General features: G+C 65.9%; 160 protein-coding genes and 1 tRNA gene. 93 read left to right on the plus strand and 68 right to left on the minus strand.

The features are described 5' to 3' along the window. Positions 1-378: 378 nt before the first annotated feature. Both QX124_RS21795 and ilvD read right to left on the minus strand, forming a co-directional pair. Positions 379-1,344 (minus strand): amidohydrolase family protein, encoded by a 966-nt coding sequence (locus tag QX124_RS21795; protein ID WP_315798239.1) that lies wholly within the window; start codon positions 1,342-1,344, stop codon positions 379-381. A 216-nt stretch (positions 1,345-1,560) separates the two neighbouring features. Continuing rightward, entirely contained in the window at positions 1,561-3,402 is a 1,842-nt protein-coding gene (gene ilvD / locus QX124_RS21800) for a dihydroxy-acid dehydratase (protein WP_315737333.1), read from the minus strand. Between the two features lie 322 nt (positions 3,403-3,724). On the opposite strand from ilvD, the gene QX124_RS21805 reads away from it, so the two are divergent. Both QX124_RS21805 and QX124_RS21810 read left to right on the plus strand, forming a co-directional pair. After that, on the plus strand, positions 3,725-4,090 hold the full coding sequence (locus QX124_RS21805) for a copper resistance protein CopC (RefSeq protein WP_315737334.1): 366 nt from the start codon (positions 3,725-3,727) through the stop codon (positions 4,088-4,090). Positions 4,091-4,092: 2 nt separating this feature from the next. Beyond that, complete coding sequence (locus QX124_RS21810; RefSeq protein ID WP_315798240.1) at positions 4,093-5,751, plus strand: copper resistance D family protein; 1,659 nt, start codon at positions 4,093-4,095, stop codon at positions 5,749-5,751. Between the two features lie 6 nt (positions 5,752-5,757). Here the strand turns inward: QX124_RS21810 and QX124_RS21815 are convergent, their stop codons facing one another. Continuing rightward, positions 5,758-6,264 (minus strand): DUF3455 domain-containing protein, encoded by a 507-nt coding sequence (locus QX124_RS21815; RefSeq protein WP_315737336.1) that lies wholly within the window; start codon positions 6,262-6,264, stop codon positions 5,758-5,760. Positions 6,265-6,362: 98 nt separating this feature from the next. Further along, positions 6,363-7,577 carry an NADP-dependent isocitrate dehydrogenase gene (locus QX124_RS21820; RefSeq protein WP_315759047.1) on the minus strand — a complete coding sequence of 405 codons (1,215 nt, stop codon included), beginning with the start codon at positions 7,575-7,577 and terminating at the stop codon, positions 6,363-6,365. Positions 7,578-7,877: 300 nt separating this feature from the next. On the opposite strand from QX124_RS21820, the gene QX124_RS21825 reads away from it, so the two are divergent. The 4 genes from QX124_RS21825 to QX124_RS21840 all read left to right on the plus strand — a co-directional run bounded on the left by QX124_RS21825 (position 7,878) and on the right by QX124_RS21840 (position 11,748). Then, a complete protein-coding gene (locus tag QX124_RS21825) occupies positions 7,878-9,077 on the plus strand; it encodes a TrmJ/YjtD family RNA methyltransferase (protein WP_315798241.1) in 1,200 nt (399 codons plus the stop codon). A 307-nt stretch (positions 9,078-9,384) separates the two neighbouring features. Continuing rightward, on the plus strand, positions 9,385-10,167 hold the full coding sequence (locus tag QX124_RS21830) for a hypothetical protein (protein WP_315737339.1): 783 nt from the start codon (positions 9,385-9,387) through the stop codon (positions 10,165-10,167). A gap of 207 nt (positions 10,168-10,374) precedes the next feature. After that, on the plus strand, positions 10,375-11,493 hold the full coding sequence (locus QX124_RS21835) for a DUF2336 domain-containing protein (RefSeq protein WP_315737340.1): 1,119 nt from the start codon (positions 10,375-10,377) through the stop codon (positions 11,491-11,493). A gap of 39 nt (positions 11,494-11,532) precedes the next feature. Next, a complete protein-coding gene (locus tag QX124_RS21840) occupies positions 11,533-11,748 on the plus strand; it encodes a hypothetical protein (RefSeq protein ID WP_315737341.1) in 216 nt (71 codons plus the stop codon). Positions 11,749-11,984: 236 nt separating this feature from the next. On the opposite strand, the gene QX124_RS21845 is transcribed toward QX124_RS21840, so the two are convergent. After that, entirely contained in the window at positions 11,985-12,665 is a 681-nt protein-coding gene (locus QX124_RS21845) for a TetR/AcrR family transcriptional regulator (protein ID WP_315737342.1), read from the minus strand. Positions 12,666-12,922: 257 nt separating this feature from the next. Here QX124_RS21845 and QX124_RS21850 point away from each other — a divergent pair, with 257 nt between their 5' ends. From QX124_RS21850 to QX124_RS21885, 8 genes are all read left to right on the plus strand, one after another. Beyond that, positions 12,923-13,465: an OsmC family protein gene (locus QX124_RS21850; protein ID WP_315737343.1), complete on the plus strand. Its 543-nt coding sequence runs from the start codon at positions 12,923-12,925 to the stop codon at positions 13,463-13,465. A 34-nt stretch (positions 13,466-13,499) separates the two neighbouring features. Then, positions 13,500-14,621 (plus strand): acyl-CoA dehydrogenase family protein, encoded by a 1,122-nt coding sequence (locus tag QX124_RS21855; RefSeq protein WP_315798242.1) that lies wholly within the window; start codon positions 13,500-13,502, stop codon positions 14,619-14,621. Between the two features lie 50 nt (positions 14,622-14,671). Beyond that, positions 14,672-15,547 carry a sulfurtransferase gene (locus QX124_RS21860; RefSeq protein ID WP_315798243.1) on the plus strand — a complete coding sequence of 292 codons (876 nt, stop codon included), beginning with the start codon at positions 14,672-14,674 and terminating at the stop codon, positions 15,545-15,547. A 96-nt stretch (positions 15,548-15,643) separates the two neighbouring features. After that, entirely contained in the window at positions 15,644-17,029 is a 1,386-nt protein-coding gene (locus tag QX124_RS21865; RefSeq protein WP_315798244.1) for a CmpA/NrtA family ABC transporter substrate-binding protein, read from the plus strand. 211 nt (positions 17,030-17,240) lie between these two features. Beyond that, positions 17,241-18,080, plus strand: coding sequence for a nitrate ABC transporter permease (ntrB, locus tag QX124_RS21870; protein WP_315737347.1), 840 nt, complete (start codon positions 17,241-17,243; stop codon positions 18,078-18,080). A gap of 158 nt (positions 18,081-18,238) precedes the next feature. Further along, positions 18,239-19,141 (plus strand): ABC transporter ATP-binding protein, encoded by a 903-nt coding sequence (locus tag QX124_RS21875; RefSeq protein WP_315737348.1) that lies wholly within the window; start codon positions 18,239-18,241, stop codon positions 19,139-19,141. Between the two features lie 50 nt (positions 19,142-19,191). Next, positions 19,192-19,680, plus strand: coding sequence for a cyanase (gene cynS / locus QX124_RS21880; protein WP_315779742.1), 489 nt, complete (start codon positions 19,192-19,194; stop codon positions 19,678-19,680). A gap of 112 nt (positions 19,681-19,792) precedes the next feature. Continuing rightward, the gene (locus QX124_RS21885; RefSeq protein ID WP_315798245.1) at positions 19,793-20,146 is read left to right on the plus strand and encodes a gamma-glutamylcyclotransferase family protein; all 354 of its coding nucleotides are present in this window, start codon (positions 19,793-19,795) and stop codon (positions 20,144-20,146) included. 55 nt (positions 20,147-20,201) lie between these two features. Here the strand turns inward: QX124_RS21885 and QX124_RS21890 are convergent, their stop codons facing one another. Continuing rightward, positions 20,202-20,522, minus strand: coding sequence for a DUF1476 domain-containing protein (locus tag QX124_RS21890; RefSeq protein ID WP_315798246.1), 321 nt, complete (start codon positions 20,520-20,522; stop codon positions 20,202-20,204). 311 nt (positions 20,523-20,833) lie between these two features. Here QX124_RS21890 and purC point away from each other — a divergent pair, with 311 nt between their 5' ends. The 5 genes from purC (at position 20,834) to QX124_RS21915 (ending at position 25,177) form a co-directional block, all read left to right on the plus strand. Beyond that, positions 20,834-21,601, plus strand: a complete 768-nt coding sequence (purC, locus tag QX124_RS21895) for a phosphoribosylaminoimidazolesuccinocarboxamide synthase (RefSeq protein WP_208866972.1) — start codon at positions 20,834-20,836, stop codon at positions 21,599-21,601. Positions 21,602-21,614: 13 nt separating this feature from the next. Next, the gene (gene purS, locus QX124_RS21900; protein ID WP_315759032.1) at positions 21,615-21,857 is read left to right on the plus strand and encodes a phosphoribosylformylglycinamidine synthase subunit PurS; all 243 of its coding nucleotides are present in this window, start codon (positions 21,615-21,617) and stop codon (positions 21,855-21,857) included. A gap of 188 nt (positions 21,858-22,045) precedes the next feature. Continuing rightward, on the plus strand, positions 22,046-22,747 hold the full coding sequence (gene purQ / locus QX124_RS21905) for a phosphoribosylformylglycinamidine synthase subunit PurQ (protein ID WP_315737352.1): 702 nt from the start codon (positions 22,046-22,048) through the stop codon (positions 22,745-22,747). Positions 22,748-22,945: 198 nt separating this feature from the next. Beyond that, on the plus strand, positions 22,946-24,202 hold the full coding sequence (locus QX124_RS21910) for a DUF1236 domain-containing protein (RefSeq protein ID WP_315798318.1): 1,257 nt from the start codon (positions 22,946-22,948) through the stop codon (positions 24,200-24,202). Positions 24,203-24,439: 237 nt separating this feature from the next. Continuing rightward, positions 24,440-25,177: a tetratricopeptide repeat protein gene (locus tag QX124_RS21915; protein ID WP_315737718.1), complete on the plus strand. Its 738-nt coding sequence runs from the start codon at positions 24,440-24,442 to the stop codon at positions 25,175-25,177. A gap of 99 nt (positions 25,178-25,276) precedes the next feature. Here QX124_RS21915 and QX124_RS21920 read toward each other — a convergent pair whose 3' ends face one another. Next, positions 25,277-25,759, minus strand: a complete 483-nt coding sequence (locus QX124_RS21920; RefSeq protein ID WP_315759029.1) for a PaaI family thioesterase — start codon at positions 25,757-25,759, stop codon at positions 25,277-25,279. Between the two features lie 196 nt (positions 25,760-25,955). Between QX124_RS21920 and purL the strand changes: the two genes are divergently transcribed. Further along, positions 25,956-28,163, plus strand: a complete 2,208-nt coding sequence (gene purL / locus QX124_RS21925) for a phosphoribosylformylglycinamidine synthase subunit PurL (RefSeq protein WP_315737354.1) — start codon at positions 25,956-25,958, stop codon at positions 28,161-28,163. A 303-nt stretch (positions 28,164-28,466) separates the two neighbouring features. Here purL and QX124_RS21930 read toward each other — a convergent pair whose 3' ends face one another. Continuing rightward, positions 28,467-29,663, minus strand: coding sequence for an acyltransferase (locus tag QX124_RS21930; protein ID WP_315798247.1), 1,197 nt, complete (start codon positions 29,661-29,663; stop codon positions 28,467-28,469). 432 nt (positions 29,664-30,095) lie between these two features. Here QX124_RS21930 and QX124_RS21935 point away from each other — a divergent pair, with 432 nt between their 5' ends. Continuing rightward, on the plus strand, positions 30,096-30,269 hold the full coding sequence (locus QX124_RS21935) for a DUF1328 domain-containing protein (protein WP_009031962.1): 174 nt from the start codon (positions 30,096-30,098) through the stop codon (positions 30,267-30,269). Between the two features lie 81 nt (positions 30,270-30,350). Here QX124_RS21935 and QX124_RS21940 read toward each other — a convergent pair whose 3' ends face one another. Then, positions 30,351-30,716, minus strand: coding sequence for a DUF427 domain-containing protein (locus tag QX124_RS21940; protein WP_315737356.1), 366 nt, complete (start codon positions 30,714-30,716; stop codon positions 30,351-30,353). Between the two features lie 251 nt (positions 30,717-30,967). Between QX124_RS21940 and QX124_RS21945 the strand changes: the two genes are divergently transcribed. Next, positions 30,968-31,207, plus strand: coding sequence for a BolA family transcriptional regulator (locus QX124_RS21945; protein WP_315737357.1), 240 nt, complete (start codon positions 30,968-30,970; stop codon positions 31,205-31,207). Positions 31,208-31,245: 38 nt separating this feature from the next. Then, the gene (locus tag QX124_RS21950; protein WP_315774281.1) at positions 31,246-32,448 is read left to right on the plus strand and encodes a low temperature requirement protein A; all 1,203 of its coding nucleotides are present in this window, start codon (positions 31,246-31,248) and stop codon (positions 32,446-32,448) included. Here the strand turns inward: QX124_RS21950 and egtD are convergent. Beyond that, positions 32,424-33,395, minus strand: coding sequence for an L-histidine N(alpha)-methyltransferase (gene egtD / locus QX124_RS21955; protein ID WP_315798248.1), 972 nt, complete (start codon positions 33,393-33,395; stop codon positions 32,424-32,426). The two genes, QX124_RS21950 and egtD, sit on opposite strands and share 25 nt — an antisense overlap. Before the next feature lie 54 nt (positions 33,396-33,449). Continuing rightward, the gene (gene egtB, locus QX124_RS21960; RefSeq protein WP_315798249.1) at positions 33,450-34,700 is read right to left on the minus strand and encodes an ergothioneine biosynthesis protein EgtB; all 1,251 of its coding nucleotides are present in this window, start codon (positions 34,698-34,700) and stop codon (positions 33,450-33,452) included. A 306-nt stretch (positions 34,701-35,006) separates the two neighbouring features. On the opposite strand from egtB, the gene grxD reads away from it, so the two are divergent. Together grxD and QX124_RS21970 are read left to right on the plus strand one after the other, a co-directional pair. Further along, entirely contained in the window at positions 35,007-35,345 is a 339-nt protein-coding gene (gene grxD, locus QX124_RS21965; RefSeq protein WP_006609190.1) for a Grx4 family monothiol glutaredoxin, read from the plus strand. Between the two features lie 114 nt (positions 35,346-35,459). After that, positions 35,460-36,680, plus strand: a complete 1,221-nt coding sequence (locus tag QX124_RS21970) for a serine hydrolase domain-containing protein (protein ID WP_315798319.1) — start codon at positions 35,460-35,462, stop codon at positions 36,678-36,680. A gap of 3 nt (positions 36,681-36,683) precedes the next feature. On the opposite strand, the gene QX124_RS21975 is transcribed toward QX124_RS21970, so the two are convergent. The 6 genes from QX124_RS21975 to murI form a co-directional block, all read right to left on the minus strand. Beyond that, entirely contained in the window at positions 36,684-37,751 is a 1,068-nt protein-coding gene (locus QX124_RS21975; RefSeq protein ID WP_315798250.1) for a threonine aldolase family protein, read from the minus strand. Between the two features lie 73 nt (positions 37,752-37,824). Further along, positions 37,825-38,157 (minus strand): hypothetical protein, encoded by a 333-nt coding sequence (locus tag QX124_RS21980; protein ID WP_315737362.1) that lies wholly within the window; start codon positions 38,155-38,157, stop codon positions 37,825-37,827. A 426-nt stretch (positions 38,158-38,583) separates the two neighbouring features. After that, on the minus strand, positions 38,584-39,201 hold the full coding sequence (gene rpsD / locus QX124_RS21985; RefSeq protein ID WP_011925811.1) for a 30S ribosomal protein S4: 618 nt from the start codon (positions 39,199-39,201) through the stop codon (positions 38,584-38,586). A gap of 213 nt (positions 39,202-39,414) precedes the next feature. After that, positions 39,415-40,239, minus strand: a complete 825-nt coding sequence (locus QX124_RS21990; protein ID WP_315798251.1) for an acyltransferase — start codon at positions 40,237-40,239, stop codon at positions 39,415-39,417. 292 nt (positions 40,240-40,531) lie between these two features. Then, positions 40,532-41,305: an HpcH/HpaI aldolase family protein gene (locus QX124_RS21995; protein WP_315798252.1), complete on the minus strand. Its 774-nt coding sequence runs from the start codon at positions 41,303-41,305 to the stop codon at positions 40,532-40,534. Positions 41,306-41,317: 12 nt separating this feature from the next. Then, positions 41,318-42,115, minus strand: a complete 798-nt coding sequence (murI, locus tag QX124_RS22000) for a glutamate racemase (RefSeq protein ID WP_315798253.1) — start codon at positions 42,113-42,115, stop codon at positions 41,318-41,320. A 909-nt stretch (positions 42,116-43,024) separates the two neighbouring features. Here murI and QX124_RS22005 point away from each other — a divergent pair. The 10 genes from QX124_RS22005 to QX124_RS22050 all read left to right on the plus strand — a co-directional run bounded on the left by QX124_RS22005 (position 43,025) and on the right by QX124_RS22050 (position 52,552). Further along, positions 43,025-44,113: a hypothetical protein gene (locus tag QX124_RS22005; protein ID WP_315798254.1), complete on the plus strand. Its 1,089-nt coding sequence runs from the start codon at positions 43,025-43,027 to the stop codon at positions 44,111-44,113. Positions 44,114-44,544: 431 nt separating this feature from the next. After that, the gene (locus QX124_RS22010; protein ID WP_315798255.1) at positions 44,545-45,216 is read left to right on the plus strand and encodes a transposase; all 672 of its coding nucleotides are present in this window, start codon (positions 44,545-44,547) and stop codon (positions 45,214-45,216) included. A gap of 707 nt (positions 45,217-45,923) precedes the next feature. Next, a complete protein-coding gene (locus QX124_RS22015; protein WP_315737369.1) occupies positions 45,924-46,106 on the plus strand; it encodes a hypothetical protein in 183 nt (60 codons plus the stop codon). Positions 46,107-46,248: 142 nt separating this feature from the next. Then, the gene (locus tag QX124_RS22020; protein ID WP_315798256.1) at positions 46,249-46,578 is read left to right on the plus strand and encodes a metalloregulator ArsR/SmtB family transcription factor; all 330 of its coding nucleotides are present in this window, start codon (positions 46,249-46,251) and stop codon (positions 46,576-46,578) included. Then, entirely contained in the window at positions 46,575-47,054 is a 480-nt protein-coding gene (locus tag QX124_RS22025) for an SRPBCC domain-containing protein (protein WP_315798257.1), read from the plus strand. Before QX124_RS22020 ends, QX124_RS22025 begins: the two co-directional genes overlap by 4 nt. Positions 47,055-47,071: 17 nt before the next feature. After that, positions 47,072-47,485 carry a GFA family protein gene (locus QX124_RS22030; protein ID WP_315798258.1) on the plus strand — a complete coding sequence of 138 codons (414 nt, stop codon included), beginning with the start codon at positions 47,072-47,074 and terminating at the stop codon, positions 47,483-47,485. 303 nt (positions 47,486-47,788) lie between these two features. Further along, positions 47,789-48,061: a hypothetical protein gene (locus QX124_RS22035; RefSeq protein ID WP_315776776.1), complete on the plus strand. Its 273-nt coding sequence runs from the start codon at positions 47,789-47,791 to the stop codon at positions 48,059-48,061. Between the two features lie 167 nt (positions 48,062-48,228). After that, the gene (locus QX124_RS22040) at positions 48,229-48,990 is read left to right on the plus strand and encodes an ABC transporter ATP-binding protein (protein ID WP_315737374.1); all 762 of its coding nucleotides are present in this window, start codon (positions 48,229-48,231) and stop codon (positions 48,988-48,990) included. After that, positions 48,984-51,350, plus strand: coding sequence for an ABC transporter permease (locus QX124_RS22045; protein ID WP_315798320.1), 2,367 nt, complete (start codon positions 48,984-48,986; stop codon positions 51,348-51,350). The genes QX124_RS22040 and QX124_RS22045 overlap by 7 nt, the downstream gene beginning before the upstream one ends. 2 nt (positions 51,351-51,352) lie before the next feature. Continuing rightward, complete coding sequence (locus QX124_RS22050; protein ID WP_409997734.1) at positions 51,353-52,552, plus strand: efflux RND transporter periplasmic adaptor subunit; 1,200 nt, start codon at positions 51,353-51,355, stop codon at positions 52,550-52,552. A gap of 42 nt (positions 52,553-52,594) precedes the next feature. Here QX124_RS22050 and QX124_RS22055 read toward each other — a convergent pair whose 3' ends face one another. The 4 genes from QX124_RS22055 to QX124_RS22070 form a co-directional block, all read right to left on the minus strand. Next, positions 52,595-53,692: a D-alanine--D-alanine ligase family protein gene (locus QX124_RS22055; RefSeq protein WP_315798260.1), complete on the minus strand. Its 1,098-nt coding sequence runs from the start codon at positions 53,690-53,692 to the stop codon at positions 52,595-52,597. 117 nt (positions 53,693-53,809) lie between these two features. After that, complete coding sequence (locus QX124_RS22060; RefSeq protein WP_409997733.1) at positions 53,810-54,334, minus strand: thermonuclease family protein; 525 nt, start codon at positions 54,332-54,334, stop codon at positions 53,810-53,812. A 159-nt stretch (positions 54,335-54,493) separates the two neighbouring features. Next, entirely contained in the window at positions 54,494-54,679 is a 186-nt protein-coding gene (locus QX124_RS22065; protein WP_315737722.1) for a hypothetical protein, read from the minus strand. Positions 54,680-54,845: 166 nt separating this feature from the next. Further along, complete coding sequence (locus tag QX124_RS22070; protein WP_315771047.1) at positions 54,846-55,259, minus strand: hypothetical protein; 414 nt, start codon at positions 55,257-55,259, stop codon at positions 54,846-54,848. 449 nt (positions 55,260-55,708) lie between these two features. Here QX124_RS22070 and QX124_RS22075 point away from each other — a divergent pair, with 449 nt between their 5' ends. Together QX124_RS22075 and QX124_RS22080 are read left to right on the plus strand one after the other, a co-directional pair. Next, complete coding sequence (locus QX124_RS22075) at positions 55,709-56,563, plus strand: HWE histidine kinase domain-containing protein (protein ID WP_315798261.1); 855 nt, start codon at positions 55,709-55,711, stop codon at positions 56,561-56,563. 183 nt (positions 56,564-56,746) lie between these two features. Next, positions 56,747-57,760, plus strand: coding sequence for an NAD(P)-dependent alcohol dehydrogenase (locus QX124_RS22080; RefSeq protein ID WP_315798262.1), 1,014 nt, complete (start codon positions 56,747-56,749; stop codon positions 57,758-57,760). A gap of 147 nt (positions 57,761-57,907) precedes the next feature. On the opposite strand, the gene QX124_RS22085 is transcribed toward QX124_RS22080, so the two are convergent. The 6 genes from QX124_RS22085 to QX124_RS22110 form a co-directional block, all read right to left on the minus strand. Continuing rightward, positions 57,908-58,825 carry a DMT family transporter gene (locus QX124_RS22085; RefSeq protein ID WP_315798263.1) on the minus strand — a complete coding sequence of 306 codons (918 nt, stop codon included), beginning with the start codon at positions 58,823-58,825 and terminating at the stop codon, positions 57,908-57,910. A 348-nt stretch (positions 58,826-59,173) separates the two neighbouring features. After that, a complete protein-coding gene (locus QX124_RS22090; protein WP_315798264.1) occupies positions 59,174-60,346 on the minus strand; it encodes a M20 aminoacylase family protein in 1,173 nt (390 codons plus the stop codon). Between the two features lie 192 nt (positions 60,347-60,538). Continuing rightward, complete coding sequence (locus tag QX124_RS22095; RefSeq protein WP_315737382.1) at positions 60,539-60,751, minus strand: MJ0042-type zinc finger domain-containing protein; 213 nt, start codon at positions 60,749-60,751, stop codon at positions 60,539-60,541. A gap of 83 nt (positions 60,752-60,834) precedes the next feature. Further along, on the minus strand, positions 60,835-62,580 hold the full coding sequence (locus QX124_RS22100) for a CHAD domain-containing protein (protein ID WP_315798265.1): 1,746 nt from the start codon (positions 62,578-62,580) through the stop codon (positions 60,835-60,837). Positions 62,581-62,822: 242 nt separating this feature from the next. Beyond that, complete coding sequence (locus tag QX124_RS22105; RefSeq protein WP_315798322.1) at positions 62,823-63,770, minus strand: exopolysaccharide biosynthesis protein; 948 nt, start codon at positions 63,768-63,770, stop codon at positions 62,823-62,825. 34 nt (positions 63,771-63,804) lie between these two features. Further along, complete coding sequence (locus tag QX124_RS22110) at positions 63,805-64,782, minus strand: TerC family protein (protein WP_315798266.1); 978 nt, start codon at positions 64,780-64,782, stop codon at positions 63,805-63,807. A 577-nt stretch (positions 64,783-65,359) separates the two neighbouring features. Between QX124_RS22110 and QX124_RS22115 the strand changes: the two genes are divergently transcribed. Together QX124_RS22115 and ftsH are read left to right on the plus strand one after the other, a co-directional pair. Then, a complete protein-coding gene (locus tag QX124_RS22115) occupies positions 65,360-66,313 on the plus strand; it encodes a lipid kinase (RefSeq protein ID WP_315798267.1) in 954 nt (317 codons plus the stop codon). Between the two features lie 66 nt (positions 66,314-66,379). Next, the gene (gene ftsH / locus QX124_RS22120; protein ID WP_315798268.1) at positions 66,380-68,227 is read left to right on the plus strand and encodes an ATP-dependent zinc metalloprotease FtsH; all 1,848 of its coding nucleotides are present in this window, start codon (positions 66,380-66,382) and stop codon (positions 68,225-68,227) included. Between the two features lie 258 nt (positions 68,228-68,485). Here ftsH and QX124_RS22125 read toward each other — a convergent pair whose 3' ends face one another. After that, positions 68,486-69,019, minus strand: coding sequence for a cytochrome b (locus QX124_RS22125; protein WP_315798269.1), 534 nt, complete (start codon positions 69,017-69,019; stop codon positions 68,486-68,488). A 380-nt stretch (positions 69,020-69,399) separates the two neighbouring features. On the opposite strand from QX124_RS22125, the gene QX124_RS22130 reads away from it, so the two are divergent. Further along, positions 69,400-71,835: a DUF2235 domain-containing protein gene (locus QX124_RS22130; RefSeq protein WP_315798270.1), complete on the plus strand. Its 2,436-nt coding sequence runs from the start codon at positions 69,400-69,402 to the stop codon at positions 71,833-71,835. 12 nt (positions 71,836-71,847) lie between these two features. Here the strand turns inward: QX124_RS22130 and purB are convergent, their stop codons facing one another. Next, positions 71,848-73,158, minus strand: coding sequence for an adenylosuccinate lyase (purB, locus tag QX124_RS22135; RefSeq protein WP_315798271.1), 1,311 nt, complete (start codon positions 73,156-73,158; stop codon positions 71,848-71,850). A gap of 279 nt (positions 73,159-73,437) precedes the next feature. On the opposite strand from purB, the gene QX124_RS22140 reads away from it, so the two are divergent. Together QX124_RS22140 and QX124_RS22145 are read left to right on the plus strand one after the other, a co-directional pair. Continuing rightward, complete coding sequence (locus tag QX124_RS22140) at positions 73,438-73,611, plus strand: hypothetical protein (protein WP_315737391.1); 174 nt, start codon at positions 73,438-73,440, stop codon at positions 73,609-73,611. Next, positions 73,608-74,195 (plus strand): TetR family transcriptional regulator, encoded by a 588-nt coding sequence (locus QX124_RS22145; RefSeq protein ID WP_315737392.1) that lies wholly within the window; start codon positions 73,608-73,610, stop codon positions 74,193-74,195. Before QX124_RS22140 ends, QX124_RS22145 begins: the two co-directional genes overlap by 4 nt. 213 nt (positions 74,196-74,408) lie before the next feature. Here the strand turns inward: QX124_RS22145 and QX124_RS22150 are convergent, their stop codons facing one another. After that, a complete protein-coding gene (locus QX124_RS22150) occupies positions 74,409-75,056 on the minus strand; it encodes a response regulator transcription factor (RefSeq protein WP_315758991.1) in 648 nt (215 codons plus the stop codon). Between the two features lie 10 nt (positions 75,057-75,066). Beyond that, complete coding sequence (locus tag QX124_RS22155) at positions 75,067-76,425, minus strand: histidine kinase (protein WP_315779789.1); 1,359 nt, start codon at positions 76,423-76,425, stop codon at positions 75,067-75,069. Positions 76,426-76,619: 194 nt separating this feature from the next. Here QX124_RS22155 and QX124_RS22160 point away from each other — a divergent pair, with 194 nt between their 5' ends. The 5 genes from QX124_RS22160 to QX124_RS22180 all read left to right on the plus strand — a co-directional run bounded on the left by QX124_RS22160 (position 76,620) and on the right by QX124_RS22180 (position 81,164). Then, positions 76,620-77,399 (plus strand): MotA/TolQ/ExbB proton channel family protein, encoded by a 780-nt coding sequence (locus QX124_RS22160; protein ID WP_315779791.1) that lies wholly within the window; start codon positions 76,620-76,622, stop codon positions 77,397-77,399. After that, the gene (locus QX124_RS22165) at positions 77,396-78,067 is read left to right on the plus strand and encodes a hypothetical protein (protein WP_315737396.1); all 672 of its coding nucleotides are present in this window, start codon (positions 77,396-77,398) and stop codon (positions 78,065-78,067) included. The genes QX124_RS22160 and QX124_RS22165 overlap by 4 nt, the downstream gene beginning before the upstream one ends. Continuing rightward, positions 78,064-78,672, plus strand: coding sequence for a hypothetical protein (locus tag QX124_RS22170; RefSeq protein ID WP_315737397.1), 609 nt, complete (start codon positions 78,064-78,066; stop codon positions 78,670-78,672). The genes QX124_RS22165 and QX124_RS22170 overlap by 4 nt, the downstream gene beginning before the upstream one ends. A gap of 290 nt (positions 78,673-78,962) precedes the next feature. Further along, positions 78,963-79,703 carry a metallophosphoesterase family protein gene (locus QX124_RS22175; RefSeq protein ID WP_315737398.1) on the plus strand — a complete coding sequence of 247 codons (741 nt, stop codon included), beginning with the start codon at positions 78,963-78,965 and terminating at the stop codon, positions 79,701-79,703. 3 nt (positions 79,704-79,706) lie between these two features. After that, complete coding sequence (locus QX124_RS22180) at positions 79,707-81,164, plus strand: bifunctional serine/threonine-protein kinase/universal stress protein (protein WP_315798272.1); 1,458 nt, start codon at positions 79,707-79,709, stop codon at positions 81,162-81,164. A gap of 50 nt (positions 81,165-81,214) precedes the next feature. Here QX124_RS22180 and QX124_RS22185 read toward each other — a convergent pair whose 3' ends face one another. Genes QX124_RS22185 through rpe form a run of 3 tightly spaced genes read right to left on the minus strand, consistent with a single transcriptional unit; the run spans position 81,215 to position 83,291 of the window. Beyond that, positions 81,215-82,045 (minus strand): bifunctional allantoicase/(S)-ureidoglycine aminohydrolase, encoded by an 831-nt coding sequence (locus QX124_RS22185; RefSeq protein WP_315798273.1) that lies wholly within the window; start codon positions 82,043-82,045, stop codon positions 81,215-81,217. 43 nt (positions 82,046-82,088) lie between these two features. Next, positions 82,089-82,574 (minus strand): ureidoglycolate lyase, encoded by a 486-nt coding sequence (locus QX124_RS22190; RefSeq protein WP_315779803.1) that lies wholly within the window; start codon positions 82,572-82,574, stop codon positions 82,089-82,091. Between the two features lie 15 nt (positions 82,575-82,589). Beyond that, a complete protein-coding gene (rpe, locus tag QX124_RS22195) occupies positions 82,590-83,291 on the minus strand; it encodes a ribulose-phosphate 3-epimerase (RefSeq protein WP_315737402.1) in 702 nt (233 codons plus the stop codon). A 226-nt stretch (positions 83,292-83,517) separates the two neighbouring features. Here rpe and QX124_RS22200 point away from each other — a divergent pair, with 226 nt between their 5' ends. Further along, a complete protein-coding gene (locus QX124_RS22200; RefSeq protein ID WP_315759228.1) occupies positions 83,518-84,285 on the plus strand; it encodes an EF-hand domain-containing protein in 768 nt (255 codons plus the stop codon). 2 nt (positions 84,286-84,287) lie between these two features. On the opposite strand, the gene QX124_RS22205 is transcribed toward QX124_RS22200, so the two are convergent. After that, positions 84,288-85,286, minus strand: coding sequence for a P1 family peptidase (locus QX124_RS22205; protein ID WP_315798274.1), 999 nt, complete (start codon positions 85,284-85,286; stop codon positions 84,288-84,290). Between the two features lie 81 nt (positions 85,287-85,367). Beyond that, positions 85,368-88,142, minus strand: a complete 2,775-nt coding sequence (locus QX124_RS22210) for a PAS domain S-box protein (protein ID WP_315798275.1) — start codon at positions 88,140-88,142, stop codon at positions 85,368-85,370. Positions 88,143-88,378: 236 nt separating this feature from the next. On the opposite strand from QX124_RS22210, the gene QX124_RS22215 reads away from it, so the two are divergent. After that, positions 88,379-88,780 carry a response regulator gene (locus tag QX124_RS22215; protein ID WP_315750016.1) on the plus strand — a complete coding sequence of 134 codons (402 nt, stop codon included), beginning with the start codon at positions 88,379-88,381 and terminating at the stop codon, positions 88,778-88,780. Between the two features lie 138 nt (positions 88,781-88,918). Here QX124_RS22215 and QX124_RS22220 read toward each other — a convergent pair whose 3' ends face one another. The 8 genes from QX124_RS22220 to QX124_RS22255 all read right to left on the minus strand — a co-directional run bounded on the left by QX124_RS22220 (position 88,919) and on the right by QX124_RS22255 (position 98,915). Then, the gene (locus QX124_RS22220; RefSeq protein WP_315737407.1) at positions 88,919-90,037 is read right to left on the minus strand and encodes a branched-chain amino acid ABC transporter substrate-binding protein; all 1,119 of its coding nucleotides are present in this window, start codon (positions 90,035-90,037) and stop codon (positions 88,919-88,921) included. A gap of 158 nt (positions 90,038-90,195) precedes the next feature. Beyond that, a complete protein-coding gene (locus QX124_RS22225) occupies positions 90,196-90,927 on the minus strand; it encodes an ABC transporter ATP-binding protein (protein ID WP_315737408.1) in 732 nt (243 codons plus the stop codon). After that, a complete protein-coding gene (locus tag QX124_RS22230; RefSeq protein WP_315737409.1) occupies positions 90,924-91,757 on the minus strand; it encodes an ABC transporter ATP-binding protein in 834 nt (277 codons plus the stop codon). Before QX124_RS22230 ends, QX124_RS22225 begins: the two co-directional genes overlap by 4 nt. After that, positions 91,754-93,082 carry a high-affinity branched-chain amino acid ABC transporter permease LivM gene (livM, locus tag QX124_RS22235; protein ID WP_315798276.1) on the minus strand — a complete coding sequence of 443 codons (1,329 nt, stop codon included), beginning with the start codon at positions 93,080-93,082 and terminating at the stop codon, positions 91,754-91,756. Before livM ends, QX124_RS22230 begins: the two co-directional genes overlap by 4 nt. 13 nt (positions 93,083-93,095) lie before the next feature. Beyond that, positions 93,096-94,013, minus strand: a complete 918-nt coding sequence (locus QX124_RS22240; protein ID WP_315737411.1) for an ABC transporter permease subunit — start codon at positions 94,011-94,013, stop codon at positions 93,096-93,098. A 603-nt stretch (positions 94,014-94,616) separates the two neighbouring features. Beyond that, a complete protein-coding gene (locus QX124_RS22245) occupies positions 94,617-95,696 on the minus strand; it encodes a hypothetical protein (RefSeq protein ID WP_315737412.1) in 1,080 nt (359 codons plus the stop codon). Between the two features lie 43 nt (positions 95,697-95,739). Continuing rightward, positions 95,740-97,710, minus strand: coding sequence for a glycosyltransferase (locus QX124_RS22250; protein WP_315798277.1), 1,971 nt, complete (start codon positions 97,708-97,710; stop codon positions 95,740-95,742). After that, positions 97,710-98,915, minus strand: coding sequence for an HlyD family secretion protein (locus tag QX124_RS22255; protein ID WP_315798278.1), 1,206 nt, complete (start codon positions 98,913-98,915; stop codon positions 97,710-97,712). The genes QX124_RS22250 and QX124_RS22255 overlap by 1 nt, the downstream gene beginning before the upstream one ends. A gap of 518 nt (positions 98,916-99,433) precedes the next feature. On the opposite strand from QX124_RS22255, the gene QX124_RS22260 reads away from it, so the two are divergent. Continuing rightward, on the plus strand, positions 99,434-99,973 hold the full coding sequence (locus tag QX124_RS22260) for a hypothetical protein (protein ID WP_315798279.1): 540 nt from the start codon (positions 99,434-99,436) through the stop codon (positions 99,971-99,973). Positions 99,974-99,995: 22 nt separating this feature from the next. Here QX124_RS22260 and pcaD read toward each other — a convergent pair whose 3' ends face one another. After that, positions 99,996-100,778, minus strand: coding sequence for a 3-oxoadipate enol-lactonase (pcaD, locus tag QX124_RS22265; protein WP_315798280.1), 783 nt, complete (start codon positions 100,776-100,778; stop codon positions 99,996-99,998). 231 nt (positions 100,779-101,009) lie between these two features. On the opposite strand from pcaD, the gene QX124_RS22270 reads away from it, so the two are divergent. From QX124_RS22270 to QX124_RS22355, 18 genes are all read left to right on the plus strand, one after another. Next, entirely contained in the window at positions 101,010-101,456 is a 447-nt protein-coding gene (locus QX124_RS22270; RefSeq protein WP_315759237.1) for a carbon monoxide dehydrogenase subunit G, read from the plus strand. Between the two features lie 131 nt (positions 101,457-101,587). Continuing rightward, the gene (locus QX124_RS22275; protein WP_006612357.1) at positions 101,588-102,073 is read left to right on the plus strand and encodes a (2Fe-2S)-binding protein; all 486 of its coding nucleotides are present in this window, start codon (positions 101,588-101,590) and stop codon (positions 102,071-102,073) included. A gap of 48 nt (positions 102,074-102,121) precedes the next feature. Next, positions 102,122-102,979: a xanthine dehydrogenase family protein subunit M gene (locus tag QX124_RS22280; RefSeq protein ID WP_315798281.1), complete on the plus strand. Its 858-nt coding sequence runs from the start codon at positions 102,122-102,124 to the stop codon at positions 102,977-102,979. Positions 102,980-103,010: 31 nt separating this feature from the next. Next, positions 103,011-103,919 carry a MoxR family ATPase gene (locus tag QX124_RS22285; protein WP_315759239.1) on the plus strand — a complete coding sequence of 303 codons (909 nt, stop codon included), beginning with the start codon at positions 103,011-103,013 and terminating at the stop codon, positions 103,917-103,919. Positions 103,920-104,090: 171 nt separating this feature from the next. Further along, the gene (locus tag QX124_RS22290; protein WP_315798282.1) at positions 104,091-105,296 is read left to right on the plus strand and encodes a VWA domain-containing protein; all 1,206 of its coding nucleotides are present in this window, start codon (positions 104,091-104,093) and stop codon (positions 105,294-105,296) included. A 13-nt stretch (positions 105,297-105,309) separates the two neighbouring features. Continuing rightward, complete coding sequence (locus QX124_RS22295; RefSeq protein ID WP_315737422.1) at positions 105,310-105,633, plus strand: XdhC family protein; 324 nt, start codon at positions 105,310-105,312, stop codon at positions 105,631-105,633. Positions 105,634-105,635: 2 nt separating this feature from the next. Beyond that, complete coding sequence (locus QX124_RS22300) at positions 105,636-106,337, plus strand: XdhC family protein (RefSeq protein ID WP_315798283.1); 702 nt, start codon at positions 105,636-105,638, stop codon at positions 106,335-106,337. Then, positions 106,334-107,938 (plus strand): molybdopterin-binding/glycosyltransferase family 2 protein, encoded by a 1,605-nt coding sequence (locus QX124_RS22305; protein WP_315798284.1) that lies wholly within the window; start codon positions 106,334-106,336, stop codon positions 107,936-107,938. Before QX124_RS22300 ends, QX124_RS22305 begins: the two co-directional genes overlap by 4 nt. A gap of 183 nt (positions 107,939-108,121) precedes the next feature. Beyond that, positions 108,122-108,526, plus strand: a complete 405-nt coding sequence (locus QX124_RS22310) for a DUF4189 domain-containing protein (protein WP_315737425.1) — start codon at positions 108,122-108,124, stop codon at positions 108,524-108,526. A 125-nt stretch (positions 108,527-108,651) separates the two neighbouring features. Beyond that, positions 108,652-109,065, plus strand: a complete 414-nt coding sequence (locus QX124_RS22315) for a DUF2000 family protein (RefSeq protein ID WP_315737426.1) — start codon at positions 108,652-108,654, stop codon at positions 109,063-109,065. Between the two features lie 122 nt (positions 109,066-109,187). Beyond that, positions 109,188-110,213: an alcohol dehydrogenase AdhP gene (gene adhP, locus QX124_RS22320; RefSeq protein WP_315776742.1), complete on the plus strand. Its 1,026-nt coding sequence runs from the start codon at positions 109,188-109,190 to the stop codon at positions 110,211-110,213. Between the two features lie 97 nt (positions 110,214-110,310). After that, the gene (locus QX124_RS22325) at positions 110,311-111,591 is read left to right on the plus strand and encodes an alpha-glucosidase/alpha-galactosidase (RefSeq protein ID WP_315798285.1); all 1,281 of its coding nucleotides are present in this window, start codon (positions 110,311-110,313) and stop codon (positions 111,589-111,591) included. A 120-nt stretch (positions 111,592-111,711) separates the two neighbouring features. Then, positions 111,712-112,386, plus strand: a complete 675-nt coding sequence (locus tag QX124_RS22330) for a TetR/AcrR family transcriptional regulator (protein ID WP_315776740.1) — start codon at positions 111,712-111,714, stop codon at positions 112,384-112,386. Continuing rightward, positions 112,383-113,174 (plus strand): efflux RND transporter periplasmic adaptor subunit, encoded by a 792-nt coding sequence (locus QX124_RS22335; protein ID WP_315798286.1) that lies wholly within the window; start codon positions 112,383-112,385, stop codon positions 113,172-113,174. Before QX124_RS22330 ends, QX124_RS22335 begins: the two co-directional genes overlap by 4 nt. Then, positions 113,171-114,109, plus strand: coding sequence for an ABC transporter ATP-binding protein (locus QX124_RS22340; RefSeq protein ID WP_315776738.1), 939 nt, complete (start codon positions 113,171-113,173; stop codon positions 114,107-114,109). Before QX124_RS22335 ends, QX124_RS22340 begins: the two co-directional genes overlap by 4 nt. Next, a complete protein-coding gene (locus QX124_RS22345) occupies positions 114,106-115,263 on the plus strand; it encodes an ABC transporter permease (RefSeq protein WP_315759248.1) in 1,158 nt (385 codons plus the stop codon). The genes QX124_RS22340 and QX124_RS22345 overlap by 4 nt, the downstream gene beginning before the upstream one ends. Positions 115,264-115,302: 39 nt before the next feature. Beyond that, the gene (locus QX124_RS22350) at positions 115,303-116,616 is read left to right on the plus strand and encodes an adenylate/guanylate cyclase domain-containing protein (protein WP_315798287.1); all 1,314 of its coding nucleotides are present in this window, start codon (positions 115,303-115,305) and stop codon (positions 116,614-116,616) included. Between the two features lie 92 nt (positions 116,617-116,708). Further along, complete coding sequence (locus QX124_RS22355; RefSeq protein WP_315798288.1) at positions 116,709-118,394, plus strand: tannase/feruloyl esterase family alpha/beta hydrolase; 1,686 nt, start codon at positions 116,709-116,711, stop codon at positions 118,392-118,394. A 4-nt stretch (positions 118,395-118,398) separates the two neighbouring features. Here QX124_RS22355 and QX124_RS22360 read toward each other — a convergent pair whose 3' ends face one another. Together QX124_RS22360 and QX124_RS22365 are read right to left on the minus strand one after the other, a co-directional pair. After that, positions 118,399-118,860 (minus strand): DUF488 domain-containing protein, encoded by a 462-nt coding sequence (locus QX124_RS22360; RefSeq protein WP_315798289.1) that lies wholly within the window; start codon positions 118,858-118,860, stop codon positions 118,399-118,401. A gap of 15 nt (positions 118,861-118,875) precedes the next feature. Beyond that, entirely contained in the window at positions 118,876-119,700 is an 825-nt protein-coding gene (locus QX124_RS22365) for a DUF72 domain-containing protein (protein ID WP_315737436.1), read from the minus strand. 157 nt (positions 119,701-119,857) lie between these two features. On the opposite strand from QX124_RS22365, the gene QX124_RS22370 reads away from it, so the two are divergent. The 3 genes from QX124_RS22370 (at position 119,858) to QX124_RS22380 (ending at position 122,970) form a co-directional block, all read left to right on the plus strand. Continuing rightward, positions 119,858-120,058, plus strand: a complete 201-nt coding sequence (locus QX124_RS22370; protein WP_315737437.1) for a hypothetical protein — start codon at positions 119,858-119,860, stop codon at positions 120,056-120,058. A gap of 264 nt (positions 120,059-120,322) precedes the next feature. Next, positions 120,323-121,456, plus strand: a complete 1,134-nt coding sequence (locus QX124_RS22375) for a glycosyltransferase family 2 protein (protein WP_315798290.1) — start codon at positions 120,323-120,325, stop codon at positions 121,454-121,456. After that, a complete protein-coding gene (locus QX124_RS22380; protein WP_315798291.1) occupies positions 121,453-122,970 on the plus strand; it encodes a glycosyltransferase family 39 protein in 1,518 nt (505 codons plus the stop codon). The genes QX124_RS22375 and QX124_RS22380 overlap by 4 nt, the downstream gene beginning before the upstream one ends. 8 nt (positions 122,971-122,978) lie before the next feature. Here the strand turns inward: QX124_RS22380 and QX124_RS22385 are convergent, their stop codons facing one another. After that, positions 122,979-123,779, minus strand: a complete 801-nt coding sequence (locus QX124_RS22385) for an FkbM family methyltransferase (protein WP_315759258.1) — start codon at positions 123,777-123,779, stop codon at positions 122,979-122,981. Between the two features lie 653 nt (positions 123,780-124,432). Between QX124_RS22385 and QX124_RS22390 the strand changes: the two genes are divergently transcribed. The 6 genes from QX124_RS22390 to QX124_RS22415 all read left to right on the plus strand — a co-directional run bounded on the left by QX124_RS22390 (position 124,433) and on the right by QX124_RS22415 (position 130,269). Further along, positions 124,433-125,608, plus strand: coding sequence for a DUF2778 domain-containing protein (locus tag QX124_RS22390; protein WP_315798292.1), 1,176 nt, complete (start codon positions 124,433-124,435; stop codon positions 125,606-125,608). 1,198 nt (positions 125,609-126,806) lie between these two features. Further along, on the plus strand, positions 126,807-126,995 hold the full coding sequence (locus QX124_RS22395) for a hypothetical protein (RefSeq protein WP_315798293.1): 189 nt from the start codon (positions 126,807-126,809) through the stop codon (positions 126,993-126,995). A gap of 43 nt (positions 126,996-127,038) precedes the next feature. Then, positions 127,039-127,113: transfer RNA gene (locus QX124_RS22400), tRNA-Asp, on the plus strand. Positions 127,114-127,152: 39 nt separating this feature from the next. Next, a complete protein-coding gene (locus QX124_RS22405) occupies positions 127,153-127,689 on the plus strand; it encodes an HNH endonuclease (protein WP_315759261.1) in 537 nt (178 codons plus the stop codon). Positions 127,690-128,205: 516 nt separating this feature from the next. Further along, positions 128,206-129,546, plus strand: a complete 1,341-nt coding sequence (locus tag QX124_RS22410) for an RtcB family protein (RefSeq protein WP_315798294.1) — start codon at positions 128,206-128,208, stop codon at positions 129,544-129,546. Between the two features lie 150 nt (positions 129,547-129,696). Continuing rightward, positions 129,697-130,269: a 2OG-Fe(II) oxygenase gene (locus QX124_RS22415; RefSeq protein ID WP_315798295.1), complete on the plus strand. Its 573-nt coding sequence runs from the start codon at positions 129,697-129,699 to the stop codon at positions 130,267-130,269. Between the two features lie 323 nt (positions 130,270-130,592). Here QX124_RS22415 and groL read toward each other — a convergent pair whose 3' ends face one another. Together groL and groES are read right to left on the minus strand one after the other, a co-directional pair. Beyond that, a complete protein-coding gene (groL, locus tag QX124_RS22420; protein WP_315714737.1) occupies positions 130,593-132,233 on the minus strand; it encodes a chaperonin GroEL in 1,641 nt (546 codons plus the stop codon). 88 nt (positions 132,234-132,321) lie between these two features. After that, positions 132,322-132,636, minus strand: a complete 315-nt coding sequence (groES, locus tag QX124_RS22425) for a co-chaperone GroES (protein WP_008966485.1) — start codon at positions 132,634-132,636, stop codon at positions 132,322-132,324. A 379-nt stretch (positions 132,637-133,015) separates the two neighbouring features. Here groES and QX124_RS22430 point away from each other — a divergent pair, with 379 nt between their 5' ends. The 3 genes from QX124_RS22430 (at position 133,016) to QX124_RS22440 (ending at position 136,309) form a co-directional block, all read left to right on the plus strand. Further along, a complete protein-coding gene (locus QX124_RS22430; protein WP_315776727.1) occupies positions 133,016-133,300 on the plus strand; it encodes an usg protein in 285 nt (94 codons plus the stop codon). Positions 133,301-133,487: 187 nt separating this feature from the next. Then, positions 133,488-134,066 carry a cupin domain-containing protein gene (locus tag QX124_RS22435; protein WP_315798296.1) on the plus strand — a complete coding sequence of 193 codons (579 nt, stop codon included), beginning with the start codon at positions 133,488-133,490 and terminating at the stop codon, positions 134,064-134,066. Positions 134,067-134,287: 221 nt separating this feature from the next. Next, positions 134,288-136,309, plus strand: coding sequence for an acyltransferase family protein (locus QX124_RS22440; RefSeq protein ID WP_315798297.1), 2,022 nt, complete (start codon positions 134,288-134,290; stop codon positions 136,307-136,309). Here QX124_RS22440 and QX124_RS22445 read toward each other — a convergent pair. After that, the gene (locus tag QX124_RS22445; RefSeq protein ID WP_315798298.1) at positions 136,247-137,494 is read right to left on the minus strand and encodes a NupC/NupG family nucleoside CNT transporter; all 1,248 of its coding nucleotides are present in this window, start codon (positions 137,492-137,494) and stop codon (positions 136,247-136,249) included. The genes QX124_RS22440 and QX124_RS22445 overlap by 63 nt on opposite strands. 117 nt (positions 137,495-137,611) lie before the next feature. Here QX124_RS22445 and QX124_RS22450 point away from each other — a divergent pair, with 117 nt between their 5' ends. Beyond that, on the plus strand, positions 137,612-138,838 hold the full coding sequence (locus QX124_RS22450; protein ID WP_315798299.1) for an MFS transporter: 1,227 nt from the start codon (positions 137,612-137,614) through the stop codon (positions 138,836-138,838). A 204-nt stretch (positions 138,839-139,042) separates the two neighbouring features. On the opposite strand, the gene QX124_RS22455 is transcribed toward QX124_RS22450, so the two are convergent. The 5 genes from QX124_RS22455 to QX124_RS22475 form a co-directional block, all read right to left on the minus strand. Then, positions 139,043-139,798 (minus strand): SDR family oxidoreductase, encoded by a 756-nt coding sequence (locus QX124_RS22455; RefSeq protein ID WP_315798300.1) that lies wholly within the window; start codon positions 139,796-139,798, stop codon positions 139,043-139,045. Positions 139,799-139,846: 48 nt separating this feature from the next. After that, complete coding sequence (locus QX124_RS22460) at positions 139,847-140,605, minus strand: peptidase (protein WP_315714729.1); 759 nt, start codon at positions 140,603-140,605, stop codon at positions 139,847-139,849. Between the two features lie 233 nt (positions 140,606-140,838). After that, positions 140,839-141,687: a transglutaminase family protein gene (locus QX124_RS22465; RefSeq protein ID WP_315737452.1), complete on the minus strand. Its 849-nt coding sequence runs from the start codon at positions 141,685-141,687 to the stop codon at positions 140,839-140,841. A 172-nt stretch (positions 141,688-141,859) separates the two neighbouring features. Further along, a complete protein-coding gene (locus tag QX124_RS22470; RefSeq protein ID WP_315737453.1) occupies positions 141,860-142,804 on the minus strand; it encodes an alpha-E domain-containing protein in 945 nt (314 codons plus the stop codon). Between the two features lie 80 nt (positions 142,805-142,884). Next, entirely contained in the window at positions 142,885-144,303 is a 1,419-nt protein-coding gene (locus QX124_RS22475; RefSeq protein ID WP_315737454.1) for a circularly permuted type 2 ATP-grasp protein, read from the minus strand. A gap of 228 nt (positions 144,304-144,531) precedes the next feature. Between QX124_RS22475 and QX124_RS22480 the strand changes: the two genes are divergently transcribed. The 3 genes from QX124_RS22480 (at position 144,532) to QX124_RS22490 (ending at position 146,564) form a co-directional block, all read left to right on the plus strand. Next, entirely contained in the window at positions 144,532-145,269 is a 738-nt protein-coding gene (locus QX124_RS22480; RefSeq protein WP_315771079.1) for a competence/damage-inducible protein A, read from the plus strand. A 38-nt stretch (positions 145,270-145,307) separates the two neighbouring features. Continuing rightward, complete coding sequence (gene gpt / locus QX124_RS22485) at positions 145,308-145,829, plus strand: xanthine phosphoribosyltransferase (protein ID WP_315798301.1); 522 nt, start codon at positions 145,308-145,310, stop codon at positions 145,827-145,829. Between the two features lie 117 nt (positions 145,830-145,946). After that, positions 145,947-146,564 (plus strand): hypothetical protein, encoded by a 618-nt coding sequence (locus QX124_RS22490; RefSeq protein WP_315798302.1) that lies wholly within the window; start codon positions 145,947-145,949, stop codon positions 146,562-146,564. Between the two features lie 51 nt (positions 146,565-146,615). On the opposite strand, the gene QX124_RS22495 is transcribed toward QX124_RS22490, so the two are convergent. Together QX124_RS22495 and QX124_RS22500 are read right to left on the minus strand one after the other, a co-directional pair. Then, on the minus strand, positions 146,616-149,747 hold the full coding sequence (locus QX124_RS22495) for an autotransporter domain-containing protein (protein ID WP_315798303.1): 3,132 nt from the start codon (positions 149,745-149,747) through the stop codon (positions 146,616-146,618). Between the two features lie 545 nt (positions 149,748-150,292). After that, on the minus strand, positions 150,293-151,315 hold the full coding sequence (locus QX124_RS22500) for a methionine synthase (protein WP_315798304.1): 1,023 nt from the start codon (positions 151,313-151,315) through the stop codon (positions 150,293-150,295). Between the two features lie 142 nt (positions 151,316-151,457). On the opposite strand from QX124_RS22500, the gene QX124_RS22505 reads away from it, so the two are divergent. From QX124_RS22505 to QX124_RS22520, 4 genes are all read left to right on the plus strand, one after another. Next, a complete protein-coding gene (locus QX124_RS22505; RefSeq protein ID WP_315798305.1) occupies positions 151,458-152,162 on the plus strand; it encodes a glutathione binding-like protein in 705 nt (234 codons plus the stop codon). A 242-nt stretch (positions 152,163-152,404) separates the two neighbouring features. Next, positions 152,405-153,013 (plus strand): 2-hydroxychromene-2-carboxylate isomerase, encoded by a 609-nt coding sequence (locus tag QX124_RS22510; protein WP_315798306.1) that lies wholly within the window; start codon positions 152,405-152,407, stop codon positions 153,011-153,013. Then, a complete protein-coding gene (locus tag QX124_RS22515; protein ID WP_315798307.1) occupies positions 153,013-153,990 on the plus strand; it encodes an NADPH:quinone oxidoreductase family protein in 978 nt (325 codons plus the stop codon). The genes QX124_RS22510 and QX124_RS22515 overlap by 1 nt, the downstream gene beginning before the upstream one ends. Before the next feature lie 90 nt (positions 153,991-154,080). Further along, positions 154,081-156,120 carry a methyl-accepting chemotaxis protein gene (locus tag QX124_RS22520; RefSeq protein WP_315798308.1) on the plus strand — a complete coding sequence of 680 codons (2,040 nt, stop codon included), beginning with the start codon at positions 154,081-154,083 and terminating at the stop codon, positions 156,118-156,120. A 251-nt stretch (positions 156,121-156,371) separates the two neighbouring features. Here the strand turns inward: QX124_RS22520 and QX124_RS22525 are convergent, their stop codons facing one another. The 8 genes from QX124_RS22525 to QX124_RS22560 all read right to left on the minus strand — a co-directional run bounded on the left by QX124_RS22525 (position 156,372) and on the right by QX124_RS22560 (position 167,079). After that, entirely contained in the window at positions 156,372-157,262 is an 891-nt protein-coding gene (locus QX124_RS22525; RefSeq protein WP_315737464.1) for a crotonase/enoyl-CoA hydratase family protein, read from the minus strand. A 242-nt stretch (positions 157,263-157,504) separates the two neighbouring features. Further along, positions 157,505-158,920: an amidase gene (locus tag QX124_RS22530; protein WP_315798309.1), complete on the minus strand. Its 1,416-nt coding sequence runs from the start codon at positions 158,918-158,920 to the stop codon at positions 157,505-157,507. Between the two features lie 61 nt (positions 158,921-158,981). Beyond that, the gene (locus tag QX124_RS22535) at positions 158,982-160,145 is read right to left on the minus strand and encodes a M20 aminoacylase family protein (RefSeq protein ID WP_315798310.1); all 1,164 of its coding nucleotides are present in this window, start codon (positions 160,143-160,145) and stop codon (positions 158,982-158,984) included. 22 nt (positions 160,146-160,167) lie between these two features. Further along, complete coding sequence (locus QX124_RS22540; RefSeq protein WP_315798311.1) at positions 160,168-161,667, minus strand: M81 family metallopeptidase; 1,500 nt, start codon at positions 161,665-161,667, stop codon at positions 160,168-160,170. 267 nt (positions 161,668-161,934) lie between these two features. After that, positions 161,935-163,581, minus strand: a complete 1,647-nt coding sequence (locus tag QX124_RS22545) for an ABC transporter ATP-binding protein (RefSeq protein WP_315737468.1) — start codon at positions 163,579-163,581, stop codon at positions 161,935-161,937. A gap of 111 nt (positions 163,582-163,692) precedes the next feature. Continuing rightward, a complete protein-coding gene (locus QX124_RS22550; protein WP_315714711.1) occupies positions 163,693-164,583 on the minus strand; it encodes an ABC transporter permease in 891 nt (296 codons plus the stop codon). 12 nt (positions 164,584-164,595) lie between these two features. Beyond that, positions 164,596-165,537 carry an ABC transporter permease gene (locus QX124_RS22555; protein WP_315776713.1) on the minus strand — a complete coding sequence of 314 codons (942 nt, stop codon included), beginning with the start codon at positions 165,535-165,537 and terminating at the stop codon, positions 164,596-164,598. A 411-nt stretch (positions 165,538-165,948) separates the two neighbouring features. Further along, a complete protein-coding gene (locus tag QX124_RS22560; protein WP_315798312.1) occupies positions 165,949-167,079 on the minus strand; it encodes a M20/M25/M40 family metallo-hydrolase in 1,131 nt (376 codons plus the stop codon). 269 nt (positions 167,080-167,348) lie between these two features. Between QX124_RS22560 and QX124_RS22565 the strand changes: the two genes are divergently transcribed. Next, positions 167,349-168,962 carry an ABC transporter substrate-binding protein gene (locus QX124_RS22565; RefSeq protein WP_315798313.1) on the plus strand — a complete coding sequence of 538 codons (1,614 nt, stop codon included), beginning with the start codon at positions 167,349-167,351 and terminating at the stop codon, positions 168,960-168,962. 101 nt (positions 168,963-169,063) lie between these two features. On the opposite strand, the gene QX124_RS22570 is transcribed toward QX124_RS22565, so the two are convergent. Beyond that, positions 169,064-169,207 carry a hypothetical protein gene (locus QX124_RS22570; protein ID WP_315780679.1) on the minus strand — a complete coding sequence of 48 codons (144 nt, stop codon included), beginning with the start codon at positions 169,205-169,207 and terminating at the stop codon, positions 169,064-169,066. Between the two features lie 261 nt (positions 169,208-169,468). Between QX124_RS22570 and QX124_RS22575 the strand changes: the two genes are divergently transcribed. Then, positions 169,469-171,082, plus strand: a complete 1,614-nt coding sequence (locus QX124_RS22575; protein ID WP_315798314.1) for an ABC transporter substrate-binding protein — start codon at positions 169,469-169,471, stop codon at positions 171,080-171,082. Between the two features lie 327 nt (positions 171,083-171,409). On the opposite strand, the gene QX124_RS22580 is transcribed toward QX124_RS22575, so the two are convergent. Next, on the minus strand, positions 171,410-172,813 hold the full coding sequence (locus tag QX124_RS22580; RefSeq protein ID WP_315798315.1) for a methyl-accepting chemotaxis protein: 1,404 nt from the start codon (positions 172,811-172,813) through the stop codon (positions 171,410-171,412). 216 nt (positions 172,814-173,029) lie between these two features. Between QX124_RS22580 and QX124_RS22585 the strand changes: the two genes are divergently transcribed. The 3 genes from QX124_RS22585 to QX124_RS22595 form a co-directional block, all read left to right on the plus strand. Further along, positions 173,030-173,359: a metalloregulator ArsR/SmtB family transcription factor gene (locus tag QX124_RS22585; RefSeq protein WP_315737475.1), complete on the plus strand. Its 330-nt coding sequence runs from the start codon at positions 173,030-173,032 to the stop codon at positions 173,357-173,359. Next, positions 173,352-173,837: an SRPBCC family protein gene (locus tag QX124_RS22590; protein WP_315798316.1), complete on the plus strand. Its 486-nt coding sequence runs from the start codon at positions 173,352-173,354 to the stop codon at positions 173,835-173,837. Before QX124_RS22585 ends, QX124_RS22590 begins: the two co-directional genes overlap by 8 nt. Before the next feature lie 30 nt (positions 173,838-173,867). After that, on the plus strand, positions 173,868-174,376 hold a 509-nt coding region (locus QX124_RS22595), incomplete at its 3' end, for a glutathione S-transferase family protein (protein ID WP_315798317.1).

Consider the following 174,376-nt stretch of genomic DNA (forward strand, 5'->3'; position numbering starts at 1 on the left):
TGCCGGAGAGCCTGCGCTGCGTCCGGCTGGTGCTGTGGGACGAGTCGCAGCGCCGGCTGGTGTCGTTCCGCGAAGCCAGGATGGCGAGGCGCTAAAGCCCCGGGAATCGTAGGGTGGGCAAAGCGACGCCGTCAGGCGGCGCGTGCCCACCGACGGCGCCGGTGCGTGACGGCGGTGGGCACGGCGCGCGATACTGCGGTGCAAGCCGAGATCGCGGTGGAGCGCGCCTTTGCCCACCCTACGATTGCTTCGCTGCGCCGCTGCGCTCGCAATCAAAGTATGTAGGGCGGATTAGCGGAGCGTAATCCGCCAACGGGCGGCGTAGCATCGTGCGGCGGGTTACGCTGCGCTAACCCGCCCTACGGACTGACAACGCCATCAAAACCCATACAGCCGCGCCGGATTGTCGACCAGGATCTTCTTGCGGATCGCGGCGTCTGGAGCCCACACCGGGAGCTGGTTCATCAGCCGGCCGTCGTCGATCGGATAGAACGGCCTGATATCCGTGACCTTCAATTCGGGATGCGGCGACGAATCCGGGTGGGGCCAGTCGGTGCCCCAGACGATGCGATCGGGGTTGGCTTCGATCAGGGCCTTCGCGAGCGGGATCACGTCCGCGTAGTCGGGGCCGCGGGTCGAGGCGCGATAGGCGCCGGAGATCTTTACATGGGCCTTGCCGCTGCGGACGAGCTCGACCAGATCGGCAAAGCCCGGCTGCCCGAGGCCGAGATCAGCCTGCGCGCCGCCGAAATGATCGAACACGGCCGTCACGGGCGATTGCATCACGAGGTCCTTGATGGCCGCGATCATCGCCGTGTTGGTGTAGAGCTGGACATGCCAGCCGCGCGCCTTCATCCGCTCGACCGCGACATGGAAGCGGGCGCGGCCGACATTGGGGTCGTTGATGCCACCGGTCGCGAGATTGAGGCGGATGCCGCGGAAGCCCTCGGCATGCATGGCATCCAATTGTGCCTCGGTGGTCTTGTCGTCGATGACCGCGACGCCGCGCGCGTCATTGCCGCGCGCCTTCATGCCGTACAGCGTCGCAGAGTTGTCGGTGCCGTAGACGCTCGGCGTCACGATCACCACGCGCTGGATATGTAGAGCCTTGTGCAGCGCCGCCATCTCGTCGGGCAGGGCCGGCTCCGGCGTGTAGACCCGGCTCGCCGCAAACGGAAATTTTTCGGGGTCGCCGTGGATGTGGGTGTGGCAGTCGCAGGCCTGTGGCGGCACGTCGAAATCGACCGGGGTCGAAGGTTGCGCCGGCTTGGCGCGCGCGGCTGTCGTGGTCATCGTCACTCCGGCGGCAAGCGAGGCGAGCAGCAGGCTGCGGCGGTTCAGCATGGCGATCCTTCCCAGGGCTTGGCGCGTGCATTGTGGCTGACGCGCTCATTGTCGATGAAGGGAGCCTGAACCCGCTGTCGTCAGTGGGCAAGAACGAAGTGCGGCATCGCTGTTCGCAGGACGAGAGCGAGACGAGGAAGTCTATGGTGAGGCCGCGGCCGCCGGCCGCAGCAACCGGTCGGAAAGGACCGGTGCTGCCGACCGAACAGATCGGTCTTACTCCTTGACGATGCGCACCGCGCCCTTGGCGGCGCTCGACGCGAACGCCGCATAGGCTTTCAGCGCGGTCGAGACCTTGCGGGCGCGCGTCTTCGGCTTCCAGGCTTGATCGCCCTTCGCCGCCATCGCTGCGCGCCGGTTGGCGAGCTCCTCATCCGACACTGCGAGATGGATGGTGCGGTTGGGGATGTCGATCTCGATGCGGTCGCCGTCCTGGACGAGGCCGATCAGGCCGCCCTCGGCAGCTTCCGGCGAGACGTGGCCGATCGAGAGCCCCGAGGTGCCGCCGGAGAAGCGGCCGTCGGTGATCAGCGCACAAGCTTTGCCGAGGCCCTTCGACTTCAGATAGCTGGTCGGATACAGCATCTCCTGCATGCCAGGGCCGCCGCGCGGGCCCTCATAGATGATGACGACGACGTCGCCTGCCTTGATCTTGTTGGTCAGGATGGCTTCGACCGCGGCGTCCTGGCTCTCCATGACGCGCGCAGGGCCGGAGAACTTCAGGATCGAGGCATCGACGCCCGCGGTCTTCACGATGCAGCCGTCGCGCGCGATGTTGCCGGTCAGCACGGCCAAGCCGCCGTCCTTGGAATAGGCGTGCTCGATGTCGCGGATGCAGCCTTTCTCGCGGTCGAGATCGAGCTCCTCGTAGCGGCGGTCCTGGCTGAAGGCGACCTGCGTCGGCACGCCGCCGGGCGCGGCTTGATAGAAGTTCTTCACGCTCTCGCTCGCGGTCCGGCGGATGTCCCAACGCTCCAGCGCAGCCGCCAGCGAAGTCGAATGCACGCTCGGCAATTCCGTGTGCAGCAGGCCGGCGCGGGCGAGCTCGCCGAGGATGCCCATCACGCCGCCGGCGCGATGCACGTCCTCCATGTGCACGTCGGCCACAGCGGGCGCGACCTTGCACAGGCAAGGGACCTTGCGCGAGAGGCGATCGATATCCGTCATGGTGAAGGGGATTTCCCCCTCATGCGCGGCCGCGAGCAGATGCAGCACGGTGTTGGTCGAGCCGCCCATCGCGATGTCCAGGCTCATCGCGTTCTCGAACGCCTTGAAGTTGGCGATGTTGCGCGGGAGCACGGATGCGTCGTCCTGCTCGTAATAGCGGCGGGCGAGGTCGACGACGAGATGGCCGGCCTCGACGAACAGGCCCTTGCGGTCGGCATGGGTCGCCAGCACCGAGCCGTTGCCGGGCAGGGACAGGCCGAGCGCCTCGGTCAGGCAGTTCATCGAGTTCGCCGTGAACATGCCGGAGCAGGAGCCGCAGGTCGGGCAGGCCGAGCGCTCCATCACCTCGACATCCGCGTCCGACACCTTGTCGTCGGCGGCGGTCACCATGGCGTCGATCAGATCGACCTTGCGCAGCTTGCCCGCGATGTTGACCTTGCCGGCCTCCATCGGGCCGCCCGAGACGAACACGGCCGGGATGTTGAGCCGCATCGCGGCCATCAGCATGCCAGGGGTGATCTTGTCGCAATTGGAGATGCACACCATGGCGTCGGCGCAATGCGCGTTGACCATGTATTCGACGCTGTCGGCGATCAGCTCGCGCGAGGGCAGGCTGTAGAGCATGCCGTCATGGCCCATCGCGATGCCGTCGTCGACCGCGATGGTGTCGAACTCCTTGGCGACGCCGCCGGCCTTCTCGATCTCGCGGGCGACCAGCTGGCCGAGATCCTTCAGATGCACATGGCCGGGCACGAACTGGGTGAAGGAGTTGACGACCGCGATGATCGGCTTGCCGAAATCCTCGTTGGTCATGCCGGTGGCGCGCCACAGGCCGCGGGCGCCGGCCATGTTGCGGCCATGGGTTGATGTGCGGGAGCGATAGGCGGGCATGACGGTTTCCTTAGGCGTTCCTCGGGATCAGGCAATGTTGGTCCGCGGGCGGAAAGGATCCCGACAACCGACGGACGGCAATGATGCGGCGAGGCATACAGCGAAGTGCTTGATGATTCGACCCTAAATTTCGCTGTTCCGGGATGCCCTCCGGGCAGGGCCGGGGCCTCGTGCCGCTCCCGCAGGTTCCGGCCGGCCCCGGTCACGCGTTTGTGGCTACGTCGGGAACAGGAAGGTCGCTTAGATTAGAACGGTCGAGTTTTGTTCGTCCCGGTCTTGTCCCCGAACGTCCCTGCCGCAGCCTCCGCCGCCCGCGCGTCCCATGCCGTCCGTCATCCGCTTCCGCCACCTGCCGACCCTTGCCGCGCTGCTTCTGGGCGTTCCCGGCGCCGCCTCGGCCCATGCCATCATCGTCTCGTCGCAGCCCGCGGCGGGCGGGACCATCGAGACGCAGCCGACACTGATCCGGCTGCGCTTCAACAGCCGCATCGATCACGCCCGCTCGCGGCTGAAGCTGCGCGCGCCCGACGGAGCCGAGCAGGCGCTTACTCCGGCAGCCGACGCGCCTGCCGACGAGATCGACGCCGAGGCCAAGGCGCTCAGCCCCGGCGCCTGGCATCTGCAATGGCAGGTGCTCAGCGTCGATGGCCACATCACCCGTGGCGACATTCCTTTCAACGTGCGCTAGCCGTGTCGCTGTTGCTCGACATCTTCGGCTATCTCTCGGTGGTGCTGCGCGGCCTGACCCTGCTGGCACAGTCCTTCACCATCGGCGGCTTGGCATTTCTGCTGTTGCTGCTGCGCCCGCTACAGCAAAGGCTGTCCGCTGACGCGATCGTGGTCGGCAAACGCGGCCAGCGTTTCCTGCGCCGAAGCGCATTCGGCTGGTTCGCGGTGGTGCTGGCCTCGCTCGCGGTCAACATGGCGGCGCTGATCGGGACGCTCGACCTGTCGCTCGGCGCGGCGGCGAGCGCGGATTTCGCCCGCTCCGACATGGCCGTTGCCGCCTGCGCGCTCGGCATCGCCGTGCTCGCCCGGACCGGCAGTTGGGCCGCCTGGCGCGTCGTGGCGCTGACTGTGCTGACCTTTTCAGCGCTGCTGCTGCAGCTCAACCTGACGCACGCGGCGAGCCGGCTCGAGGTGCGCTGGCCGCTGCTTGCCGCCGACTTCCTGCACATGCTCGGCGCCGGCGTCTGGATCGGCGGCCTGCCGTATTTCCTGATGGCGCTGAACGGCTGCAAGGCGGATGACGATCAGCGCCTGATCGGCCGGCGCTACTCGCTGATGTCGATGGTCTCGGTGGCGGCGATCGTGCTCGGCGGCATCGTGATGGCGATCGCCTATCTCGGCGCGTTCGCGGCGATCTACGGCACCGCTTACGGCGTCATGACCTCGGCCAAGGTCGCGATGCTGCTGATGCTGCTCGCGCTCGGGGCGGCCAACTTCTTCGCCGTGGAGCGGCTGCGCCGTCGCGATCGCGCTGCGCCTCTGCTGCGGATGAAGCGCTTCGTCGAGGTCGAGCTCGGCATCGGGCTGACGGTGCTGCTCACCGCGGGCTCGCTGACCTCGCTGCCGCCGGGCATCGATCTCAGCCAGGACCGGCTGAGCTGGCAGGAGATCGTCGCGCGCGCCGCGCCGCAATGGCCGCGGCTGACGAGCCCCTCGGTCGACCAGCTCACGATCTCGCAGCTGCAGGCCAGGATCGATGCCGCCGACGCGCAGCGCGTGACCGCGCCGCAGGCCTATGTCCCCGGCGAGGGCGTGATCCTGCCGCGCAGCGCCGCCGACATCGCCTGGTCGGAATACAACCACCATTGGGCGGGCATCTTCGTCGTGCTGATCGGCGTGCTCGCGCTGATCGAGCGCTTCGCCTGGGGCCGCTGGGCGCGGCACTGGCCGTTGCTGTTCCTGGGGATGGCGGCGTTCCTATTCCTGCGCGCCGACGAGATGGCCTGGCCGCTCGGCCCGATCGGCTTCTTCGCGTCGCTGCGCGATCCCGAAGTGGCGCAGCACCGGCTGTTCGTGGTGCTGATCATTCTGTTCGGCCTGTTCGAATGGCGGGTGCGGCTGCGCGGGCAGGCGGCGGGCCGGGCGGCGCTGGTGCTTCCGCTAACGGTCGCCGCCGGCGGCGCGCTGCTGCTGACGCATTCGCACGCCATCGCCAACATCAAGGACCAGCTCCTGATCGAGATGAGCCACACGCCGCTGGCGCTGTGCGGCATCACCGCCGGCTGGGCGCGCTGGCTCGAGCTGCGCCTGGACGGCCGCATCAGCCGTGCCGCCGCCTGGGTCTGGCCGGTGGCCTTCGTGCTGGTCGGGCTGATCCTGCTGGATTATCGCGAGGCGTAACGAGCCTCACTCCTTCCGCAGGAATACGTAATCCGCGGAATAGGCGACGCTGCGGAATTGCCCGGCGGTGTCGCAGGTGCCTTCCAGCTTGCCGCCGGCGGTGTTGATCCGCTGCACCGTGGTGACGTCGGAGAGCACGCCCTGAGCGCCGCGGTGAGAAATGACGGCGAGCTTCAGCCAGGGAATGTCGTTGTCGGTGGCGCCGATGGCGGTGCCTTGCACCCGGCCGCCGACGATCGAGCCGTCCTGATGCTCCCAGCTCGGCCCGGCATAGTGCCGGCCGACGGTCTTGCCGTCCGCGAACAGGGTGGCAATCGGCTCACGGAAGGTCCAGGCGAGCTTGCCGTCCTTGTCGGTCTTGCAGTCGTAGACCTGCGCGCCTTCGGCATGCAGCGTCAGCACGGCCTTTTCGCCGGCGGCGACCAGCGCATCGGGAATCGTGGTCTCCGCGGCGTGGGAGGAGCCGATCTGGGCACCGAGCAACAGCAGGGCGAGCGATGAGGTCAAGCGCATGATCAGGTTCCTCGACGGCAGGGGAAAACGGAAACGGGCCACGCTGGTGGCGCGGCCCGTTGATAGGTGACGAAACCAGAAGGCGAAAGTGGGGAAATTTACGCCGCCATCGCCTTGGTCAGGTTTTCCGCGATCTTGTCGAGGAATCCGGTGGTCGACAGCCAGCGCTGGTCGGCGCCGACCAGGAGCGCGAGGTCCTTGGTCATGTAGCCGGACTCGACGGTGTCGACGCAGACCTTCTCCAGGGTGGCGGCGAACTTCGCCAGTTCGGCATTGTTGTCGAGCTTGGCGCGGTGCGACAGGCCGCGGGTCCAGGCGAAGATCGAGGCGATCGAGTTGGTCGAGGTCTCCTTGCCCTTCTGGTGCTCGCGGAAATGGCGGGTCACCGTGCCGTGGGCGGCCTCGGCCTCGACGGTCTGGCCATCCGGGGTCATCAGCACCGAGGTCATCAGGCCGAGCGAGCCGTAACCCTGGGCCACGGTGTCGGACTGCACGTCGCCGTCATAGTTCTTGCAGGCCCAGACATAGCCGCCCGACCACTTCAGCGCCGCGGCGACCATGTCGTCGATCAGGCGGTGCTCATAGGTGATCTTCTTGGCCTCGAACTTGTCCTTGAACTCCTTGTCGTACACCTCCTGGAAGATGTCCTTGAAGCGGCCGTCATAGACCTTCAGGATGGTGTTCTTGGTCGACAGGTAGACCGAATAGTTCTTGGCGAGGCCCATGTTGAGCGAGGCGCGGGCGAAGTCGTAGATCGACTCGTCGAGGTTGTACATCTCCATCGCGACGCCGGCGCCGGGCGCCCTGAAGACCTCCTTCTCGATCACGGTGCCGTCGTCGCCGACGAACTTCATCGTCAGCACGCCCTTGCCGGGGAACTTGAAGTCGGTGGCGCGGTACTGGTCGCCATAGGCGTGGCGGCCGATGATGATCGGCTTGGTCCAGCCGGGAACGAGGCGCGGCACGTTCTTGCAGATGATCGGCTCGCGGAACACGACGCCGCCCAGGATGTTGCGGATGGTGCCGTTCGGCGACTTCCACATCTCCTTGAGGCCGAACTCCTTCACGCGCGCCTCGTCCGGGGTGATGGTGGCGCACTTGACGCCGACGCCGACCTTCTTGATCGCGTTGGCGGCATCGATCGTGATCTGGTCGTTGGTCTTGTCGCGGCTCTCCATCCCCAGGTCGAAATACATCAGGTCGATATCAAGGAAGGGGTTGATCAGCTTGTCCTTGATGTACTGCCAGATGATCCGGGTCATCTCGTCGCCGTCGAGCTCGACGACCGGGTTGGTCACCTTGATTTTTGCCATGATCGATGGGGCCTCTTGGGAACAGCGCGCCAGGAGTGGAAAGCGCTTGTGAAATCAAGCGCGTCATAGCACTGCTGCACCGCGGGCGGAAGCGCACCCGGTATGCGCCCGGTGCCGATTTTCGCAGCCCGCTCATGCGGTGGGCAACGGCGGCTGCCGGCCGGCCTGCAGGTTCGAGCAAACCCTAAAATTCTTGGCTAAGCCGATTATTTTGCTTGAGAATTCTCCCCGGTCAGGTCAACGGAGCGGGCAGGGCGCGCCGCGGGCGCTTCAACCGGATTCAGAGGGCGAGGATTGAGCGTGTCGGGCACCGACAAGACCAAGGTGGGATTGGAGATTGCAGGCCCGGTGGTGATCCTGGTCGAGCCGCAGCTCGGTGAGAACATCGGCATGGCGGCGCGCGCCATGGGCAATTTCGCGCTGTCCGAGCTGCGCCTGGTCAATCCGCGCGACGGCTGGCCGAACATCGCCGCCCAGCGGGCGGCCGCCGGGGCCGACCACATCATCGATCATGTCCGGCTGTTCGACACCCTGCCGGAGGCGATCGCCGACCTCGACCTCGTCTTCGCGACCACCGCCCGCGCCCACGACCAGGCCAAGCCGGTGACGGGGCCGGAAGCGGCCGCCCGCGAGATGCAGGGCCAGATCGCCGCTGGCGGCCGGGCTGGCATCCTGTTCGGCCGCGAGCGCGCGGGCCTGACCAACGAGGAGGTCGCCCGCGCCAACCGCATCGTCACCTATCCGGTCAATCCAGGCTTTGCCTCGCTGAACCTCGCCCAGGCGGTGCTGCTGATGGGCTATGAATGGTTCAAGCTGGTCACGTCAGGCTCGCTGCCGTTCGCGATGCCGGAGCGCTCCGAGCGCGCCTCCCAGGATCAGATGGAAGCGTTCTTCGAGAACCTGGTGCGCGAGCTCGACCGGGTCGAATTCCTGCGGCCGGCCGAGAAGCGCGAGACCATGCTGGTCAACCTGCGCAACATCTTCTTCCGCATGGAGCCGTCGCGGCAGGACATCCACACCCTGCACGGCGTGGTCATGGCGATCGCCGAGGGGCGCAAGGGGCCGGCCAAGGGCGGCGTGCTCGACAGCGAGCAGGCCACGCGTCTGCGCGCCCTGATCGCCGAGCAGGGCACGGTGGCGAACCTGCCGGATTCGCGCGGCTCGCTGCGCGGGCTGGCGCGGCTGCTCCGCCGCAACCCGACCGACGCCGAGCGCGCGCTGTGGCACGCGCTGTCGCGCGACCGCCGCTTCGCTGGCCAGTTCAAGCGCCAGACCCCGGTCGGCCGCCACATCCCCGACTTCGTCTCCTTCATCCACCGCCTGGCGATCGAGCTGGTGGGCCCCGACGAGAGCGAGAGCGTCGTCGCCGACCGCAGCGCACGGCGGGCGTGGCTGGAAAGCCGCGACTACCGCGTCACCGAAGTGAAGGCGGCGGATGTCGAAGGGAATCTCGAGGCCGAGCTGGTGCGGCTTCAGGCGCTCATCGCCGAAGCGAAGTAGCTGACGGTCGCATTGCCGGCTGCATGGCGCCGACTGCCAGCTCCCCGCGTGAGCGCAATCGCCGATTGAGCCGTCGCGTGGCTCACACCGCCGTAGCAGTTGATCCAAACATCCAGGGCAGGCCGAGTCTGCGATCCCGTTTACACCGGCTGAAGGATGATTTGCGATCGCAATTCCAGATTGTGGTTTGCCCGATCGGTTTTGGTTAGATCGCAGCACAAAGAGCAAGACCAAGGGGGCATTCATGACTACGCGACGATGGCGCTCGTTTCTGTGTTGTGCGTTGATCATCGGTTCGATCTTCGGCTTGTCGGCAAGTGCCCACGCAGCCGGCGCGAAGCGGTGCACGACCGCGGCCGATCTCGGCGCCGAAGAGCGCATTGCCGGTTGCACCATGGTGATCGAGCACGGCAAGCCGGCGACGCCGCTGGTGATCGAGGCCCGTTTCGCGCGCGCCGGAGCCTATTTCCGCAAGGGAGACGTCGAGCATGCGATCGACGACTACAAGATCGTCATCGAGCAGTCCTCGGCCGGTCTTCTTGCCGCATTCGATCGCGCCGCTCCTGATCTGCGCGAGAGCGAGCCGCAGCCGGGGTCGGGTTTCGGGCGGGCGTTCGGGCGCAACGGCTACCGGGCGCAAGCCTATCGCGCGCTGGGGATCGCAAGCTTCCAGGCGGGTCTTCTGGAGCAGTCGCACGACGATTTCAGATGGCTCAGCGAGATCGATCCCCACAATGCCGATGCGGCCCTGTGGCTGGATCTGGCCCGCCGCCGCGCCGGCCTGCCGAGCGAGCTCGCCGACCACGCGAAGCGGCTCGACATGGGCAAATGGCCGGCCCCGATCGTCCGTCTCTTCCTCGGGCAGGAGACGACAGAGGCTGTGCTTGCGGCGGCCGACCGTGGTGCTCCCGCCACGCGCAGGGCACGGCGTTGCGAGGCGAGCTTCTTCGCCGGCGAGCTGATGCTCGACCAGAGTCGTGAGCGTGATGCCATGCAATTGATCGACCGCGCTCTCGCCGAGTGCCCGTGGACATCGCGCGAACGCTCGGTCGCCGAGGCTGAGGCGCGCGCGCTCCGCGTCATGCCGTAGGCCTCCTGCGTCGCTCGCGCGGGAAGAACGGATCGGCGCGGCGATCGCGCCGCGACCGGATCCCCGGCCGCATGCTTAACGCGCACGCGCGCATTTGAGTGAAAATGCCCGGTCAAATCCGCACGGCGCGGGTTACGGAACGCTCGGGTTCGAACGCTATGATCTGCGCATTGCCCTTTCATCGTTGCAACTGTGCGGCCTTTCATCATGAACGAAACCAGATCGGTGTTGCGGGACCTCGAGGATGCGATTGCGCGGGGAACCGCCGACAGCCGCGAGCGCGCGCTGTGGCATGCGACCGACCTGCTGATCGCGGGGCGCTACTGCGAGGAGGAGATCGCCACCTTCGGCGAGGTGATCGGCCGGCTCGCCGACGAGATCGAGATCGAAGCGCGCGCCAAGCTTGCGGATCGCCTCGCCAGGATCGAATATTCGCCGGCCAGCGTCATCCGCAAGCTGGCCTTCGACGACGAGATCTGGGTCGCCGGTCCAGTGCTGCGCGAGTCCGAGCGGCTCGATGACGCCACGCTGGTCGAGAACGCCAGCACCAAGAGCCAGGACCATCTGCTCGCGATCGCCGAACGCCGAACGCTGAGCCCGGCGGTGACCGACGTGCTGGCCACGCGCGGCAACCGTGACGTCGCCACGGCGGTGGCGCGCAATCAGGGCGCCCAGTTCTCCGGTGCCGGTTTCCTGCACATGGTCCAGCGAGCAGAGAACGACTCGATCCTCGCCGAGCATCTCGGCCGGCGGCTCGACATCCCGCGCCACCTGTTCCAGCAACTGATCGCCAAGGCCTCGGACGATGTCGGCAAGCGGCTGGCCGGGGAGCGGCCGGAGCTGCTTGGCGAGATCAGTAGCTCGGTCGCCAACATCGCCGGCGACCTGCAGTCGAAGTTCGGCCCCGGCTCGCGCAACTACTTCGTCGCCAAGCGCACCGTGACGATCCAGCATCGCCTCGGCAATCTGCACGAGAGCACCATTGCCAGCTATGCGACGGCACACAAGGTCGAGGAGGTGACGATCGGCCTCGCGCTGCTGTCGGGACTGCCGGTCGACGTCGTCGAGCGCGCCTTGTTCGACCGTAACCGTGAGATGCTGCTGATGCTCGCCAAGGCGCTTGGCTTTACCTGGGATACGATGATGGCGCTCGCCTTCCTCGGCGCCCGCGAACATCGCATCACGGCCGGCGAGCTGCAGGAGCTGGAGCGCGACTATGCCAAGCTCCAGTCGCAGACGTCGCGCAGCGTGCTCGAATTCTATCAGTCCCGCAAGAATCCAGGCAAAGGCGGCAAGGCGTCCGCGCCGCGCGCCGCGGCGTATTGAACCTGCAGCGACGGACGGAGGTGATCGCGGATGAGCGGCATGGGATTTCCTCTTCGCGGAGAGCAACGGCTCGGCCATCGCGAGGCGCCTGCGGACGGCGCGGCAGTCGATGCGGCCTGGCATGTGCTCGAAGCGGCCAACGAGCTCGGCGACGAGGCTGCGGTCGCCGCCTGCCGCCGCGTGATCGATTCGAGCCTGAACGGCGCAGTCGCGGATCAGGCCGACGTGAAGCTTGTGACAGACTACTTCCGTTAGTTCGATTGATGGCTTTGCACGGGCGCTCCGCGGCGTCACGAGTTGACAGCTCCGTCCTCCCCGTCCATTCCGCCGTCATTCCGGGGCAATCGCCAACGCGCTTGCGCGTTGGCGATTGAATCCGGAATCTCGAGATTGTGAGGAATGGACGCAAGACAAGATAGAGCTTCCAGGTTCAAGGCCTGCGGCCTTGCCCCGGAATGACGGTGGGTGGGACTCAGGGCGAGCAGGCCGCTTCACACAGCGGCGAGCTGCGTGTCCGGCTTGCCGAGGCGCTTTCCCGTCTTGTGCTTCGCCGGCTCGATCAGCGCCTTCGCGGCCAGCCCGGCCGTGTCCGCGACCTCGGGATTGCGTGACACCATCGCCGCCACGATCGCGCCGTCGATCAGCAGTGCGAGCTGATGCGAGAAGCTCTCCGGCTCGGCAGCGCCCATCTCACGGGCGAGCTTCTCGATATGCGCCAGCACCACTTTCTTGTGGCGCATTGCAATGGTGCGAAACTGCTTCTGGTCCTTGTCGTGCTCGCCGACTGCATTGATGAAGGGACAGCCGTAGAAGCGCTCCTCGCCGAACCAGCTCTTCAGCGCCGGAAAGATGCGTGCCAGCTTGGTCTCGGCGTCACCGCCGCCGCTCTCCATTTCCGCGATGAACCATTCACGCCACTGCTTGCCTTCGCTTTCGAGCACGGCTGTGACGAGCGCGGTCTTCGATCCGAACAGCTTGTAGAGCGTGGTCTTCGCGGTGCCCGCCTCACTGATGATCGCATCGATGCCGGTGGCATTGATGCCGTTCTTGCAGAACAGCCGCGTGGCGGCGCCGAGCAGACGGCCGCGCGCGGATTCGTCATCGCTGGCCGCGATCGTCCTTGCGATCGCCTGCTTCTTGCCGGTTTGTTTGCCCGCAGCTGACTTGCCCATGTGTACGAGCTTAATCGCTGTGCGCGTGAGTCAGCAAGGCTGCTGATGCGGTCGAGGCAGCGTTGCGCTCAATTTGATCGCTGGAGGCGGCATTCTGCATCGCGCTTGGGCAGCGGCTGGGTCGTGGCGGGGCGCTGCTCGCCACCCTGATCGCGTAAGCCGCGAGGATCATTCCGGCTTTTGATTTTCGGCCTCTCTGGCACGCTTCGTGCAGGATACAGACCGTTCGGTATCCTCATCCCAGGGAGAGAAATGAGATGACCGCTGTGGTTCAGAAGACGGCGCTGACGGGCTGCCTCGCACCCATCGACAAGAACGGGCTCGAACAGCTCATCGTCAACGGCAAGGCCAACCCCAAGGTCATCAAGACCCTGAAGTGCAAGACCGTGGCGGAAGGAAAGTTCCGCCACGCCAACTACATCCGCAACCTCGCGCCCTACATCGTCGACGAGCCGCCGGGCCTGCTCGGTGACGACACCGCGCCCAATCCGTCGGAGGCCTCGCTGGCCGCGCTCGGCTCCTGCCTTGCAGTGGGCCTGCACGCCAATGCCGTGCATCGCGGCTGGACCGTCAACAAGCTCGAGCTGGAGCTCGAGGGCGACCTCAACATCACCGCCGTCTGGGGCACCGGCGACGTCAGCGAGAAGCCGGTCGGCTTCACCGACGTGCGCGTCAAGGTCGACATGGAGTGCGAAGGCATTTCCAAGGAGGAGGTCCAGGCCCTGGTCGACCACGTGAAGAAGTGGTCGCCCGTCGCCAACACCTTCACGCGGCCCGTCAATCTCGAGGTCGGCGTCTGAGCCTGGCTCGAGACCACGTGGAGCGGAGGACGTCATGGGTTCACTTGGACAGCATCTGGCGATCGACAGTGCGGGCGTGATGCCCGTGCCGTCGACCGTGGAGCAGGTCGCGGCGATCGCGCGCAACGAGCTTGCGCCGCTGGCCAGCGGAATCGACGCCGGAACGGTGTATCCGGCTGACGTTCTCCGCCGCTTCGGCGAGGTCGGTGCGTGGAGCAGCCACGTGCCTGAGAGCGGCAAGGCCGATCTCAACTGCGCCATCGATTCGATCTCGGCGATCGGCGAGGTCTGCGGCGCTTCCGCCTTCATGGCGTGGTGCCAGAACACGCTGGTCTGGTACATCGCCAATTCGGACAACAGGGCGCTCAAGAAGCGTCTGCTCGACGATGCCGCGAGCGGCAGGCTGCTCGGCGGCACCGGCCTTTCCAATCCGATGAAGAGCTTCTTCGGCATCGAGAAGCTCAAGCTGAAGGGCCGGAAGGTGGAGGGCGGCTACGTCGTGCGCGGCGTGCTGCCCTGGGTCTCGAACCTCGGGCCGGACCACATGTTCGGCACGATCTTCGAGCGCGAGGATGCGCCCGGCGAGATCGTGATGTTCATCGTCGACTGTTCGGACCCGGCGGTGACGCTGCAGCCGTGCCAGCAGTTCCTCGCAATGGACGGCACCGGCACCTACGGCATCCAGCTCCGCGACCTGTTCGTGCCGGACGAACTGATTCTGGCAGATCCCGCTGGCCCCTTCGTGAAGAAGATCCGTGCCGGCTTCATTCTTCTGCAGGCCGGCATGGCGCTCGGCCTGATCAGGGACTGCATCAAGATCATGCAGGAGGTCGAGGCGCCGCTCGGCCACGTCAACCGCTATCTGCCGCAGCAGCCGGTCGACTTCAGCGCGCTCGCCGATGAGCTCGCACGGGAGACCATGATCCTCGCCGGCGATCCGTTCAACACGGACGAGACCACCTGGCGCAAGGTCGTCGCGCTGCGCCTCCGGGCCGGGGAGGCCAGCGTGGCTGCGGCTCACGCCGCGATGCTCCATTGCGGAGCGCGCGGCTACATCAAGGGCAATCGCGCCGAACGTCGCCTGCGCGAGGCCTATTTCGTCGCGATCGTCACCCCCGCGACCAAGCAGCTCCGCAAGATGCTCGCCGACGGCTGACGCCGGCGAGAACGGCAAACCAACAAAGTTTAGACCAGGAGAGGCCTGCCATGACGGACGTTCTGATTACTGCCGGCGAACTCGCTGACTTCATCAAGAAAGAACCGTGTGTCGTCATCGACACCCGCAATCCGGATGCCTATGGCGCGGGACATCTTCCCGGCGCGGTCAACGTGCATGAGATCTTCACCTATCTCGCGACGTCGACGCCGGAAGGCATCGAGGAGCTGAAGGCGAAGTTCGCCGACGCGTTCGGCGCCGCCGGCCTGTCGGGAGCCGAGACCGCCGTCGTCTACGAGCAGTCGATGAACTCCGGCTTCGGCCAGTCGTGCCGCGGCTACTTCCTGCTGACGATGCTGGGCTATCCCAAGATCAAGGTGTTGCATGGCGGCTACGATGCCTGGGTTGCCGCAGGCATGGCCGTGACCACCGATGCGCCGTCGCCGACCAAGGCCTCGTTCTCCATCGTGCCGGAGGCGGGCAGCATCCTGATCGATGCCAAGGCCATGCTCGCGGCCGTCGGCAATCCGGGAATCGCGATCCTCGACGTCCGCGACGTCGACGAGTGGATCGGCGACTCGTCCTCGCCCTACGGCAAGGATTTCTGCCCGCGCAAGGGGCGCATCCCCGGCGCCGTCTGGCTCGAATGGTACCGCATGATGAAGCCGACCGCCGAAGGTCCGCGCTTCAAGTCGAAGGACGAGATCCTCGCCGAATGCGCCACCGTCGGCATCACCCAGGACACGCCGGTCTATCTCTACTGCTTCAAGGGCGCGCGTGCGTCGAACACCTTTCTGGCGCTGAAGAACGCGGGGGTGAAGGATGTGCGGATGTACTTCGGCTCGTGGAACGAGTGGTCGCGCGACCCGTCGCTGCCGATCGAGGAAGGTCTGCCGATGCCGGCGATGACCAGCAAGGCGGCATAGAAGCTGCATGTTATGCACGTCCGGCCGCTGAAAAATGCGGCCGGATGAGCAGTTCGAAGGCGCAGTCAGCGCAGGTGTGACAAAGGGGCGCAGCACATGTCGATTTTCGATGATCCGTTCGATGCCGAGGCCAGCGTGAATGCCGGTTGTATCTGCGGCCAGCATCGCAGTCCGGCCGAACACGAGCACGCCGTGCGGGCGCTGCGCTGCGAGCCCGTGACGGACTCCACCGAGAAGCGTTACGAGAACGTGGTCGCGTCAGCCGTGCTGCGCGCGGTGTTTCCGGAAGCAGCCACCCGTCGCGCGTTCCTGAAGTCGGTGGGCGCGGCCACCGCGCTCGCCGCGGTCTCACAATTCTTTCCGCTGAAGACGGCGACCGAAGCCTTTGCCGAAGCGGGCGCGCCCGAGAAGAAGGATCTCAAGGTCGGCTTCATCCCGATCACCTGCGCGACGCCGATCATCATGGCCGCGCCGCTCGGCTTTTATTCCAAGGCCGGCCTGAACGTCGAGGTCGTGAAGACGGCGGGCTGGGCCGTCATCCGTGACAAGACCATCAACAAGGAATACGACGCCTCGCACATGCTGGCACCGATGCCGATCGCGATCTCGCTCGGACTCGGCGCGCAGCCGATCCCGTTTACCGTGCCCGCGATCGAGAACATCAACGGGCAGGGCATCGTGCTTGCGATGAAGCACAAGGACAAGCGCGACCCGAAGGACTGGAAGGGCATGAAGTTCGCCATTCCGTTCGACTATTCGATGCACAATTATCTCTTGCGCTATTATCTCGCCGAGCACGGCCTCGATCCCGACACCGACGTGCAACTGCGCTCGGTGCCGCCGCCGGAGATGGTCGCGAACCTGCGCGCCGACAACATCGACGGCTTCCTCGCGCCGGACAACATCTGCCAGCGTGCGATCTTTGACGGCGTCGGCTTCCTGCATATTCTCTCGAAGGAGATCTGGGACGGTCACCCCTGCTGCAGCTTCGCGGCGAGCCGCGAGTTCATCACGGCCGCGCCGAACAGCTTCGCCGCGCTGACCCGCGCCATCGTCGATGCCACCGCCTATGCGTCGAAGGCCGAGAACCGGAAGCAGATCGCCGAGGCGATCGCGCCGGCCAATTACATCAATGCGCCGGTGACGGTGCTGGAGCAGGTGCTGACCGGCACCTATGCCGACGGCCTCGGCGGGGTGAAGACCGATCCGAAGCGCGTCGATTTCGATCCGTTCCCGTGGCAGTCCTTTGCGGTGTGGATGCTGACCCAGATGAAGCGCTGGGGCCAGATCAAGGGCGATGTCGACTACAAGGCGGTCGCCGAGCAGATCTATCTTGCCACCGACACCCGTAAGGTCATGACCGACATGGGGCTCTCGCCGCCAAAGGACTCCTACAAATCGTTCTCGGTGATGGGCAAGCCGTTCGACCCGACCAAGCCGAACGACTACGTCGCCAGCTTCAAGATCAAGAAGGCGTCGTGATGGGGGCGACGAGGGCGACGCTGCCGACCCCACCCATGGTGATGAACACGCCGCCAACCACACTACCGGTGTCGTCCCCGCGAACGCGGGGACCCATACGCCGTGACCTGTCTTGGGGCAGGGGCGGTAGCGACAATCGTTTCCACCAACTGCCGACGGTGGTTATGGGTCCCTGCGTTCGCAGGGACGACAGCGTGGGTGGAGCGACGTCATGACCGCCTCACTCCGCCTGCGCGCCGCCGTCGTCTCGATCTTTCTGCTCGCCGTCTTCCTCGGCGCCTGGCATATCGCCACCCGCAGCACGGGCACGGCTGCCAACATGAGCCCCGAATACGCCAAGCTGATGGGCATGACAGCGACGCAAGGCAAGTCGGCGATGCCCGGGCCGCTCGATGTCGGCGCCAAGCTGTGGGAGCATCTGCGGCGGCCGTTCTACGACAACGGTCCGAACGACAAGGGGCTCGGCATCCAGCTCGCCTTCTCGCTCGGGCGGGTCATGCTCGGCTACCTGATCGCGGTCGCGGTCGCGATCCCGCTCGGCTTCCTGATCGGCATGTCGCCCTTGATGAGCAAGGCGCTCGATCCGTTCATCCAGATCCTCAAGCCGATCTCGCCGCTCGCCTGGATGCCGCTGGCGCTCTACACCATCAAGGATTCCAGCCTGTCGGCGATCTTCGTGATCTTCATCTGCTCGGTGTGGCCGATGCTGATCAACACCGCCTTCGGCGTCGCCAGCGTCCGCAAGGAGTGGATCAACGTCGCCCGTACCCTCGAGGTCGGGAATTTCCGCCGCGCCTTCACCGTCATCCTGCCAGCGGCGGCGCCGACCATCCTGACGGGCATGCGGATCTCGATCGGCATCGCCTGGCTCGTGATCGTCGCCGCCGAGATGCTCGTCGGCGGCACCGGCATCGGCTACTTCGTCTGGAACGAGTGGAACAATCTGTCGATCACGAACGTGATCATCGCGATCCTGCTGATCGGTCTCGTCGGCATGGTGCTGGATCAGATCCTGGCCCGCGTGTCGCGGCTCGTGACGTTTCCGGAGTAGGGCATGATCAGGCGAACTGCTGCAAGGTGCGCAACTCCGTTCCCCTCCCCCTTGCGGGGAGGGGTTAGGGGTGGGGGTGCCTCACGCGCGAGTCTTCGTGGGGGACCCCCCTCCCTGACCCTCCCCCACAAGGGGGGAGGGAACGGAAAGACCTTCCTATGACCGACAAGTTCATCTCCATCGAAGGGATCGCCAAGCGCTATGATGGGGCGCGCAGCACGACGATCTTCGAGAACCTGTGGCTGGCGATGGCGCGCGGCGAGTTCGTCTGCGTGATCGGCCATTCCGGCTGCGGCAAGACCACGGTGCTGAATGTTCTTGCCGGCCTCGACGTGCCGAGCGAGGGCGCCGTCATCGTCGACGGCCAGGCGATCGAGGGGCCGAGCCTCGACCGCGCCGTCATCTTCCAGAGCCACGCGCTGCTGCCATGGCGGACGGTGCTCGGCAATGTCGCCTATGCGGTCTCGTCGAAGTGGCGCAAATGGGACCGTGCCAAGGTCAAGGCGCATGCGCTGAAATATATCGAGCTCGTCGGCCTCGCCGGCTCGGAGCACAAGCGGCCGTCGGAGCTGTCCGGCGGCATGAAGCAGCGCGTCGGCATTGCCCGCGCGCTGTCGATCACGCCGAAGATCATGCTGATGGACGAGCCGTTCTCAGCGCTCGATGCGCTGACGCGCGGCACGCTGCAGGACGAGGTGCGGCGCATCTGCGTCGAGACCGGCCAGACCGTGTTCATGATCACCCACGATGTCGATGAGGCGATCTATCTCGCCGACAAGATCGTGCTGATGACCAACGGGCCGGGCGCGGTGCTGGCGGAGATCGTCGAGAACCCGCTGCCGAAGGACCGGCTGCGCGGCGACCTGCACCGCCATCCGCTGTACTACGCGCTGCGCAACCACATCATCGACTTCCTAGTCAGCCGCAGCAAGACCTTCACCGCCGAGACGCCCGATTACGACCCGCGCAAGGTGCCGGTGGTGAAGATCGGGCGCAGCGAGCCGACGATCGTCGCGTCCAACCCGGTCGAGAACGACGCGCCGCAGGCGATCGCCCGCTGACGCCCCGCCGGAAGAAACCCATCAACGAAGACTCTCAAGGGAGACCAAGCATGAAGCGATCCGACCTCACCGAGAAGCTGCTCGATATCAAGCGCGAGAAGGGCTGGAGCTGGAAGTACATCTGCGAGACGATCGGCGGCTATTCCGAGGTGCTGATCGTCGGCGCCATCCTCGGCCAGATGAAGCTGACCAAGCCGCAGGCCGCCAATGCGGGCGAGCTGTTCGGCCTGTCGAAGTCCGAGATCGCGATGCTGAACGAGACGCCGATGCGCGGCGAGGGCGTGCAGATGCCGCCGACCGATCCGCTGATCTACCGCTTCTACGAGCTCGTGATGATCAACGGCCCGGCCTGGAAGGAGCTGATCCAGGAGGAATTCGGCGACGGCATCATGTCGGCGATCGATTTCGACATGGTGATGGAGCGCCTGCCCAATGCCAAGGGCGACCGCGTCAAGATCACGATGTCGGGCAAGTTCCTGCCGTACAAATATTACGGCGCCAGCGGCAACGTGCCGGAATATGGATTTAAAGAGGAATAGCGAGCAGGGAATAGCGAGTAGCGAATAGAACGACATCCTATTTGCTGCTCGCCATTCACTCTGGTGTCAGATATGTCTATCCGCGATTGGCCAGATCGCGCGGAGACTGCGCTTGAGCGTCATCCAGACCACGTTCCTGTTCTCCTATGGCACGCTTCAGCTCGAAAGCGTTCAATTGAAGTCTTTCGGCCGACGTCTCGTCGGGCGTGCCGATTCGATGCCGGGCTTCAGAAAGAGCTTCATTGAGATCACGGACCCGGATGTGCTCGCCAGCAGTGGAGAGCAGTTTCACCCTATCGTCGTGCCGAGCGACGATCCTGACGATGCCGTCGACGGAACGGTGTTTGAAATCACGGCAGCCGAACTGCACGCAGCCGACCAGTACGAGGTGGCCGATTACAAGCGGGTAGATGTGGTGCTGCGCTCCGGCACTCGCGCGTGGGTGTACGTCAAAGCAGGCGAGTAGCGAAGAGGGGACGGACATCCCCATTCGCTACTCCCAAGCCGCTATTGGCCTCGCACTATCCCGCCTTGATCTGGGCGACCGCGGTCGCCAGCAGCTCGCTCATCTTGGCGCGGACCTCGGCCTCGGTAACGGAAGCGCCCTTGGCGGTGAGGTCGCCCAGCACCTTGCGCAGCACGTCGGCATCGCCCGCTTCCTCGAAATCGGCCGCGACGACCTCCTTTGCGTAGGCGTCGGCGTCAGCGCCGGACTTGCCGAGCTTTTCGGCTGCCCACAGGCCGAGCAGCTTGTTGCGGCGGGCTTCTGCCTTGAACTTCAATTCCTCGTCATGGGCGAATTGCTTCTCGAAGGCGTCCTCGCGCTTGTCGAACGTGGTCATGGTCGGAACTTCCAGTGTTGCCGAAGAGGGTTAACCGCGCAGGCGGTTGCGGGGCGGTGGCCGCACGCCTAAATAATTGGAACATCTTGCCAATACAACGGGTACGAGGCCGCAGGGAAGGGCGGTAAAACTCCGCTCCCGAGGCCCGGATCGATTGTGCTCGGGACACCAATGAGATAGGTTTCCCACAGGCCCGGTTCTCGTTCTGTTTCCTTAACATCCGGGCCCTCGCGGCAGCTCCGTCGTGGTCCTGTCCAAAGTCATCCGGAGCCCACCATTTCATGGATTTCAACAAAACACGGTACATCCCAATGAGCCGTCGGCGTCGCATTTATGAAGGCAAGGCCAAGGTCCTGTACGAAGGCCCCGAGCCGGGCACCCTGATCCAGCACTTCAAGGACGACGCCACCGCCTTCAATGCCAAGAAGCACCAGGTGATCGAAGGCAAGGGCGTCCTCAACAACCGCATCTCGGAGTACCTGTTTCAGCACCTCAACGACATCGGGGTACCGACTCACTTCATCCGCCGGCTCAACATGCGCGAACAGTTGATTCGCGAGGTCGAGATCGTGCCGCTCGAGGTCGTCGTTCGAAATGTGGCGGCGGGCTCGCTGTCGCAGCGCCTCGGCATCGAGGAAGGCACCCAGCTGCCGCGTTCGATCATCGAATTCTATTACAAGAACGACCAGCTCAACGACCCCATGGTGTCGGAGGAGCACATCACCGCGTTCGGCTGGGCGACCCCCCAGGAGATCGACGACATCATGGCGCTCGCCATCCGCGTCAACGACTTCCTGACCGGGCTCTTCCTCGGCATCGGCATCCGCCTCGTCGACTTCAAGATGGAGTGCGGCCGGCTGTTCGAGAACGAGATGATGCGGATCATCGTCGCCGACGAGATTTCCCCCGATTCCTGCCGGCTGTGGGACATCAAGTCGAACGAGAAGCTCGACAAGGACCGCTTCCGCCGCGATCTTGGCGGCCTTCTGGAGGCCTATACCGAGGTCGCCAAGCGGCTCGGCATCCTGATGGAGAACGAGCGTCCGGTGGGCTCCGGTCCGGTTCTCGTCAAGAGCTAAAAGGGAACAAGACGTGAAAGCGCGTGTCACGGTGACGCTGAAATCCGGCATCCTCGATCCGCAGGGCAAGGCGATCGAGGGCGCCCTCAAATCGCTCGGCGTCGACGGCGTCGCGAGCGTGCGCCAGGGCAAGGTGTTCGACATCGAGCTCGAAGGCGCCGACAAGGCCAAGGCGGAGGCCGCCCTGAAGGCGGCCGCCGACAAGCTGCTCGCCAACACGGTGATCGAGAATTACCGGGTGGAGCTGCTGGGATAGGGCAATGGCCGTGACCGAGCGCGAGATCTACGAGCGACTGCTGGAGATCTCGCGTGATCTGGTCCTTGTCGAACATTCGGTCGATGAGCTCCTTGCCGGCGTGCGAGCGTTGAATTTGGAGTTCTCGTCAGACTCAAACACTCTCGCGTGGCCGCGAGGGAGCGATCCTCGAGCAAGCACGTAAGATCATGAAATCCGCCGTTCTCGTCTTCCCCGGCATCAATCGCGAGCGCGACATGGCGCGCGCGCTGCGCATGATCTCCGGCCATGAGCCGGCGATGGTATGGCACGCCGAGACGGCGCTGCCGAAGGGCACCGATCTCGTCGTCGTTCCCGGCGGCTTCTCCTATGGCGACTATCTGCGCTGTGGCGCGATCGCGGCCAGGGCACCTGTCATGGACGCGGTGCGCGACCACGCCGCCAAAGGCGGTCTTGTGCTCGGCGTCTGCAACGGCTTCCAGATCCTGTGCGAATCCGGCCTGCTGCCGGGCGTGCTGATGCGCAACGACAAGCTGAAGTTCATCTGCAAGGACGTGCATCTGCGGGTCGAGCGCTCCGACTCGCCGTTCACGCGCGGCTACAATGCCGGCCAGGTGATCCGCGTGCCGGTCGCCCATGGCGAGGGCAACTATGCAGCCGACGAGGAGACCCTGAAGCGCCTCAATGGCGATGGCCGCGTGCTCTATCGCTACTGCTCGGCCGATGGCGAGGTCGGCGACATCAGCAACATCAACGGTGCTGCGCATTCCATCGCCGGCATCGTCAACGAGAACGGGAATGTGCTCGGCATGATGCCGCATCCCGAGAATCACGTCGAGGACATCATGGGCTGCACCGACGGTCGTGGCCTGTTTGCCGGTCTCGTCGCCCATCTCGATCGCGCGGCCTGAAGGCCGTTCATCGAAATCGTTCCGTAGCTTTTTTCTCGCGCCGCCCGGCAACACCGGGCGGCTGTTTGCGTTGTCCGCCCGATTCCATGGGGCATGAACCAAGGAGGTTCTTATATGACGACGAAACATTGGCTGGGAACTGCCGCCATCATTCTCGCGATCGGCGCGGGTGCGAATGCCGCGTCAGCGCAATCGGAAATGAAGCACGAGGGTGGCCCGGCGGCGGCCTCGCCGCGCGAGGCGGCCCGTCCGGGCGCGGAGTCGAAGGGCGGCGGCGCTGCCGCGGCGGAACGCGCCGGGTCCGATGCGAAGCAGAGCGCGCAGGATCTGCGCCGCAGCGAACCTTCGTCCTCGACCGGGCGCGAGCAGGCGCAGGAGCGAGCCTCGGAGCGCTCGGCGCATGAGACCAAGCAGGGCGCTGACAGCAAGGCTGAGCGCGGGCCGGCCTCGGCGCAGCGCGACCACGATGCCAAGGACAGCGCCGAGACCAGGTCCCAGGCTGACAGCAAGCAGTCTGACAGCAAGGGCAAGGCCGAGTCGAAGCAACAGCAGGGACGCGCCGACGAACCGCGCAAGGGCGAGGATCGCGCGGCCGAGAGCAAGTCGGGTGCAACCGACCGCAAGTCCGACCGCGAGGCCGATCGCAGCGGCATCGACAAGAGCCGGCAGAGCCAGGACGAGCGCAAGGCCGGCACGTCGGACCAGGCGGCCGACAAGCAGACCGACCGCAGCAGGCAGCCCAATCAGCCGGGCGCAACGGACAGCAAGAGCACGACCGCGCAGCAGAACCAGCAGACCGGTCCGGCCGGCGCCACCGCGGGCAAGCCGGATGCGACCGGGCAGGCCAGCAACCAGACCCAGACCAACAGCACCCGCTCGAGCACGCAGGTTTCGGTCAACGAGCAGCAGAAGACCCGCGTGGTCGACCAGCTCAAGCGTGATCACGACTTCGACCGTGCCCGCACCGATATCGACATCCGCATCAATGTCGGCGAGCGCCTGCCGGAGCGCGTGCGGCCGCGTCCGCTGCCGTCGGACATCGTCACCATCGTTCCGCAATATCGCGGCTACGAGTATACGGTTGTGCATGACGAGATCGCCATCATCGATCCGCGCAGCCGCGAGATCGTCGACGTGATCCCGCAAAACGGCATGCGCGCCGATCTCGGCTATGACCGCGGTGGCTACGGCGTAAGCTCGACCCGCATCGTGCTGTCGGACGATCAGCGCCAGATCCTGCGCCGCGCCGCCACCGAGACGGGCACGGTGGGCTCGACGACATCGCCATCGACCTCGTCCGGACCGAGCTGCCTGAGCCTGCGCCGCGTGCCCGATGAGCTCGCGCGCAGCAATCCGGAACTCGCCAACTACCAGTATCTGGCGATCGGCGAGCAGGTCGTGCTGGTTGACCCCCGCGATCAGAAGGTGGTGCAGGTCATCGACCAGCAGCAATAACGGCGCGGCGATACGACGGCGGCTCGAGGGCGGGAGCGCGACGCGCTTCCGCCCTTTTTGCGCGACAGGATCGCCTTCCGTACGGCGATTGAACAAGCCTTGCTCTGCTGTTTGAACCGGCCGTTGTCCCGATGCGTCCAACCGGCATCGTCAATTGAGCCGGCGGATGCGGGATTGTCGGCCGCGCTCGGCCACGCTATCAACGTCGGCGTGTAGGGATTGGCCGTGGGGACCGTCGTGCCGGTTGCACTCGTCATTATACTTCTTCAGATCTCGCTGATCTACCACGCCTCGCGTACCGGGCGGATGCAGCCCTGGGCGTTCATCATTTTGCTGGTCCCCTTGATCGGCGCGCTCGCCTACATCGTGGTCGAGCTGGTGCCGGAATGGCTGGGCAGCCACGACGTCCAGAAGGCGCGCAAGCGCGTCGCCAACAAGCTCGACCCGGAGAAGTACTACCGCGAGTTGTCCGATCGTGTCGCGATCACGGACACGATCGCCAACCGCGCGGCGCTGGCCGAGGAATGCGTCGCCGTCGGACGCTATGACGAGGCGGAGCAGCATTACGATCACATCCTGAGCCTGCCGATGGGCCACGAGCCGCTGTTCGCGCTCGGCAAGGCCAAGGCGCAGTTCGCGCGCCGCCGCCCCGCGGATGCGCTGGCGACGCTCGACGAGCTGCAGAAGGCCTGGCCGGACTACAATTCGGCCGAGGCGCATCTGCTCTATGCGCGGGCTTTGCAGGAAGCCGGCCGCACCGACGAGGCAATCGAGGAGTACCAGGCGCTGCTGGACTATGCACCGGGCAGCGAGGCGAAGGTCCGCTACGGCACGCTGCTCAAGCTGGTCGGCCGGATCGATGAGGCCAAGGTCGTGTTCACCGAGCTGCTGATCCAGATGAAGCGCGCGCCACGACATGTGCGCAAGGCGCAGGCCGAGTGGATCGCCCTCGCCGAGAAGCAGCTCGCGGGGTGACGCCGGAAGCCCGGGTGAGCGAAGCGATATCCGGGTTCACGGACAGCGCGCGTGAGACCCCGGATATCGCTGCGCTCATCCGGGCTACGACATCATCCGCTACGGCGAGTTCGCCGCCTCCGGCGTCCGCCGCTTGACCCGCTTGATGGTCCCAGAGAACGAGAACAGCGGCCTCGGGCCGGAATGCAGCATGCCGCGCAGGAAGATCAGCGAGGCGCCGGCGCGGGTGACCTCGCCGGTGGCCTCGATCAACTCACCCTCGCGCGCCGCGTCGAGGAATTCGCTCGAGAACGAGACCGTGACACCCGGGCCCTGCATGATCGGCGCGGCGAAGGCGAACAGGCAGTAGTCGGCGAAGGTCATCAGGCAGCCGCCATGGACGTTGCCGCCGCCGTTGAGGTGCTTCTTCTCGACCCGGAAGGCGCAGCGGATCGAGCCATCGTCCTCCATCCGGTGCCAGAATGGCCCGGTGTGGGATTCGTAGCTGTCGCGCATCCAGGTCCGCCAGCCGGCGAACTCGCCGTCGGTCGCGATGTGGATGCCAGGACGGTTCTCGAAGGCGGAACGGGACAGGTCGTGCACGTGTCAGGGCCTTTAACTGTTGATTTACCGTCTTAAATCCGATTGGTCGCCAATCTGCAAATATCCCTTCTGGCGGTCCGGGCCAAAGCTCTGGACAGGGCGGAATAGGGCCGTAAAAGGCCTTTTCCCGCCCTGGCGATCTTTCTATGAAGCAGGCTTCAAGGGACCAGCGGCCCACGGGCAAAGGCATTTCTCCATGCGCAATGAACCGCAGATCACCCCCGAGCTCGTCGCCGCCCACGGGCTGAAGCCCGATGAATATGAGCGCATCCTGAAGCTGATCGGGCGGGTGCCGACCTTCACCGAGCTCGGCATCTTCTCGGCGATGTGGAACGAGCACTGCTCGTACAAGTCGTCGCGCATCCATCTGCGGGGACTGCCGACCAAGGCGCCCTGGGTGATCCAAGGCCCCGGCGAGAATGCCGGCGTGATCGACATCGGCGACGGCCAGGCGGTCGTGTTCAAGATGGAGAGCCACAACCACCCGAGCTACATCGAGCCGTACCAGGGTGCGACCACCGGCGTCGGCGGCATCCTGCGCGACGTGTTCACGATGGGCGCGCGCCCGATCGCCTGCCTGAACGCGCTGTCGTTCGGCGCGCCGGAGCATCCCAAGACCCGGCATCTGGTGTCCGGGGTGGTGGCCGGTATCGGCGGCTATGGCAACTCGTTTGGCGTTCCGACGGTCGGCGGCCAGACCCGCTTCCACACCCGCTATGACGGCAACATCCTGGTCAACGCCATGGCGGTCGGCCTCGCCGACGCCGACAAGATCTTCTATGCGGCGGCCTCCGGCGTGAACATGCCGATCGTCTATCTCGGCTCCAAGACCGGCCGCGACGGCATTCATGGCGCCTCGATGGCCTCGGCCGAGTTCGACGATTCCTCGGAGGAGAAGCGCCCGACGGTGCAGGTCGGCGACCCCTTCGCCGAGAAGCTGCTGCTGGAGGCGTGCCTAGAGATCATGGCCGCGGACTGCGTGATTGCGATCCAGGACATGGGTGCGGCCGGCCTGACCTGCTCGGCGGTCGAGATGGGCGCCAAGGGCGACCTCGGCGTCGATCTCGATCTCGATGCCGTGCCGACCCGTGAGATCGGCATGAGCGCCTACGAGATGATGCTCTCCGAAAGCCAGGAGCGCATGCTCATGGTGCTGAAGCCGGAGAAGGAGAAGGAGGCGGAAGCGATCTTCCGCAAATGGGGGCTCGATTTCGCGGTGGTCGGCTACACCACGCCGAGCAAGCGGTTCGTGGTGAAGCATGGCGGCGACGTCATGGCCGACCTGCCGATCAAGGAGCTCGGTGACGAGGCGCCGCTGTACGACCGTCCGCATGTGGCCTCATCGGCGCTGCCGGTGATCCACGCCCGCGAGGTCAAGTCGCCGATGGACATCATCCCGGCGTTGGAGAAGCTCGTCGCAACGCCCGATCTGTGCTCCAAGCGCTGGATCTGGGAGCAGTACGACCATGTGATCCTCGGCAACACCGTGCAGCGCCCCGGCGGCGATGCCGCAGTGGTGCGCGTGCAGGATGGCCCGAAGGGGCTTGCGCTCACCGTCGACGTCACGCCGCGCTATTGCGAGGCCGACCCGTTCGAGGGTGGCAAGCAGGCCGTCGCGGAGGCCTGGCGCAACATCACCGCGGTCGGCGGCCGGCCGCTCGCCATCACCGACAATCTCAATTTCGGCAACCCGGAGCGGCCCGAGATCATGGGGCAGTTCGTCGGCTGTCTGAAAGGCATTTCGGAAGCCTGCCGCGCGCTCGACTTCCCCGTCGTCTCCGGAAACGTCTCGCTCTACAACGAGACCAATGGCCGCGCGATCCTGCCCACGCCGTCGATCGGAGGCGTCGGCCTGCTCGATGATTTCACCAAATCGGCGAGCATCGCGTTCAAGGCCGAGGGCGAGGCGATCCTGTTGATCGGCGAGACCCATGGCTGGCTCGGCCAGTCGGTCTACCTGCGCGACATCTGCGGCCGCGAGGAGGGCGCCCCGCCGCCGGTCGATCTCGCCGCCGAGAAGCGCATCGGCGATGTCGTCCGCGGCATGATCCATGCGGGCACGGCGACGGCCGCACACGATCTCTCCGACGGCGGCCTGCTGGTGGGGCTCGCCGAGATGGCGATGGCCTCCGGGATCGGCGCGCGGCTGCTGGCCGCGCCTGCGTCGATCGTGCCGCATGCGTATTGGTTCGGCGAGGACCAGGCGCGCTATCTCGTGACGGTGCCGGAGACCGAGGCTGGCCGCGTGCTTGCCAAGATGCGCGGTGCCGGCGTGTCGTGCACGCGCATCGGCACGACAGGCGGCACAGCGCTTGCCATCGCTGGCGAGGCGTCGGTCGAGGTCACTGCGCTCAAGACCCGCTTCGAGAGCTGGCTGCCCGGCTACATGGGCGGGGCCGCCTAACTCACCCCTGTCGTCCCGGACAAGCCACGACGGCGCAAGGCGCCGTCGCGGCGCCGATCCGGGACCCAGACTCCGCGGCCGCGGTTGTCACGCACGCTGGTCGTTGAGCTCTTTCAACAACGACGCCCTGTGGTTATGGGTCCCTGCTTTCGCAGGGACGACAGGGGAGTTTGCCGTGAGCGCCGCAGCCTTGCCCGGCGTCATTGCGAGCGAAGCGAAGCAATCCAGGATTCCATCGGCGGATGCAGTCTGGATTGCTTCGTCGCTTCGCTGCTCGCAATGACGGAGGAGACAGGATCGTCCTTACAACACGTTCTTCGCGCCCGGAATCTGCCGCAGCACCCACGTCGCACCCCAGCTCAGGAGCACGGTGGCGACGAAGGCGATCGTGGCCTTGGCAATGGCCGGCAGATTGAGGTCGAACAGCCAGTACTGGATCCACAGCACGATCGGATAGTGCACCAGGAACATGCCATAGGCATCGGCCTGCATGCGATCGAGCACGGAGAATTCCGAGCGGCGGTTGTTGAGGAAGTAGGACAGGATCGCGAACAGGATCGCGGCGCTGAAGATGACGAACAAGAAGCCGTAGGCCGCCTCGTACCACTGCGGCAACACGGGCGGATTGCCCAGCACCTGGCGCTTGATCGTGATCAGCACCCAGAGCAGCGCATAGGGCACGAGCGTGACCACGATCCAGGCCCCGAGCCCGCGCTGCGACATCTGCCCTTCTGCGGCCAGCAGGCCGCGTTCGAAATTGGCCGAGCCGATGCCAGCCCCGACGTAGAAATAGGCGGCGTAGAGCAAGACGCGGCTGGCCTGCACCGAGAGCGGTCCGGCCTCGAACCAGAAGGTCGGGCCGAAATAGAGCCGGGACGGGATGTAGAGCACGCCAGTGATCAGCAGGAAGACGAAGAAGAAGTCGCCCGGATGCTCGAAGGCGCGCTGCGATAGCCGGTTGATCGGATCCAGCAGGCGCGGCGAGACGCGGTACAGCAGGGCCGCCGAGGTGTCGAACGCCAGCAGCACCCAGATGAACCAGATCGGCCCGCTCGGCCATGGACCGACCGTGACGGTCTTCCACCAAAAGGCAGCGAAGGTGGCTTCGGGATTGGCGCGCAGCTCGATCGCGTAATAAGCAAACGGAATGACGGTCAGGGCCGCGATGGCGAAGGGCAGGCCAAGACGCAACAGCCGGTCGCGCAGGAATTGCAGCGTCGACTTGTGAGCAAGGCCCGACCACACGAACAGGCCCGACAGGAAGAAGAACATGGCCATGAAGAAGCTGTCGGTGGCCAGCACGATGGCATCGAAGCCGAGGAAGGACGTCGGATCGGTGTGCCCGAAATAGGTATAGGGAATCACGGCGTGGTGGAGCAGCACCACCAGCGTCAGGAATGTCCGGGCGTGATCGAGCGCGGCGTTGCGCGCCCGGGCGCGCGGGCGGGCCTGAAGCTCGACCTTTGCGGCCGCCGCCGATTGTGTAACCGATATGACCATATGCCCCCCAGCGTCGCTGCTGCCCGGCCCGTGCAGCGGATGTGACGTTCGCATCCCCTTCGCCGCGGGGCGTCACGCAAACGCCGTCCAAGGCAGCGCGAGCCGGAATGATTCAATGAGATCGTGTGACTGTCTGGCACCGTCATTCGCTGGAGACGCCCGCAAGCGAGCGAATGACGGCGCCGGACCACCAGATGTTGTCGTTGGTGCTGCAAATCAGCAAGTGCCGCGGTCCGCAAGCCGGTTTCTCACACCCTCTGCCGATTTCCGCTCCCGATATCCTTACGAACCGACGACCTACGAAGTTACGGGCGGGACTGCCGTGGGTTGCGCACTTCTCGGCGACGGGATCGATGGCCGAAGGAACCGGTTCCCCGCGGCATCGTTAGTGAGGCGCCGCGCCGGCACGGCGCAGAACCGGAGGACCATACCGTGACACTTCTCAAATGGGCGTTGCTGTTCTTCGTGATCTCGGTGGTGGCCGGTATTCTCGGCTTCACCGGCATTTCGGCAGCTTCCGCCGACATTGCGCGGATCCTGTTCTACATCTTCCTGGTGATCTTCCTCGTGCTCCTGATTCTGGGGCTTACGATTTTCAGAGTGTAGCACGCCATCAGGTCAGTGACCGAAACGACCGCCGCGCCGGTATGGCCTCGCGCCGGCCGCGCGGCGGGCTGTCACCGCAGTTCAATCAACTGCGATCTCCTCGATCCGCACCTTGTCCGGATAGAACGCCAGGTGGCCCGAGATCTCGGTCATCGCCGGGAAGGGCGCCTCGTAGCTCCAGATCGCATTGTCCAATGTCTTGCCGTTGGCGACGACGCTGAAATAGCTCGCATCCCCCTTGTACGGACAATGGGTGACACGATCGGTCTTCTGCAGGGCCGCCATGTCGACGTCGGCCCGCGGCACGTATTGAACCGCGGGGTAGCTCGCTTCCTTCAGCGTCAACGCGCGGGTGGTGTCGGCAATCACGGCGCCGTCGGCGATCACCCGCACACGTTTCGGATTGGGGGTGATGGTGATCGGGTGATCCGGTCCTGGAAGCTTCATGTCGCCCTCACGATTCAGCCTTTTGGGTGCGTCACCCGGTCCGACGTATCTCGTTTGATCCCGGTATATAGTGGTTCCGCGCGTGACCTCGAAAGCGGTTCGCGCTAGATTTCACCATCACGGTCCCGCGAGAACGCCTTGATTCGCCGTGCTCGGCGGGCCACTGATGGGAGTGCAGCCAAGCCGCGGGCCCTGCGGGCTACATCGTCCACGGGATGCGGCGCCTGCCCGACATAAGGAGATGCACCGGGATGCCCATGGATGCCCACGATATCGAGCAGATGATCAAGTCTGCCATCCCTGACGCCCAGGTGACGATTCGCGATCTCGCCGGCGACGGCGACCATTACGCCGCGACGGTGATCTCGGAATCGTTCCGCGGCAAATCCCGCGTGCAGCAGCATCAGCTCGTCTATCAATCGCTGCGCGGCCAGATGGGTGACGTGCTGCACGCTCTGGCGCTGCAGACCGGCGTGCCTGAGCAGCGCTGACCGTTCATTGCAGATCGCGCAGCACGCATCCGGGGGAGATGGCGGTGGACGATCCGCGTGGTGCGCTGTTTCGCGTCATTGAGCCGAACCGGCACAGCCGGGTCACGTTCGTCGAGCTGTTCTTCGATCTCGTCTTCGTCTACGCGGTGACGCAGATCTCGCACTATCTGATCGGCCATTTCTCGCCGCTCGGCGCCGCCCAGACAGCCGTCCTGTTTCTCGCGGTCTGGTGGGTGTGGGTCTACACCGCCTGGGTCACCAACTGGCTCGATCCCGAGAAGGCGCTGGTCCGAGGTCTCTTGTTCGCGCTGATGCTGGCGGGCCTCGTGCTGTCGATGTCGATCCCGCGGGCGTTCGACGACCGCGGCCTGTGGTTCGCCATGGCCTACGCCGCCATGCAGGTCGGCCGGACCGCGTTCTGGTTGACCGCGACGCCGCCGCAGCGATCTGCCGTCCGCCGCAACGCCGCCCGCATCCTCTCCTGGCTCAGTGCCTCCGCCGTGCTCTGGCTGCTCGGCGGCCTTGCCGAGGGCCCGGCGCGGATGGGGCTGTGGGGGGCGGCGCTCACCCTGGAATATGTTTCGCCGGCCGTCCGCTTCTGGGTCCCCGGGCTGGGTGCATCCACCGTGGAGGACTGGATGGTCGAAGGCGGCCACATGGCGGAGCGCTGTGCGCTGTTCATCATCATCGCGCTCGGCGAATCCATCGTCGTCACCGGCGCGACCTTTGCCGAGCTCGACTGGACCGGAGCCAACATTGCCGCCTTCGCCAGCGCCTTCATCGGCACGGTGGCGATGTGGGCGGTGTATTTCAACCGCGGCGCCGAGGCGGGATCGGAGGTGATTTCGCAGTCGGCGCAATCCGGGCTGATGGCGCGCTCGGCTTACACCTACTTGCACATGCCGATCGTCGCCGGCATCATCGTGTCGGCCGTGTCGGACGAGATCGTCCTGAAGCACCCGCTCGGGCATGCCGACTTGAATACGGCGGCGACAACGATCGGCGGTCCGTTCGTGTTTCTGCTCGGGACCATCCTCTTCAAGTTCAACATCCGCGGTTTCCTGCAGTTGTCGCACGGCGCTGGACTGCTGGCGCTGATCGGGCTCGGCTGGTTCGCGACCGAACTGTCGCCTCTCGTGCTCTCGGCCCTGACGAGCGCGTTGCTGGCGATCGTCGCCTTGTGGGAGACGCTGTCGCTGCGATCGAAGCCAGAGCCTCACGCCTCGGCGACGAGCGCCTGAACCGAGAACATCTTCTCGGCATCCGTCCACACGGTCCGGACTTTCCAGCCAGAACCACGGGCCAGCGCGCCGAAGCGCTCGATGCTGTATTTGTAGCTGTTCTCGGTGTGGATGCTCTCACCGGCGCGGAACGAGAGGGTGGTGCCGAGCAGCCGTACAGTCTGCGGCTTCCGCGCCACCAGATGCATCTCGATGCGGTGCTGCTCGCGATTGTAGATCGCCCGGTGGACGAAGGTGGACAGGTCGAAATTGCCGCCGAGCTCCCGGTTCATCCGCAACAGCAGATTGAGATTGAAGCGCGCGGTCACGCCGGCCGCGTCGTTGTAGGCGGCATGCAGGACGCGCTCGTCCTTCTCCAGGTCGACACCGACGATCATCAGCGCGCCGGTCCCTAGGATCTCGCGCGCTGAGCGCAGGAAGCGGCAGGCCTCGTGCGGCTCGAAATTGCCGATCGTCGATCCCGGAAAGAAGCCGACCTTCGGCTTGCCTTCGATGGCCTCGGGTAGTTTGAACGCCGTCGTGAAGTCGGCGACGACCGGGTGCACGGCGAGCTGCGGGAAGTCGCGGCGCAGGCTGTCGGCCTGTGCGGTCAGGAACTCGCCGGAGATGTCGACCGGCACATAGGCCGCGAAGCGGCAGCTTTCCAGCAGCAGCCGCACCTTGGTGGTGGCGCCGGCGCCGAACTCGACCAAGGCCGCCTCATCGGGAATGATCGCAGCGATCTCGGCGCCGCGATCCCTGAGAATGCCGAGCTCGGTGCGGGTCGGATAGTACTCCGGCAGCCGCGTGATCTGCTCGAACAGATCCGATCCCGCCGCGTCATAGAAATACTTCGGCGACAGCTGCTTGGGCTGCTGCGCGAGGCCTGCGACCGCATCGCGCGCGAATGCCGACGTCTCGGCGTCGGGAAGGTGAGCGTTGGACAACGTGTTGACGTGCACGTTCATGATACTCTCCTGGACGCGCACGGGCGCGACTGTCGGGCAGCGAATGTGGGTTGATCAGGCGTAGTCGGCGAGCCGGAGCCCAGTGAATTGCCAGCGATGATGCGGATAGAAGAAGTTGCGATAGGTGACGCGGCTGTGGCCTGCCGGCGTCGCGAGCGATGAGCCGCGCAGCACCAGCTGATTGACCATGAATTTGCCGTTGTACTCGCCGAGCGCGCCTTCGATGGCACGATAGCCGGGATAGGGGCTGTAGGCGCTGCGGGTCCATTGCCACACGGTGCCGAAGGCATCGTTGAGCTGGTTGCCGCGCGCGGCGACCTCCCACTCCATCTCGGTCGGTAGGTGCTTGCCGCGCCAGCGCGCGAACGCATCAGCCTCGTAGTAGCTGACGTGGCAGACGGCTGCGTCAGGATCGACGGTCGTCAATCCGCCCAGCGTCATGATGCGCCACTCGCCCTCGACCTTGTACCAATGACCGGGAGCCTGCCAGCCCTCGCGGCTGGCGGCAGCGAAGCCGTCCATGAGCCAGAGCGTGGCGGTCCGGTAGCCGCCGTCATCCATGAAGGCGAGCCACTCGGCATTGGTGACGAGATTGCGCGCGATCCCGACCGGCCCGACGAGCGCCCGATGCGCCGGCCCCTCATTGTCGAAATGGTAACCATCGCCGGCGTGCCCGACGGTGTGGATGCCTTCGGGGAGGTGGACCCAATCCTTGCCCCGGTCCGTTGGGGACGGAAATGTCCACGATGGATCGTAGGCCGGCGCCGTCGGATTCTGCGCGAACGCATGCAGGATGTCGGTCAGCATCAGCTCCTGGTGCTGCTGCTCGTGATTGAGGCCGACCTCCACGAGCGGCGCCACGGCTGCCAAGGTCGCGGCATCGGCTTGGCCCAGGAAGTCGACCATGGCCGCGTCGACATGCCGGCGGTACGCCGTGATCTCGGCCACCCCCGGGCGGGTGATCAGGCCCCGCTCGCCCCGCGTGTGGCGCGGGCCCGCACTGACGTAATAGGAGTTGAACAGGAAGGCATAATCGGGGTGAAAAGGGGCATATCCTCGGCAGTGCGCGCCGAGCACAAATTGCTCGAAGAACCAAGTGGTATGGGCGCGATGCCATTTGGCCGGACTGGCGTCCGGCATCGACTGGATGACCTGATCTTCCGGGCTCAGCGGGGCCGCCCGGGCTTCGGTCTCGTTCCGGATCGCGAGATACGCCTCGATCAGACTGCCGGCCAGGCGACCCGGCCCAGGGGTTTGCGCAGCGGTGATCTGATGCGGGGCCGTGGCGGACGCTGAACTGGTCACGAGGGTCTCCGTTTGCCGGGAGAAAACGATGTTCGACGGAACAAGTTCCTTTTGGGCGGTTCGTCCTAGATAGGGGCTTGGTTACGGGATGAAACCCTCGTGGCGGCTATAATATTGCTGCCATCAGCCTATGGTCCGGCCGGGTGACTGTGTTGCGGACTGATCCTCGGCATTTTACTTTGGCTGAACAACGGTTTGCGCTACATATAAGACAGTGACGGTCGGCTCTGGACGAAATCCGTCCGGCGGCGACCCGCGCGGCACCGAGCCCCAGGCGTTCCTTGAGGCGCCCTAGAGGAAGCGAAGATGAGCATTGAGCAATTCATTGACAACGAAGTGAAGTCGAACGACGTCGTCCTGTTCATGAAGGGGACACCGCAGTTTCCGCAGTGCGGATTTTCCGGCCAGGTCGTGCAGATCCTGGACCACGTCGGCGTCGGCTATAAGGGCCTCAACGTTCTCGAATCCGCCGAGCTGCGCAACGGCATCAAGACGTTCTCGAACTGGCCGACGATTCCGCAGCTCTATGTGAAGGGCGAGTTCGTCGGCGGCTGCGATATCGTCCGCGAGATGTTCCAGAGCGGCGAGCTGCAGCAGCTGTTCACCGACAAGGGCATCCCGGTCGGCACGGCGGCCTCGGCCTGAGCTATCCGCGGACATCCCCCAACGCAGCGCTGACGGGATTGTCGGCGCCGCGTTGATGGCACGGCGCGGCAGCGTGCGATGTCGAGAGCAAGACTGACGGGCGGGGCTGGCGTCATGGACGGCCTCGTCTCGCGACGCGCGTTGCTCGGCGCACTCTTCGCGGCGCCCATGCTGCCGTGCCTGGCCCGCGCAGGCGCACAGTCGCCGCGCGATCTCGACCGGCGGCGCCTCGAGGCGGTCCCGACCTATTTCCGCGACGAAGTCTCCGCCGGCAACATTCCGGGCGCGGTCGTGCTGATTCAGCAGCACGACAGCCCTGTCCTGCTGCAGAGTTTCGGTGTTCGCGATCCCGCGACGCGCGCGCCGATGACGGAGGATGCGATCTTCCGCATCTACTCGATGTCGAAACCGGTCACGTCGGTGGCGGCGATGATGCTGGTCGATGACGGCAGGCTGAAGCTCGATGATGCGCTGGCGAGCTACATTCCCGCCTTCGCTGACGTGAGGGTCGGCGCTGCTCCGGTGGCGCGCCCGATCACCATCCGCGATCTGCTGCGCCATACCTCCGGCATCACCTACGGCTTTTATGGCGAGACGGCCGTGCGCCGGCTCTATGCGAAGGCGCCTCTGTTTGACGGCGACATCGACAACGCCACCTTCGTCGAGCGCCTCGCCAGGCTGCCGCTGGCCGAGCAGCCTGGCACGGTGTGGGACTACGGCCACTCGACCGACGTGCTCGGGCGGGTGATCGAAATCGTCTCCGGCCGCTCGCTCTATGAGTTCGAGCAGGAGCGGCTGCTCGGGCCGCTCGGCATGCGCGAGACGGCGTTCTTCCTCGCCGACCCGAGCCAGCGTAGCCGCGTCGCCGAACCGTCGCCGCGCGACTGGTTCGATCATCCGATCGCCGGCATCGACGATCCCATTCGGCCCAGACGCTGGGAGTCGGGTGGGGCGGGAATGATCAGCACCATCTCCGACTACGCGCGGTTCGCTCAGATGCTGCTGAACGGCGGTGAGCTTGACGGCAGCTATTATCTCAAGCCTGAGACCGTCGCGGTCATGACGCGGGATCATGTCGTTGGGGCGGGAATTCGTCGTGACGACCTCTATTTTCCCGGCGCCGACAGCGGCTTCGGCTTGGGTTTCTCCGTGCGCATCACGGAGAAGCCTCCGGTGCCATCAGGCGAATATGGCTGGGACGGCGTCGGCGGGACGTTCTTCTTCATCGATCCCGCCGACGACCTGTTCGTCATCGTCATGATGCAGGCGCCCTCGCAGCGCGGCCGCATCGCGAGCGATGTGCGGCGGCTGGTCTATGCGGCGCTCGCACCATGATCCTCATGCTCCGCGTACGATCTCCCGGACATGGCCGATGGTCTCCTCGATCATGGCTGCGGTCACGTCGAGATGGGTGCAGGCGCGGATGCGGCCGTCCATCATCGCGAGCAGCACGCCGCGCTTGCGCAGCTCGGTCACCATCTTGTCGCCGGGCACACCGGCGCCGTCGGGCTTGAAGAACACGAGATTGGTCTCGGGCTCCTGCACTTCGACGCCCTGGATCTGCGACAGCCCGCGCGCCAGCGCCCGTGCATTGGCGTGGTCCTCGGCGAGCCGGTCGACATGGTGATCGAGCGCGTAGATGCAGGCTGCCGCGACGATTCCGGCCTGCCGCATCGACCCGCCGAGCCGCTGCTTCCAGCGCCACACCTCGTCGATGAAGGCGGCGCTGCCGGCGAGCACGCCGCCGATCGGCGCGCCCAGCCCCTTGGAGAAATCGATCCAGGCCGAATCCCAGCCCGCGGTCATCTCGGCGGCCGGAATGCCGGTGGCAACCGTCGCGTTGAGCAGCCGCGCGCCGTCCATGTGCGTCGCCATGCCGTTCGCCTTGGCGATCTCGACGATCTCGTCGAGATCAGCCTTCTTCCAGATCGTGCCGCCGCCGATATTGGCGGTCTGCTCGACGCTGACGACGGTCTGCGGCGGCTGGTAGCGCGAGCGCGGATGCAGCGCGGCGCGGAATGTCTCCGGCGTGAACTGGCCGTCGGGCCCCTTCAACTGCGTGACCTGAAAGCCGCCGAGCGCGGCATGGGCGCCGCCCTCGCGCGAGATGATGTGCGCGGTCTCATGCGCGAGGATCTCGTCGCCCGGCCGGCAATGCACCAGCGTCGCCGCGACGTTGCACATCGTGCCCGACGGCATCAGCACCGCGGCCTCCTTGCCGAGCAGCGCGGCGACGCGGCCGCACAATTCATGCACGGTCGGATCGTCGCCGATCTGCTCGTCGCCGACCTCGGCGCGCGCGATGGCCTCGCGCATCGCGGCTGTCGGGCGGGTCTGCGTGTCCGACAACAGATTGACGCGCACGGGCGGCGCCTTGGGATCGCGCGGGGGCGGGGTGTAATACATCGGCAGTCCTCGTTCGGCTCATCACGACCCGACCTTACCCAACTCGCATCGCCCCCGCAAAACGCCTCCTCGATTACGCCGCGCGCGGCGGGTTGAGCCAGATGTCCGGCCGCCGCAACGGCCGGGTCTCGATCGGCTCGGCCACCAGCGGCGGCGCCTCGGTGCAATCGAACACCCAGGAGTCGAGCGGGCTCTGCCGTGACGGTGAAAGCAGCAGCGCGGCGCCCGGCCGCTGCCGCCGGATGTTCCAGCCCATGTTCACCGCGGCCCAGCCGACCAGCATGGTGTGCCATTCGTCGGCGAGTTCGCGGGAATCGTCGAAACAGTGCAGGAGCTCGAGCGCGTAGGGATCGTGGCGAAGCTGCGCGTCGGCGAAGGTGAGCCCGGTGCCGAGATGGCGGATCACATGGGCTGTCGCATCAGACTGGACGTGCCAGCAGGAGCGTTCGAGAATGTCGAAGACCGTCGAAGGGTAGAGGCCGTCATTGAATCGGTAACGGATCCCCGAGGGCCGTGCGCGTAACGGTGAAGCGCTGAGGGGCGGCGCCCGCAACGGCGGCAGAGGCGGAGCACCGACCGCATCGGTCGGCAACGCACCGAAGATGATATTGCGCCTGTTGAACTCCATGGCGAACGCCCCGCTACTTTACAACTGCAGACAGTGAATCACGGGACGGATTCGCTGTCAGCCCAGGTTGGGGCGATTTCGTGGCAGGTGTGGCATTCGGGAATCGGTTCGTCCCATCCGAAAAGAAGCCCAAAAAAGGAAGGCCCCGGCGCGTGCCAGGGCCTTCGGATTATCAGATGGGATCGGACCGCGGTCCGGTCAAGATCAGCGCGAGTAGAACTCAACGATCAGATGCGGCTCCATCTGCACCGCGAACGGCACGTCCGACAGCGCGGGGATGCGGATGAACTTCGCGGTCATCTTGGAGTGATCGGCCTCGATGTAGTCGGGCACGTCACGCTCGGCGAGCTGGGTCGCTTCCAGCACCACGGCGAGCTGCTTCGAGGCTTCCTTGACCTCGATCACGTCGCCCGGCTTGACCTGGTAGCTCGCAATGTTGACCTTGCGGCCGTTCACCTTGATGTGGCCGTGGTTGATGAACTGGCGCGCCGCGAACATGGTCGAGACGAACTTGGCGCGGAAAACGACGGTGTCGAGACGGCGCTCCAGAATGCCGATCAGGTTCTCGCCGGTGTCACCCTTGAGACGGCCGGCCTCGACATAGATGCCGTGGAACTGGCGCTCGGAGATGTTGGCGTAATAGCCCTTCAGCTTCTGCTTGGCGCGCAGCTGCACGCCGAAGTCCGAGAGCTTGCCCTTGCGGCGCTGGCCGTGCTGGCCGGGGCCGTATTCGCGGCGGTTGACGGGGCTCTTCGGGCGGCCCCAGATGTTCTGGCCCATGCGGCGATCGATCTTGTACTTCGCCTCACTGCGCTTAGTCATCGCGTCCTCTTCGATCAAGTTAGGGTTTGAGGAAACGCGCCCTCCTGTGTGTCCGGAAGCCCGGTCCACCGACAGGCCCATCCCCAAAGCATGAAGGGATGAAGGCCACGGGTCGCGAAACGCAACGCGGGCCGAAACCGGCCCGCGAGCAGGCGGGTTCTACGGGAGAACCTGCCGACTTGTCAAACCGCAACCGGCGCTTTTGCCGGCGAATCACCGCTGCGGCTCTCCCGCAACGGTAATTTTCTGCCGCGCAGCCGGGAATCCGGGTACGGCCTCCGCCGGCCCACGGCCGCACGGGGTTCCGGCCTTCAGCTCGGCCGCGATCTCCCCGTTCAGCACCTGCTCGAGCCGCATTGCGGTCCTGGCCATCATGGCGCCGTCGGTGACCCGGTGGTCCCAGCGGATCAGGATGGCCAGGGTATGGTCGGGCTGGATGACGTCGTAATTGACGATGAACGGTCCCGGGCTCAGGGCCAGCAACTGGCCGCCGCCGCAGGCGGCGACGCTGGTCACGGAGAAATTGCCGAACCAGTTGGCCCGCTGCCGGCCGAAGCCGAGCCCGACCCACCAGGCGAACCGGCGCAGCGGCAACGGCAGCCGGGTCGCCCGCATGATCTTGCGGAACATGGCGACGTCCTCGACCGGCGCCTCCTTGCCCTGCCGGATCACGGCATCGATCTCGGCCAGGGTCATGGTCTCCGGCCCGGAGATGCGCTGCGGCAGCACGCAATCCTCACCATGCTCGACCCGGGCGATGGTGACGGTGGCGACGCTGCGCGGCAGCTCGTAGAAGCAGGGCCAGGGCCATTTGACGTAGAGCGTGCGCAGCACCGGCTCGTCGCGGGCGACCAGGGCGAACGCCTTGACGAAGATCGCGGCGAAACCGGGCGGGCGGACGGCCGCGGCGCGGGCCTCGAGCAGCGGGCCGATATGGATCGTGCGCGCCAGCGACACGAACGGCACGTCACGCGAGGCATGCATCAGATCGATGATCAGACGGCGGTGCAGCGAGATCGGCTTGGTTGTTCCGCGCATCGTGAGATCGATCGCTCCCGCTGGTTTCTGTCTTGGCCGTCTCGCGTGGCCGTTGCTTGGTGGCTCCCGGCCTGGCCGGTGGCGGGCCTCTGTTAGCACCGGGGCGCCGTGCAGCAAACGCCTCGTTTGGGCGTCAGGGCGCCGGCGAGGCGAGCGGCTTGGTCTTGTCGACCACCCCGAGCCCGGGCAGGGCCGGCGACAGGCCGAAAATCGTCTTCTTCATCATGGTGTTCCCCCCAACTCTTGTTCTTTGTTTGGAACGTGAAGGACCGGCCCAAGCCGGCCGCCGACTCTAGCGCTTGATCCCCTCGAAGCTCGCGGCAATGCCGCGCTGGAACAAGGACCAGTCGAAGCCGAGCGCCAGCGCCAGGTAGCCGCGCTCAATCATTGCATTGGCCTGCTCAGCCGAGCGCGCCGCGCCGCCGATCGGCACGCCCGATCTGAGGATGCCGGCCTCGGCGCGGGCGATCAGGGATTTCACTTCGGGGTCATCGAGCTGGCCGCGCTTGTTGATCGAGGTCGCCAAGTCGCCGGGACCGATCACGGCAATGTCGATGCCGGGGGTGGCCATGATCTCGTCGATGCGCTCGACCGCCTCGACATGCTCGATCGTCACCATGCAGACCATGTCGTCGTCGGCGGTCGCCATGTACTCGGCCATCGACACGTTCCAGCGGAATGGCGCATGGAACGGACCCCACAGACGGTCGCCGTGGGGCGGGTAGCGCACGCTGCGCACGGCTTTCTCGGCGTCCGCGCGGCTCGAGATCATCGGGAAGTTGATGCCGAGCGCGCCGAGGTCCATCGGCGCTTTCGCCAGATGCGGCTCGTTGGCGGCAATGCGCACCAGCGGCACGCAGGGCGTGCCTGCCGTGGCGGTGATCATCGCATGCGCGGTGGAGAGATCGATCGGGCCATGCTCGAGATCGACGATGATCCAGTCGAGCGACTGCGCCATGATACGCACGGTCTGGATGCTCGGGATGGTGGCGATGGCGCCGAACGTCGGCCTCCTGTCGCGCCAGGCCTGCTTGAGGCGGTTGAGCGGTGGGGGCGCTGCGGACATCGGCGGTCTCCGTCAGGCCGGGACGCGGCCGCCGAAATAGGGCGTGAGCGCGCGGCCGAGCTGATGTGGCTTGTTCGAGGTGAAGATCATGGTGGCGCCGCCATCGTCGGGGCCGCTGGCCGGGGGGCCCAGCAGGTCGGCGACGCGGCGCGCGATGGCCGGTGCCGGATCGATCCAGGTCACCGGCCAGGGCGCCAGGCGTTCGAGCCGTTCGAGCAGCAGCGGATAATGCGTGCAGGCGAGCACGACCGTGTCGGTGCGATCAGCGGGATCGGCGGTGTCGCCAACGAAGCAGGGCGCGATCTCCGCGGCGATGGCCGCGTCGCTGACCTGCGTTCCGCTGAGCGCGGCTTCAGCCAGCGAGGCAAGCTCCGGCGAGCCGACCAGCGTGACGTTGCAGCCTTGCGCAAAATCGCGGATCAGCGCGTGGGTGTATTCGCGCTGCACCGTCGCCTTGGTGCCGAGCACGGAGACGCGCCTAGTCTTTGACTGCGCGCAGGCCGGCTTGATCGCCGGCACCGTGCCGACGAAGGGCACGGCATAGGCGGCCCGCAGCGGCGCCAGCGTCTGCACCGAGGCGGTGTTGCACGCGATCACGATCAGGTCGGGCCGGTGCGCGGCGATCAGCTCGCCCATCAGCGGCACCACGCGGGCGATCAGCGCCTGCTCGCTGTGATGGCCGTAGGGGAAGAAGGCGTCATCGGCGACATAGACGTAATGCGCGTCCGGCCGGGCGCGCACCACCTCGCGCAGCACGGACAGGCCGCCGAGGCCTGAGTCGAAGACGAGAATCGTAGGGCGGTGGGTCACGTGGCGAGTCTACCGGAATGGGAGGGGTGATTCAGTCGGTTTTTCTGCGGGGTTTGGCAGGAATGAGGCGTCTGGGTGTGTTCCGGTTGCGAGCTGAGAGGTTCAAACATCCGCAATACGAGCCGCCGTGGCTGCCAGATAGTCGCGGGGCGCGGCGCCACGCCCACGCTGACGCGTTGGCGCAGCTTGTCCGGGACGACAGCGGAGACGGAGGCGTCATTGCGAGGAGCGCAGCGACGAAGCAATCCAGAGTCGGCGCGGGACTCTGGATTGCTTCGCTTCGCTCGCAATGACGCCGAGACATGAAGACCGTGAAACATGCGCTCTCATCCTCGCGCCCGCATCTTGCGTCCGAGTGTTGTCCTCTGATCACCCTCTCGAGAATGAGGGCGCGGGAAAGGCCGGGTGCCGGTCGCACCCATGGCCCGCCTGCGAAAAAAATGCAGGCGGCAGGAACCACAGGTACGGGCCGGATCATCCGGCCTTCCCCGCGCGATGGCGTTACGGCTTATACGTGATCTCCCCGGGGATCGGCTTTCTTGCCCCCGTCGCCCGCGCGCTCGTCGAACTTGCAGCGCCAACTTGGCATCAGCACCGGGATGCCAGGACCACACGATTTCGCCGTGCGCATCGGATCGTTCGTCGGCATGATCGCTCACGCTGCAACCCGACACGCCCACCGCATCCCGCACCCAACGCTCGTGACGATCGCGAAACGCCCCTCAAGTGAGGCGGGACGGCGCGAAGGATAGCATATGATTCCGAAAAACAGAAGAAAAATCTTCGAGGCCGCCGGCCGAAACCGTGATCCCCTTGTAACGATTTGGCAAACCTGATTTTTGCTGCCGGCAATCTCGCCTTGCTCGGACGGGCGGAGGATGTTTCCTCCCAGGCTGGGAGGAGCCTGCGATGATGGGGCAAGCGCTGGTCGAACTCGACCGCACCGTGACCGAGGCCGAGCGCCGCCGCGTCGGGCAGGGCCTGATGCAGGCGAGGCTCGATGTGGTCCGACTCAGCGTGCTGCGCGACAGCTTCGCCGATCTCGCCGAGCTGCGGCCGCTGGTGGTGCCGCAAGGCGCCGCGCCCACCGACGTCGCGCGCGCTCGCGCCGCGCTCCAGGCCCAGGCCGCCGAGCAGCTGTCGAAGCTCGCCTCCTACCTGCAGCAGATCGCGCAGAAGCGCGCCGAGGCGCAGTCGATCGAGGCCGCGATCGCCAAGATCGACGCCACCTTGCCGTTCCTGCAGGAGACCGCCGACATCCGCCGCAACGCCAAGGAGATCCATTACGGCAACCAGATCGCCTTCATCGACGCGCAGTCGCGGCTGATCGACCAGCAGAGCGAGCGCGTCGTTCAGACGCGGCGCCTGGCCGAGATCGAGGCCGCGCGGTTGGCGCTGGAACAGCAACTGGCGCAGACCCGCTCCATCGCATCGCTTGATCGTATCCGCTTTAGAAAATCTGGAACGAGGTGGAACATGAGGAACGATATCTACGCCGTCGGGATACATCGAGTCTTGCTCTTGGCGATGAGCACGTTGCGCGCATGGTGCCTTGGGATTGCCGTTGCCTGTTTTGCAGGCGCCCAGGCACTCGCCTGTGCCGTCCCGAGCCCCGCGCCGCGTAACTTCATATTCATGTTCGAGGATGTCCCGACCAACCTCGATGCACCCGTGATCGTCGAGGTGACGATCGTCGGTAGAGAGGCCGATGTCATGGGTCCTTCGGACTACTATCAGATCGCCGTCGGCCGGGTCGACCGAGTCGTCAAGGGGCAAATTGGTGAAGGGCCGCTGAGGATACTGCTGACCCCCCTCTACAGTTGTTACATGGCCGGGTTGCCCGTCGGATCGCACGGCGTTGTCGTGGGGGAGCTGAGACACGATTCGAAAGGAAGTCCTGAACTGGTGCTCAGTGACCGGGAGGCTGCCTATGCTCGTTGGGGAAAAGCGAATGCGCGACCTCCCAATGGCCGTGGTTCTGGAGCAGCTGACAAATGAGTTGGAAGTTGGTTCTACCGCGGGTGCTTTGCAGGCCCCCATAATCCGACAGATTTACGGTGACACCCATTAGCCGGCCGTTCGTCAAGTGCCGCAGAGCTTTTTTTTGGCAGCGCCAGCTGCCAATTCATTCTTGTCGTCGTATCCAGCTGCGTCGTTTTGAACCGCGCCCGTTTCTTCGGTCGATGGCTGCGCCCGCATCGCGGATCGCGCCAGACACCCATGAGGATCAAGCATCGGCCCAATCGAGGCCTTGCCCTGGCGGCATAGCCGCCCCAGAAGAACGTTGGTGCCGTCCCGCATCCAAAAGAGTTTCACAGAACCATGGCTGTCGGCGTGCCGGCGCCAATCTCCGGATGGCTTGCAGTTCGGGATTTACGGTGACAGTGCACTTAATTTGACATGCGCCGTCCGAGCGCGCAAGGTGGCGCATGGCTCGCCTTGCCCGTGTCGTCGTCCCTGGTCTGCCGCACCACGTCACCCAGCGCGGCAATGGTCGTGCGCGAACATTCTTCGGCGACGAGGACTACGCGCTGTACCGCGATTTGCTCGCGACCCATTGCCGGGCGGCTGACGTCGCGGTGTGGGCGTGGTGCCTGATGCCGAACCACGTGCATCTGATCCTGGTGCCGTCGGATGCCGACGGTCTGCGCCGGGCGCTGTCGCGGGTGCATCGCATCTATGCCGGCGTCATCCAGGCGCGCCGCAAGCGCAGCGGGCATTTCTGGCAGGGGCGGTTCGGCGCGGTGGCGATGGACGAGGCGCATCTGGCGGCGGCGCTGCGCTACGTCAGTCTCAATCCGGTGCGGGCGCGGCTGGTGGCTCGCGCCCAGGACTGGGTCTGGTCGAGCACGCGCGCGCATCTGCGCGGGCGCGACGACGGCCTGACCGCGCGCGAGCCGGTGAAGACGATGTTCCCGGACATCGCCGGACTCCTGACCCGCGCGCCGGAGGACGAGGACGTTGCCTTCGCGCGTCTGCGCGCCGCCGAGAGCGTCGGCCGGCCGATCGGCAGCGACCGCTTCCTCACCCGCATCGAGAAAATGACCGGGCGCGTGCTCAAGCCGGCCAAACGTGGGCCGAAGCCGGCAGCGGAGGATTGAGCGGGGAGGGGGACATTGCTTCAATGCCTGCTGGGTTTTGTGCACTGTCACCGTAACCAGAGATTAAGACCGGCACGCGAAGGATCATCGAGTATCTGATGTCACCACTGTTGCGGTATCGGCATGAGAGCTTGAGGGAGAGGTGATTTCGTAGGCTGCAATCCGCTAGAACCCTTGCGATCATTACGATATTGGACCGATAACCAGCTATGATCATGCAACAGTTTCTCAAACGCACGTTCCAAAGTGGATGATCGATATCCGTTTGTGTCAGATGGTCCGCCAAGCTAACAAAGGGCACGCGTATGGTTGATGTAGCTTTGACTATCTTCATATTCGGAATGACTTGTTGGACGGACTGGTATTTTGGACGCTTAATTATAAGCGCCGTTCGATCCGGAACGTGGTCGATGAATGGCGCTATATTTAACCGATCGGCTCGTCCCGGAATGTACTACTTCGCTATATTCGGAGCCCTTCTGTTCGTGATCATAATGACGGCTGCGTCCTATGCGGTGGCCACGAAATGGCTGCGGCAGTAGTAGCTGGTCAAAGAACGATCAAAGGAAATTGACGATGGGAACCTTTGCGGAAGACTGGGCCGAAAATTTTGTTCGCGATTTGAGGGGCGCTCTAGATGTGCCTCACGGCATTACCGCGGGCTATAATGCCTACGTTCAAATGACAAACGCCTTTATGATCAATCAATGGACACCGTCTACGTGATGCTACTGATCACGACCCTCGTTCTGGGGTTCGTCGCAACCGTCCTATGGGGGACAGACTTCGAGTGGTTTGGGCGCGATGTCGAGGCTGCTTACATCTTCAAGCTGGTCGGCATCGGGCTGTTCGTGTTTTTCTTAATCGCGATCACTTTCGGCCTCCTCTGAGACTTCACAAACCCAATTTCGGTGACAGCACTGAAGACCGGAATCGCTGTTCAGAACGCGGGGGGCGGGCAGCTACGTCGGGATCAACGTAACCGATAACATTAGTATTGACTAATGAATTAGTGCTTGCTATTGTTTCTGCATGACCGAAGCTGAAACCGTTACGGCCGTCATGCGCGCCTTGGCCGACCCAACCCGGCGTGCGGTGTTCGAGCGCATCGTCGAGGCCGACGAGATCACCGTCGTCGAACTCACCCGCGGCAGCACCGTCACGCAGGGCGCGATCTCCCAGCATCTGAAATCCTTGAAACAGGCCGGCCTGGTCTGCGAGCGCCCCGAGGGCCGCAAGGTCTATTACCGCGCCGAGCCACGCGGCCTGGAGCCGCTGGCCGACTGGATGAGCCATTACGGCGCGTTCTGGCGCGACCGCTTTGCCAATCTGAGAAACCTGCTGAAGGACATCGATCCATGAACCAAGCCGTGAACGCGGATACGCGGGCCATTGTCGTCGAGGACATCTTTCCGCATGCGCCGGAGATCATCTGGAAAGCCTTGACCAATGGCGAACTGATCGGTCGCTGGCTGATGGCGCCGAAGGGATTTGAGGCCGTCGTCGGCACTCGTTTCACCTTTCAGACCACACCGGCGGGCGAATGGGATGGCACCATTCATTGCGAGGTGCTGGAGGTCGTGCCGAACGAGCGGCTGTCCTACGCGTGGAAGGGCGGCCACGCCGGCAATGTCGGCTACGGCGCGAAGCTGGAGACGGTGGTCACCTTCAGTCTTTCCAAGGCGGACACGGGCACGCGCCTTCGCCTGGTGCATTCCGGCTTCGTAATTCCAACCAACGACACCGCCTATCGCAAGATGAGCGAAGGCTGGAAGAAGGTCGTCGCCAATCTCGACCGGATCGCCGGCGAAGAGGCGTCGTCGAAACAGCTGCACTGATGCCAAAGGAGAACGGTATGACCCAGTCCTATGCCGGCGGCTGCGCCTGCGGCGCGGTACGCTATGAGATCACGGGCGAGCCGGCCGTGATGCTGGACTGCCAGTGCCGGCAATGTCAGCGCGACAGCGGCACCGGGCATCAATCGCATTTGACCTTCGTCGCGGCGGAGGTGAAAGTCGACGGCGAGGTGTCGCATTGGCAGACCACAGGCGACGGCGGCACCGTAAAGCGGCGCGCGTTCTGCCCGACCTGCGGCTCGCACGTTCACCTGACATTTCCCGCGATGCCCGATGTGTTCATCGTTCCGCCGGCGAGCCTCGACGATCCCAGCCGCTACAAGCCGCAACTGGTGTCGTGGACTGTGGCGGGACAGGCCTGGGATCACCTCGATCCGGCGCTGCCGAAATTCGAGAAGATGCCGCCCAGGTGAGTTCGGTCGTTGGGGCTTAGGAGGGTTGACTATCGACATTGTAGACCGCCCGTGTGTTCGTCCGCGAAGGCCGACGATCCAGTGCGCGGTGACGTCTCGGTCCAATATCTTCTGCTGCGGAGTACTGGATGCTCCGCTTTCGCGGAGCATGACAGCCGTGGAGATCGTGATATCTCGACCCAGCACCCGCCGCCGATCTAGAAAATCGGCCGTCGATTCACCAGAACCTGAGCCGTGCCACCGGGTTGTACTCGGCTGCAGTTGAGCTCTAGGATCGTAAGATCATCCCCCACTGGCGGTACGATGTCGCGATTTCTGAATTGGTTCTTCCGAAATCGCGCGACCGGCGAGATCACGATCGCCCAGATGCCGAACCCCGCTCTGTGGATCGTGCTGGTGGGCAGCCTCGTGGGCTGGGTTTGGCATCCGCCGGGTCAGGCAGGCGCCAATCTGGATTGTCTCGTCAAAGCCAGTCTCTTCGTCTGGGCGTTCGACGAACTCCTGCGCGGCGTCAATCCCTGGCGGCGCTGCCTCGGCGCAGCCGTGCTGGCGTATGTGATCGCGACCGCGGTTTAGTGGACATCAGCGCGTTGGCCACGTGATGATGTGCCCGCTTGACATGCATCAACGGATGACGATGGCTACCGACCGATGGTCGGTGGGATGTCATCCGATGTGGAAGATTCAGGCGTGAGACGTCTCGCACGTTCGATGCGGGCCTTTGGTGCAGGAGCCGCAGCCCGATGAGTTCGGCCGTCACCAACGACGGGGGCCCCGCCGCGCCTCCTGATCGGTCCGGCGCCACCCCGGTGTTCCGCGCCCGCAAGCTCTCGAAGACCTATCGGATGGGCGAGGTCGAGGTGCACGCGCTGCGCGACGTCGACCTCGACATCTACGAAGGCGAGCTCGTGGTGCTGCTCGGGCCGTCGGGATCGGGCAAGTCGACCTTGCTCAACATTCTCGGCGGGCTGGACAGCCCGACCTCGGGCGAGGCGCAGTGGCGCGATCATCAGCTGGTCGGCGCCGGCGATGCCGAGCTGACGCGCTACCGGCGCGAGCATGTCGGCTTCGTGTTTCAGTTCTACAACCTGATCCCGAGCCTCACGGTCCTTGAGAACGTCGCGCTGGTCACCGAGATCGCCGACAAGCCGCTCGATCCGCTCGAGGTGCTCAAGCTCGTCGGCCTCGAGCGGCGGATCGACCACTTTCCCTCGCAGCTGTCCGGCGGCGAGCAGCAGCGCGTCGCGGTGGCCCGCGCCATGGTCAAGGCGCCCGACGTGCTGTTGTGCGACGAGCCGACCGGCGCGCTGGATTATGAGACGGGGAAGGTCGTGCTCGCCGCGATCGCCCGGGCCAACGCGCAGCTCGGGACGACCACGATCATCATCACGCACAATGCGGCGATCGCCGGCATGGCCGATCGCGTGCTGCGGCTCGGCGGCGGGCGCATCGTCGGCGAGACGCGCAATGCGCGGCGCCTCTCGGCCGATGAGGTGCGCTGGTGAGCCTGCTGGACCGCAAGCTGTGGCGCGACATCGGCGCGATGCGCGGACAGGTGGTCACGATCGCGCTGCTGGTGGCGGCTGGTGTCGCCGTGTTCGTCGGCTCGGTCTCGACCTATTTGTCCCTGCGCGGCGGCTGCGAGCAGTTCTATGCCGACGGCCGGTTTCCGCAGATCTTCGTCACGCTGAAGCGGGCGCCGCTCGCGCTGGTGCCGCGGCTCAATTCCATTCCTGGCGTGGTCGCGGTCGAGCCGCGCATCGTGCGCGAGGTCATCGTCGATTGGCCTGCCGTCTCGCAACCGGTCTCGGCTCGCCTGGTGTCGCTGACCCATGCCGGCGACGAGCCCCTGGCGCGGTTGCATCTGCGCCGCGGCACGGCGCCCGAGCCGGGCGCCGCGCGCAGCGCCGCGGTCAACGAGGCGTTTGCCGACGCCAACGGCGTCAGGCCGGGCGGCGAGATCCGTGTGCTGCTCAATGGCCGGGTGCAGGGCTTCCGGATCTCCGGCATCGCCCTGTCGCCGGAATATGTCTACGCGGTGAAGCCCGGATTGCCGATTCCCGACGATCGCCTCTATGCCATTCTGTGGGTCGACCGGAGCGCGGCCGAGGCTGCCTTCGACATGAAGGGCGCGTTCAACGACGCCGTGATCGCGCTCGCCCCGGGCGTCGATCCCAAGCCCGTCATCGAGGAGCTCGACCGGCTGCTTGAGCCCTATGGGTCGATCGGCGCGATCGCGCGGCGGGACCAGCCGTCGAACCGCTTTCTCGAGGACGAGCTGAACCAGCAGAAGGTGATGTCGATCACCATTCCCATCATCTTCTTCGGTGTCGCCACGTTCCTGCTCAACGGCGCGCTCGGGCGGCTGGTCGCGGCGCAGCGCGAGCAGATCGCGGCGCTGAAGGCGCTCGGCTTTCCGACGCTGCTGCTCACCTTGCACTATCTCAAGCTGATGCTGGTCATCGTGCTGATCGGATCGGCGCTCGGCATCGCCGGCGGCGTCGGCTTTGGCCGTGCCATGATCACGAGCTATCAAGGGTTCTTCCGTCTGCCCGAGCTGCCATTCCGGCTGGCGCCATGGGCGGCGGTGGCCGGTGTCGCGATCAGCGTCGCGGCCGGCGCGTTCGGGGTCATCACGGCGCTTCAGGAGGTCGTCGGCCTTGCGCCGGCGGAAGCCATGCGGCCCGCGATGCCGCTGGGGTTCCGCCGCTCCTGGATCGAGCGCATCGTGCCGGGCAGGGCGTTCGGCGCGCGGCGGATGATGATGCTGCGCAACGTCGCGGGGCGGCCGTTCCGCTCGCTGTTCACCATCATCGGCATCGCCTTCGCGGTGCCGATGATGGTGCTCGGGATCTTCTGGCGCGATGCGATCGGCGACATGATCGAGCTGCAGTTCAACCTGGTCGAGCGCGGCAACGCCATGATCACCTTTGTCCACCCGGTCGACCGTGCGGTGCTGCGCGATCTGGCGCGCCAGCCCGGCGTGCTCGCGGTCGAAGGTCAGCGCATCGTTCCGGTGCGCCTGCGCGCCGGGCATCAGAGCTACCTGACCTCGGTGATCGGGCTGGCCGCGACGGACGAACTGCGCCGGCCGCACGATTCCGCGCGCCGTCCGATCGTGGCGGCGCCTGATGGCATTACGCTGACCCGACGCCTTGCGGAGCGCCTGGCGCTGAACGCAGGGCAGATCGTCACGGTGGAGGCGATGGAAGGCCGTCGCCGGCGGCGCGACGTTCCGGTCAGCGCCATCGTCGATGAGGCGGTCGGCATGGCGTCCTACATGGATATCGACACGCTCAATCGCTTCACCGGCGAAGGCGCGGCGGTCTCGGCGGCGAGCCTCCATGTCGAGCCGGCGGCGCTGGCTGCGCTCGGTGCGAGCTTCAAGACCATGCCGGCGATCGAATCGGTGACCATGAAGGCCTATGTCATCGCATCGTTCATGGAGAAGATCGCGGGCCTCGTGTTCGTCGTCGCCGGCATCCTGACCGGCTTCGCCGCGATCATCACCGTGGGCGTGGTCTACAACAGCGCACGCATCAGCCTGCAGGAGCGGGCCTGGGAGCTCGCCAGCCTGCGGGTGCTCGGCTTCACCCGCAGCGAGGTCGCGGGCATCCTGTTCGGCGAGTTTGCGCTGGACATCGCGGTCGGGATTCCGCTCGGCCTGTTGCTGTCGCGCGGCGTCATTGCGCTGATCGCGCACCTGCATTCCAGCGAAAGCTTCCAGATTCCTGGCGTGATCGCGCTGCAGACCTACCTGATCGCCACCGCGGTGGTCTTGGCCAGCGCCGCGATCAGCGCCATCATCGTCCGCAGGAGGGTCGATCGGCTCGATCTGGTCGCGGCCCTCAAGACCAGGGAATGAGCATGCGTCCCGTGTTGCGCCGCCTCGGCATCGTGTCAGCGTTCCTGGCGGCCGCCGCCGTCATCGCCTGGATGGCGATGCCGGGCGCAGTTCCGGTGGAGACGGCCGTGGTGACCAAGGGGCGGTTCGTTGCCACCGTCGATGACGACGGCAAGACGCGGGTGCGCCAGCGCTACATCGTGGCCGCGCCGCTCGCCGGCAGGCTGGGGCGCATCCGCTTCAAGGCCGGCGACCAGGTCAAGGCGGACGACGTGGTTGCCACCATCACGCCGGGGCCAGCGCCGCTGCTCGATCCGCGCGCCCGCCGCGAGACCGAGGAGCTGCTCGGCGCGGCAGAGGCCAACGTCGAGCGGGCCAAGGCGGTCGTGGCCCGAGCGCAGGCGCAGAGCGCGCAGGCAAGCGCCGATCTGGCGCGTACCACGGCCCTGGCCGCCAGCGGAGCGGCGACCGCGCAGGCGCGGGAGCGTGCCGAGCTCGCGATGCGGATCGCCGAGCGTGACCTGCGCGCAGCCGAATATGTCGACCATGCCGCCGAGCACGAGCTGAGCCAGCTCAGAGCGATGCTGGTGCGCTACGGGAGCAAGACCGATGCCGATGCGCCGGCGGATAGTTGGAGCGTGACCGCGCCGGTCGGCGGGCTGGTGCTGAAGGTGACCCAGGAAAGCGAAACGACGGTGCAGCCGGGTGCGGCATTGCTCGACCTCGGCGATCCCCACGATCTCGAAGTGGTCGTCGACGTGCTCAGCACCGATGCGGTCGAGATCCGTCCCGGCGCTGATGTCACGATCGATCGCTGGGGCGGCGCCGGCCGACTCTCTGGGCGGGTTCGCCGGGTCGAGCCGGCGGCGTTCACCAAGATATCGACGCTCGGAATCGAGGAGCAGAGGGTCAACGTGCTGATCGACATCGTCTCGCCGGCCGAGCAATGGCAGCGGCTCGGCGATGCCTATCAGCTCGATGCGCAGATCGTCGTCTTCACGCAGGAGGATGCGACCATCGTTCCGACCGGCGCGCTGTTCAAGCGCGGTGACGACTGGTCGGTGTTCGCGCTGAAGGATGGGCGCGCCGAATTGCGCACCGTCCGGCTCATCCGGCGCTCAGGCCGGTTCGCCGCCGTGGCCGACGGCGTCGCCAGCGGCGATGTCGTGATCATCTATCCTAGCGACCGGGTGGCCGACGGCGTCAAGGTCGCGCCGCGCTGACTTGCGGCGCCGTCGGGCCCGAGGAGCGGCCGGCGATCGTCGTCAGCGCTGCGACGCCAACTCCCTGAGCCGCGCATGACGCGCCAGCGCATGCGCGATCAGACTGTCCATCAGCGCCGGCTGGGGCAGGCCGGTGGCCTCCCACATCTTCGGGTACATGCTGATGTTGGTGAAGCCCGGCAGGGTGTTCACCTCGTTGACGTAGACCTCCTCGCCGCGGACGAAGAAATCGACGCGCGCGAGACTCTCGCAGCAGAGCACGCCGAACACCTCGGTCGCCATTTTGCGGATGCGCGCGGCGAGACCCGGCTCGACCTGTGCCGGGACGTGCAGCGAGGCACCCGATGCGTCGGTGTATTTGGCCTCGTAGGAATAGAAGCCGTGGCTGTCGGCCGGCACGATCTCGCCGAGCTCGGACGCGGCGACCTTGCCGTCGGGATGCTCCAGCACCGCGCATTCGATCTCGCGCACCGGGCTGATGCAGCGCTCGATCAGGATCTTGCGGTCGAAGCGCAGCGCCAGGCGGCAGGCGGCGGCGAACTCCTCGGCACTGCGCGCCTTGGAGATGCCGACGGAGGAGCCGAGATTGGCCGGCTTGACGAACAGCTCGGACGACCCGACGGCGTCGACCGCCGCCTCATAGGTCACCGGAGACGCTTCCGTCATGGTGACGAACGGCACGATCGGCAGGCCGGCATCGCGGAGCAGGCGCTTGGCGACGTCCTTGTCCATCGCCGCCGCCGATCCCATCACGCGGCCGCCGACATAGGCGACATCGGCGAGCTCCAGCGCGCCCTGCACGGTGCCGTCCTCGCCGTTCGGACCGTGCAGCACCGGAAACACGACGTCGAAGGCAAGCTCGCGCGGGGCGCCGTCGCCGATGACCAGCGCGCGGCCCTGGCCGGCCGGCAGCAGCACGATCTGCGGGCCGTCGGTCGGTACGGTCAGCGCCGCGCCTGTACCGTCATTCGCAGCGTCGGCGAGCACCCAGCGCCCGTCGGTGGTGATGCCGATCAGCGTGACGGCGTAGCGGCCGGCATCGAGCGAGCGGAAGATGTTGGCCGCCGAGGCCCGCGAGACGTCGTGCTCCGCCGAGCGCCCGCCGAACAGGATCGCCACGCGCGTCTTTGTCTCTGTCATCGTCCTCATCCAGCCTGGTCTTTGCGGTGCGCGACCGTACAGCCAGAGGGCGACGCGTGGCAATTGAGGTGTTGTGGCCGGTGTGGTGGACAAGGCGACGCCGTCATGCGGCGGCGCTCACCGCCAGCCGATCCCTCCGTCCGAGCACACCGACGTCGTCCTGCCGGCATGCATGCAGCCGCGATAGAGCGGCGGCTCAATGAAACGGCCGGACCAGATGCCGCGGCCGGCGCGGCGGGCGGCGCGCTGATCGGCGGTGTAAACGCCGCGCGAATATTGCGGCTCCTCGACCGCGAGCCCGCGCGACACCATGAACTGGCCGAGATCCGTCGCGCCGGCGGCGCAACGCGCGACGATGCGGCCGTAGCGATCGCCGTCGACCGGCATGCAGCGCAGAACCTTGCCGCGCGTGAAGGCGTCCAGCGTGTTGGCGGCCAGCGCGCCGCAGCGATACGGCCTGCGGTCGCGGCCGCGGCAGAGCTGTGCGCTTTCGGGCGCGTCGATGCCCCACAGGCGAATCCGCTCGCCGTGAATGTCCAGCGTGTCGCCGTCCACGATGCTGACGCGGCCAGCGAGCTCAGCCGCTGCGGCGGGGAAAGCGAGGAGAAGCGGCAGAACGAGGCAGGGGAGGAAACGTCGCAAGATCGGCACCTGACGCTGAGAGGGGCGTGATCGCTCGCTGCGCGAATCGATCGCGGATCATCCCGATCTATAGCGAAGTGGAGTTGCGCGATTGTGTGGCAAGCGCAGCGACAGCAGGGGAGCGTGAATCCGCGCAGTTCGTCCAGAGAGCTTCGCGGTTCAGCGAAGGCTCGCTTTCTCTGTGCGCCCATCCTGCGCGCGGGCCGCGCGCTCGACCTCGGCGGCGAGCATGCTCAGATGCTCGGCCAGACGCGCGAACAGCTCGCGCTTGTCGCGGTCGGTGGCGAGATCACGAATGAGGGCGCATTCCGCCGCGTCGGCCCGCAGCTTGTCCGGCTGAGTCATCAACTCTGACATGTTCCGCTTCCCTGCCGCGCCGGCAAGTTTTCGAAACAACGGATCGTCATGATTGTTCCGAGTATCCACGTATTTTTCGAGCGGGCGCAGTCAGCGCCTGATCGGAGTACCTCTGCCCGGATCCGAGGGGACGCGACGCTGGGTATTCGACCGCCTATCGCTCACCGGGCCACCATGTCGAGGCCGGATGCGCGGCCGAGATCTTGGTCTCGCGCAACGCCACCAGCGCGCTGCGCTTGTAGGGATGACCGCGAAGCCGCGAGCAATCCTGGCAGCGCATGTAGCGCTCGAGCTCATGGATTGGCGTCGTCTTGGCGCGCCTGATGATGTCGAGCGCGACGGTCTGATTGGTGTCGCAGCCGAGGCAGCGCACTTCGAGATAGAAATAGCCGGCGTTGAGCGCATCGCCGAGCAGCGGTGACGGCTGCGCCGGCCCCTTGTAGCCGAGCATGCGCTTATTCCAGGCGTCGCAGGCCAGACGATCCGCTTCCTTACGCGCACGCGCGGCCTGCTCCTGCGCGATGCGGATGCCGGCACCGTAGAGTCTCTCGCGCGATTTCGTCGTCATGGCCGCGATGATCGACGCTGCGGCGCTCAGCGGCAAGCCGCTAGGGTTAGCGCAGCGAGAAGCGCCGGATACAAGCTCTTTCGCGTGCAGCGTTCCGATACCGTTGTCTTTTCAGTTCGTCGGCGAGCCTGCGACGAACTCATCGTGCAACGTCCGGCATTCGTGCCGGCGCAGACGCGACGCGGAGTGCGTGCCCTTGGCGGCGGAGCGGTGGCTTCTCCCACCGCGCGGCATGATGCGTTCCGTCTGGCGCAACAGGGGTAGCCAAACGCAACGGCGCGGCAAAGGTTCCTAAAATATTTGCGCCCCGGTGGCAGTTCCTTCAGCTTGTTCCAGCCGGCGTCCGGCGATAGACCTTGCCTCCGGGGTCAATCGTGCGCGCGGGTCGGAGTTTCTCAGATTGGATCGTTCGGAGCAGACGGTGGTCGGCGACCACGTTTCTGCTCACCATGCTCGCCGTCGCGATTTCGACCGCGGGCCGGATCGGGCTGGATTATGCCGGCGCGACGCTGCCCTACGCGACGTTCTACCCGGCGGTGGTGTTCGCAGCGCTGCTCGGCGGCATTCCCGCAGCCATTTTTGCCGCCTGGCTGTCCGCCACCGTGGTGCTCGTCGGCTTCACCGATCGTCCTGATCATGCCGAGGCGATCAACCTCGTTGGATTCCTGAGCACCGCGGCGCTGATCATCTGGCTCGGGCATCTCTGTCGCGGCGCGCTCGTGGAGCTGAAGCGCAGCGAGCATGCGCGCGAATTGCTGCTCGGCGAGCTGAGGCATCGCGTGAACAATCAGCTCGCGTTGTTTCAGGCGATCGTCAGATCGAGCCTGTCGGGCGAGGATCGCGCCAAAGGGGAGGCGATCGCGCTGCGGCTCGACGCCGTCGCGCGCGCCAACAGTCTCGCCTGGTCGGACCACCGCCTGATGACCTTGCGCATGCTGCTCGACGTCGAGCTGCAGCCGTATCGCGCCTCCGGCGCCGTGACGATAGACGGGCCGGACATGCCGTTGGGGCCGGAAGCGGTGCGCAATCTCGCGCTGGTGTTCCACGAACTCGCGACCAACGCCGTCAAATACGGCGCGCTGCGCGGTCAGGGCGGACGGCTCGAGGTCCAGATCGCGCAGGAAGGCGGCCGCGGCACCGTGGCCTGGCGCGAGCTCTGTCCGCACGCGATCGAGCCGCCTGGGAGCGAGGGATTTGGCGCGCGCATGATCCGGGCGAGCCTCGCAGCGATCGGCGGCAGCATCGAGCAGGATTTTCGCGACGAGGGTCTGGTCTGTCGGATCAGGTTCGAAGCGGCGATGTGACGGCGTGTCGGCGGTCGGTACGCGCGGTCGCGGTGATCTCCGGACTCCAGCGCGGAGCATGCGCGTGTTTGCGTTGTTTGTCCGTCGCATGGAACGACGGTCGGCTTGATCGCCGGCACGAAACGCTTCACCATTCCCGGCAGAACAATGAAGCGGCGGCGCCGCAGGGGCGGGAGACATCGGATGCAATGCTACGAGCTGCAGGGGCCCGGCGGAATCGATGCGCTGGCGCTGGTCGACAAGCCCGTGCCGCAGCCGGGCAGGGGCGAGGTGCTGATGCGGCTGACGGCAGTGAGCATCAACTACCGCGATCTCCTGACCGTGAGGGGCGGCTACGGCTCACGGCAGAAATTTCCGCTGGTGCCGCTGTCCGACGGCGCAGGCGTGGTCGAGGCGGTCGGCGATGGCGTGTCGGCGTTCGCAGCCGGCGATCGTGTCGTCGGCAGCTTCTTCGAGAGCTGGACGGGCGGCGAGCCGAGCGAAGCGAAGATGCGTGGGGCGCTCGGCGGCGGCGTCGACGGCACGTTGACCGAGTATCGTGTCTTTCCGGTGCAGGCGCTGATCAGGACGCCCGCGCATCTCAGCGATGTCGAGGCCGCGACCTTGCCCTGCGCCGGCGTCACCGCCTGGAGTGCCGTGATCAAGCTCGGCGGCATCAGGCCGGGCCACACCGTGCTGACGCAAGGCACCGGCGGCGTCTCGATCTTTGCGCTGCTGATCGCGAAAATCGCGGGCGCGCGGGTGATCGCGACGTCGTCGAGCGAGGCCAAGATCGCGCGGCTGAAGGCGCTCGGCGCCGATGTCACGCTGAACTACAAGCAGGTGCCGGACTGGGGCAAGAAGGCGCGCGAGATCACCGGGCAGGGCGTCGATCTCGTGGTCGAGGTCGGCGGCGTCGGTACGCTGAATGAATCGATCCGCGCCACCCGGATCGGCGGCACCATCGCCTTCATCGGCGTGCTCGCCGGCGCGCCGGCCTCTGAGCTGCGGCTGCCGCTGATGGTGATGCAGCAGCAGCGGCTGCAGGGCGTCACGGTCGGCTCGGTCGACGATCTCCAGGCGCTGGCGAACGCGCTGACGCTGCATCAGGTGAAGCCGGTGGTCGATCGCGTGTTTGCGTTCGGCGAGGCGCGCGAGGCGTTCCACTACATGGCGAGTGGCGCGCATGTCGGAAAGGTGGCGATCGCGATCGGGTAAGGGCGCTGCATCAATTTTCTCGTCATTGCGAGGAGCCGAAGGCGACGAAGCAATCCAGACTTGTTTGCTCGCCGCCCTGGATTGCTTCGCTGCGCTCGCAATGACGGCGTGAGTTGCGCTTGTTTTGAGCCCTGCCGGGATATGCGGTCAGCGGACCGTCTCTCTGCCATCCATCATGCCCTTGCGCGGGGGCAGCGTCATCGCGATCACGCCGAGGACGACGCAGGCGAGCCCGATCCAGGCGCTCGGCGCGAGGCGCTCGCCGAGGCCGGCAACGGCAATTGCAACGCCGATCGGCACGCGCAGATAGGATTGCGCGGTGGCGCCGATCGAGCCGAGCGTCTGCACCAGGCGGAAATAGATCACCATCGCGGCCGCGGTCGAGACGGTCGCGAGCGCGGCCAGCGCCAGCACCGAGCGCAGCGACGGTGCCAGCGTCCACGGATGGTCGACGACGAGTGCGAGCGGGATCAGGACCAAGGCGCCAGACAGCAGCGATCCCGCCGCCGGCAGCATAGGGTTGAGTCCCTTGAAGCTCTTTCCCATGATCGCGGCGCCGGCATAGCAGATGGTGGCGGCGACGATCGCAATCTGCGCCCACAACTCGCGGCCAAGCCCGCCCAGCGCCTCGGTGCCGATGATGAGGCAGGTGCCGGCGAGTCCGGCGGCGACGCCGACCAGCTTGCGCAGGGTGACGGGCTCGTGGTGCGTCACCAGCGCGGTCAGCAGGAAGGTGAAGATCGGCGAGGTGGCGTTGAGGATCGTCGCAAGGCCCGCCTCGACGGTGCGCTCGGCCCAGGCGATCAGCGTGAACGGCACGACGCTGTTGAGGCCGGCCTGGATCATGAAGCGACGCCATATCGTCCGGTCACGCGGCCAAGCGAGGCCGCGGCTGCGGATGATCGCGGCCAGCAGCAAGCCCGCGATCAGCGTGCGTGCCGCGATCAGGGTCAGCGGCGGGATGGTCTCGACGCCGATCTTGATGAAGGTGTAGGAGGCGCCCCACAAGGTCGAGAGCAGAACCAGGAGGGCGATTTCGCGGCTGAGGTCGGAGCGGCGTTGCATGGGGGACTCGCGGCGGAGAAGGACGCCTTCTCATAGCGGCCCGGCAGCGCTCGACGTTTCGATGCGGAACGAAACGTTCCGGCTCCGAACGAAGTAGCCATTCCGGTTCGTGCGCTGCGCCCCTGGATCGCTTCGCTGGCGCTCGCGATGGCGGAGCTTGGAGGAATTCCGGTGCCCGCCACGCCCGTCATTGCGAGCGAAGCGAACAATCCAGAATGTGGGGTGGGCGAAGGCGCGACCGCGCCGCGTGAGATCGTGATGGCACCGTGCCCACCATCTCGTTGCGAAGAATGACGCGCTACGGTGGGCACACTGCCGCTTTGCCCACCCTACGTTTTTATCAGCTCATCAGTTCGCCGGCATGCTCTTCTCGACCAGCTTCACCCAGTACGATGCGCCGGCGCTGAGGATGTTGTCGTTGAAGCGATAGGCCGGGTGGTGGCACTCGTTGCCGGGGCCCATGCCGAGGAACACGAACGCGCCGGGGCGGGCCTCCAGCATGAAGGCGAAGTCCTCGCCGCCCATCAGGGGAATGGCGCGGTCGTTGACGCGCTCGTCACCGGCGACGTCGCGGGCGACGTCGGCGGCGAAGGCGGCCTGGGCCGGGTGGTTCATCGTCACCGGATATTTGCGCTCGTAGATCGCCTCGGCCGAGCCGCCATAGGCACGGGCGGTGGCCTCGGTGACCTCGACGATGCGCTTCTCGACGAGGTCGCGGATATCCGGATCGAGCGTGCGGACGGTGCCGAGCATCTCGACGGTCTCGGGGATGACGTTGAAGGTGGTGCCGCCATGGATCGAGCAGATCGAGATCACCGCGGATTTCAAGGGATCGACGTTGCGCGCGACGATCGACTGCAGTGCGTTGACGATCTGCGAGGCAATCAGGATGCTGTCGACGGCCCTGTGCGGGCCGGCGCCGCCATGGCCGCCCTTGCCGGTGACCTTGATGTGGATCGCATCGGCCGAAGCCAGCATCGCGCCCGGCGAGATTTCGAAATGGCCTTCGGGGACGCCCGGCATGTTGTGCATGCCATAGACCTCCTGGATGCCCCAGCGCGTCATCAGGCCGTCGTCGACCATCGCCTTGCCGCCGGCGCCGCCTTCCTCGGCCGGCTGGAAGATGACGATGGCGGTGCCGTCGAAATTGCGGGTCTCGGCGAGATATTTCGCAGCGCCCAGCAGCATCGCGGTGTGGCCGTCATGGCCGCAGGCATGCATCAGGCCCGGCGTCTTCGAGGCATAGGGAACGCCGGAGGTTTCCTCGATCGGCAACGCATCCATGTCGGCGCGCAGGCCGATGGTCCTGCCGGAGCCGGACTTGCGGCCGCGGATCACGCCGACCACGCCGGTGCGGCCGATGCCGGTCACGACCTCGTCGCAGCCGAATTCGCGCAAGCGGTCGGCGACGATGCCGGCGGTGCGATGGACTTCGTACAGCAGCTCGGGATGTTCGTGGAAATCGTGGCGCCAGGCGGCCATTTCGTCGGAGAGCGCGGCGATGCTGTTGAGGATGGGCATGAGGACCGGATGACTCGCTGAGTTGATCGGAACGCTGCAGTGATGCGGCCAGGCCAGCCGACAGCACCGCGCAACGACCGACTATGACCCGGTCAAAAAAGCGAGGCAAGTTGCGGCCGGCCATGGCGCCATGCGCGGATGCGCGGTCACCTCGACGGACGATGCCGGTCGTTCCGGATTGCGGAACGGGATTCAGGCGAGCGGGGCGGGGGCGGGCACGCGGGGGTATTTGCGCTCGGGCGGCACCTCCAGGCGGAAGGCCCGCAGCTTCGGCTCGTCCCACGCTGCCAATGGCGTGCCGCAGACGCCGCAGTCGAACCGCCCGGCAGCGCCAACGGCGGATGTCGATTCCGCGATCTCGTAGGCGGCACGGCAATGCGGACACGTCACGCTGGATATCTTCATGAGATCACGCTCCCAAACAGCTCGACCAGACACCTTGAACCGGATCAATGCGCTCCATGAACCGACGTCATCGCGTCCGATCGTCACGCCTCCTCGGCCTGCCACGGCGTCGGCGCCTTGGTGAAGGCGCGCCACGCCTCGCGCAACGGCTGCTCCACGCCGGCCATGGCATGCGTCTGCCAGCCGGTGATCGCGGCGGCCGCGATCGCCGCGTCGGTGGAGGTGGTGCCGAGGGTCTCGATCACGCCGGCGGTGACCGCCATGTCGTTGTAGTGGCCAAGCTGTTCCTGGAAACCGGCGAGCGTCCGGGCATATTTCTTCGCCGATTTGCTCGCGCCGTAGAGCGGCAGCAGGAAGTCGATGCTGTAGCGCAGCTTCTTCAGCGCGAGACGCAGCCGGTGGCGCCGCTCGGCCGGCAGCTTCTTGAAGCGGCGGCCGCGCTTGAGCACCTTCTGGTGGCGCTCCGACAGGACGGGCCCGGCGAAATCGATCGCGGGCGCCGCGAGGCGTCGGAGATCGTCGGGGGAGACGTCGTTGCGCCAGCCGCGGGTCTCGATCCATTCGCCGAGGCCGAGCACGAAAGCGGCGCAGCGGCGCTCGGCAAGCGCGATGCGCAGCGTGCGATAGGCGAGTTCGCGCCGCCGCTCGGCGAGCGACCGGAGCGAGTCGAAGCCTGCAACCGTGGGGCACGCCTCGGCGATCTCGGGCAGCGTATCGGTCAGGAACACGTCGAGGTCGCGCGCCGCCGAGAGGCTCTGTGCCAGCCAGCGCGCATCCGCCTCGAGACCGTCGAGCGTCGCCGAGGTCCCGAGCGGCCGCATCAGGTGCAACGCGGCGCGCAGGCGGCGCAGCGCGACCCGCAACTGATGCACGCCTTCTGTATCGCGTCCGTCATCTGCTGCAGGCATTGCCTGCAGCAGATGACGCAGGCTGCCGCGCAGGACGACGGCGAAGCTCTCGTCGAGAGACACCGCCGGATCGAGGCGCAGCTTGCGCGGCTTTTCGGCCCCCGGCGCTGCTCCGGCTGCGAGGTCGAAACCGCGGGAGGATTTGCTGCGGATCGAAGGTCTGATCGGTCCGTGATCGGCGATGCGCTGCGCGATCTCGTAGATGGCGGCGGGGTTGCCGCTTTTGAGCTCCAGCTCGATCTCGCTCACGATCTCACAGTGCTCGCCGGCCTTGATGACACCGCTGTCGAACGCGATCTCGATGGTCGCGCCGGGCACGTCGAGCATGCGCGCGTGACGATGCACGTCGGCCGTGAACACCGCCTCGAGCGTTGCATCGGCCAGCGCGGAGCGAAGCTCCTCCGGCAGCAGCGCGGCCGCCAGCAGCGGATCGGGCGCCAGCGAGCTGACGCTGGCCTCCCACTCTCCGCGCTTGAGCGGGTCGTCGCTGTGCTGCTCTTTCACGGTCTGCACGAAGCGCGAGCCGCTCTGGCGCACCCGCAAGGTGAAGCCGTTCTTCCACAGCATGCGCTTCGGCGTGTCGTAGTAGACCGATGTCAGATGCTTGCGCGAACCCTTGTTGCGCGCATGCGCGGTGACGACCGGTGCGTTGTTGAAGCCGGCGAGTTGATCGGGCGCGACGAGGAGCTTCAGCTCGATCTCATGGCCGGCGCCGGCCGCGGGATCCGGCAAGGACGGCGTCACGACCTCCACGCCCGGCGCCACGGCATCCCCCCGTGTGACCGCGTGATCGGCAAGGTGCTGTGCAGTCAAGCTATCGACGGCGCCACCGGGATCGCTGCTCGCCGAGTCACCACTATCCCGCACGCCGACCGCATGGCCACCGCCGTGGATCGACGCCGTTGCGTTCGAATCGGGCATGTGTCGATTCTGTAACCGTTTAGTGACAGTCATCTCTCGTATAGCTGCAGCCGGCACAAAGGGACAGTGGCATTTCTCGCAGGCGGCTGACGATGCTCGACGCGCCTGCGCTTATCGGTCGCATTTTTTGTTGCTACTTCAATGACAAGTGCTCGCGCTTGCGGCCGGCGGGCGCTCACGAAGATATGTCCCTCGTAGCCGCGCAATGCACCGTCGCCCGGCCGCGCTGCCACAGCGGGAACTCAGATCGAGCCGGTCAGCATGAAACGCGTGGCGATGAAGACGGCGGCTGCGGTGGTCGCAATGCTCGCGGCGGCCACGAGACCGCGGCCGCGTCGCGCCAGCGCGCGGGAGCGTTCGCGCGGATCCTGCGTCGGATCGATGGGTATGCGCCGGCTGCGCCGGTGGCGCACCGCCTGCACCCAGAAGGCAAGCGCGGCGATGCCCGTTGCGACCGCAAACACGGTCGTCACGCCGGCGGCAAAGCCGAGATCGACGCCGACGCTCTCCAGCATGGCCCGCAGATGCACCGCAAAGCGTGCCAGGAGAGTTGCGGCATAATCGGCGGCCGCGGCACCCGTATAGAGCAGAACCGCCGTCCACACGACCGCGGCCATCGCAATCAGGATCGACAGCAGGACTGCGAGCCCGTCGCCGGCCATGAAGCCGATCGAGGCGGCGATCAGCGCCAACGCCGGCATCACGTTGCCCATGGGGATCGGAAGGATGATGGTGACGGCCATCAGCAGCAGCGGCAGCGCGAGCAGCATCCGCGCCGGCCGGCCGGTCAGCCAGACCAGCCGGTCCTCACGCAGGCCGCGCTCGGCAAAGCCCGCCCAATCGAGTCCGGCGCGGATCACCTTGCGCAGCAGCCGCTGCGGCACCGGCCGGCGGCGCAGCGGCTCGGGCAGCCATAGCCGCTCGGCGCCGAGCAGGATCTGCAGTGCGACGAGAGCCACCAAGGTGCCGAACACCATGCCGAACGGGCCGGGCAATGGGATCAACGCCGGCAAGGTCAGCAGCAGCAACGTCAGGCCGAGACCTTCCGACTCCAGTCGGTCGAACAATTCGCCGATGGACGGCTCCTCGGACCGCACCGTGCGGGCGATCGCGAGCAGCCGGCGGCTGATCGGCCCGTTGTGACGGCGCGGCGCCGACGAGTCCTCATCGTTGGATGCGACATCATTTATCACCGCGCGGCAACCTCATGTCCTTTGGCCTGCGTCACTTCATCTGCTCGACGGCAGGCCGCGTCTTCCACAGCGAATAGGCGATACCCGCGCCGAGCAGACCGAAGGTGATGCCGAGCGAGAGGGCGGGCGGAAACTTCTCGAGCCCGAGCAGGTCGGCAAGGAAGATCTTCGAGCCGATGAAGATCAGCACTGCCGCCAGCGCCAGCTTCAAATACTGGAAGCGATCGACCATCGCGGCAAGCGCGAAATAGAGCGCGCGCAGGCCGAGGATCGCGAAGATGTTCGAAGTGTAGACCACGAACGGGTCGGTCGAGATCGCGAAGATCGCGGGCACGGAGTCGACGGCGAAGACGACGTCGGCGAACTCGATCAGGATCAGCGCCAGGAACAGCGGCGTCATGAACCAGGTCGGCCTGCCGCTTGCATCCGGCTGGCGAACGAAGAAACGCTCCTCGTGCAGGCGGTCGGTGACGTCGAAGCGACGGCGCACCCAGGCCAGTGCCGGATTGGAGCCGATGTCGTGCGGCTTGTCCTTGAACACCAGCATCTTGATGCCGGTCGCGACCAGGAACAGCGCGAACAGATAGAGCACCCAACTCGCCTGGGCGACGATCACGGCGCCAAGGCCGATCATGATCGCGCGCAGCACGATGACGCCGACGATGCCCCAGAACAGCACGCGGTGCTGATAGACGCGCGGGATCGAGAAGTAGCTGAAGATCATGGCGATGACGAAGACGTTGTCCATCGCCAGCGCCTTCTCGATCGTGAACGCGGTGAGATAGGCGGTGCCGGCCTCGCCGCCGAGCTGCCACCATACCCAGCCGCCGAAGGCCAGGGCGAGCATGATGTAGATGGCGCTCATGACGAGGCTCTCGCGCACCGAGATCTCGCGCGTCTTGCGATGGAGGATGCCGAGATCGAAGATTAGGAGGGCGAGCACGATTGCGAGGAAGGCGAGCCACATCCAGACGGGCTTGCCGGCAAACGCGATGAGCAGGAATTCCACGACGGGTCCTCTTATCTAGCCGGTGAAATTGATGTCAGGTCCGACATCGTGAGCGCACCGGCAGCTTCACCAGAGGGGCCCGGACCAGGGGTAGGGAACGGACGTATGTGTGTCCCGATCGGTTTTCAAGAGCCAGCCCCTTGCGTCCACGTTCAGCAAGATGAACGTGGAGGTGCGACAGAGTGTCTGCTGCCGCGGCAGCCGTCTTGCGGGCGTGCGGCTGCAAACTAATTCCAGAGGGCCGGAGATCCGGGCCCCTCTGATAGTCCATGCGACTATGATGTCGGACTCTCTTTCATGACCGATGCCGCTGGCAGTGATCCCGCTGGCGGTATTGCGCGCTTCGGAGCGCTCCTGAGGAGTTTGACCAGATGCGGCCACACGCGTCGCTTGTTGCTATCAGCCCTTGCGGCTCTCGCCCCAGACATCACCAGCCCAACAATCACTCCCCCGCTCATACCTCCCGGAGTCCCTCGGATGGCGGCCCTGATCGTGATGGAACCGGAGCGCCTGCTCGTCGCTTGGTATGGAACCGGTGCGCTGATGCGCACGGGCATCTCGTGTACGGGAGACAATCGTGACCACGGGGGGTGACCAGATATCGATCGCGAAGGCGCCGCCGTCGCGCTCGGCCGTCACAACGCGCCGTCTCTTGATGATCATCAACCGCGGCAGCCGCTCCGGCGGCGAGGCTGCGGGCATTGCCGTGTCGCGGCTGAGTGCGGCCGGCTATGATCTCGTGATCTCGGCGCCGCATAGTCCGCGCGAGGTGGCGCCGTGGATCGAAGCCCATGCCGACGATGCGGAGGCGGTCGTCGTCGCCGGGGGGGACGGCAGCCTGAACGCGGCTGCGCCCGCACTGGTCAGGACCGGCCTGCCGCTCGGCATTATTCCAGCCGGCACCGCCAATGACCTTGCCCGCACGCTCGGCCTGCCTGATGACATGGAGGCCGCGGTCGACGTGATCGCCGCCGGCCACCGCCGCCAGATCGATCTCGGCGAGGTCAATGGTCATCCATTCTTCAATGTCGCAAGCCTCGGCTTGAGCGCCGAGCTCGCGCGTCAGTTGACCAAGGAGACCAAGCGCCGGTTCGGCCGGCTCGGCTACGCGATCACGGCGCTCAAGGTGCTGACCAATGCGCGGCCGTTCCGGGCCATGATCGTGTCGTCCGACGGCGCGGCGCGCGTCAAGACCTTGCAGATCGCGGTCGGCAACGGCCGGTATTACGGTGGCGGCATGGCCGTCCAGGACAGCGCGGAGATCGACGATTCCCATCTGGATCTCTATTCGCTGGAGATCGGCCGCGTCTGGAAGCTGCTGGCGATGGCCTATGACTTCCGCAAGGGCCGCCACGGCCTGTGGCAGGAGGTGCGGGCCACGCGCGACACATCCTTCGAGATCCGCACGCGGCGTCCGCGTCCGATCAATGCCGATGGAGAGCTCGTCACCTTCACGCCGGCGCGCTTCGGCGTGCTGCCGCGCGCCGTCTCCGTATTCGTCCCCAAGGCCGAAGGGCAGGGCCGCACCTGACGCGATGGCGCTTGATCCGCCGTTTGCGGCCGCTCGTTTTCGACTGATCACCCGATTGAGAGACCCATGACCAAGCAGACCCGCTTCAATTTCTGGTACGCGATCGTCGCGATCTTCGTCGCGATGATGATCCACAATGCGTGGACGAGCTATCGCCAGGTCGCCGTCATTCCCTACAGTCAATTCCAGGATCTCCTGTCCGCCGGCAAGGTGAAGGAGGTCGGCGTCTCCGAGAACTATCTGGAAGGCACGCTGAAGGAGCCGCTGCCCAGCGGCCAGTCGCGCTTCGCGACGACGCGCGTCGACCAGGAGTTCGCCAAGGAGCTCAGCAAGGCCAACGTGACGTTCACCGGCCGCGTCGAGAGCAACATCCTCGGCGACATTCTCTCGCTGGTGATGCCGATCGCACTGTTCTTCGGCGTCTGGTACTGGCTGTCGCGCCGGATGATGGGCGGCGCCGGCGGGCTCGGCGGCGGCCTGATGCAGATCGGCAAGAGCAAGGCCAAGGTCTACGTCGAATCCAACACCGGCGTCCGCTTCGACGACGTCGCCGGCGTCGACGAGGCCAAGGACGAGCTGCGCGAGATCGTCTCGTTCCTGAAGGATCCGAAATCCTATGGCCGTCTCGGCGGCCGCATGCCGAAGGGCGTGCTGCTGGTCGGCCCGCCCGGCACCGGCAAGACGCTGCTCGCCAAGGCGGTGGCCGGCGAGGCCGGCGTGCCGTTCTTCTCGATCTCCGGCTCGGAGTTCGTCGAAATGTTCGTCGGCGTCGGTGCGGCGCGCGTGCGCGACCTGTTCGAGCAGGCCCGCGCCAAGGCGCCCGCCATCATCTTCATCGACGAGCTCGATGCGCTCGGCCGCGCCCGCGGCATGGGCCCGTTCGCCGGCGGCCATGACGAGAAGGAGCAGACGCTCAACCAGCTGCTGGTCGAGCTCGACGGCTTCGATTCCTCGACGGGTCTGGTGCTGCTGGCGGCGACCAACCGGCCCGAGATTCTCGATCCGGCGCTGCTGCGCGCCGGCCGCTTCGACCGCCAGGTGCTGGTCGACCGGCCCGACAAGCCGGGCCGCATCCAGATCCTGCAGGTGCATCTGAAGAAGGCCAAGCTCGCCGCCGACGTCGATCCGGAGAAGGTGGCCGCGCTGACGCCGGGCTTCACCGGCGCCGATCTCGCCAACCTCGTCAACGAGGCGACCTTGCTGGCAACGCGGCGCGGCGGCGACGAGGTCAGGCTCGACGACTTCAACAACGCGATCGAGCGCATCGTCGCCGGCCTGGAGAAGCGCAACCGGCTGCTCAATCCGAAGGAGCGCGAGATCGTCGCCTATCACGAGATGGGGCATGCGATCGTTGCGATGAGTCTGCCGGGCACCGATCCCGTGCACAAGGTCTCGATCATTCCGCGCGGCGTCGGCGCGCTCGGCTATACCATCCAGCGTCCGACCGAAGATCGCTTCCTGATGACGCGCGAGGAGCTGGAGAACAAGATGGCGGTGCTGCTCGGCGGCCGCGCCGCGGAGCTCGTGGTCTACGGCCATCTGTCGACCGGCGCCGCCGACGATCTGCGCCGCGTCACCGACATCGCGCGCTCGATGGTGACCCGCTACGGCATGTCGGAGCAGTTGGGCTCGGTCGCCTACGAGCGCGACAACCAGTCGTTTCTTGCGCCGGGCGTCTCACGCAGCGCCGAGTATGGCGAGGCCGCAGGGGATGCGATCGACGCCGAGGTGCGTGCGATCGTGACATCAGCGTTGGAGCGGACCCGCAAGCTGCTGCAGGACAAGCGCGACGTGCTGGAGCGCGCCGCCCGCCGCCTGCTGGTCAAGGAGACGCTCGACGAGACCGAACTCGCCGCGCTGCTGAAGCAGGACCAGCGCGCCGGCGATCTGGTTGCGGCGGCGAAGCCGATGTAGTTGGTGCTGTGTAGGGTGGGCAAAGGCACAGCCGTTCTCATTCTACGAGCGAGATCGTGAAGGCGCCGTGCCCACCATCTGATCGCTTGCTCTGCCGCACGACGGTGGGCACGCTGCCGCCTGACGGCGACTGCTTTGCCCACCCTACGAAGGCGCAGCGTGTTGACCTCGTAGCCCGGATGAGCGGAGCGATATCCGGGGTCTCCAACGCTGCCTGCGATGAACCCGGATGTCGCTGCGCTCATCCGGGCTACGCGCTCACCGCCGCGGCCACATCCGGGCCAATGTCTCGTCCTTCTTGACGAACTCATGCCAGAGCGTGGCGGCGATGTGCAGGCCGACGACGAGATAGACCACATAGGCCAGCGCGTCGTGCGTGATCTCGCCGGCCTGCGCGATCGTCTTGTCGCCGGCGAACAGGCGCGGCCAGCTGAACGTCCAGAAGTAGCGCAGCGAGTAGCCGCCGGCCGACGAGAACATGTAGCCGGTGACGGGCATGACCAGAAGCAGCGCATAGAGCGTCCAATGATTGAGCTGCGACAGCGCGCGGACGATCGGGCCGAAGGCGGCCGGAGCTGCCGGGGCCGTCGTGCGAGACCGCACGATCAGACGGAGAATGGCGAGCAGAAACAGCGTGCCGCCGAGCGACTTGTGGATTTCCAGCAACTCGCGCCGCGGCGATGTCCCAGCCGGCTGCAGGCCGCAATAGAGTCCGATCAGCATGGCTGCAATGAACAGCAGCGCCGTTGCCCAATGGATCCGTCGCAGCAGAGGATCATAGGTCGCCGGCATGTGGGTGTCTCGTCGATGGGGGAGCAGGACGACCTGCATAGGCGCTCGTCTGGTCGGTGTCGAAGGATCAGAGGTCGACGACGAGATGTCGGACAACCGCACAAAGGTATCTGCTGATCATTTTTGAGTGATTCCATGCGTGCCGCTCTGTCAGTCGCGCCTCCGGTGATCCCTCGGGCGCGCCGACCCGGCCTGCGGGGGGCTCGATACGCCGTCCCCCGTTCGATGTCTGCATTGGATCAAGCGACGATGTTGCCTTGCGGATGACGGGCGGTGCTGAGAACTGAGCGGGTGTCCTGCGGGCTCGCGCAGGGATTGCGCCTTGATTTTCTTGCAATTGCGGACCAATCTCCCTGCCGGCATTCTGGTCGGGGGGCCTCGTGTCCAATCCTGTTGCAAAGAACATCGTGCTGTTGTCGGACGGGACCGGCAACAGCGCCAAGGCCGTGTTCAAGACCAATGTCTGGCGGCTGTTCCAGCTGCTGGACCTGCGCGATCCGCGTCGGCAGGTCGCCTTCTACGACGATGGCGTCGGCACGTCCTCCTTCAAGCTGTTCGCAGCCCTCGGCGGCGTCTTCGGCTTCGGCCTGAAGCGGAATGCGATTGCGATCTACATCTTTTGCTGTCGCAACTACAAGCCGGGCGACCGCATTTACTGCTTCGGCTTCAGCCGCGGCGCGTTCACGATCCGCATCGTGGCGGCGATGATCGCGGGTCAGGGCCTCGTCGCTTACAACAACAATGAGGCCGACCTCGCGCGCTTCGCTGCGGACGCCTATCGCCGCTATCGTCGCCGCTACAACACCGGACTTCTCAGATATCTCGGCAAGATCGGCCTGGACCTCCGTAAATGGCGCGATGGGGGGATCAAGCTGCTGCGCAGGCTGCAGGGCGTTGCGCCCGAGGCGCCGCCGTCGATCGAGGTCGAGAGCGTGCATTTCGTCGGCATTTGGGACACCGTCGACGCCTATGGCGGGCCGATCGAGGAGATGACCCGCGCCATCGACTATTGGATCTGGCCGCTGTCGATGCCGGACCAGTTCATGAATTCCAAGATCCATCGCGCCTGCCACGCGCTCGCGATCGAGGAGGAGCGTGACGCCTTCCGCCCGGTGATCTGGGACGAGCGCTATGTGTGGGGACGGGACGATGCCGTCCCGGGCCGCAGTGACAAGAAGGACTGGCTGTTCGGCATCGATTACGATCCGCGCAGCGAAGCTGCGAAACTCGCCGAGCCGCCGCCGCATCTGCGCACCGATCTGCCGCCACGTGACCGCGAGCGCATCAGCCAGGTGTGGTTTACCGGCGTGCATTCCGACATCGGCGGCGGCTATCCGCAGGATGGCCTTTCCTATGTGACGCTCGATTGGATGCTCGACCGCGCCCAGGCCTATGGTCTCGTCTATCTCGACGGGCGGCGCAGGCTGCTCTACGATCCCGAGATCGATCCGCTCGATACGCTGAACGACTCGCGCAAGGGGCTGGCTGCCTACTACCGCTACAAGCCGCGCAATCTGCGCGAGATCTATGACGCGCCGCCCTACAAGCTATCGCTCCGGTACGATGTTAGTCGCATCAAGTGGCTGCTTCATTCGCCGTTCAAGGCCCAGACCGGGCTTCTTGCTGAAGATCTGCATCCGAGCCTGCCGCAGCCACCTCTGCCGCCGGTGAAGCCGACCATCCACCGCACCGTGTTCGAACGCATTGGGTCGGGTCCCGATCACTATGCACCGGTGGTCGTACCCGCCGCTTACCGCGTCACGGATGAGACCGATACGCCGGTCGATGCGCTGCATCCGCTCGATCGCGGGCACGCGCGGACGCGGGTGCAGGACGATGTCTGGAATTGGGTCTGGCTGCGCCGCGTGGTCTATTTCGCCACCATGTTCGCGCTGCTGTTCGTCGCAGCGATCCCATATTTCGTCATCTATTGGCCGCGCGTGCTTTATGAGCCCTTGCATGGGCTGGTCAATCCGCTGGTCAACGGAGCGGCAGCCTTCCTGCCAAAATTTCTCGACCCATGGTTCGTCGCGTTTCGGGATTCGCCGGGTTTGCTGGTGGTCGGTGTAGCCGCTGCGCTCGGCTTGACGGCGTGGGGCACCTCACTGCAGCGAACGATCCGCGACGCCGCACGCATCGCCTGGAACGATCCATCCCGGCACAAGCCGGTGACCGGCTGGCGCGCGACGGTTTATTCGCTGCGACGCCAGGGCTGGTACATCGCCGGTTTCTACGTCCTGAAATCGTGGATCTTCCCGACCGCCATCATGTTCTGGCTGTTCTGGTGGCTGGCGTTCGGCGCGGCCAACACGGCCGGTCTGTTCTGCAAGGCAACACTGAGGCCGACCGAGGTCAACGAGACAGAGATCGGGGCATGGCATAATGGAAGTATCCGGCCGTTGTTCGAGACGCGCCACCATTGCTATCCGACAGCGCTTAGCGTGGCGCAGGACGAGACGTATCAGATCACGCTCGATGTCGGAGAGGGATGGAGCGACGGCAGCATTCCTGCATCCCCGGCCGGCTTTGGTTACGGGACCTGGACGCAGCTACCGGGCCTGCCGTTCAAGCGGCTGATCTGGTCGAACTGGTTCGCGCCCATCGTACGGGTGGGCAGCACGGGATTGGAGGAGCATCTCCCCACCTTCCGACCCGAAGCACCCGGCAGTAGCCGCTGGACGGCCGAGTTCACCGCACGCAGCGATGGGGAGGTGTTCGTCTACGTCAACGACACCTCCATCCTGTTTCCTTGGTTGTTGTATCGATTCTATTTCAACAACAAGGGCAATGCGGCCGTCTCGCTGAAGAAGCTGTAACGGCGCGCGCCGTCACTCGGCGCTGCCGAACACGCGCCGGAAGATCGTGTCGACGTGCTTGAGGTGGTAGCCGAGGTCGAATTGCTCGTCGATCTCGGCGTCGGTGAGATACTTCTTCACCTCGGCGTCCGCCTTGAGCAGGGTGCGGAAGTCGCCTTCGCCGCGCCATACCGGCATCGCGTTGCGCTGGACCAGCTTGTAGGAGTCCTCGCGGCTCGCCCCCTTCTGGGTCAGCGCGATCAGCACGCGCTGCGAGTGCACGAGGCCGCCGAGGCGGTCGAGGTTCTTTTCCATGTTGGCGGGATAGACCAGCAGCTTCTCGACCAGGCCGGCGAGGCGCACCAGCGCGAAGTCGAGCGTCACGGTGGCGTCGGGACCGATCATGCGCTCGACCGAGGAATGCGAGATGTCGCGCTCGTGCCAGAGCACGACATTCTCCATCGCCGGCGTCACATAGGCGCGCACCATGCGGGCGAGGCCGGTGAGGTTTTCCGACAGCACCGGGTTGCGCTTGTGCGGCATTGCGGAGGAGCCCTTCTGTCCCTCCGAGAAGAATTCCTCGGCTTCCAGCACCTCGGTGCGCTGCAGGTGGCGGACTTCGGTCGCAAAGCGTTCGACGGAGGAGGCGATCACGCCGAGGGTGGCAAAGAACATCGCGTGGCGGTCACGCGGAATCACCTGGGTGGAGATCGGCTCGGGCGACAGGCCCATCGCCCTGGCGACGTGCTCCTCCACCCGCGGATCGATCTGGGCGAAGGTGCCGACGGCGCCGGAAATTGCGCAGGTCGCGACCTCCTTCCGAGCGGCGACCAGGCGCTCACGCGCGCGGGAGAATTCCGCATAGGCATAAGCGAGCTTGAGGCCGAACGTCACCGGCTCGGCATGGATGCCGTGCGAGCGGCCGATGGTCGGCGTCATCTTGTGCTCGAAGGCGCGCGTCTTCAGCGCCGCCAGCACGCGGTCGAGATCGGCGAGCAGCAGGTCGGCGGCGCGGGTGAGCTGGACGTTGAGGCAGGTGTCGAGCACGTCCGATGACGTCATGCCCTGGTGCACGAAGCGCGCCTCGGGGCCGACGATCTCGGCGAGATGGGTCAGGAAGGCGATGACGTCGTGCTTGGTCTCGCGCTCGATCTCGTCGATGCGGGCGACGTCGAAGGTGGCGTCCTTGGCCTTGGCCCAGATCGCCTTGGCCGCGTCCTTCGGGATCACGCCGAGCTGCGCCAGCGCGTCCGCCGCATGCGCCTCGATCTCGAACCAGATCTTGAACCGGGTCTGCGGCTCCCAGATCGAGGCCATTTCGGGACGGGTATAGCGGGGGATCATCGACGGCGCTCCGAGGCGGGAGGGAAGGTGGGCGGGACCGGGCGTCCACGCCAGCATTTTACGCCGCGCTTTACCAGAGCGGCCGGATCGACACAAACGGCGGTCTTTCCGCTCGGCCGGTGCGATCGAGGTGGATTATGATACCGTTCAAAAAATCGCGCTGACAGATATTGAAATCTGTCAGCGCGATGGTGTATATCTCTGCCGCCGTCATGCTGAAGATCAACTTGCACTGTCTGACCATGGGTTCAGCGGTTTCAACTGCGAAGGACCGCTTCGATGAAGATTGAAAAGCGATTGTTGCACTCACAATTTCAGGACTGGCTGAATCACCAGGTCGCACGTCACCTGGAGACCCAGGCAGCCAAATTCCGCGCGCCGTCGTCCGCCGATCGGGCCGAGACGATCCAGATCAAGGCGCATACGTCCGACACCGATATGGTGCACGCATGAATGAGGCCGTGGTTCTGACATCCGAGCGCATCCTCGAAGTCACCGAGGACGTGTTGCGCCGTTACGGGCTCGCCAAAGCGACGGTCGTCGACGTCGCGAGAGCGCTCGATGTCAGCCACGGCTCCGTTTATCGTCACTTCCCCAGCAAGGCGTCGCTGCGCGAGGCGGTTGCCAGGCGCTGGCTCGAGCGGGTCAGCGCGCCGCTGGCGCAGATCGCGGCCGAGCCGGGACCCGCGCCGGCGAAACTGGAGCGCTGGCTGCGCGAGCTGTTCGGCGCCAAGCAGAAGCGGGTCTGTGAAGATCCGGAGATGTTCGCGACCTATCTCACCCTGGCGCGCGAGGCGTGCTCGGTGGTCAAGGCGCACAAACAGCACCTGATCGCCCAGGTCGAGGGCATGATCGCCGAGGGGGTCGCGCAGGGGACGTTCCACGTCACTGATCCCAAGACCGCGGCCGCGGCGATCTTCGACGCGACGAGAAGTTTTCACCATCCCGCCCATGCCGACGAATGGGGCGAATGCACCTGTCAGGCCCGCGTCGATGCCGTGCTGACCCTGCTGCTCCGTGGACTTCAGGCGCGCTAGGCTCGCCTAGCCCGCATGAGCGCAGCGACATGCGGGTTCACACAGCTCGTAGGGTGGGCAAAGGCGCGTTGCACGACATCGGCTTGGGCCGAGATCGCGCGCGCCGTGCCCTCCGTCGATCAGCGAACTCATCAGTTTGATGGTGGGCACGGCGCCATTGCTGGCTCGCATGCGGCGACAGCACGGCAGCGCCTTTGCCCACCCCACGGCAGCCTACAGATTCGTCAGCCCGCTGGTCACCGCCAGCCGGACGAGCTGCGCATCTGTCTGCAATCCCGTCTTGGCCTTCACCAGATAATGATAGTTCTGCACCGTCTTGACGCTGAGGTGCAGGTTGGCGGCGATCTGCTCGGTGGTCAGGCCTGACGCGAACTGGCGCAGGATTTCGATCTCACGCTCGCCGAGCCGGTCGAGCACGGTCTGCTGCGGATCAAGACTGTCAGCGGCCAGCACGTGGGCGACGTCGTCGCTGAGCGCGCGCTCGCCGTTGATGACCATGCGGATGGCGCGGACCAGCGCCGACGGCTCGCTGCTCTTGGTGACGAAGCCGCTCGCGCCAGCGGCGAACGCCGCCTTCACCAGCGGCGCCTCGCCATGCATCGAGAACACGAGGATGCAGGCGCGGTTGTCGCGGGCGCGGATGTTGCGGATCGCCTCCAGCCCGCTGGCACCCTTCATCGAGATGTCGAGCACGACCACGTCGGGCGCATGCGCCTTGAACGCGCCATAGGCCGCCGCGGCGCTGTCGGCCTCTGCGATGACTCGAAACCCGTCCTGGCTCTCCAGCACGCGGCGATAGCCTTGCCGGACCACCGGGTGGTCGTCGACCAGCAGGATCGAAATGCCTGTGCGCTCGGGCATCCCGGTTGTCTCAGGCGGCCAGTGGAATTGTCGCGGAGACGCTGAGCCCGCGCGCGGCCGGTCCGATCGACAGCGAGCCGCCGACCGCGGCGATGCGCTCGCGGATTCCGGTCAGGCCGAAGCCGCTCGATTGCGCCAGCAGGGTCGCATCGCCGCCGCCGTCGTCCTCGACCGAGATCACGAGCGCACTGTCTGGACCCTGACGGCGCTCGACCCGCAACGACACCTCGCTCGCACTGGTGTGGCGCAGGGCGTTGGTCAGGCATTCCTGCGCCATCCGATAGGCGGTGACCGCGACCGGGCCCTGGATGTCGGCGAGATCGCCGTGGAGGTCGAGCCGGATCGCGGGCCGCGCGGCATGCTGATAGTTCTCGGTCAGCGCGATCAGGCCTGCGGCGAGTCCGAGCTCCTCGGTGAGCGGACGGCGCAGCCGGCTCAGCGTGCCGCGCAGGCACGCCATCAGATGGCTGACGGACTGCGTAATCATCCGTGCATCCTGGGCGACCTGATCGTTGCGGCCGCTGCCGGCGGTCTCGATCGTCGAGGCAAAGGCGAGGATCGCCGTGAGGTTCTGCCCGAACTCGTCGTGCAGCTCGCGCGCCAGCGCCCGCCGCTCCTCGTCGCGGATGTCGAGCAGGCGCTCGGTCAGCGCGGCGCGCTGCTCGTTGGCCTGCGCCAGCCGGTCGCCGAGCTCGCCGACGGCGCGGCCGATCATGGCGAGCTCCATCGAGCGGAAGCGCGGCAGCGCGGGGCGGTGGTCGCCCTCGGCCATCCGCTGCAGCGCCTGGACGATGCTGCGCGCCGGCGCCAGCGCATGCGCGATCGCCAGCGAGGCCAGCACGCCGATCGCGATCGCCATCGCCAGCGCCACACCAAAGCTGTCCTGGATGCGCAGCCAGGCGAGCTGGATCGCCGAATCGGGATCGGCGATCGCCGAGACGGTTCCCGCTGTCGTGGCGCGCGCGCTGATCGGCTGCGCGACCGCGGCGTGATCGCCGAGGATGGCTTCCACGGCGCCTGAGAACCAGCGCGGCGGCGCGGCGCCGAGGCCCTTGCTCTGGCCGCACAGCGGCTTCTCGAACGCTGCCTCGGGCTTGAGCTGGACGCAGATGCCGGGCGCGATCAGCTTCATGGTCTCGGTCGTGCGCCAGTCGGGCAGCGGCAGCAGCCGCTCGCGCGACCGGTTGCTGCGCAGCAGAAGCTCGCGCCAATACAGCGCCTCCAACGCCTGGGAGACGCGGTCGGCCGATGCCGCCGTGGCGCGGTCGACGCTGCGATAGGCGTCGACCGTGACCCATACGGCCGCGGCGGCCAGACACAGCAGCACGATCAGCGCGAGGCGCGCAATGAGCTGGAGCACGAGACGCATGCGATCCTCTCCACGGCTTTTGCCGCAGCGTAACAATGGGATGGTGCTCCGCCAAGCAAATGCACTGCAGCAAGCGACAGGTTGGGAAATTTTCCCGAGAGCCTCGAGGCAGATGTCTTTGGACGCTGTTCCGCCGCTCTGCTTAACTCCTCTGCGAAGCGCCGAACGAAACGGTGCGCATCGGGAGTTCATGCATGAGCGTGGTCAGCAGTGCCGAACGAGTGGAACCTGCGCGCGACGCAGCCGAGCGCGGGCCGCTGCTGCTCTGGATGATCTTCACCGGCCTCACGATATTCGCCGCCGTGGTGCTCGCCCGCTACGGCTATTTCCACCTGATGGTCGCCTCCGACCGCACCTACATCTCCAGCGTCATCGCCGTGCTCTACGTCGCCACGTGCTGCCATTGCTTCTGGCGCACCAGAGCAATCGCGCGCGAGGCGGATGCGGCGCGGCGCTGCCGCGCCGTGCTGATCGGGCCCGATGCGGCGCGCGCGCTCGAACCTGATGCGCAGTTGCTTCCCAAAGGGCTCGTCACCAACCACATCCGCAGCCTCGTCACCAAGGCGCGGACGCAAGGGGCAGGGCGGCTCGACCAGACGCTGCTACTGCGCACCTTGGCCGACCGCCTGCGCGGCTCCAACGGCTTCGGTGGCTTCGCCTCCGACACGCTGATGAAGCTCGGCCTGCTCGGCACCATCATCGGCTTCATCATCATGCTGGCGCCGATCGCCGGCCTCGACGTCAACGATAAGCTCGCGATGAAATCGTCGATGGGGCTGATGAGCGACGGCATGGCGATTGCCATGTACACGACGCTCGCCGGGCTCGTCGGCTCGATTCTGGTGCGCATCCAGTACTACATGCTCGATGCGGCGACGGGACGGATGTTCTCGGACGCCGTCATGCTGACGGAGACGCGGGTGACGCCGCGGCTCGAGCGCGCGATGGATCGCGCGCCGGAGCAGGTCGCATGATGGACGATTTCGGACTCTATCCGCGCGAGGAGCAGTTCGACCCGTTCAGCGTGATGCTGTTCAAGGCGCTGCAGATCGTCGCGTTCTTTTTCTTCATCGCGGTGCTCGCGATCTCGCCGGACGCCAAGGACGGTAAGGTCGACTCGAAAGCCGAGTTCCTGATCACGATGGACTGGCCCGACAACCATCCTGATGATCTCGACCTGTTCGTGCAGGATCCCGTCGGCAACATTGCCTGGTATCGGCATCGCGAGGCCGGCTTCCTCACGCTCGACCGCGACGACCGCGGCGGCGCCAACGATTTCATCCTGGTCAACGGTCTGAAGATCCCGTCGCCGATCCGCGAGGAGATCGTCACCGTCAGAGGCATCGTCGCCGGCGAATACACGGTCAACATCTCGCATTTCCAGAACGTCAGCGGTGCGCCGGTCGAGGCCACCGTGAAGGTGCAGAAGCTCAACCCGACTGCGCAGGTGATCTTCGACGACAAGGTCGTGCTCGACCATTCCGGCGACGAGAAGACGGCGCTGCGCTTCAAGCTCAATGCCGAGGGCAAGGTGATCGACGTGCAGCGCCGGCCGAAATCGCTCTTGGAGACGTTCCGCAGCAATTGGCGCAACGGCGCCGATATCGATCCCAAGACCGGCGTCAGGATGCTCAGGCCATGACGAGCAATCTGCAGACCGTCATCGTCACCCTGTCCGTGTGCTACGCGCTGATCGGCGCGCTGCTGCTGCTGGTGCTGGTCTATGCCCGGCTGCCGTGGCAGGCCAAGGCGGTCGCCGTGGTCATCACCAGCGCGTTCTATGTCGGCAGCTTCGTCGGTGCCCGCGGCCTGCTCGGCTGGGCCAGCGTCGACCGGCTGCCGAGGAGCTTCAAGGTGCTGCAGGTGCGGATCGTCGATCCGCACTCCGTCGAGGGCGATCCCGGCACGGTCTATCTGTGGGTCGAGGCGCTCGACGACGACAACCGTCCGAGCGGCGTGCCCCGCGCCTATCGTATCCCCTACAGCGACACACTTGCCGACAAGGCCCAGCACGCCGCCGACCAGATCGCGGCCGGCCATCCGCAGGGCGGCCGCGCCGCCGATTTCGGCACCGGCGACGGTGGCGTCATCGACGCCGCGCGCGAATACATTCTGCCGAAGACGATCATCGAGACCGCCGGCGGCGATCCCTCCACCGGCGAGTTCAAGGCCGCCAAGACCGCCGGCGACGGTGTCTCGTTCACGCCGCTGCTGCCGCCACGCATGCCGCCGAAGGACGAGCAGTAGGCGGCTGCAGCCGTATCCTCCCGCGTGAAGCGAGCGCGCGGGTGATGGCGAGCATTGGGACGTTCCTGGCACGGCGCCTCGAGCTCAAGGTCAACAAGGCCAAGAGTGCGGTCGCCAGACCGAACCACCGCAACGTCCTGGGCTTCAGCTTTACCCAGGGAAGGAAAGCCGCACCGGCGCATCGCAGGGGACCTGCAACGCTGACATTCCGCATCTCTCCGCCTATCTTGTTTGATGTTCCTCAAGTCTCGTGCGACCACGGCCGCTAGCTTGAGAACCGGAGGAAACGGGTGCTGCTGGCGATTTTGACCGACATCCATGCCAATCGGCAGGCCTTTGCAGCCTGCCTCGAGGCGGCGCGTGCGCGTGGCGCGGACCGCCTCATCTGTCTCGGCGACATCGTCGGCTATGGCGCCGATCCGGAATGGTCGGTCGACACCGTCATGGAGATCGTCGCCGGTGGCGGGCTGGCGGTGCGCGGCAATCATGACAATGCCGTCTCGGTCGCGAGTGAGACCATGAATGCCGAGGCGCAGGCGGCGATGGAGTGGACGCGCGGCCGGCTCAGCGCCGAGCAGCGCCGCTTTCTCGCCGAACTGCCGATGAGCATCGGTGACGACGACCGGTTGTTCGTGCATGCGGAGGCGTCCAGCCCGCCGCGCTGGCGCTATGTGCAGTCGTCCGCCGACGCCGCGCGCAGCATGATCGCGACCGAGGCGCAGGTGACGTTCTGCGGCCACATCCACCGTCCGGCGCTGTACTCGATGTCCGCCACCGCCAAGATGACGAGCTTCACCCCGACCGCCAACATGCCCATTCAGCTGTTGCGCGGCCGGCAATGGCTGGCCGTGGTCGGCTCGGTCGGCCAGCCGCGCGACGGTGATCCTGCCGCGTCGTTCGTGACCTTCGACACCAAGACCCGCGAGCTGACCTATTGCCGTGTGCCCTATGACGTCGAGGCTGCGGCGCAGCGCATTCGCGACAACGGCCTGCCGCCCTGGCTGGCGCAGCGGCTCTCGATGGGGCGATAGAACATGCCGAGATCAAAGCTCAAGCCGGGCGTCGTGATCGACGGCTTCACGGTCGGTGAATGCGTGCATTCCGGCGGCATGGCCACGTTGTGGAGCGTCACCCATCCGGACATCGACCGGCCGATCCTGATGAAGGTGCCGCGCGTCTCCGAGGGCGAGGATCCTGCGGCGATCGTCAGCTTCGAGATGGAGCAGATGATTCTGCCAAGACTGTCGGGACCGCACGTGCCGGCCTGTTTCGGCACCGGCGATTTCGCCACCCAGGCCTATGTCGTGATCGAGCAGATTCCGGGCGAGACGCTGTACAAGCGGCTGCCCGAGCTGCCGCTGGCCTACGAGGAGGCGCGGGTGCTGGTCGCGAAGATCGCGACTGCGCTCGCCGACATTCACCGGCAGCACGTGATCCATCACGACATCAAGCCATCGAGCATCATGTTCCGGCCGTCAGGGGAGGCGGTGCTGATCGACTACGGCCTGTCCTGCCATAGGCACCTGCCGGATCTGTTGCAGGAGGAATTCCGCCTGCCTTACGGCACCGCGCCCTACATGGCGCCCGAGCGCATGATGGGGACGCGCAGCGATCCGCGCAGCGACATTTTTTCGCTCGGCGTGCTGCTCTATTTCTTCACCACCGGCGTGCGGCCGTTCGGCGAGAGCGAGACCCTGCGCGGCATGCGCCGACGCCTGTGGCGCGATCCCTATCCGCCGCGGCAGCTGAAGCCGGACTATCCGCCGTGGCTGCAGGAGATCGTGCTGCGCTGTCTCGAGATCGAGCCGGTGTGGCGCTACCCGACCGCGGCGCAACTCGCCTTCGATCTCGGCCATCCCGACCAGGTCAAGCTCACGACGCGTTCGGCGAAGGTGACGCGCGATCCGATCACCACGGTGTGGCGCCGCCGCTTCAACCGCGGCCTGGTGCAGCCGGAACAGAAATCATCCGACGTCGCGGTGCAGATCGCCTCCAGCCCGATCGTGGCGGTCGCGATCGACACCGTGGAAGGCGGCGAGGAGCTCAACGGCGCGCTGCGGCTGACCGCGCAGCGCATCCTCGCCACCTTGCCCGCGGCGCGGCTCGCCTGCGTCAACGTGCTGAAGCTCGGGCGCCTCACCATCGACCGCACCCTGGACGAGGAGGGCAACAACAAGCACATCGACCGCATGGTCGCGCTGAAGCACTGGGCGACGCCGCTCAAGCTCGACACGAGCCGGCTGACGGTGCACGTGCTGGAGGCCGTCGATCCGGCCGCCGCCATCATCGAGTTCGCCGAGGCCAACCAGGTCGACCACATCATCATCGGCGCCCGCCGCGATTCCGTACTGCGCTCACTGCTCGGCAGCGTCTCGGCGAAGGTCGCCGCGGAGGCGGGCTGCACCGTCACGGTGGTGCGCACACGCCATGTGGTGCGCGAGGCGGATGAGGAGGATGACGACGCGCCGGCGAAGGTCGTGTCGGGGACGTGAGACGTTAGAGTTGAGATTAAAGTCCGGGTCCGATTGCGCGACCGCGCCTCTCACCTGAACGGTCGCAGCTTCATGTGCCGGTTGGCGTCCTTGTAGAGCAGATAGCGGAAGCGGCCGGGGCCGCCGGCGTAGCAGGCCTGCGGGCAGAAGGCGCGCAGCCACATGAAGTCGCCGGCCTCGACCTCGACCCAGTCGCGGTTGAGCTTGTAGACCGCCTTGCCCTCGAGCACATAGAGCCCGTGCTCCATCACATGCGTCTCCAGGAACGGGATCACGGCGCCGGGCTCGAAGGTGACGATGTTGACGTGCATGTCGTGGCGGACGTCGAGCGGATCGACGAAGCGCGTGGTGGCCCAGCGGCCCTGCGTCTCCGGCATCGCGGCAGGGGCGATCGTCGCCTCGTTGGTGACGAAAGCCTCGGGCACGGCGATGCCGGGGACGGCCTCATAGGCCTTGCGGATCCAGTGGAAGGTCGCGGGCGCCTGGCTGTCGTTGCGCAGCGTCCATTCGCAGGACGGCGGCAGGAAGGCGTAGCCGCCATGGCCCAGGCGATGCTCTTTGCCGGCGATGGCGAGCAGGATCTCGCCGCCGACCACGAACAGCACGCCCTCGGCCTCCGGATCCGGCTCGGGCTGGGCGCTGCCGCCGCCGGGCGAGACCTCGACGATGTATTGCGAGAACGTCTCCGAGAAGCCCGACAGGGGGCGCGCGATCACCCAGGTCCGCGTCTTGTCCCAGAACGGCAGCGCCGAGGTGACGATGTCGCGCATCACGCCCTTGGGAATGACCGCGTAGGCTTCAGTGAACACGGCGCGCCCGGTGAGCAGGTCGGTCTGCGGCGGGTGGCCGCCCTGCGGCACGAAGTAGTTCGGCTTGTCCATCGTCGTCTCTCCTGCGCACGGATCAGCCTGCGCGCGCCACCATTCAGGGGATGCTTAGAAACAGCGGCTGCTCGAGCCACAGCTCCTCGAGATTGTCGGGGCTGATGCGGTCGATCACCACGAAGCGCGAGCCCTCATCGAACACCAGCAGCGGATGGTGCCAGACGTTGCGGGCGTAATTGACGCCCTGGCGTCCGCTGGCCGTGAAGGCATGGTAGCTCGCGGGATCACGCGGGTCGTCGCAGACCAGCACCAGCCAGGGCCGGTCCTGCAGCGGCATGAACAGCTGGCTGCCGAGCGGATGCCGCTCCATCAGCTTGATCTCGATCGGCTGCGGCCGCGGCTTGGCCTCGAACAGGCTGATGTTCACGTCTGCGCCGCCCGACGTCACGTCGATCGCGGCGAGGCCGTTGCAGCGGCGGGCGAAGCCCTGGTTGATCTCGATGGGTTGGGCGCCGTCGGTCTCGACGACGTCGCCGAAATCAGCAAAGGCCGCCTTGGTCAGCGGCTGCGGCGTGAGCGTGTGCATCCCGCCCCGCGTGCCTCAGATCGCTTCGCCGCGCGCCGACGCGGCGGCGCTGCGGATCGCGGAGATGTTGCTGCGGTAGGCCTCCGTCGTGCCGCCCTTGAACACCGCAGATCCTGCGACGAAGGCGTTGGCACCGGCCGCGGCCAGCGCGCCGGCATTGTCGCGGCCGACGCCGCCATCGACCTCGATATCGATCGGCCGGCCCGCGGTCATCGCGCGCAGATCCTGGATCTTGCCGATCGCGGAAGGGATGAAGGCCTGGCCGCCGAAGCCGGGATTGACCGACATGATCAGCACGAGGTCGACGAGGTCGAGCACGTATTCGATCACGCTGAGCGGGGTCGAGGGATTGAGCGAGACGCCGGCCTTCTTGCCGAGCGCACGGATCGCCTGCAGTGAGCGATGCAAGTGCGGACCGGCCTCCGCATGCACCGTGATGTGGTCGCAGCCGGCCTTGGCGAAGGCTTCGAGATAGGGATCGCACGGCGTGATCATCAGATGCGCGTCGAAGATCTTGGTCGTGTGGGGGCGCAGCGCCTTGATGACGTCGGGCCCGTAGGAGATGTTCGGCACGAAGTGACCGTCCATGACGTCGAGATGGATCCAGTCGGCGCCGGCGGCATCGACGGCGCGCACCTCCTCGCCGAGCTTGGAGAAATCCGACGCCAGGATCGACGGCGCAATGACGAGCGGGCGCGGCGTGAAGGACTGTGTCATGGGCGGCTGTTCCAGTGCGATCGGGATTGTCGCCGTATCATGCGGGCGCGGTTGCGGCAACGCGAGCGGGAAAAATCTGCCGAGCGCGGCATGACCTGCCGGGTTTGGGCATCCGCAACATCTCGAAATATCCGGACATATCAGCGGTTTGGCGCTGGCACGGGGATTGCGACGGAGAGATCCGACGTTGTTTCGCCGCGCATTGCGGCCACCTCGGAGTTTCGCCATGTGGTTTGCATTGGGGGCCGCCTCATCGGCCCTGGAAGCCCTGCAGTCGCTTGGGTCGACGAAGTCCGGTTCCGGCAAATCGGGCAATGCCGGCGGCGGCGTGTTCAGTCTGAACGGCGGCAGCTCGAGCAGCTCCGGCAATTTCAGCCCGTGGTCGAGCTCCGGCAGCAGCAGTTCGGGGCAGATCGCGCCGGAGACGATGAACGCGCTGCTCGCAGCGCAGAGCCAGTCCGGCACGTCGGGTGCGAACGCCTCGACCAGCCCGCTGCAGGACCTGTTCTCGCAGATCGACGGCGACGGTGACGGCAAGATCACAAAGTCCGAATTCGAGACCGCGCTCGGCGCCGGCGGCACCAACCTCGCCAATGCCGACAAGGTGTTCGGCAAGCTCGACAGCAACAGCGACGGCAATGTCAGCATGGACGAACTGACATCGGCGCTGCAGGGCGCGCGCGGCCGCCGTGGTCATCATCATCGTGCTGGAGCCGGGGAGGCTGGCAGCTCCGGCAATTCGTCAGGGGCAGGGGCGGACGCGCTGATGCAGGCAATGTCGGGCGCGTCGAGCTCCTCGTCGACCAACAGCGACGGCTCGACGACGACCACCATCACCTATGCCGACGGCTCCAAGGTGACGCTGACGACGCCGGCGGCCACCACCGCGTCGAACGCCGCCACGTCGTCCTACAATCTGATCGAGAAGCTGATCCAGCGGCAGTCGAAGATGCTGTCGGCCTCGACGTCCTCCACGACCGCGGTGAGCGCCTAGGCTCAGCCGCCGAAGCGGCCTTGCCAGGACGGCAGCGCGCCGGCGAACGGCAGCGGTCGCGCGTGATAGACGCCGCGTGCGATCGCGCGGGCCAGCACATTGGCCGCGACCATGCCGAGCTCGCTCAGCTCGACCAGCGGCTCGATCGGCTTGGCGCAAGTCGCCGCCGCGAACACGATGTCGCCGTCGAGCGGCAGATGCACCGGATAGATCGCGCGCGCCATGCCGGTCTGCGCCATCATCGCGAGCCGCTTGGCCTGCGCCTTGGTCAAGACGGCGTCGGTCACGATGAGGCTGATGGTCGTGTTCTCGGAGGCTGACGCCGCCGGGCCGCCCTTGATGCGCATCGCCAGCATATCCGGCGTGAACGCGGCCGGCAGACCGCGGCCGCCGAACTCGCCGTCGACCTCGTACGGCGCCGCCCAGAACCACGGGCCGTCGCCGACCGTGACGCTGCCGACGGCATTGACCACCGCGATGGCAGCGACCTTGATCCCACCTGTCGTCGTCGCCGCCGCCGAGCCGAGCCCGCCCTGCAGGTTGGCCGTGGTGGCCCCGAGCCCGGCACCGACGCTGCCGAGCGCGAAGCTGGTATCGGCGGCCGCTGCGGCCGCATAGCCGAGCTCGCGATAGGGCGCGTAGCGGCCCCAGGCCTTGTTGCCGCCGTTCAAGAGGTCGAACACGATCGCGCCGGGGACGATCGGGATCAGCGCGTCGCGCACGGCAAAGCCGCGGCCCTGTTCCGCCAGCCAGGCCTGGATGCCGCTCGCGGCCTCCAGCCCGAACGCCGAGCCGCCGGACAGGGCGATGCCGTCGACCCGCTCCACCGTATTCGCAGGATCGAGCAGCGCATCCTCGCGCACGCCGGGTCCGCCGCCCCGGATGTCGATCGCGGCCACCGCCGGCTGATCGAACAGGATCGCGGTCACGCCGGACGCGAGCGCTGCGTCCTGGGCATGGCCCACGCGTACGCCCGCGATGTCGGTGAGGAGGTTTTGCACGGTCGCCCTCGCGGCAGGTGATGATGCTGGATGGATAGCGCGGCTGGCGCGAGGGCTCAATGCAACACCCGGGCTACGGCCTCACGCCTCCAGCGCAATGCGGATCATGCGGGCCAGTTCCGGCTTGCGGTAAGGCTTGGGCAGCAGCAGCACGCCGGCGTCGAGTCGGCCGTGGTGAACGATCGCGTTCTCGGTGTAGCCCGAGGTGAACAACGTCCGCAGCGCCGGCCGCCGCACCCGTGCGGCGTCGGCGAGCTGGCGGCCGTTCATGGTGCCGGGCATGATGACGTCGGTGAACAGCAGGTCGATCTCCGGATGGCGCTCCAGCACGTCGAGCGCCTCGGCGGCATTGGCGGCGGCCAGCGTGGCGTAGCCGAGGCTGCCGACCTGGGCGATCACGTGCTGGCGTACCAGCAGATCATCCTCCACGATCAGGACCGTCTCATTGCCGCCGCGCGCGTCCGGCGCCTGCAAGCCCGCGCTGGCCGCCGGAGCGGACGCCGAGCGCGGCAGATACAGCTTGATCGAGGTGCCGTGGCCGACCTCGCTGTAGATCTGGATGTGGCCGCCCGACTGCTTGACGAAGCCGAATACCATGCTGAGGCCGAGGCCCGTGCCCTTGCCGGTGCCCTTGGTCGAGAAGAACGGATCGAACACCTTCTCGAGATAGGCCGGCGGAATGCCACAGCCGGTGTCGCTGACGGCGATCATCACGTAGTCACCGACGATGACCTCGCTATGGGCGTCGGCATAGTCTTGGTCGAGCGTGACGTTCGCGGTCTCCAGCGTGAGCTTGCCGCCCTGCGGCATCGCATCACGCGCATTGAGCGCGAGATTGATGACCGCCGTGGCGAGCTGGTTCGGATCGGCGAGCGCGATGCAGGGATCGGCGCCGAGGATGCGCTCGATCTCGATCTGCGCGCCGAGCGTCGGCCGCAGCAAGGCTGCGGTCTCGTTCAACAGCGCATTGATGTCGAGATCGGTCGGCTGCAGCGGCTGCTTGCGGGCGAAGGCCAGCAACTGCCGCGTGAGCTGCGCGCCGCGGTCGGCGGAGTCGTCGATCAGCTTGGCGACGGAGGCGAGCTCCGGCCGGTCGGACACGGCGTCGGCAAGAATGCCGATGCTGCCGGTGATGACGGTGAGGATGTTGTTGAAGTCGTGGGCGACGCCGCCGGTGAGCTGCCCGACCGCCTCCATCTTCTGCGCCTGGCGGAATTGCGCCTCGGCGGCGCGCTTCTCGGTGAGGTCGCGGCCGACGAAGAAGTGGCGCTGCACCGGGTCCGACCAGCTCGCCATCCAGTTCAGGACGACGCCGCGGCCTTCCTTGTGCAACAGCTGCGCCTCGAAATTGTGGACGTCGCGGCCGCGGCGGCAGGCGCGCATCTGGCTACGGACCGCCTCGAGCTCGGGCGGATAGACGAAGTCGCTGGCATTGCGGCCGACCATCTCCTCCGGCCGGTAGCCGAGCACGTCCACCGCGCTCGGGCTGACCTGCATCAATTGTCCGTAGGAGTTGGCAACCAGGATCAGGTCCTGCGAGGTCTCGAAGATGCGGCGGCGCTCCTCGGTCTCACGGGTCAGGGCGGTTCGGGTGCGCTTGCTCTCGGTGATGTCGCGCGCCACCTTCGAGGCGCCGATGACCACACCATGCGCGTCGAGGATCGGCGACACGCCGAGCGATACTTCGATCTCGCGGCCGTCCTTGTGGCGGCGGATCGTCTCGTGATGCTCGATCTTCTCGCCGCCGCCGATCCGGCTCAGGATGCGATCGACCTCGCTGCGCCGTTCGGCGGGCACGATCAGGCCGATGTCGTTGCCAAGCGCCTCGTCTGCGCCGTATCCGAACAGGTGTTCGGCGGCGCGATTCCAGGACGTGATCTTGCCTTGCAGGGTCAGCGTGATGATGGCGTCGTTGGAGGATTCCACGACGGCGCTGAACAGCCGCTCCCGCGCGATGAAGCGTGTCCGCTCGCTTTCGCTCTGCCGGCGCTGCTGCTGCAACAGCCACGTGAGCCTCGCCTGCAGGCTGACATTGTCGGCGAGCAGGACGCCGAGTACGAAGCTCGCGGCCAGCAAGCCATAGATGCGGCCCGCGTAGTAGCCGAGGTCGAACCGGGCGGCGTTGAACAACGAGGTGAGCGAGAGGTCGAACAGCCAGGCGCACAGCACCACCATGACCCAGAGGTCGAGAATGCTGTGCGGCCTGCGCAGCGCCAGGACGAGCAGGGCAGCCGATGTCACGCACCAGATGGCGCCGACCACGACTTTCAAAGCCGGCGTGGCAGCGTCATCGCGGACGAGCGCGGGCAGCGCCGTATCATGGGCGATCACCGCCCAGGTGAGCGCCGCAAGTGCAATCGCCACGCCGAGCACGGCGACCGATAGCGACAGCGCAACCGACCCAACGGGCGTCGGACGGCGACGGTCGTCCAGCGCATAGGCCAGAACGAACAGGGGGAACGCGCCGTGCCAGATCATGTAGATCCAGACTGCGGTCTGCGGACCTGCATCGAGCAGGCCGGTCTGAGAATACAGGCCTGGGAACACCAGCGTGTGCAGTAGCGAGGCCGGCGCGGTGAACAGGTAACCCGAGGCCAACCACAGCAGCGGTCGCGAACGCAGCAGCACGAACTGCGAGAACAGCAGGAACGCGGTGATGAGATCGTTCAGCGCCAGCGCCGACTGGTAGCTCGCGACGAACGCAGGCACCGCCGGCAACTCCACCTTGGCAAAGGGAGCGGCGGCGGCAAACAGCAAGGTCGAGATCGCAACCGCAGCGAGTGCTGCGATCTGGTCTCGGCGCGTCGCGGTGGACGTCGACAGCAGGACTTCGCGGTGATCCTCGATGCTCTGCATCTCCGGGAATCCTGCGCAACGGGAGCCAACATGCAAAAAAGGGAGTCGATGACTGGCGCGCGAAAAGTTTCTATATTCTAATAAAGGTTGTATGGTACCAGATCGCGACGTTCTGTAGAATGAGTCGATAGTTAAAGTAACTGCACCTTTACCCCAATGGGATAAATAATACCGGTAGTTGTGTTCGATTTCCTTCTAGGTTGTAGGTTGTCCAACGGAAAATTCTGGAGAAGTTGATGCCACGGATTCTGGTGGTCGACGATCAGAAGGATGTGCGCGCCATGATCTGTATGGTGCTGCGCGTCAATCAGTTCGACGTGGTCGAAGCGGGAACCGCTGCGTCCGGACTGCAGTTGTTCCGCGACCAGGCGTTCGATGCCGTCATCGTCGACATCTATCTCGATGATTCCAACGGGCTCGATCTGGTCAGCAGTATGCGCGCGCTGGTTCCCGACGTGCCGGTGGTCGCAGTCTCCGGCATGACCGCCTTTGATGGCGCGTCGATGTCGGACGAGCTGACCCGTGTCGTTTACCTGCAGAAACCGTTCCGCCCGGCCGAACTGATGCGTGCCGTCGAAACGGCCCGTGCGGCAGTGGCGGCGAAGGGAGCCCCATCGCTTTCGGCCTGTGCCGGCTGAGCCGGCCTGTTACTTACTCTCCGTACGACTGTCCTGCAGGCGCTTCAACGACGAACCAAGCTCTCAGCAGAACGCCCCGGTCCAGGACCGGGGCGTTTGCATTTTGCTGATGATGATCGAAGCGGATCAGGAGTTCTATCAGGAGCCCTTGCCGCCGAGCTCGGCGTAGCCGCCCTTGGCGTCCCACTTGTAGACGACGTAGTCGATCTGCTTGATGTCGCCCTTGGCGTCGAAGCCGAGCTTGCCGAGAACGGTGTCCCACTCGCCGGCCTTGATGGTGTCCATCACCTTCTTGGCGTCAGTGGTGTTGGCCTTCTTCACCGCCTGCGACCAGACCTGGATCGCGGCGTAGGTGTAGAGCGTGTAGCCCTCGGGATCGATGTTCTTGGCCTTGAACTTGTCCACGATCGCCTTCGCGGTCGGCTTGTTGCGCGGCTCGGGGCCGAAGGTGAACAGCGTGCCTTCCGCGGCCGGGCCGGTGATCGAGGCGAACTCCTTGTCGTTCATCGCGTCGCCCGCCATCAGGATGGTCTTGAGACCCTGGTCGCGCATCTGGCGCAGGATGAGGCCGGCTTCCTGATGATAGCCGCCGACATAGACGAGATCGATGTTGTCACGCTTCAGGCGGGAGACGATCGCGTTGAAGTCCTTGTCGCCCTTGTTGTAGGACTCGAACATCTTCTCGGTGACGCCGGCCTTGTTGAGCGCCTTCTTGGTCTCGTCGGCGAGACCCTTGCCGTAGGTAGTCTTGTCGTTGAGGATCGCGATGTTCTTGCCCTTGAAGTTCTTCGCGATGTAGTTGGCGGCGACGAGACCCTGCTGGTCGTCGCGGCCGCAGACGCGCGCCACGTTCCACAGCTTGCGCTCGGTGAACAGCGGGTTGGTCGACGCGGGCGTGATCTGCAGGACGTTGCTGTCGGCATAGGCCTCGGAGGCCGGGATCGACGACGACGAGCAGAAATGGCCGGCGACGAACGGAATGCCGGAGCCGGCGAGCTTTTCGGCAACCGAACGCGCCTGCTTCGGATCGCAGGCATCGTCACCCACCTGCAGTGCGAGCTTTTTGCCGAGCACGCCGCCGGCAGCATTGAGGTCGGCTACCGCCATCTCGGCGCCGTTCTGCATTTGGCGGCCGAAGGCCGATTCACTGCCGGTCATGGGGCCGGCCACGGCGATGTTGATGTCTTCGGCGAAAGCAGCGGTCGAGAGCGCCAGCGATGCGCCCAGAGCCAAGCCGATGAGTTTGAGTGGTTTCATGAGAAATCCTCGCGGGGGGTAGGTCGACACGGAACGGCCCGAACGGCGGGCCGCAGACCGCGCGCATTGTGGCTGATTTTCCGGCGAAGTCACCGGCAATTTTCGACGACACCTACGAAGGACTAATGTCATTTCGGCCGGATTTTGAGGGCTCCGCCTCAGTGGCGGCCGCCCTCCAGATAGGCAGCGCGGATCTCCGGCCGCTGCAGCAGCTCGGTGCCGGTGCCCGACAGCGTAATCAGGCCGTTGACCAGCACGTAGCCGCGATGGGCGAGCTTCAGCGCGTGATTGGCGTTCTGCTCGACGATCAGCACGGTCAGACCGTCTTGGCGGTTGAGTGTCCGAATGGCGTCGAAAATCTGGCGTGCGATCAGCGGCGCCAGGCCGAGCGAGGGCTCGTCCAGCAGCAGCAGCCGCGGCCGGCTCATCAGCGCGCGCCCGATCGCCAGCATCTGCTGCTCGCCGCCGGACAGCGTGCCGCCGCGCTGGTCGATGCGCTCCTTCAGGCGCGGGAACAGCGCGAAGACGCGCTCCAGCATGCTGGCCCGCTCCGCGTCGGTCGTCTCGCCGGCGTCGGCGCCCATCTGCAGGTTTTCCGCGACGCTCATGCGCGGAAAGATGCGGCGTCCCTCCGGCGACTGCGCGATGCGCAGCTGCGCGATCTGATGCGTCGGCACCTGTGTGATGTCGTTGCCGTCGTAGACGATGTTGCCGGAGCTCGCGCGCGGCCGCCCGAAGATCGACATCATCAGGGTCGACTTGCCGGCGCCGTTGGCGCCGATCAGCGCGACGATCTCGCCGGGCTTGATGTCGAGATCGACGCCCTTGAGCGCTTCGATCTTGCCGTAGGAGGCACGCAGGCTGCGGATTGCGAGGAGGGACGCGCTCACGCCTCGGCCTCCATCACGGCTGCGGCCTCTTCCTCGTCGGTGCCGAGATAGGCCGCGATGACCTTGGGATCATCCCTGATCTCGCGCGGCGTGCCTTCCGCGATCTTGACGCCGTAGTCCATCACGACGATCCGGTCGGAGATTTCCATCACGACGCTCATGTCGTGCTCGATCAGCAGGATCGACGTGGCGTGATCGGCTCGGATCGACAGCAGCAGCTCGCTGAGGGCCGCACTCTCGCGCGCGTTGAGGCCGGCGGCCGGTTCGTCGAGGCAGAGCAGGGCCGGCGAGGTGCACATCGCGCGCGCGATCTCCAGCCGGCGCTGGTCGCCATAGGCGAGATTGCCGGCCGCGTCGTCGGCGCGGTCGATCAGCCCGACGCGCTTCAGCCAGAACACGGCCGCATCGATCGCGTTCCGCTCGGCCGCGCGCCACGAGGGCACGCCGAGCAGCCCGAGCACCGTCATGCCGGACGCGCGCATCAGCGCGTTGTGCTGCGCGACCATCAGGTTCTCGAGCGCCGTCATGCCCGGAAACAGCCGGATGTTCTGGAACGTCCGCGCCACCTTGGCCTGCTTGGAGATGTTGAAGTCCTTCAGCTTCTGCATCTCGAACTGCGCGCCGTCATCATGGGTCAGGCGGATGACGCCGGAGGTCGGCTTGTAGAAGCCGGTGATGCAGTTGAACACGGTGGTCTTGCCGGCGCCGTTGGGGCCGATCAGGGCCGTGATCTGCGTGCGTTGCGCGGTGAACGACAGCGCATTGACGGCGACGATGCCGCCGAAGCGCATGGTGAGGTTTTCAAGTGCGAGAATGGGAGCGGAGCTCATCCGTGGCCTTCCTTGACGAGGTCCGAAGAGATGCTCTTGGATTTTTCCAGGAATACGGTTGGCGCGCGATGGCCGACAATGCCGCGCGGCCGCCAGATCATCACGAGCACCATGGCGAGACCGAACACCAGCATGCGGTAGCCCTCGAGGCTTCTGAACAGCTCGAAGCCGCCGATCATGGCGAGCGCCGCCAGCGCCACGCCGAGCTGCGACCCCATGCCGCCGAGCACGACGATGGCGAGTACCAGCGCCGATTCCTGGAAGGTGAAGGATTCCGGGCTGATGAAGCCCTGGCGCGTGGCGAAGAAGGCGCCGGCGAAACCGCCGAACATCGCGCCGGTCGCAAATGCGGTCAGCTTGGTGGTGGTGATGTTGATGCCGAGCGCGCGGCAGGCGACCTCGTCCTCGCGCAGCGCTTCCCAGGCCCGGCCGATCGGCAGCCGGCGCAGCCGGATGGTGACCCAGTTGGTCAAGAGTGCCAGCGCCAGGATCAGATAGAACAGAAAAACGATGCGATGCGTCGGCGAGAACGGGATGCCGAGCATCGATGCAAGGCCGCCTTCGCCCGGTACGAGCGGAATGCCGAACAACGTCGGTCGCGGAATCCCGGAGACGCCGTTGGGACCGCCGGTCACGTCCTGCCAGTTGATGAGAACGAGGCGGATGATCTCGCCAAAGGCCAGGGTGACGATGGCGAGGTAGTCACCGCGCAGCCGCAGCACCGGAAAGCCGAGCAGCACGCCCCAGAATGCGGCGAGAATACCGGCGAGCGGCAGGCAGATCCAGAACGACAGGCCGAAGGTGGTCGAGAGCAGGCCGTAGGAATAGGCGCCAACCGCGTAGAACGCGACGTAGCCGAGGTCGAGCAGGCCGGCGAGACCGACCACGACGTTGAGGCCCCAGCCCAGCATGACGTAGGTGAGGACCAGGATGCCGAGGTCGAGAATATAGCGCTGATTGTAGAAGATCACCGGCACCAGGAAGGTGAAGATCAGCAGCGCCGGCGCGAGATAGCGGCCGGCTACCGACATGCCGCTCTGCACGGACGGCGGCACGAAGCTGCCGAGGCCGCCGCGCGGTCCGAGCCACAGCCGCAGCAGCTCGACCGCGATCGAGCCGACGAACACCGCCGCAACCAGGCTGGCGAGGTCGCCGAAGCGGGTCCAGTATACGAGCTGGCCGCTCTGGCCCGCTTCGGTGCGGACGCCGACCATCAGGGAGAACAGACCGAGAGCGACCAGCGCACTGAGAAAGGCCTTCTTGAGGATGAAGGCGGCTCCGACCGGTTCGGAGCCTTTCGACGAGGCGGGAAGGGACGCGCTCACGCGGACTCCATCTTCAGACTTTTTCGACTTCGGGCCGGCCGAGCAGGCCGGTTGGCAGGAAGATCAGCACGACGATGAGGATCGAGAATGCCGCGACGTCCTTGTACTCCACCGAGAAATAGGCCGACCAGAACGTCTCGATCAGTCCGATCGCGAGGCCGCCGAGCATCGCGCCCGGCAGCGAGCCGATGCCGCCGAGCACCGCCGCCGTGAACGCCTTGATGCCGGCGACGAAGCCCATGAAGAAGTCGACCAGGCCGTAATACAGCAGGTACATCATGCCGGCGACGGCAGCGAGCGCCGCGCCGATCACGAAGGTCATCGAGATGGTGCGGTCGACGTCGACGCCGAGCAGTGCCGCCATGGTCTGATCCTGCTCGCAGGCGCGCATGTCGCGGCCGAGCCGCGTGCGGGATACCAGCCAGGTGAACAGCGCGAGCAGAACGATGGTGGTGATGACCACCACGATCTGGATGTTGGAGAGCTGGACGACGAAGCCGCCCGCACCCTCGTGCAGGGTATAGCCGCCGGTGATGATCGGCGGCACCGGCTTGACGCGCGCGCCCTGCGACACCTGCGAATAGTTGGTGAGCACGAACGACATGCCGATGGCGGACAGCATCGGCGCCAGGCGGAACGAGTGCCGCAGCGGGCGGTAGGCGATGCGTTCGACGGTCCAGCCATAGAGCGCCGTGATGGCCATCGAGACCAGCAGCACGATCAGCAGAATTACCGGAACCGCAGTCAGGCCCAGCGACACCAGGACCAGGAACGAGATCAGCGCGATGAAGCCGCCGATCATGAAGATGTCGCCATGGGCGAAATTGATCATGCCGACGATGCCATAGACCATGGTGTAGCCGATGGCGATCAGGCCGTAGATCGAGCCAAGGACGAGGCCATTGATGAGCTGTTGCGCGAAATAATCCATGAACTGCCGTGAGTGAGATTGCCGATATCGGTTCGCAACGCGGCGGGGGCCTTGCAGAGCAGGTGCTGGTATGCCTGGAGATCGCACCCGCGCCCAAGGCGACGCGTGGGCCAGTACTAACAGCTAGGAACCGGGTGCCGCAACAGCGTGCAGTGCCACAATTGCGGGCTTATCCCGCCTCCTTTGACGGCGCGGTTCCCGTGCCTTTCTCGGGTCCGGCCATCGCCATCAAATGACCACCGCGGAACACAGCACCTACCGCCGAAGGAGGTGCTCTCGCACTGGTTGCGCGCGGTAGCGAAGCGAGAACCCCATGAGCAGGCTGGCGGACAAGAAACCAGGGGCACCAAAGTCCGGCCGGGAGACCGAACCGGCAAGATGAGGGACACGGAGGGGCAGCCCGCGTCCCGGCCAGCAATACCAGGACCCGCGTCTGCAGGACCGCTCGTTGGCGTGGACACTGGAGGATTCGCTTTCAGCTCGGATTCTCTCGCCGCCGCTCGGGCTAGCCGCTGAGGCCAATGATGGCGAAGGAGGCGCGAGCGACGAGGGCCGCGACCTTCGGCGTCGAGCGCATCGAGCTGATCTTGTCGCTGGCGCCGCTCATATGCCGCTACCGCTGTCTTCCGTCGAACCAGGCACTTTTGCCATCAGCTTCGACTGGAGCCTGACCAAGGCGTCGCGCAGCCGCGTCGCCTCATCGTACCGGGTTTCCCGAGCCACCATGCCGGAAAACGGATCTTTCACCATGGTCTCGGCGGCCTGGGCAAGACGGCGCATCGGCGTCGCCACCCATTTCGCGGCGAAATTGAGCAGCACCAGGATCGAGAACACGCCACCGGCAACGTTGAACCAAAACGAGCGCACAAGCTGGCGGGTCGGCAGCATCGCGGCAACGGCGTCCTGCCGGATCAGAAGGGACCAGCCGAAGCTCGGCAGATCGGCGTACTTCACGGTGGGGAACGTGACGGTGAAATAGTCCTTGCCGTCGGGCCATCGCTCGATGAGCGCGACCGGGGCCCCGCGGCTTGCGGCCTGCGCCGAGCCGATCGTCAGTTGCTTGCCGACGAGATCCGGCGGGCCGAACAGCACGATGCTCTCGCGCGACAGCAACACCAGATCGATGTCGCGCGACGCCAGCGCCGCGACGGATTCGATCACCCATTTCCAATCGATTTGGGCCCCGATGACACCGGCGGGGGCGCCGTCGTGCATCAGCGGAGCCGACATGGCGATCAAGCGGTCCGGTCCCGAAGCGGCCTGCAACATCCGGCCCAGGGTCTCTGGTTCGCGATCATCGACCGCCGTCGGCACCCCGAGTCCATGCCGGAACCAGCGCAGGTCGGCGACGCTTTGTCCTTCCAGCATCCGGTCCTTGCTCGCGATGACCTTGCCGCCGGGGTCGGCGATGCCGAGCCAGGCATAGCGCGGCTGGAACTGGCTCACGAACTGGATCTGTCGGCGCGCCTCGGCGACGTCGGCGGGGTCGATGATCGCGGCGAGCCGCGACACGTCGATCCACGTGCCGTACATCTGTCGCGCCAGCAGGTTTGCGCTGAGCTCACCGCGCGTCCTCAGCTGCTCGATCGCGAGCTCCTCGCCGCGCCGCTGCAGCGACGCCGAATAGAGGATGGCAACGGCCAGCGCCGTCACGACGATCAGTGTCGTGCCGCCGAGGAACACCGCTGTCTGTAAGCTCCACCGTCGCCTCGTCATCGCCTTCTCCTCAATCGGCCACGGCTCGCGCGAGTTCTTTCAGCATGCGGCCGAGATCGCCGCTGTCGGCGCCGGGCACTCCGCTCGCGGTGTGCAGCCGCTCGATGATCTGGGCGCGCTGCTGCGGCGTCACCGTAAATATGAGCCGGTAGCCGTCGTTCGTCGGAGCCGCGACCTTGGTCGGGATATCGCCGATCAGGGGCAAAGTGAGCGTGCCGATGGCGCCGGTCGCAAGGCCGACCGGACCGCTGACGCGTGCGCCGCCGGGGCCGAGATTGACGATCCAGCCGCGTTGCGGCTCGCCGTCGACCGTCAGGGTTATCGGCTCGACGATCTGGCGTTGCGGCCGGTTGTAGCGTGGACGGTCGATGCACACGGCGATCGCCACCGACAGCACCAGAATGTTGTAGATCGTCCAGAACATCACGACGATGACGCCGTCTCCCGCGGTCCCCGTGGTATTGAAGACGAAATCGGACGTCAGCGACACGATCATGCCACCGATCGTCAGCGCCATCAGGATCAGGAAGGGCCGCATCAGCGGCCATTGGACGATGATCTTGGCGCGATCGCCGCCCTTGGCGGTCACCGAGAATTTGTGCGGACCGGGGGAGAGCAGGCCGAGAGCGGCGGCGCGGAGCACGGGCCAGGCGGCGACGATCTGCGAGACATCGTTGACGATCGGAATGAACAGTCCCTTGGACAGCCAGTTCAGCGTGTACATGATCGAGAGATAATAGGGGCCGTAATACCGGATGATGTCGGCGATCGAGGCGTTCACCACGGTCACCCCGCCCCACCAGTAAAGCAGTGGACAGATCAGCGCGGCGAGGCGGAACGGATAGGTCGACGTCCAGTAAAGCAGCGAGTCGAGCACGCTGAGCCGGTGGAAGAAGTCGAGACCATGGGAGCCGAATGGATTGTAGACGTTGCGCACGATCTGCATGAGGCCGAGGCACCAGCGGCCGCGCTGCGTGACGTATTCCGCAAGGCCTTCCGGCGCCAATCCCTCCGACAACGCCTCGTTCAGATACACGGTCTGGTAGCCGTGCGCGGACAGGCGCAGCGTGAGCAGGAAATCCTCGGTGACGCTCTCGGTCGGCACGCCGCCGATCATCTCTACGGCGTAGACGCGGAATATCGAGGAGGTGCCGCAGCACATTGCGATGCCCCAGGCGTCGCGCGCCGGCTCGACGTTGTCGAAGAAGTGGCGCTGCTCGTCGGGATAGGACGCGCCGATGCCGAGATTGTGCTGGATCGGGTCCGGGTTGAAGAAGTGCTGGGGTGTCTGTACGAGGCCGACAGCCGGATCGTGGAACAACGCGAGCGTCCGCTCGACGAAGTCAAGATGAGGCACGAAGTCGGCGTCGAGAACGGCGACGAAATCCGGCCGGTCCGCATCCGCCGCGCGCAGCCGCAAGGCATTGTTGATGTTGCCGGCCTTGGCGTGCGACTTGTCGGTACGGGCGACATAGCCGATGCCGTGCTCAGTGCAGTAATCCCGGAGCCAGGCCCGGCTGCCGTCGTCGAGGACGAAGACGCGCAATGCCGCATAGGTGATCGCCTTGGCGCCGACAATGGTTCGCTCCAGGACCTCGAGCTGCTCGTTGTAGGTGGTGATGAAGATGTCGACCCGAGGCGGCGGCCTCGGAAGCCACCAGCCGGCATGGCGATCAGCCTCCGTCGTCCGCTCCTTGGTCCTGGTCAGGATCAGGAAGGCGAAGGACGACGAAACAACGGTGAGCGCTTCGAGAATGGCGAAGCCCCAGCTGAGGATCCCATCCGGCGTGAGGCCGGGCGGAGCAAGGGTCTCGGTGAAGCGCCAGGCGACATAGCGCCAGGCCAGCAGGATCGAGCCGCTGAGGAGCAGAGTCCGCCAGTACCATATCTTCGGGTCCAGGAGGGGCAACACCAGGACGCGCAGCCCTACGATGATCGCAACGACTGCGAACGCGGACAGGAATGGTGACAGCGTCGGCATCAGTAGCCGTACCGGGCGACGAAGCCGCGCAATGTCGCGATCGGTCCGCTGGTGAAGATCACCCGGCCGGTGCGCCCGATGGCGCAGGACAGATCCGGCTGCTTGGCGAGATCTGGCACCGCAACGGTGACGTCGAAGCGCTGCAAGTGCTGCGGCGTCGGGCCGACGGCGAGATTGGCGTAGAGTTGCGAGGCGCCCGAGCCGCCGAGACGTGTCACCGTCCCATCGAATATCCGGTCGTCTCCGAACAGACGGAACTGCACCGGGGCGCCGATCGACAGGCTGGCGTAGAGACTTTCGGGAACGCTCGCGGTCACCACGAGACTGTTGCAGTCCACCAGCTTGGCGAGATCCTGACCGCGACGGGCATATTCGCCGTCGTCGACGAGGAAATCCCAGGCCATGCCCGGGACGCGGGCCCTCAGCGTCGCCGAGGTCAGTCGGTTGATCCGGACGCGTTCGGCGTTGATCTGCTGCTCGTATTGGACCAGGCGGGATTGGATCTGCTGCTCGTCCACGGCAAGTTCGGCGAGGCGCAGGTCGAGCTCGTGAATGCGCTGCATCGAGAACGGCACGTCGTTGTAGGAGTCGCCGATGAAGACCCCCGATTGCGCGGAGCCGAGCTCGGTCTCGACATAGTTGGTGCGCTGTTTCGCGCTTTCCAAATCCTGCTTGGCGATATCGAGCGAGGCGCTGGCCTGGTCGAGGCCGGCGACCGTCTGGACCCCGCGTTCCTTCAGCTCGTTGGCCCGCGTGAAGGTGAGATCCGCGAGCTTCAGCCGGGCGGCCGCGGCATCCTCCGCCGCCTTGGCCTCGGCGATGCGTGCCGCGATCTGGCGGACGCGGCCGGTCTTGTAGTTGGCCGACTGGGCCGCGAAGGCGGCCCGCGCTTGCTCGAGCGCCGAACGCTGCGCCGGAACCCGCTTGAGCGCGATCTTCTGCTCGTCACGGTCGCGCTCGAGATTGAGCAGGCGCGTGGTGTCGAACCGGTCGTCGACGATCTCGGCCATGAGTTCCCCGGCGTTGACCCTGACGCCGATATGGCTCACCCCCAGCGTCACGCGGCCTTCGATCGGCGCGCGCACGACGTAAAGCCGGGCATTGACGGTCGCGTCGCCTGAAGTTCCGGCGAAATGCTCGCCGACCAGGATGTAGAGGCCGCCGGCCAGCAGGAGGATGCCGATGAAGATCCGAGCCAGTCTCATGCAGTACTCCCGCTCGGCGGCTGCCTGCCGCATCACGATCGAGCTGTGCGAAACGCAGCAGCGCTCGTCTTAAGATAGTATCACATTGTCTAGCTACTTTGACGCTAGTCAAAAGCAATGATGGCGCGGCGCACATAATTGCGGTGCAGCGGCCATCGACGCGATCGGACTGCCGGCGCATCGATCGTGACCCCGATGCAGGCGTCGGTTACGGCGATCATTCAGCGGAGCAGCCGCATCGCGGTGCTGAAGACGAAGCGGGCGCGCAATGTCGGATGCGATGCAGATGTTCGTGGAGGCGTTGATGGCCGGGAAGGCCGCCGTCGCGCGGGAAGTCGAGGCCTGATCGGCGAGGTCATCGGCCCGGCCTCTTGGACGGTGACCGCTAGTAGCTCGCGCCCGTCGCCACCCTGTTAAGGTAAACGAATGGTTTAAATTGCCGGGCGCGTTCGCCGCGCGTTAGCTCGTCTGGAAATCGGCCGGGCGGGCGGTTTGTGGGATGGAAAGGTGGGCGTGACATGATCAAGGATTGCGTGATCAGGAATTGGCGGCTCAGTTGCGTCAACGGTGTGCTGCTGGCGCTCTATTTCGTGCCCGCCTGGACCATCATCGCGTTTCAGATCATGGTGTCGCCGATCCAGGGGCTGTTCGCGCGGCCCAATATTGCGGTGGCCTTGTTCATCAGCGACTACCTGCAGTTGTCGGGCATCGAGACGGTCCGCGCCGCCTGGCTGCTTGCGCTGGCGCGACTGACGGTCGCAGGTTTCTTCGCGATGTTTCTGGTCCTGATCCTGGTTCCGCGGGTGCGAAAGGTGGCCGGCTATGTCGAGGCGCTGTCGATCGGGCTCGCTTTCGGCAGCATGCTCGCCTTCTTCAGCATGATCATGGCCGCCAAATTCGGGGAGCCCCAGGCACTGCGTCTGCATGCCACGGAACTCCTGATGCTGCTCGGCACGGCCATCGTCATGCTGGTGGAGAAGCCGTCGACGCAAGCCTCGCCGTCCTCCGCATCCGCTCCGCCGAAGATGGGGCCCACGGCGACGCCGCAGCAGGCGTGACGCCCTGATCCATCGCGGTGCGTCAGCGCTGGGTCAGAAAGCCCAGCACGGCATCGTTGAACTGGCCCGCCGCTTCGACATTCGAGATGTGCGCGGCATCGACGATGGTCATGCTGGCGCCGGGGATCCGGCTGCGGATCGCTTCCGCCATCGCGATCGGCGTCGACTTGTCGTAGCGGCCGGCCACGACGAGGGTTGGGCTTTTGATGGCCGGCAGGTCCTCGCGCAGGTCCAGCGCCCGCAGTGCTTTGCAGCAAGCGAGATAGCCCTCGACCGGGGTGGCCACGAGCATTGCCTTCATCCGGTCGGCAACGTCGGGATTGTGATCACGAAACTCCTGAGTCAGCCAGCCGGCGATGACCGTGTCGGCGATTCCAGCGAGTCCGCTGTCCTCGACCGCCTTGATGCGGGCGTCCCAGATTGCCGGATCGGGGTAGTAGCAGGTGGTGTTGGCGAGCACGAGCTTGCCTACACGTTCAGGAGCGTGGGCCGCGAGCCACTGCCCGACCATGCCGCCCATCGACACGCCGCACCAGTGCACCTTCTCGATGTTGAGGTCGTCGAGAATCGCCAGCGCGTCGCGGCCGAATCGCTCGATGGTGTAGGGCCCGGGCGGCACTTGCGATCTGCCATGACCGCGCCGGTCATAGCGGATCACGCGGAACACCTGCGTGAAGGCGCGCATCTGCGGCTCCCACATCTGCAGCGTCGAGCCGAGCGAGTTCGAGAGCATCAGGGTCGGTCCGCCGTCGCGGCCCTCGACGGTGACATTCAACAGACAGCCGTCGGCATCGATCATCGGCATGAGCGGAATCCTTGTCGCAGGCGGCCGCGCCGCCGGAGGAATCGTGCAGATTCGATGGCGAACTAACCACCCCCACCGCCGTCTGCCAATCAAAACCCAACGGCGGCGAGATCCGGAATGCTGCGGTGCTCCGGCTTTTCTGCAACGCTTCCGGTCGCTGCTCGCCCTTCCTTTTGGACGTTCGGTGCTTTACTTGAATGCCTCTAACCGCGCCAATCGGGGGAGATGCACATGGCAATGACGATGACGGGCGAGGTCCAGCTGGCCGCTCCGCGAGAGCAGGTCTGGGCCAAGCTGAATGATCCGGAGGTGCTCAAGGCCTGCATTCCCGGCTGCGAGGAACTGGAGAAGACCGAGGATGGTGGCTTCCGTGCCGTCGCCAAGATGAAGGTCGGACCGGTCTCCGCGCGCTTCAAGGGCAAGGTCACCTTGAGCGATCTCGATCCGCCGAACGGCTACAAGATCTCCGGCGAAGGTGAGGGCGGCGTCGCAGGATTCGCCAAGGGCGGTGCGGTCGTTGCGCTGGCGGACAAGGACGGTGGCACGCTGTTGACCTACAATGTCGAGGCACAGATCGGCGGCAAGCTGGCGCAGCTCGGCCAGCGGCTGATCAACGGCACCGCCAAGAAACTCGCCGACGAATTCTTCGCCAACTTCGCCAAGGCCGTTCAAGGCTGACCGCAACCGACCCATGCGCGGCCGGGGGCGAGGTTGCCCGCCGCCGGGAGCGCCCATATGATGGTTTTCGACTGATTTTGCTGGGCTGCGCTGCAGTGCAACGCTGTCGCGCGGATAATAGAGAGTCCTGAATGGCCAAGATTTCCATGATTGTGAACGGTAATCCCGTCACGGCGAACGTCGACCCGCGGACGCTGCTGGTGCAGTTCTTGCGCGAGAATCTGCGCCTCACCGGCACCCATGTCGGCTGCGACACGTCGCAATGCGGCGCCTGCGTCGTCCATCTCGATGGCAAGGCGGTCAAGTCCTGCACGACATTGGCCGTGATGGCCGATGGTCATGAGGTCAGGACGATCGAGGGGCTCGCCGCCGACGGCGCGCCGCTGCATCCGATGCAGGAAGCGTTTCGCGAGCACCATGGCCTGCAATGCGGCTTCTGCACGCCCGGCATGATCATGACCGCGGTCGATCTCGTCCATCGCAAGGGACATGAGCTCAGCGAAGAGACCATCCGCGAGGAGCTGGAAGGCAATCTTTGCCGCTGCACCGGCTATCAGAACATCGTGCAATCGATCGCCGCCGGCGCCAAGGCGATGGCCAAATCGGACCTCGCCTAAACGTCTGACCTCGCCCCAGTCGGCCCGCTGCGCACAGGACATTTCCCCATGTACGAATTCAAATATCATCGGCCGGCGACCGTGCGCCAGGCCGCCAATCTCCTCACCAAGAACGAAGACGCCAAGCTGGTCGCCGGCGGCCACACGCTGCTGCCGGTCATGAAGCAGCGGCTCGCGAGCCCGCCGCATCTGGTCGATCTCTCCCATGTCGAGGGGCTCGATACGATCGAGGTGAAAGGCCGCAACCTGGTGATCGGCGCGATGGCGCGTCATGCCGACGTCGCCAACTCCGCAACGGTCGGCGAGGCCATTCCGGCGCTCGCACATCTGGCGAGCCTGATCGGCGACCCCGCGGTGCGCCATCGCGGCACCATCGGCGGCTCGATTGCCAACAACGATCCGACCGCGGACTATCCGGCAGCATGCCTCGCGCTCGGCGCCACCATCGTCACCAACAAGCGCAAGCTGAAGGCCGAGGAGTTCTTCCTCGGGCTGTTCACGACCGCGCTGGAGCCGGACGAGATCATCACCAAGGTGAGCTTTCCGCTGGCGAAGAAGGCCGCTTACGTGAAGTTCCGCAACCAGGCCTCGCGCTATGCGCTGGTCGGCGTGTTCGTCGCCCGTCGTCCCTCGGACGTGCGCGTCGCCGTGACCGGCGCCGGCGGCAATGGCGTGTTTCGCGTCACTGCTTTCGAGGAAGCGCTGCAGAAGCGTTTCTCGCCGAAGGTGCTGGATGGAATTCCGGTCTCGGCCGAAGGCCTCAACAGCGACATTCACGGCAGCGCCGAATATCGCGCCCATCTGATCGGCGTGCTGGCGCGCCGCGCGGTGGATGCGGCCAATGCCGGCGCCAAGGCGTCAACCGCGTCGGAGGGAGCCGCCGAACCGGAGGCTCCGGCTTCGTGACGGACGCGTGAGGAAGGAAGCGGTCTCGCCCATGAGTTCTCCGGCCCTGCCAGCATCGGTCGACGCGATGCTCGAATTGTTGTCCTCGCGCGGCTATCTGGCCGAGCGATCGCTGGCGACGGTGACCTATCTGTCGCTGCGGATGGGCCGGCCGCTGTTCCTCGAGGGCGAGGCCGGCGTCGGCAAGACCGAGATCGCCAAGGTCTTGTCGGCCGCGCTCGGCCGCAAGCTGATCCGGCTGCAGTGCTACGAGGGTCTCGACGTCGCCTCCGCCGTCTACGAATGGAATTCAGCGGCGCAGATGATCGCGATCCGGCTGGCGGAAGCGGGCGGCGAGGTCGACCGCGATCAGTTGACGTCGGACATCTTCGCCGACCGCTATCTGATCAAGCGCCCGCTGCTGCAGGCGCTGGAGCCGGATGTCGCAGGCGCGCCGGTTCTTCTCATTGACGAGCTCGACCGCGCGGACGAGGCGTTCGAAGCCTATCTGCTGGAGATACTCTCCGACTTCCAGGTCACGATCCCGGAGTTCGGCACCGTCAAGGCGCCGCATCCGCCGATCGTCATCATCACCTCGAACAGGACCCGCGAGATCCATGACGCGCTGAAGCGGCGCTGCCTGTATCACTGGGTCGATTATCCCTCCGCCGAGCGCGAGCTCGCCATCGTCAAGACCCGGCTGCCCGGCATCTCGCAGCGGCTGTCGCAGCAGATCGTGCGCTTCGTGCAGGCGCTGCGCGACCAGGACTTCTACAAGTCGCCAGGGGTCGCCGAGACCTTGGACTGGGCCACGGCGTTGACCGAGCTCGATGCGCGTTCGCTGAATGCCGAGGTCGTCGGCGACACGCTGGGCGCTCTGTTGAAGTATCAGGACGACATCGCCCGCATGCAGGGTGATGCGTTGCAGAAGGCGATCAAGGACGCGACCAGCGAGACTTGAGCCGCGGTCGCGTCACAGCGAAGGTCGTCATTCCGGGATGCGTGCGCAGCACGCAGGCCCGGAATCCATAACCACGACCGTGAGTATGGATTCCGGGCTCAGCCCTTTGGGTTGCCCCGGAATGATGAACTCAGTTTGAGGCACGTCCCGGAATGACGAGGGGATAGACCGATGCCCGCGCCCATCAATCACCTCGCGCCGCCGACCGGCGGCATCGCCGACAACATCGCGGGCTTCGCGCGGGCGCTACGCGCCGCCGGTCTTCCGGTCGGTCCGGGTGCTGTCATCGATGCCATGACCGCGCTCGAAGTGATCGACATCGGCAAGCGGGCGGACGTCTTCACCACGCTCGAATCGATCTTCGTCAAGCGCCACGAGCATGCGCTGATCTTCGCCCAGGCCTTCGACCTGTTCTTCCGTCCCGCCGAGGAATGGAAGTCGATGCTCGATTCGGTGCCGCTGCCGGACCACGCCAAGAAGAAGCCGCCGCCGGCCTCGCGCCGGGTGCAGGAGGCGATGTCGCAGCCGCAGATGCACGAGGAGCCGAAGGCGCAGGAGCAGGACCTGCGGCTCGCGGTGTCCGACCGCGAGGTGCTGCAGAAGAAGGACTTTGCGCAGATGAGCGCGGCGGAGATCGCCGAGGTCGCACGCGCCATCGCCAAGATGCGGCTGCCGCAGGCCGAGCTGAAAACGCGCCGCCACACCGCGGACCCGCGCGGCCACCGCATCGACATGCGCAAGACGCTGCGCCAGGCGCTTCGCACCGAAGGCGAGATCATCAACTTCCATCGCCTGGGGAGAATTGAGAAGCCGGCACCGATCGTGGCGCTGCTCGACATCTCCGGCTCGATGAGCGAGTACACCCGCCTGTTCTTGCATTTCCTGCATGCCATTACCGATGCGCGCAAGCGCGTCTCGGTATTCCTGTTCGGCACCCGCCTGACCAACGTGACGCGGGCGCTGCGCCAGCGCGATCCCGACGAGGCGCTGGCGAGCTGCTCGGCCAATGTCGAGGACTGGGCCGGCGGCACGCGGATCGCGACCTCGCTGCAGACCTTCAACAAGCAGTGGGCGCGCCGCGTGCTCGGGCAGGGCGCGATCGTGCTCCTGATCTCCGACGGGCTGGAGCGCGAGGCCGACAGCAAGCTCGCCTTCGAGATGGACCGGTTGCACCGCTCCTGCCGGCGGCTGATCTGGCTCAATCCGCTGCTGCGCTATTCCGGCTTCGAGGCGAAGGCGCAGGGCATCAAAACCATGCTGCCCCACGTTGACGAATTCCGCCCGGTACATAACTTGACCTCGATCGGGACGCTGATCTCGGCGCTGTCGTCGCCGCTGCCGCCGCATCAGCGCAGCGCGATCCGGCCCGCCGCCTGAGAAGGAGATTTCCATGCTCAACCGCGACGAAGACATCCTCAAGGCCGCCGAGGACTGGCACAAGTCCGGCCACGGCGTCGCGCTCGCCACCGTGGTCGAGACCTGGGGCTCGGCGCCGCGCCCGGTCGGGTCCAACCTCGTGATCAACGACGAGGGCACGTTCCTGGGGTCAGTGTCCGGCGGCTGCGTCGAGGGCGCTGTCGTTACCGAGGCGCTCGACGTGATCACCAGCGGCCAGCCCAAGATGCTGGAGTTCGGCGTTGCCGACGAGACCGCCTGGAATGTCGGCTTGTCGTGCGGCGGCACCATCCGCGTGTTCGTCGAGAAGGTGGGCTGATCATGCAGCTCGCCACGCTGGCCGAACTCAATGCCGAACGCGCCGCGCGCCGCGCGGCCATTCTCGTCACCGACGTCGCCTCCGGCGAGCAGCGTCTGGTCAAGGCCGCCGACATCGCCGCCGATCCCTTGCGCAACGAGCTCGCAACGCAACTGCGGATGGGCAAGAGCGGCATGGTCGAGGTGGGCGGCAAGCGGTTGTTCCTCAACGTCTACGCGCCGACGGCGCGGCTCGTCATCATCGGCGCCGTCCATATCAGCCAGGCGCTGGCACCGATCGCCAAGTCGCTCGGCTATGACGTCACCGTCGTCGATCCGCGCACGGCCTTCGCCAGCCCCGAGCGCTTCCCCGACGTGCCGCTGATCGCCGAATGGCCCGACGTGGCCCTGCCGCCGCTCAACGTCGATCACTACACGGCCTTTGTCGCGCTGACGCATGATCCGAAGATCGACGATCCGGCGCTGTTGCACGCGTTCTCGCGCGACTGCTTCTATATCGGCGCGCTCGGCTCACGGAAGACGCATGCCAAGCGCGGCGACCGCCTGCGCGCCCAAGGCGCCAGCGACGCCGACATCGCCCGCATCCATGCGCCGATCGGGCTCGCCATCGGCGCGGTGTCGCCGTCGGAGATCGCGGTCTCGATCATGGCCGAGATCACCGCCACGTTGCGGCTGCCGGCCAAGGAGAAAGAGCAGGCGGCATGAAGTTCGGTCCTGCCAGTCCGACTGAAGCGATCGGCGGGGTGACCGTGCACACCCTGCGCAAGGGATCGTTGGTGCTGAAGAAGGGCACGCTGATCGGTCCCGCCGAGGTCGAGGCGCTGGCCCGAGAGGGCGTCAAGGAGATCGTGGTCGTCCGGCTCGAGGCGGGCGATGTCTCGGAGGACGAGGCGGCTGCCGACGTCGCGAAGGTCGTCGCAGGCAAAGGCATTCACGTCGATCGCGCCTTCACCGGACGCGCCAATCTGTTCGCGGCGCAGGCCGGCGTGCTGATGATCGACCGCGCCGCCGTCGAGCGCATCAACGGAGTCGACGAGGCCATCACCTTTGCGACCTTGCCGGCCTTCAAGCCGGTGGTCGAAGGCGAGATGGTCGGCACCGTCAAGCTGATCCCGTTCGGCGTCGAAGGCCGTCTGCGCGATGCCGCCGTCGCTGCGGCGGGCAGGGGCGCGCTCAGCATCGCCTCCTATGTGATCAAGCGCGTCGGCGTCGTCTCGACGCTTCTTCCTGGGCTCGCGCCCAAGGTCATCGACAAGACGCTGCGCGTCACCGCAGAGCGGCTCGCGCCGGCCGGCGCCACCATCATCGCGGAGCGCCGCGTGCCGCACGAGCAGGCCGCGCTGGCCGCTGCGATCAAGGAGCTGTTGGCGCTGGGCGCCGAGCTCGTCATCGTGTTCGGCGCGTCCGCGATCGCCGACCGCCGCGACGTCATTCCCGCCGCGATCACAGGCATCGGCGGTGCGATCGAGCATTTCGGCATGCCGGTGGATCCCGGCAATCTGCTCTTGATCGGTAGCGCCGCCGGCGTGCCGGTGCTCGGCGCCCCCGGTTGCGCCCGTTCGCCGGCGGAGAACGGTTTCGACTGGGTGCTGATGCGGCTGCTCGCCGGCATCAAGGTCACCCGCGCCGAGCTCACGGCCATGGGCGTGGGCGGACTCCTCATGGAGATCGTGACACGGCCGCAGCCGCGCGCCAAGCCGGAGGCCGAGGGCGAACGCAAGGTCGCCGCGGTCGTGCTGGCTGCGGGACGCTCGACCCGCATGGGAGGGCCGAACAAGCTGCTGGCCGAGCTCGACGGCAAGAAGCTGGTGCGCATCGTGACCGAGCAGGCGCTGGCCTCCAAGGCCGGTGAGGTCATCGTCGTCACCGGTCATCAGGCCGAGCTGGTCGAGCAGGCGCTGTCCGACTTGAACGTTCGCTTCGTCCGCAATCCCGACTTCGCCGGTGGGCTTGCCAGCTCGGTGAAGGCCGGCATCGCCGCGGTGCCTGACGGCGTCGATGGCGCGGTCGTGTGCCTGGGCGACATGCCGATGGTGTCCTCGGATCTGCTCGACCGTCTGATCGGCGCGTTCGCGCCCGATCGCGGCAATTTGATCGTCGTGCCCGTGTCCGAGGGACGCCGCGGCAACCCGGTGCTGTGGTCACGCCGCTTCTTCGCCGAGCTGATGACGCTGGACGGTGACGTCGGCGCGCGGCACCTGATCGCCAAGCATACCGAGGCCGTCGCCGAGGTGCCGGTCGACGGCAACAGCGCCTTCCTCGACATCGACACGCCGCAGGCGCTGGAAGCCGCCCGGCGCGGCTGAGCCAGCGTAGCCCGCATGAGCGTATGCGACATGCGGGGACAGTCTCTCTCCACGGATGCAGCGCCCCCGCATATCGCTGCGCTCATGCGGGCTACGGACCTCGCCCGCCCTCAACCTCCCATTCACCAAGTTTCAACGACCCCCGGCTAGATTTGCCGACATTGGGCCTCGGGGGAGGAAAAAGTGATCGCTTCGACTGCTGCGCGCCGTGTCGCGCTGTTTGCATTTGGATTGACCGTTCTCGTCGGCGTTGCGCGCATCGCGAGCTACGGCGCCATCAGCCCGGCGCATGCAGCCGGCGCGTTCGCCATTGGCCGGTGCGCCGCCTATGGCCAGGCGTTCGACTATCCGGCGGAGCATCTCGCCAAGGCTGCGGCGCTCAAGCAGTGCAAGGGCGACTGCACCGCGGTGACGATGAAGAAGGCCTGCGCCGCGTTCGCGGTCGATCTCACCAATCCCTGCGGCGCCCACGGCTATGCTGTTCGGCCGACGATCTCGACCACGCTCAACGAGGCGACCCGGGAATGCTACAAATATGGCGGCAAGGAATGTGTCATCCGCGCCTGGGTGTGCGACGCCAAGGGCTGATCTGAGCCTGATGTCTCAGAGGATGGGCTGCCGGGGTTGCTCGTCCGCGCTTTCATTTCGATGCTTCACCTCGAGAGCGGCTCGGCTATTCTGAGCGTTCGATGACATCGAACTCTGGAAATGGCATGCAATTCGACACCAAGATCGCGCTGATCATTCGCAACGATCTCGAAGCCTGGCAGAAGCTGAACGTCGCGGCGTTTCTTTCCAGCGGCATCGCCGCTGCATTTCCCGAATGCATCGGCGCGCCTTATGAGGACGGCTCGGCAACCCTGTATCACGCGTTGATCGGGCAGCCGATCCTGATCTACGGCGCGCCGGATCGTGCAGCGTTGGCGCGTGCTCTGGATCGCGCGCTGTCGCGCAGCGTGAAGCCGGCGCTCTACACCGAGGACATGTTCAAGACCACGCATGACGAGGCCAACCGTGATGCCGTGAAGGCGGTGGCGCGCGCCGATCTCAATCTGGTGGGATTGGCGTTTCGCGCGGAGCGCAAGCTGGTCGACAAGGTCGTCGACGGACTCAAATTTCACGCCTGACAGCCACGGGCACATTGCGCTGTCATCAAACTGTTACTTCATGCAGCGGCGCGGCTTGATGCCGATCAAGACCGGAATACGCCGACGTCGTTAGTTTGCGCCGCGACATGAGGAGCAGACAGATGCAGACCATGAAAGCCGCCGTCGTCAAAGCCTTTGGCAAGCCGCTGGTCATCGAGGACGTTCCGATTCCTGCGCCGGGGCCGGGCGAGCTTCTGGTCAGGGTGAAGGCGTGCGGCGTCTGCCACACCGACCTTCATGCCGCCTCCGGCGATTGGCCGGTGAAGCCGGTGCCGCCGTTCATCCCCGGTCACGAGGCGGCCGGCATCGTCGCCGCGCTCGGGCCCGGCGTCACCGACTTCAAGGTCGGCGATGCCGTCGGCGTGGCGTGGCTGCACGATGCCTGCCTGCGCTGCGAATATTGCGAGACCGGGTGGGAGACCTTGTGCGAGCACCAGCACAACACCGGCTATAGCGTGAACGGCGGCTTCGCGGAATACGTGATCGCATCCGCGGCGTTCGCCGCGCGCCTGCCGGCCAATGTGGACTTCGCCAAGATCGCCCCGATCCTCTGCGCCGGCGTCACGACCTACAAAGGGTTGAAGGAGACCGACACGCGACCGGGCGAGTGGGTGGTGGTCTCCGGCGTCGGCGGCCTCGGTCATGTCGCAATCCAGTATGCGAAGGCGATGGGGCTGAAGGCGATCGGTCTCGACATCGCCGAGGACAAGCTGAAACTCGCGCTGGAGGCCGGCGCCGAGCACGCCGTCAACGCGCTCGACAAGGATGCCGTGGAGCGGGTGATCGCAATCACCGGCGGCGGCGCGCATGGCGTGCTGGTCACCGCGGTGTCGACGTCGGCTTTCGCCCAAGCGCTGCACATGGTCCGCCGCAAGGGGACGGTCAGCCTGGTCGGCTTGCCGCCGGGCGAATTCCCGACGCCGATCTTCGATGTCGTGCTGAAGCGTATCACCGTGCGCGGCTCGATCGTCGGCACCCGGCGTGATCTCGACGAGGCCATCGCCTTCGCCGCGGACGGCAAGGTGACGGCCGAGGTGACCACGGCGCCATTGTCGGAGATCAACACCGTCTTCGACCGCATGAAGGCCGGCAAGATCGACGGTCGCGTGGTGCTCGACTTCGGCTGATCAGCAAGACCGATTGACGCGCCGCCGTGCCGAACATTGGGGCGGCGGTTTGATCTGGATCAGGAATGGGGACGCGCGGCGCTGGCACAAATTGCTCATGGCAGCCGTCACCAAGATCGTCTTCCTCGGCGCGAGCAGCGCGTCCTTTGGACTCAGCGTGTTCCGGGACCTGTTTTCGACGCATGATCTCGCGGGTTCTACGCTCGTGCTGGTCGGCCGCGACCCGACCCGGCTGGCCCGGTCGGAAGCACTGGCCCGGCTGCTCAACGACCTCTCCGGCGCCGGCCTCAAGATCGAGGCGACCACGGATTGGCGCGCGGCGCTCGACGGCGCCGGCTTCGTGATCCATGCCACCGCGATCGACCGCAACCGCCTGTGGAAGCTCGATTTCGAGGTGCCGCGCAAATACGGCATCCGTCACACGCTGGGCGAGAATGGCGGGCCGGGCGCATTGTTCTTCACGCTCCGCACCTTGCCGGTCGTATTCGACTTCGTGCGCGAGATGGAGCGGCGCTGTCCGGACGCGCTGCTCATCAACTTCTCCAATCCCGAGAGCCGCATCATCCTCGCGCTGGGGCTTCACAGCCGCCTCGCGCATATCGGCCTGTGCCACGGCATCTTCATCGCGCGCAGCCAGGTGGCTTCCATTCTGGGACTGGCCGAGGAGCGCGTGGACGTGTGGGGCGTCGGGCTCAACCATTTCCAATGTCTCATGCAGATCCGGGATCGCGACACCGGGGCCGATCTCTATCCACTGCTCCGCGAAAAGGCTGGGAGCCACGACCTCAAGGTCGCGCCGCTGACGCGGGCGCTGTTGCGCGACTTCGGCTTCTGGCTGGGCTGCGGCGACAGCCATGTCGGCGAGTATCTCGCCTATGGCTGGGAAGCGGGCGAGAGCGGGTACGACTTCGCGTGGGACGAGGCGGAGCGGGCCAAGCTGATCCGGCAGATCGACGAGGTCCTGGCGGGCAGGGCCGGCATGCCGGACTGGTGGCGAATGCCCTCCGGAGAGCGCGCGGTCACCGTGATCGGCTCGGTGTTGCACGATCGGAAGCAGGTCATCGAATCCGGCGTCGTTCTGAACCGTCACGTCATTCCCAACCTGGCTGCCGAGGCCGCCGTCGAAGTGCCCGTTGTCGCGGATCGCGTCGGTATCCATCCGGTGTCGCTGGGCCCGCTTCCAGATGCCGTCGCCAAGCTGATGTCGGTCCAGGTTCAGGTCCAGCAGCTGGCGGTGCAGGCGGCCATGACTGCCTCCAAGGATCTCGCGCTGCAGGCGCTGCTCATCGATCCCGTGGTCAACTCGGCCGCCGCTGCGCGCCAGATCGTGGACGAGCTCTGGGAGATCAATCGGCCTTACATCAGATCCTGCGCGTGATCGCGGCCGGCGTCGTCTGACGGGGGCCGCGCGCTGTCGGGTACGACCTCCTGACGCGGGCCGAGACCGGCCTCTGCGAGGCCTCTTTACATTGACTGACCAGTCAGTCATAATTGCTCGATGTCGAAACCTTCGAAATTGTCCGAGCGCAGAGTTCAGGCCGTCAAGACAGCGGACGCGGGGGCTGCCACGTCGCGCCGGGCGGATCGCTCCGCCGAGCGCCGCGCGGCGATCGTGCAAGCGGCGATGGACGAGTTCATTGCCCGCGGTTTCGCGGCGACCCGGCTGGACGACATCGCCAAGCGGGCCGGCGTGGCCAAGGGCACGATCTATCTGCATTTCAAGGACAAGGAATCGATGTTCGAGGAATTGATCCGGACCGCGATCGTGCCCTTCGTCGGCCGTCTTGCCGCGCCGCCGCCGGCCGGCGGCTCGGTGCGCGACATGGTCGAGGGGTTGGCGCGGATGTTCCTCCAGGAGGTCGCCGGCACGCGGCGCGGTGATCTCGTGCGGCTCATCATTTCAGAGGGGCCCCGTTTTCCCGCGATTGCCGACTTCTACTACCGCGAGGTCGTTTCCCGTGGTCTCGCGGCCATGCGCGCCCTGATCCAGATCGGGATCGTCAGCGGTGAGATCCGCGAGCCCAAGCTGGTGCAACACCCGCAACTGATGATCGCGCCGATGATGGTCGCGGTGCTCTGGAAGAGCCTGTTCGAGCGACATGCGCCGCTCGACGCCGAAGCGATGCTGCAGACCCATCTCGATCTGATCTTTGGCGCGAGGAGGCCGACATGAGCCTGCTGCACTGCCTTGCCGTGCTGGTCACGGCCTTCACGTTCAACGGCTGCAAGGAGACGCGCGATCCCGGCTATCAAGGCTGGGTCGAGGCCGACATGATCTTCGTCAGTCCGGACGAAGCAGGCCGGATCACGAAGCTGAACGTGCATGAGGGTGACGTGGTCAAGGTCGGCGATCCGCTCTATTCGGTCGACGACGATCTGCAACAGGCCGATCTCAACCAGACCAAGGCGACGCTGGCCAATGCGCAGCAGACCTATGACCGCGCCGCGGCCCTGAGCAAGACGGGCGCGGGGACGCAGGCGACGCTCGACTCCGCCGTTTCGGCGCTGCGCGTCGCCGAGGCCCATCTCGTGACCTCGCAGACGCGGCTGGCAAGGCGCAAGGGCGTGGCGCCGGTCGCGGGCACCATCCAGCAGATCTACTTCCGCGAGGGCGAGATGGTCGCGGCGCAACGGCCGGTGCTGTCGATCATGCCGCCGGGCAACATGAAGCTGCGCTTCTACGTGCCCGAGCCTGATCTGCCGAAACTCGCCATCGGTGACGAGGTCCGCGTCACCTGCGACAATTGCGCTGATGACCTGACGGCACGCGTCTATTTCCTCGCGACCTCGGCGGAGTACACACCGCCGGTGATCTACAGCCTCGATGAGCGCAACAAGCTCGTCTATTTGATCCAGGCGCGGCCGTCGCGGCCGGATGCGCTGCGCGTCGGCCAGCCGGTCAGCATCTATCCGCGTTCCAAGATGCCTGATCCGAAGACCCCGGTGGCGGACAAGCAATGAACGGAACGGGTCCCGCCGAGATCGCGATCGACGTCCAGGGACTGACCAAGTCCTTCGACGGCCGCGAGGTCGTGCATGATCTGTCGATGCAAGTGAAGCGCGGCTCGATCTACGGCTTTCTCGGCCCGAACGGCTCGGGCAAGACCACGACCATCCGGATGCTGTGCGGCCTGCTGACACCCGACGGAGGCGAGGGCACCTGCCTCGGCTTCGACATCCGCCGCGATGCCGACAAGATCAAGCGCCTGGTCGGCTACATGACGCAGCGCTTCAGCCTCTATCAGGACCTGTCGGTGCGGGAGAACCTCGAATTCGTCGCGCGCCTCTACGGCATGCCCGATCCGCGCCAGGCCGCGCGCGACATGGTGCAGCGGCTCGGGCTTGCCGGCCGCGAGCGGCAGCTCGCCGGCGAGTTGTCGGGCGGCTGGAAGCAGCGGCTGGCGCTCGGGGCCTGCACCCTGCCGAACCCGCAATTGCTGCTGCTCGACGAGCCTACAGCCGGCGTCGATCCCAAGGCGCGGCGCGATTTCTGGAACGAGATCCACGCGCTCGCCGGCGAAGGGCTGACCGTGCTCGTCTCGACCCACTACATGGACGAGGCCGAGCGCTGCCACGAGATCGCCTACATCGCCTATGGTCATCTGCTGGCGCACGGCACGGTCTCCGAGGTGATCGCGCAATCGGCGCTTACCACATACACGGTGAGCGGCGATGATCTGCGCGAACTCGCGGCTGATCTCACCGGCAAGCCGGGTGTCGACATGGTGGCGCCGTTCGGCACCAGCCTGCACGTGTCCGGCCGCGACCGCAACGCGCTGGACGCCGCGATCGCGTCCTGGCGCGACAAGGCTGATCTGCATTGGCAGCCCGCCGAGCCCTCGCTCGAGGACGTCTTCATCGACCTGATGAACCGCTCACGGGACAACTTCCAATGAGCGACGCGGCCGTCCACCAGGCATCTCCCGAGTCCCGCTTCGGCTTCTGGCGGCGCACCTACGCGATGCTGGTCAAGGAGTTCATCCAGCTCAAGCGCGACCGGGTCTCGTTTGCGATGATCGTGATGATCCCGGTGATGCAGCTGATGCTGTTCGGCTACGCCATCAACACCACGCCGCATCATCTGCCGGCGGCGGTGCTGCTGCAGGAGGACAGCGATCTCGGCCGCTCGATCCTGAAGGCGATGGAGAACACCGCGTATTTCCGCTTCACCCGGGAGGTCAGCAGCGTCGCCGAGTTCGACGATCTCCTGCTGTCCGGCAAGGTCCTGTTCGGCGTCGAGATCCCGCGCGGCTTCGAGCGCGCGGTCCGCCGCGGCGACCGGCCGGCCTTGCTCGTTGCGGCCGACGCGACCGATCCGGTCGCGGCGTCATCGGCGCTGTCCTCGCTCGGCATGATCGTGCAGACCGCGCTCGCGCACGATCTCTACACCGGCAATCCCGTCACGACGCCGTTCGAGATCAGGGCCCACGCGCGCTACAACCCGGCGGCCTCGTCGCGGCTCAACATCGTGCCGGGCCTCGTCGGCACCATCCTGACCATGACCATGCTGATCTTCACTGCGCTCTCGGTGACGCGCGAGATCGAGCGCGGCACGATGGAGAGCCTGCTGTCGATGCCGATCAAGCCGGTCGAGGTCATGCTCGGCAAGATCATCCCCTATGTCATGGTCGGCTTCCTGCAGGCGACGATCATCATCGGCATCGGCGTCCTGCTGTTCGGGGTTCCGATCATGGGCAACCTGCTGCTGCTGGCGCTGCTGTCGACTCTGTTCATCGCGACCAACCTCTCGATCGGCTACACCTTCTCGACCCTGGCGCAGAACCAGCTGCAGGCGATGCAGCTCTCGATGATGTTCTTCCTGCCGAGCATCCTGTTGTCCGGATTCATGTTTCCCTTCCTCGGCATGCCGCAATGGGCGCAAGTGCTCGGTGAATGCCTGCCGCTGACGCACTATCTGCGCATCGTCCGCGCCATCATGCTGAAGGGCTCGACGCTCCAGAACCTGCAGCATGATACGATCGCCCTGTTCGGCCTCATGCTGTTCGCGATGACGGTCGCCGTCCTGCGCTTCCGCCGGACCCTCGATTGAGGCACAATGGCGGCCGGGAGCAGGAACGGCTGAGGCAAGATGCAGATCGTGGGAGGAGGACAGGCGAACGAAGCGCCGGCGGGAGCGCCGGCCGAGTTCGACCAGGCGCTGATGCGTCAGACGTTGAACACCGAGCTGCTGCGCGTGAGGGCGCTGATCGCCACTGCGGCTCTGTTTCTCGTGATATCGGTGCTGGTCGAAATCTTCGAGCCCAGGATCTCGGAGTGGATCTGGCCGAGCCGGATCGGGGTCCTCTACGTCTACGCGATCATCGTCGCATTCATCAGCTTCGAGACTCTCATCCTGTTCAGGATCAAGGCGGACATCCGCCACGGCCGGGACGTGCCGGTGATCTGGCGCTATGTCAGCGCCCTGGTCGAGACCTCGCTGCCAACGTTCGTCCTCATCCTGCAGATCGAGGGCATCGGCCACGACAAGGCGCTGGGCTTCGGCGTGCCGCTGGTCTATTTCATCTTCATCGTTCTCTCGACGCTTCGTCTCGATTTCTGGCTGTCGAGCTTCACCGGCCTCGTCGCCGCGGTGGAGTTGTTGGCGGTGGCACTGATCGATCGGCCTTCGATGGATGCGAGCCAGAATCCGGAGATCTACTATCACGGTGAGCGCAGCTTCATCATCCTGTTGTGCGGGATGCTCGCCGGTGCCGTCAGCGTGCAGCTGCGACGCCAGTTCGCGGCGAGCATCGAGGCCGCGTCGGCGCGCGACCGGGTCACCGATCTGTTCGGCCAGCACGTCTCGCCCCAGGTCGTCGAGCGCCTCATGAAGGAGGGGACGGCGGAGGCGCGCGACATCCGTGAGGTCGCGGTGATGTTTGTCGATTTCCGCGGCTTCACCGCGGCGGCGCGGTCGAAGACGCCGCAGCAGGTTGTCGATCGCCTCGATGGCGCGTTCGCGGTGCTGGTCGAGATACTCGAGCGCCATGGCGGCATCGTGAACAAGTTCCTCGGCGATGGCTTCCTGGCGCTGTTCGGCGCGCCGTTCGAGTCGCGCGATGCCGCCGTGCAGGCGGTCGTGGCTGCGCGCGAGATGGTGGCCGCGATGGAGCGTGTCAACGCGATGTCGTCTTGGCCGCTGCGGATCGGGATCGGTCTTCATCTCGGCGAGGTGGTCGCCGGCAGCATCGGCTCGCCGCGGCGCAAAGAGTACACCGTCATCGGTGACACCGTGAACTTCGCCTCGCGGCTCGAGGCGCTGAACAAGGAGTTCGATTCGCAGCTCCTGATCTCGAGCGAGGTGCGGCAGGCGGCCGGCGAGGGGGCGCGCGACGCCGTCTTCCACGGCGCGGTGTCGGTGCGCGGCTACGACCGGCCGTTCGAGATCTGGCAATTGCACTGACGCAGGCGACCCGTCGCCCGACGTCTGAGATTTACATTGGATGGTCTTCGCGTTTAACTGCCCTCAACGAAAAGCATGATCAGGGGGAACGCATGATCCGAACCGGGGCGTCGTTTTTGGCCGCAGCAGGCATCGTGTGCGCAGCCGGCCTGGAGGCGGTGCGGGCTGAGGATGTTGCCTGCAGCAAGGTGACGGCCGAGGTGCTGAAGGTCCCCGGGCTGACCTTGACGGGATCGAAGCTGCAGGAGGCCGCCGACGGGCTGCCGCGGCATTGCATTCTGTCCGGCAAGGTCAATGAGCGCACCGGCGTCGACGGCCATGCGTATGCGATCCAGTTCGAGATGCGGCTGCCGGAGACGTGGAACGGCCGCCTCCTGCATCAGGTCAATGGCGGCAATGATGGCGTCGTGGTGCCGGCGCTCGGCGACAAGGCCGACGGTCTCGTCGGTGGCGGTATGACGCCGCTCGCCCGCGGCTTTGCCGTGCTGTCGTCGGACAGCGGCCACTCCGGTAACGATCCCGCCAACAAGCCGCGCGGGCTTGCGTCCGGCTCAGCTTTCGGGCTCGATCCGCAGGCGCGCCGCGACTACGGCTATTCGGCCGACATCACGCTGGCGCCGATCGCGAAGGCGATCATCTCGGCGCATTACGGCAGGAAGCCGGACTATTCCTACATCGCCGGCTGTTCCAATGGCGGCCGCCACACCATGGTGGCCGCCGAGCGCATGCCCGAGCAGTATGACGGCTTCCTGGTCGGCAATCCCGGCTTCAACCTGCCGCGCGCTGCCGTGCAGCACGCCTGGGACGTGCAGGCGCTGACCAAGGCCGACGTCGACATCCGCAAGTCGATCACGCGGGAGGATGCCAAGCTGATCGCTTCCAAGATCACGGAGGTCTGCGACGAGCTCGACGGCGCCAAGGATGGGCTGACGGCGAACCTGAAGGCGTGCCAGAAAGCGTTCAATTTCGACAGCCTCCGCTGCGCCGCTGGTGCGACCGAGGCCTGCCTGCCGGCCGCCAAGGTCGATGCTTTGAAGAAAGTCTTCGCGGGCCCGCACAATTCGAAGGGCGAGCCGCTGTATTCCGACTGGCCGGTGGATGGTGGCGTCGGCACCGGCAACTGGCGCGCCTGGAAGGTCGAGAGCCCGGTGGCGCCGTGGAACAACCTTCCGATCATTGCCACCATGGGCGGCGCCTCGCTCAACTACATCTTCTCGACGCCGCCGGTCGAGATCGAGGGCTCGCCCGATAAGCTGGTCGAGAAGCTGCAGACTTATGATTTCGACAAGGACGCACCGAAGATCTACGCCAAGGAAGGTCCATTTACCGAGTCTGCGATGGACTTCATGGCCCCGCCCGCGGTCGACAATCCGACCCTGCCGGCGTTCCAGGGCGGCGCCCGCAAGATGCTGATCTATCACGGCCAGGCCGATCCGGTGTTCTCGATCAACGACACCGTCCGCTGGTACGAGAAGCTCAATGCCAATGTGCAGGGCAAGGCCGATACGTTCGCGCGGCTGTTTGCGCTGCCCGGCGAGACCCATTGCGGCGGCGGCGTCACCTTGGAGAAGTTCGATGCGTTGGGCGCGCTGATGGACTGGGTCGAAAAGGGCAAGGCGCCGGAGGCGATCACGGCCTCGGTCGATGCGGCCAACAAGGAGCTCCCATCGACATGGAGCCCGCAGCGAACGCGGCCGCTGTGCCCGTGGCCAAAATTCGCCAAATACGTCGGCGGGGACATCGAACAGGCGTCGTCGTTCACCTGCGCCGCGGAGTAGCGACTCACACCTGAGGCGCGACCAGGTTCTTCACCTTGACCTGATCGCGGTCCTCGATGATCTCGGCGATCCATTGCCGGTGGCAATGGGCGTGGTCGCGCTCGTAGCAGAGCAGGCAGACGGGACCGGCGCTCTTCACCAGCGAGGCCAGCTCGTCCATCTGCTCCTTCGCCTGCGGCGTCTTCAGATGCGCGCTGTAGATCTTGTGCAGCGTGCCGTAATGGCCGCTGCGGGCGGCCTCGCGGCCCTCCTTCGGCGTGCCGAGCCCGCGCAGATGCACATAGCCGATGCCGCGCTCGTCGAGCCCGGCCGCGAGCTGGCTCTTGGAGAAGCCCGGCCGGCGCGAGGCCGCCACCGCGCGCACATCGACCAGCAGCTTGACGCCGGCGGCCTGCAACTCATCGAGCACGGCCTTGGCCGGCGTGTGCTCATAGCCGATGGTGAACAGGGTCTTGCTCTTGGCCATCATGCGCCTCCTGCGTCAACTCACGCGCTCGATGAGCTCCATCGCGCCAGCCGGCGCGCGCACCTTGCCCTCGTGGATGACATAGGCGAATACGTCGCGCGGCGTCTTCTTCGCCGGCTTGTCGTCAACCCGTGGCAGGTCGTCCGGTTCGCCGCCGCCGGCCCACAGTTGCAATCGCTTCGCCCAGGCGTCGAGCTGCTTCGGCGGATAGCAGGTCGCAAGCTCGTCATTGCCCTTCTGCAGCCGGGCGTAGACGAAGTCACCCACGACATCGGCGATCGCCGGATATTTGCCGTGCTCGGCGAACACGACCGGCGTTGCAAACTCGCGCAGCAGCGCGACGAAGCCGGGTACGCAGAAACTATCATGGCGGACCTCGACGACGTGGCGCAGCTTGCGGCCGTCGAGCTCGCGCGGCAACAGCTCGAGGAACTTGCCGAAATCGGCCTCGTCGAACTTCTTGGTTGGCGCGAACTGCCACAGCACCGGGCCGAGTCGGTCGCCGAGCTCGAGCACGCCGGTGTCGTAGAAGCGCTTCACGGAATCGCCGGCCTCGGCGAGCACGCGGCGATTGGTGGCGAAGCGCGGCCCCTTCAGCGAGAAGATGAAGCCGTCCGGCACCTCGCGTGCCCACTTGCGGAAGCTCTCCGGCTTCTGCGAGCCATAATAGGTGCCGTTGATCTCGATCGAGGTCAGCTTCGAGGCGGCGTATTCGAGCTCCTTCGACTGCGGCAGCTTGTCCGGATAGAACACGCCCCGCCAGGGCGCGAAGGTCCAGCCGCCGATACCGATGTAGATGTGGCTCTTGGATTGCGAGGCGCGTGCAGGGGCTTTGCTCACGGATCGATTCCGATGCTGATTGGTGAGGGTGTTGCGGTAGGGAGACGATAGTCAACCGGGCCGGTTCTGACCAGTTCGGCGCTGTTGCGCCGTCGCTCTTCCCGTGCTCCGGAGCCTCGTGTATCCAGGGCACGGGCCGGGAAGGGGAGATATGGCAATGAGAGCGGAATCGGTCGGCGGCCTGCTGGGGGCGATCGTCGCCGCTGCCGTGCTTGCGGCAGCCTTCTACTATGTTCCCGTCGGGCCGATGGCCCGTCAGATGCAGCCGGCCAAGGTCGAGGTGCCGCCAACCCCGGTGCAGACGGTTCCGGTGGCTCCGGCCGTGCGCGGACCCGTGGTCCGTGAGGTTCCGAACTAGGCCGGCCGGGGCCCCTTGCAATCCAGCCGAGGCGCCCCATCTTGGTCGGGACGGTGACGTCGAGCTGTAACGGCTCCGGCACCGAGACGACCACGGCAGAGCGGTTGCGCCGGATGTACGCGCACCCTTTGTTTGTGGTCGTTGGCATTTTGGGCCCCTCGCTTGGGAGCGATGCAAGCCGGCACCACAGTCCGGCCTTTTTGGGCCCTCCTTCAGCCGTTGCGCTTGGCAGTGTGGAACGCGGCAGATATACGCATCCGCACCATGAACGATGTCCTCCGACCGGCCATGCCCGCGCCGCCGCAAACCGCTGATATTCCGATCGTTTCGGTGGTCGTCCCGACCTTCAACGAGCGCGACAATGTCACCACGCTGTACCGGCGGCTGGAGGCGGCGTTCAAGGACGTGCCGTGGGAGGTCGTGTTCGTCGACGACAACTCCCCGGACGGCACCTGGCAGGTGGTGCGCGAATTGTCGCGTAGCGACAAACGCGTCCGCTGCATCCGCCGTATCGGCCGCCGCGGACTGTCTGGTGCCTGCATCGAGGGCATCCTGGCCGCCAGTGCGCCCTATGCCGCCGTGATCGACGCCGATCTGCAGCACGACGAGACCCAGCTGCCGAAGATGCTGGCGCTCTTGCAGAGTGGCGCCGCCGAGCTCGTCGTCGGCAGTCGCTACATCGCGGGCGGCAGCGCCGCGAGCTTCGACAGCAAGCGGGCCGGGGCCAGCGCCTTCGCCACCGAGATCGCGCGCCGCGCGCTCAAGGTCGAGGTCAACGACCCCATGAGCGGCTTCTTCATGATCCGCCGCGACCGCTTCGAACAGATCGCGCCGAAGCTGTCGATGCAGGGCTTCAAGATCCTGCTCGACATCATTGCGAGCGCGGAAGGCGGCCTGCGCACCGTCGAGGTGCCCTATACGTTCGGCTCGCGCCTGCATGGCGAGAGCAAGCTCGACTCGATGGTCGCCCTCGACTTCCTCGGCCTCGTGCTGGCCAAGATGACCAACGACGTGGTGTCGTTGCGCTTCCTGCTGTTCGCCATGGTCGGCGGCACCGGCCTCGTCGTGCATCTGGCCACGCTCTTTCTTGGTCTCAATGCGTTCGACATGCCGTTCGCGGAGGCGCAGGCGCTCGGTGCCTTCATCGCGATGACCTCGAACTTCATCCTCAACAACTTCCTCACCTATCGCGACCAGCGGCTGAAGGGCTTTGCCATTCTGCGCGGCTTGCTCGCGTTCTATCTGGTCTGCTCGGTCGGCCTGCTTGCCAATGTCGGCGTCGCCTTCTCGGTCTATGACCAGGAGCCGATCTGGTGGCTGGCGGGCGCGGCCGGCGCGCTGATGGGCGTGGTCTGGAATTACGCGATCTCCGGATTGTTCGTCTGGCGCAAGCGATGACCACTGCGGCCGTCGCCGACGACGCCCGGCTGGTCCGCAATGTCTGGCTGACCATCACAGGCCTCGTCGTGCTCCGGCTGATCGCCGCTGCGGTCACGCCGATCACCTTCGACGAAGCCTATTACTGGATGTGGTCGAAGCATCTCGCCGGCGGCTACTACGACCACCCGCCGATGGTCGCGGTCGTGATCCGGCTGGGCACGCTGATTGCCGGAGACAGCGTGCTCGGCGTGCGCCTGGTCTCGATCCTGCTCGGCCTGCCCATGAGCTATGCGGTCTATCGCACCGCCGAGATCCTGTTCGGCAGCGTGCGCGTGGCGGCGACTGCGGCGCTGCTGCTCAACGTCACCTTGATGGCTGCGGTCGGCACGCTGATCGTGACCCCCGACGCGCCGCTGCTGGTGGCCTCGAGCTTCGTGCTGTTCTTCTGTGCCAAGCTGCTGGAGACGGGCAGGGGCATGTGGTGGCTCGCGGTCGGCGCGGCCGTCGGCGCGGCGCTGCTGTCGAAATACACCGCGATGTTCTTCGGCGCGGCGATCCTGATCTGGCTCGTCGCCGTGCCGAAGCTGCGCCATTGGCTGGCCTCGCCCTGGCCCTATCTCGGCGGCCTCGTAGCATTCGCGCTGTTCTCGCCGGTGATCCTGTGGAATGCCGAGCACCAATGGGTGTCGTTCATCAAGCAGCTCGGCCGCGCCAGGATCGAGGAGGTCCGCCCCGTCTACATCGCCGAGATCATCCCGACGCAGTTCGCCTTCGCCACGCCGCTGGTCTTCATCCTCGGCGTGATGGGCCTCTATGGGTTGGCCCGGCGCAGGGCAGCGGACGCGGCGGCCCGCGTCCTGATTGAGGCCATGGTCTGGGTCATCGTCGCCTATTTCGCGTGGCATTCGCTGCATGCCCGCGTCGAAGCCAACTGGTTCGCGCCGATCTATCCGGCCTTCGTGGTGGCTGCCGCTGCGGCGGCCCGTCTTGTCGCCTGGTCCCCGCGCGAGCAGCGCACGGCGGACTTTTGCCTGCGCTGGGCCGTGCCCGCCGGCGTCGTGATGTTCGTCGCGCTGATCGTGCAGGCCAACACGGGCCTGCTGTCCGGTTATCGGCGCGATGCCACCGTCCGCAGCGTCGGCGTCGGCTGGCGCCCCCTGGCTGCCGAGATCGAGGCGGCGCGCGTGCGCGCCGGCGCCTCCTGCGTGCTGGCGATGGATTATGGCACCACCGCCTGGCTGTCGTTCTATCTTCCGCCCGGGACCTGCGTGCTGCAGCCGATCCAGCGCATCCGCTGGGTCAATTTTCCGGAGCCGGATCCGGCCAAGCTCGCGGGTACGCAGCTGCTCGTAGACGAGGTCCAGATCGCATCGCGGTTCTACGTCAGCAATACATTCGGCCGCGTCGAGAAGATCGGCGAGGCCGAACGCAGGCGTGGACCTTTGACCATCGAGACCTATGCCTTCTATGCGCTGAGCGAGCCCAAGCGGGAGGTGCTCGACCGCACCCCGCCGCCGGAGCTGCAGCGCTGACGCCCGCTTCAGGGCTGCTGCGGGATGATGTCCGCCAGCGCCTTGTCCCGCGCATGAATTGCGACCATGTTGATGCCGGCATCGATGGTCTTGTAGCCGCGGCAATCCAGCCATTGCCGCAGCTGCTCCGCATCGGTCTTGATCTTCTCGATCAGCATGATCGGCGTGCAGCGTTCGATCGTCGCCGCCGCGCCTTCGAGCGCCTCGATCTCCATGCCCTCGACGTCGAGCTTGATCAGGTCGCAGCGCGGCAGATTGAAATCGTCCAGCGGGAGCTTGCGCACCTCGACGGTGTTGTCCGCATAGTCGATGGCCTGGCCGATGAACTCGGTGTTGGGACGCTGGCGCAGCTCGAGGCTGCCGAAGCTCGATGGGGTCAGGTAGTTCGGGCTTGGGATGTTGAGCACGCCGCGCTCCGACGAGACTGCGGCATGGATGGCGATCGCATTGAAGCAGTTGTTGATCGCGATGTTGCCGGCGAGCGCGTAGTAGATCCGTTCTTGCGCCTCGATCGAGAGCACGGATCCCCAGCCGGTCATCGCCTTCGCCCATTCGATGGTGTGGACGCCGATATTGGCACCGCAGTCGATCGCGACGGCGCCATCGCCATGGTGCCGGCGGCGCAAGCCGAGTAGGCGAACGGCGAGCTGCACCTCGCCCGGATCGAAAGCCCCCGTGTCGAGGATCTGATAGCCGACGCCGTAGCCCCGGTTGGCGTCGACCATGCGATAGTCGAGCCGGTTGACGATCATCGTCCCGTGATTGCTCGCGGCCAAGACGAAGGCCAGCTTCCGGTCGGGGATCTGCATGGAGTCCTCTCGTGTCGTGTTCGGCAGGGAGCGGACGCGGTACGATTCGCCGGCGGAGTGTTGCCGAGAATCGTTCCCTACCATACCGCCGCCGGTGTCCACAGCGCGGAAAATCCCGGCTTGTTACGGATGCGGTCCACCTGCGGCTGCCGTCGCCATTGCGCCTTGGACCACGACCGTCCTGATCCGATTGCCGCGGAGACCGGGCGACATGCGATTGTACGTGACCAATGCTTTCAGCCGCGTCGAGAAGATCGGCAAGACCATGTCCGAGCAGGGGCCTTGAACAAGTGAAAACTACGCCCTTTCCCTCGTCAGCACGCCTAAACGTGAGTCATCGATAGCGCCCCTCTGGCAGAGCTCAATCGTTAACGCGGCCTGCGATGGTTTACGGATTCCGGCGGCCGTCGAATGCTGCTCCTCAGGAACGGCCTGGGGCGGCAATATTGCTTTTGGCTGGAATTTCGCCCTGTTTTTGCCCTGTTTGCCGGCAAAACAGACGTCCATGGTTAACCCGCCCTTAATCTGCCAAAACTTAATCAGCATTTAACTAAAAGTCGCCCTAATGAAGCTCTGTGCTTCTGCGAGATGCAAAGCGGTTGTCCGTGGCGCATCGAGCGAGAGTTATCGAGTATTCGTTCGGGCGTGAGTGAATGAGTAACAGTCGAGCTGCGTTGGCCGCACGAAATCGCAGGAAGTCTTCCCTGATCGCGTTCTCTCACAAATTGATCGGTGGCGCGGCAATCGCATGCCTGATCGGGGGCTGCGCTGTGACGGTCTATACCAAGATCATCGCGGCCGATGCCTATCCGACCCTGGGCAGCATCGAGCAGGATGAGCCCGTCGTGCGCCCGGCGCCGCGGCTTGCGACGCGCAGCGCCGCCGATGCGGTGGGTGAGGCCTTCTCGGCATTCCCGGAATCTCCGCCCGTCACCACGGTCGCCGCCATCACGCCGCAGATGTTCAACGACCGCTTCGGCGCGGCCGTGCCGCAGGGCGTCGCCTCCAACGCCGCGAACGGCGCGCCGCCGCTGCCCAGGCTCGCCGAAGCCGCGCCCAAGCAGATCGAGGCCAAGCAGATCGAGGCCAAGTCGGTCGAAGCCAAGCCGGCCGAGACTGCGAAGGTCGCCGAGGCGCCGAAGAAGGATGCCCGGCCGCCGATGCAGTTGGCGCTCGCCAATGCCAAGCCGGCCGCGCAGCCCGCGACGCCGGCGCAGGCCGCCGAGGCCAATCCGCCGAAGAGCAGTGGCTTCTCGCTGCGCGCGATGACCGAGCGCGCCAAGGCGGCGGTGCTGTCGATCGCCGGCGACCGACATTCGATCCAGGAAAAGCTCTGGGGCAAGCCGGAGAACCAGGATGGCGGCCTCCTGGCCTATGCCTCGGCTGATTCCAACATCACCGCCAGCATCGCCAAGGATCCGACCCGCGGCGGCCGGCCGCCGTATGATTTGAGCACCGCAGTCTACGACATCTCGGCCAAGGCGGTGTATCTGCCCGACGGCACCAAGCTCGAGGCACATTCCGGCCTCGGCGACAACCTCGACAAGCCGAGCTCGGAGAAGATCAAGATGCGCGGCGTGACGCCGCCGCACATCTACGAGCTGAAGCCGCGCGAGGCGCTGTTCCACGGCGTGCCGGCGCTGCGGCTCAACCCGATCGGCGGCGAGGACGCGATCCACGGTCGTAACGGCCTCCTGGCCCACACCTTCATGCTCGGGCCGAACGGCGACTCCAATGGCTGCGTCTCGTTCCGCGACTACTACGCGTTCCTCGATGCCTACAAGAACAAGGGCATCCGCAAGCTCGCCGTGCTCTCGCGCATCGACTGAGGCGCAGCCGTTACGGAGTAGGGTGGGCAAAGGCGCCCATTCCGCGCGTGCCACACGAATATTTGTAGTTGGCGCCGTGCCCACCGTTTTGCCGAGGAGAGGGCTGATTGACGGTGGGCACGCTGCCGCCTTCGTCGGCCACTTTGCCCACCCCACAGGTCCTGCATCGACAAACAACGCCGTCGCCTGGCGTTGAGCCGGGGCCGGAATGAGATCCGTTTCACGCTTCAAAAAGCACGGCCATGACTGCGCATTCTCGCGGCGCCTGGCGCCCGAGTGCTGCTCGTAAACTGGCCCTCCGAAATCGGAAGAGGGCGCGGGGAATGCCGGGTGAGGGCCTCACCCATGGCCCGCCTGCAGAAGAAAAAGCAGGCGGCAGTCACCACAGGTTCAGCCGCATCATCCGGCATTCCCCGCGCGATGGCCTTACGGCTTATACGTGGTCTCCCTGGTGCGCCGGGCTTTCTGGCCACCATCGGTCGGAGCATTCGTCTCTCCGACCTTGACACCAGCATCGGGGTGCCAGGACATCACGACTTCGCCGTGCGCACCGGATCGTTCGTCCGCGTGATCAGATCACGCTGCAACCCGACGCGCCCACCGCATCCCGCCCTCCACGTTCATGACGATCGCGAAGCGCCCCTCTCATGAGGACGGGACCGGCATAGAATGCACGGTTTCTGATTTTTGGAAACAGGAAAATGTTCGGGGTTGGCGGTGAGCGGGGCGATCCCATTGACCCGGCTCGACAAACGAATTTTCGCGCGCACGCGTTTTCGACCTCTCGCATGGCCGATTGCGGCCTTGTAGCTCGCCATAATGCGCAACTGATTTGCCCGACGACCAATCTGGTCGTTGCAAATCTGTCGCGTCGCCGGAGGCGCGCCGTCATGGCTTCCCCCTCCGGCCTTGACGGCTTCGGAAAATTCTGCGCATAGCTCTGCCCCATCGAAATTGACGCGCCGTTCGCCGGCGCGCTCTTGAGGACCACAACCGTGTTGAGCCTACGCTCACATCTCGCGAACACCCCCGCCAACGAACGACCGCTTAACTGGTCGCGCGATGGGTTCGGCATGGGCGTCGCCTGTCAGGGTCCGAATGATCTCAAGCTGTCCCTGACGACATCGGGACGCGAAATTCCAGCACAAGCGTAACCGGCGGCGGGATCTCACCCTCCGCAGACATAGCGGAGGGTCTGATGACCCGCATGATGAGCCCAGATTCCGAGATAGTCGACCACGCCCGAGCGCTGTGCTCGCCGGTGGCGGTTGCCTTCGTGCGCATCGTCATGACGTGCCGCGGCGTCAGCGAGGCACGGGCTCGCCAGATCTATCTCGACTACATCAACGGCGTTCAGCTGGAGCACGCTCCGGTCGCGTTCGACTGATTGACGATGACCATGCCCGGTGCAGTCCGGGCGCGATGACATGGCCTATGTTCCCGTCTGGTGAAGGGACCGGATTGTCGATCCGGGAAGGCGGGTTCGATTCCCGTCATGGGCGCCAACACGACCGGGCAGATGAAGCGAAGAGAGGAGGTCGACGATGTCAGCAACAAACCCGGCGCTGGTTCTCAACGCCGACTTCCAGCCGCTGAGCTATTTCCCGCTGTCGGTGGTCTGCTGGGAGGACGCGATCAGGGCCGTTGTCGGCGAGTCACACGTCGTGGTCGCAGAGTACGACCGCGTCGTGCGCAGCCCGAGCGTCACCATGCGGCTGCCGTCGGTGATCGCGTTGCGCGATTACGTCAGGCCGGCGACGCGCGTCCCGTTCACGCGCTTCAACGTGTTCCTGCGCGATCGCTTCGAATGTCAGTACTGCGGTGGCCGCTATCTCCACGGCGAGCTGACCTTCGATCACGTCGTGCCGCGCGTCGACGGCGGCGAGACGTCGTGGACCAACATCGTCGCCGCCTGCAGTCCCTGCAACGCGCGCAAGGACCGGCGCCATCTCAAGCCGCGGCGGCCGCCGTTCGAGCCGGCACGGCACGAGCTGATGGCCGCGCAGCGCCTGTTTCCGCCGAGATTCCTGCACGTGACCTGGCAGGATTATTTGTACTGGGATGTGGAGCTCGAGCGTTGAAGAAACGAACGCGTAGCCCGGATGAGCCCGCGCCGATGCCCAAAGGGCGTCGGCGTGGGTGATATCCGAGGTCTCACAGGTGATTCGGACGAACCCGGATGTCGCTTCGCTCATCCGGGCTACGTACTTAAAATCTTGTAAGAGCAGGCGCCAACTTATCCGGTAGACATCCGCCAGCGAGAGAGAGCCATGTCGATTTCGACCCCACGTCAGATAGAGGACAGCGCGCTGCCGCAACTGCGGCGCCGTGATTGCGTCCAGTGCGTGCCGGCAGTCTCCGCGGGGAGCGCGCTGTCCCGTCACAATCAATTGGCAGCGAGGCAGCGGGATCGTCCCTCTGTCTTGAACGCCAGAGAGACGATCCGCCAGGCTGATGTCCCATCCGGGACACTCCGATCAGATCCGTCTCTCTGTTTGCACCACCGGACTTGCGCGGCGTCACGCCGTGCAAGTCCCGATCATTGCAGCGCCACGCCGGCGCGACAGGGTCATGCATGAACGAGTGAGGAGGATCACATGCGAGCCGATCCCTATCAGGAGCGCGCGAGGCAATTGGCGATCGAGGCCGGGCTCGATCCGGATGCACGGGTCGAGCGGCCCGGGCAGCGGTCGATGCCGCTGTGGTGCACGTTCCGCGACGCCGCGCGCAAGGAGCAGCTGGCGCGCGAGGCCGCGGCGCTGGGCGACACGGTCGCGAGCCTGCCACGGGCCGCGCAGTATCAGAACAGCCCGTTGAAGGTGTTTGGTCGCCATGAGGACGCGACGATCGCCCAGATGCGCAACTGCATGGCCGTCGGCAACGCCGTGGCCGGCGTGATCTGTGCGGACGGCCATCTCGGCTATGCCCAGCCGGTCGGCGGCGTCGTCGCCTATGAGAAGCAGATCAGCATCTCCGGCGTCGGCTTCGACATCGGCTGCGGCAACATGGCCGTGCGGCTCGACACGCCCTTCAGCGCGATCGAGGACAGGGTCGGCACGATCATCAAGGACGTGTCGAAGGTGATCTCGTTCGGTGTCGGCCGCAAGAACGCCGCGCGCGTCGACCATGAGCTATTCGACGAAGCCGATGCCTGGCGCATGTCGGATATGGATGCGTATCGGCAGAAGGCGGCCGGCCAGCTTGGTACGGTCGGCTCGGGCAACCACTATGTCGACCTGATGCGCGACGAGAACGGCTTCGTTTGGATCGGCGTGCATTTCGGCAGCCGTGGTCTCGGCCATACCTCGGCGACGCGCTACCTCAAGGCGGCCGGCGGCAAGGACGGCATGAATGTGCCGCCCGCCGTCGTCGACGAGGACTCGGAGATCGGGCAGCGCTACATCGCAGCGATGCAGCTCGCCGGGCGCTACGCCTATGCGGGACGCGAGTGGGTGACCGAACGCGTGCGCCAGATCATTGGCGGTGCGGTCACCGACAGCGTGCACAACCACCACAACTATGCCTGGCGTGAGACCCATGACGGGCGTGACCTGTGGGTGGTGCGCAAGGGCGCCACGCCGGCCTTCCCAGGCCAGCGCGGTTTCGTCGGCGGCTCGATGGGCGACGACGCCGTCATCATCGAGGGCGTGGAGTCGGAGGAGGCCAAGGCCTCGCTGTACTCCACGGTGCACGGCGCCGGGCGGCTGTTCGGGCGGCGAGAGGCGAAGCGGCGCTTCACGCGCGCCGAGATGGACGCCTGGCTGCAGGGCCGCGGCGTCACCCTGATCGGCGCCGATCTCGACGAGAGCCCGATGGCCTATCGCCGTCTGCCCGAGGTGCTGGCCGAGCACGCCGGCTCGGTGAGGGTGGTGCATACGCTGCGGCCGTTCGCCGTGGTGATGGCGGGCGAGGGCGAGTTCGATCCGTTCAAGGATTGAGCCTCTCGTAGCCCGCATGAGCGCAGGCGACATGCGGGTCCGCACGTGCAGTTCGTGAGACCCCGGATGTCGCTCCGGCCTGCGCCCGCAAGGCGCCGGCCTTTGCTCATCCGGGCTACGCGATTGCGCAACGATGACGGAGACACGATCATGACCGGGCTGACCTGGCACGCCGACAATATCGAGACGATTGCGAACTTCTTCTCCACTGCCGAGTGCGAGGACTACATCCGCTTGGGCGAGCAGATGGGCTTCGAGGAGGCGACGTTGTTCGCGCCGCGCAGCGTCAAGGACTATCGCAACAACGATCGCGTCATCGTCGACGATACCGAGCGCGCGCAAGGGCTCTATCAGCGGCTCGCCGGCCATCTCGCACCGTCGTTCCAGCATCGCTGGCAGCCGGTCGGGCTGAACGAGCGGCTGCGGCTGTATCGCTATGATGTCGGACAGAAGTTCGAATGGCATCGCGACTGCCATTTCGAGCGTGACGATGGCGAGCGCAGCCAGTTCACCTTCATGATCTATCTGAACGATGATTTCGAAGGTGGCACGACGTCGTTCTGCGACGACACCGGCCTGATGCCGGATGGTCCGTTGCGCATCACGCCGGAGAAGGGCATGGCGCTGCTGTTCCATCACCCGATCATGCATCGCGGCGATCCCGTGACGAGGCGGCGCAAATACGTGCTGCGGACGGACGTGATGTATCGGCGGAGCAGGTGAGGGGGCGCGTCGCACAAGGCGCGCGCTCTCCGTTCGTCACTCCGGGGCGCGCGTAGCGCGAGCCCGGAATCCACAGGCCGTCGCATGGTGCGAGGTGCTTGTGGCGTCTGTCTTCGACCAACCACCGCTCGGGCTATGGATTCGGGGCTCATTCGCGCTGCTCCAAAATGGCTTCGCCATTTTGCGCTTGAACGTCCCGGAATGACGGCGGAGAGGAGTTTAGCGACGAAGCCCGCATGAGCTCCGGCGACATTCGGGCCCCGGCGCAACAAAAAGGGCGCGGCTTTCGCCGCGCCCTTCGTATCTCTTGAGGAGGCTGGACCTTAGAAGTCCATGCCGCCCATGCCGCCGCCCGGAGGCATCGCCGGGCCGCCGGCGTTCTTCTTCGGCAGCTCGGCGACCATGGCTTCGGTCGTGATCAGCAGCGCAGCCACGGAGGCGGCGTTCTGGATCGCGGCGCGAACCACCTTGGTCGGGTCGATGATGCCCTTGGAGACCAGGTTGCCGTACTCGCCGGTCTGGCTGTCGAAGCCATAGGCGTACTGGTCCTTCTCCAGGATCTTGCCGACGATGACCGAGCCGTCCTCGCCCGCGTTGATCGCGATCTGGCGGGCCGGGGCGGAGAGCGCCTTGCGGACGATCTCGATGCCGGTCTTCTGGTCGTCGTTCTTGGTGCGCAGGCCCTTGAGCTGCTCGGAAGCACGCAGCAGGGCGACGCCGCCGCCCGGCAGGATGCCTTCCTCGACAGCCGCGCGGGTCGCATGCATCGCGTCATCGACGCGATCCTTGCGCTCCTTGACCTCGACCTCGGTCGCGCCGCCGACGCGGATCACCGCGACGCCGCCCGCGAGCTTGGCCAGACGCTCCTGCAGCTTCTCACGGTCGTAGTCCGAGGTGGTCTCCTCGATCTGCGCCTTGATCTGCTGAACGCGCGCCTCGATGTCGGCCTTCTTGCCGGCGCCGTTGACGATCGTGGTGTTCTCCTTGTCGATCATCACCTTCTTGGCGCGGCCGAGCATGGAGAGGTTGACGTTCTCGAGCTTGATGCCGAGGTCTTCCGAGATCGCCTGACCGCCGGTCAGGATCGCGATGTCCTGCAGCATGGCCTTGCGGCGATCGCCGAAGCCCGGCGCCTTGACGGCGGCGACCTTCAGGCCGCCACGCAGGCGGTTGACGACCAGGGTGGCGAGCGCCTCGCCCTCGACGTCCTCGGCGACGATGACCAGCGGCTTGCCGGTCTGCACCACGGCCTCGAGCAGCGGCAGCAGCTCGTTCAGCGACGACAGCTTCTTCTCGTTGATCAGGATGTAGGCGTCATCCATCTCGACGCGCATCTTGTCGGCGTTGGTGACGAAGTAGGGCGAGATGTAGCCGCGGTCGAACTGCATGCCCTCGACCACGTCGAGCTCGGTCTCGAGCGACTTGGCTTCCTCGACGGTGATGACACCCTCGTTGCCGACCTTCTTCATGGCGTCGGCCAGGAACTTGCCGATTTCGGCGTCGCCGTTGGCGGAGATGGTGCCGACCTGGGCGATCTCGTCGTTCGACGTGACCTTCTTGGAGTTCTTGACGAGATCGGCGACGACCGCCTCGACCGCGAGGTCGATGCCGCGCTTCAGATCCATCGGGTTCATGCCGGCGGCAACCGCCTTGGCGCCTTCGCGCACGATGGCCTGGGCCAGCACGGTCGCGGTGGTGGTGCCGTCGCCGGCCGCGTCAGCGGACTTGGAGGCGACTTCGCGCACCATCTGTGCGCCCATGTTCTCGAACTTGTCGTCGAGCTCGATCTCCTTGGCGACGGTGACGCCGTCCTTGGTGATGCGGGGAGCGCCGAACGACTTGTCGAGGACGACGTTGCGGCCCTTCGGGCCGAGCGTGACCTTGACGGCATTGGCGAGGATGTCCACGCCGCGCAGCATGCGATCGCGGGCGTCGACGCCGAACTTAACGTCTTTTGCTGACATATTGGGTTTCCCTGAGTTGAATTGGTCGTCTCACCCTGGGCAGGGCGCCCGCAGGCGCTCCTCAGGGTGAGCGTTGAGCGGGTTGGGCTTAGGCGGCCTTCTTCTTCGACGCGGTGTCGGTGAGCACGCCCATGATGTCGCTTTCCTTCATGATCAGCAGCTCCTGGCCGTCGATCTTGACCTCGGTGCCCGACCACTTGCCGAACAGCACGCGATCACCGACCTGGACGTCGAGCGGGACCAGCTTGCCGCTCTCGTCGCGGGCGCCCGGGCCCACCGCGATCACTTCGCCCTGCGAGGGCTTCTCCTTGGCCGAGTCGGGGATGATGATGCCGCCAGCGGTCTTCTCTTCGGCGTCGATGCGCTTGACCACGACGCGGTCGTGAAGCGGACGGAAAGCCATACAGTCCTCCTAAGCTATTGAGGCGATTGTCAGTTTCTGGAATTTTGGCAGTCGGTGCCGGCGAGTGCCAGCACGTGGGCTGGATTTAGGGGAGAGCATTCAGCCGGACAAGGGCTTGTAGCAGAAAAATTAGCAGTCAACTGCGGGCTCTGCCAAAGCGTTCCGATAGCGTTAACAAGAGCGGAACGAACCATGAAACCCCGTATTAGCACCTGGGCTAAGTGGCTGCTAATGCAGCATTTTTCAACATGTCGTTAAACATTTAAGCTTGAGATGGGTTGAGGACATGCGTCACATTTCTTGGCAGTGAGCGCATCTTTGCCGGGTGGCTCGATCCCGGTTGCCACACCGGACATGCGCTCCAGAAACGGAGGTTGGCATGGTGTCGAAGGTTGAGGTTTCCGAGGACTTTCGGAAACAGGTGCTGGGTTACGGGCTGACGACCGCGCAGATCCTGTATCGGATGCCGGATCACCGCTCGCTGCTGCAGACCTACGTCTGGCAGAACTACGACCTGTTTCCGAAATTCCCCGCGCTGCAGGACTTCCTGGCGTTCTGGCAGGAGAAGATCGAGGGCCCCTTGTACTCGGTCACGGTGGCGCATTCCAAGCTGATCAAGCCGGCCGAGCTGCGCGCCGTCGACGGCATCTTCCGGCTGCATTGAGGCCGACGCGTAGCCCGGATGAGCGAAGCGATATCCGGGTTCAACGCGGACGCGCGTGAGTCCCCGGATGTCGTTTCGCTCATCCGGGTTAGGCGCTGCCTCGGCCCTGTTGAGGTCGTCGATCGGTCGACCCGCAAAGCGGCAGGTTGTGCTATCCTCGCGTGCGAGGACACGCAGGGAGAGCGCCATGGCCAAGAAGAGCCGCACCGCCAAATCAGCATCACGCGCCGCCGCAAAAGCCGCGCCGCGAAAAACCGCAAAGACAAAGCCGACGGCGAAGACCGCCTTCGCGGCGCCCGCCAAGCCGGGTAGGGTGGCGAAACCCTCGGCGCGCAAGGCGCTCGCGAGCAAGGGGCGACCAGCGCCGGCGCCGCGCCGGCGCAAACAGAAGGTCGCCATCAGCCATCACCGCGAGGAGGACTTCAAGGCCGACGGCCTGCGCGCCTATGCGCATTACCGCGACCTCGGCATCGCCGACGCGACTCACGGGCTGGCGCGCGCGCATGTCATCCGCATGCTGCCGCCATGCAATCCGCAGGAAGTCTCCAAGCTGCACACCCATGCGGTCGACTTCCAGATGGTCTATGTGCTCAAGGGCTGGGTGAAGAGCTACCTCGAAGGCGTCGGCGAGACGCTGATGCAGGAGGGCAGCTGCTGGACCCAGCCGCCGAAGATCCGGCACATGATCCTCGACTATTCCGACGACGTCGAGCTGCTGGAAGTGATCCTGCCGGCCGACTTCAAAACCGTCGAACTGTCGACGTAAAGCCGACAGAAATGGATGGAAACATTCGCGTGCGATGGACGGCGGTCCCATCGCGCGTGTGTGTTGACATCCGGTCTCGCGTCACTGGGACGGATGGGCCGGCGACGAATCCGTAAGAGGTGTTCGCCGCGGGCTTGCGTAAAGGCGTACCCGTCCCGTTGCCGCGCTTCGTCGTCCAGTTCGCTCCCACGATCCCGCGCGCGCCTCGCACGCGCGCATCGATGCAGCCCCGCATCGCCAACGCGGGCGCCGGTTCGGCTCCAGGTGCCGCCCATCGCGAGGACATCGACTGGCTGCGCGCCATCGCGGTCCTCTCCGTTGTCGCATTCCATTTCGAGGCGCCGGCGATCTTCGGCGGCTTCGTCGGCGTCGACATCTTCTTCGTCATCTCCGGCTACCTGATCACCGGCATCATTGCCGCGGAGATGGCGGCGGGCCGCTTTTCGTTCGCGCAATTCTACGAGCGACGGGTGCGGCGGCTGCTGCCGGCGCTCTACGCCATGGTGGCGTTCGCGGCGATCCCGGCGTCGCAGGACATGCTGGGCTCCGAGCGCGCCGAGTTCTTCCGTTCCGCGGCCGCCGTCGTCACCTTCACCTCGAACATCTTCTTCTGGCAGCAGTCCGGCTATTTCGACCACGCCGCGGTCGAGAAGCCGCTGCTGCACACCTGGTCGCTCGCCGTCGAGGAGCAGTTCTATCTGGTACTGCCCGTCGTGGTCTGGGCCGTGTTGCTGATAGCGCGCGGGCGACGGCTGGCGCTGCCGGTCACGCTGGCGCTGCTGGCTGCCGGCTCGTTCGCGCTCGGTCTGCTGCTGATGCGAGGCGGCGCGTCCGCGAGCGCATTCTTCCTCAGCCCGCCGCGCGCCTGGGAATTCCTGCTCGGCAGCCTGGTCGCGATATCCGGCCTTCCCGCACCGCGGCCGGGTCTCGCCCAGCGCGGCGCCCGCGCGCTGTCGCTGCTGCTGATGGCGGTGCCGATTCTGGCACTGCGCCCGGGACCGGGCTTTCCCGGCGTCGACGCGCTGGCGCCATGCCTTGGCGCGGCGCTGTTCCTGTGGAGCGGCGTCGGCGTTGCCAATGTGCCGCGTAGCCTGTTGTCACCGCTCGGCGTAGCGGCATTCTTCGGCCGCATCTCCTATTCGCTGTATCTGTGGCACTGGCCGCTGTTCGCCTTCGCGCGCTTCGCCAAGCCCGGCCTGGCGCTCGACGGCTGGGAGCGGGCGGCGTTGTTCGCCCTCACGGTCGCGGTCGCCACGCTGTCCTGGCGCTTCATCGAGCAACCGTTCCGCAATCGCCAGCTCGCAGCGACCCCGCGCGCGGCCTTCGGCCTTGCGGCGCTGGCGAGCCTGGTGCTGCTGGCCGGCAGCGGCGTCGGCCTGCTCCGCGCCGGCGTCGTGTCGGACGCCGACCGCGCGGCGCAGCGGCTGGACGCCTACAACGCCTACGACATGAAGCCGGTCTATCGCTATGGCACCTGCTTCACGACGCCCGACGGACGCGTGCCCGGGGATTGTCTCCGTCCGGTGACCGGCAAGACCAACGTGCTGCTGTGGGGCGACAGCTTTGCGGCCCACTACTATCACGGCCTCGCCGCGAGCACCGATCCGCAGGCCGTCAACGTCATGCAGGCGAGCCAGCCGACCTGCATGCCGACCTTCAGCGCGGAGACGCAGGGGATCGCGGCCTGCCGCGCCCTGGCAAGCCAGATGCGCGACTATTTCGTGACGGCGCGGCCCGATCTCGTGGTGATGTCGGCGGACTGGCTCGAGAACGCCCGCCCGCCGCGCTTTGCCGGTATGGTGCGCGATCTCAGGCTGACGCTGGCGCGTCTCAGCGAGGCCGGCATTCCGGTGGTGCTGCTCGGTCCCTCCGTGCAATTCCGGGCGCGGCTGCCCTCGATGCTGGCGCGCGCCACCTTGCGCGGCATGGCGCCGGATCCCGTTGCGTTCGTCCGGTCCGACATCTTTGCGCTGGATCAGGCGATGCAGGCGGCGCTGTCGACGAGCGAAGGCCTGTCCTACATCTCGATCCTGTCGGCGGTCTGCGAGAACGGCCGCTGTCCGCTCACGGTCGGCGACGTCCCGCTGTCGTTCGATCATGCGCATCTCACGGCGGAGGGCTCCCAGCTCGTGATGGCGAGGATCGTGCCGCAACTGCTGCCGATGACGACCGAGCTCAGCTCACGTCAGCAGCCCGACGATCGCACCCATCAGGCAGGTGGTGAGGGTGCCGGAGACGATTGATTTGAGGCCGAGCGCGTTGATCTCGTCGCGCCGTGTCGGGGCCATCGTACCGAGTCCACCGATCATGATGCCGAGGCTGGCGAAGTTGGCGAAGCCGCACATCGCGTACAGCATGATCAGCCGCGCGCGCGGATCGAGCGCCGTCGCATCGAGCTTCGCCAGTTCGACATAGGCGATCAGCTCGTTGAGGACCGTCTTGGTGCCCATCAGGCTGCCGGCCGTGACGGCCTCCGACCACGGCAGGCCCATCAGCCAGCACACCGGCGCCATGACGAGGCCGAGCAGCCGCTGCAGCGAGATGTCGGCGCCGCCGATGGCGGGCAACAGCGACAGGATCGCGTTGGCGAGATGCACCAGCGCGACCAGCACCAGCAGTAGCGCGACGATGTTCATCAGCAGCTCGAGCCCGGCGCTGGTGCCCTTGACGATCGCGTCCATCGTCGAGGTGGCCTGGGTCTCCTCGCCGAGCGCGCCGCCGGTGAGTTGCTTCGACGTCTCCGGCACCATGATCAGGCTGATCAGGATCGACGCCGGCGCGCCGAGCACCGAGGCGATGACGAAATGCGCGGCGGCATCCGGGATCAGCGGCGCCAGCAGCGTGGCGTAGAGCACCAGCACGGTGCCGGCGATTCCGGCCATGCCGCCGGTCATGACGAGAAACAATTCGCTGCGTGTCATCTGCGCCAGATACGGCCGGATGAACAGCGGCGCTTCCACCATGCCGAGGAAGACATTCGCGGCGGTCGACAGGCCGACGGCGCCGCCGACGCCGAGGGTGCGCTCCAAGAGCCATGCCATGCCGCGCACCAAGGGCGGCAGCACCCGCCAGTAGAACAGCAGCGTGGTCAGCACGCTCATGACCAGCACGATCGGCAACGCCTGGAAGGCGAGCACGAAATCGTCGCCGGGCGCCTTGAGGTCGAAGGGCAGGGCGCCGCCGCCGACATAGCCGAAGACGAAGGAGGTGCCGGCCCGTGAGGCCGACGAGATGGCGCCGACGACCTCGTTGATGGCGCCGAAGGCGCGGGCAACCGCGGGGACCTTGAGCAGGACGAGCGCGGTCAGGATCGTGACCACGAGGCCAAGCGCGGCCTGCTTCAGCGACACCGCGCGCCGGTTCTCGCCGAGCGCCCATGCGATCGCGAGCAGCGCGACGATCCCGAACCCCGATTGCAGCTGCAGCATCAGATCCCCCGAACGCCGTTTCATTATGAGCGCAGGGAACAGCCGCGCGCAATGCCGTGCGGCCATGCGGGGCTTGCGATTGACAAGCAGTTGGGCCTGCGTCACGCAGGCGCCACCATGTCGTCCACCGTCCCGATCGGCGCGCGCGATCTCTTGAAGCAAAGCGCGTTCCTGTTCTTCCTGTCGTCCCGCAGCCTGTCGCGCTTTGCGAGCCAGATCGCCGCAGTGGCGATCGGCTGGCAGATCTACGATCTCACCGGGCGTGCCTTCGATCTCGGCATGGTCGGGCTGATCCAGTTCCTGCCGACGGCGCTGCTGGTGTTCGTCGCCGGCAGCGCCGCCGACCGATTCCAGCGCAAGCGCGTCGTGCAGCTCTGTCAGCTCGTCGAGGCGCTGACGGCGCTCTATCTGTGCTGGGGCGCCACCACCGGTCAGCTCGGCGAATTCGAACTGTTTGCTGCGATCTTCGTGCTCGGCATTGCCGGGGCGTTCGAGAGCCCCGCGACTGCGGCGCTGCTGCCGCTGATCGTCCCGGCAGGCACGCTGCAGCGGGCGAGCGCACTGTCGAGCGGGGCCGCGCAACTCGCGACCATCGCCGGTCCCGCCATCGGCGGCTTCGCCTACGCGGTCGCGCCGGGTCTACCCTATGGCATCATGATGCTGTTCTGGATTGCCGGCATGGGGCTAACCGGCCTGATGCAGGTACCGGAGGACGTGCCGGTCGAGCGGATCGACGGCAGCAAGGCCGACCTGTTCGCTGGCGTCCGCTTCATCCGCGCCCATCCTGCGATTCTCGGCACCATCTCGCTCGATCTGTTCGCGGTGCTGCTCGGCGGCGTCACGGCCTTGCTGCCGATCTATGCGCGCGACGTCCTTCAGGCCGGGCCGTTCGGGCTCGGCGTGCTGCGCGCAGCGCCCGCGGCCGGCGCGCTGGCGATGACGGCGGTGCTGGCGCGCTACACCATCCGGCGGCGCGTCGGCCTGCGCATGTTCCAGGCGGTGATCGTGTTCGGCGCGGCGACGGTCGTGTTCGCCGTCTCGCATGTGATGTGGATCTCGGTCGCTGCGCTCGCCATTCTCGGTGCCGCCGACACCATCAGCGTCGTGATCCGCTTCTCGTTGGTGCAGCTCGCGACGCCCAACGAGATGCGCGGCCGCGTCGGCGCGGTGAACTTCCTGTTCATCAACGCCTCCAACCAGCTCGGCCAGTTCGAGAGCGGCGTCACCGCCGCGCTGCTAGGGGCCATGCCCGCCGCCATCCTCGGCGGCGTCGGCACCATCGCGATCGCGCTGGCGTGGATGAAGCTGTTCCCCGAGCTGCGGAAGGTGGAGCGGTTGGAGTAGGCTGGATGCCTCTCTCTCTGTCATTCCGGGTCATCGCGCAGCGATGAGCCCGGAATCCATCACAATGAGACGTCGTGTGACGAAGATAAATGCCACATCCATCTCGCGCCACACCACCGCGTGTGGCTATGGATTCCGGGCTCGCGCTTCGCGCGCCCCGGAATGACGAGTGGAGAGAGCAGGGAGCGCGATCTGAAGAAGTGATCACCCCCGTCCCACGAACGGCATCTTCGTCGCCATCACCGTGATGAACAGGACGTTGGCGTCGAGCGGCAGGCCGGCCATGTAGGCGACGGCGTCGCCGACCGCCTTCACGTCCATGCGCGGCTCCGGCATCATGCGGCCGTCGGGCTGCAGCACGCCGCCGACCATGCGCTCGGTCATCGGCGTCTCGGCGTTGCCGATGTCGATCTGGCCGACCGCGATGTCATAGGCGCGGCCGTCGAGGTTCGACGCTTTCGTCAGACCCGTGATCGCGTGCTTCGTCGAGGTGTAGGGCGACGAGAACGGCCGCGGCGCGTGCGCCGAGATCGAGCCGTTGTTGATGATGCGGCCGCCGCGCGGCGATTGATCCTTCATGATGCGGAAGGCGTGCTGCGTGCACAGGAACGGCGCAGTGAGGTTGGTCGCCACCACCGACTGCCATTGCTGCAGGGTGAGGTCTTCGAATGGCACCGGTGGCGCGCCCATGCCGGCATTGTTGAACAGCACGTCGAGCCGGCCGTAGGTCGACTTCACGGTGTCGAACAGCGCCGCGATCGAGGCGGGGTCCATCATATCGGCGGAGACGGGGAGGCTCATGCCGGCTGGGCCGAGCTTGGCGGTCTCCTCCAGCATCTCCTTGCGGCGGCCGGCCAGCACCACGGTGAAGCCGCCCTTCATCAGCGCCAGCGATGCGGCGCGGCCGACCCCCGTGCCTGCGCCTGTCACCAGCGCGATCTTCTTTGCCGCTTCAGCCATGTTTCCTCACCTTCAGTTCAAGTTTTGCAGTTCAAGTGTTTTGCAGTTTCAGTGTTTTGACTCGCTCTGAGTCTTATAGGGCGGCCTTGGAATGTTGTTATGCGCAGCGCGCAGGGCCGCCGACCAGCGCGAGCGGAGATCGTGGAAATAGGGCTCGCCGGCCTCGATGCGATGATTGAGGTCGGCCTCGCAGGCCTCCGCGCGCACCACCAGGACGTCGATCGGCAGGCCGACGCCGAGATTGGAGCGCATCGTCGAGTCCATCGAGATCAGGCCCGTCTTCAGCGCCTCGTAGAGCTCGACGTCGTAATGCATGGCGCGGTCGAGCACCGGCTTGCCGTATTTGTGCTCGCCGATCTGCAGATAGGGCGTGTCGGTGGTGCATTCGATGAAGTTGCCGGCGGTGTAGACCATGAACAGCCGCATCCGCGAGCCCTTGATCTGGCCGCCGAACAGGAAGGAGACGTCGAACGAGATGTCTTCGGCCTTCAGCGCCGGGCCTTCGGTGGCGTGCACCATGCGGATCGCCTTGCCGATGCGCTGTGCGGCCTGAAACATCGTCGGCGCGTTCATCAGCGTCTCGACCTCGCCGGTGTCGGGGTCTTCCATCCCTTCGGTCAAGGTCGATAGGACGGACTGGCTGATGGCGAGATTGCCGGCGCTGGCGACAGCCACGATGCGCTCGCCCGGATTGGAGAAGATGTGCAGCTTGCGGAAGGTCGAGACGTTGTCGAGACCGGCATTGGTTCGGGTGTCCGCGATCATGACCAGGCCGTCACGCACCAGAATTCCGCAGCAATAGGTCATCTCAGTCCCCTCGAGCCATTGCGCGAATTACTAGCGAAAATCGGCCTCCCGTCCACCCCCGCCAATGTCGAAGCCGGGATGAGTGGTCCCTCCGCAAAGGTCGTCATTCCGGGGCGGAGCGAAGCGACGAGCCCGGAATCCATCCCTCCGTCCATCCTGCCGCCCGATGGATTCCGGGCTCGCGCTTCGCGCGCCCCGGAATGACACCATGGGTGGAGCGCGCGTTCCAGAATTCAGGACTGCCGCTGCGACTGCGATTGCGACGGGCCGCCGCGGCCGACCTGCTCGACCTTCACCTTCACGGTGAGCGTCTCGGTCCCGCCGCCATAGCGGGTGCCGCGCACCGGGGCGGCGCCGAGATAATCGAGCCCGATGGCGACCCGGACATGGGCGTCGGTGGTGCAGATGCAGTTGGCGGCGTCGAAACCGACCCAGCCGAGATTCGGCACATAGGCTTCCGCCCAGGCATGGCCGGCTTCTTGGTGCACTGCACCATCAGAGCGCAGGAAGTGGCCGGACACGAAACGCGCGGGGATGCCGGCGGCGCGCGCGCAGGCGATGAAGATATGCGCATAGTCCTGGCAGACGCCGCGCTTCAGCACGAAGGCTTCCGCCGCCGAGGTGCCGCTGTGGGTCGGATCCTCGTCGAAGGTCATGTGCTCGTAGACCTGCACCATCAGGGTGTGCAGAAGACCGAGCACGTCGCTGTCCGATTCCGCGCGCAGATCGCGCACGACGGCGGCCATGGCGGCATTGGCAGCCGTGAGGGGTGTCTGCCGGAGGAAGAAGCTGGGCGGGAAGCGCTCGTCCGCTCCCTTCAACACGCCGCCGGTGTCGTGCGTCTCGACCAGGCCTTCGGCCGTGATCGTGAGGTCCTCGAGTGCGCCATGGGTGATCACATGGGTGACGTTGCCGAATGCGTCTTCATGCATGTCGAGGCGGGCATCGGTCGACACATCGATCTGCCACTCCGCCACATATTGGCCGTCATTGCTGCCGGGCGTCATGCGGATGATCTGGATGGCGCCGGTCGCCGCTGGCTCGTAGCGGTAGGTGGTGGAATGGGAGATACGCAGGCGCATGGCGGTCGACCAGTCTTCGTCAGATGTGCTGTCCGCGGTAGCTCGTTTCACCTCTCCCTGAAAGGGGGAAGGAGGATCCCTCAGGCGAAGGGGAGGGCGCCCGGCGCCGGACGTGGTCTCGCAGACACAGTCCGACGGCCGCCCATCGCTGTTTCCGCTGCGCTCCGGGCGCTCAGATCAGATACTGCTTGGTGATGATCTCTCCAAGTCGCGAATTGTCGGCGATGAACTCCTGGATGAACTCGTGCACGCCGCGCTGGAAGATGTCGTCCATGTTGGAGTGGTCGAGCCGGTTGCGGACGCCGCGGGCATGACGCTGCGCCGCCCCCTGGCGGCCATAGGCGACGCCAATCTGGTCGAGATTGCGGACGAGGTTGCCGTAGCAGCTCGCCAGCGAGCGCGGCAGCGTGTCGTTGAGGATCAAGAGGTCCGCGATCAGCCAGGGCTTCAGCGTCTCGCGATAGACCCAGTGATAGGCCGTGAGCGCCGACACCGAACGCAGGATCGAGGTCCATTGATAGTAGTCCAGCGGGCCGCCGACATGCTCGTCCTCGGGCAGCAGCACGTGATATTTGACGTCGAGAATACGCGCGGTGTTGTCGGCGCGCTCCAGATGCAGGCCGAGCCGCGAGAACCAGTAGGCGTCGTTGCGCAACATCGTCCGGTAGGCCGAGCCGTCGAAGCGCAGCGAGGTCTCCTGCACGAAGCGCAGGAAGCGCGCCAGATCCTCGCGCGTCTTGGTGCCCTTGCTCCACACCTCCTGCAGCTCGATCCAGGAACCGTTGAGCGTGTCCCACATCTCCGAGGTCAGCGCCGTGCGGACCGAGCGGGCATTGAGACGGGCGGCCTCGATGCAGTTCTTGATCGAGGACGGGTTCGACGGATTGAACGAGAGATATTCGACGACGTTCTGCTCGTTGGCCTCGGAGTAGTGCTCGTAGAAGCTGACATTGACGCCGGCGGTCATCAGCGCCGACTCCCACTCGTTGGTCTTGCCGATATAGGCCGCGGGAAGGGCGGTGACGCGCAAGGTGGCGTCGATGGTGCGGGCGAGATACTCGGCGCGCTCGACGTAGCGGGCCAGCCAGTACAGGTTTTCGGCGGTGCGCGACAGCATGGGCAATCTACAAGCTGCGGAGTGATCCCGCCTCGTTGGCGGGAAAGGCAAGTATGGATCGAAGGTTTGTGAGGCGAGGCTTACTCATCCAGCACCCATGTGTCCTTGGTGCCGCCGCCCTGGCTGGAATTGACCACCAGCGAGCCTTCCTTCAGTGCCACGCGGGTGAGGCCGCCCGGCACGATGGTGGTGTGGTCGCGTCCGGTGAGCACGAACGGGCGCAGGTCGACATGGCGCGGCGCCAGCCCTGACGTGACGCAGGTCGGGCAGGTCGACAGCGCCAAGGTCGGCTGGGCGATGAAGCCCTCCGGCTCACGCTTCAGCTTGTCGCGGAACGCCTCGATGGTCGCCTTGGTGGCGGCCGGGCCGATCAGCATGCCGTAGCCACCCGAGCCGTGCACCTCCTTGACCACGAGTTCGCCGAGATGGTCGAGCACGTAGGACAGATCCTGCGGCTCGCGGCAGCGCCAGGTCTGCACGTTCTTCAGGATCGGCTCCTCGCCGAGATAGAACTTCACGACGTCTGGCATGTAGGAGTAGATCGCCTTGTCGTCGGCGATGCCGGTGCCGACCGCGTTGGCGAGCGTGACGTTGCCGGCGACGTAGGCCGACATCAGGCCGGGCACGCCGAGCGCCGAGTCGGGGCGGAAGGTGAGGGGGTCGAGGAAGTCGTCGTCGACGCGGCGGTAGATCACGTCGACCCGCTTCAGCCCCTCGGTGGTGCGCATGAACACCTCATCGTTCTTGACGATGAGGTCGCGGCCCTCGACCAGCTCGATGCCGAGCTTGTCGGCGAGAAAGGAGTGCTCGTAATAAGCGGAGTTGTAGATGCCGGGCGTCATCAGCGCCACCGTCGGCTCGGCCGAGGCGCTGAGCGGCGCGACCGAGCGCAGCGCCGACAGCAACTCGTCCGGATAGCGCTCGACCGGCGCGACGCGGTGGCGCGCGAACAGGTCCGGAAACAGCCGCATCATGATCTCGCGGTTTTCCAGCATGTAGGACACGCCGGACGGCGTGCGCGCGTTGTCCTCGAGCACGATGAAGTCGTTGGCGTCGACGCGGACGATGTCGATGCCGGCAATGTGGACGTAGACGTCGTGCGGCACGTCCTGCCCGTTCATCTCCGGGCGGAACACGGGATTCTGAAAGATCAGGTCATCCGGCACGACGTTGGCGCGCAGGATGTCCCGGCCGTGATAGATGTCGCGCAGGAACATGTTCAGCGCCTTGACGCGCTGCTTCAGCCCCTTTTCCAGCAGCGCCCATTCCTTGCCCGACAGGATGCGCGGAATGACGTCGAACGGGATCAGCCGCTCCTGCGCCTCCGCCTCGCCATAGACCGCGAAGGTGATGCCGATTCGCCGGAACAGCAGCTCCGCCTCGTGGCGGCGATACTCCAGCGCCTCCGGCGGCGTTTCCTTCAGCCACCGCGACAGCTCCTGATAAGCCTGACGGACCTCGCCGCCCGGCTCGTTCATTTCGTCGAACGCAACTGCCATAGATGCCCGTGTGTCCCAGCCTCGCCATACACTGCATGACTCTGCATGACGGTAGCAAGGGCCGGGCCAGCGCGATATGCATTCTCCTGCGGCATTTCGTGGGGGTTGCTGAAGCCATGCCCGAAAAACCGGCTGCGTCGTGCTCAAATCCGCGGCATAGACTGCGACGTTCCGGATGACATTGGCGCCGTGGCGGGCCAAAAGAGACGGCAGATGCGAGGAGAAACCATGAGCGAGATCGTCACCGCGGGGTTGCTGGTCATCGGCGACGAGATCCTGTCCGGCCGGACCAAGGACAAGAACATCGGCTTCATCGCCGAATACCTCACCAATCTCGGCATCGACCTCAAGGAAGTCCGGGTGGTCTCGGACGACGAGCCGGACATCATCGCGGCGCTCGACGCGCTGCGGCATCGCTACACCTATGTGTTCACCACCGGCGGCATCGGTCCGACCCATGACGATATCACCGCGGATGCGATCGCGAAGGCGTTCGGCGTCGGCATCGACCACCATCCCGAGGTGGTGGCGCGCTTCCGAGAGCGCTGGAGCGAGCAGGAGCTCAACGAGGCGCGGCTGCGCATGGCGCGCATCCCCGACGGCGCCGAGCTGATCCAGAGCGCGACCATCCTGGCGCCGGGCTTCAAGCTCGGCAACGTCATCGTCATGGCCGGCGTGCCCTCGATCATGCAGGCGATGATGGACATCGTGGCGCCGAAGCTGAAATCGGGCGTGCGGATGCTGTCCGAGACGGTGCGCGCCAATGCGCGCGAGGGCGACATCGGCGGTCCCTTGCGCGAGATCGCCAAGGTGCACCCGGACACCATCATCGGCAGCTATCCGTTCATCGACGAGGACCAGAAGCCGAATACGCATCTGGTGGTGCGCTCGCGCGACCAGGACAAGCTGTCGGCCGCGATGGCAGCGGTGAAGGAGATGCTCGCCGGGCTCAACGTGACGCGCTAAAGCAGGGACAGCTTTCGAGAACCCACGGACGAGATGAGATGCCAGACAAGACTTTGAGTGCAGAGGAGCGCGCGGGCCGGGCCTTCCCGGTGTCCTGGGACCAGTTTCATCGCGATTGCCGGGCGCTGACCTGGCGGCTGAACGAGATCGGGCCGTTTCATGCCGTGGTGGCCATCACCCGCGGCGGACTGGTGCCGGCGGCGATCGTGGCGCGCGAGCTTGGCGTGCGGGTCATCGATACGATCTGCATCGCGAGCTACGACCACACCAAGCAGGGCGAGCTCCAGGTCCTCAAGGGGATTTCAAACGACACCGCGGAGCTCGGCGGCGGCACCGGCAAGGGGCTTCTGATCGTCGACGACCTCGTCGACACCGGCAAGACCGGCCGCATGGTGCGCGACCTGCTCCCCGACGCCCATTTCGCCACCGTCTACGCCAAGCCGAAGGGCCGGCCGCTGGTCGACACCTTCATCACCGAGGTGTCGCAGGACACTTGGATCTTCTTCCCCTGGGACACCGCGCTGTCCTTCGCGCCGCCGCTGCGCGACGGGGCGGCGTGAGGAGGGCGCGAATGGCGGATAGGGAGTAGCGAATAGGGAATAGGGGCTGGTGGTTGCCCCATTCGCTATTTGCCACTCGCTATTCGCCTGCTCCGGAGCCGAAGGCGGAGGAGACGGATGCCTCTGCAGAATCGCGTCACGCCGACCGGCGACATCGTTGCTACGCCACACCGCGGCCTCTTCACGGGCAATCGCGGCATCATCCATGATCCCGCGACGAAGACGCTGCTGAGGAAGCGCTGGTCGAGCCCCGCCTGGCTGGTCTGCCTGTGCGACTTCCGCGGCCGCCGCCGGGAGGTGATGGCACGGCGCAGCTGGACCGAGCTGTTCTTTCTCGACGAGGCCACGGCTTTCGCCGCCGGTCATCGCCCCTGCTTCTATTGCCGGCGCGACGACGCCAAGAGGTTTCGCGCGGCGTGGGAGGAGGGCAACGGCGTCAGATCTCTGCGCGTCTCCGAGATCGATCGGGTGCTCCATCGCGAGCGTCTCGATCGCGGTCGCAAGCGCCTGCATCCGCTGCCGATGCCGCTCGCCGCCTTGCCCGACGGCGCCATGGTGCAGGCGGGCGAGGAGAGCTTTCTGATCCGAAAAGGCTGGGCGCTGCCCTGGTCGGCGGCGGGCTATGACGCGCCACGCGCAGAGATCACCGACGCGTTGCTGCTGACCCCGCCCTCGACGCTGCGCGCGATCAAGGCGGGCTACGCGCCGGTGCTGCATCCGAGCGCGATGACCTGACCGTCGGGTGATCGGGCCGCCGCACGGATGTGCCGCGCGGAGCTCCGCGCGTCACCACGTGTAGCGCACGATGCCCTTGCCGGCGTAGCTGCGGGTCACATCCGAGAACTCACCCTCGAAGCTCGCGCCGGCCGACCAGCCGTTCCGCCACTTCATCTCGGCAGAGACCGTCGTCAGCGCCGAATTCTGCGCCTGCCGCGCGCCGTTGACGACGAAGGATGCGCCCGGAAGGGCCTGGAACGTGGCCCCGGCCGACCGGCTGGGGTTGAAGTCATAGGCCCAAGCGAAGCGGCTGCGCAGCGTGAATACGCCGTCGGACACCGCATAGGATTTGTCGGTGCGCAGGCCCAGCTCCGACCGCGTATCGGTGACGTTCTGTGATCCGAAGCGGAGCGCGAAGGTATTGGCGCCGGCGACCGCATTCTCCGCATAGCCCGGCAGGCTGAACGTCGTGAACTGCGCCGCGGCGTAAGGCGTGATCCCGAACCCCATCCAGGGCGACACGAAGCGATAGCCGCCTTCCAGCCGGCCGGCAAAGGTGTTGGCGTCGAAATTGGCGCGCAGCTGGTCGACGCCGGCCACGGTCACAGTGCGGTTGGTGGTGATGTTCTGCCAGCCATACGCCAGTGCCCCCGAGATATAGCCTGCGCCGATATTGTGCCTGACGAAGGCGCCGGCCTGGAACAGGTCGGACCGGCCGCTGCCGCCATTGGCGACGCTGAACGTGGTGCCGCCGCCGGCCATCGAGAAACCGGCGATGGTGAACGGCGAGAAGCGATAGTCGGCGCCGACGGCCGTGCCGTAGAGGTTGCTGGTCGTGTTGTTCGAGCCCAGCGCGGTGTTGCCGTCGGTGGTCTGCGAGCCGCCAAAGCCGGCCGCCCATACGCTCCAGCCCGGTCTGGCCACGGGCGCGGCCGGCGCCTTGGTGTAGATCGCGGCCAGGGCGTCGTTCGGATTGCGCTTGCTAGCATAAGCGAGCGTCTCCTCCGCATAGCCGATTGCTCCGCCGGGCGCAGATCCCGAGTCGCCGCGACCGGCAACGAACGGGTCGGTCATGACGCCCATGAACTGCGTCATCGCGTTGAACGTCGTCTGCTGCGAGCTGGTCGAGGTCTCGCCGGAGATCTGCGTCAGTCCCGTTGGTGTCAAACCGGTGAAGACTACGGGGATGCTGCCATTCGTGTTGAAGTAGTTGGTGAGCGCGTTGCTGACGTTCTGCTGATTGATGTTCCCCGCCGGCGTGCCCATCGAGAGGTTGAGGAAAACATCGTTGCCATCATAGCTCAGCGTCGAGGTGAACCCGGCTGGGAGGTTGGTGTTGGTAATGCCGCCGAACGTGCCGCTGATGCCGCCGGTCGCGGTCAGAATGGTGTATTGTTTGGAGATGTAGCTGCCGTTCGCGAAGGTCGCGGTGACGGCGGCGCCACCGAGCGTCGCAGTGCCCGTCACGGCCGCGAACGACGCCGTGCTCGGATTCACCTGCACCAGATATTGCGCACCCGACTGGAACGCGAGGTTGCCGGTGATCGCCATGGAGGAGGCCGGGGTGCCATTGCCGGGCGAGAACGTGCCCGAGATCGTCGCATTGGCGCCGGTCACGGTGCCATCGCCGCTCAGCGTGCCGAACGTCTTGTTGAAGCCGTTGAGATCCAGCGTGCCGCCGGAGAGCACGCTGAAGACCGTGCTGGCACCGAACGCGTTCGCCGTGCCCGCGCGCAGCGTACCGCCGTCGACATTGGTCGCGCCGGTGTAGGTGTTGGTGCCCGAGAGCAGCAGGATGCCGCCGCCCGCCTTCACCAGGGTGCCGGCGGAGGCGCCGTCGCCGACGATGCCTTGCAACGTGGTCGTGGTCGCGCTGGTCACGTCGATCGTCGACAGCCCGGCAATCTTGAAGTCGCGGCCGTTGGCGAACGTCGTCGTGCCGGTGACCGCCAATGTGCCGCCGTTGGAAATGATCACGTCGTTGGCGACGTTGCCGAGATTGGCGGTGGCGCCGACCGAGAGCGTGCCGGCGCTGATGTTGACGTTGCCGGTGAACGTATTGGTCGCCGACAGCACCAACGTGCCGATGCCGGTCTTGTTGATCGCCGTGTTGACGCCGCCGGTCGTCAGTCCGGTGCCGCCGATCGAGTCGCCATAGGTCACGGTCCCGCCGGACACGCTGATATTGGCCATCACGCCGCTCAGGAAGATGCCGGCGCCCTGCGCTGCGCCGGCCGCCGCTGAAAATCCGTTGATCGCGCTTGGCCCGATCCCGATGCCGGGGGTGCCGGCGGTGCCACCGGTGACGGTGTTGCCGGAAATCGGCGAGTCGAGAATCGTCAGCGTGCCGCCGGTGGCGACATAGATGGCACCACCATTGGCTGCGCCGCCATTGCCGCCGGCGCCGCCGTCGGAGCCGGGCCCAGGCCCGCCCGAGCCGCTGGCATTCGTAGCGCCGTCGCCGCCGGTGCCGCCGTTGCCGCCATTGGCGTTGCCGGTGCCGCCGCCATTGTTGTTGGTGTAGGTGTTGCTGTTGGTGGTGCCGGAGCCGCCGCCACCACCACCGCCGTCACCGAGCGCGGCGCCCGCGGTGCCGGTCGTGCCTTGCGTGCCGGTATGTCCGCCGGTGCCGCCCGCACCGCCGCCGCCGCTGGCGCCGCCGTTGTTCGCGGCACCGCCCGCGCCGCCATTGCCGCCGTTCACCGGGTCGGCTGCCGCGTTCTGTGCGCTGCCGCCGTTGCCGCCATTGCCGCCGGTGGCGCTGTTGTTGGTGAAGGTGACCGCGGCGATCGTGACATTGGCGCCGCTGCCGACCAGCAGGCCGCCGCCGGCTCCGAGACCGCCGCCGCCGCCGCCGCCGGAGCCATAGGCCAAGCCGCCGCTATAATAGCCGTTCTGGCCGTTCTGGCCGTTGCCGCCGATCGCGGCCGTGTTGGTGATCGCCAGGCTGGAGATGTTCACGGTCGGCGCGTTGGCGCCGTTGACGACGATGCCCTGAAACGAGGAGGCGCCGTTGATCGTCTGGCCGTTGCCGGTGATGTTCACCGTGACGTTGCTGTTGGCGGCCTGCAGTTGCGCAAGCGAGCTCGACAGCGTGAATCCGCTGGTGATGTTGATCGTCACGGTCGAGTTGGCGCCGGCGGCCGCGACCGCTGCCACCGCCGTATTCCAGTCGGTCTGGTTGGCGACGTCGATCGCCATCGCCTGCGTGCTCAGGAACGTGCTGGCACAGAGGATGGAGAGGGCCAGCCATCGCCGAGGCTTTGATTTCGGCGCAGCAATAATCGTTCTCGCAATGCAAGCCATCCCTATCCCCAGCAATGAAGGCAATGTCAGATTCGAAACTGATGCAGGCGGTGGAAACTCACCGCGTTAACAGGTAGTAGCGAAATGAAATGCTCGTACACACATTGTCAAGAACGCGAAAGACACAGTGCTCTGCCAACGATGTTGCTGGGTATTTCGCTACCACGGTCGCCGAAGTTGATCACGACGAGATGTCGTCCCGTCGGCCGTGAGCAGCTCCAAACTAACAGTAAGGTGCACATGAGCGCTGCGCGCAGCGGGGCCCAACGCTGCTGCTGATTCATCCGGAGTCTTACCGGCCGGTGCGCTCGCGCGAGGGCTCGTCAGCGTGCGAGAGGAGCCGACCGGGAGACAGGCGGTGACCTGTGATGCTCCGCAGGCACCGCGTGAGTGGCGATGGGCGCCAGCATCGGTCGGCGTGCGCCGTCAATCGTGGCCGCTCAAGCGAACCGCTGCCGTGCCAGCTTGGCTCCGGTGCCGAGCGCCATCAGCTTGGCCTCGGCGATCTCGCGCCGCATCGGCGCCATGCCGCAATTGGTGGTGGCGATGATGTTCTCCTTCGGCACCACCTTCATGACGTCCTCGAGGGTCTTGCAGACGTCCTCGGCGGTCTCGATCGCGTCACTGGCGACGTCGATGACGCCGGCCTGCACGATCTTGTTCTTGAGCAGGCCGAGCAGCTCGATCGGCACCTTCGAATTGCGGCATTCGACCGCGACCTGCTGGATGGTGCTGGCGTCGATGACCGGGAACGTCTCCTCATACTGCCGCCACTCGCCGCCGAGCGTCTCCTTCCAGTCGGTGTTGGCCTTGATGCCGTAGCCGTAGCAGATGTGCACGGCCGTCGGGCAGGTCAGCCCCTCGGCGGCGCGCTCCAGCGCCTTGATGCCCCAATCGCGCACCTCGTCCATGTAGACGTTGAAGGCGGGCTCGTCGAACTGGATCATGTCGATGCCGTCGTCGTGCAGCGCCTTCGCTTCCTGGTTCAACAGCTCGGCAAAGGCGAACGCCATCTTGACGCGGTCGCCATAGTAGCTGTCGGCGATGGTGTCGATGATCGTCATCGGACCGGGCAGGGTGAACTTCACGGCGCGCGTGGTGTGCGTGCGCGCGATCCGCGCCTCGTCGCCATGGACGCGGCCCTTCAGCGACAGCGGCGCCACCACCTGCGGCACCATCGCCTTGTAGCGATCCTTGCGGATGCCCATCTCGACCTTGTGCGCGAAGTCGATGCCCTCGACCCGCTCGAGGAAGCCGTGCACGAAATGCTGGCGCGACTGCTCGCCCTCGGTGAGGATGTCGATGCCGGAATCCTCCTGCAGCTTCAGCGCGAGAATGGTCGCGTCGCGCTTGGCGCGCGCAAGCTCATCGCCCTTCGACTTCCACGGGGCCCACAGCACGTTCGGCTCGGCCAGCCATTCCGGCTTCGGCAGCGAGCCTGCGATGGTCGATGGAAACAGCATGGTCGAACTCTCCGTCGGCGTATGGGGCGGTCAGGCTTGAGCGCCTGTCTGCCATGGCTTACCCTTCAGGTACAGAAGAACGAAGCCGCCTCGCGTGTTCCGCGGCGCGGCATAATGGTCCGGGGAAGGAATCGGGGAAAGCATGATCGATCTCCATTACGCGCCGACGCCGAACGGCTGGAAGATCTCGATCATGCTCGAGGAACTCGGGCTGCCCTATACCGTGATTCCCGTCGACATTCGCGCCGGCGACCAGTTCAAGCCGGAGTTCCTGGCGATCAGCCCGAACAACCGGATTCCGGCGATCGTCGATCATGCGCCGGCCGATGGCGGCGCGCCGTTCCCGGTGTTCGAGACCGGCGCCATCCTGATCTATCTCGCGGACAAGACCGGCCGTTTCCTGCCGCAGGAGATGCGGGCGCGCTCGCGGGTGATCCAATGGGTGATGTGGCAGATGGCGGGGCTGGGGCCGATGATGGGGCAGCACGGCCATTTCGCGCTCTATGCGGCCGAGACGATCCCGTATGCGATCCAGCGCTACCGCGACGAGGTCGCACGGTTGTTCCACGTGCTCGACGTGCAGCTCGGCAAGACCGGTGCCTATGTCGCCGGCGACGACTACACGATCGCCGACGTCGCCTGCTTTCCCTGGATGATGACGCACAAGGCCCAGGGCTTCACGCTCGACGACTACCCCCACACCAAGCGCTGGTACGCGACGTTGCGTGGCCGGCCGAAGCTGCAGGCGGGGCTTGCGATCGGCAAGTTCGTCAAGGAGCCGTTCAACGAGCAGTCGCGTCATGTGATGTTCGGCGCGCGCGCGAAGGAGATGATGGGGAGATCGTGAGCGAGCTCCGCGGCATCGCGAGGAGCATGGGGATAAGCGGGGATAAGCCATCCAGACCGTATGTTGCAGCCCCTGGATTGCTTCGTCGCTACGCTTCTCGCAATGACGGAGAGAGTGATGTGCGCCAACTGCCTCCGCCGTCATTGCGAGCGCAGCGAAGCAATCCAGGGGCGACACTAATGGTCTCAATGACTCCGTGGCGCTCTCGATGACGAACGCATCAAGACCTTGAGGAAACACACATGATCGAATTCTTCTTCGACTGCTCCAGCCCCTGGACCTATCTGGCCTTCCACAACATCCAGCCGCTCGCGAAAGAATTCGGCGTCGACATCGTCTGGCGGCCCATTCTCGTCGGCGGTATCTTCAACACCGTCAATCCCAGCGTCTATGCGCAACGCGAGAAGCCGGTGCCGGCCAAAGCGGCCTACATGCTGAAGGACCTCGGCGACTGGGCGCGCTCGGCCGGGCTCAGGATCAAGATGCCGCCGACGGTGTTTCCGGTGAACAGCGTCAAGGCGATGCGCGGCTGCATCTGGCTGGGGCAGGACATGGTGCCGTTCGCGCGGACCGTGTTCGAGATCTATTGGGGGGAGGACCAGGACATCTCGCAGGATGCGGTGCTGACGGAGGTGTGCCGGCGTGTCGGCATCGACCCGAAGGCGTTCTTCGATGGGATCGCGCAGCAGGGCATCAAGGACCAGCTGCGCATCAACACCGAGGAGGTCGTCAAGCGCGGCGGCTTCGGCTCGCCGACCATCTTCGTCAATGCCACCGACATGTATTTCGGCAACGATCGGCTGCCGCTGATCCGCGAGGCGCTGGCGAGGGCGAAGGGGCGCGCCGGCTGATGCCGCGGGCGATCGTCTGCCGCGAGCTCGGCCCGCCGGAGAAGCTGAGGCTGGAAAGCCTGCCGTCTCGTGTGTTGGCTGACGGCGAGGTGCGGGTGAGGATCCGCGCCGCCGGCATCAATTTCCCGGACATCCTCATGGCGGCGGGTGAGTATCAGCTCAAGCCGGAGCTGCCGTTCACGCCCGGCGTGGAGGCGGCCGGCCATGTCATCGCGATCGGCGCCGCCGTGACCGGCCATGCCGTCGGCGACAAGGTCATCGTCCGCATGCGCTTCGGTGCTTACGCCGAGGAGGCGGTGGTGGCGGGGAGCCAGCTCATGCCGCTGCCGTCGACCTTCGACTACGCGGAAGGCGCGACCTATCTCGCCGGCCACGGCACCGCCCATCACGCGCTGGTCGATCGCGGCCAGCTCAAGCCCGGCGAGACTCTGCTGGTGCACGGCGCCGGTGGCGGCGTCGGCCTCGCCGCCGTCGAGATCGGCAAGCTCTTGGGCGCGACGGTCATTGCAGCAGCGTCCTCGGAGGAGAAACTCGCGGTGGCACGCGCGCGTGGCGCCGATCATCTCGTGCTGTATGCGCGCGAGCCGTTCCGCGACGCCGTCAAGCGCATCACGGATGGGCGGGGCGTCGACGTCGTGTTCGACCCGGTGGGTGGCGAGGTGTTCGAGCACAGCGTCCGCTGCATCGCCTGGGGCGCGCGGCTGCTCGTGATCGGCTTCACCGGCGGCATCGGGCTCGCACGCACCAATTTGATCCTGATGAAGGGCGCCAGCGTGCTCGGCGTGCGCGCCGGCGAGGCCGTGCGCAGAGACCCTGAACTCGGAGAGCGACGCATGGCGGCGCTGCTGGCCTTCGCCGAGCAGGGCAAGCTGCGGCCGAACGTGTCGCACCGTGTGCCGTTCGAGGATTACGCAGTGGCGATGCGGCTGTTGATCGAGCGCAAGGCGATCGGCCGCGTGGCGCTGGTGATGGATTAGTTTGCAGGCCTGCCCAAAAATGTGGCGGACGGGTCTATGTATTTTTTTACCACTGGATTCATAGAATGATCGGACAGGTTGAGGCCGATCATGTTGAAGACGTCGAAGATACTTCACCGCATTGCCCTGTCTGCATTGCTGCCCATCCTCACATTGGCTGCGTTGGCGGCCTACGAGATCTCCACGAAATGGGCGGTGCGCGTCGAGATGATGCACATGCAGCCGGTGGCGGAAGCCGTCGGCAAGCTCAGCCGTTTCGTTCATGAGCTGCAGCGTGAGCGCGGCATGTCGTCGGCGTTTCTCAGCAGCAAGGGCACGCAGATGCGCGCCGAGCTGGATCAGCAGCGCAGGCTGACCGACGGCGAGCGCGCGCATGCGGTCGCCGCGCTGGACGGGCTGCGCCGGAGCGGCGCGCTGGCCGAGGCGGCGCAGGCGAGCGAGCAGGCGTTGGCGCAGCTCGATCGCCATCGCGGCGACATCGACGCGCAAGCCATAACGCCGGCGGCGGCCGTCAGCGCTCTCACCGAGATTGTCGCCCGGCTGACCAGCCTGATCAACGGCATATCGGCGCTGAGCGATGATGACGACATCTCCAAGGCGATCATCGCCTATGGCAACCTGACGGAAGGCAAGGAGCGCGCCGGCCTGGAGCGCGCGGTCGTGGCGGGTGGCCTTGCCGCCGGTCGCTTCGAGCAGGCCGCCTATGCGCGTGCCATAGGGCTGGCTGCAGCACAGGACAGTTATTTCGCGGCATTTCGCGCCGCCGCCTCGGCGAGAGGGCGTGCGGCGTTCGATGCGGCGATGACCGGACCGGCGATCGACGGCGTCGTTGCCATGCGCAAGGTGGTGGAGCAGGGCGGCGTCAGCGGTGATTTCAAAGGGCTCGCGAGCAAAGCCTGGTTCGATGCGGCCACGCTGCGGATCGATCTCCTGAAGCAGGTCGAAGACGCTCTGGCCGTTGAGCTGTCGGAGCTGATGGCCGGCAAGCAGGCCGCGGCCACGGCCAGCCTCGCCGCCGTCGGCGTGCTGCTGCTGCTCGCCTTGGCGCTGAGCCTCGCGATCGTCGTCGCGCTGGCGCGCAGCATCACCGGGCCAATCAACGCACTTGCCGATACGATGACGCGGCTGGCGAAGGGCGATGTGAGCACCGCGATCGACGCGGTCGATCGGCGCGACGAGGTCGGCCTGATGGCGAGGGCAGTGCAGGTCTTCAAGGAGAACATGATTCATGGCGCCGAGCTCGCCGCCAGGGATGCGGAAGCGATGAGCCAGCGCGCCGAAAAAGCCAAGCGCGTCGGCGAGCTGACCGACCGTTTCAGCGGCGATATCGCGGCCGTGATCGATAGCGTGATCTCAGCCTCGGCACAGCTCGAATCGACGGCTGCCGTGATGAACCGGACGGCGAGCCGGACCTGCAGTGAAGCGAGCAGCGTCGCGCAGGCGACCGAGGCCGCATCGAGCAACATGCAGACGATGGCCGCGGCGACGGACCAACTGTCGAGCTCGGTCGCGGGCATCGGCGGTCAGGTGACGCAGTCGGCCGACATGGCGCAGAAGGCGGCCGCGGAAGGGCAGCGGACCAACGAGACCGTGCAGGGCCTTTCCAGCATGGCCGAACGGATCGGCGACATCGTGCGGCTGATCAGCGACATTGCCGGCCAGACCAACCTTCTCGCGCTCAATGCGACCATCGAGGCCGCGCGGGCGGGCGAGGCCGGCCGCGGCTTTGCCGTGGTCGCCGGCGAGGTGAAGCTGCTTGCCGAGCAGACCGCCAAGGCGACCGGAGAGATCCGCGCGCAGATCTCCGGAATGCAGGAGGTGTCGACCGAAGCCGTCCGCGCCATCCGCGGCATCACCACGACCATCGGCGAGCTGAACGAGATCGCGTCGTCGATCGCGAATGCCGTCGAGGAGCAGGGCGCGGCCACGCGCGAGATGGCGCGCAACGTCCAGCACGCGGCCAAGGGGACCGACGAGATTTCGCAGAACATCCAGCAGGTCACGGCCGCCGCCAACGAGTCCGGCGTCACCGCCAGCCAGGTGCTCGGGGCGTCGGCGGAGCTGCTGCGCCAGTCCGAGAGCATGCGCCGCCATGTCGATGACTTCATTCGCGGCATCAAGGCGGCGTGAGTGATCGCACGCGATGGGATTGGCTTCTCATCGAGCGAAAGCGGCCGAGTGCGTGGCGCCGATGATCACGGCGCTGATGATGGAGTGACGCGGGGCGCCACTCGCTGTCGTCCCGGCCTCCGCGCCGGGACCCATACCGCGTGATCCATCGTGCGGCACCCTGGACGTCGTTCTTCGCCAAACGGCATCCGGTGGCTATGGATCCCGGATCGGCGCGCGCGTGCCGCGCGCTTGTCCGGGATGACAGCGTTCTATTTATACTCCCGCTCGTCCCACCACGGGAAATAGTCCGGCATGTCGGCGGTGACGGTGTTCTTGAACTGCGCCGGGCGCTTCTCCAGGAACGACACCACGCCTTCCTTGACGTCGTCGGAGCGGCCGCGCGCGTAGATGCCGCGGCTGTCGACCTTGTGCGCCTCCATCGGATCGTCGGCGCCCATCATGCGCCACATCATCTGGCGGATCAGCGCGATCGACACCGGCGCGGTCTTGTCGGCGATCTCGCGAGCCAGCGCGCGTGCGGTGGGCAATAGTTCCTCCGGCGGCACCACCTTGCTGACGAGACGGCCGGCGAGCGCTTCCTGCGCCGGAAACACGCGGCCGGTGTAGCACCATTCCAGCGCCTGCGAGATGCCGACGATGCGCGGCAGGAACCAGCTCGACGCCGCCTCCGGCACGATGCCGCGCTGGGAGAACACGAAGCCGAACCGCGCGCCCTCCGAGGCGATGCGGATGTCCATCGCGAGCTGCATGGTGACACCGATGCCGACGGCCGGGCCGTTCACCGCGGCGATGACCGGCTTCAGCGACTTGAAGATGCGCAACGTCACCTGGCCGCCGCCGTCGCGCACCTGCGGATCGGAATAGTCGACGCGGCCATCGGCGTGGCGCTTCACCGGCCCGCGCTTGGCATCGCGATCGAACGTGTCGGCGCCGGAGGAGAGGTCGGCTCCGGCGCAGAAGGCGCGGCCCGCTCCGGTGACGATGATCGCCCTGACGCCGTCATCCTTGTCGGCGCGATCGAAGGCGTCGATCAGCTCTTCCATCATGGTGCCGGTGAAGGCGTTGAGCTTCTCCGGCCGGTTCAGCGTGATGGTGAGGATCTTGTCGGCGACGTCGTAGAGAATGGTCTGATACGCCATGGGTGTTTCCTGATGTGTTGTTGTTATCGTTGTTAGAAACGTCATTACGGAGCGATGCGCAAGCATCAGGCCATGGGCAAGTGCGTATGGTATTCCGTAGGGTGGGCAAAGGCGCGGCGCGCATTGCGCGCGGCGACGTGCCCACCATTTTCACCGATGGTCCGGCGGTAGGCACGGCGCCCGTCAGCAGCGGTGAGCGTGGATAGCGCCGTGTACGCGCCTTTGCCCACCCTACGAATCCGTCAGGGCGCCACCGGCCACGGCCGCTGCTCACCGCGCAATCCTTCGAACGTCTTCGCCATCCCGAGCACGCCGACGTCGTCGAAGCGGCGGCCGATGATCTGCAGGCCGATCGGGAAGCCGTCGGCGTCATAGCCGGCATTGACTGAGATCGCCGGGTTCTCCGACATGTTCCACGGCACGGTGTAGGTGATGTGCTCGAACGGCCTCTCGGGGTCGTTGAGCGGCGAGGCGAACTCGGCGGGGAATTTCACGCCGGGCGAGGTCGGAGAGATGATGTAGTCATAGTCGCAGAACAGTCTTGCTGCGGCGGCGCGCAGGGTCATCGTGACGTTGAAGCCCCTGATGACCTCGACGCCCGACAGCGCGGCGCCGCGCTCGGCCCATTGCAGGATGTAGGGCAGGGTCTTGGCACGAACGTCGGGCGCGAGCCGCGCCAGATCGTCCCACAGCCGCGCACGCCAGAAATTGTCGAGACCGTCGAGCATCTCGCGGGTCAGGAAGCCCTTCACCTCGCTGATGACGGCACCTGCGGATTCGAAGGCTTTTGCGGCCGCCAGCGTCGTCGCACGCACCGGCTCCTCGAGCGCCTGGCCGACGCCGCCGAGGTCGAGCATCACGCCGATGCGCAGCTTGCGCACCGGCTTCTCCGCGACCTTCCAGTGCAGGTCCGAGGGCGGCAGGCTGGTGCCGTCGCGCCTGTCCGGCTTCGACAGCACGCTCATCATCAGCGCAGCGTCGTCGACGATGCGCGTCATCGGCCCGGCGACGCGGCCGACATAGGGCGGATCGATCGGCACGCGGCCGAAGCTCGGCTTGAGGCCGACGAGACCGCACCACGACGCCGGCAGCCGGATCGAGCCGCCGATGTCGGTGCCGACATGCAGCGGGCCATAGCCGGCTGCGGCCGCGGCACCCGCGCCGGCGCTGGAGCCGCCGGGGTTCATCCGCAGGTCCCACGGATTGCGCGTCTGCGGATGGAAGCTCGACAGGCCCGACGACAGCATGCCGTAGTCGGGCATCGTGGTCTTGGCGAAGATGATCGCGCCGGCCTCGCGCAGCCGCGCCACCGGCGGCGCGTCGGCCGCCAGCGGCGCGCGCGTGACGCTGGCTGCGCCGAGCGGCATCGGCTGGCCCTTGGTGGCGATGTTGTCCTTCACCGTCGCCGGTACGCCGTCGAGGACGCCTGCCGGCTCGTCCTTGGCCCAGCGCTCGGTCGAGGCCTTCGCTTCCGCCCGCGCCCCGTCGACATCGAGCAGATACAGCGCCTTGATGTGCGGCTCCCACACTGCGACATGCGCCAGCACGTCGTCCATCACCTCGGACGGCGAGAACTGGCGCGCGCGATAGCCGGCGATCAGGTCGACCGCGGAGAGATCGTGCAGCGAGGTGATGTCGTCAGAGGCGGGCTTGTGCATGCTGGTGCTCCGTTGCCGAAGTTCATCTCAATTCGCGCCCGCTCATTGACGTAGATCAGCGCTAAGCTGCCGGCAGACGAGTCTCGATGATGCGGGCGAACATGCTGGCGCCGATCGGCAGGATCTTGTCGTCGAGCACATAGCCGGGATTGTGCACCGGCACCGAGCCCTCATGGCCGACCCAGAAATAGGCGCCCGGAATCGTCTGCAGCATGTCGGCGAAATCCTCGCTGCCCATCTTCGGCGTCGAGCGGGTCAGCACCTTGGACGGCTCGACCACGGTGCGCGCGACCTGCTCGACGACCTTGGACTGCTCCTCCTGGTTCACCAGCACGCTGAACGTGTCGCGGATGTCGACATCGATCTCGCAATTGAACGCCGCCGCCATGCCGGCGCAGATCGCGCGCATGCGCTCGCGCACCAGCGCGCGCACGGGGTCCGAGAACGCGCGCACGGTGCCGCACAGCCAGGCATCGCCGGGAATGACGTTGTAGGCCGAGCCGGCATGGATCTGCGTGATCGAGACAACGGCCGCCTGCAGCGGTTCGACATTGCGGCTGACGATGGTCTGGATCGCCTGCGCCACGCTGGTCGCGATCACCACCGCGTCCTTGGAGCGCTCGGGCATCGCGCCATGGGCGCCGTAACCGGAGATGCGGATGTCGAAGAAATCGGCGCCGGCCATGGCCGGACCGGGCAGGATCGCGATCTCGCCATGCTCCAGGTCGGGCGCGTTGTGCAGGCCGTAGAGCTCGTCGCAGGGAAACTTCTGGAACAGGCCGTCCTTGATCATCGCGCGTGCGCCGCCGAGGCCTTCCTCCGCCGGCTGGAAGATGAAGTGCACGGTGCCGTCGAAGTTGCGGGTCTCGGCGAGATAGCGCGCGGTGCCGAGCAGCATCGTGGTGTGGCCGTCATGGCCGCAGCCGTGGAAACGGCCGGGGATGGTCGAGCGCCAGGGCAGGTTCGTATTCTCCTCCATCGGCAGCGCATCCATGTCGGCGCGCAGGCCGATCTTCCTGCCGCTGTCGTTCTTGCCCTTGAGCACGCCGATCACCCCGGTGCCGCCGAGGCCGCGATGCACCTCGATGCCCCATTGCGCAAGCTTCTCGGCGACGATGCCGGAGGTGCGCGTCTCCTCGAAGCCGATCTCCGGATGCGCGTGCAGGTCGCGGCGGATGGCGGTGAACTCGTCGGCGTAACCTTGGATGCGATCGATGGTGGGCATGGGTGCGTTTCCCTGGAGAGGTTTAAGCTTTGAACGCCGGACCGTTCGGCTTGAGGCGGACGCCCGGACGCAGGCTGGTCCAGGGCAAAGTGGAGGGATCGGCGGGCATCGCGCCGGGCGCGGCGCAGATCAGGAGATGTTCCGCGATCGGTTCGAAATCGGCGCGGAAATGCACTGAGCTCTTGTTGACGAGAATCGCCTGCGCGGTCGGCTCGATGCCGACGAAGCGGTACATTTCCTGGTCGGCGAGCTGGGACTTGTGCGAGGCCACGACGACGCGGACATCGCCAATGCGCAAGCACGCTGACGGTCCCATTTCCATCTTGCGGCCGCCGTAGAACGGGCCGGGTGCGACGAAGCGGCCGTCGGAGATTTTCTCGACGATGAAGCTCTCCTCGAACGGCGCATCGCCGGGAATGCCGCTCTTGCCGCCGAGCGACAGCGTCACGGTGGCCCCTTCGCCGGCCGTATGCGCGGCGATCGCCGCTTGCGGATCGTAGATCATGCCGATCGCGGCGCGGCTGGCGCGATTGCGCACCAGCGCGCGCAGCATGCCGGTCGTATCGGAATCGCCGCCCGCGCCGGGATTGTCCTGGGTGTCGGCGATCACGATCGGACGCGTCGCCGTCTGCGCCAGCGTCATGGCATGACGCACGCCGTCATCGGGCGTGTAGATGCGGCCGTCGAAATCATCCTCGTGGCCCGCGACGATCGCCGCGATCGCATCCGCCGCGGCGTCCGCGTCGGCCTGCGTCCGGCCATAGGCGAACACGCTCGGGCCGCAATGCGCGAAATCGGCGGCGGGAAAGCCGGGCGCGAACGACAGCGTCGGCACGGCCTCGCTCTGCAGCGCCGCAAGCTTCTCGTAGATGCCTTTGGTGGGCTGGTCGTTGGTGCATTGCCAGCTGATCGGGATCAGGAACGGCAATTGCCGGAAGGCCTTCGCCAGCGGCTCCTTCGCGCGCAGCAGCAGCGCGAGGTGCTCCGCGCTGGCGCGGCCGGTGTCGGCCATGTCGGTGTGCGGATATTTCCGGTAGGCGATCAGCGCATCGGCATGTGCCATCATCTCGGGCGTGACGTTGGCATGCAGATCGAGGCTCGCGACCAGCGGCACGTTCGGGCCGATGACCTTGCGCACGCGCGCCAGGATCTCGCCTTCGCCGTCGTCAAGATGCTCGGCCACCATCGCGCCGTGCAGATCGAGATAGACGCCGTCGAGCGGGCCGGCGGCCTTGATGCGCTCGACCATCACGGTCGTGATGCGCTCGAACGCGTCCCTGGTGACATGCGCCGAGGGACTCGCCGCGCAGGCGATGGTGGGCACGACGTCCCAGCCGTAGGATTCCGCGACTGCCATGAAGCCGGCCTGGCCGGCATTGATGCCGCGCATCGTCGTGAGCACGGAGGCCGCATCGGCGATCGAGGCGCGGCCGCCGCCATGCATGAACGCGTCGTAGTCCGCTTTCGTCGGTGCGAATGTATTGGTCTCGTGCAGAAAGCCGCCGATCGCGACGCGCGTCATCACTCCGCCTCAGGCTGTTGGTGGTGCGATGACGTTAGACCGCGTATCGCGGCCCACGCAAGCGATCGAGCGATGCCGTTTTGCATGCGGGCCACGATGACGGCGCGTTGGCGCGGTGGCGTCTCGTCGTGGGTCCTTGCCGGCTCAGCGACGCAGTTCAGAGTCCCCGGGCCGCCTGGATTGCTTCGCTGCGAAGCAATCCAGGATCCGTCTAGATATCCAGTCTGGATTGCTTCACCGCTTGCCGCGACGGCGGTGGTGGCGTTGCTACGCCACTGCTTCCGACACCGGCCGGAAGTTGGCGAAGTCCCAGTTCCGTCCCGGCGCCGCTTCGAGCAGCGCGCGCGTGTAGGCTTCCTTCGGATGCGTCAGGATCTCGCCGGCCGGACCCTGTTCGACGATGCGCCCCTTCTGCATCACGACGACGTCGTCGCAGATCTGCGCTGCAACGCGCAGGTCATGCGTGATGAACAGGATGGCGATGCCGAGCCGGCGCTGGATCTCGTCGAGCAGCTCCAGCACCTGCGCCTGTACCGAGACGTCGAGCGCAGACACCGCTTCATCCGCGACCAGCACGTCGGGATCGAGCGCGAGCGCGCGGGCGATGGCGATGCGCTGGCGCTGGCCGCCGGAGAACTGGTGCGGGTAGCGTGAGATCGCGTCCGCAGGCAGGCCGACCAGCTCGAGCAGCTCGCGCGCCCGCGCCATCGCTTTGTCATGCGAGGTGCCGTAGTTGACCGGTCCCTCGGCGATGCTTTCACCGACGGTCAGCCGCGGGTTGAGCGAGCGGTAGGGATCCTGGAACACGATCTGGATCCGCTTGCGATGCGGCTGCAGCAGCCGCCGGGTCAGGATCGAGATCTCATGGCCGGCCAGACGGACGCCGCCGGAGGTCGGATCGATCAGCCGGACGATGCAGCGGGCCACCGTCGACTTGCCGGAGCCGCTTTCGCCGACGATGCCGAGCGTGCGGCCCTTGCGCAGGGTGAGCGTGACGTTCTGCGCGGCGACGACTTCGCGCGCTTTGCCGAGGAACGAACGCTCGCGATAGACCTTGCCGAGCTCGTTGGTCTCCAGCACCACCGGCTCGGTGCTGTCCGGCCGCGGCGGACGCGGGATCAGGCTGGGCACGGAAGCGAGCAGGTTGCGCGTGTAGTCCATCTCGGGCGCCCGCAGGATCTTGTCGAGCGCGCCGGTCTCGACCAGGCGGCCCTGGCGCATCACCGAGACGCGGTCGGCGATCTCGGCGACGACGCCCATGTCGTGGGTGATGAACAGCACGGCGGTGCCGTGATCGCGCTGCAACTCGCGGATCAGCGAGAGGATCTGCTTCTGCGTGGTGACGTCGAGTGCGGTGGTCGGCTCGTCGGCGATCAGGAGTTTCGGCTCGAGCACCAGCGCCATCGCGATCATGATGCGCTGGCGCTGGCCACCCGACAGGCGGTGCGGGTAGGAGCCGAAAATGCGCTCGACGTCGGGCAGGTGGACCTGCTCCATCATGTCGAGGATGCGCTTGCGCCGCGTGCGCGCATCGAGGGACGTATGCGCGCGCAGGACCTCGTCGATCTGGCGGCCCACCGGCACGACTGGATTGAGCGCGGTCATCGGCTCCTGGAAGATCATCGCCATCCGGGTGGCGCGCAGCTCGCGCAGCCGGCGATCGCTCGCCGTGAGCAACTCTTCGCCGACCAGCTTGACGCTGCCGCCGACGGCATGCAGCGCGTTCTTCGGCAGCAGGCCCATCGTGGTCAGCGACGTCACCGATTTGCCGGAGCCGCTTTCGCCGACGACGCAGAGCGTCTCGCCCTTTTCGACCTTGATCGAGACGCCGTCGATGATGCGCGGGCCGTTCGGGTTCTTCGTCTTGCCGACGGTGACGACGAGATTGTCGATGTCGAGGATGGTGTCGGTCATGTGTTCATTTCTCCACCGTCATTGCGAGGAGCGATAGCGACGAAGCAATCCAGAGCTCCGGGTGCGGCCCCTGGATCGCGTCGCTTCGCTCGCGATGACGAAAAACCATTGTCACTTGCCGGCCTCGCGCTGCTTCATGCGCGGGTCGAGCGCGTCGCGCGCGGCATCGCCGATCAGGTTGATCGAGAGGATGGCGATCGACAGCAGCAGGCCTGGCCAGAAGATCAGCGATGGCTTGATCTGGAAGTAGGAGCGGCCCTCGGCCATGATGTTGCCCCAGGTCGGCGTTTCCGGGCTGATGCCTGCTCCGAGGAACGACAGGATCGCCTCGGTGAGAATCGCGGCGGCGCAGATGTAGGTGCCCTGGACGATCAGCGGCGCGATCGTGTTCGGCATCAGATGCCGCCACATGATCTTGGGCATCGACGTGCCCAATGAAATCGCAGCTTCGACATAGGGCTCCTCGCGTGCCGTCAGCACGACCGAGCGAACCAGGCGCGCGACGCGCGGGATCTCGACGATGGTGATCGCGATCATCACGGTGCCGACGCTGGCGCCCGACAGCGAGACGACGGCGATGGCGAGCAGGATGCTCGGGATCGCCATCAGGCCGTCCATCACGCGCATCAGGATGGCGTCGACCCAGCGGAAGAAGCCGGAGACGAGGCCGATCACGAGTCCGATCGCGATCGAGATGATCGCGGCGCCGACGCCGACCAGAAGCGAGATGCGGCCGCCATAGATCGTGCGCGACAACAGGTCGCGGCCATAGGCGTCGGTGCCGAGCAGGTGTTGCGCGCTCGACGGCTTGAGCCGCTGCGCTGGCGCGAGCAGCACGGGATCGTGCGGCGCCAGCAGCGGTGCCAGGATCGAGATCAGCACGATGAGCGACAGGCAGACGGTCGCCACGGCGATGATCGGGGTCGAGGTGAGAAAGCCGAACCGGGGACCCAGTCGCGTGGTGACCGGGATCGACGGCTCAGGGGTGGTAACGATCGCCATCGGATGAGGGCCTCAGTAGCGGATGCGTGGATCGAGCAGGGTGTAGGCGAGGTCGATCAGGAGATTGACCGCGAGATAGATGAACGAGGTGAGAAGGATCATGCCCTGGATGACCGGATAGTCGCGCGCCAGCACGGCGTCGACGGTGAGGCGGCCGATGCCGGGCAGGTTGAACACGCTCTCGGTGACCACGACGCCGGAGATCAACAGCGCGAAGCCGGAGCCGATCACGGTGATGACGGGCACGGCCGCATTTCGCAACGCGTGGCGCAACAGCACCGCGATCTCGCTGACGCCCTTGGCGCGCGCGGTGCGCACGAAGTCCTCGCCGAGCACGTCGAGCATCGCGGCGCGCGTCATGCGCGCGATCAGCGCGACGTAGATGAAGGACAATGCGCAGGTCGGCAGGATGATGCGCTCGAAGAACGGGCCGAAGCCGGCGCTGAGACTCTTGAAGCCCTGGACAGGGACCCAGCGCAGGTTGATCGCGAACAACTGGATCAGGATGTAGCCGATGACGAATACCGGCACCGAGAAGCCGATCACCGAGAGCGCCATCACGAAACGATCGATCCAGGTGCCGTGCTTCCAGGCCGCGATGACGCCGAGCGGGACGGCGACGAGAATCGACAGGATGATGGTCGAGATCGCGACCGAGATCGACGGCTCGATGCGCTGGCCGATCATCTGCAGCACCGGCACCTTCGAGATCAGCGATACGCCGAGATCGCCATGCAGCAGCTGATTGATCCAGGTGAAGAACTGGATGTAGAGCGGCTCGTTCAGTCCGAGCGTGGCGCGGATGCGCTCGAGCTGCTCAGGGGTCGCGTTGTCGCCGGCGAGAATCGCGGCGGGATCGCCCGGCGTCAGCCGCAGCAGGAGAAAGACGAACAGCGCCACCACGCCCATCACAGGGATGGATGCGAGGATGCGGCGAAGCAGATAACCGATCATCTCGAGAGAACCGCCTTCATGGTGCTGGGGCGACGCGCGCAACGTCGTGAGAGAGTGTGCATGTCACCGATATCCATCGCTTTCAAGGTCTCCGGTGTTCGCTCATCTGCTCATGCACACGCGACGACACGGTGTTCGGGATCCGCGCGAACCATCGCATTTGCGAACAAAGTCGCAGCACTTTGCGGCGAACCTTCGCGCGGAAACTTTGCAAGCCGCATGCCATCATGCGCGCGCCGTGGAGCCGTTGTCTACTCACCGTCATGGTCCCGGAAAATGAAACCGTGCTGCTGCGCAGCAGGCGGTGCGTAGCCGGGAGAGCGAAGCGACCCCGGGGTCTCGCGCGCTGCGGCGATGACCCCGCATGTCGCTGCGCTCATGCGGGCTACGAGATCTTGCCCGGAGGCAATCCTACGCCAGGGTCGCGAGCAGCCCCGCCATCAGGCGGCCACGCTCGGCAAGGCTGTCGATCTCGATGTGCTCGTTCAGGGTGTGCATGTCGGTGCCGCGCACCCCGAGGCCATCGAGGGTCGGAATGCCGAGCGCGCCGGTGAAGTTGCCGTCCGAGCCGCCGCCTGCCGAGCCGTGCGGCAACGCCATGCCGAGCTGCTCGGCGATGCCGCGCGCCTTCTCGTACAGCGCCATGGTTCCGGAATCCGGCTCCCACACCGGCCGCGTCACGCCGCGCGTCACCTTGAAGGTCACGTCGTCGGTGGTGCCGGACAGAGACAGCATGCGCTCCACGCCGCGATCGAGGTCGGCCTGCCGTTTCGCCATGCTGAGCGCTTCGCCGGTGGCGGTGGTGGCGACGCAGTTGACCCACTGGCCACCATGAACGATGCCGACGGAGAAGGTGCAGTCCTCCGTTGTCATGCCGTCGATGGCGAGGATCTGTCGCGCCATTTCCCGGATGGCGGAACGACCCGCGCCGAGCCGCGCGCCGGCATGGCTCGGGCGCCCGATCGCCTCGAGATTGAAGCGGGCGATGGCGTAGCGGCCGGTCACCACGCCATTGTCCTGACGGCCCGGCTCGGGCACCAGCACGTATTTGTTGCGCTGCGCCTCGGCTTCGATGATGTCGCGGGTCGAGGGCGTTCCGACCTCCTCGTCCGGCGTGAACAGGATGGTGATCGGCAGCGGCGTCGCAATGGAGGCCTTGATCAGCTGGCGGATCGCTTCCAGCGTGAGATAGTTGCCGCCCTTCATGTCGCAGATGCCGGGCCCATAGCATTTGTTGCCCTCGCGGCGCCAAGGCAGCTTGGCCAGCGTGCCGACGGGGTGAACGGTATCCATGTGGCCGGCGATCAGGATGCCGGGCTCACCCTGCCGCGGGTGCGGGAATCGGGCGCGCACGCAGCCGGCGAAGCCCTGGCGCCCGGCGATGCGCTCGATCGTCGCACCCAGGATCGCCATGTCGCGCGCGGCAAGATCCAGCATGCGCTCCACCGCGGCGGCGTCCCAGGTCGGACTTTCGCACTCGACCCAGCCGCGCAAGCCCTGCAGCATGATTTCGGTATCAAAGGGAAGATGGGCTGGATTCATTGGTGCTCTCTCAAGGCATTGTCGCGATCTCATGATACGAGACGCAGGCGGGCGCGCTTTGTAAAGCGAAAGCTATGCAGACGTTAACGGCATTGTCAGCCACGGGCCGCATGCGCTGAATGCGGATTGACGCGAAAGGCGACCTCTGCAACTGTCGAAAGCTTGCGACTTACAGCATGTTAGTTCGCACAAGGATTGATCTGCACGCCCAACGAATGATCTGGATCTGATCAGTTTCAGGTCAAACCATCCACTCAGGAGACCTCGTAATGTTCCACAGCCCGCGCTGGAAACGTCTGACGCTCGCGACGAGCCTCGCCGTTTCCGTGCTTTCGCTCTCGACGGCGCTGAGCACCCAGGCCATCGCAGCCGGCAAGAAGACGATCACGGCGGTGATGCATTCGGATCTGCGCGTCATCGATCCCGGATTCACGACGGCCTACATCACCCGTGACCATGGCTACATGGTTTACGACACGCTGCTGGCGACCGATTCGAATTTCAAGGTCCAGCCGCAGATGGCGGACTGGAAGGTCTCCGACGACAAGCTGACTTACACCTTCACCCTGCGCGACGGCCTGAAATGGCATGACGGCACGCCGGTGACCGCCGAGGACTGCGTTGCTTCGCTGAAGCGCTGGGGCCGCAACGACGGCATGGGCCAGAAGCTGATGGACTTCACGGCGAGCCTGGAGGCGCCCGATGCCAAGACCATCGTGCTCAAGTTGAAGGAGCCCTATGGACTCGTCCTGGAGTCGATCGCCAAGCCGTCCTCGCTGGTGCCGTTCATGATGCCGAAGCGTCTCGCCGAGACGCCGCAGGGCCAGCAGATTCCCGAGCAGATCGGCTCGGGCCCGTTCAAATTCGTCAAGGCGGAATTCCAGCCGGGCGTGAAGGCGGTGTACGAGAAGAACACCGACTACGTGCCGCGCAAGGAGCCGGCGAGCTGGACGTCCGGCGGCAAGGTGGTGAAGGTCGACCGCGTCGAGTGGATCACGATGCCGGACGCACAGACCGCGGTGAACGCGCTGCAATCGGGCGACATCGACTTCATGGAGAACCTTCCCTACGACATGCTGCCGGTGCTGGAGTCGAACTCCGAGCTCAAGATCGACGTGCTGAACAAGTTCGGCTACCAGACGCTCGGCCGCATGAACTTCCTCAACCCGCCGTTCGACAACGTGAAGGTGCGCCGCGCGGCCTTCCTCGCGCTGAACCAGAAGGACGTGCTCGACGCGCTCGTCGGCAACGACAAGTATCAGAAGATCTGCGGCGCCGTGTTCGTGTGCGGCACGCCGCTCGAGACCGATGTCGGCGCCGAGACGCTGATCAAGGGCAACGGCATGGCGGAAGCCAAGAAGGCACTTGCCGAGTCCGGCTATGACGGCACGCCGATCGCGATCATGGCGCCGGGCGACGTCACCACCTTGAAGGCGCAGCCCGTGGTGGCGGCGCAGCTGTTGCGCGAGGCCGGCTTCAAGGTCGACCTGCAGGCCACCGACTGGCAGACGGTGGTGACACGGCGGGCCAGCCAGAAGCCCGTGAAGGAGGGCGGCTGGAACATGTTCTTCACCAACTGGGTCGGCGCCGACGTCGCCAATCCCGTGGCGAACGTGTCGATCGGCGGCCGCGGCACCAAGGGCGGCTGGTTCGGCTGGGCCGAAGATGCCGAGATCGAGAAGCTGCGCGACGCCTATGCGCGGTCCTCCTCGCCGGACGAGCAGAAGAAGATCGCCACCGAGATCCAGAAGCAGAACTACGAGAAGGTGATCTACATCCCGCTCGGCCAGTATTTGCTCCCGAGCGGCTGGCGGAAGTCGCTGACCGGAGTGCTCGACGGCCCGGCCACGCCGGTGTTCTGGAACGTCGACAAGAGCGAGTAGGCCGCGCGCCGAACTCGTGACGCAACGAGAGACGCGGTGAAGCGGAGACTTCGCCGCGTCTCTCTTTTGTTCTTGCGCTCGCCTTGTGCATAAGCCGCGCTTCAGCAGTGCGGATCGCGGACCGCTTCCAGGCCGTCGACCATCAAGGGCGGGCTGATTTGATCCTGGGGTGGCGTCTTGCCGGTGCGGATAGGTGCGGTCGGACGTCGGCCATTATCCCGCGGTTCGGTGACTTCATTCGGCATCGTCAAGCTCCTTGCTGGTGCGCATAACGGACCAGGTGCAGCCGAGTTCCAGATGGCGGGACGCCATCGTCGCAGCCGCGCTATGTGCATCCGTGCGATGCGGTGACCCATGCGCCCATGGCGATTGACCTGCGATGGAACTGCTGCAAGTCTCCTTGCCGAGACTCTTTGCTCCGCGTTTGCAGACGCGACGCAAGACGCCTCGTCAGGCCTTGATCGGTATCAGGGCCCTCGGATGGAAGCCACGCCAAGAGAGATCGCATGTCACATACTTCGCGCCGGACCTCATCCGCGCTCGTTTCATGGTTCGTCGCCTCGGTCATGGCCGTGTCGATGGCGGGCGTGACGACCCAGGCCCTCGCCGCCGGCAAGAAGATGATCACGGCGGTGATGCATTCGGATCTGCGCGTCATCGATCCCGTGTTCACGCCGGCCTACATCACGCGCGACCATGGCTACATGGTGTACGACACCTTGCTCGGGACCGACGCCAAGTTTCAGGTCCAGCCGCAGATGGCGGAGTGGAAGGTCTCGGACGACAAGCTGACCTACACCTTCACCTTGCGCGATGGCCTGAAGTGGCACGACGGCGCGCCGGTCACCGCCGAGGACTGCGTCGCTTCGCTGAAGCGCTGGAGCCGCAACGACAGCATGGGCCAGAAGCTGATGGAGGCCACGGCCTCGCTGGAGGCCACCGATGCCAAGACCATCACCTTGAAGCTGAAGGAGCCTTACGGCCTGGTGCTGGAGTCGATCGGCAAGCCGTCCTCCTACGTGCCGTTCATGATGCCGAAGCGTCTCGCCGAGACGCCCGCGAACCAGCAGATTTCAGAGCAGATCGGCTCCGGACCGTTCAAGTTCGTGAAGGCTGAATTCCAGCCGGGCGTGAAGGCGGTCTATGAGAAGAACACCGACTACGTGCCGCGCAAGGAGCCGCCGAGCTGGACGGCCGGCGGCAAGGTGGTGAAGGTCGACCGCGTCGAGTGGGTCTCGATGCCCGATGCGCAGACCGCGGTCAACGCGCTGCAGGCGGGCGACATCGACTTCATGGAATTCCCGCCGCTCGACCTCGAGCCGGTGCTCGCCGCTAATCCCGATCTTTCGATGAACGTGCTGAACAAGTTCGGCTACCAGACCCTGGGACGCATGAACTTCCTGTTTCCGCCGTTCGACAATGTGAAGATCCGCCGTGCGGCGTTCCTGGCGCTGAACCAGAAGGATGTGCTCGACGCGCTCGTCGGCAACGCCAAGTACTACACGATCTGCGGCGCCGTGTTCGGCTGCGGCACGCCGCTCGAATCCGACATCGGCTCGGAGACGCTGGTGAAGGGCAACGGCATGGAGCAGGCCAAGAAGCTGCTGGCCGAGGCCGGCTACGACGGTACGCCCGTCGTGATCCTCGCGCCGGGCGATGCGATCACCCTGAAGGCGCAGCCGGTGGTCGCCGCGCAGCTGTTGCGCGAGGCCGGCTTCAAGGTCGATCTGCAGACGACGGACTGGCAGACCGTGGTGACGCGGCGTGCCAGCCAGAAGCCGCCCAAGGAGGGCGGCTGGAACATGTTCTTCACCAACTCGGTGATCGCCGACTCCGGCAATCCGATCGGCAGCACCTTCGTCGGCGCACGCGGCCAGAAGAGCCCGTTCGGCTGGCCCGACGATCCCAAGATGGAGGAGCTGCGCGACGCCTTCGCCAAGGCCACGAAGCCGGAGGACCAGAAGCGGATCGCCGCCCAGATTCAGCAGGAGGTGTACGACCAGGTGATCTACGTGCCGCTCGGCCAATGGTTCATGCCGAGCGCTTGGCGCAAATCGATCACCGGCGTCCTGGAAGGGCAGGCCGTGCCGGTGTTCTGGAACGTCGACAAGAGCGAGTGACGAGATGTCGGCCGCGGCCCGTAGCCGTAGCCCGGATGAGCGATAGCGACATCCGGGTTCAAACGCGCTGTGGAGGAGACCCGGATGTCGCTGCGCTCATCCAGGCTACGCGACTGCCGACGGGGTCGACTCTCTCGCCGTTATTCCGGGGCATCGCGCAGCGATGAGCCCGGAATCCATATCCACGCGCCGTCATGTGGCGAAGACAAGCGCCACGGCCATCTCGCACCACGCTCTGTCCTGTGGCTATGGATTCCGGGCTCATGCTGCGCACGCCCCGGAATGACGCGCGGATGGAGTGACCTGACGTCGGCAGCAGCCTCGTAGCTATGAGGCCCTGATCTCGTCCAGCGCCGCCAACACCTCGCTGGAAGCGACCTCGACCTTGCCGATCTCGTTGAGTGCTTCATCGATGCGCCCTGAGCTGAACAGGCGCGCGGCTTCCTTGCCGTGGCGATGCACCGCCTCGTGAGGGCGTTCGAGGTTGCGAAATGCCGGATCGCCGGCCAGACGCTGGCCGCCTTCGCCATAGTACCATTTGCCGAGCCGGCACGTGTGATGATCGGAGAGCTCGTCGGCGCGAAGTTGCAGGCGGCCGACCGACATGTCGACCAGCCGCTTCTTCCAGATCACGTGGTCGGCCTTGGCCAGTCTCACCACCTGGTTGTCGAGCGAGAGCTTGGCGATCTCGCCCAGCATCTTGCCGACCTTCGCGTCCGTCTTGCCCATGGTGTCCGCGAGCGACATCACCTCGTTGGCATTGGCGGTCGCGAGATCGGCGATGATGGTGATGCCCTGCGCGACCTCGTCGGTCGCGGCGGACTGCTCGGCGAGAATGCCGGAGATCTCGTCCATCTTGGTGCTGACCACCGCGGTCCGGGTGCCGGCCTGATCGATCGCCTGCGCCAGATCGTTCATCTCGGACATGCCGACCTCGACCGCCTTGGCGCCGCCGGCCATGGCCTCGACGATGCCGCTCATCTCGGCTTGCAGCCGCTCGATGCGGCCCTTGATGTCCTCGGTCGCCTTGGTCGTCTGCTGCGACAGGTTCTTGACCTCGGCTGCGACCACCGCGAAGCCCCTGCCGAATTCGCCGGCGCGCGCCGCCTCGATGGTGGCATTGAGCGCCAGCAGGTTGGTCTGGTTGGCGATCGCGTCGATGGTGCCGACGATGGATCCGATCTCGGCGGAGGCGGCGCTGAGATCGGCGATCTTCGCCGAGGTGTCGCGCACGGAGCTGGCGATGCCGTTCATCGTCTGCAACGTCCGTTGTACCGCGGTCACGCTGTTCTCGACGGCCTGGCGCGTCGCGGCGGCCTCGGCGGCGGCTTCGGTCGACGTCGACCGGATGGAGTGTACGGAGGCCTGCATCTCGACCGATGCGGAAGCGAGACTCTGGCAGCGTTCGGACTGATTGTTGGAGGCGCCGATCAGGCGCGCCGCGCTGATCGAGGCTTCGCTGCTGTTGATGCAGAGGTCGACGACCGAATCGAGATCCTGCGACGCGCGGGCCGCGAGCGCGGTGCCGAGACGATGGATGGCCTCGATCAGTTGCGGCTTGAGCTTGGCGTGCAGCGCGGCAGCATCGACGCCTGCGACATCGCGATTGAGCTTGCCGTCCGCCCAGTCGCCGAGGCATTGCGCCAGCGCGTCCTGGAAGGCGTCGTGTGCAGAGGTGTTGGACGCAAGCGGGGCGTCCGATGGTTCGTTCTTTCGGCGGAATCCCAGCATCGTGCCTCTCATTGATGGCGAGCCCGGCTGGCCTGAGCGAGGTCACACGCAGTGACCGGCCCGGACGCCGGCGGCCGTTGGTTCCACCCTCGTCGGTTGTGGTTAATGGCGGGTTTCTTCCTGCAACCGGTGGTGGCGAGATCTGCTGGATCAGGCTCTCGCGTTCCCCGACCTGCCGCCCTTGACCATTATGTAAGTCGCAGCTTACAGTAAGCTATGGCTTACGGAACGGCGCTGAACGTGTTGGCGGACCCGACGCGGCGGGAAGTGCTCGAGCGGCTGCGCGGCGGGCCGCGCCCGGTCCATGCGATTGCGGCCGGGATGCCGGTGTCGCGGCCGGCAGTATCGCAGCATCTGAAGGTGCTGAAGGATGCCGGGCTGGTCGAGGAGCGCAGCGAAGGCGTGCGGCGCATCTACTCGTTGCGCCGTGAGGGGCTGGCCGAGCTCCGCGACTGGCTCGACAGCTTCTGGGACGACGCACTGCTCGCCTTCAAGATCGAGGCGGAGCGCACGCATCGGCAGACGAAAGGGAGGATCGATGAGTGAGGGTGCCGTGATCGCGCCGGTTCGGAAGCTCGTCCATGTCCGGGCGCCGATCGACCATGCGTTCGACGTTTTCACGCGCGGCCTGACGCGCTGGTGGCCGCATACGTATGGGGTCGGCCGCAAGCCGATCGAGAAGGTGCTGCTGGAGCCGAAGCTCGGCGGCCGCTGGCTCGAGATCGCCGAGGACGGCACGGCGACCACGGTCGCGACCATCACGCTATGGGAGCCGCCGCATCGCTTCGTCATGCTGTGGCAGATCGATGCGCAGTGGAAGCCGAACGCGGCGATGCGCTCGGAGGTCGATGTGCAATTCGTCGTCGAAGGCGCGGACGTGACCCGCGTCGAGCTTTTGCACCACAAGTTCGAAACCATGGGCAGCGAGGCGGGCGCATCGATGCGGCGGGACGTCGAAGGCGGCTGGCCGGGGCTGCTGCAGCGTTTCGTGGCCGAGGCCGAGCGGTCGCCGACGTCATCGTGAGCAAATCATCATAAGAGTGGGGAGACCGTGATGTCCGAGTTCGTGGTCCATTCCGTGCCGGGAAGCCCGTTCGGGCGCAGCGTGCTGATCGCGCTGGAGGAGAAGGGCGCGCCGTATCGGCTCGCCGCGCTGGCGCCGGGGGACTCCAAGGGAGCGGCGCATCTGGCGCGTCATCCCTTCGGGCGCGTGCCGGTGCTCGAGCATGACGGCTTCGTGTTGTACGAGACCCAGGCGATCCTGCGCTATCTCGACCGCATGCTGCCCGAGCCGGCCCTGACGCCCGCGGACGTCAGGCAGGCCGCGCGTATGGACCAGGTGATGAACATCAGCGACTGGTACCTGTTCCAGGGCGTCTGCAACGTCATCATCTTCCAGCGCATCGTCGGCCCGCAATTCTTCGGCACGACCACCGACGAAGCCGCGATCGCACGCGCGATGCCGCAGGCGAGAGCCGTCATCGCCGAGTTGTCGCGGCTGCTCGGCGAGCAGCCGTTCATGGTCGGCGACCATCTGTCACTGGCGGATCTGCAGGCCGCGCC

Origin of the sequence: Bradyrhizobium sp. SZCCHNRI3043 (assembly GCF_032377735.1) — a bacterium.
Classification (GTDB): domain Bacteria; phylum Pseudomonadota; class Alphaproteobacteria; order Rhizobiales; family Xanthobacteraceae; genus Bradyrhizobium.

Coding starts and splice junctions, on each gene's coding strand:
- QX124_RS22375 (WP_315798290.1), top strand. CDS start 120,323: ATGAACGATGTCCTCCGACCGGCCATGCCCGCGCCGCCGCAAACCGCT.
- ntrB (WP_315737347.1), top strand. CDS start 17,241: ATGACCGCCTCACTCCGCCTGCGCGCCGCCGTCGTCTCGATCTTTCTG.
- QX124_RS21805 (WP_315737334.1), top strand. CDS start 3,725: ATGCCGTCCGTCATCCGCTTCCGCCACCTGCCGACCCTTGCCGCGCTG.
- purL (WP_315737354.1), top strand. CDS start 25,956: ATGCGCAATGAACCGCAGATCACCCCCGAGCTCGTCGCCGCCCACGGG.
- QX124_RS22075 (WP_315798261.1), top strand. CDS start 55,709: ATGCTCGCCGTCGCGATTTCGACCGCGGGCCGGATCGGGCTGGATTAT.
- QX124_RS22340 (WP_315776738.1), top strand. CDS start 113,171: ATGAACGGAACGGGTCCCGCCGAGATCGCGATCGACGTCCAGGGACTG.
- QX124_RS22070 (WP_315771047.1), bottom strand. CDS start 55,259: ATGACGACGAAATCGCGCGAGAGACTCTACGGTGCCGGCATCCGCATC.
- QX124_RS22055 (WP_315798260.1), bottom strand. CDS start 53,692: ATGACAGAGACAAAGACGCGCGTGGCGATCCTGTTCGGCGGGCGCTCG.
- QX124_RS21975 (WP_315798250.1), bottom strand. CDS start 37,751: ATGTATTACACCCCGCCCCCGCGCGATCCCAAGGCGCCGCCCGTGCGC.
- QX124_RS22095 (WP_315737382.1), bottom strand. CDS start 60,751: ATGAAGATATCCAGCGTGACGTGTCCGCATTGCCGTGCCGCCTACGAG.
- QX124_RS22390 (WP_315798292.1), top strand. CDS start 124,433: ATGAGTAACAGTCGAGCTGCGTTGGCCGCACGAAATCGCAGGAAGTCT.
- QX124_RS22325 (WP_315798285.1), top strand. CDS start 110,311: ATGGCAGCCGTCACCAAGATCGTCTTCCTCGGCGCGAGCAGCGCGTCC.
- QX124_RS22065 (WP_315737722.1), bottom strand. CDS start 54,679: ATGACTCAGCCGGACAAGCTGCGGGCCGACGCGGCGGAATGCGCCCTC.
- QX124_RS22510 (WP_315798306.1), top strand. CDS start 152,405: ATGATCGAATTCTTCTTCGACTGCTCCAGCCCCTGGACCTATCTGGCC.
- QX124_RS22490 (WP_315798302.1), top strand. CDS start 145,947: ATGCCTCTGCAGAATCGCGTCACGCCGACCGGCGACATCGTTGCTACG.
- QX124_RS22035 (WP_315776776.1), top strand. CDS start 47,789: ATGTCGCGATTTCTGAATTGGTTCTTCCGAAATCGCGCGACCGGCGAG.
- rpsD (WP_011925811.1), bottom strand. CDS start 39,201: ATGACTAAGCGCAGTGAGGCGAAGTACAAGATCGATCGCCGCATGGGC.
- QX124_RS22475 (WP_315737454.1), bottom strand. CDS start 144,303: ATGGCAGTTGCGTTCGACGAAATGAACGAGCCGGGCGGCGAGGTCCGT.
- QX124_RS21945 (WP_315737357.1), top strand. CDS start 30,968: ATGCCCATGGATGCCCACGATATCGAGCAGATGATCAAGTCTGCCATC.
- QX124_RS22550 (WP_315714711.1), bottom strand. CDS start 164,583: ATGGCGATCGTTACCACCCCTGAGCCGTCGATCCCGGTCACCACGCGA.
- QX124_RS22040 (WP_315737374.1), top strand. CDS start 48,229: ATGAGTTCGGCCGTCACCAACGACGGGGGCCCCGCCGCGCCTCCTGAT.
- QX124_RS22255 (WP_315798278.1), bottom strand. CDS start 98,915: ATGAGACTGGCTCGGATCTTCATCGGCATCCTCCTGCTGGCCGGCGGC.
- QX124_RS21840 (WP_315737341.1), top strand. CDS start 11,533: ATGGGATTTCCTCTTCGCGGAGAGCAACGGCTCGGCCATCGCGAGGCG.
- QX124_RS22305 (WP_315798284.1), top strand. CDS start 106,334: ATGAAGTTCGGTCCTGCCAGTCCGACTGAAGCGATCGGCGGGGTGACC.
- QX124_RS22370 (WP_315737437.1), top strand. CDS start 119,858: ATGAGAGCGGAATCGGTCGGCGGCCTGCTGGGGGCGATCGTCGCCGCT.
- QX124_RS22430 (WP_315776727.1), top strand. CDS start 133,016: ATGGTGTCGAAGGTTGAGGTTTCCGAGGACTTTCGGAAACAGGTGCTG.
- QX124_RS22125 (WP_315798269.1), bottom strand. CDS start 69,019: ATGCCGGCGACCTATGATCCTCTGCTGCGACGGATCCATTGGGCAACG.
- QX124_RS22410 (WP_315798294.1), top strand. CDS start 128,206: ATGCGAGCCGATCCCTATCAGGAGCGCGCGAGGCAATTGGCGATCGAG.
- QX124_RS21990 (WP_315798251.1), bottom strand. CDS start 40,239: ATGCGCGGAACAACCAAGCCGATCTCGCTGCACCGCCGTCTGATCATC.
- groL (WP_315714737.1), bottom strand. CDS start 132,233: ATGTCAGCAAAAGACGTTAAGTTCGGCGTCGACGCCCGCGATCGCATG.
- QX124_RS22210 (WP_315798275.1), bottom strand. CDS start 88,142: ATGCAGAGCATCGAGGATCACCGCGAAGTCCTGCTGTCGACGTCCACC.
- QX124_RS22380 (WP_315798291.1), top strand. CDS start 121,453: ATGACCACTGCGGCCGTCGCCGACGACGCCCGGCTGGTCCGCAATGTC.
- QX124_RS22005 (WP_315798254.1), top strand. CDS start 43,025: ATGATGGGGCAAGCGCTGGTCGAACTCGACCGCACCGTGACCGAGGCC.
- QX124_RS22230 (WP_315737409.1), bottom strand. CDS start 91,757: ATGAGCTCCGCTCCCATTCTCGCACTTGAAAACCTCACCATGCGCTTC.
- QX124_RS22050 (WP_409997734.1), top strand. CDS start 51,353: ATGCGTCCCGTGTTGCGCCGCCTCGGCATCGTGTCAGCGTTCCTGGCG.
- grxD (WP_006609190.1), top strand. CDS start 35,007: ATGAGCATTGAGCAATTCATTGACAACGAAGTGAAGTCGAACGACGTC.
- QX124_RS22440 (WP_315798297.1), top strand. CDS start 134,288: ATGCAGCCCCGCATCGCCAACGCGGGCGCCGGTTCGGCTCCAGGTGCC.
- QX124_RS22330 (WP_315776740.1), top strand. CDS start 111,712: ATGTCGAAACCTTCGAAATTGTCCGAGCGCAGAGTTCAGGCCGTCAAG.
- purQ (WP_315737352.1), top strand. CDS start 22,046: ATGAAATCCGCCGTTCTCGTCTTCCCCGGCATCAATCGCGAGCGCGAC.
- QX124_RS22300 (WP_315798283.1), top strand. CDS start 105,636: ATGCAGCTCGCCACGCTGGCCGAACTCAATGCCGAACGCGCCGCGCGC.
- QX124_RS22220 (WP_315737407.1), bottom strand. CDS start 90,037: ATGAAACCACTCAAACTCATCGGCTTGGCTCTGGGCGCATCGCTGGCG.
- QX124_RS21970 (WP_315798319.1), top strand. CDS start 35,460: ATGGACGGCCTCGTCTCGCGACGCGCGTTGCTCGGCGCACTCTTCGCG.
- QX124_RS22170 (WP_315737397.1), top strand. CDS start 78,064: ATGACGAGCAATCTGCAGACCGTCATCGTCACCCTGTCCGTGTGCTAC.
- purC (WP_208866972.1), top strand. CDS start 20,834: ATGAGCCGTCGGCGTCGCATTTATGAAGGCAAGGCCAAGGTCCTGTAC.
- QX124_RS21855 (WP_315798242.1), top strand. CDS start 13,500: ATGGGTTCACTTGGACAGCATCTGGCGATCGACAGTGCGGGCGTGATG.
- QX124_RS22395 (WP_315798293.1), top strand. CDS start 126,807: ATGACCCGCATGATGAGCCCAGATTCCGAGATAGTCGACCACGCCCGA.
- QX124_RS22315 (WP_315737426.1), top strand. CDS start 108,652: ATGCAATTCGACACCAAGATCGCGCTGATCATTCGCAACGATCTCGAA.
- QX124_RS21820 (WP_315759047.1), bottom strand. CDS start 7,577: ATGGCAAAAATCAAGGTGACCAACCCGGTCGTCGAGCTCGACGGCGAC.
- rpe (WP_315737402.1), bottom strand. CDS start 83,291: ATGACACAGTCCTTCACGCCGCGCCCGCTCGTCATTGCGCCGTCGATC.
- QX124_RS21875 (WP_315737348.1), top strand. CDS start 18,239: ATGACCGACAAGTTCATCTCCATCGAAGGGATCGCCAAGCGCTATGAT.
- QX124_RS22555 (WP_315776713.1), bottom strand. CDS start 165,537: ATGATCGGTTATCTGCTTCGCCGCATCCTCGCATCCATCCCTGTGATG.
- QX124_RS22450 (WP_315798299.1), top strand. CDS start 137,612: ATGTCGTCCACCGTCCCGATCGGCGCGCGCGATCTCTTGAAGCAAAGC.
- QX124_RS22580 (WP_315798315.1), bottom strand. CDS start 172,813: ATGCTGGGATTCCGCCGAAAGAACGAACCATCGGACGCCCCGCTTGCG.
- QX124_RS22090 (WP_315798264.1), bottom strand. CDS start 60,346: ATGCCCATCCTCAACAGCATCGCCGCGCTCTCCGACGAAATGGCCGCC.
- QX124_RS21950 (WP_315774281.1), top strand. CDS start 31,246: ATGGCGGTGGACGATCCGCGTGGTGCGCTGTTTCGCGTCATTGAGCCG.
- QX124_RS22180 (WP_315798272.1), top strand. CDS start 79,707: ATGCCGAGATCAAAGCTCAAGCCGGGCGTCGTGATCGACGGCTTCACG.
- QX124_RS21850 (WP_315737343.1), top strand. CDS start 12,923: ATGACCGCTGTGGTTCAGAAGACGGCGCTGACGGGCTGCCTCGCACCC.
- QX124_RS21995 (WP_315798252.1), bottom strand. CDS start 41,305: ATGTCCGCAGCGCCCCCACCGCTCAACCGCCTCAAGCAGGCCTGGCGC.
- QX124_RS22150 (WP_315758991.1), bottom strand. CDS start 75,056: ATGCCCGAGCGCACAGGCATTTCGATCCTGCTGGTCGACGACCACCCG.
- QX124_RS22140 (WP_315737391.1), top strand. CDS start 73,438: ATGAAGATTGAAAAGCGATTGTTGCACTCACAATTTCAGGACTGGCTG.
- QX124_RS21845 (WP_315737342.1), bottom strand. CDS start 12,665: ATGGGCAAGTCAGCTGCGGGCAAACAAACCGGCAAGAAGCAGGCGATC.
- QX124_RS22585 (WP_315737475.1), top strand. CDS start 173,030: ATGGCTTACGGAACGGCGCTGAACGTGTTGGCGGACCCGACGCGGCGG.
- gpt (WP_315798301.1), top strand. CDS start 145,308: ATGCCAGACAAGACTTTGAGTGCAGAGGAGCGCGCGGGCCGGGCCTTC.
- QX124_RS21890 (WP_315798246.1), bottom strand. CDS start 20,522: ATGACCACGTTCGACAAGCGCGAGGACGCCTTCGAGAAGCAATTCGCC.
- QX124_RS22080 (WP_315798262.1), top strand. CDS start 56,747: ATGCAATGCTACGAGCTGCAGGGGCCCGGCGGAATCGATGCGCTGGCG.
- QX124_RS22470 (WP_315737453.1), bottom strand. CDS start 142,804: ATGCTGTCGCGCACCGCCGAAAACCTGTACTGGCTGGCCCGCTACGTC.
- QX124_RS22015 (WP_315737369.1), top strand. CDS start 45,924: ATGGACACCGTCTACGTGATGCTACTGATCACGACCCTCGTTCTGGGG.
- QX124_RS22465 (WP_315737452.1), bottom strand. CDS start 141,687: ATGCGCCTGCGTATCTCCCATTCCACCACCTACCGCTACGAGCCAGCG.
- QX124_RS22160 (WP_315779791.1), top strand. CDS start 76,620: ATGAGCGTGGTCAGCAGTGCCGAACGAGTGGAACCTGCGCGCGACGCA.
- QX124_RS22435 (WP_315798296.1), top strand. CDS start 133,488: ATGGCCAAGAAGAGCCGCACCGCCAAATCAGCATCACGCGCCGCCGCA.
- QX124_RS22500 (WP_315798304.1), bottom strand. CDS start 151,315: ATGCTGTTTCCATCGACCATCGCAGGCTCGCTGCCGAAGCCGGAATGG.
- QX124_RS22275 (WP_006612357.1), top strand. CDS start 101,588: ATGGCCAAGATTTCCATGATTGTGAACGGTAATCCCGTCACGGCGAAC.
- QX124_RS21835 (WP_315737340.1), top strand. CDS start 10,375: ATGAACGAAACCAGATCGGTGTTGCGGGACCTCGAGGATGCGATTGCG.
- adhP (WP_315776742.1), top strand. CDS start 109,188: ATGCAGACCATGAAAGCCGCCGTCGTCAAAGCCTTTGGCAAGCCGCTG.
- QX124_RS22020 (WP_315798256.1), top strand. CDS start 46,249: ATGACCGAAGCTGAAACCGTTACGGCCGTCATGCGCGCCTTGGCCGAC.
- QX124_RS22145 (WP_315737392.1), top strand. CDS start 73,608: ATGAATGAGGCCGTGGTTCTGACATCCGAGCGCATCCTCGAAGTCACC.
- QX124_RS22545 (WP_315737468.1), bottom strand. CDS start 163,581: ATGACCGACACCATCCTCGACATCGACAATCTCGTCGTCACCGTCGGC.
- QX124_RS22480 (WP_315771079.1), top strand. CDS start 144,532: ATGAGCGAGATCGTCACCGCGGGGTTGCTGGTCATCGGCGACGAGATC.
- ftsH (WP_315798268.1), top strand. CDS start 66,380: ATGACCAAGCAGACCCGCTTCAATTTCTGGTACGCGATCGTCGCGATC.
- QX124_RS22085 (WP_315798263.1), bottom strand. CDS start 58,825: ATGCAACGCCGCTCCGACCTCAGCCGCGAAATCGCCCTCCTGGTTCTG.
- QX124_RS21940 (WP_315737356.1), bottom strand. CDS start 30,716: ATGAAGCTTCCAGGACCGGATCACCCGATCACCATCACCCCCAATCCG.
- QX124_RS22540 (WP_315798311.1), bottom strand. CDS start 161,667: ATGACGCGCGTCGCGATCGGCGGCTTTCTGCACGAGACCAATACATTC.
- QX124_RS21815 (WP_315737336.1), bottom strand. CDS start 6,264: ATGCGCTTGACCTCATCGCTCGCCCTGCTGTTGCTCGGTGCCCAGATC.
- QX124_RS22155 (WP_315779789.1), bottom strand. CDS start 76,425: ATGCGTCTCGTGCTCCAGCTCATTGCGCGCCTCGCGCTGATCGTGCTG.
- purB (WP_315798271.1), bottom strand. CDS start 73,158: ATGATCCCCCGCTATACCCGTCCCGAAATGGCCTCGATCTGGGAGCCG.
- groES (WP_008966485.1), bottom strand. CDS start 132,636: ATGGCTTTCCGTCCGCTTCACGACCGCGTCGTGGTCAAGCGCATCGAC.
- egtD (WP_315798248.1), bottom strand. CDS start 33,395: ATGAACGTGCACGTCAACACGTTGTCCAACGCTCACCTTCCCGACGCC.
- QX124_RS22520 (WP_315798308.1), top strand. CDS start 154,081: ATGTTGAAGACGTCGAAGATACTTCACCGCATTGCCCTGTCTGCATTG.
- QX124_RS22030 (WP_315798258.1), top strand. CDS start 47,072: ATGACCCAGTCCTATGCCGGCGGCTGCGCCTGCGGCGCGGTACGCTAT.
- QX124_RS22355 (WP_315798288.1), top strand. CDS start 116,709: ATGATCCGAACCGGGGCGTCGTTTTTGGCCGCAGCAGGCATCGTGTGC.
- QX124_RS22240 (WP_315737411.1), bottom strand. CDS start 94,013: ATGGATTATTTCGCGCAACAGCTCATCAATGGCCTCGTCCTTGGCTCG.
- QX124_RS22285 (WP_315759239.1), top strand. CDS start 103,011: ATGAGTTCTCCGGCCCTGCCAGCATCGGTCGACGCGATGCTCGAATTG.
- QX124_RS22280 (WP_315798281.1), top strand. CDS start 102,122: ATGTACGAATTCAAATATCATCGGCCGGCGACCGTGCGCCAGGCCGCC.
- QX124_RS22215 (WP_315750016.1), top strand. CDS start 88,379: ATGCCACGGATTCTGGTGGTCGACGATCAGAAGGATGTGCGCGCCATG.
- QX124_RS22405 (WP_315759261.1), top strand. CDS start 127,153: ATGTCAGCAACAAACCCGGCGCTGGTTCTCAACGCCGACTTCCAGCCG.
- QX124_RS22590 (WP_315798316.1), top strand. CDS start 173,352: ATGAGTGAGGGTGCCGTGATCGCGCCGGTTCGGAAGCTCGTCCATGTC.
- QX124_RS22505 (WP_315798305.1), top strand. CDS start 151,458: ATGATCGATCTCCATTACGCGCCGACGCCGAACGGCTGGAAGATCTCG.
- QX124_RS22445 (WP_315798298.1), bottom strand. CDS start 137,494: ATGCTGCAGCTGCAATCGGGGTTCGGGATCGTCGCGCTGCTCGCGATC.
- pcaD (WP_315798280.1), bottom strand. CDS start 100,778: ATGCCGATGATCGATGCCGACGGCTGTCTGTTGAATGTCACCGTCGAG.
- QX124_RS22530 (WP_315798309.1), bottom strand. CDS start 158,920: ATGCACAAGCCCGCCTCTGACGACATCACCTCGCTGCACGATCTCTCC.
- QX124_RS22335 (WP_315798286.1), top strand. CDS start 112,383: ATGAGCCTGCTGCACTGCCTTGCCGTGCTGGTCACGGCCTTCACGTTC.
- QX124_RS22190 (WP_315779803.1), bottom strand. CDS start 82,574: ATGCACACGCTCACGCCGCAGCCGCTGACCAAGGCGGCCTTTGCTGAT.
- cynS (WP_315779742.1), top strand. CDS start 19,192: ATGAAGCGATCCGACCTCACCGAGAAGCTGCTCGATATCAAGCGCGAG.
- QX124_RS22415 (WP_315798295.1), top strand. CDS start 129,697: ATGACCGGGCTGACCTGGCACGCCGACAATATCGAGACGATTGCGAAC.
- QX124_RS22455 (WP_315798300.1), bottom strand. CDS start 139,798: ATGGCTGAAGCGGCAAAGAAGATCGCGCTGGTGACAGGCGCAGGCACG.
- QX124_RS22525 (WP_315737464.1), bottom strand. CDS start 157,262: ATGGCGTATCAGACCATTCTCTACGACGTCGCCGACAAGATCCTCACC.
- QX124_RS22290 (WP_315798282.1), top strand. CDS start 104,091: ATGCCCGCGCCCATCAATCACCTCGCGCCGCCGACCGGCGGCATCGCC.
- QX124_RS22350 (WP_315798287.1), top strand. CDS start 115,303: ATGCAGATCGTGGGAGGAGGACAGGCGAACGAAGCGCCGGCGGGAGCG.
- QX124_RS22025 (WP_315798257.1), top strand. CDS start 46,575: ATGAACCAAGCCGTGAACGCGGATACGCGGGCCATTGTCGTCGAGGAC.
- QX124_RS22200 (WP_315759228.1), top strand. CDS start 83,518: ATGTGGTTTGCATTGGGGGCCGCCTCATCGGCCCTGGAAGCCCTGCAG.
- QX124_RS22535 (WP_315798310.1), bottom strand. CDS start 160,145: ATGCCCACCATCGATCGCATCCAAGGTTACGCCGACGAGTTCACCGCC.
- QX124_RS22575 (WP_315798314.1), top strand. CDS start 169,469: ATGTCACATACTTCGCGCCGGACCTCATCCGCGCTCGTTTCATGGTTC.
- QX124_RS22010 (WP_315798255.1), top strand. CDS start 44,545: ATGGCTCGCCTTGCCCGTGTCGTCGTCCCTGGTCTGCCGCACCACGTC.
- QX124_RS22460 (WP_315714729.1), bottom strand. CDS start 140,605: ATGACCTATTGCTGCGGAATTCTGGTGCGTGACGGCCTGGTCATGATC.
- QX124_RS22565 (WP_315798313.1), top strand. CDS start 167,349: ATGTTCCACAGCCCGCGCTGGAAACGTCTGACGCTCGCGACGAGCCTC.
- QX124_RS21860 (WP_315798243.1), top strand. CDS start 14,672: ATGACGGACGTTCTGATTACTGCCGGCGAACTCGCTGACTTCATCAAG.
- QX124_RS22100 (WP_315798265.1), bottom strand. CDS start 62,580: ATGCCCGATTCGAACGCAACGGCGTCGATCCACGGCGGTGGCCATGCG.
- QX124_RS22495 (WP_315798303.1), bottom strand. CDS start 149,747: ATGGCGATCGACGTCGCCAACCAGACCGACTGGAATACGGCGGTGGCA.
- QX124_RS22270 (WP_315759237.1), top strand. CDS start 101,010: ATGGCAATGACGATGACGGGCGAGGTCCAGCTGGCCGCTCCGCGAGAG.
- QX124_RS21865 (WP_315798244.1), top strand. CDS start 15,644: ATGTCGATTTTCGATGATCCGTTCGATGCCGAGGCCAGCGTGAATGCC.
- QX124_RS22385 (WP_315759258.1), bottom strand. CDS start 123,779: ATGCAGATCCCCGACCGGAAGCTGGCCTTCGTCTTGGCCGCGAGCAAT.
- QX124_RS22185 (WP_315798273.1), bottom strand. CDS start 82,045: ATGGACAAGCCGAACTACTTCGTGCCGCAGGGCGGCCACCCGCCGCAG.
- QX124_RS22260 (WP_315798279.1), top strand. CDS start 99,434: ATGATCAAGGATTGCGTGATCAGGAATTGGCGGCTCAGTTGCGTCAAC.
- ilvD (WP_315737333.1), bottom strand. CDS start 3,402: ATGCCCGCCTATCGCTCCCGCACATCAACCCATGGCCGCAACATGGCC.
- QX124_RS21930 (WP_315798247.1), bottom strand. CDS start 29,663: ATGGTCATATCGGTTACACAATCGGCGGCGGCCGCAAAGGTCGAGCTT.
- QX124_RS22295 (WP_315737422.1), top strand. CDS start 105,310: ATGCTCAACCGCGACGAAGACATCCTCAAGGCCGCCGAGGACTGGCAC.
- QX124_RS22345 (WP_315759248.1), top strand. CDS start 114,106: ATGAGCGACGCGGCCGTCCACCAGGCATCTCCCGAGTCCCGCTTCGGC.
- QX124_RS22250 (WP_315798277.1), bottom strand. CDS start 97,710: ATGCCGACGCTGTCACCATTCCTGTCCGCGTTCGCAGTCGTTGCGATC.
- QX124_RS22570 (WP_315780679.1), bottom strand. CDS start 169,207: ATGCCGAATGAAGTCACCGAACCGCGGGATAATGGCCGACGTCCGACC.
- QX124_RS21910 (WP_315798318.1), top strand. CDS start 22,946: ATGAAGCACGAGGGTGGCCCGGCGGCGGCCTCGCCGCGCGAGGCGGCC.
- QX124_RS22360 (WP_315798289.1), bottom strand. CDS start 118,860: ATGGCCAAGAGCAAGACCCTGTTCACCATCGGCTATGAGCACACGCCG.
- QX124_RS22515 (WP_315798307.1), top strand. CDS start 153,013: ATGCCGCGGGCGATCGTCTGCCGCGAGCTCGGCCCGCCGGAGAAGCTG.
- QX124_RS21795 (WP_315798239.1), bottom strand. CDS start 1,344: ATGCTGAACCGCCGCAGCCTGCTGCTCGCCTCGCTTGCCGCCGGAGTG.
- QX124_RS22560 (WP_315798312.1), bottom strand. CDS start 167,079: ATGAATCCAGCCCATCTTCCCTTTGATACCGAAATCATGCTGCAGGGC.
- QX124_RS22165 (WP_315737396.1), top strand. CDS start 77,396: ATGATGGACGATTTCGGACTCTATCCGCGCGAGGAGCAGTTCGACCCG.